The organism is Actinotalea subterranea (assembly GCF_008364845.1).
Classification (GTDB): domain Bacteria; phylum Actinomycetota; class Actinomycetes; order Actinomycetales; family Cellulomonadaceae; genus Actinotalea; species Actinotalea subterranea.
This window is the reverse complement of the sequence record NZ_VTTP01000006.1, coordinates 1-217888: the sequence shown is the minus strand read 5'-3', so window position 1 is coordinate 217888 and position 217888 is coordinate 1. Positions and strand designations below refer to the sequence as shown.

Genomic DNA, 217888 nt, shown 5'->3' with positions numbered 1-217888 from the left:
CCACTACCGTCAAAACCCGACCGTCACGACGGCCGAGACCAGAGAACCGAGCCTCCACTGAAGTCGGGGCGGTTCACGGGAGGCGAACTGGTCCCACGAGGAGTACCTCGCCGCGGTCCTCGAACGCCAGGTCGCCGACCGGGAGTCCGCCGGCACCATGATGCGGATCCGCACCGCGCACTTCCCGGCGATCAAGACCCTGGAGGACTTCAACCTCGAGCACCTGCCGTCCCTGCGCAAGGACGTCCTGGCGCACCTGGCCACCGCGACGTTCGTGCCCAAGTGCGAGAACGTGATCCTGCTCGGACCGCCCGGACTGGGCAAGACGCACCTGGCCATCGGGCTGGGCATCAAGGCCGCCCAGGCCGGCAACTCCGTGCTGTTCGACACCGCGACGAACTGGATCGACCGCCTGGCCCGCGCCCACCACGCCGGCGCCCTGGAAGCCGAGCTGAAGAAGATCCGCCGCTACAAGCTCATCATCATCGACGAGGTCGGCTACATCCCGTTCGACACCGACGCCGCGAACCTGTTCTTCCAGCTCGTCGCCTCCCGCTACGAGACCGGCTCGATCCTGGTCACCTCGAACCTGCCGTTCGGGCGCTGGGGCGAGGTCTTCGGCGACGAAGTCGTCGCCGCGGCGATGATCGACCGCCTCGTCCACCACGCCGAGGTCCTCACCCTGGCCGGAGAGTCATACCGCACCCGAGCCCGCCGCGAGCTCCTCGCCAAGGACCGCGACAAGTAGACCAAGACGAACCCGCCGGGGGGTCAATCCCAATCCGACGACAGGGGGTCAGTTCCAACCCGTCGTTGACAAATTGGGCGGTATCGAGCCTCCGATTCGTCAGGTTGAACCGGTGCCGCGTCGCAGCCGAGATCAGCGCCCCTTCTACAAGGGCGGCCGATTGTGGATCCGGACACCTAAGGACTTCGGGAACCAACGGACCGAACTCCCGGAAGGCGAGGGCGAGGTCTGCGTTCGGGTCGTCGCTGCCGTGGTCCGTGATTCGACCAAGAGCCCCTCGGCCGATGTACCGCACGACGCCGTGAGTGTCACTCCACATGTACACATAGCACTCATCCTGCGGCACGGCGCACCTCGTTCTCTGTCGACCCAGACGGCTCGGCCACCACTGCCGGTTCCACACTGGACAGCCGGAGTGCGCGTAGCCACGCCTCCGATCCGTGACTCTAGTGGCGAGCCACCCAGCCAGGCCGACCTCGCGCACCGATACGCCCCAGCCCTGGGCGCGACGAGTGGCCCTTGCGTCGTGCTCGAGAGTAGAGGAGTGCGCCCCACCCTGCGCGGGTGCCAGCGCACCGAGGTCGTGCTCGCTGTTGCCGGGATAGAACTCACAGCGCCGGGACACCTCCGGGCACGTGCGCGAGTCACGGCGACGCGTCGTCGACCCGCCGAGCATGGCACGGCTCAAGGCGCTCGCGAGGCGCGGGCCGTTGGCGGTCTGACGACGTTGAGAAGCAGAGTCGGCGAGCGGATTCGAGCGACACGCCACGTCGTGGGGTCCGCCTGAAAGGCGCCGGTGCGTCCGACGTCCTGCACCACATCGCCGGTTGCGCCAACGACGAAGGCCCGGACCATCAGGGCCGGGCCTTCGTCATCTTGTAGCGGGGGCAGGATTTGAACCTGCGACCTCTGGGTTATGAGCCCAGCGAGCTACCGAGCTGCTCCACCCCGCGTCGGCTCCGTAACCATACGTGGGCTCCGCCGGTGGGGCAAATCCGTTCCCACCCGGTGCCGCCGCACGCCCCGGCGCCCAGCCTCACCCCGCACCCACGCACCCCCGCACAGCGCGAGGCCCGGCCGGGCACACGCCCGGCCGGGCCTCGATCGCGCCGCTACGAGCTGCGGCCGCTCAGCCCTCGAGCTCGGCCTCCGCGGCGATGGCCCTCTCGAGCGCCTCCTGCAGGCGGTCCTGCGCCTCGCCGTACTTGGCGAAGTCACCGGCCGTCAGCGCCGTCTGGCTGTCCATCATGGCCGTGCGGGCGTCCGCCAGGGCCGTGTCCAGGCGGGCCCGGGCGTCGCCCGCCTCGGGGGCGGTCGTCGGGTCCGTCGTGGGCTCGTCGGTCGGCGCCGTGGTGGGCGACGTCGTCGGCTCCGCGGTGGGTTCCGTGGTGCCGTCACCCTCCTCGCCGTCGACGGGCGCGTCAGGCACCTCCTCGGCGTCGTCACCCGGCTCGGGCGCCTCGACACCTGCGTCACCGCCGAACACCTGGTCGAGCGCGCCCTCGAGGTCCTCGGCGAACCCGATCTCCTCACCGAAGGACACGAGCACGCGCTGCAGCAGCGGGAACTGCGTGCCCTGCGACGACTGCACGTAGACGGGCTGCACGTAGAGCAGGCCACCGCCGACGGGGAGCGTCAGCAGGTTGCCGCTGCGCACCGTCGAGTTGCCCTGCCGCAGCAGGTTGAGGTTCTGGGACACCTCGGGGCTCGCGTCGAAGTTGTTCTGCACCTGGCCTGGGCCGGGCACCGTCGAGTTGCGTGGCAGCTCGAGCAGCCGGAGCTGGCCGTAGCCCTCGCGTCTGACGCCGTCCTCGTTCCCCGGCTCGGCGTCGACCGCCAGGAACCCGGTCAGCACCTCACGGTCGGTGTTGCCACCAGGCACGAAGGTCGACGTGAGCGAGAACGTGGGCTCGTCCTGCGTCGGCATCTTCAGCGTCAGGTAGTACGGCGGCTGGAGCTGGGTGTCCGTGACCGGGTCCTGCGGGTTCCGCCAGAAGTCCTGACCGGAGTAGTACTCGGACGCCGTGCCCACGTGGTACGTCGTGAGCAGCTCGCGCTGGACCTTGAACAGGTCCTCCGGGTACCGCAGGTGGCTCATGAGGTCGCCGTCGATCTCGCTCATCGGCTTGATCGACGTCGGGAAGATCTCGCTCCACGCCTCGAGGATCGGGTCCTCGTCGTCCCACGCGTACAGCGTGACCTCGCCCGTGTAGGCGTCGACCGTGGCCTTGACCGAGTTGCGCAGGTAGTTGACCTGCTGCGGGGCGAGCGCCGCGATGGTGTCCGACGTCGCCGTGAGGGCGTCCGTCGTCGCCTCGTCGAGGGCACGCGACGCCGAGTACGGGTAGCTGTCCGCCGTCGTGTAGCCGTCGACGATCCACACGACCTTCTCGTCGACGACCGCCGGGTACACGCGCGTGTCGAGCGTCAGGTACGGGGCGACCTTGCCGACGCGGTCACGCGGGTCGCGGTCGTAGAGGATCTGCGACTCCTCGGTCACGCGGTCGGAGAAGAGGATCTGCTCGGACCCGAACTTGAGCGAGTACAGGGTCTTGGTCCACAAGTCGCCGATCTTGGGCCCGGCGTCGATCTCGTCCGTCGGGAAGCTCGTGTTGACCTGACCGCCGGCCTCGTCGTCCGGGTAGTCGAGCTCCCACGGCTCGGTCTCCTCGGGGGCCCCCACGATCGAGTACTCGGGGGTGTTCTGGCCGAAGTAGATGCGCGGCTCGTAGTCGCCGAGCGACCCGGTCGACGGGATGCCGCCCTGGTAGAAGGCCGGCCGGCCGTCGGCGCCCGTCGTGTTGCCGTAGGCGGCGACGACGCCGAACCCGTGGGTGTACACGGTGTGCTCGTTGACCCAGGTGCGCTGCTCGCCACCGAGGCCGTCGAGGTTGAGCTCGCGCACCGCGATGACGGTGTCGCGGCTCTCGCCGTCGATCTGGTACCTGTCCACGGAGAGCGTGTCGGGGAAGTCGTAGTACTGCTTGTTCTGCTGGAGCTGGCGGAACGACGGGCTGACGATCGCGGGGTCGAGGAGGCGGATGCTCGCCGCCGTCTCCGCGTCCTCGCGCAGAGCGCCCTCCTCGGCCTCGAGCGCAGCGTCGTACGGCGTGATCTCGACGTCCTCGAGGTCGAAGGCCGCACGCGTCGCGTCGATGTTGCGCTGGATGTACTCGGCCTCGAGCTCCTGCGCGTTCGGCACCACCTGGAACCGCTGCACGATCGCCGGGTAGATGCCGCCGATCGCGATCGCGGAGACGACCATGAGCCCGACGCCGATCGCCGGCAGGCGCCAGTTGCCGCGGAAGGCGGCGATCACGAACAGCACGGCCACGAGGACCGCGACGCCCGTGAGGATCGCCTTGGACGGCAGCACAGCGTTGACGTCCGCGTACAGCGCGCCCTGGATGCCCTCGATGCGCTCGGCCGAGTTCGTCAGCAGCGAGTACCTGTCGAGCCAGTAGTTCGCGCCGATGAGCAGCATGATCACCGCGGCGGTGATGCCGAGCTGGATGCGTGCGGCCGACGTCGTGCGCTCGGCGCCCGGTCCCCCGCCGATGCGGAGCCCGCCGTACAGGTACTGGGTCGCTGCGCCCGCGATGCCCGCGATGACCGCGACAGCCATGAGGAACGAGACGACGAAGCGCAGGGTCGGGAGCGTGAACACGAAGAACGACAGGTCGAGGCCCCACTGCGGGTCGACACGGCCGAAGTCGCCGCCGTTGAGGAACAGCAGCACGTCGTCCCAGCGGGCCGACGCCGCGGCACCCGCGAAGAAGCCGAGCAGCGTGGGCCCGACGATCATCACGATCCGGCGCAGCGGCTCGATCATCTCGCGGTACTGGTCCAGCGACGCCTGCTCGGGCGTCGACGGCGCGTACACGGGTCGGCTGCGGTAAGCGACCGACAGCGCCGCGAACACGGCACCGGCCATGACGAGGAACGCGCCCGCGAAGAGCGCGATGCGCGTGAACCACTCGGTCTTGAGGACCTCGAGGAAGCCCAGCTGGTCGTACCAGAGCACCTCGGTCCACACCTGGGAGGTGATCATCAGCAGGATCCCGGCGGCCACCAGCACGACGATCGTGGGGCCGAGGGCACCACGACGTCGGGGTGCGGAGGCACCGGCGGGGCGGGGCGTGGGGGCGAAGGTCACGTCAGGGCTACCTCAGGTCGTCGGCTCGTCGAGTCACACGCCCGGCCGCCGCCTCGCGGCACAGTCCACGCCGGGTCAGCAGGTGAACGTCCCTGCCGATCCACAGGTTCCCACAGACCTCCCGACGGCGTGGCCGCTCGCCCGGTGCCCGCGAGCGCCCACCGCGACCCCGGCGTCGACCACCTGAGAGCATGGCCCGCATGAGCCTGCACGACGACCACGCCCCCGCCCCCTCGGACGACGTCGCCCACCGCAACGGTGAGGCGACGACGACGGCCCTGGCCCTGCCCGTCGCCGCGCTCGCGGAGGCGGTCCACGAGATCGAGCGGCACGTCGCGAGCGGCGGCTGGGACGGCCCCGTGCGCGTGTTCGCGCTCGTCGGCACCGCCCGCGCTCTCGACGCCGAGCCGACGCTCGAGGCGCAGCTCCCCGCGGAGGTCGTCGCCCGCGCCCGCCGCGACCCGCACCACCTGACCTCCGTCGAGCAGGAGGAGCTGCCCGCGGCCCCGTCCCTCGAGGACCTCCTCGCCGGGCTGTCGTGGCCGCCCGCCGTCGACGGCGCGGCCGTCGTCGTCGAGCGCGTCGTGCTGCCGCCCGCCGCCGAGGAGGGCATGCCGCCGGAGCCCGACGCCGCGCTCGAGTACCTCATGGCCCACCCGGACCGGCAGGACGTGCGGATCGCCGTCGGTGCGCTGCGCTCAGGGGGCTCGTGGTGCGCGGTACGGACCCGCGCGAACGACGCCGACGACCAGGTGGGCGGCGGCCCCGACCTCGTCCCGGGGCTCGTGGAGGCCGTGCGCGCGACGCTCGCCTGACGAGCCGGTCACTCGCAGCGGGGCAGGCCCTCACCCTCGCCGGCGCCGATCGCCTCGACCGCCGCGCGGGCCTCGTCGAGCGTCGCGACCCGGACGACCTCGAGGCCGTCGGGCTCGTACCCCACGACCTCGTCGCAGTTGGACGCCGGGGCCAGGAACCACATGGCGCCGTCCTCGAGAGCGCCGACCATCTTGTGGCGGATGCCGCCGATCGGACCCACCGTGCCCGTGAGGTCCATCGTCCCGGTGCCCGCGATGCTCACGCCGTTCGCCTCGTCCGCCTCGGTGAGCTTGTCGATGATCCCCAGTGCGAACATGGTCCCGGCGCTGGGCCCGCCCACGTTGTCGATCTGGATCTCGACGTCGACCGGGAGGTCGAACTCGGGGTCGATGTACACGCCGAGCTGGGCACTGCCGTCCTCGCCCTCGGTGGTCGTGACGTCAAGGTCGTGGCGCTCGCCGTCGCGCTCGACCCCGAGCACCACGGTCGCGCCGGGGGCCACGGCGTCGAGCGCCGCGCTCAGCGCCGAGAAGCTCGGGACCTCCTCGCCGTCGACGGCGACGATGACGTCGCCGGGCTGGACCACGCCCTCGGCACCCATGCCCTCGACGGTCTCCTCGACCGTGAGGACCGTCGGGACCTCGTAGCCGAGCTCCTCGAGCGCCGCGACGGTCGCGTTCTCCTGCGAGGAGATCATGGCCGCCTGGTTGCGGGCGTCGATGTCGTCACGCGACTCCGAGGGCGCGAACACGAGCTCGACGGGCGACACGGACGAGTCGGCCTCGAACCAGCCCTGCAGCACCTGGGCGATGCCCACCGGGTAGTCCGGCCCGCCCGCGACCTGCACGGTCGTGAGCAGCAGGTGCCCCGTCGACTCGTAGGAGGGCTCACCGGTGACCGTGATCAGCGGCGTGCCGTCCTGCTCGCCGAGCGTGTCCCGGGTGGGCCCCGGCGAGCTCACCGCGTACGGCATCGGCAGCACGGCAGCGACGGCGACGAGGATCGACGTCAGCACCGTGGCCGCGGCCAAGGTGATCGCGCGCGGCGTGAGCGGCTCGGGCTCAGGGTCCGGCCCCGGCAGGGGCGGGGCTCCGGCAAGGACGTCGGGCGCGTCGTTCACCGGGACATCATCCCCTCCCCGGCGCCTCAGCCGTACCGCCTCAGCCGCGCCTGCCGCCAGATCGCCGCGGTCCCGAGCGCCGCCACCGCAGCCCCGGCCGCGCTCCACGCCACGTCCCGCCCGCCGCGGGGCCGGCCGCCGAGCGAGACCCGCCCCCGGACCGTCTCGAGCAGCACGCGCAGGCACGCCTCGCCGTCGTGCGCCGCCGCCCAGCCTGCGGCGCGCAGCCGGGCCGGGTCGACCGTCCACGGGTAGACGACATAGCTGAGCCCGTCCGCCGGGGCGGGCAGCGCCCCGACCCGGTGCAGGCGCTCGGCCGTCGCGAACGCGGTGCTCGCCGGCAGCTCGACGCGCCGCATCCCGGAGATGCGCACGACGTCCGCGGCCCCGAGCACCGGGTCTGCCGCCACCGTCGCCGACCCGGACCAGCCCTCACGCACCGCGACCTCCACGGCCGACGCCACGTCGTCCACGTGCACCAGCTGCCACGTCCGGTCGCCGCCCCGCACGCTCAGGAGCCGGGGCGCCGCGAAGTGCCGGGTCACCAGGGTGTCCACTCCCGGCCCGACGACGGCGGCCGGCCGCAGCACCATGACCGCCGGGCCGGGGCCGGGCGCCGAGGCCGCACGGGCCAGCACCGACTCGACCGCGACGAGGTCCCCGACCTGCCCCTCGCCGGGCACGGTCATCGGCTCCTCGTCGTCGGTGATGACGGGGCGACCCGGCCCGGCACCGTGGACCATCGCCGAGGTGATGGCCACGACCTGGCGCACCCCGGCCAGCCGCGCCCCGGTCAGGACGCGCTGCGCCTGGTGGACCATCGCCGTGCGACGGTCCTGCGCCTCGGCCGCGCTGCCCGCCCCGCCCGCGCCCGGCGTCCCCGGGCCCGCGAGGGACAGGTCGGCGTCGTCGCACACCAGCACCACGACGGCGGCCCCGACGAGCGCCTCCTCGGGGGCCGTGCCCGGGAGGTCCGGGACGGCGCGCACGATCCCGTGGCGGGCACCTCGCCCGGGCCCACCGGCCGCGCCCGGCCGGTCGCCTGCGTCGTCGGGCCCACCGCCGGCGGAGGGCAGGCCGTCCGCGCACGCGCCGGGTGCGGCGAACCGCGTGACGACTGCGGCAGCGAGCGGGCCACGCCCGATCACGACGACGTCGCCCGGACCGTCGGGCGGCACGAGGCCGCACGACGCGTCGCCGGCACGGGCGCTGCGCCCAGAGCGAACCTTGCCCGACATCGCCTCCGCCCCCCTCCTCCGGCCGCCGTTGGTGGTTACCGTGGTCACGTCCCCGGCCCATCGTCCCAGGAGTTCCGATGAGCACACCGCCACCCGACAACGATCCTGGCCGAGGTGTGCCGCCCCAGTGGGAGCAGCTCCTGCGTCAGGTCCTCGGCCCCGACGCGGACGCCGTGCTCGAGGAGCTCGCGGAGCGCGGCGGCCTCGAGGGGCTCGGGCTGACGGGACCCGACGGCGCACCCGTGGACCTCGCCGGGCTCGCCGCCGCAGCCGGCCTGCCCGACGACCCCGCGGCGCTCGGCCAGATCCTCGCCCAGGTCCAGCGGATGCTCGCGTCCTCGGGCGACCAGCCCGTCAACTGGGACCTCGCGCGCGACCTCGCCCGGCAGGCCGCCGTCGCCGAGGGCGACCCGTCCGTGAACGAGGCGCAGCGTCGCGAGGTCACGAGCGCCTTCTCGGTCGCGGAGCTCTGGCTCGACGCCGCGACCGACCTCCCCCCGTCGGGCGGACCCGTGCGCGCATGGAGCCGGTCCGAGTGGGTCGAGCACACCCTCGGCGCGTGGCACGCGCTCGCCGGCCCCGTCGCGACCTCCGTCGCCGACGCCCTGGCAGCCTCGCTGGGCCCGCAGGCCGAGGGCCTCACCGCGATCACCGGGATGCCCGGCACCGAGGGCACCGGGGCAGGTGCCGGCCAGATGATGCGCCAGCTCGGCGGCGCCGTCTTCGGCATGCAGGTGGGCCAGGCCGCCGGAACCCTCAGCCGCGAGGTCTTCGGCAGCACCGACATCGGGATCCCGCTCACCGAGGGCCCGGGCGTCGTGCTCCTGCCCCGCAACGTCGCCCAGTTCGCCGAGGGGCTCGACGCCCCGGCCGACGAGGTCCGCCTGTTCCTCGCGATCCGTGAGGCCGCGCACGCACGGCTCTTCACGCACGTCGGCTGGCTCCGCGGGCACCTCCTCGGCGCCGTCGAGGCCTACGCGCGCGGCATCCGCATCGACATGGAGACGCTCGAGGACGCCGTCCGGTCCATCGACGTCACGGACCCGCACGCGCTGCAGTCGGCGCTCTCCGGCGGCGTCTTCGCCCCCGGCACGACACCCGACCAGGACGCCGCGCTGCTGCGCCTCGAGACCGCGCTCGCGCTCGTCGAGGGCTGGGTCGACGAGGTCACCGCCGCAGCGGCCGCCCCCCACCTGCCCCACACCGCCGCGCTGCGCGAGATGATGCGCCGCCGCCGCGCCGCGGGCGGTCCCGCCGAGGACACGTTCGCGACCCTCGTGGGCCTCGAGCTGCGCCCCCGCCGCTCCCGCGACGCCGCCCGCCTGTGGGCGCAGATCACGAGCGACGGGAGCACGTCCGCGCGCGACGCCGTCTGGGGGCACCCCGACCTGCTGCCCACGGGCGAGGACCTCGACGACCCGAGCGGGTACGCAGCCCGGCGCGCGGAGGCCAGCTCCGACCACGCGGACCTCGACCGCGCGCTCGCGGAGATCTTCGGCTCGGACGACGCCGCAGACGCACCCGACGCGTCGGCCGGGCCAGCGCCGGACCCCGAGGAGCCGGGAACCCCGGACGAGGCTCCCGGGACGCCCGAGGCGCGCAGCTAGGGCGCGTCTCCCGGGGACGACGGCGCGCCCTGACGCGGGCGGGACGTCTCGTCGCTGCGCGGCCGGTGGTCGACGAGGCGGTTGAGCCGCTCGGACATGACCAGGCCCAGCGCGACGAGCGCCGCCAGGAACAGCGGGAGCACCCACATCCCCGTCCAGCTTGCGATCCCGCCGAAGAGCGGCGGCGCGAGCGTCGAGCCGGTGTAGGCGGCGGCCATCTGGACGCCGATGACCGCCTGCGAGCTCCCGCGGCCGAAGTTGACGGGGGTGGAGTGGATGATCGCCGGGTAGACGGGCGCGCACCCCAGACCCGCGACCACGAGCCCGACGAGCGCGAGCGCGTCGGTCGGCACCGGGAGGGCGAGCAGGGCGACGCCCAGGCCGACCGTCACGAAGCCGCCGCGGATCAGCTGCCGGTCGCCGACACGGTCGGCGAAGAAGCCGGCCAGGAAGCGCCCGCAGGTGATGCCCAGGAGGAACAGCGAGGCGAACGCGGCCGCCGTCCCAGGGGTGACCCCGCGGTCGGTGACCAGGAACGTCGACGCCCACAGCATCGTCGTGCTCTCGAGCCCGCAGTACGCGAAGAAGGCGATCAGGATCAGGACGACGCCCGGGATCCGCAGCGCGTGCGCGAGCGGGACGTGGGCACGGCCCCTCCCTGACGGCTCCGTCCCGGCGTCGTGCACCTCGCCGGTCGCTCGTGCGCGCGCGGCCGGGACGACCGGGTTGACCCTCCCCCACAGCGGCACGCTCACGATCAGCACGAACGTGAGCACGACCTGGATGAGGCCGACGACCCGGTAGGCGCTGGACCACCCGGCACCGGAGGTCAGCGCGTGGCTCATGATGAACGGGCTGATCGAGGCGCCCAGGCCCCAGAAGCTGTGCAGCCAGTTCATGTGCCGCGCGGCGTAGTGCAGGGCCACGTAGTTGTTGAGGGCCGCGTCGACCGCGCCGGCGCCCAGCCCGTAGGGGATGGCCCACAGGCACACCAGCCAGAACGAGCCGGAGACGGAGAAGCCCACGAGGGCCGCCGCGGTCAGCCCGACGCTGACGGCCGTGACGGCGCCGGCGCCGAACCGGCGCGTGACGCGCTCCGACGCGAGGCTGGAGAGGATCGTGCCGCCGGCAATGATCATGGTCACCAGGCCCGCGAAGGCCACCGGCACACCGAGGTCCTGGTGCATGACCGGCCAGCCCGAGCCGATGAGGGAGTCCGGGAGCCCGAGGCTGACGAAGGCGATGTAGATGATCGCCAGGAGGAGTGAGTACACGGCTCGGTGGTCTCCCGTTCGCGGGGCACGTGGGACGCGCGACCGTCCCGGCCACGGTGGTACGAGCGTACACACTCTGTGGACGGTCGTACACATCGGCCTGTAGGTTGACGCCCATGCCCACGGACCACTTCGCCGGCGACCCGCGGACCAACCGGGAACGCATGCTCGCCGGGGATCACTACATCGCCGACGATCCTGAGAACGAGCGGCTGCACCGGCGCGGGGTCCGGCTCGCCGACGCGTACCACCGCGCCGAGGTCGTCGAAGATCCCGGAGCCCGAGCGATCCTCCGCGACCTGCTCGGCACCCTCGGCGAGGGCGCCCACGTCAACCCGCCGCTGTTCGTCGACTACGGCGAGAACCTGCACATCGGCGCACGCACCTTCGTCAACTACAACCTCACGGCGCTGGACGTGGCGACCATCACGATCGGCGAGGACTGCCAGATCGGCCCGAACGTCCAGCTCCTGACGCCCACGCACCCGATCGACCCGCAGCCACGCCGGGACAAGCTCGAGGCCGCGCAGCGCATCACGATCGAGGACAACGTGTGGCTGGGCGGCGGGGTCATCGTGTGCCCGGGGGTCACCATCGGCGAGAACTCCGTGATCGGTGCCGGCTCGGTGGTGACCAAGGACGTCCCGCCGAACGTCCTCGCCGTCGGGAACCCCGCGCGCGTCGTCCGGGCCATCGGGTAGCTCGATGGCCGCCCAGGAGCGTCCACCGGGCTCGCGGCTCGGCCGCCGCAACGACCCCGAGCGACGCGACCGGATCATCGACGCGTGCCTCGACCTCGTCTCACGCTCCGGTGTCGCCGGCACGTCCCACCGGAAGGTCGCCGCTGCGGCCGGCGTCCCCCTCGGCGCGATGACGTACTACTTCGACGGCATGGACGACCTCCTCAAGGCCGCCTTCACCCGGTTCGCCACGATGATCAGCGACAGGTTCGAACGCCGGATGGCCGCAGCGACCGACCCCGAGCTCGCCCGGCAGGCCGTCGTCGCGATCATCCTCGAGGACGTCTTCGGCGACGACCGGGAGCTCGTCCTGTCCCACGAGCTCTACACCCTCGCTGCGCGCGAGCCCGCCTTCCGGTCCATCACCACCGCGTGGATGGGACGCAGCCGGGCCGCCCTGGAGCGCCACTTCGACCCGGAGACCGCCCGGATGCTCGACGCCCTCATCGAGGGCCTCACCATCCACCGCGCTCTCGACTCGCAGGCCCGCGACCGCCGCGAGGTCGAGGTCGCCGTCGCGCGCATCACCGCCCGCTAGCACCACGCCGGGCTACGGCGACGTCGCCTCTCCACCGGTCTCGCCGCCGTGCCCCTCGTCCTCGCGAGCCTCGTCGTCGTTCGCGTCGTCCTCGCGAGCCTCGTGGTCGTGGGTCTCGTCCTCGTGCGCGCCGTCCTCGTGCGCGTCGTCGTCGTCCACGGCGTCGGACGCGTAGGCGAAGCCCTCGAGGAACCCCCGGGCGCGCTCCGTGCGCGGGTACGCGTCGAGCAGCGCCCAGAACTCCGGCCCGTGCCCGGCCTGCAGCAGGTGCGCGAGCTCGTGCAGGAGCACGTAGTCGAGGACCCACCGCGGCATGCCGCGCACGCGAGTCGAGATCCGGATGGTGCCCTCGGTCGGGGTGCACGACCCCCACCGGCGGCCCTGGTTGCCCGACCACGTGATGCTCGTGGGGTGCGCCTGGCCACCGAGGTAGCGCTGCGACAGGTCCGCGGCACGCGCGGCGAGCTGCTCGTCGGACGGGCGCCGGCGCTGGTCCTGGGTCGCGAGCTTGGTCACCATGCGGCGCACCCACTCCCGCTCCTGCGTGCGGGTGAACCGCGCGGGGATCGCCACGACCATGTGCCCGCCCTCGCGGAAGGCCGTCACCGTCCGCACACGCCGGCGGCTCCGCCGGACCTCGACGTGCTCCAGGGCAGCCGCGACGGCGGCATCCAGCGGCGCCCCTGCCGCGCGCTTCTCAGCCACGGGGACGACGGTATCCCCCGCGGCGTGCTCACCGGCGCACCCGCGGGTGCAGACCGGCCCGCGCGCCGCACGCGTCCGCGCGGTCGACCCCCACGAGGGCGTCACCGCGGCACGCTCGTGCTCGCCGCGACGCGCCGCGGGGCGTCCCGACCGGACACGCGTGCGTGCGGCCACTACGCTGTCGGTGCACGGTGACGCCCGACCAGACCTGGTCGCGGCTCACGAAGCCGGCCGGGTCGATCACGTCCGGTGCGCAAGCCTTCTGAACGGAGATTCCTCATGGCCGAGACCTACAAGGGTGAGTTCTACTGCGTGAAGTGCAAGGAGAAGCGTGAGGCCGAGGGTGACGTCGTCGTCGCCAACGGTCGCAAGATGGCAAAGGGCATCTGCCCGGTCTGCGGCACCAAGCTGAACCGGATCCTCGGCAAGGCCTGAGAGCCCGACGAAAGGCGGCCCCTGGTGGGCCGCCTTTCGCATGTCCGGGGACGCCTGTGGAGAACCTCCGCAGCGGCGTCCGGCACGCGAGCATGGACCTCTGGACGCACAGGGGGAGGTGGGGCCGTGGACGGGCTCCTGGACGAGGTCGCCACCAGGCGAGCCCGGCGGCACACGGCCATCGGCTCGGTGGATGCCGAGCTCAGGCTGCGGCCCGGGCTGCGGCTGCTGTGGCGCGGTCCCACCGAGGTGCAGGTCGGCACCGACCCCCGGTGGTCCGTGGTGCTCACCGACCTCGACCCGACGGCCGCGCGCGTCCTGACCGATGCACCCCCGGGTGTGACCACGCGCGCGCTGCGTCGCACCCTGACCGCAGCAGGGGTCGGGCGCGAGGGAGTCGACGCGATCCTCGACCACCTCGGCGCGGCGCACCTGCTCACAGCGCTCCCCGGGCCGGACCCGCGCCCCGACGAGGAGACGTGGTCGCTGCTCGACGAGGCTGTCGTCCCGGGCAGCGAGAGGCACCGGTCGGTGCGTCCGCGCGCAAGCACCAGCGTCCGCGTGCGCGGCCTGGGCAGGCTCGGCACAGGGATCGCCGTGACCCTCGCCTCGGCGGGCGTGGGCACCCTGCACCTCGAGGACCCCGGCGCGGTGACCCGGCACGACGTCGGAGCGGGGCTGACCGCACGTGACATCGGACGCTCGCGGGCGGGCGCGGTCGCGCGGGTCGTGCTCGACGCGGCGCCGACGGTGACGATCGCGAACGCCCCTGCGGCTCGCGTCGACCTCGTCGTCCTGGTGGAGCACGACGCAGCCGACCCCGTCGGCTATCGCGCGCTGCTGAGCGACGACGTCCCGCACCTGTCCGTCGTCGTGCGGGAGGCGTCCGTGCTCGTGGGCCCGCTCGTACGTCCCGGCGCGACGGCGTGCCTGCGGTGCGTCGACCTGCACCGGACCGACCGTGACGACCGCTGGCCGGTGCTCGCCGCCCAGCTCGTGGCGCGCCGGGGGCCCCGCCACGAGGAGACCGCCATGGCTTCCGTCGCCGCGGCGATCGCCGCCGCACAGGTGCTCGCGCACCTGGACGGGCGCCCCTGCGCGGTGAGCGACGGGGCGATCGAGCTCCGCCTGCCCGACCTGCTGCCGCACCACATGAGGTGGGCCGCGCACCCTGACTGCGGCTGCGTCGCGGTACCGGCGCCGGCGAGCGCACCGCCCAGGTGGGACGAGCGGGCGCGCCACCCGGCCCCGGAGACGGCTGACCCCGGCGCGGTTCGCGCCGGGGTCAGCTGAGGTCAGGCCGCCGAGGACTCGTCCTTGCGGGGGCGTCCCCGGCCGCGCTTGCGCGCGACGACGACCCCGCCGACGAAGACCTCGCCGCCCCAGACACCCCAGGGCTCCTCGCGTGCGAGAGCACCCGCGAGGCAGCCCTCGCGGATCGGGCACTGCTGGCACAGGGACTTGGCCAGCTCGACGTCAGCCGACCGCTCGGCGAACCACAGCTCAGAGTCGTACTCGCGGCACGGGATGAGTGTGGCGACCAGCTGGTCGAAGGTGTCGTCGTCGCTCGGAGGCGTCGGGGTCGTGGACGGGACGGGCCAAGGGCCCGATCCGCCCTGGTTGAGCGTGTCGAGCAGCGTGGTGAGCCGCACGAGGTCCTCCTAGGTCCGGAGTTGATCAGCTGGTCTTTCGGTGCCGGGAACGGCGGGTGCTTCGCTGACCACCAGACGGTGGAGAAATGCGAAGGCCGCGGGTCCCGAGTGGACTCCGCGGCCTGTGTGGCTCCGGTCGGTCAGACCGGTATGCCCCCCATGACGGAGTCGTGCTCGGCGGTGGTGACGCCACGCTTGAGATCGCGCTGCCGGCCGAAGCCCGCGGGCACACCACTCCCCTGGAACGGGGACTGGATGGGCGCGGCAGGACGCGGCACGTATGCCGCAGCGGTCGATGCGAACGTCACCACTGTCATCGTCTCCATCAGTGCACCCACCCCCTCTCCGACCAGGTCCTGGGCCTCTTCGGCCCGACCTCCAACAAGGACGTGAGAAACCCTAGGCCCGCGCTCCGGGCGGGCACAACCGAATAACCGAGGCAATCTCGTCGAACTTCAGCCAATCCTCACGAGCACCCGTCGGGGCGCCGCACGGCCCGTCGGCGGGCCCGTTCTCAGGTCCCGTTCTCAGCGGTGCGCCGCCACGATCGCGAGCAGCGCGGGGCCGAACCGGTCGATCTTCGCGGGGCCGATGCCCGGGATGCGCGCGAGCTCACGGACCGACGCCGGGCGCAGCTGGGCGATGCCGCTGAGCGTCGCGTCCACGAGCACGGTGTAGGCGGGCTTGTCCGTCTCGAGCGCGACCTGCTGCCGCCACTCGCGCAGCGCCTCGTACAGGACGGGGTCATGGTCCCCGCCGAGCGCGGGCGTCGCGCCGCCACGGCCGGAGGTACCCGTCCGGCGGGAGCCGCCCGAGTCGGGCCACAGGCCGTCGAGGAAGCGCGAACGCTTGCGGCTCGCCCGCCCCCCGGGTGCGCGCGACCGGGCGAAGCTCAGCTCGAGGTGCTCCCGGGCGCGGGTCACCCCGACGTAGAGCAGGCGCCGCTCCTCCGCGACGGCCGCGTCGGTCTCGGCGAGGGAGATCGGCATGAGGCCCTCGCTGAGCCCGACGAGGAACACCGCGTCCCACTCGAGGCCCTTCGCGGCGTGCAGCGACGCGAGCGTCACACCCTCCACCGCGGGCGCGTGCTGGGCCGAGGCGCGCTCGTCGAGCTCCGCGACGAGGTCCACGAGACTCGCGGCGCCCCGCGCCGGTGCCCCGGAGACCGGCTCGTCTCCGGCCGGCGTCGCCGTGGCCGGCTCGCGGGCGGCGAGGTCGTCGGCGAGGGTCACGAGCGCCTGGAGCGAGTCCCAGCGCTCGCGCAGGGCTCCTCGCGCCGCCGGGGCCTCGGGGCTCCAGCCGGCCGACGCGAGGACGTCGCGCACGGCCTGGGGCATCGGCACGTCGGCCATCGACCGGGCGGCGCCACGCAGCAGGACGATCGCGTCGCGCACCTCCTTGCGCGCGAAGAACCGCTCGCCCCCACGGACGAGGTAGCCGATGCCGGCGTCCGCGAGCGCCTGCTCGAAGGCCTCCGACTGCGCGTTCGTCCGGTACAGGACAGCGATCTCCCGCGCCGGGGTGCCCGCGGCCACGAGCCGGCCGATGCGGGCCGCGACCCCGGCGGCCTCCGCATCGTCGTCGTCGTACACCGTGTAGCCCACCGGGGGCCCGGACGGGCGCTGCGCGACGAGCTCGAGGCCCGCCGAGCGACGCCGGCCCGACGCCGCCGCGATCACCCGGTTGGCCAGGTCAACGACCTGCGGTGTCGACCGGTAGTCACGCACGAGGCGCACGACGCGCGCGTCCGGGTGGCGCTCCGCGAACGTCAGCAGGTGGTGCGGCGTCGCACCCGTGAACGAGTAGATCGTCTGGCTCGGGTCGCCGACGACGCACAGCTCGTGGCGGCCCCCGAGCCACTGGTCGAGCAGGTACTGCTGCGCGGGCGACACGTCCTGGTACTCGTCGACCACGAAGTGCCGGTACTGGCCGCGCACCGTCTCGGCGATGTCGCGCCGGCTCTCGATCATGTGACCGAGCATCGTCAGGACGTCCTCGAAGTCGATGACCCCGCGCGCGTCCTTGGCCTCCTCGTACGCCGCGATGAGCCTGGCGACGGTCGCACGGTCGTACCCGGCGGGCGCCGGGCGTCCCGTCGCGGACGCAGCCCGCACGTAGTCGTCGGCCGAGACGAGGCTGACCTTGGACCACTCGATCTCCGAGGACAGGTCCCGCACGCTCAGCCTGTCGACGCCGAGCCCCAGGCCCGTCGCGGCCTGCGCGACCACCGGCGCCTTGTGCTCGAGGATCCGCGGCGGCGCGCCGCCGACCACCTGCGGCCAGAAGAACGAGAGCTGGCGCAGGGCCGCCGCGTGGAACGTGCGCGCCTGGACCCCGCCCACCCCGAGCTCGCGCAGGCGCGTGCGCATCTCACCGGCGGCCCGGGCGGTGAACGTGACCGCGAGGACGCTCGTCGGCGCGTACGTGCCCGTGCGGACGCCGTAGGCGATGCGGTGCGTGATCGCGCGCGTCTTGCCCGTGCCTGCGCCGGCGAGCACGCACACGGGACCGGTCACGGCGGAGGCGACCTCACGCTGGTCGGGGTCGAGGGCTTCGAGGAGCTGGTCGGCGGACATCGGGGCCGAGTCTGGCAGGCTGCGCCGACACTCCTCGCACGCCAGGCGGTCCGCCACGGTCACGGGAAGCGTCGGGAGCCCCGGATGGTTAGGGTCTGCGAGACCCGCACCCGACCCCGAGGACCTCGATGACCAGCTCGCCCACCGCCCCGCCGGCCCCCGGCACGGTCACGATGTTCACAACCACGTGGTGCGGGTACTGCCGACGGCTCAAGTCACAGATGGACGCGGCCGGCGTCGTCTACACCGAGGTCGACATCGAGGAGCAGCCCGGCGCCGCCGGCTTCGTCGAGCAGGTCAACGGCGGCAACCAGACCGTCCCCACGCTGCTGTTCCCCGACGGCACCGCGGCGACCAACCCGTCGCTCGCAGAGGTCACGCGTCGCCTCGCGCAGTAACCCGCGCGCGCGGACGGTCCCGGGTCAGGCGTCGCCCAGCGTGCCGCCGAACCACTCCTCGATGAGCGCCCGCGCGACCGACGTCCGCATGGGGAGCAGCACCTCACCGCTCGCGACCGCCTCGGCGAGCGCGGCGCGCGTGAACCACCGCGCATCCGTCACCTCGACGCCGTCGACCGTGATCTCGGTGCTCAGGGCCTGCGCGACGTACGCGACCATGAGCGACGCCGGGAACGGCCAGGTCTGGCTGCCGCGGTAGGAGACGTCGCCGATGACGACGCCCACCTCCTCGGCCACCTCGCGCCGCACCGCGCTCTCGAGCGACTCCCCCGGCTCCACGTAGCCGGCGAGCGTCGAGAACCGCCGCTCCGGCCAGGCGACCGCGTGCCCGAGCAGCAGCCGCTCGGCGTCGTCCACCACGGCCATGATCACCGCGGGGTCGGTGCGCGGGTAGTGGTCGCTGCCGTCGGCCGTGCACGTGCGGACCCACCCGGCCTGGGCCGGGACCGTCGGCGCGCCGCACCGTGCGCACCGCGGGTGCCGCTCGTGCCAGGCGGTCAGCCCGACGGCGGCGGCGGCCAGGCCCGCGTCGTGGTCGTCGAGCGCGTGCCCGACGTCGCGCAGCACGACCCACCGGGACCCTTCGACCGCGAGGTCCACGGGCCCACCGGCGTCGGGGAACCCCTCGAGGCCGACCGACGCGCCGCGGGCGTCGTCGAACGCGCACGCGAGGTAGGCCTCGCCCTGCGGACCCTCGCCGAGGAACACGACGAGCACGCCCGGCGCGGACGGGAGCGCGTGCCCGAGCACGTCGTGCAGCTGCTCGGGCGAGCGCAGGTCGAGCGCGACGCTCGGGCGCGGGTTGCCCGGCACGTCCTCGCCGCGCGCCAGCAGGCGGCCACCGCTCAGGAGCAGCACGCGCGTCGTCGGCGCGGCCCACGCGCGCGACAGCAGGTCGGGCTCCGTGCGACGGTGCGCGGCACGGTCGACGGTGGCGCGGGCGAGCGGGAGTCGGGACCAGTCCACGCCGGTCACCGTACGGCCACGGGCGGTCCCGGCGCCCCGGCGTCCACCCCCGGCCCGCCCGTGGCGGGCGGTCTGGGCCGGCGGTCGGGGCCGCGGGTCGGAGCCGGCGGTCATGGCAGGCGGTCGGGGCAGGCGGCCGGAGCCGGCGGCCGTGACAGGCGGTCGTCGACCCCGGGCGCGGGGCGCTGCGCTGGGCTGGGGGCCGTGAGAATCCGGACACGCCCGCCGCGCGGCGGGCCCCGCCCCCCGGGGGCGCCTACCGTGGCTCCGTGCCCCGTTCACCCCTCGCCCTCGCCGCCCTCTCGACGGTCGCGATCCCCGGTCTCGACGCGTTCGACGTCCGTCGACCGGCGCACCCGAGCGGTGACGTCGACACCGCCGTCGTCATCGACGCGCAGGGGCGGCGCTGGGTCGTCCGGGCCCCCCAGAACGCCGCGGCCGGTGCCGCGCTCGAGGCCGAGGTCGCGCTGCTCGAGGCGCTCGTCACGCACGCGGACGCGGGCCGCATCCCGTTCGACGTGCCGCGCCCTGCGGGCTTCGCGCCCCTGCCGGAGGGCGGCCGCGCCGTCGTGCACCCGCAGCTGCCCGGGCGCCCCCTGCGGCTCGAGAACCTCGGCCCGGGCCCGGGGCTCGCCGCGGCCGTGGGACGCGCGATCGCCGCGCTCCACGAGCTCCCGCACAGCACCATCGAGGACGCGGGCCTCCCCGTGTACGACGCCGACGCGTACCGACGCCGCCGGCTCGCGGAGGTCGACGAGGCGGCGGGCACCGGGCACGTGCCCGTGACCCTGCTGCGCCGGTGGGAGCGCGCGCTCGAGGACGTCGCGCTGTGGCGCTTCCAGCCGACCGTCGTCCACGGCGACCTGTCCGCTGAGCACGTGCTGTGCTCGGCCGACGCACCCACGGGCATCCTCGGCTGGTCCGAGGCGAAGGTGGCCGACCCGGCGGACGACCTCGCGTGGCTGCTCGTCGCGGCCCCGCAGGAGGCCGTCGACCCGATCCTCGAGGCGTACAGCCTGCGCCGCACCGAGCTCTCGGACCACCACCTCGCGGCGCGCGCGCTGCTCGCCGGCGAGCTGGCCCTCGCGCGGTGGCTGCTCCACGGGGTCCGGACCGGCGACGAGGAGATCGTCCAGGACGCGCGGGCGATGCTCGTCGAGCTCGACGAGCACACCCACGACACCGCGCACGGGCCCGATGGCGCGCCCGGCCCGTCCAGGCAGACCGCGGCCCGCGGCAGCGACGACGACGACGTGCTCGACGACGACGGCGTGCTCGACGACGACGCGCTCGACGACGGGACCGACGATGCCTCGCCCGACGCCTCGTCGCTCGACGACGCGCCCGAGACCGATGCGCCCGGCGCCTCGCCCGAGGGTGACGGTCCCGACGGCGCCGGTGCACCGGGGGACGCGGCTCACGCAGGGAACGCCCCGGCCCCGGACCTGACCGCCTCGGAAGAGGCCGACGCAGGCGCGCCCGACCTCGACGAGGAGAGGCGCAGCAAGGACGACGCCGAGCAGGGCTGACCGACTCGCACGCGGCCGTCAGGGCTGCCCGGCCACCGGTGCCGCGCCGTCAGGGCTGTGCGCCCACCGGTGCCACGCCGTCAGGGCTGCCCGGCCTGCCGGGTGGCGTCCGAGGTGAGGAGGGCCTCGAGCTGATCCTCTCCCACGAGCGTCGTGGGTGTGACGGTGGTCCCGGTCGAGACGTAGAAGAACGCGGCCCGGACCTGGTCCAGGGGCTGCCCCTTCCAGCGCGACCAGGCGAGGCGGTAGACGGCGAGCTGGATCTCGCGGCTGCGGATCGACGCGGGGTCGGTGGGTGGGCGGCCGGTCTTCCAGTCGACGACGACGACTCCCCCGTCCGGCTCGGGGAACACCGCGTCGATGCGTGAGCGCACGACGACGCCCCCGACGGGCGTCTCGATGTCGACCTCGACCGCGAGGGGTGTGCGACCGGCCCACTCGGAGGCCAGGAACCGTTCGCGGAGCTCGGCGAGGTCCTCGCCGTCGTCGGCCGTCGCGTCGTCGGCACCGGGCAGGGCGTCGACGTCGACGAGCGCGGCGGAGCCGAAGTAGCGCTCGACCCAGGCGTGGAAGGCGGTACCGCGGCGTGCGCTGGTGGACGGCGCGAGCGGCACGGGCCGCCGGAGCTGGAGGGCGAACGCGTCGGGGTCCGCCGCGAGCCTGACGAGTGCCGACGCCGACAGGTGCGCGGGCAGCGCGACGCTGGACCGCTCGAGGCTGCCCCGACGCCTCTCCTCGAGCAGGAGCTCGGCGACCTCCGCCAGGTCGCGCGCCGCCCGGCCGCGCGTGGCGGGCGTCTGGACCGGACCGGCGTCCTGACTCGACACGGTGTCCTGACTCGACGCGGTGTCCGGGGACGCGGTGTCAGGGCAAGCGCCGTGCACGAGCCTGCGCGCCGCGTCCCGGACCGCGTCGGCGGCGCGTTCGATCCGCTCGTGACGCTGGGCGGGGTAGGCGTGCTCACCCGGCCAGACGGGTGCGTCGGTGGCCGGTGGTGCCGGGCGCACGGGTGTCCGCAGGGCGCCCGACTCGTCGGGTGCGCTCGGGTCGGGAGCCCACGCCTCGACGTGCGCGACCGGCTCGCCGGCGTCGTCCTCCAGGAGCTCCGTGAGGAACGGTGACGGCGCGGTCGGCCGGGACCCGTCGCGCCACCACGAGCCGGACACGAGAAGGTCCCGACGCGCACGGGTCAGGGCGACGTACGCGAGGCGACGCTCCTCGCCCTGCTGGTGCTCCGCGTGCTCGGCGCGGTACGCCTCGAGCCGGCGTGCGAGCTCCGTGCCGTCCGGCGCCGTGACGACGTCCACGTCCGGGAGGCTGTCCCGGTCCCCGCGCAGGGCCGTCGGCAGGGAACCGTGGTCCTTGATCCAGCCCGACGTGCGGGGCGCCATGGGGAACGTGCGCTCGACGAGCCCGGGCACCGCCACGACGTCCCACTCCAGGCCCTTCGCGGCGTGGACCGTGAGGAGCTGGACGGCGGTGGGGTCCATCTCGGCCACCGGAGCCTCGAGCCCGCGCTCCTCGCGCTGCGCCGCGACGAGCCAGGCGAGGAAGGCGCCGAGCGTGCCGCCGTCGAGGCCGTCGGAAAACGACGCCGCGACCGACCGGAAGGCGTCGAGGTTCGCGCGCGCCGCCGCTGGCCCCACTCCGGGCCGCACGGCGACCTCGATGTCGAGGCCGAGCACGCGCTCCGCCTCCGCGACGAGGTCGACCACGGGGAGGAAGGCGTGGCTGCGCACGGTCCGCAGCACGCCCGCGAGCTCCTCGAGGCGCGCGCGCCCCACCTCGCTGAGCGACCTGCCGCGGCTGCTGACCCAGCCCGGCGGCGGCAGCGCGTCCAGGGCGTCGACGATGCTGTGCTCGTCGACGACGTCGCGGGCGGCGCTCCGGTCACGGCGGGCGGCGTCCGGGCTGCCGAGCTGCGCCGCCCAGTCGCCCAGCGCATGGAGGTCGGCGAGACCGAGGCGTGCCCGGGGCCCGGTGAGCAGCCGCATCAGGGAGTCGCCGCGCGACGGGTCGTGCGCCGCCTCGAGCGTCGCGACGAGGTCGACGACCTCGGGCGTGCTCAGGAGGCCTCCGAGCCCGACGACCTCGACCGGCAGGCCGGCCTCGATCAGCGCCGCCTGGAGCACCGGGAACTGCGACCGCTTGCGGCACAGGACCGCCGCCGTCACCGGCGGACCACCGTCGTCGGTGCGGCGCGCACGGATGAACTCGGCGACGGCCCGCGCCTCGTCCTCGATGGTCTCGAGGTAGGCGGCGGCGACCGAGCCCTGGCCCGCACCCGGCCTCGCTCGCAGCACGGGGAGGTCCACGGGCGAGGCCCCGGCGAGGGCGAGCCGGCGCAGCGGCTCGGCCGCGCGGTTGGCGGCCCGCAGGACCGCCTGGTCGTTGCGCCACGAGGTCGACAGGGCGAGCTGCGCGGCGGGCCGCACGGTCCCCTCCGCGGTGCGGGCGGGGAACTGGGCGGGGAACCGCTCGAGGCCGCCGGCGCTCGCCCCGCGCCAGCCGTAGATCGACTGGTGGGGGTCGCCCACGGCCGTCACGGGGTGCCCGACACCGTCGCCGGACGCCCCGCCGAACAGGTGGCGCAACAGCTCGAGCTGGGCCACCGACGTGTCCTGGTACTCGTCGAGCAGCACGACGCCGAAGCGCGCGCGCTCCGCGGCGCCCACGTCCGGCACCTCGCGGGCGAGCCGTGCGGCGAGGGCGACCTGGTCGGCGAAGTCGATGAGGTCGTCCTGCCGCTTGCGGGCGGTGAACGCCTCGACGAGGTCGACGAGGCGCGCGCGGAGCTGGAGCGACGTCCGCACGTCCCGGACGAGGTCCCGGTCCTTGGCCCGCAGCCGGTCCCCGGGCGGCAGGTCCGTCGTCGCGTCGAGGAGGCGCTCGGCCTCCGCCCGCAGCGCCGCGGGCTCGACGAGGTGCTCGGCGAGTGCCCCGGCGAGGTCGAGCACCGCGGCGGTCACGGTCGACGGCGCCAGGTCGACCCCGAGGTCGTCCGACCAGCGCTCGACGATCTCGTGGGCGAGCTGCCAGCGACCCGCCTCACCGAGCAGCCGCGCGGACGGCTCGAGGCCGAGGCGCAGCGCGTGGTCCCCGACGAGGCCTGCCGCGTAGGAGTTGTACGTCGAGACGGTCGGCACGACGAGGGTGAGGGCCCCGCCGGCGCCGCGCCGTTCCCGCGCCGCGCGCAGGGCCCGCAGGCGTCGGCGCACCCGCTCCGACAGCTCGCCGGCGGCCTTGCGCGTGAACGTGAGCCCGAGGACCCGGTCGGGCTCGACCATGCCGTTCGCGATCAGGTAGACGACCCTCGCGGCCATCGTCTCCGTCTTGCCCGACCCGGCGCCCGCGACGACCAGCAGCGGCTCGAGCGGCGACTCGATGATCGCGACCTGCTCGGGTGTCGGGTCCGGCAGGTCGAGCAGCCGCGCGATGTCGACCGCGCCGAGCACGTCCCGCTCCCCGTCCCGTCCGGCCCGACCGGCGACGGCCGTCGCGACGCTCATGAGCCCACCACGCGCCCCTCGGGCTGGACCGGGCACGAGCGGGTCACCGGGCACGTGCGGCACAGGTCGTTGCTCGTCGCCGCCATCGTGGACGCGCTCACCGTCCGCGCGACGTCCTCGAGCAGCGCGCGCGCCCACCCCGGCTCCGCGTCCTGGTCGAGGGGGACCTGCTCCCGGCCCGTCCAGCTCTTGTTCTTGGTCCCCACGTACACGAGCGCCGCGCCACCGCTCGCGGCAGCGTCGATGGACTCGAACGCGCCGGCGGCGACGGCCTCCTGGTACGCACCGAGCTGGGCGTGCCGGGCCGCGTCGTCCTTCCCCACGGGCGACCTGCCCGTCTTGAGGTCCACGACACGGACCCGGGCGGCACCGTCGGGCCCGTCGTCGACGCGCTCGAGCCGGTCGACCGTGCCCCGCAGCAGCACACGCCCGATCTCGACGCTGAACGGCTCCTCGACGCCGACCGGCTCGCCCGCGGCACGCAGGTACGCGGCGAGGTGGCGCACCATCGACGCCGCCCGGCGTCGCTGGACCTGACCGACCCACCCCTCCGGCAGCCCGAGCTCCCCCCAGCGCTCGTCCAGGAGCGCGGCGAGCTCCTCCTCCGTCCCCCGGGGCAGGGCCGCGGCGACCGCGTGCACGAGCGTGCCGAGCGACTGCTCCCCCGAGTCGGCGGCCGTGCCGCCCGCGGCCTCGAGCGCCCAGCGCAGGGCGCACGTGGAGGCGGACTCGAGCTTGGACGGCGAGAGCGGCACAGGCCCGTCGTCCGGCCACAGCGGCGAGCGCGTCGAGAGCTCGCCCGCGCCGTACCAGTGCTCCGGGCGCGCACCCGGGACGCCCTCCTGGGCGAGGCGGGCGAGCAGGACGGCCGCAGGGTGGTCGCCGGACGCGTCCGGGAGCGCCTCGAGCTCGGCCCGGCACTGCGCGACGACGGCGCGCAGGTCGAGCGCGGGCGGCACGGCCGTGAGCCGGGGGTCGACGGCGGCCTCGCCGGGGCCCGCGTCGACCAGGTCGATGACGGCGGACGACTGGTGGTCCGTGTCCTGGACCGCGGTGACGAGGAGCCGTCGCCGCGCACGCGAGACCGCGACGGCGAAGGCCCGCAGCTCGTCGTCGAGCACCGCGGCCCGCGCCTCGGCGGCCCCGGCTCCGCGGTCGTCGCCCGGCAGCGCGCGCCCGGCCAGGACGTCCACCAGGTGCTGGGAACCCAGCATCGAGTCACGCAGGCGCAAGTCGGGCCAGACGCCCTCCTGGACGCCGGCGACCACGACGACGTCCCACTCGCCCCCGGCGGCCCCCGCTGCCGTCAGCAGCGCGACCGACTCGCCGACGTCGCCGTGCGCCGCGAGGGAGTCCGCCGGCAGGTCCTGGGACTGGAGGTGCTCGAGGAACGCGGCGACGGGCGCCTGGGGAAGCCGGTCGACGAACTGCTCGGCCGACTTGAAGAGCGCGAGCACCGCGTCGAGGTCACGGTCCGCGCGGGCCCCGCCAGGTCCGCCGACGAGCGCCGCCCGACGCCAGGCGTCGGCCTGCCCTGCCGTGGACCACAGGGCCCAGAGCACCTCGAGGACGCTTGGCGACGCGGCGTCGAGCGCACCACGACCGGCCGCGAGGACCTCCGCGAGGCGCCGCACGGGGCGGCGCACCTGGCTCGGCAGGGTCGCGGCCCGGTCGGGGTCGGCGAGGACCTCGACGAGCAGGACGTCGCTGGTGCGCTCCCCGCCCCCGGCGAGCTCCTCCGCGCGCAGGGACCGCCGGAGCCGGCGCAGGGCGACCGCGTCCATGCCGCCCAGGGGTGAGCCGAGGAGCTGCGCCGCGACGTCCGCGGTGAGCGTCGCGGGGTCGAGCAAGCAGCCGAGCGCGAGCAGGAGCGGGCGCACCGCCGGCTCCGCGCGGAGCGGGACGTCGCTGCCGACCACCGCCACGGGCACCTGAGCCGCGAGCAGCGCCCGCCGGAGCTCGGCGACCTGCCCGCCCGAGCGGACCACGACGGCCATCCGGCTCCAGGGGACCCCCTCGTGCAGCCGTGCGGACCGCAGCGTGTAGGCGACGTACGCCGCCTCCTGGGCGGGTGAGCGCAGGAACGCGACCCGCACGTCGTCCGCGACCTCGACGGCGGCAGCCGCCTCGCGGTGCCGGCGGCCCGCACCCCGGATCTCCTCCGTGACGGCGCGCGCCACGGAACGCAGCCGGGGCCCGTGCCGCCACACCCGGCCGAGCACGAACTCGTCGGCGGCGAAGGCGCCGAGCTCGCTGCCCGCCGGCCCGACGGTCGCCCGCTCCACGAGGGCGGGCATCGCGCCGCGGAACGTCTGCACCGCGGCGTCGGGGTCCGCGAGCAGGAGGAGGTCCGCACCGTCGTCACGCAGCGCATGGAGCAGGCGTGCGGTCGCGGCGGTGACCTCCTGGTAGTCGTCCACGACGACGAGCCGCCAGCCCGGCCGCGGCGCGCCGGGCACCTCCGCGTCCCACGCGCGCAGCGCCTCCGCGGCCTCGTCGACCACGACCGCCGCGTCGAACCGGGCACCGGCGTCGGGCGTGCCCGAGCGCAGGCGCGTCACGTCGAGGTACTCCTCGTAGACGGCTGCTGCCGCCGACCACTCCGGGCGCCCGTGCGCGTCACCCAGGCGGGCGAGGTCCACGGGACGCAGACCGCGCTCGGCCGCGCGCATGAGCAGGTCGCGCAGCTCGTCGCGGAACGCCCTGAGCCCCAGCGCGCCCGTGGGGACCCGCGCCGGCCACCGCACGGCGGCCCCCTCGCCCTCGGCGTGACCGGCGAGGAGGTCGGCGAGCACCAGGTCCTGCTCGGGACCGCTGATGAGCGTGGGCGCAGGCTCACCGAGGAGCGCCGCACGTGCGCGCAGCACCGAGAAGGCCGCGGAGGACGGCGTCCGCACCACTGCCTGGCCGGCCGTGCGCCGCACGTGCGCGGACAGCTCGTCCCTCAGCCGGGCCGCGGCACGTCGCGTCGGGGCGAGGAGCAGCACCGACTCGGCCGCGACCTCACCCGTGAGCACGCGCTGCGCGACGGACGCGAGCGCCGTCGTCGTCTTGCCCGAGCCTGCGGCACCCCGGACCAGGAGCGCCGGCCCCCGGTGCTCGAGCACGCGGCGCTGCTCGGCGTCCGGCTCGGGCCACGCGCCGGGCGGCGCCGGCGGGGCAAGGGTCAACGTCACGCGGCCGATCCCATCACGGGCGTCCGACACAGCGGCTGCCACCCCGGCACGGGGCCACCGACCCGGGGCGGCTCACGCAGCGTCGGGGAAGGGCCACCCGTTGGGCTGGCACGGCGCGACCCCGACGGTCTGCTGCTGCATGAGCGGGGCGCGCTCGCCAGGGGCGGGGCACTCGACGTGCCGGTGCCCCAGCAGGTGACCGACCTCGTGGTTGACGAGGTATTGGCGGTACTGGGCCTTGTCGGGGAACTCGGGGTTCGCCTGCACCCAGCGCATGTGGTTGAGGACCGCGTGGCCCTTGGTCCCGCACGAGTACTGGCCGACCGTGTCCAGCGGTGCGCACAGCTCGTCCACCAGGTCGGGCGACGCGAGCACCACCCGCAGGTCGGCGGGGCCGTCCGTCCGGGCGAAGCTCACCGAGCCGTCGGCGCCCCAGCCGCGCGGGTCGTTGAGGGTCGCCATGACCGTCTCCGCGAACAGGGCGCCGTCGACGGGCAGACCGGCCTCGACCTCGACCCTGATCGTGGTCACGGCCCGGTCCGGGAAGGGCGCGGGGGTCGAGCCCGCGACGACGACGAGCTCACCGTCGGCCGCGTCCTGCACCGTCGTGGCGAGCAGGCCGGCCTGGCGGTCCGCGAACGTGAGCCCCGCCGCGTCCACGGCGACTGGGTCGATGCCGACCGGGGCCGCGGGGGTGGCGTCCGGCAGCGGGTCACGCGCGGCGGAGCGGGCGACGGCTCCCTCGCGGTCCTCGCGCACGTCTGCCCCGAGCAGCTCGGACGGGCTCCCGGCCGCGAGCGCCGGGGCCTCGACCTCCGCAGCCTGGACCTGCGCGGCCTCGACCCCGGTGGCGTCGAGCACCACGTCCGCGGGCCCTCGCCCGACGAGCGACCCGGCGCCCGCCCCGGCGGCGAGGGCGAGCGCGACACCCACCGCGAGCGTCGGCGCCCCGAACCTGGGCGTGACGAGCCCCTGCGCCGCGCGACGCCGCGCGTGGCGCCGTGGGGAGGTCCGGACCGCGTGGGATCCGGACGAGTGGGGCTCGGTCACCGGTCCATGGTGACATCCGCGCGGGCCTGCCGTGCACCGGGCGGCCGACGGGCCCGCGGTCCGCCCGTCGATAGCATCGGCGGGTGACCGACGCCGCGCACCGTCCCCGCGCCGCCCGGATGACCCGGGACGCGCGCCGCGCCCAGGTGCTCGCGGTCGCCCAGGACCTCTTCGCCCGCGAGGGCTTCCACCACGTGTCGATGGACGACATCGCGGAGCAGGCTGCGGTGAGCAAGCCCGTCCTCTACCGCCACTTCCCCTCGAAGCTCGACCTCTACCTCGCCGTGGTCGACCACCGCGGCGAGGCGCTCGTCGCGGCCGTCGACGAGGCCCTTGGCGCCGTCGGGCAGGCCGACGCCCCGGCGCACGGCCGGGCCGTGGTCCGCGCCGTCGTCCAGGCGTACGTCGAGTTCGTCGAGCACGCCGGGGAGTCCTCCTCCCTGCTCTTCGAGTCCGACGTGACGCACGACGACGTGGTGCGGGCCCGCGTCGAACGCGCGTCCGCGGACGCCGCCGAGGTCATCGGCCGGGCGCTGCGCGAGCTCGCGGGCCTCTCCCTCGAGCAGGCGGCGCTCCTCGGGAGCGCGCTCGTCGGGATGGTGCGCGTCGCGGCCACGGCGCGCTACCGGTCCGGCCACGTGGGGGTCGAGGAGACGGTCGACCTCGTCACCGAGCTCGCGTGGCGAGGCGTCGCGGGGCTCGTTCGCGAGCGCCCAGGGCCCGCCGATCCGCCCTGAGCGGACAGGGCGGCCAGGAGGTGCGGATCGGCGGCCTGGCCTGCCTAGGATGGCGCGACGAGCCGGATCCGCGGCCGACGAGGTGTGGAGGCGATGAGACGTGGAGATCACGATCGGGGTGCAGCACGTGGCCCGCGAGCTGGTGCTGGAGACCGACCAGACCTCCGAGAAGGTGACGAAGGACGTGCTCAAGGCCCTCGAGGTCGGCGCTCCCCTCGAGTTCACCGACTCGCGCGGCCGGCACGTGGTCGTGCCCGCGGGGGTCGTCGGCTACGTCGAGATCGGCGGCGACGAGACGCGCAAGGTCGGCTTCCACAACATCTGAGGCCCGACGGGGCCGGGCGCCCGGTCAGGGCGTCAGGCCGAGCCGCTCCATCCGGCGCGAGTGCTCCGCGGTGAGCGCGGCGAACAGCTTCTGCTGAGCGTCACCGTTGCCGGGCACGTCCGCCATGGCACGCTCGAGGAGCGCCTCGAGCTCGGTGTGGTCGGCGACGACGTTCTGCACGACGCCGAGCGCCTCGCCGACGAGGCGACGGCCCCAGAGCGCGAGGCGCGACGCGAGCGTCGGGTCGGCGACGCACGCGCGGGCGAGGGCGTCGACCACGAGCTGCGCGTGCCCGTCGTCGGACAGCACGCCCACCACGAGGTCCCGGGTCTGCGGGTCGAGCGCCTGCGCGACCATCCGGCTGAAGTCGTCCGCGACGCCGTAGCCGACGTAGCCCTTGAGCAGCCGCTCCCACCACGTGCTCGGCACCGTCCGGCCGTCGAACTCGACCAGCACGCCGGCGAACGGCCGCATGACGGGCTGGAGGTCGCCCCCGAGCTCACCCACGCGGGCGCGGATCGCGTCGAGGTTCGTCAGCGCGACCCCCGCGAGGCGGCTCAGCTCGAGCCGCTGCCCCAGGTCGGGGGCGAGCGCCGCGTCGGCCGCGAGCCGGGAGAACGCCGCGAGCTCGCTGTACGCGAGCATCCCGAGCACCGCGAGGCACGCGTCCTGGTCCACCGGGACGGGCGACGTCGACGGGGTGGGCGGGCTCTCGGGCGGGACTGTCGTCATCGCGCCAGGCTAGCCCTCGCCCGACGGCGCACTCACCCTCCCGGACGTGCGGCGGGCCGTCCGATAGGGTGGGTCCGTACATCGGTTGACCGGTCGTCCCGACATCCTCGCCCGCGGGGTGCGCGCCACGCGCGTGCATGCCAGCCAGGGCGGCGCCTTCCACGATCGGCTGCCGGCCCCCGCCCACGGCGCGGCCCGCTCCCGGTGCGGCGAGCACACTCGCCGCGCGGAGGCGTGTGGCCCCGTCGGGCCGACACGACGAGGACACCATGAGCACCACCACCGAGCCCGGCGCCGCAGGTGCCGGGGCACCTGACGAGCAGGTCGCGACCGCTCCCCAGGCCACCGCGCAGTCCGTCCAGAGCGACCAGAACCCCTCGTTCGCCGACTTCGGCATCCGCGAGGAGATCGTCCGGGCGCTGTCCGACGGCGGCATCACCCACCCGTTCCCGATCCAGGCGATGACCCTGCCGGTCGCCCTGTCCCGGCACGACATCATCGGCCAGGCGAAGACCGGTACCGGCAAGACCCTCGGGTTCGGCATCCCCCTGCTCGAGCACGTCGTCTCCCCCGGCGAGGACGGCTTCGACGAGCTCCCCGCGCCCGGCAAGGCGCAGGCGCTGGTCATCGTGCCGACCCGCGAGCTCGCCGTGCAGGTCGCTGGCGACCTGACGACGGCGTCCAAGCACCGCTCGGTCCGCATCGTGCTGCTCTACGGCGGCCGCGCGTACGAGCCCCAGGTCGAGGCCCTCGGCCGCGGCGTCGAGGTCGTGGTGGGCACGCCCGGTCGCATGATCGACCTGATGAACCAGGGCATCCTCGACCTGGCCCGCGCACGCACCGTCGTGCTCGACGAGGCCGACGAGATGCTGGACCTGGGCTTCCTGCCCGACGTCGAGAAGCTCCTGGCGAAGACGCCCGCCTCGCGCCACACCATGCTGTTCTCCGCGACCATGCCGGGCGCCGTCGTGGCGATGGCCCGCCGCTACATGACGCAGCCGACCCACATCCGCGCGACCGACCCGGACGACGACGGCGCGACGCTCAAGGCGATCAAGCAGGTCGTCTACCGCGCCCACGCGCTCGACAAGGTCGAGGTCCTCGCACGCCTGCTCCAGGCACGCGGCCGCGGCCTGACGATCGTCTTCGCCCGGACCAAGCGCACCGCCGCGAAGGTCGCCGACGACCTGGCGGAGCGCGGGTTCGCCGCCGGTGCGATCCACGGCGACCTCGGCCAGGGTGCCCGCGAGCAGGCGCTCCGGGCGTTCCGCACGGGCAAGATCGACGTGCTCGTGGCGACCGACGTCGCGGCCCGCGGCATCGACGTCGACGACGTCACGCACGTCGTCAACTACCAGTGCCCCGAAGACGAGAAGACGTACCTGCACCGCACGGGCCGCACCGGCCGCGCGGGCCGGACCGGCACGGCCGTGACGTTCGTCGACTGGGACGACATGCCGCGCTGGGGCCTCATCGACCGGGCGCTCGACCTCGGCTACCCGGAGCCCGTCGAGACGTACTCGAGCTCGCCGCACCTCTACACGGACCTCGACATCCCCGAGGGCACCAAGGGCCGGCTGCCCAAGGCGGCCCAGGTGCGCGCAGGCCTCGACGCCGAGACGCTCGAGGACCTCGGCGAGACCGGCAAGCGGCACGGCAAGAGCGGTCACGCCGACGGCGGCGCACGCTCCGGCCGCTCCGGTGAGCGCGGGCGCGAGGACAAGTCGGAGCGCGGCGGCCGTGGCCGGGGCCGCGGCGAGGGCGCCCGCACGGGTGACGACCGTCCCGAGCGCGGCGAGCGTCGTCGGCGCGGTGCACAGGACGGCGCCTCCGCCGAGGGCACGGGGCAGCCTGAGGGCGCGGGCACCGAGGGTTCCCCCGCGGCCGAGCGCACCGCCGACGGGGCACCCGGTGAGGGCCGCGCCCGCTCGCGCACCCGGAGCCGCCGCCGCACCCGCAGCGGCCGCCCGGCCGGCGAGTCCGACGGCGCACCCGCCGAGGGCGGCGCACCCGCCGAGGGCGGCGCACCCGCCGAGGGCTGAACGCACGTCACGAAGGCCGGCACCCGCCTCGGCGGGGCCGGCCTTCGTCGTTCCCGGGGCTCGCGGGCGGGCCGGGCCGGACGCACGGACCGGTCAGGCGGTCCGGCCCGACCGCGACGCGTGAGCCCGGTCAGCCCGGTCATCCCGGTCAGCCCGGTCAGCCCGGTCAGCCCGCGAGGATGAACGCCCGCACGGCGTCCGCCACGAGCTGGACGGCGATCGCGGCGAGCAGCAGACCGGCGATGCGGGTCACGAGCGTCGTGCCGCTGTCCTTCAGGACCCGGTGGATGAGGTTCGCGAACCTCATCGAGAGCCACAGGCACACGTGCACGGCGACGACGCCCAGCGCGATCGAGACCCAGTGCGCGGGCTCCGACGCGCGCTGGACGAAGACCATCGTCGCGACGATCGCGCCCGGCCCGGCGAGCAGGGGCGTGCCGAGCGGCACGAGCGCCACGTTGACGCCCTTGTTGCCCGACGGCTGCGGCTCCTCCGACTTGCCGGTGAGGAGCTCCATGGCGACGAGCAGCAGCAGGAGGCCGCCCGACGCCTGCAGGGCGGGCAGGGAGATGTGCATGTAGGACAGGAGCTGCTGGCCGAAGAGCGCGAAGGAGACGATCACGCCGAAGGCGACGAGGATCGCCTGACGCGCCGCACGGTTGCGCTGCCGGCCGGTCATGGCGCCCGTGAGCCCGAGGAAGATCGGCACGGTGCCGGGCGGGTCCATGATGACGAACAGGGTGATGAAGACCTCGGCGAAGAACCGCGCGTCGACGATGCTGCTCACGGCCGGACCACCTCGATGCTCCCCTGCTCCTCGATCGCCGCGAGCACCTCGGGCGACGTCATGCCCTCGCCGAGCCGGTTCGGCTTGCCCGTGCCGTGGTAGTCGCTCGACCCGGTGACGAGCAGCCCGTGCGCGGCGGCGAGCGCCGTGAGCCGCGCGCGCTGGCCCGCGTCGTGGTCGCGGTGGTCGACCTCGATCCCGGCGAGGCCCGCGTCGACCATCTGCGCGACGACCCCGTCCGCGACGATGCGGCCCCGCTCGACGGCGCCGGGGTGCGCCAGCACGGGCACGCCCCCGGCCTCGCGTACGAGCGTCACGGCGCGCACGGCGTCGGGCGCGTAGTGCGGCACGTAGTAGGGCGACCCCGCGCCGAGCAGGGTCGCGAAGGCGGCCGACCGGTCGGCCACGTGGCCCCGCGCCACGAGCGCGTCGGCGATGTGGGGCCGACCCACGGTGGTACCGGGAACCGTCTGCGCCACGACGTCCTCCCAGGTCAGGTCCATGTCTGCAGCCACGAGGTCGACGATCGCGCGGGCCCGGTCCAGGCGTGCGCCGCGCGTGCGCTCCGCCTCGGCGAGCAGGCCCGGGTGCTCGGGGTCGTGCAGGTAGCTCAGGAGGTGCACGCTCATGCCGTCGGCCCGGCAGGAGATCTCGGCGCCCCGCACGAGCGCGACGCCGGTCGAGGGCACCGCGGCGGCGGCCTCGGCCCAGCCACCCGTCGTGTCGTGGTCCGTGAGCGCCACGACGTCGAGACCAGCGGCCGACGCCGCTGCCATGAGCTCGGCCGGCGCATCCGTCCCGTCGGAGACGACGGAGTGGGTGTGGAGGTCGATGAGCACCGGTCAAGCGTAGGGGTCGCGTGCGGGTCTCCACGGCACGGGGGTCCCGCACGGGGGCCCGTTCGTCGTGGCCGTCGCTGCGCACCAGGTGGGACGATGGTGCGCATGGCTGACCTGAACCCCGCCGACCAGACCCCGCGTGAGACCACCGAGCAGGCCGCCGCGCCTGCGACGGCCCAGCCGGCCGCCGGGCAGGCGCTCGGCGACCGGGGCTCCAACCGGTCGCAGCGCCCGACGTCGGCCGCGTTCCGCGCCTTCATCGCCGACCGCTGGGCGGACCGTGCCGCGGCGACGCCCGAGGCGGCCGAGGTCGCCGGGTACGCCGCCGCCCGGCGTGCGCGGATCTCCGAGCTCTTCCCGGGTGAGCGACTCGTGCTGCCCGCCGGTCCGCTGGTCACGCGCTCCAACGACACGGACTACCGGTTCCGCCCCCACTCGGCGTTCGCGCACCTCACGGGCCTCGGCACGGACCAGGAGCCCGACGCCGTCCTGGTGCTGCACCCGGTCGACGACGGCCACGAGGCGGTCCTGTACTTCCGCCCCATGTCCGGCCGGGACACGGAGGAGTTCTTCGCGGACGCCCGGTACGGGGAGTTCTGGGTCGGTGCGCGCCCGACGCTCGAGGAGCTCGCCGCCACGACGGGCATCGCGACGGCACACCTCGACGAGCTCGCGGCCGCGCTGGCCAAGGACGTGGGCCCCGACGGCGTGCGCGTCCGGGTGGTGCCCGGCGCCGACACCGGGGTCTCGGAGGCCGTCGAGCAGGCCCGCGCGGACACGGACCTCGACGCCGAGGAGCTCGTGGCGGCCGACGCGGAGCTCGCGGAGGCGCTCAGCGAGCTCCGGCTCGTCAAGGACGAGTACGAGGTCCGGCAGATGCGCGAGGCGGTCGCGGCCACGATCGCGGGCTTCGAGCGGGTCGTGCGTCAGCTCGGCCGCGCGGTGCAGCACCCCCGAGGTGAGCGCGTCATCGAGGCGACCTTCGACGGCCACGCACGCGAGGAGGGCAACGCTGTCGGCTACGAGACGATCGCCGCCTCCGGCGAGCACGCCACCACGCTGCACTGGATCCGCAACGACGGCCGCGTGCGCGAGGGCGACCTCGTGCTCGTCGACGCCGGCGTCGAGGTCGAGTCCCTGTACACCGCGGACATCACCCGGACGCTGCCGGTCGACGGGACGTTCGACGAGGTCCAGCGGCGGGTCTACCAGGCGGTCCTGGACGCGGCCGACGCGGCGTTCGCGGTCGCCCGGCCCGGCTCGCGGTTCCGCGACGTCCACGCCGCGGCGATGGAGGTCATCGCCGCGCGCCTCGCCGAGTGGGGGCTGCTGCCCGGGACGGCCGAGGAGTCGCTCGACCCCGACGGCCAGTTCCACCGCCGGTGGATGGTGCACGGGACGAGCCACCACCTCGGTCTGGACGTGCACGACTGCGCGCAGGCCCGCCGGGAGCTGTACCTCGACGCGGTCCTGGAGCCGGGGATGGTCTTCACGATCGAGCCCGGCCTGTACTTCAAGTCGGACGACCTGGCCGTCCCGGCGGAGCTGCGTGGGATCGGGGTGCGCATCGAGGACGACGTGCTCATCACCGCGGACGGCCACGAGAACCTCTCGGCCGCCCTGCCGCGGCGCCCGGAGGACGTCGAGGCCTGGATGCGCGCGCTGCTCGCCGACTGACGGCGAACCGAGGGGGCCGGCGTCCGGAGGCGGGCCCGTCCGGCACCGGCTCACGCGTTCGGCCGTACGCCCGGTCGCGGGCGGGTCAGCGGTCCGGACGCAGGCGCCCGGCGTCCTCGACCGCCCGGCGGAGCAGCCACTCGACGTGCGCGTTGGTGCTGCGCAGGTCGTCGGCCGCCCACCGGGCGAGCGCCTCGTGGACCGCGGGGTCGAGCCGCAGGAGCATCGACTTGCGCTCCCGCGCCCGGGCGGGACGCGCCTCGGCGGCATCGGCGTCGGGCTCGTCGCCCGGCGCACGCTGCCCACCGGGGGCGTCCCCACCGGGACGGGGGTCCGAGGTCACTGGTAGAGCGTCCCCGTGTTGACGACGGGTGTCGCGCGGGAGTCACCGCACAGCACGACCAGCAGGTTCGAGACCATCGCCGCCTTGCGGTCCTCGTCGAGCTCGACGACGCCCTGGGTCCGGAGCTCGTCGAGCGCCATCTGGACCATGCCGACCGCACCCTCGACGATGCGCGAGCGTGCCGCGACGACAGCGGACGCCTGCTGCCGCTGGAGCATCGCCTGGGCGATCTCGGGGGCGTACGCGAGGTGGCTGATCCGGACCTCGACGATCTCGAGGCCGGCGACGACCACGCGCTCGGCGACCTCGTGCGCGAGCTCGAGCGAGACCTGGTCGGTCGAGCCGCGCAGCGTGGGCGTGTCGTCCGGGCCGTCGTACGCGTAGGTGCCGGCGACGTGGCGCACGGCCGCCTCGGCCTGGACGGCGATGAACTCGTCGTAGGCCTCGACGGCGAAGCTCGCCTTGGCCGTGTCGGCCACCTGCCACACGACGATCGCGGCGATCTCGACCGGGTTGCCCGTCAGGTCGTTGACCTTCATGCGCGCGGTCTCGAAGTTGCGCACGCGCACCGAGAGCGACTTGCGGGTGCTCAGGGGCAGCACGAGGACGAGGCCGGCGCGGCGAACCGTGCCCACGTAGCGGCCGAAGAACTGGACGACGTTGGTGCGGCCCGGCTGGACGATCGTCAGCGAGCCGAGCAGGACGGCGAGGACGAGGTAGGCGACACCGCCGAGGACCGCGGGCAGGACCTCGCCCGACTGCTCGCCGACGATCACGCCCCACGTCCCCGCACCCCCGAGAGCGAGGACCGCGGCGAGGCCGACGAACCCGTCGACCTGCCAGGCGGAGCGTTCCGCGATGTCGACCCTGGCACCTCCCGGGCCCACCGGCTCGGCCGTGAGCACCGGCTGGTCCTCGTGCTGGACTGACGTCATGGTTGCTGCCTCCTCGGGAACCGGCGCGCCACGATGGCCGCCGACATCACAGTGATATCACATTGATGTCGGTGAGTGCGAGCGCCTCCACCCGTTCGGTCGCGGGCAGCGACGTCCGGCAGGGCGCGGCCCGTCAGCGCTCGTCGGTCCCGTCCGGGGGCGGGTTGGGGCCGGGCACCTGCGACACGCCGGGCGCCGTCGTCGGCGGGGCCGCGGCCGTCAGACCGCCCCGCGTGCCGCCGAGCTCGGCGAGCAGGGCCCGCGCCTTGTGCGCGTGCTCGGACGCGCACAGGAGCCCGTACGACGTCGCGACGATCTGGCTCGACGACGTGAAGTCGCGCTTGCCACCCGTGAAGGCGTACGAGATGACCGAGAAGAGGATGCCGAAGGCGGCACCGATCGCGATCGCGGGCAGGATCGGCAGCACGGCGTCGCCTGCGCTCGCGAAGAGCGACAGCAGGAGCCCGACGAACAGGCCGAACCACGCCCCCGACGCGAGGCCCGCGAGCGCGACCCGTGAGTAGGTCAGCCGACCGGTGACCCGCTCGACCATCTGGAGGTCGGTCCCCACGATCGTGACGTGCTGGACGGGGAACTCCTTGTCGGACAGGTGGTCGACGGCCGCCTGGGCCTCGAGGTAGGTCGGGTACGCCGCGATCTGCTCACCCTTCGGCAGCGTCGGCACAGCAGGGGTACGGCCGCTCCGGTTCATCGTCATGCGGCAATTGTCTCCCGAGGCCGCCGGGGGAACCACCGTCGGACGCGGTCCATGCTCCCCGCCGCGGCGCGGCCACCCTCGGCCCGACGCGCGTCGCCTACGCTGACGGCGTGAGCAGCGTCGGAACCCGCGTCTTCGCCGCGCGCCTGGCCGGTACCGCCGTCTTCGACCCCATCGGCGACCAGGTGGGCCGCGTGCGCGACGTCGTCGTGCTGCTGCGGCCGACGGGCGCGCCGCGCGCGGTGGGGCTCGTCGTCGAGGTGCCCGGCAGGCGCCGCGTCTTCCTCCCGCTCACGCGCGTGACGAGCATCGACGCCGGCCAGGTCATCAGCACCGGGCTGGTCAACATGCGCCGCTTCGAGCAGCGGGCGTCCGAGACCCTCGCGATCGGCGAGCTCCTCGACCGGCACGTCGAGCTCAAGGACGGCTCCGGGGCCGCGACGGTCGTCGACCTCGCGCTCGAGCAGCAGCGCAGCCGCGACTGGCTCGTCACCAAGCTCTTCGTGCGGCGCCTCGCGCACGCCAAGGGCGGGCTGGGGCTGCGCCGGCGCGGCGAGACGCTGCTCGTCGACGTCGGCGACGTGATGAGCCTCGCGGGCGGGCCGGACGTCCAGGCCGCCGACCTCCTGCTCGCGTCCTACGAGGACCTCAAGCCCGCCGACCTCGCCGACGTGCTCCACGACATGGGGACGACCCGCCGGCTCGAGGTCGCGAGCGCGCTCAACAACGAGCGCCTCGCGGACGTCCTCGAGGAGCTCCCGGAGGACGACCAGGTCGCGATCCTCTCGGGCCTGACCCGCAACCGCGCCGCCGACGTCCTCGACGTGATGCAGCCCGACGACGCCGCCGACCTGCTCTCGGAGCTGCCCGTCGAGGAGGCGGCCGAGCTGCTCGAGCTCATGGAGCCCGAGGAGGCGCGCGACGTGCGACGCCTGCTCGCGTACGAGGACGACACCGCGGGTGGTCTGATGACGACCGAGCCCGTGATCCTCGGCCCGGAGACGACCATCGCTGCGGCGCTCGCGCACGTCCGGCGTCAGGACCTCACGCCCGCGCTCGCGTCGATGGTCTTCGTGGTCCGCCCGCCGCTCGAGACGCCCACGGGACGCTTCCTCGGCGTCGTGCACATCCAGCGGCTGCTGCGCGAGGCGCCGCACGAGGCGATCGGCGGGCTGCTCGACACGGAGATCGACCGCGTCCTGCCGAGTGCACCTCTCTCCCAGCTCACCCGCCTCCTCGCGACGTACAACCTCCTGGCCCTGCCGGTCGTCGACGACGAGCGGCGCCTCCTCGGCGCGGTCTCGGTCGACGACGTCCTCGACCACCTGCTGCCCGAGGACTGGCGTGAGAACGACGCCGAGGAGACCGACCGCGCCATGACGGCGCTGCGGGAGGTGGAGCGTGGCTGACCGCCTCGACACCCCCAAGGACACCCGCCGGTCGTGGCGGCCCCGCCTCGACCCCGACGTCGTCGGGCGCGGCGCGGAGGCGTTCGCACGGTTCATGGGCACCGGACGCTTCCTGCTGTACATGTCCGGGTTCGTCGTCGTGTGGGTCGCGGTCAACGCCTTCGCGCTCCTCGGGCTCCGCTGGGACCCGTTCCCCTTCATCCTCCTCAACCTGTTCTTCTCGGTGCAGGCGTCGTACGCCGCACCGCTCATCCTCCTGGCGCAGAACCGTCAGGACGACCGCGACCGGGTCGCGCTCGAGCAGGACCGCCAGAGGGCCGAGCGGTCGCTCGCGGACACCGAGTACCTCGCACGGGAGATCGCGTCGCTCCGGATCGGCCTGGGCGAGGTCGCGACGCGCGACTTCGTGCGCTCCGAGCTGCGGAACCTGCTCGAGGAGATGGCCGCCGACCGGCAGGACGACCGCAGCACCGAGGACGCCGACGAGCCGACGCACTGAGGGACGGCGCCCCGACGTCCCTCCGGCCCCGTCGGGGCGCCACCTACGATGGGGCCATGCCCAACCCCACCGTGGAGTCCGTCACCGCCGCCCTCGCCGGGGTGATCGACCCCGAGATCCGTCGACCCATCACCGAGCTCAAGATGGTCCGCTCGGTCGAGGTGACCGACGGGCCTGAGGGGGCCGACGTCGTCGTCGGGGTCGACCTCACGACCGCGGGGTGCCCGCTGCGCGACACGATCGTCACGGACGTCACCACGACCGTGAGCGCGCTCGAGGGCGTCGCCGCGGTGCGCGTCGACCTCGGGGTCATGAGCGACGAGCAGCGCACGGAGCTGCGGTCGATGCTGCGCGGCGGCGCGGCCGAGCCCGTGATCCCCTTCGCCCAGCCCGGGAACCTCACGCGCGTGTACGCGATCGCGTCGGGCAAGGGCGGCGTCGGGAAGTCCTCGGTGACCGCGAACCTCGCGGTCGCGATGGCGGCGGACGGGCTCAAGGTCGGCGTCGTGGACGCGGACGTCTACGGCTTCTCGATCCCCCGCATGCTGGGCGTGGACCGGAGCCCCACCAAGGTCGACGACATGATCCTGCCGCCCATCGCGCACGGCGTGAAGGTCATCTCGATCGGCATGTTCGTGCCCCCGGGTCAGCCCGTCGTGTGGCGCGGGCCGATGCTGCACCGCGCGCTCCAGCAGTTCCTGGCCGACGTCTTCTGGGGCGACCTGGACGTGCTGCTGCTCGACCTGCCGCCCGGGACGGGCGACATCGCGATCTCGGTCGCGCAGATGCTGCCGTCGAGCGAGCTCGTCGTCGTCACGACGCCCCAGGTCGCGGCGGCGGAGGTGGCGGAGCGCGCCGGGTCGGTCGCGCTCCAGACGCGGCAGCACGTCGTCGGCGTCGTGGAGAACATGTCGTGGCTCGAGCAGCCGGACGGCTCACGCATCGAGGTGTTCGGCGCGGGCGGGGGCCAGCGCGTGGCCGAGAACCTGTCCCGCGCGACGGGCACCTCCGTCCCGCTGCTGGGCCAGGTCCCGCTCGACGTGCGGCTGCGCGAGGCGGGCGACGGCGGGACGCCGGTGACGCTCGCCGAGCCCGACGCCCCCGCGGCGCAGGTGCTGCGGGGGATCGCCCAGACCCTCGGGCACCGCTCGCGCGGGCTCGCGGGCCGCTCGCTCGGCCTGTCCCCTGTCGGCCGCTGACAGGGACGCATCGACCGGTGCCCTGCCGGCGCGGGACCTGACGCGGGCTCGCGGCCACCTGTGGGCTGGCGCGTTCGGCCGGACGCCGGTGAACGTGCTCGAGCGCCGAGCGTGTTGCCTTGTGTTCGATTCTGGCGAATACTGTTCAGGTGCTCGCCCAGCAGCGCCAGGACCTGATCCTGGCCCAGGTCCGCTCCCGCGGCGCCGTCCGCGTCACGGACCTCGTCGCCAGCCTCGACGTCTCCGACATGACGGTGCGCCGGGACATCGCGGAGCTCGCACGGCGCGGCCTCGTCCACCGGGTGCACGGCGGCGCCGTCGACGCAGGTCACGCAGCCCACGAGCCCGGCTTCCGCGCCAAGAGCGAGCTCGCGGCAGCCGAGAAGCTCGCGATCGCCCGGGCCGCCCTCGAGCACGTGAGCACGGGCAGCGCCATCGCGCTCTCGGCCGGGACCACGACGCACCTGCTCGCCCAGCTCATCGCCGCCGAGCCCACGCTGCGGCCCCTCACGGTCGTCACGAACTCCCTGCCCGCCGCAGAGGCGCTCCACCTCCCCGACGACCCCGGCCTGACCGTGGTCCTCACGGGCGGAACACGCACCCCCTCGGACGCCCTCGTCGGCCCCGTCGCGACCCGCACGCTCGCCGACCTCCGCGTGGACGTCGCGTTCCTCGGCGTCCACGGCTTCGACGCCGAGGGCGGCCTGACCACGCCCAACCTCCTCGAGGCGGAGACGGACCGCGCGATGGTCGCGTCGGCCGCGCAGACCGTCGTCGTCGCCGACCACACCAAGTGGGGCGCCGTCGGCCTGTGCCGGATCGTCGACCTCGCCGACGTCGCGGTCCTCGTGTGCGACGACGCGCTCCCCGAGGAGGCCGCCGACGCCGTGCGCGACGCCGTCGGCCACCTCGTCCTGGTACCGACCCCGACGACGGACCGCACGCCGGCCGACGTCACCCCCCAAGGAGAACGATGACCGCGCCCGGCACCCCGCACCCGCACGTCCGCCGCACCGCGACGACCATGGCGGACGGGCGTGAGCTCTTGTACTTCGACGACTCCGAGCCGTACGTCTCGGGCGCAGCGACCCGCCGCCTCGACGACCCGCGCCCGCTCGGCCCGCGGTTCGCGCCCGTGGTGGGGCCCGACGGCGTCGAGCACCCGCCCGCCGGGCCGGAGATGCGCCTCGACCCGCTCACGGGCGAGTGGATCCCCATGGCCTCGCACCGGATGAACCGCACCTTCCTGCCCGCCGCGGACGCGTGCCCCCTGTGCCCCGCACGGCCCGCGCGCGCCGGCACCCAGTACTCCGACGGCGAGATCCCGGACACGGACTACGACGTCGCGGTGTTCGAGAACCGGTTCCCCGCCCTGATGCAGCTGCCCGGCGTGACGCTCGACGACGGCTGGGACGTGGACGGCGAGCCGTTGTGGCAGGCCAGGCCGGCGGCCGGTCGGTGCGAGGTCGTCTGCTTCAGCTCGGACCACACGAGCTCGTTCGCCGACCTGACCCCGCACCGGGTGCGGACCATCGTCGAGGCGTGGGCCGACCGCACGCAGACCCTCGGCGCCCTGCCCGGCATCGAGCAGGTCTTCTGCTTCGAGAACCGGGGCCGGGAGATCGGGGTGACCCTGCCCCACCCGCACGGCCAGATCTACGCGTTCCCGTTCGTCGCGCCGCGGACCCAGGCGATGCTGCGGCAGGCCGCCGCGTACCGGGACCGCACGGGCGGCCACCTGCTGCACGACGTCGTCGAGGCCGAGCGCCGGGCGGGCACGCGCGTCGTGCTCGAGTCCGAGCACTGGGTCGCCTACGTGCCGGCCGCCGCACGCTGGCCCGTCGAGGTGCACCTCGCACCCAAGCGGGACGTCCTCGACCTGCCCGGGCTCACCGAGGCCGAGCGCGACGACCTCGCCGTCACGTACCTGCAGCTGCTGCGCCGGCTCGACCGGTTCTTCCTCGACCCCGAGGACGGCAGCCCCATCCCGCTGCCCTACATCGCCGGCTGGCACCAGGCCGTCGTCGGCGAAGGGCGCGAGCTCGGCCGGCTGCACCTGCAGCTCTTCTCGGTGCTGCGCGCCCCGGGAAAGCTCAAGTACCTCGCGGGCGTCGAGTCGGGCGTCGCGGCGTGGATCAGCGACACGACCCCCGAGCGCATCGCCGCCCGCCTGCAGGAGGTGTCGCTGTGAGCGCGAACGGGGCCGCCTCCGCAGCGCCCGTCACCTGGCTCGAGGCCTGGGCGCGGCCCGAGGGCGGCGCGCGCGTGCGTGAGGCCTTCCGGGCGCGGTTCGGCACGGAGCCCGACGGCGTGTGGTCCGCGCCCGGGCGGGTCAACGTGATCGGCGAGCACACGGACTACAACGGCGGCCTGTGCATGCCCATGGCGCTGCCGCACCGCACCTACGTCGCGCTGCGCCGGCGCGAGGACGACACCGTGCGGCTCGCGTCAGCCCAGGAGGCCGCGGGCGGCGTGTGGACCCGCCGCCTGGCGGACGTCGCGCCGGGGACGGTCGAGGGGTGGGCCGGCTACGTCGTCGGCGTGGCCTGGGCGCTCGCGCAGGCGGCGCACCCGGTACCGGGGTTCGACGCCGTGGTCGACTCGTGCGTGCCCTACGGGGCCGGGCTGTCGTCGTCGGCGGCGCTCGAGAGCGCCTTCGCGGTCGCCCTCGACGAGGTCGCGGGCATCGGCCTCGCCGGCGACGACGCCGGGCGCGCGGCCCTCGCGCAGGCGTGCATCCGCGCCGAGAACGAGATCGCCGGGGCGATGACGGGTGGCATGGACCAGACGGCGTCCCTGCGGTGCCGGGCCGGCCACGCGCTCGTCCTCGACACCCGCGACGGCTCGACGCGGCACTTCCCGTTCGACCTCGCCGCCCACGGGCTCGCGCTCCTCGTCATCGACACGCGCGCACCCCACCAGCTCGCCGACGGCCAGTACGCGGCCCGGCGTGCCACGTGCGAGGCCGCCGCGCGCACGCTCGGCGTCGCGACCCTGCGTGACGTGGGCGACCTCGAGGCCGCCCTCGCGCTCCTCGACGACGAGGTCGCCCGTCGGGGCGTGCGGCACGTCGTCACAGAGATCGCACGGGTCGAGCTCGTCGAGCAGCTCCTCGCGGCGGGCGACGTCGACGCCGTGGGCCCCGTCCTCACGGCGGCGCACGCGTCGCTGCGCGACGACTACGAGGTGAGCTGCCCCGAGCTCGACCTCGCCGTCGACACCGCGATCCTTGCCGGTGCGCTCGGCGCGCGCATGGTCGGCGGCGGGTTCGGCGGGTCCGCGGTCGCGCTCGTGCGGACCGACGCCGTCGGTCACGTCGCCGAGGCCGTCTCCGCAGCGTTCGCCGCCGCGGGCCGCACCGCGCCCGCGTTCCTCGTCGCGACCCCCGACGGGCCCGCGGCGCGCGACTGACGCGCGCACGGAGGTCCGGCCGGGCAGGCGGACCTCCTCCCACGGGATGACGCGGCCGACGCCACGCTCCCGGGCCCTCGCGCGCCCGCCCGCGGCCCGCTGGCGCCCCCCGGCGACACGCGGGACGCACGTCCTGGACGGCCGGCCCAACGTTCTGGGACCGTCGAGCGTCAGTGAGTTCGGGGGCACTCCATCGACGTCGTGTGCGCCCTGCGGGGAAGCCGCGACCGGTCTCGTCCGGACGACCTACGTCCGGACCACAAAGGTCATCCCGCAGGACGATCTGCGCGGAACGGTGCCCCGCTACGTTCGCTCCGAGGCCCGTCCTGACCTGATCGAGAGGCACGACCCATGAAGACGTTCCCGTCCCGCGCAGCCGCTGCAGCCACCGGCGCAGCCCTGGTCCTGACGCTCGCCGCATGCTCGGGCGGGGGTGGTGGCGAGGGCGGCTCCAAGGCCGGCGACGACAAGGAGCAGCCCATGGGCCCGCTCGACGAGTTCTTCGAGGAGATGTACGGCGACTACGACGAGGAGACCTCGAACGCGCAGATGCGTGAGGTCGAGGAGATCACCGCCGAGTGCATGAGCGAGCAGGGCTTCGAGTACACGCCCGTCGACTGGTCCTCGCAGATGGAGATGGGGGCCTCCGACGCGCTCGAGTTCGAGTGGGGCACCATCGAGTTCGCCAAGGAGTACGGCTACGGCGTGACGACCAACCCGTGGGGCGAGACCGAGGAGGCACCCGCCGACGGTGAGGCCGAGGAGGAGTTCGTCGACCCCAACCAGGAGCGCGTCGAGGCGATGACCGAGACCGAGCGTGCGGCCTACGAGCTCGCGCTCTACGGCGAGATGACGGAGCCCGTCGAGGGCGAGGAGTACGAGTACGACTGGGAGACCGCCGGCTGCTCGGGCAAGGCCCAGCACGAGGTCTACGAGAACACAGGCATGGACGAGGACAAGTTCACGAGCCTCCAGGACGAGATGAACGCGATGTGGGAGGCGAGCGCCGCCGACCCGCGGCTCACCGAGCTCAACGGTGAGTGGTCCTCGTGCATGGCCGACGCCGGCTACCCGAACCTCGCCGCGATCGGTGACGCCGAGAATGCGTTCTACGACGAGACCAACGCCCTCTGGGAGAACGCCTACCCGACCGAGGGGGCCGAGGAGATGACCGCGGAGGACTACGAGGCCATCGAGGAGAGCATCCAGGGCGAGCTCGCCAAGATCACGCCCCGCGAGATCGAGACGGCCACGGCCGACTTCACCTGCCGCGAGGAGGTCGACTACGACAAGGTGCAGCAGGAGGTCAGCTTCGAGTACCAGCAGGAGTTCGTCGACGCGCACCGCGAGGAGCTCGACGCGTGGCTCGAGGCGTACCAGGCCTCGCAGTCCTGATCCCACCATCCAGGGTGGCCAGGCCGCCGTCGACGTAACCGAAGGGCACGACTGATGAAGGCACCGTCGATGACGGGGTCCACCCGGACCATCTGGATCATGGCGCTCACCGCGGTGATCAGCCTCGGCGCAGGCATCGGCCTGAGCAAGCTGATCATCTCTCCGGCGGACGCGGCCGCGCAGGCCGCTCCGCCGGAGGCGGGGGCGATCACCGTGCCCGTGGAGCAGCGGGCGCTCGCCAACGACGTCGTGCTGCGGGGCGACGCGATCTACGAGGACCCGGCGAGCGTCACGCTCGAGACCGGTGACATCGGCGGCCCCGCCGTCGTCACCGGTCAGGTCCCCGAGGTCGGGGCGACCCTCGACGCCGGGGGCGTCATGCTCGAGGTCGCCGGCCGACCCGTGATCCTGCTCTCGGGCGAGCTGCCCGTGTACCGGACCATGCGTGCCGGCGTCACAGGGCCGGACGTGCTCCAGCTCAAGGCGGCGCTCGGCGCCCTCGGCATCGGCTCGGGCGATCCCGCGTCCCCCGCGTACGACGCGGCGACGGCGGCAGGCGTGCGGGAGCTCTACGCGAAGGTCGGCTACCCGGCGCCCAGCGCCGGCGAGGAGGCGGACATGACCCTCGAGTCCGCGAAGGACGCCGTCACCGCCGCGGAGCAGGGTGTGACGACAGCGCAGAACGCCGTCAACACGGCGGCGACGGGCACCCCGCAGGCCGAGCGGGTCGCCCTGCAGGCCGCCGTCAACACCGCGCAGGTCAGGCTCGACGTCCTGCGGACGCAGTGCGCGGCGGACCTCGGGGCATGCGCGGTCGAGATCACCGAGGCCGAGGGCGAGCTCAACGGCGCCATCGCCGCGCGCGACGCAGCCGACGCCGCCCCGGACACGACCGAGGCGCGCGCCACGCTCGCCGCGGCCCAGCGGACCCTCACCGACGCCCGTGCCGACCTCACGAAGGCCCAGGCAGACACCATCACGCCTCTGCCCGCGAGCGAGGTCGTCTTCCTCAGCTCCACGCCGCGCCGAGTCGACACCGTCGACGTCCGCCGCGGGTCCACGGTCTCGGGCACCGCGGTCATGAAGGTCTCGGGCGCTGCCCTGCAGATCGCCGGGACGGTCCCGGCCGCGGACGCCGAGCTCATCTCGGTCGGTGCCGTCGTCACGATCACGCTGCCCGACGACCAGGAGGTGCCCGGGAAGGTCCAGTCGATCGGCGCGCCCCCGGCGGACGGAGCGACCAACGAGGAGTCCTCGACCCGCAAGCGTGTGGTGGTCGTCCCCGACGCCCTCACCGAGGAGCAGCGGGCCGTGCTCCAGGGCGCCAACGTGCGGATGCGGATCCCGGTCAGCTCGACCGAGGGCGAGGTGCTCGCCGTCCCGACGGCGGCGCTGACCGCCGGTCCCGGTGGAGAGGCCCGCGTCGAGGTCATGGGCGACGGCGAGGACACCACGCTGGTGACCGTCGAGACCGGGCTCGCGGCGGGCGGCTTCGTCGAGGTCACGCCCGTCGACGGGACGCTCAAGGTGGGCGACCGCGTCGTCGTCGGCCAGGACACGTCGGCCGCGGACAAGGAGGGCGGCGACGAGCCGACCGATGAGGAGTCCTCGGACGAGGAGTCGACGGAAGGATGAGCGCGCTGGACGTCTTCGACCAGTCCGCGCCGGGGCCCTCGCCGGCCGCCGGCCCCGTCACCGAGCAGATCCCGGCCGCGTCCGTCCCGGTCATCGAGCTCGCCGAGCTCACCCGCACGTTCCCGGGGACTCCCCCCGTGCACGCCCTCCGCGACGTCGACCTGCGCGTCGAGCGCGGGGAGTACGTCTCGATCGTCGGTCCCTCCGGCTCCGGCAAGTCGACGCTCCTGCACATCCTGGGGCTGCTCGACCGGCCGACCTCGGGCGACTACTACCTGGACGGCGTCGCGACGGGAACGGCACCCGAGCAGGACCGCTCCGCCCTGCGCGGCGGTCGGATCGGCTTCGTGTTCCAGTCCTTCCACCTGCTGCCGCACCGCACGGTCATGGACAACGTGCTGCTCGCGACGCTCTACAGCGGGGTCCCGCGCACGGAGCGCAAGGACCGTGCGCTCGCGGCGCTGAACCGCGTGGGCCTGAGCCACCGGCTCGACTTCATGCCCACGGTCCTGTCGGGCGGCGAGCGCCAGCGCGTCGCCGTCGCGCGGGCCGTGGTCGCCTCACCCCACGTGCTCCTCGCGGACGAGCCGACGGGCAACCTCGACTCGGCGAACTCGGCGGGCGTGCTCGACCTCTTCGACGAGCTGCACGCGGACGGGCTGACCCTCGTGGTCATCACGCACGACGACGCGGTCTCCGCGCGCGCCCAGCGCCGCATCCAGATCTCCGACGGCATCCTGACCGAGGTCGCCTGATGCGCGGGATCCGGCGCTCGCGACCCGAGCCTGCACCCGCACCCGCGCGGGACGACGCCGGCCAGGGCTGGTCCCCCCAGGGCTCCGTCGCCGTCGCGACCGACCCGGAGGCCGAGGCCGTGACCGGCCCGGTCGACGCGGTGCACGACGACGGTCAGGTGCCCGCGGAGGTGGCCTCGGGCCGTCCCCGGCGCGGCCTGCGCCTGCGGCGACCGCGGCTGAGCCTGCGCCGCCGCAAGACGCCGAGCATCGTCCCCCGCGGGTCGGTGCGCGACCGCTTCGGCATCCGCGACCTCGTCGCCGAGGCCGCGCACGGCGTCGGCGCCCGACCGGGCCGACTCGTGCTCACGATCATCGGCACGGTCCTCGGCGTCGGCTCGCTCGTGGTCACGGTGGGTCTCGCCCAGACGGCCGCCGGGCAGATCGCGCGGCAGTTCGACGCGGTCGCGGCGACCCAGGTGGTCGTGGAGCCCGCGACGAGTCGCACCTCGCAGGGGGAGCGCGCGACGGGCCGCATCCCGTGGGACGTCGAGGACCGGCTCAACCGCATCGCCGGTGTCGAGGCCGCGGGCGCGGTCGCACCCGTCAGCATCGGTGAGGCGACGATCACCGCCGTCCCGGTCAACGACCCGTCGGCACCCGACGTCACGCCGCCCAAGGTCCTCGCGACGAGCCCAGGCATGCTCGAGGCCGTCGGCGGACGCGTCGTGACCGGTCGCTACTTCGACTCCGGCCACGACCAGCGCGCCGACCGGATCGTCGTCCTCGGTGCCCGTGCCGCGACGCGCCTGGGCGTGAACCGTGTGGACCGGCAGCCGTCCATCTTCATCGGCGAGCACTCGTACACCGTGATCGGCATCATCGACGACGTGAACCGACGCTCGGACATGCTCGACTCGGTCATCCTGCCGATCGGGACGGCCCGCGCCGACTTCGACCTGTCGTCGATCGAGCAGGCGCACGCGAAGATCGCGGTGGGCGCCGGCCCGGTGCTCGCCGACCAGGCGCCGCTCGCGCTCGAGCCGAACAACCCGGACACGATCGAGGTCCAGGTTCCCCCGGCAGCGTCCGGAGTGCGGCAGAACGTCCAGGCGGACATCAACGCGATCTTCCTGGCCCTCGGTGGCGTGGCGCTGCTCGTGGGCGGGCTGGGGATCGCCAACATCACGCTGCTCTCCGTGCGTGAGCGCGTCGGCGAGATCGGCCTGCGCCGCGCGCTCGGTGCGTCCAAACGCAACATCGGCGCGCAGTTCCTCGTAGAGTCCGTCGTCATCGGGCTGCTCGGCGGGCTCATCGGCTCGGCCCTCGGCGTGTTCGCTGTCGTCGCGGTGTCGCTCGCGAAGGAGTGGACGCCCATCCTCGACACGTGGATCGTCATCGGCGCCGCACTGCTCGGCGGCGTGATCGGCCTCGGCGCAGGCACCTACCCGGCGCTCAAGGCCGCCGGGATCGAGCCGATCACCGCGCTCCGCGGCGGCACATGATCCGCAGGTCCGCCTACTTGGCCTGGTCGTAGCTGTCGACGACGCAGACCTGGAGGGCGAACTCGACGGGGAAGTCCCCGAAGAGGAGGCGACCGGCCTCGTCCGCGGCTTCGCGGACGAGCGCCGCGACGTCGTCGGCCACCTCGGCGGGGGCGTGCACGATGACCTCGTCGTGCAGGAAGAACACGAGGTGCGGCCGGCCCTCGACCCCGCGCAGCCTGCGCCGCAGCGCGGCCATCCAGCACAGCGCCCACTCGGCCGCCGTGCCCTGCACGATGAAGTTGCGCGTGAACCGACCCCAGTCGCGGCGGCGGCGGCGCGCCTCGCGGACGTCCGCGGCGTCGGCCGCCTCGGAGACCGCGGCCTGCACCTGGGCCTGCCAGGCGTCGTCCGGCACGGGCGAGGAGCGGCCGAGCCAGGTCGTGACGGCCTCGCCGCGCTCCCCCGCACGCGCCGCGTCCTCGACGAGGCCCACCGCGCGCGGGAACGCGCGGGTGAGCTGGGGCATGAGCACCGCGCTCGCGCCCGTCGTCGCGCCGTAGATCGCCCCGAGCATCGCGTACTTGGCCTGCTGCCGGGTCTCGACGATCCCGGCGTCGACGACTCCCTGGTAGAGGTCGGCGTGCCTGCCCGCCGCCGCCATCGCGCCGTCGCCCGACATGGCCGCGAGCACGCGCGGCTCGAGCTGGGCGGCGTCCGCGACGACGAGGCGCCAGCCCGGGTCCGCACGCACGGCCCCGCGCAGCGCACCCGGGAGCTGGAGCGCTCCCCCGCCGCTCGTCGCCCAGCGGCCCGTCACGACGCCGGCGGGCACGTAGTCGGGACGGAACCGGCCGTCGTGGACCCACGCCTCCATCCAGGCCCACCCGTTGGAGCTGAGGAGGCGCGCGAGCTTCTTGTAGGCCAGCAGGGGCTCCGTCACCGGGTGCTCCTGGGCGCGGATCTCCGCCGTGCGGGTCGACGTCACGTCGAGCCCCGCGGTCCGCAGCGCACGGAGCAGGTCGACCTGGGAGTCGAGGTTGAGGGACGGCTGGTCCAGTGCCGCCCGCACCTGGGCGGCGAGCTCCTCGATGCGCGCGGGACGCCCACCGCCCACGGGCCGCGTGCCGAGGAGCTCGGTCAGCAGCGCGTCGTGCATCCGGGTGTCCCACGGCAGGCCGTCGTGCGCCATCTCGGCGGCCAGGAGCGCGCCGGTGGACTCGGCGGCCAGGAGCAGGCGGAGCCGGCCGGGGTCACGCGCACCGGCGACGGCCGCGAGCTGCGCCCTGAGCTCGGCGGCAGCGTCGGCCGGCGCACGGGCGTCGTCGACGTCGGCGGGCAGGTCGTCGAACAGGCTCGCCGCCACCGCGTGCGGTTCGCGTTCCCGATCCCGCGGCGCGTCCCAGGAGCCGCGTGGGGCCAGCGCGAGCGCCGACCCTGCGCACAGGGTGCTGCGGCGCAGGATCGCGTGGCACAGCCGCAGGTCGTGGCACCGTTCGACGCGGACGCCCGCCGCGAGCAGGGCCGGGTACCGCCGCGCCGTGTCGTCCCAGACCCAGCGCGGGCGATCGCCCTCCCGCGCACGCACCGCGTCCGCGAGCGAGGCGGCAGCGACCTCGGTCGACCCGAGCCACACGCCTGCGTCGTCGAGCTCCTGGAGGACGACGGTGTCCCGCTGCTCGGGATGGTCGAGCAGCAGCACGAGGGTCACACCCCATTGTCGGCCCACGCCGTCAAGACGGCCCCGACCGGCGCGCGGCGTCCTCGTGGACGGCGACGAACAGGGAGCAGGGCGGACCGGCTACAGGTCGTACGTCACGACGAGTGGCGCGTGGTCGCTGAACCGTTCCGCGTAGGTGGGCGCGCGGTCGACCTCGGCCTTGAGCGCGCGCTCCGCGAGGGACGGGCTCGCGACCTGGTAGTCGATGCGCCAGCCCGAGTCGTTGTCGAACGCCTGGCCGCGCCACGACCACCAGGTGTACGGGCCCGGGCCGTCGCCCCCGAGGCGCCGACCCAGGTCCACCCACCCGGCGTCGAACCAGCGGTCCAGGTACGCGCGCTCCTCGGGCAGGAACCCCGCGGCCTTGAGGTTGCCCTTCCAGTTCTTGATGTCGATGTTCTGGTGGGCGATGTTCACGTCCCCGGCCAGCACGACGTGCCGGCCGGTCGTCCGCAGCTCCGCGAGCCGTGCCGTCACGAGCTCGAGGAACCCGTACTTCTCCTCCATCGACGGCGTCCCGATCGTCCCGGAGTGGATGTACGTGGAGATGACGGTCAGGTCGCCGCCGTCGGGCAGCTCGAGGTCGGCCTCGACCCAGCGGCCGGTGTTGCCCGGCACCCCCTGGTCGAGCCCGATCCGGATGGCGCGCATGGGCAGTCGCGACGCGATCGCGACCCCCGAGCGCCCCTTGACCTCGCACTCGGCGTGCGCGAGGTCCCACTCGTGGGCCGGGAAGAACTCCCCCACGCTCTCGTCGGGCGCCCGGACCTCCTGGAGCAGCAGCACGTCCGGCCGGCGGGCCTCGACCCACGCGGCCATGCCGCGCTTGTAGGCGGCGCGGATCCCATTCACGTTCACGGTGGCGACAGTCAGCACCGGACGATTGAACCCCACGCCACCCACATCGCGGGCCACGGGTGCCGGGCCGGGCGGCCCGGGCGGCCCGCGGGACCCTCAGGTGCCGTCGTAGGCGGCCTGCAGCGCAGCGATGTCGAGCTTCTGCATGCCCAGCATCGCCTGCATCGCACGCGCGACACCGGCCTCGTCAGGACCGCCCATGATCTCGTCGAGCTGCTTCGGCGTGACCTGCCAGGACAGGCCGAACCGGTCCTTGAGCCAGCCGCACTGGCTGTGCTCACCGCCGCCGGCGACGAGCGCCTCCCAGTAGTGGTCGACCTCGGCCTGCCCGTCGCACTCGAGGCACATCGAGAACGCCTCGTCGAGCGTGAAGGTCGGGCCGGCGTTCATCGCCGTCACGGGCATGCCGTCGAGGACGAAGTCCACGAGGAACGCGGAGTCCTCCTCGACGTCGGGCGTCCCCGGCGGCGCGGGCACCACCCGCGTGACCGAGGAGTTCGGGATCACCGAGACGTAGAAGTCGGCGGCCTTCTCGGCGTCCTTGTGGAACCAGAGGTACGGGCGTACGGATCCCATGGCGCTCTCCTTCGCTCGGTGCGTCCTGCTGTCCCCGGTTCAGACCCGCGCCGCACCCCGAACTCATCGGGGTGCGGCGCGCTGGTCCTCCACCGGGCACGGACGACGCCCGCACGACGGGCCGCCGCGCGCCGAGACCTCAGGCGAGGCCGACGGCCCGCTCGGCCGCGTCGACCACGTTGCTGAGCAGCATCGCGCGCGTCATCGGCCCGACACCACCCGGGTTGGGCGACAGCCACCCGGCCACCGCGCGCACCCCCGGGTCGACGTCGCCGACCAGCCGGGTGCGCCCGGTACCCTCGTCGACTGTCCGGGACACGCCGACGTCGAGCACCACGGCACCCGGCTTGACGTCCTGCGCCCGCACGATGCCCGGCACGCCGGCCGCGGCGACGATCACGTCGGCCGTCCGCAGGTGCGCGAGCAGGTCGCGCGTCCCGGTGTGCGTGAGCGTCACCGTCGCGTTGTGCTCGCGGCGGGTCAGGAGCAGGCCGATGGACCGGCCGACTGTCGTGCCGCGCCCCAGGACGACGACGTGGCTGCCGTTGACGCTGATCCCGTACCGACCGAGCAGCTCGAGGATGCCCCGCGGCGTGCACGGGAGCGGCGAGTCGATCGGCTCGTTGACGCGCAGCACGAGGCGCCCGAGGTTGGTCGGGTGCAGGCCGTCGGCGTCCTTGGCGGGGTCGATCCGCTCGAGGACCGCGTTGACGTCGATGCCCTTCGGCAGCGGCAGCTGGACGATGTACCCGGTGCAGGCGGGGTCGGCGTTGAGCCGGTCGACGGCCGCCTCGACGTCCGCCTGGGAGGCGCTCGCCGGGAGGTCCTCGCGGATCGACGCGATGCCCACCTCGGCGCAGTCCCGGTGCTTGCCCGCGACGTACGCCTGCGAGCCCGGGTCCTCGCCCACGAGCACGGTCCCGAGGCCGGGCACGACGCCGCGCTCCCGCAGCCCCGCCACGCGCAGCGTGAGCTCCGCCTTGATCGCGGCCGCCGTCGCCTTGCCGTCGAGGAGGCGCGCCTCGCCCGTCGGGCTCGCCGTCTCGGCCGCGCCGGCCGCACCGTGCGGGAGCGCGTCGTCGACGGGCACCCGGACGGCGCCGTCGGTCATGCCCGCGCCCTCCCCGGCCGCTGCCGTCACTGCTGGAGGCCGGGGTAGAGCGGGAAGGCGTCGGTGAGCCGCGCGACCCTGGCCGCGAGCGCGTCGACGTCGGCGCCCTGGCCACCCACGAGAGCCGTCGCGATGATGTCGGCCACCTCGCGGAACTCCGTCTCGCCGAAGCCGCGGGTCGCGAGCGCCGGCGTGCCGATCCGCAGGCCGGACGTCACGCGCGGCGGGCGCGGGTCGAAGGGGACGGCGTTGCGGTTGACGGTGATCCCGGCGCGGTGCAGCAGGTCCTCGGCCTGCTGCCCGTCGAGGTCGGAGGCCCGCAGGTCGACGAGGACGAGGTGCACGTCGGTCCCGCCGGTCAGCACCGAGACGCCGGCACCGGCGACGTCGGGCGCCGACAGCCGCTCGGCGAGGATGCGCGCGCCGTCGAGGGTCCGCTGCTGGCGGTCGCGGAACCCCTCGGTCGCGGCGATCTTGAACGCGACGGCCTTGGCGGCGACGACGTGCATGAGCGGCCCGCCCTGCTGGCCGGGGAACACCGCGGAGTCGATCTTCTTGCCGAGGTCGCCGCGGCTGAGGATGAAGCCGGACCGGGGGCCACCGATGGTCTTGTGGACCGTCGAGGACACGACGTCGGCGTGCGGCACGGGGCTCGGGTGCAGGCCGGCCGCGACGAGGCCCGCGAAGTGCGCCATGTCGACCCACAGGGCCGCGTCGACCTCCTGGGCGATCGACGCGAACGCCTCGAAGTCGAGCTGACGGGGGTAGGCGGACCAGCCGGCGATGATGACGCGCGGACGGCTCTCGAGGGCGGCGGCGCGCACCACGTCCATGTCGACCCGGTACGTCTGGGGGTCGACGCCGTACGCGGAGACCTCGTAGAGCTTGCCCGAGAAGTTGAGCTTCATGCCATGGGTCAGGTGACCGCCGTGCGCGAGCTCGAGGCCGAGGATGCGGTCGCCGGGCGACGCGAGGGCGTGCAGCACGGCCGCGTTGGCCTGGGCACCGGAGTGCGGCTGGACGTTCGCGTGCTCGGCACCGAAGAGGTCCTTGGCGCGCGCGATCGCGAGGTTCTCCGCGATGTCGACCTGCTCGCAGCCGCCGTAGTAGCGCTTGCCCGGGTAGCCCTCGGCGTACTTGTTGGTGAGGACCGACCCCTGGGCCTGCAGGACGGCGCGGGGCACGAAGTTCTCGCTCGCGATCATCTCGAGCGTCCCGCGCTGGCGTGCCAGCTCGCCGTCGAGGACGGCGGCGATCTCCGGGTCGAGCTCGGACAGGGACTGGTCCATGACGTTCTCGGAGCTCATCGCTCTCCTCGCGCATCAGCAGTGTGGTGGTGGTCCCGGGTCTGTCCGGGCACGCACACGCGGTGTGGTGACCGGGGCCCAGGCGTACGACCCGAAGTCTGCTGCTGTGCCTTTCGGCCGTCGCTCCCCGGTGGTGACCCACCCTTCGCCAGTCGCGACCCGGCCCAGCGTAGCAAGTGCTGGGCGCCCACGAGGCGGCGCGTCCCGGACCCCGGGACTCGACCACGGCACCCCCGGGCCCGCCACGACGACGCTACTTGCAAATGATTCTCATCTGCATCTAGCCTCCACCTCCATGAACCTCCGCACCCGGATCCCGTCACCCCGCCCCCTGCCCGGCCGCGCCGCGGCGCACCCGTCCACCCGCCGCGGCCTCGCCGTCGTCCCCGCGCTCCTCCTGCCCGCACTCGTCCTCGCCGCGTGCGCGCAGACCCCCGTCGAGCCCGACCAGGACACGGCCGAGGCCTCCGTCGCGCAGGAGTCCGAGGAGACCGCGTCGGCGGCCGAGGAGTCCGCGACCGCCCAGCCGCGCGTCGCGCTCACCTACGACGGCGGCCTCCTCGTCCTCGACGCGCTGACCCTCGAGGTCGTCGCGGACCTCGAGCTCGAGGGCTTCAACCGCATCAGCGCCGCCGGCGACGACCGCCACGTGCTCGTCGCGCACACCGCGACCAACGCCGGCTGGCACGTCCTGGACACGGGGGCTTGGAGCGAGGCGCACGGCGACCACGCCCACCACTACGTCGGCGAGCCGCACCTGACCGGCACCGTGATCCCTGCCGAGACGCCCGCCCACGTGGTGCCCCACGGCGACCGCACCGTCCTGTTCGACGACGGGACCGGTGACATCACCGTCATCGACCCGGCCGCGCTCACCGGGCACGCCCACGGCGAGCACGCCGACGAGGGCGAGGACGAGCACGCCGACGAGGCCGCCGACCACGACGAGGCCGGGCACGACGAGGCCGCTCTCGTCGTCGAGGAGCTCACCTCCCTGGACGTGCACCACGGCGTCGCCGTCCTGCTGTCCGACGGCCGCCTCGTGTCCACGCTGGGCACCGAGGAGGCACGCACCGGCGTGCGCCTCCTGGACCGCAACCGCGACGAGGTCGCCCGCAACGAGAGCTGCCCCGGCGTGCACGGCGAGGCGGTCACGTCCGACGAGACGGTCGTCGTCGGCTGCGAGGACGGCGTCCTCCTCGTCCGCGGGACCGAGATCACCAAGGTCGCCGCACCCGCCGCCTTCGGACGCATCGGCAACCAGTACGTGAGCGACGCGTCACCGATCGCCGTCGGCGACTACAAGTCCGACCCCGAGCAGGGCCTCGCCCTCGACCAGCTCTCCCTCATCGACACGGTCGCCGCGACCATGCAGGTCGTGCCCCTGCCCGACGGCGTCAGCTACACCTGGCGCGGCGTCGGGCGCGGACCGTCCGGCGAGGCCCTCGTGCTGGGCACGGACGGGAACCTGTGGGTCATCGACCCCGTCACCGGCACCCCGACGGTCAGCTACCCGGTCATCGACGCCTGGACGGAGCCCGAGGAGTGGCAGCTGCCGCACCCCGCGATGACCGTCCTCGGCGAGACCGCGTACGTCACCGACCCCGCGACCCAGTCGATCCACGCGGTCGACCTCGTCACCGGCGAGGTGTGGGCCAGCGGCTCGCTGCCCGCGACCCCCAACGAGATCGTCGCCGTCAACGGCTGACGACAGCACCCGTCCCACGAGCTCCCGCGCACACCAGCAGCGGGGTCGGCCCGTCGGGCGACGCGCCTCGGCCACGCGTCGCCCGACGGGCCGAGGACGTGCCCGGCAGGACTGGCAGCCGCCGGGACAGGCGTCAGACGGGCGGGGCTGCGGTCAGGAGACGGGCCGCGGTCAGGAGACCGGCGGCGGTCAGGAGACGGGGCGGACGTCCGGCTGGGGCTCCGGGTCGTCCCCGAGGATCTTGCGCAGGTACGCGTACGTCAGGTCGCCCGCGGCCTGGTCGTACTCGTGCTCGTAGCCGTGCTTCGCGTACATCGCCAGGTTCTGCACCGAGTCGCGACCCGTGAAGACCCACACCTCGGCGATGTCCGCCGGCAGACGCTCAGGGACGGCGAGCAGGAGCTGGGTGCCGATCCCCTGCCCCTGGAGGTCGGGGACCACGGCGAGGCGTCCGAGCGTCGCCTTCGCCCCCTCGACGCCCACGCGGATCGAGCCGACGAGGCGGTGCCCGAGCCAGGCGCCGAGCGTGATGACCGCGGGGTCCGCGAGGTCCGCGCGCAGCTCCTCGAGCGTCTGGGTCAGCGGCGGGATGTGCGGGTCGTCGTACAGCTGCGCCTCGCTGACGAACGCGGCCTTGCGGACCGTGAGCAGCTCGCCGGCCACCGTGTCCTCGACGACGTCGATCCTCACCTCGGGCGCGCTCATGGCGCCATCGTCCCATCGCCGCGGGGACCACCGCGACCGACGCTCCGCTGGCGAGACGGCGACGCCTGCCCGGGCGCGACCCGGGCGTGGCCCGGACGCCGGCCACGGCCCGCACGCGCCGCCGGTAGCCTCAGGGCTCGTGAGCGAGACCACGCACTGGGTCCTGAGCCTGTCCTGCCCCGACCGTCCCGGGATCGTGCACGCCGTCGCGGGCCTGCTCGCACGGCACGGCGGCAACATCACCGAGTCCCAGCAGTTCGGCGACCCGCTGAGCGGCCTGTTCTTCATGCGCGTCCAGGTCGAGGCGGCCGCGCCGCGCGAGGTCCTGGCGCAGGCGATCGAGGCGCTCGCCGCCGAGTTCTCGATGACGTGGCAGCTCGACGTCGTCGGCCGGCGCATGCGCACGGTCGTCATGGTCTCCACGGCCGCGCACTGCCTGCACGACCTGCTCTTCCGGCAGCAGTCCGAGGGCCTCCCCGTCGAGATCGTCGCCGTCGTGTCCAACCACACGGCCCTCGCGGGCGTCGCCGAGTTCTACGGCATCCCGTTCCACCACGTCCCCGTCACGCGGGACACCAAGGCGCAGGCGGAGCAGCAGCTCCTCGACCTGGTCTCCGGGCTCGACGCCGAGCTCGTCGTCCTGGCCCGCTACATGCAGATCCTCTCCGACGACCTGTGCCGCACCCTCAGCGGCCGGATCATCAACATCCACCACTCGTTCCTGCCCAGCTTCAAGGGCGCCCGACCCTACGCGCAGGCGCACGACCGCGGCGTCAAGCTCATCGGCGCGACCGCCCACTACGTGACGGGCGACCTCGACGAGGGCCCGATCATCGAGCAGGACGTCGAGCGGGTCGACCACTCCAAGCGGGTCGAGGACCTCGTCGCGCTCGGCCAGGACGTGGAGCGGCGGGCGCTGGCCCGCGCCGTCCGGTGGCACGCCGAGCACCGGGTGCTGCTCGACGGCCACCGCACGATCGTCTTCCGCTGACGCCGGACGGCCGCCCAGACCGCACCGCCCGCCGACGACGCCGGCCACGCCGGCCGGCCCCCGGGCCGCGCCCGTCGCACGGCCCGCGCGACGGTCAGCGCGCGGCCTGCGTGACCGTGCGGCGCCGGCCGAGCGAGTCGATGGTCACCGCGAGCGCGAGCACGACGCCCGTGACGATGTAGCGGATCGAGCTGTCGAGGTTGAGCAGCGTGAGCCCGCTCGAGATCGAGTGGATGACGAACACCCCGAGCACCGCCGACCACGCGTTGCCGCGCCCGCCGAACAGGCTCGTGCCGCCGATGACCGCGGCCGCGATCGCGGTGAGGTTGGTGTCCGAGCCGCCCGTGCCCTGGTTCGCCGCGGCGAGCCGACCCGCGGACAGCACGCCACCGAGCGCGGCGAGGCCCGTGCAGGCCATGAACACCGAGACGTAGACGCGCCGGACGGCGAACCCCGCGCGTCGGGCGGACTCGACGTTGCTCCCGACGGCGCGCACGGAGCGGCCCCAGCGCGTGCGGCGCAGCAGCAGGTCGGTGACCGCGACGAGCAGGACGAAGAGCGCGAACATGGCGCCCACGCCGCGGTTGAGGTTCAGGTACCAGGTGGGCACGCCGAGCACGACGGCCAGGACGAGCGCCCGCAGCCCGACGGCGCCGAGCGACGCGGCGGGCAGCTCAGCCGCCAGGCGCCGGTGCCGCTCGACCAGCCGCGTGCCGAGGTACAGGAGCACGACGCCCGCGACCACGGCGTAGGAGGCCACCGGGGGCAGGAACGTCTGCTGCGCGAACCGCACGAGCCACGACTCGTAGGGCAGGTTGATCGAGCCCGTGGAACCCAGCACGCGGACCTGCAGGCCCACGCTCACGAGCAGGCCCGCGAGCGTGATCACGAACGTGGGCACGCCCAGGCGCGTGTAGAGCCAGCCGTAGCCCGCCCCGAACGCGGCGCCGATCGCGACGGCGACGACGACCGCGAGCACGAGAGGCCAGCCCTCCTGCACGAACCCGACCGCGACGACCGCGGCGGCGAGCCCGCTCACCGCGCCGACGGACAGGTCGATCTGCCCCACGAGCAGCACGAGGACGACGCCGAGCGTGATGACGCCCGTCGTCGCCGACTGGAGCGTGAGGTTCACGAGGTTGTCGGGCGACAGGAAGTTCTGGTTGAAGGCCTGGAACACGAGCGCGAGGACGACGAGCGCGACGAGGACCGGCAGGGAGCCCAGCTCACGGCCCCGCGCGAGCGACCACGGCGACCCGCCCTGGCGCCACGACGCGCCGCCCACGAGCTCGCCGGCGGCGGGCAGGACCGGTGCGGAGGGCCGGCTCATGCGCTCTCCCCCCGCTCACGCCCGCGCGGTCGGACCACGGGGGTCGCGCCCGTCATGGCGGCGATGATGTCCTCGTAGCTCGCGCGCTCCGCGTCGAAGTCGCCGTTGAGGCGCCCCCGCCGCAGGACGACGACGCGGTCGGCGACCGCCTGGACGTCGGTCATGTTGTGGCTCACGAGGACCACGCCGTACCCCCGGTCCCGCACGCGCTCGACGAGGTTGAGGACCTCCGCGGTCTGCGTGACGCCCAGGGCCGCCGTCGGCTCGTCGAGCACGAGGACGCGGGGCTCGCCGAGGAGCGCCCGCGCGATGGCGACCGCCTGCCGCTGGCCGCCCGAGAGGTCCGCGACGGGGACCCGGACGGACGGCACGCGCGCCGCGAGCTGCGCGAGCAGCCGCCACGCCTGCTGCTCCATGGCGACCTCGTCGAGCGCGGCCCCTCGACGCAGCTCCTGGCCCAGGAAGATGTTCTCCACGACGTCGAGGTCCTCGCACAGCGCGAGGTCCTGGAACACGGTCGCGATGCCGAGCTGGCGCGCGACCCCGGGGGACCTGAGCTGGATCTCGCGGCCCTCGACGACGACCTCCCCCGCGTCGGGCACGAGCACGCCGGACATGACGCCGACGAGCGTCGACTTGCCCGCGCCGTTGTCGCCGACCACCGCGACGACCTCGCGCGCGTGCACGTCGAGGTCGACGTCGACGAGCGCGCGCACGGCCCCGAAGCTGTGCGAGACGCCGCGCAGCGCGATGACCGGTGCGGCACGCCCGGCCCGCCCGGCCTGCTCGGGGACGCCGTCGACCGGGTGGCGCACCTGGCGCGCGCCGGTCACGACGACGCCTCGGGGCCGAGCAGGCCGAGGCCCACGCAGGCGGCCCGGTACGGCTCGACGCAGATGTCCTCGGCCCGGTGGACCCCACCTCTGACGATCACGTTCTCCACCTGTTCCTGCGTCACGGACACGGGGGCGAGCAGCACCGCGGGGACGTCCTGCACGCTCGACGTCGCGGCCGGCGTCTGGCCGTGCACCACCTGGACGGCGATCTCCGCGGCGGTGCGGGCCTGCTGGCTGATGGCCTTGTAGACGGTCATGTACTGGTCCCCGGCGACGATCCGCTGGATCGCCGCGAGCTCCGCGTCCTGCCCCGTGACCGGCGGGACGGGGTCGAGGCCCGCGGCGCGCATCGCGGAGATCGCGCCACCCGCGGTCCCGTCGTTGGCCGCGTAGACGCCCACGACCCGGCCGGAGAACTCCGTGAGCTGGCCCTGGACCCACTCCTGCGCCTTGTCGGGGCTCCAGTCGGGCGTGTCGTACTCCGCGAGCACCTCGATGCCCGAGCCCTCGAGGGCCTGCGCGAGGCCGCGCTTGAGGCCGGCGACGTTCGGGTCCGTGGGCGAGCCGTGCACGAGGAGCACGCCGTCGCCCGCCCGGACCTCGCCGCGCGCGACGATCGCCTGCACGAGCGCCTGGCCCTGGAGCAGGCCGACGCGCGCGCTGTCGTAGGCCACGAAGTAGTCGAGCGGGGCGTCGGCGATGAACCGGTCGTAGGCGATGACCGCGACCCCCCGGGCGTCCGCCGCGGTCACGATGCTCTGCGCGGCGGCCGCGTCGACCGCGTCGAGCACCAGGACCTGCGCCCCCTGCGTGAGGGCCGACTCGGCCTGCTGCTGCTGGCGGGCGGCGTCCTGCCCGGCGTTCGCGTAGAGCACGAGGCAGTCGGGGCAGCGCTCCGCGACGACCTGCTCGAACACGGGCCGGTCGATGCCCTCGTAGCGCGACGTCTTCGACTCGGGCAGGAGCAGCGCGATCGTCGGGGCCCCGTCGTCCCCGCCGGCGGCGTCGCCCGGCGCGGACGACGTGCAGCCGACGAGCGCGAGCGCGCCGACGAGGGCCAGGACCCGCAGGCGGGCGCGCCCCGGCCGAGCCGTCCCGCCCCGCACGAGCCGGCCCGTCACGAGCCCGCCCCGAGCAGGCGCGGCGCACCGATGTCGTACGTGTCCAGGGCGAGCACGAGCGCGCCCCGCACCTCCGCCTGGGCCCCGAGCATCGACATCTCGACGGCGACCGGGCCCGCCGTGCTCGGCACGGTCTTCGCGTCCAGCACGTCCCGCAGGGGTTCGAGCAGGATCTCGCCCGCGAGCGCGAGGTCCCCGCCCACCACGACCATCTGCGGGTCCAGGAGGGTGCACACGGTCGCGGCGGCCTCACCGAGCTGGCGGCCCGCGTCGGCGACCACGTCGCGGCACGCCTGGTCGCCCTCCTGCGCGCGCGTCACGACGTCGCGCAGCGTCAGGTGACCGTGGGTGGGGCGCAGCCGGCCCAGCAGCTCGGCGGCCCCGACCGACGTCTCGAGGCACCCCCGGTTGCCGCACCGGCAGGGCGGGCCGTCGGGGTTCACGACGAGGTGGCCGAGCTCGCCCGCGCCGCCGCTGCGCCCGTGGTAGACGCGTCCGTCGAGCACGAGGCCCAGCCCGACGCCGTGCGACACGCGCAGGTACGCGACGTGCGTGAGGCCGCGCGCGACGCCGAGGCGCACCTCCGCGAGCGCACCCAGGTTCGCGTCGTTGTCGACCACGACCCGTACCCCGAGGCGCTGCTCGAGGACGTCGGGCACGACGGTGCCGTCCCAGCCCCGCAGGATGCCCGCGGCCGAGACCTGACCCGTGACCACGTCGACCGGGGCCGGGACGCCGACGCCGAGGGCCAGCACCTCGCTGGGGCCGGTCCCGAGCGACTCGAGCATCTCCTCGACGAGCATCGCGACCTGGTCGAGCCCGGCGTCGGCCCGGTGCTCGGGCGGGAGCGGGAGCCGCTGCTCGGCGACGACGCGCAGGGTCACGTCCGCGAGCGCGACCCGCAGCGACCGCTCGCCGAAGTGCACGCCCGCGACGAGCCCGAGGTTGCGGGCGAGCGTGACCTCCTGCGCGCGCCGGCCGCTGCGCGACGTCGGGGAGGTGTGCAGGACGCCCGCGCCCGTGAGCTCCTTGACGATGTTGGAGATGGTCGCCGCGGACAGACCGGTCGCGCCCGCGAGCTCGACCTGCGTGATGGAGCCGCGCTGCTGCACCGCGCTGACGATCCGAGCCCTGTTGGCCTCCCGCAGCGACGTCTGGGAGCCCGGCGTCGCCCGGTCCTTGGCCACAGCCGGAGGATACCGCTCACCCGTTCGCCGTCGTTCCTTGACACGGCCGAGCACGGCGTCCTTGGATGGCGGCGCCGAGGCGGGGGACGCACCCGCCTGCCCGTGGGATGCTCAGCGACGAGATCCGGGCCGGCGACGAGGGAGGCAGGACGTGCAGACACGGCGCACGACGCCGACCGCGCCGCGTGCACGCCTCGTCGGTCGCGCGGCCCTCGGCCTGACGCTCGCGCTCACCACGGCCGGCGTCGCCGGGTGCACGGCCCAGGAGCCGGTCACCACCCCTGCGAGCGCGGAGCAGGTCGAGGTCTTCACCTGGTGGGCGAGCGGCTCGGAGAAGCTCGCGTTCGACTCCCTCGTCGAGGTCTTCGTCGAGCAGAACCCCGGGACCGTGTTCGTGGACGGCGGCATCGCGGGGGGTGCGGGCTCCACCGCGAAGACGCTGCTCGCCTCACGCCTGGCCGACGGCGACCCGCCCGACACCTTCCAGGTGCACGGCGGCGCGGAGCTGGCCGACTACGTCGCGGACGGCCGGCTGCGGGACCTCGACGACCTCGTCGTCGACCTGGGCCTGGACCGCACGCTGCCGGCGAGCGTGCGGGACATGGTGAGCGTCGACGGCACGGTGTACGCGATCCCCTCGAACGTCCACCGGGCGAACGTGCTGTGGGCGAACCCGGACGTGCTCGCGGCCGCCGGCCTCGAGGCGACCGCGAGCTTCGCGACGCTCGACGACTGGTTCGTGGCGCTCGACGCCGTGCGCGCGACGGGCCGCACCCCGCTCGCGCTGGGCTCGACGTGGACGCAGGTCCACCTCCTCGAGCAGGTGCTCCTCGCGCACCTCGGCCCGCAGGGCTACGCGGGCCTGTGGGACGGGACGACGGACGTCGCGGGCGCGGAGGTCACCGCGGCGCTGGCGGACTTCGAGCGGCTCCTCGGCTACACGAACGCGGACCGGGACAGCATGGACTGGCAGGACGCGACGCAGGACGTCATCGACGGGGACGCCGCGTTCGTCGTCATGGGCGACTGGGCGCTCGAGGCGTTCGAGGAGGCCGGCGACACGGCACCGACCGAGGTGCTGTGGGCGACCGCCCCGGGCACCGACGGCGTGTTCGACGTCGTCGTCGACGCGTTCGCCCTGCCCGCCGGCGCACCGAACCCCGACGCGGCGACCCGGTGGCTGCGCGCCGTCGCGTCCGCCGACGGCCAGACCGCGTTCAGCAACGCCAAGGGCGCGATCCCGGCCCGCTCGGACCTCGGCACGGCCCAGCTCGGCACCTACCAGCGCGCCGCGACGACCGCGTTCCGCGCCGACACGGTCGTGCCGTCGCTCACGCACGGTGCCGCGGTCAGCACCGGGGCGCTCGACGCGGTGACCGCCGCCGTCGGCCGCTTCACCTCGGGCGCGACCACGACGACGACACTCCAGGCCGAGCTCGCCCTCGCGCTGCGCTGACCGCGCCCCGCGCCGGGCGGAGGGCCCGCGGCGGCCCGCCCCATCGGGCACGGGCCGCCGGGCACCTCAGCGGCGCCAGCCGAGCACGTCGAGCCAGCCCCAGCTCCAGCCGCCGCCGGTCCACGGCCACCCGGACCAGGGCCACCAGTGCGGCGGCCACCAGCCGTGGCCCCGCGGCTCGGCGTCGACGAGCGCCGCGACGGTCCGCGCCGGGACGGTGACGGTGCCGGTCGCCTTGTCCCAGGTCGTCTGCTTGACCACCTCGTCGCTGCCGTCCGCGAGCACCGGGGACAGGGTGTAGCGGTCACCGGCGAGGCCCTCGACCGGGATGCTGACGGCCTCGTCGGAGGCGTTGAAGACGACGAGGAGGCCGTCGAGCCGCCGGTCGACGTCGCGCCCCTGCGTGTCGTCGACGTGCATGACGACCACGCCCGGCTCGGCGTCGGGCCCGCTGCCCGGGAAGGTGACCTTGTCCCTGATGAGGTCCGCGTCGCCGAGCCGGAACAGCTCGGTCGAGAACCGCAGGCGCAGGAGGTCCTGCGCGGCCTGCGTCGCGTCGTCGATGTCCTGCGGCGACGGCTTGAGCGCGGGGTCGGCCAGCAGCGGCTGCTGGAAGGGCCACTTCTCCTCGTTGTCCGCGGCCGGCGGCAGCCCCCGGCCGAACCCGTTGTCCTGGCCCGACAGGTCGAGCTCGTTGAACCAGTCCCCCGAGTTGTAGCTGTTGCGGTCGAGGGACTTGCTGCGCAGCAGGTCGGCACCCGCGTGCCAGAAGGAGGGCGTCTGGGACAGCGCCGTCGTCGCGAGCGACACGGTGTTCATCCGCACCCGGTCCGCCATGGGGGTGCTCGGCGGCAGCTTGAGGGTCAGCGCGTCGAACAGCGTCTCGTTGTCGTGCGCGTCGACGTAGGTGACGACCTCCTCCGGGGAGTCCGCGTAGCCGGCCGGCTGGCCGTTGTAGTCGATCTCCGCGCCCGTGCGGACGGTGCCGTCGCTCGTCACGAACGAGTAGTCGCGCAGGTTGCCCGCGAGGCCCAGGCGCACGAGGTCGCTCTGGTGCGCCAGGCGTGCGGCCTGCTCGGCCTCCGTCCCGTTGACGGGCGCACCGTTCGGGTCCGTCGAGGCCCCGGAGCCGAATCCCTGGATGCGCGGGTCCTCGTCGAACGGGCCGCCACCGCGCACGGCGTCGCGCAGCCGGTCGCTGAACGTCCCGATGCCCGTCCCGCCGAGCTGGCCCTGCGTCGCCTGCGTGAAGAGCCGGTTGTCGGCGACCTCGCCGAAGTTCCAGCCCTCGCCGTAGAGGTAGACGTCCGAGCCGTCGACGCCGTCGTGGCGCACGTCGAGCTCGTCCAGCGCGTCCCGGACGGCCTGCATCGTGGCGACGCTGTGGTGGCCCATGAGGTCGAACCGGAACCCGTCGACCTTGTAGTCGCGCGCCCACGTGACGACCGAGTCGACCATGAGCTTCTCGGTCATCGCGTGCTCCGTGGCCAGGTTCTGGCAGCAGGTCGAGGTCTCGACCCCACCGGTCGCGTTGAGGCGGTGGTAGTAGCCGGGCACGACCCGGTCGAGGATCGACCGCGGGTCCTGACCGCTCGCGGCGGTGTGGTTGAACACCTGGTCGAGCACCACCTGGAGGCCGTCGGCGTGCAGCGCGCCGACCATGGACCGGAACTCGGCGACCCGTGCGCCGCCGTCGGCGTCGAGCGCGTAGGAGCCCTCGGGCGTCGAGAAGTGCAGCGGGTCGTAGCCCCAGTTGAACCCGTCGGCGTCGCGCACGCCGTCGATGCACGCCTGCTGCTCGGCCGAGTCGGGCGCGTACGACGCGAGGTCGCACGGCGGCACCGCCTGCGCGGCCCGGTCCTCCTCGATGGTCGCGATGTCGAACGTGGGCAGCAGGTGCACCGTGGTCAGGCCGGCGTCGGCGAGGTCCTGGAGGTGCTCGCGGCCGTCGGTCCCGTCCTGCGCGAAGGCGAGGTAGGTGCCGCGCAGCGCGGCCGGGACGCTCTCGTCGCTGATCGAGAAGTCGCGCACGTGCAGCTCGTAGATCGTCTGGTCCACGGGCTCGACCTCGGGCTGCCGGGCCCGCTGCCACTCACGCGGCTGGTAGGCGCGGTCGTCGAGGTCCACGAGCACCGAGTGCGTCGAGTTGAGCGTGAGGGCGACCGAGTACGGGTCCGTGACCCGGTTGACCTCGACGGCGTCCGTCGTCGGGGCGTACACGGTGACCTCGTACAGGTACGCGGCGCCCTTCCACGCCTTGGCGCCCCGCACGGTCCAGGTGCCGTCCGGCTGACGCGCCATGTCGACGCGCTCGGGCTCGGCGGTGCGGTCCTCGCCGCGCCACAGGAGCAGGTCCACGTCCTGGGCGGTGGGCGCCCACAGGGCGAGCGAGGGCGTCTTGTGCTTCCACGTGACGCCCAGCGCCCGGTCGGCGGCGTCCTCGGCGAAGAGGTCGTCGACGACGCCGGGGACCTGGACGCCGGTGATCGCTGAGGCGGCGTCCTCGGCGTCGTACTGGCCGACCAGGAGCTCGCCGGTCAGCCACGCCTCGACGTCGGCCCTGCCTGCGCCCTCGAGCGTCAGCGCGAGGTACCCCTCGAGGGCCGGGAAGCGCTCGAGCTGCTCGGCGGTCAGGCCGTCGGTCGCGAGGACGAGGTCCACCGCCTCCCCGCCGACCACGGCACCGTCCTCCACCTCGAGGGACGCGTCGGGTGCGTGGTGCAGCCGCCAGGTCAGGTCGGCCGGGTCGGTGCCCTCGGGCACCAGGTCGGCCGGCCACGCGATGGTCGCCGCGTCGATCCAGTGCGCCTGCCACTGGCCCACACCGGCGAGCGGCGGGTCGGTCACCTCGATCGTCAGGAGATGCGTGGCGATGTCGTAGGTGAAGGTGATCGGCTTGCCGCCGGGCGCCGTGAACGGGATGTTCGCCCCGCCCGGTGCGCCGCCGACGCCGTAGTTCTCGTCCCAGCCGAGGCCGTGCGCGACCTTGAGCTCGTAGGAGCCCGCCGGGATCGCGGCTGTCGTGTACGTGTAGGTGCCGTCGCCCTCCTTGTCCTGAAGGGACGTCACGACGCAGTCGGGCTGCCAGTCACCCGGGCAGCCGACCTCGCTCTGGAAGGAGCCCGGCAGGGTGATCAGCGGGCCCTGGGCGCTCGAGGTGAACCACTTGGTGGCGTCGTCGTACACGAACGTCACCGTCTGGGCCTCGGCGAGCGAGAAGAGCACGTCGGCCCCACCGGCCACGCCACCGGCGCCGTAGTTCTCGGTCCAGGATCCGCCGATGGCGATCTTGTAGGCCCAGTCACCGGCCGGCACCGTGAACGTGCCCGAGTAGACCCCGTTGCCGCGGTGGGCGAGCGTGACGGCCTCGCACTCGGGCTGCCAGTCGCCCGGGCAGCCGAGCTCGCTGTCGAGGCTGCCGGGGATGGTCACCATGAGGTCGGTGCGGCCCGTGCCCGGACCGGGCTCCTCGGGGTCGTCCGGCACGCTGCCGTCGACCGTCACGCCGACCGACCCGAACGTGGAGGCGGCGACGGCGGTGCCGGCGGCGTCCACGCTCACGGCGCGGTACTCGACGAGCGTGCCGTCCGCGAGGCCCGTGACGTCGTGGAAGACGCGCGGCGACGTCGTCTCGGCGGTGCCGAGCGGTGTCCAGGTGTCGTCGCCGACCACGCGGTACGCGAAGGAGGTCTCGGCCCAGACGTCGTCCGCGACGTCGGCCCGGACCGGTGCGACGCCGGTGAGCGCGGCGCCGGGCGCGGGCAGGTCGACCTCGAGGTCCGCCGCACCGGGCGCCACGGTCGCGTCCGCCACGAGGGCGACGGCCGAGAACGCCGGGACGGTCAGCTCGACCCGTCCGTCGGCGTCGGCGGTCACCGCGGCGTGGTCGCCGAGGAGCGTGGTGAATCCGGCGCCGGGCGTCAGGGTGTCGACCGTGACCGACGCGGGCGCCCCGGCGTTGTTGACCGCGACCAGGTGCTCGACCTTCTCGTCCCGGTGGACCCGCGAGAACGCGTAGACGGTGTCCTCGCCGTCGCCGGAGACGGGGCGCTCGATCTGCGCGCCGCTCTCCAGGGCGGGCGTCGCGGCACGCAGGTCGGCCAGCGCGGCGATGTGCTCGTACAGCGGGGCGTCGGTGTCGAAGCGGTCGACGGAGCCGACGGCCTCGCCGGTGAGCAGCTGCTGGTCGGTGTACTCGGCCACCTGTGAGGCGAAGAGCGTCTGACGTGCGCTCTTGTCGCCGCCGAGGCCCGCGAAGCCCTGCTCGTCGCCGTAGTAGACGACGGGCTGGCCGCGCGTGAGGTACATGAGGCTGTGCGCGAGCTCGGACCGCTCGAGCCCGTTGCCGTCGCCCTGGACGAAGTAGCCGATGCGACCCATGTCGTGGTTGCCGAGGAAGGTCGGCAGGGCCGAGGCGCTCGTCGTCGGCGTCGTGTACATGTCGTCGCCGGCGAAGAGCTGGGTGAGGGTGTCGGGGCTGAAGCCGCGGGCGAAGGTCGACGCCGCGGACTGGAAGGTGAAGTCCAGCACGGAGCTCATGTCGGTCCGGCGCACGTACGGCGAGAGCTTGGCCGGGTCGGCGTCGTAGACCTCGCCGAACATGAAGAAGTCGTCCTTGCCCAGCCCGTGGGCGTAGTCGAGGACCTCGGTCGTCCACTGCTCCCAGAACTCGAAGTTGACGTGCTTGACGGTGTCGATGCGGAAGCCGTCGATGCCGAGGTCGATCCAGCCCTGGTAGACGTCGACGAAGCCGTCGACGACCCTCGGGTGCTCCGTCATGAGGTCGTCGAGGCCGGAGAAGTCGCCGTACGTCGTCGACTCACCGCTGTAGGTCGAGTCACCACGGTTGTGGTAGAGCGTGGGGTCGTTGAGCCAGGCCGGGACCTTGACGTCCGCGTCGGCCGGGGCGATCACGGGCGTGTAGGGGAACGAGTTCTGCGCGTCGAGGGCCGGGAACGGCTCGGCGCCGCCGGCGTAGTCCGCCGGGTCGAAGGGCGTGACGCCGTCGGCCGTGTAGTACGGCTCCGTCGCCTGGTCGACGTAGGTGTACTGACCCTCGGCGTAGCTGATCACGTCCGCGGTGTGGTTCGTGATGATGTCGAAGTACACCTTGATGCCGCGGGCGTGCGCGTCGGCGATGAGGGCCTCGAGCTCGGCGTTGGTGCCCAGGTGCGGGTCGATCTGCGTGAAGTCGGTGATCCAGTAGCCGTGGTAGCCGGCGGAGGCGTTCTCGCCGGTGCCCTGCACCGGGCGGTTGAGGAACGAGGGCGTCAGCCAGATGGCCGACGTGCCCAGGCCCTCGATGTAGTCGAGCTGGGCCCGCAGGCCGGCCAGGTCGCCGCCGTTGTAGAAGCCCTTGTCGGTGGGGTCGAGGCCCGTGGTGAGGCGGTCGCCGGTGAGACCGCCCTCGTCGTTGCTGGGGTCCGCGTTCTCGAAGCGGTCCGTCATGACGAAGTAGAACTGCTCGGTGGAGCCGGGCTGACGGACGGGCTCCGCGACCAGGGCGTCGTCGGCCGGGCTGTAGTCACCGGTGAGCATGAGCGGCGCCAGGCCGATGCGGTGCGTGGCGTCGTCGAACGTGACGCGCAGGCGCGTCGGACCCGCCACGGTCAACGGCACGTTCTCCGCGCCGCCGTCGCGCCCGTACGCCTCGTCCCACGTGCCGTTCATCGCGACCTTGTACTGCCAGGAGCCCGCCGGGACGTCGAGCTCCGCCGCGTACTGGCCGGGGGTGCCCGTGGGTTCGAGGCGGGTCTCGGCGCAGTCGGGCTGCCAGTCCCCCGCGCACCCGAGCTCGCTCTGGAGGTCCCCGACGAGGGTCGCCGTGCGATCGGCCGCGACCGCGGCCGGGCTCAGCGGGACGGTCACCGCGACGGTCCCCACGAGGGCCAGGGCGAGGCTTGCAAGGACGCTGGTCGCCCTGCGCGGGCGGACGGCACGGGCGGTGGTCATGGGGACTCCCTCGTCACCAGAACTTCACCCGGGTGAGATCCCAGGGCGCTGCGTGACTGTAACGCCTTGCAGCAACGCCTTGCAACGGTCAGTCCGCATCGCCTCTCAGCTCGGCGGCCCGCGCGGCCACGTCGGCGGGCGGCAGATCGACCTCCACGACCTTGTCCCGGCTCGTCGTACCGGTCACGAGCCGCACCCCTCGGCGTCGGACGCCGAACGCCGCCGCCACGGCCGCGAGCGCCGCCTCCGTCGCCGCGCCGTCCACGGCGCGCGCCCCCACCGCGACGACGAGCCGGTCGCCGTAGGCCCCGCCGACGCTCGTCCGGGACGCTCCGGGGCGCACGCGCAGCGCGACGCGGCCCCAGCTCGCGTCCGTGTCCCGTGAAGCTGCCACGGCACCATCCTGCCGCGGACCGGACCCGGCCCGGACCGGTGCGGTCGCCGGCTCAGGCCGTCAGGTCAGGCCCGGTCCGCTCGCCGGCTCAGGCCGTCAGATCAGGCCCAGCTCCCGCACCGCGTCGCGCTCCTCGACCAGCTCGGCGACCGACGCGTCGATGCGACCGCGCGAGAACGCGTCGACCTCGAGCCCCTGGACGATCTCCCAGTCGCCGCCCGACGACGTCACCGGGAACGACGAGATGAGCCCCTCGGGCACGCCGTACGAGCCGTCGGACACGATGCCCGCCGACGTCCACGAGCCCTCGGGCGTGCCGAGCACCCAGGACCGCACGTGGTCGATCGCCGCGTTCGCGGCCGACGCCGCCGACGACGCCCCGCGGGCCTCGATGATCGCCGCGCCGCGCTTCGCGACCGTCGGGATGAACGTGCTCTCGAGCCAGGCCTGGTCGCCGACGACCTCGGCCGCGGGCCGGCCGCCGATCGTCGCGTGGGACACGTCCGGGTACTGCGTCGCCGAGTGGTTGCCCCAGATCGTGACCCGGTCGATCTGCCCGACGCCGACGCCCGTGCGCTCCGCGAGCTGCGAGAGCGCGCGGTTGTGGTCGAGACGCGTCATCGCCGTGAAACGGTTCGCCGGGACGTCGGGCGCGTGCGCCTGCGCGATGAGCGCGTTCGTGTTCGCGGGGTTGCCGACCACGAGCACGCGCACGTCGTCGGCCGCGCCCGCGTTGATCGCCTCGCCCTGCGGCTTGAAGATGCCGCCGTTGGCCTCGAGCAGGTCCCCGCGCTCCATGCCCGGGCCGCGCGGACGCGCACCGACGAGCAGCGCGACGTTCACGCCGTCGAACGCCCGGCGCGCGTCGTCGAAGATCTCGACGGAGTCGAGCAGCGGGAACGCGCAGTCCGCGAGCTCCATCGCGGTGCCCTCGGCGGCCTTGACGGCCTGCGGGATCTCGAGCAGGCGCAGCCGCACCGGCGCCGCGTCCCCGAGCATCGCGCCCGACGCGATCCGGAAGAGCAGCGAGTAGCCGATCTGCCCGGCCGCGCCGGTCACGGTCACGGTGACCGGGGTGGTGCTGGTGGTGTCCGACATCGGGGAGCTCCTTCGGTCCAGGGTGCGGGAACAGCGGCAGTCGGTCAGGCGAGGCGTGCGGCCAGGTTCTCGTCGAGCGCCGCGAGGAAGTCCTCGGTGGTCAGCCACTCCTGGTCGGGCCCGATGAGGAGCGCGAGGTCCTTCGTCATCTTGCCGCTCTCCACAGTCTTGACCACGACGTCCTCGAGCGTCTCGGCGAACTCGGTGACCTGCGGCGTCGCGTCCAGCTTGCCGCGGTGCTTGAGGCCGCCCGTCCACGCGAAGATCGACGCGATCGGGTTGGTCGACGTGGGCTTGCCCTGCTGGTGCTGGCGGTAGTGCCGCGTCACCGTGCCGTGCGCGGCCTCGGCCTCGACGGTCTTGCCGTCGGGCGTCATGAGCACCGACGTCATGAGGCCGAGCGAGCCGAAGCCCTGCGCGACCGTGTCGGACTGGACGTCGCCGTCGTAGTTCTTGCAGGCCCACACGTAGCCGCCCTCCCACTTCATGGCGGCGGCCACCATGTCGTCGATGAGGCGGTGCTCGTAGGTGAGGCCCTTCTCGGCGAACGCCGCGGCGAACTCCTGCTCGAACACCTCGGCGAAGATGTCCTTGAACGCGCCGTCGTACGCCTTGAGGATCGTGTTCTTGGTCGAGAGGTACACCGGGTAGCCGCGCTGGAGGCCGTAGGCGAACGACGCGCGCGCGAAGTCGCGGATAGAGTCGTTGAAGTTGTACATGCCCATGGCGACGCCGCCGCCCTCGGGGTACGTGACGACCTCCTGGCGGATCGGCTCGGAGCCGTCGGCGGGCGTGAACGTCAGCGTCAGCGTCCCGGCCCCGGGCACCTTGAAGTTCGTGGCGCGGTACTGGTCGCCGAACGCGTGACGGCCGATGATGATCGGCTTGTTCCAGCCGGGCACGAGACGCGGGATGTTGCTGATGATGATGGGCTCGCGGAAGACGACCCCGCCGAGGATGTTGCGGATCGTCCCGTTGGGCGAGACCCACATCTTCTTGAGGCCGAACTCCTCGACCCGCGCCTCGTCGGGCGTGATGGTCGCGCACTTGACGCCGACGCCGTGCTCCTTGATCGCGTGGGCGGCGTCGATCGTCACCTGGTCGTCCGTCGCGTCGCGGTTCTCGATCGACAGGTCGTAGTACCGCAGGTCGATGTCCAGGTAGGGGTGGATCAGGCGGTCCTTGATGAACTGCCAGATGATCCGCGTCATCTCGTCGCCGTCCAGCTCGACGACCGGCCCGACGACCTTGATCTTGCCCATGCGGAGCTCCCGTTGCTGTGGTGGTTCGTCCTGCGGCGCGGTCCGGGCGGTCGGCCCGTCGCGCCCGGCGCGGGCGGGTCGACACCGACCCGGGACGCGCCGTCGTGCCCGCCGGACAGATTACTCGACATCGAGAGATCTCACCGCACCGGTCGCTGCCGCACCCGCGGGCCGGTCGCCCCGGCGATCCCGGGCCGCGCACCCAGGGGCCGGTGGCATGATGCCCGACGTCGGCTCGAGCCGACGCACGCCTGCCCTCGAGGAGAGGAACCTCATGCCCACCCCCACGCCCGAAGCGCGCCCCGAGGGAACGCCCGCCGAGCCTTCGACGCCGGACGCACCCGACGCCGGCACCGTGGGTGACGCGACGTCCGCGCCCGTGGGCGACGTCACGGTCGAGGCCGTCTGGGTCGACACCGTCCCGCCCGAGCTCGCCGACGCGGACGACGACCTCGACGACGACGACCTGGACGACGACGACTTCGCGACCGTCCCCGCGACGTCGGGCGCCGGCCTCGCCGCCCGGCTCGGCACGGAGATGCTCGGCACCTTCGCGCTCGTGCTCGTGATCCTCGGCGTCACGGTCTTCGCCCCGATCTCCGGGGTCGGGACCATGGGCACGGCGATCGCCGCCGGCCTGACCCTCGCCGGTCTCGGTGCCGCGTTCGGCCACATCTCCGGCGGGCACTTCAACCCCGCCGTGACCCTCGGCGCGGCGATCGCCGGCCGCGCGCGCTGGCTCGACGTGCCCCTGTACTGGTTCGCCCAGGTGCTCGGCGCCCTCGCAGCCGCCGCGACCGTCTTCATCACGATCCCGACGACGCTGCCCGCGGCGCTCCAGGTCGCGGACGTCCGCACCTTCTTCGCCACGACCGCGAACTCGTGGGGCGAGAGCTCGCAGCTGTGGACGGCGTCGGGCCAGACCACGGCCTTCGACCTGCGCACCGCGTTCGTGCTCGAGCTGCTCGCCGCGGCCCTGCTCACCGCTGTCGTGCTCGGCACGATGCGCCGCCGCACGGTCCGCTCGACCGCGCCCTACGCGATGGGTCTGACCTACGCGGCCGTCCTGCTCCTCACGGCACCCGTCACGGGCGGGTCGGCCAACCCGGCGCGCTCGCTCGCGTCCGCGGTGTTCGCGGGCGGCGACGCGATGGGGCAGGTCTGGGTGTTCGTCGTCGCGCCGATCGTCGGCGCCGCGATCGTGGGCCTCGCCTACTTCGGGTTCGCCCGGCCGCAGGACGCCGAGGACGACCGCGAGGGTCTGCTCGTCATCGAGCGGTACTGACCTCCGAGCGGTACCGACCCGGGCCGGTGAGCCCGGCCACGCAAGGCCCGACGACGCCGGGCGGCCCCTCTCCGGAGGCGGTCCGCCCGGCGTCGTCCGTGCGGGCGTCGGACGTGCGGGCGCCGTCCGTGCGGGCGCCTGACGTGCGGGCGCCGGACGCCTGTCAGACGCCGGGCGTGCGGACCAGCAGGAGGATGCCCAGCGCGAGCACCAGGAGGATGGTCACGTCCACCCAGGTCGAGCGGACCGCGATGCCCTCGGGCCGGCGGCCCCGGCCCACGAGCCGCGCGATCGCGGCACCCACCAGCGTCACGGCGAGCAGGACCACGCCGGTGCGCGCCTCGACGAGGACCGTCACGAGGGTCGCCACCGCGAGGGCCAGGACGACCAGCCAGAGCGCGGGAGCCCGGTGCCGCTCGGGGGCTTCCGGCGGGGCAGACGTCACGCCCGGAGACTACCGTGAGGCCGTGCCGACCGCCGGTGAGCCCCCTGCGACCCCCGTCCCGACCGGTGCGCGTGGGCCGCTCCCACGGGCCGCCGTCCGCTCCGTCGTCGTGGTCGGTGCGGGCCTCGCCGGGGCCCAGGCGGTCACCGCCCTGCGCGCCGAGGGCTTCGACGGCCGGATCACGCTCCTGGGGGCCGAGGGGGTCGAGCCCTACGACCGTCCTCCCCTGTCGAAGGAGCTGCTGACCAGACCGGCACCCGCGTGGCTGCGCGACGAGCTCGGCCTCGACCTCGGGGCCGCGGACGACGTCCGGCTCGGCACGGCCGCGACGGGACTGCGGCTCGACGGGGCCCGGATCACGGTCATGACCTCCGAGGGGCCGGTCGAGGCCGACGCGGCGGTGCTCGCGACGGGTGCTCACGCGGCCCGTCCCCGCGACTGGCCGGGCGTCCTCACGCTCCACACCGCGGCCGACGCCGCCGACCTGCGCGCGCGCCTCACCCCGGGCAGCCGCCTCGTCGTGGTCGGCGCGGGCTGGATCGGCGCCGAGGTCGCCGGCGTCGCCGCGGCGGCCGGGGTCGACGTGACCGTCGTCGAGGCGGCCGCAGCACCGCTCCTCGCCGCGCTGGGCCCCGTCGTCGGCGCGCTCACGGCGCCCTGGTACGCCGACGCTGGGGTGCGGCTGATCACGGGGACCGCTGTCGCAGGCATCGAGCCCGGCGCCGTGCACCTCGCCGACGGCCGTGCACTGGGCGCCGACCACGTCCTCGCCGCCGTCGGCGCCCGCCCGGCGACGGCCTGGCTCGCCGGGGCGCTCACCCTCGAGGCGGACGGGTCCGTGCCCGTCGACGCGGGCTTCCGCGTCGACGGCCCGGCGCGGGTCGTCGCGGTCGGCGACCTCGCGCGTCGGCGGTCCCCGCGCCACGGGTGGGTGCCCGGTGGCCACTGGGACGGCGCGCTGCGCGGCCCGGCGATCGCCGTCCGCTCGCTCCTGGCCGAGGTGTGGCCCGACGGGGGCATGGCCGGCCTGGGCGACCCGGCCGGCCCGGTCGACCCGGCCGGTGCCGTCGCGCCGGTCGCCACGCAGCCTGGGGACGACCCGGCGCCCTACGTGTTCTCCACGCAGCTGGGCCACGAGCTCGGCCTCTACGGCCTGCCGGGCGCCCGGGACGACGTCGTGCTGCGCGGCGACCCGACCGGCCCCGTGACCGCGCTGTACCTCGAGCGGGGCACCGACCGGCTCACCGCGGTCCTCGCGATCGACCGGCCGCGCGACATCGCGGCTGCGCGGCGCCTGTTCGCGGCGGCCGAGCTGCCGCACGTGGACCGGGCGGTCGCGGCCGACGCCGACCGGCCGCTGCGCGACGCCGTCCGCTGACGGCCCGAGCGAGCCGTCAGCGGACGGCCCGGTCAGTGCGCGAAGTGGCGCGTGCCCGTCAGGTACATCGTGACGCCCGCCGCCTGCGCGGCCGCGACGACCTCGGCGTCGCGCACCGAGCCCCCTGGCTGCACGACGGCGCGCACCCCGGCCTCGAGCAGCACCTCGAGACCGTCCGCGAACGGGAAGAAGGCGTCGGAGGCGCCGACCGAGCCGCGCGCACGCTCGGTCCCGCCCGCGTTCGCGCGGTCCACGGCGAGCCGGCAGGAGTCGACCCGGTTGACCTGGCCCATGCCCACGCCGACGGACGCGCCGTCGCGCGCGAGCAGGATCGCGTTGGACCGCACGGCCCGCACCGCGCGCCACGCGAACTCGAGGTCGGCGAGCGTCGCCGCGTCCGCGGGCTCGCCGCTCACGAGCGTCCACCGCGCCGCGTCGTCGCCCCCGCCGTCCACGACGGCGTCGACCATGTCGCGCGCCTGGAGGAGGAGCCCGCCGCTCACCTGTCGCATCTCGACGCCGGCCGCCGGGGCCCCGGCGACGCGCAGCAGCCGCAGGTTCTTCTTCTGCGTCAGGACGGCGATCGCCTCGGGCTCGAAGTCGGGCGCGACGACGACCTCGGTGAACACGGGCGCGATCTGCTCCGCTGCCGCCCGCGTCAGGGTCCGGTTCGCGGCGATGACGCCGCCGTACGCGGAGACCGGGTCGCACGCGTGCGCCTTGGCATGCGCCTCGGCGACGTCCTGGCCGACGGCGATGCCGCAGGGGTTGGCGTGCTTGATGATCGCGACCGCCGGGCCGTCGTGGTCGTGCGCGGCCCGCCACGCGGCGTCGGCGTCGACGTAGTTGTTGTAGCTCATCTCCTTGCCGTGGAGCTGCTCGGCGGTCGCGAGGCCCACGCCCGCGCCGGCCGTGTACAGGGCGGCACGCTGGTGCGGGTTCTCGCCGTACCGCAGCACCGTCGAGCGCTCCCAGGTCGCGGCGGCGAAGGCCGGGAAGCCCGAGTCCGACGCCACGTCGTCGGGCGCGTAGGAGGACGCGAACCACGAGGCCACCGCGACGTCGTAGGCCGCGGTGTGCGCGAACGCGGCAGCCGCCAGCGAGCGGCGCTCGGCGAGCGTGAACCCGCCCCGTCTCACGGCCGCCACCACGTCGTCGTACCGCGCGGGGTCGACGACGACGGCGACGCTCGGGTGGTTCTTCGCGGCGGCACGCACCATGGACGGCCCACCGATGTCGATCTGCTCGACGACGTCGTCGGGCGCCGCACCGGACGCGACGGTCGCGGCGAACGGGTAGAGGTTGACGACCACGAGCTCGAACGGCGCGACGCCGAGGTCGGCGAGCTGGGCGACGTGCTCGGGCCGGCGGGTGTCCGCGAGGATGCCCGCGTGCACGCGGGGGTGCAGCGTCTTGACCCTGCCGTCGAGGCACTCGGGGAAGCCGGTGAGGTCCTCGACGGCCGTGACGGGGACCCCGCCCGCCGCGATCGTGGCGGCCGTGGAGCCCGTGGAGACGATCTCGACGCCCGCGGCGTGCAGGGCTGTCGCCAGGGGCACGAGCCCGGCCTTGTCGTAGACGCTCACGAGCGCGCGGCGCACCGGGCGGCGGGTCTGGGGTGCGGTCGCGTCGGCGACGGCGGGCAGGGGCGTGGTCTCGTGCGGCATGCGGACCTCCGGGTCGGTTCGATCGGCTGAGTGTCAGCAGACGGGACCCAGGCACCCAGGCGAACGGTGCACGGCAGGGAAGATCGGCCGCTCCCCGGTGGTGTGCTCCACCTCGGATACGCCAGTCACGGCCAGGGACGAGTCTAGCCGCGTCCGAGGTCCACGTGGAGGCCGACGCCGCGCGCGGCCGTAGCGATGGTCACGTCGAACAGGGCCGGGTAGTCCTCGCTGATGCCGTGCAGGTGCCCGAACAGCTCTGCGGAGATCGCGCCGAGGAGCGAGGAGAAGAGCGTGATCGTCCGCACCGCGACCTGCGCGAACTCTTCGGACGGCTCGGCGGGGTCTGTGGCCGCCGCCGGCCTCGGGTCGGCCGGGGGGAGCCCCTCCCGCCTCTGCTGCGCGAGGGCGTAGACGCCGGCGGTCACGCGCCCGGCCGGGTCGAAGTCGGGCCCGGCCTCGACGAGGGTGCCGGCGTCGGCGGCAGCGAGCACGAGGTCGACGATGACGCCCCAGATGCGCAGCGCCGGCGCGATCGTGTCCTGGGGGGCGCGGTAGCCGGGAACGGGCGTGCCGTACACGAGCTCGTAGGCGCTGCGGTTGTCCCGGGCCCAGACCCGCACGGCACGGGCGACCTCGAGCCAGGTCTGCGCCGGGTCGGCGCCGTCCGCGCGGGCCCGTGCGGCCGCGACCTCCGCGGCCTGACCCACGGCGTCGTAGGACTCGACGATGAGGGCGGTGAGCAGGGCGTCGCGTGAGGGCACGTAGCGGTAGACGGCGGACGAGGCGACGCCGAGGTCGCGCGCCACGGCCCGCAGCGAGAGCTGGGCCGCGCCGTCGGCGACGAGCCTCGCGCGCGCCGCGGCGAGGAGGTCCGCGGTGAACTCGGCCCGGGCACGTTCGCGGGCCGTGCGCTGTGCAGCCATCCGGTCATCCTCGCCGACAAGAGCGGTGATCGCAAACGAGAGCAGTGCTCTTGACAGCGGGGCGGACGGAGAGCATCGTTCCTCACCGAGAGCACTGCTCTCGCCGTCGCGGCCGGTGCTCCGTACGCCGCAGCGTGATCGTCGGCCGCGTGCCGGCGACCCGCACCGACGCCGTCCACGAACCAGCGCCTCCGGAGGCACCCATGACCCGCTCCGTCGTCCTCGGCAAGGGCCCCATCGGCACGACCCTCGCCCGTCTCCTCGCCGCCCAGGGCCACGACGTCCTGGTCCTCAGCCGCTCCGGCGGGCCGCAGGCCACCGCGCGCACCGGCCGCGTCGGTACGGAGCACCCGCGCGTCACGCACGCCGCGGTCGACGCGACGGACGCCGCAGCCGTCACGTCGGCGGCGCGCGACGCGCAGGCGCTCTACAGCTGCCTCAACCCGGCCTACCACCGCTGGGCCGCCGACTGGCCGCCCGTGACCGACGCCCTCCTGGCGGCGGCGGAGGCGACCGGTGCGGTCCTGGTCCTCGCCGGGAACCTCTACTCCTACGGCGCCGGCACGCGGCTCATGCGCGAGGACTCACCGCTCGCGAGCACCGAGACCAAGGGCCGGGTGCGGGGCGCCATGTGGACGCGCGCGCTCGAGCGCCACCGAGCGGGCCACCTCCGGGTGACCGAGGTCCGCGGCAGCGACTACCTGGGCCCCCTCGCCGAGGCGCACGCGCACGCCGGCCCGCGCATGCTCGACCCGCTCCTCGCGGGGCGCCGGCTGTGGCCCCTCGGATCCGCCGACCAGCCGCACACCTGGACGTACCTGCCCGACTTCGCGCACGCGCTCGCCGCCGCCGCCACGACCCCGGACGCCTGGGGCCGCCCGTGGCACGTCCCCTCCCCCGAGCCGCTCACGTTCCGCGAGCTCGCTGCGCGCTTCGCCGAGGCCGCGGGCGCACCGCGCCCGCGGATCACCGCCGTCCCGATGGGAGTCGTGCGGGCCCTCGGCCTGGGGGCGCCGATGATGCGCGAGCTGCACGCCGTCGGCTACCAGTTCACCGAGCCGTTCGTCATGGACTCCGCGGCCTCCCAGGCGACGCTCGGGACGACGCCGACCCCGTGGCCCACGATCGTCGCGGAGACCCTCGCGGCCCGCTGACCTCGGCCGCCCGCGCGTCACGCGAGGCGCACGTGCCGCCCGTCGAGGGTCAGCCCTCCGCGGGCCGCACGGCCGACCACGTCGACGAGCAGCGCACGCTCCACGGACTTGATCCGCTCGTGCAGTGCCGCCTCGTCGTCGCCGTCGAGCACCTCGACGGCGCGCTGCGCGACGATCGGCCCCGTGTCGACGCCCGCGTCGACGACGTGCACCGTGCAGCCCGTGACCTTGACCCCGTGCGCCAGCGCGTCGCGGACCCCGTGCGCACCGGGGAACGCCGGCAGCAGGGCCGGGTGCGTGTTGAGGACCCGGCCGCCGAACCGGTCGAGGAAGGCCTGCCCGAGGATGCGCATGAACCCCGCGCTCACGACCCAGGCCGGCTCGAACACGCCCACGGCCTGCGCGAGCGCGGCGTCCCACGCCGGGCGGTCGGCGAAGTCCCCGGGCGCGACGACGGCCGTCGCGACACCGGCGTCCCGCGCCACGGCCAGGCCACCGGCGTCCGGCCGGTCGCTGACGACGCCGACGACACGCGCCCCGTAGCCGGGCTCGACGTGCGCAGCCAGGAGCGCCGCGAGGTTGGACCCGCCTCCCGAGACGAGGACCACGACGCGTGAGCGCTCAGGCACGACGCGCCCGTCGGGACGGCCCGGTACCGGGCGCAGGGGTGGGGCAGGCTGCTCGGCGCGCACGGCGCGACCCTAGCCCGTGCCGCCTCCACGGGCGCAGGGCGTCCCGCGGACGATGCGAGACTGGTGCCTCCGGCAGCACGACACCGAGGAGCCCGCGTGGACAACCCGTACGCACCACCCCCGGCTGGGGGACGTGCGGCACGGCCCGCCGGGCCGGGTGACACGCCCGGCGACGGGACGGGCGAGAGCGCCGACGACGCACGCCGGGGCACGCCGGGCGCCGGTCCGCACGGTCCCGCGGGCCCGCAGGGCGGGCCGGGTGGGTCGGGCGGGCAGGGCGGGTCGGGTGGGTCGGGTGGCCCGCACGGTCCCGCGGGCCCGCAGCCTCCCCGGCGCCCCGAGCCGCCGGCCCCGCCGCCCGACCCCGAGGCCGTGCGCCGGGCGAGCCGGCAGGTGATGCACTTCGGGCTCCTCATGCTCGCGACGCTCGTCGCCGCGACGCTGAGCCTGCCCTGGCAGGCGGCCGCCCTCGCCTTCGCGATCGCCGCGATGGTCGCAGGCGTGATCGCGCTGCGCTCCGTGTGGCGGGCCGGCCTGCGCGGTGCGCTCCTGCCGGTGCTCGGCATGGGCCTGGCCTTCGCGGCTCTCATGTCGCTCTCGCTCGTGACGATGCTCGCGCTGTGGCCCGTCCAGATGGAACGTCAGGAGTGCCTGCGTGACGCCCTGACCATCTCGGCGAGCGAGGCCTGCGAGGCGCAGTACCAGGACGCGCTGCAGGAGCGCCTCGACCGCGCGACCGGGAGCCCCACGGACGGGTGACAGGTCCGGCCGAGGCGCCCGCGTGCGCTCAGGCGTCGGCCTGCTCGGCGGGTGCGGGCTGCGCCTGCGGGGTCGGCTCGACGGAGGGCGCACCGCCGCGCCGCAGCCGCTGCGTCACCGCACGCCGCACCACGGGGTCCGTGGGCACGCTGGTCAGGACCGCCCCGGCGAGCGTGCCGAGGAGCACGCTGCCCCCCACGAGGACCGCAGACCCGCCCACGACGGCGAGCCGCCCCGGCCCCACGGAGCCACCGGCAGCCATCGTCCCCACCGCGACGAGCACCCCTGCGGTCACGGCCGCGCACGCCGACGCGGCGAAGGGCTCCCACGCACGGGTCGCCGCCAGGCGCCTGTGCAGCCACCAGCCCGCGAGGCACCCCGCGACGAGCACGACGAGCGGGACCCAGCGCAGCAGCCCGCCCGCATCGGTCGGCAGGGCCCCGAGGAGCGGGAGCGCCGGGAGCGGGCCGCTGACGATCTCGGCGGGCGAGTACAGGGTGCCCTCCCCGATGACGAAGCCGGGCCCGACGAGCCACGCCAGGGCCCACAGGACGAAGTTGGGCGCGACGGCGACCTGCGCCACCGCCAGGAGGGTGCCGCCGAACAGGTCGACGCCGAGGCCCGCGACGACGTCACCCTGCGCGGCGCGGCCGGACACGACCCAGGCGCCGGCGAGCAGGGACGCCGCACCCGCCAGGAGCGCGACGACGAGCACGCCTGCGACCGCCCCGGAGCGCACCAGCGGGGGCACGGGTGACCACCACGGCCGCGTCAGCTCACGCAGGCGGCGGGCGCGCACCATGCCGGTCCCCAGCCCGGTCCCTGCGACGAGCACGGTCCCGAGCGCGAGCCGCAGGAGCGGGCCCGGCCCTGCACCCACGGGCCCGGCGCTGCCGGCGAGGACGACGACGAGAGCCGTCACGGCGGCGTAGGCGAGGATCCCGGCGAGCCAGGAGCCGAGGCCGGGCAGCGCGGAGCGGCGTGCCGACGCGTGCGCGGAGAAGAGCGCGAGCACGGTGATGCCGAGCGGGACCAGGGTGATCGTCGCGCCGCCCGCCGTCAGGGCGCCGCCGTGGGCGAGGGCCCAGATCCCGGCACCGACCGCGACCGCCCGGGGCCACTCGACGCCCGCGTTGGTCGGGTCCGCGGACGTCGCGACGTACGCGGCGAGCGCGGGGACGGCCACGACGACGAGCGAGAGGACGGCCGCCTGGACGCCCGCGAAGACGCCGGAGAACCATCGGGGCGCGCCGCCGTGCCCCGCGACCGAGGCGGTGACGACGTCGCGGACCCGGCCGACGCGGTTCCCGAGGCCGGGCGGTGCGGCCTCGACGTCCGGCTCACGCACGACGTCCGCCGCGCGCGCCGGGACCGGCGTGCGCGGGGCGGGGGGTCGGCTCACCCCTTCATGGTCCATGCCTTCCCGGGGTGACCTCGTCACCCCGGGAGGCCGGGCGTGTCGGTGGGTGGATCAGGCGCTCAGCACCTGGCGCATGAGCTCGGCGGTCTCGCTCGGCGTCTTGCCGACCTTGACCCCGGCTGCCTCGAGCGCCTCCTTCTTCGCCTGCGCGGTGCCCGACGAGCCGGACACGATCGCTCCCGCGTGGCCCATCGTCTTGCCCTCGGGAGCCGTGAAGCCGGCGACGTAGCCGACGACGGGCTTGGTCACGTGCTCGGCGATGAACGCTGCGGCGCGCTCCTCGGCGTCGCCGCCGATCTCGCCGATCATCACGATCGCCGCCGTCTCCGGGTCGGCCTCGAACGCCGCGAGGGCGTCGATGTGCGTGGTCCCGATGATCGGGTCCCCGCCGATGCCGATGGCCGTCGAGAACCCGAAGTCCCGGAGCTCGTACATCATCTGGTACGTCAGCGTGCCGGACTTCGAGACGAGGCCGATGCGCCCGGGGCCCGTGATGTCCGCGGGGATGATGCCGACGTTGGACTTCCCGGGGCTGATGAGGCCCGGGCAGTTGGGGCCGATGAGCCGGACGCCCTTGGCCTGCGCCGCCGCGAAGAACTCGGCGGTGTCGGCCACCGGCACGCCCTCCGTGATGATCACGACGAGCGGGACGCCTGCGTCGACGGCCTCGAGCACGGCCGCCTTGGTGTGGGCGGGCGGCACGAAGATGACCGACACGTCGGCACCGGTGGCGGCGACGGCCTCGGCCACGGTCCCGAACACCGGGACGGCCACGGGGGCGTCCGCGCCGGGCACCGTGAAGTCGACGCTCGTGCCCGCCTTGCGCGGGTTGACGCCGCCGACGACGGTCGTGCCGCCGGCGAGCATGCGCGTCGTGTGCTTCTGGCCCTCGGAGCCCGTCATGCCCTGGACGATGACCTTGGAGGCCTCAGTCAGGAAGATCGCCATCTGTCTGTTCTCTCGTCTCTTCGTCGGTGCGGGCGGTCAGGCGGCGGTCACGGCGGCGTGGGCGAGCTGTGCGGCCTTGTCCGCACCGCCGTCCATCGTCTCGGCGAGCGTGACCAGCGGGTGGGCGGCGTCCGCGAGGATGCGCCGGCCCTCGACCACGTTGTTGCCGTCGAGGCGGACCACGAGCGGCTTGGTCGCGTGGTCGCCGAGGATCTCGAGGGCCGCGACGATGCCGTTCGCGACGGCGTCGCACGCCGTGATGCCACCGAACACGTTGACGAAGACGGACTTGACCTGCGGGTCGGACAGGATGATGTCGAGGCCCGCGGCCATGACCTCGGCGGACGCGCCGCCGCCGATGTCGAGGAAGTTGGCGGGCCGGACCCCGCCGTGGGCCTCACCCGCGTACGCGACGACGTCGAGCGTGCTCATCACCAGGCCCGCACCGTTGCCGATGATGCCGACGGCGCCGTCGAGCTTCACGTAGTTGAGGTCCGCCTCCTTGGCGCGCGCCTCGAGCGGGTCCGTCGCGGCGACGTCCTCGAGCGCGGCGTGCTCGGGGTGCCGGAAGTCCGCGTTGGCGTCGAGCGTGACCTTGCCGTCGAGCGCGACGACGGCGCCGTCCTTGGTCAGGACGAGGGGGTTGACCTCGACGAGCGTCGCGTCCTCCTCGACGTAGACGGTCCAGAGCTTGCGGATCACGTCCGCGACCTGGCCCGCGATCTCGTCGGCGAAGCCCGCGGCCGCGACGATCTCGGCGGCCTTGGCCTCGTCGATGCCGACGAGCGGGTCGACGGCGACCTTGGCGAGGGCCTCGGGACGCTCGACGGCGAGCTGCTCGATCTCCATGCCGCCCTCGACGCTGGCCATCGCGAGGTAGCGGCGCTCGGCGCGGTCGAGCAGGACGGAGAAGTAGAACTCCTCGGCGATCTGGGCGCCCTGGGCCACCATGACGGTGCGCACGACGTGACCCTTGATGTCGAGGCCGAGGATCTCCTCGGCGCGCTGCGCGGCCTCCTCGGGCGAGTGCGCGAGCTTCACGCCGCCGGCCTTGCCACGGCCGCCGGTCTTGACCTGCGCCTTGACGACGACGGTCCCGCCGCCCAGCCGCTGTGCCGCGGACCTGGCCTCCTCGGGCGTGGTGGCGACGACGCCTCCCAGCACCGGCACCCCGTGCTTCTCGAAGACGTCCCGTGCCTGGTACTCGAACAGGTCCACCCCAGCGGTCCCTTCCTCGCCCGGCGGCCACGACTGACCGCCTCGTCACGGCCGATCCTAGCCTCGCGGAGGCCATGTCTCTTCACGTCAAGAGACTTTGGTCGCCCCGCCCCCTGATCCGGCGGGCCAACTCCCCCGCCCCATCCCATGCTCGCCGCACCCTGAGCCCCCACCCACCCCCAGATCCAGCCCCCGCCCCGCAGGCCCGCCCCACAGCCGTGCCCCCCGCCCCGCCCGCCTGCAGCCCAGCCCCGGGGCAGCCGTGCGGGGTGGCGGGGGTCAGAGCTTGGTGACGGGCGAGTAGCGCAGGAGGAGCCGCTTGGTGCCGTCCGCGCCGAAGTCGATCTTCGCGACCGCGTTCGGGCCGGAGCCCTCGACCCCGACGACCGTGCCGACGCCGTACGCGTCGTGCGTGACCTTGTCGCCGATCGCCAGGCTCGGGACGTCGCCCGCCGGGCGGGGTGTGGCCGACCCGAAGCTGGCCGTCGGCTGGCTCGACGACGGTGCCGCACGGCGGGTCGTGACGGGCCCGGAGCGCTCGGCGCCGCGCCGGCCCGGGCCACCGGTGCCCGTCGACGACCCCGCGCGACCACCCCAGGCGGACGCGCCGGAGCCCCAGCCGCTGCCCCCGGCGCGCAGCGTCGCCATGCTCGACTCGCGGCGGCGCCAGTCGACGAGGTCCTCCGGCACGTCGTCGAGGAACCGGCTCGCGGGGAACTCGTTCGGTACGCCCCACGCGGTCCGCACGGCCGCGCGCGAGATGTAGAGCCGCTGGCGCGCCCGGGTCAGGCCCACGTAGGCCAGGCGTCGCTCCTCCGCGAGCTGGTCGGGGTCCGCGAGCGAGCGCATGTGCGGGAAGGTGCCGTCCTCCCAGCCCGTGACGAACACGACGGGGAACTCGAGCCCCTTGGCCGTGTGCAGGGTCATCAGGGTCACGACGCCCTGGTCCGGCTTGGCCTGCGCCCCGGCGCCCTCGGCGTCGTCGCTCGGGATCTGGTCCGAGTCGGCGACGAGCGAGACGCGCTCGAGGAAGTCCGCGAGGTCCCCCTCGGGCTCGGCCTGCTCGAACTCGGTCGCGACCGCGTGCAGCTCGGAGAGGTTCTCGACGCGTGACGCGTCCTGCGGGTCCTCGCTCGCCCGCAGCTCGGTGAGGTAGCCCGTGCGGTCGAGCACCGCGCCGAGGACCTCGGCCGGGCCCGCCCCGGACGACGCGAGGTCGCGCAGCCCGGCCATGAGCTCGTCGAACGCGCGCAGGCCCGTGAGCGCCCGGGTGCCGACGCCCGGGACCTCGTCGACCCGTGCGAGCGCGGCACCGAACGAGATGCGCTCGCGCTCGGCGAACGCCGCGACCATGGCCTCGGAACGGTCGCCGAGGCCGCGCTTGGGCACGTTGAGGATGCGGCGCAGGTTGACGTCGTCGTCGGGGTTGGCGATGGCCCGCAGGTACGCGACCGCGTCCTTGATCTCGCGGCGCTCGTAGAAGCGTGTGCCACCCACGACCTTGTAGGGCAGCCCGACGCGGATGAGCACCTCCTCGAGGGCACGTGACTGCGCGTTGGTCCGGTAGAAGACCGCGACGTCACCCGGGCGCACGCCGTCGGAGTCGCCGAGGCGGTCGATCTCCTCGGCGACGAACCGCGCCTCCTCGTGCTCGTTGTCCGCGACGTAGCCGACGATCTGCGGGCCGGCGCCCGAGTCGGTCCACAGGCGCTTGGGCTTGCGGCCGGGGTTGCGCGAGATGACCGCGTTCGCGGCCGAGAGGATGGTCTGCGTCGAGCGGTAGTTCTGCTCGAGCAGGATGGTCCGCGCGTTCGGGTAGTCCGCCTCGAACTCGAGGATGTTCCGGATGGTCGCGCCGCGGAACGCGTAGATCGACTGGTCCGCGTCGCCGACGACCGTGAGCTCGCCGGGCGCCGTGCCGTCCGCCCCGTCGTCGCCTCCCTGGGCCACCCCGGTTCCGGAGAGCTCGCGCACCAGGACGTACTGCGCGTGGTTGGTGTCCTGGTACTCGTCGACGAGGATCTGGCGGAAGCGGCGCCGGTAGTGCTCGGCGACCGCCGGGAACGCCTGGAGCAGGTTCACCGTCGTCATGATCAGGTCGTCGAAGTCGAGCGCGTGCGCCTGGCGCAGACGCGCCTGGTAGCGCGCGTACACGGCCGCCAGCGCCTCGTCGAACTGGTTGGCGCCGCCGGAGGCCGCCCCCGACGTCCGCGCGTACGTGTCCGGGTCGACGAGCTCGTCCTTGAGGTTCGAGATCTTCGCCGAGAGCGCCTTGGCCGGGTACTTCTTCGGGTCGAGGTCGAGCTCGCGCGCCACGAGCGTGAGCAGCCGCTGGGAGTCGGCCGCGTCGTAGATCGAGAACGTCGACCGCAGCCCCAGCGTCGAGTGCTCACGCCGCAGGATGCGCACGCACGCCGAGTGGAACGTGGACACCCACATCGCCCGGGCGGCCGGGCCGACGAGGTCGGCGACGCGCTCGCGCATCTCGCCGGCGGCCTTGTTGGTGAACGTGATCGCGAGGACCTCCGACGGCCGGACGCGCCGCGTGGCGAGCTGGTGCGCGATCCGGTGCGTGAGCACGCGCGTCTTGCCTGAGCCCGCGCCGGCCACGATGAGGAGCGGCGAGCCGGTGTGCAGCACGGCCTCGCGCTGCTCGGGGTTGAGGCCCACGAGCAGCGAGTCCGCACGCTCCTGCCGCTCGGCCGCGGCGACCGACGGCGACGGGCCGTCGTCGGGCGGGCCCCCTGCCTCGCGGGGCGGGACGACCGCCGGGAGCCGGGTGCCGTCGGCGCGCTGGAGGCCGGGCAGGGGGAGGTCGGAGAAGAGCGTGTTCATGTCGCTCCAAGGGTAGGCGCGCCCTCCGACGTCCGCGGACGCCCGCCGCCCGTCAGCCGATGACGAGCGCGTCCTGGAGGCGGCGCGACGTGAGGGCGAGCTCGTGCGCGGCGGAGCGGATGTGCTCGAGCTCCGCCGTCGTGCGCTGCGACGCCGCGCCCACCCCGTCCAGCGTCGTCGCGATGCTCCGGCCGCCGTCTGCCGCCTGCGCGACGCTCGCCGCCATGGCCGACGTCGTGGCCGTCTGCTCCTCGACCGCCCCCGCGATGGTGGTCTGGTAGTCGTTGATGCGGCCGATGATCTCGCTGATCCGGCCGATCTCGCCGGCGGCCTGGCTGACCGCGGCCTGGATGGACTCGACGCGCGCCGAGATGTCGCCGGTGGCGCGTGCGGTCTCCTGCGCGAGCTCCTTGACCTCGCCCGCGACGACGGCGAAGCCCTTGCCCGCGTCACCCGCCCGGGCCGCCTCGATGGTCGCGTTGAGGGCGAGGAGGTTCGTCTGCTCGGCGATCGCCGTGATGACCTTGACGACGCTGCCGATCTCGGCCGACGACTCGCCCAGCGCCCCGACCGTCCGGTTGGTCGCCTCGGCCGCGTCCACGGCCTCGGCCGCGATCTTCGCGACGGCGTGCGCGTTCTGCGCGATCTCGCCGATCGAGGCGCCCATCTGGTGCGTCCCGGACGCCACGGTCTCGATGCCCGTGCTGACCTCCTGCGCGACGGCCGTGACCGCCGCGGTCTGCCGGGCCGTCTCCTCGGCGCCCGCGGCCATCTGGTCGCTCGTCGTCACGAGGCGTGAGGCCGCCGCGTCGAGCTCGGTGACCGCCGAGGACACGTTGGACGCGACCGTCGCGGAACGCTCGAGCGTGGCGTTGAGCGCGACCGCGAGACGCTCGAGCTCCGTGCGTCCGTCCCCGACCGGGACGCGGGTGCTCACGTCACCGCTGCCCAGCAGGTCCGTGACCCGGCGGATGGGCCCGATGACCCCGCGCCCGACGACGACGCCGATGCCGCCCACGAGCAGCAGCACCGCGAGGCCGCTCGCGGCGAGCTTGGCCGCCTCGGCGAGCGCGACGGAGCGGACGTCGTCGACGTAGACGCCGGAGCCGACGACCCAGCCCCACGGCTCGTACCCGGCGACGTAGGAGACCTTGGGCTGCGGCGCCTCGGCCCCGGGCTTGGGCCACTGGTACTCGACGAACCCGGCTCCCTCCGCCTTGACGACGTCGACGAACTCGACGAACAGGTGCTTGCCGTCCGGGTCCACGTTCTGCGTCAGGTCCGTGCCGTCGAGCTCGGGCTTGACCGGGTGCATGACCATCGTCGGGTTCATGTCGTTGATCCAGAAGTACTCCTCGCCGGAGTACCGGAGCTGGCGGACCGCGGTGATCGCGGCCTCCTGCGCCTCGGCCTCGGTGAGCCGGCCCGCGGCCTGCTCCGCGCCGTAGAACGTCACGACGCCGAGCGCCGTCTCGACGACGGAGCGCGTCGCCGCCTGACGCTCGCTCATGATCCGGCCGTAGACCTGCACCGACGCGAGCGCGACGAGCAGGACGAGGCCGAGCGCGAGCACTGCGCCGAGACCGAGCAGCTTGGTCGCGATCGAGGCCGAGGGACGCTTCATCGTTGACGCTCCGTGGGGGGACGAAGGGACGTGTGCCCCTCCATCGACCCGCCGCACACCCGGATGAGACCTTGGTCCCGGTAGATCCGGCTCGTGCCGGTTCTCCACCCTGGGCGGACGACCCGTCAGAGCAGGCGGCGCGCCGCCGCCCAGCGCGTGAGCTCGTGGCGCGACGACAGCTGGAGCTTGCGCAGCACCGCCGACACGTGGGTCTCGACCGTCTTGATCGAGATGAACAGCTCGGTCGCGACCTCGCGGTAGCTGTACCCGCGTGCGATGAGCCGCATGACCTCACGCTCGCGGGCCGACAGCCGGTCGAGCTCGTCGTCGCCCGTCGCGACGTCGCCCGCGGCCGCGCCGAACGCGTCGAGCACGAATCCCGCGAGCCGCGGCGAGAACACCGCGTCGCCGCCCGCGACGCGCCGCACGGCGTCGGACAGGTCGGGCCCGCTGATCGCCTTCGTCACGTAGCCGCGCGCGCCGGCCCGGATGACCGCCACCACGTCCTCGGCCGCGTCCGACACCGACAGTGCGAGGAACCGCGTGGTCGCCAGGAGGTCCGCGCACGCGGTGATGACCTCCGCGCCACCCCCGCCCATGCCCCCGGGCAGGTGCACGTCGAGCACGACGACGGGCGGCTGGAGCGAGCGGACGAGGGTGATGGCGGTGTCGACGTCGTCCGCCTCCCCCACCACGTTGACCGTGTCGTCGAGCGAGGCGCGCACGCCCGTCCGGAACATCAGGTGGTCGTCGACCAGCACGACGTCCACCGGGGCCTGCGGGCTCATCGCTGCTCTCCCTCGCTCGTCGGAAGGCACAGGTGCACCTCCGTGCCGCGTCCCGGCCGGCTCTGCACCGTGGCCGTGCCGCCACGGCGCCGGATCCGGCCGACGATCGACTCTCGCACGCCGAACCGGTCGGCGGGGACGTCCGCGAGCTCGAAGCCGTCGCCGTGGTCGCGCACGAACACCTCGACCCGGTCGGCACCTGCCTCCAGGTACAGCGACACGGGCGGGCGCCCGTGCACCACGGCGTTGACCAGCGCCTCCCGCGTCGCCTGGAGGAGGGCCTCGGTGCCGGCGTCGGGCACCCGGTCCCCCACCACGACGGTCTCGATGGCGGCGCCACGGTGGTCCTCGACCTCCGCGACGACGCCGCGCAGCTCCGCGGCGAGCGACGTGCCGGGCGTCGTTCGGTCGTCGTAGAGCCACTCGCGCAGCTCACGCTCCTGCGCGCGGGCCAGCCGGGCGACCTGCTCGGGCTCGTCGGACCGCGCGCGGATGAGCGCGAGGGTCTGGAGCACCGAGTCGTGCAGGTGGGCCGCGATGTCGGCGCGCTCGGACTCCCGGGCCCGCGCCGCGCGCTCGTCGCCCAGCTCGCGCACCAGGCGCAGCCACCACGGCGCGAGCACGATCGCGGCACCGACGAGGACGGCGAGGGCCGCGACCGCGGACCGGACGAGCACGTCGAACGGCTCGTCCTGCCCGACGAGCAGGAAGACGCCGAGCCCCGCGAGGACGGTCCCGGCGAGCAGCCGAACGACGCTCACGGGCGTCCGGCCGCCGGCGTGCGCCAGGAAGCGTCCGCGCTGGACCGCGTCGAGCTGGCTCCACGCCAGGGCCGTGCCGCCCAGCAGGATCAGGGTCGGGACGACCCACGAGTACTCGATGCGCACACCCGAGCGGACGGCGACGGCGAGGCCTGCCGCGACGAGCAGGAGCAGGCCGACGCCGATGTCGGTGAGCGGGACGCGCCGGTCCGGGTCGCGCAGACGCGGGGCGAGACGCGACAGCGCGGCGGGCCTCTGCTCGGCCGCGGCCGCCGTCGGGTCGCCCGCGGGCACGGTCACCCAGAGCCAGACGTAGAGGACCGCGCCGAAGCCGCCGAGCAGCACGAGGGCCGCCATGACGAGCCGCACCACGGCGACGGGCAGGCCCAGGTGGGCGGCCAGCCCCGCGCACACGCCACCGATGCCACGCCCCTGCGCGGGACGTCGCAGCGGGAGGCGCTCGGTCATGGTCACGGGAGCATCGTCACACGTCAGCGGGGCGTCCCGGCCGCTTCAGGTCCCGGATCAGGGGTGAGACCGGGGTCCGCTCAGGGGCGTCGGGCGCAAGGTCAGGGTCCGCTCAGGGCTGGCCCCGATACCCGAGGACCACGCGGGCGGGAAGCATGGCTGCCATGAGCGAGAACGCCACCCCCCCGCAGGACCCGGGCATGCCCGGCTCGCCGTCCGGCGCGCCAGGTCCGTCGGCGGGCGGCCCCTACCCGCCGCCCGCTCAGCCCTACCCGCCGGCCGGCCAGTACCCGCCGCCCGGGCAGTACCCGCCGCCTGGCCAGTACCCGCCGCCGGGGCCCTCCGGACCCGCACGATCGGGCGCCGACTCGTTCTTCGACGGCATCCGCCGCAGCGGCCTCGTCCGCTCGGACGAGCGCTGGGTCGGGGGCGTCGCGGGAGGCATCGCGCTGCGCCTCGGCATCGACCCGCTGATCGTGCGCGGCCTGCTCGCCGCGAGCGCCCTGCTCGGCGGCCTCGGGTTCATCGTCTACGGCCTCGGCTGGCTCCTGCTCCCCGAGCAGCGCGACGGGCGCATCCACCTGCAGCAGCTGTTCCGCGGCGACTTCGACGCGGCCGTCCTCGGCGGGTTCGCCGCCCTCGCGGTCGGCCTGTCCTTCCCCGAGACGTGGGGGCCCGGCCTGTGGTGGGGCGGCGACCTCGGCTGGCTCCGGGGCCTGCTGTGGATCGGCGCCGTCGTCGTCGTGATCGTCCTCGTCGTGAAGGCCGCGAGCGGCCGGGGCGACCAGGTGCCACCGCCTACCCCTGGCGGCCCGTTCCCGCCTCCCCCGACCTCGCAGGGCCCGCAGGGCCCCCAGCGACCGTTCGGCACGACCACACCCACCCCCTCGGGCCGGCCCTCCGCGGCCGCACCCCCGCGTCGAGCGGAAGGACCCACGACGACGATGTACCCGACCCAGCCCTCAGCCCACGGCGTCTACCCCGCAGCACCCGCGCCGGGCCAGGGGCAGCCCACGGCGACCTACGCGAGCGGCGCGCCCCAGCCGGCACCCCAGCCCTACGCCGGCAGCTACCCGGCGCCCGGTGGGCCGGCCTACCCGCAGGCCCCGTACGTCGGGCCGATGCGCCCGCAGGCCACGATGCCTCCGCCCGTGACGCTGCCGCGCCCGCCCCGCCGCGGCCCGGGGGCAGGGACCGTCGGCGTCGTCGTCGCCCTGAGCCTCCTGACGCTCGCAGGCCTGCTGTACGCGGAGCGGATCGGCCGCTTCGACGGTCCCGTGCTCCTGACCGCGGGCTCGGTCGCCGTCGTCCTGCTCGGCCTCGCGATCATCGTCGCGGGCCTGCGCGGCCGGACGAGCGGCGGGCTCGGCGCCCTGGCCGTCATCACGACGCTGTGCCTCCTGCCGGTCGCGGGGCTCGAGCGGGCCGACTGGGACCTCACCTGGAACGAGGGCGCCGCGTTCGGCGACCTCAGCTACACGCCGACCGACGTCGCGAGCGCCGAGGACGGCTACTCGCTCGGCGCCGGTGAGGCGCGCATCGACCTGACCGAGCTCCCCTTGGGGTCGGACGTCGTCGAGGTGCCCGTCAACGTCGGCGCGGGCGACCTGACCGTCGTGCTGCCGCAGGACGGCGCCTACCGCGCCGAGATCAGCGTCATGGCGGGCGAGGTCCGGTGGCTCGGCGACACGGTCAGCACCGGAGCACCCGGCACCACGGGCGACGAGGTCTTCGAGTCCGCCTCGGTTGCCGCCGGCGCGGAGCCGCAGATCGAGCTCGACATCACGGTCGGCGCCGGCACGGTCAGCGTCGTGGAGGAGGGGCGATGAGCCCGCACGAGCAGGCCGAGGACCGACCCGAGACGACCAGAGTGGAGGACCCCATGACCACCGACCGCACGGACCCCGCGTCCGACGCCCGGGCCGAGGACGACATCAAGAACCGCATCGGCTCACGCGCGCGGCTCAGCAGGGACGACGAGGAGACCGCGGTGCTCGCGAGCGGGGACGACGACGACACCGTCGTGGTCGCGGCGCCCGACGCCGACGACGCCGACGACGCCGACGACGCCGACGACGCCGAGACGGTCGTACTGCCGGCCGCTGGTGACACGGCGGTCCTCGAGACCCAGGACACCGACGCCGACGACGGCGCGCACGCCACAGCCGTGCTCCCGCTGCCCGACGACGAGGGCACCGCTCGCCCGACGGGCGCCGACGCCACCCCGGGCGTGACCGCCGCGACGTCGGCCGGCATGCCGGCGGCCGACCGCTCGACAGCCGGCAGCCTCGGCGGCACGAGCGGTCCCGGTGGCCCGGCGGCTGCGACGCCGCCCCCGCCCGCCTACGACCGGCCCGCGACCACACCCGTCCCCCCGGCGGCCCAGCCGTTGCCCCCGGAGCGCCAGGGGATCCGGGTCGGCACGGTCGTGTGGGGCCTCGTCGTGGCCGCCGTCGGGCTCGGCCTCGTGGCGTTCGCGAGCGGCGTCGTCTTCGACGTCGAGCTCGCGTTCATCATCCTGGTGGCCGCCGCGGGCGTCGCGCTCCTGGCGGGGACGCTGCTCGGTGCACGACGCCGGGGCCGCTGAGGCACCGGCGGCACCCACGACGTGAACGACGGCCGCACCGGCAGGAGCCCTGCCGGTGCGGCCGTCGTTCGTCCGGGCGCGGCTACGCGGTCGCGCTCGTGACGACGGACCCCGTCGGGACGAGCTTGCGCAGCGCCCAGCCGATGAGGATGAAGAGCAGGCCCATGCCCGCGGCGAAGGCGGCGACGCCGAACGCGATGACCGAGGAGAACAGCGAGGTCCGCAGGAATGAGGCGTTCATGACGGTCGGGCGCAGCGGGTCCTCGCGGTCGAGCTCGGCGTAGGTCTTGCCACCGGACATGTCCAGCGCGTGGTGGTTGATGATGTCCGCCTCGTAGTAGGCGTCCAGGGGGCCGTTGACGACGTTGCCGCCGAAGGCGGCCGCGTCCTCGGCGACGACGATGTTCTCGGCGACGAGCTGCTGGCGGACCATCATCCACGTCGCGGCACCCGCGACGATCATGAGGATGCCGGCGATGATCGCGATCAGCCCGACGATCCGGACGGGCTTGGCGCTCGTGGTGGCGACAGACGTGGACATGTGACGTCCCCTTCCCAGGATGGTGCACAGGGTTCCGGGCCAGGTCGCACCGAGCCCGGGAGCTCACGGACGAGCCCATGAGGACAGGTTGTCAGAACGGCCGCCGGGTGGGCAGGGGGCCGCCCTGCCTCGCGGATGGCCCGCCCGGCCAGGGCTGAGGGTCAGACGCCGGCGCCGCGCAGCGCTCGTGCCCGCGCGTACTCCCCCTGCGCGGCCTCGAGCGCCGTCGCCCAGTCGAAGCGCGGCCGGTGCTCCCGGGCGTGCGCGCCGAGCCGTGCGAGCAGGCCCGGGTCCTGGGCGAGCGTCACGAGCGCGCGGGCCATCGCGGCGTCGTCGTCGACGAGGAGCCCGTCGACGCCGTCGGTCACGAACTCCTCGATGCCCGTTCCCCGCCGCGCGACCACGACGAGCCCCGCCGTCCGCGCCTCGAGCGCGGCGATGCCGAACGCCTCGAGCGCCGCCGGGGCCAGGAAGACGTCCGCGTCGTCGTACGCCGCCCGGACGTCGTCGCGGCTCAGCCGGCCGCGCAGCGTGACCGCGTCGGTCAGCCCGCGCCGCGCGACCGAGCGCTCGATCGCCGCACGCACCGGGCCGTCACCGATGATCTCGAGGGTCAGGGCCCCGGGCTCGAGCTGGGTCAGGGCGTCCTCGACGACGCCGACGAGCGCGGAGCCGCGCTTGCGGGGGGCCAGGCGCATGGTCGCGACGCACCGCACGGGCGTCCCGGCGGTCGCGTGGTGCGCGGGGGCCACCCCGGCGCCGGCCTGCGGCCCCTCGGTCGCGGGCGACGGCACGTGCGCGCGCGCCTCGGAGCGCGTCGGGGCCCAGCGGTCGAGGTCCATGCCGTTGGGGACGACCGACACGGGGGCGTCGAACACGTCGGCGACCCGCTCGGCCGCCGCGCCGCTCACTGCGGAGAGTGCGACGGGCACATCGGCCCACCGGGAGTGCTGGACGGCCGCCCGCAGCGCGGGGACCGCGCCGTCGAGCATGCAGTGCCACGTGATCGCGACGGGCGCGCCCGCGGCCAGGGCGGTGCGGGCTCCGTCGAACGCGAACGGCGACAGGACGCCCGCGTGCACGTGCACGACGTCGGGCGCCAGGTCACGCACCAGGGCGCGGACGCGCGGCACCGCAGAGGGGTTGACCGGCAGGTCGAACGGGATGCGCGCACCGAGCCGGTGCACCTGCACGCCGTCGTCGTCCTCGACGACTCCCCCTCGCTCGCCCGCCCGTCCCGGGGTGGCCGTCAGGACGTGCACCTCGTGACCCGCGGCGCGCTGCGCCCGCGCGAGGTCGCGCACCTGGGACTCGATGCCCCCGGTCCGCGGCGCGTAGCAGTCCGAGACGTGGAAGATGCGCACGACGTCAGGCTAGCCGCCGCGTCCGACCAACCTGGGACGCGTCGAGCATCCAGCCGACTCGGTGGCGGGCGGAGGCCGAGGTGAGCATGCGCGCCTTCGTCCCATCTCGATCGACCGGGCAGCCATCGCGCGACGAGATGCCCCCGGAGGGGCCCGTGGCCCCCCGTAGGGGCCCGTGGGCCTCCCGGAGGGGCCCGTGGGCCCGCATCGGTCAGGAGTCGACGTGGCTCCGGTACGCACGAAGGCCGCCCTCGTTCTGGATGTACAGCGGAGCGGCGTCGAAGAGCGACGGGAGCAGCGACTTCGTCAGGTCGAGGTCGTCGACCTCCTCGAGGGCCTGTCCGGTGCTCACGTCCAGGATGTACGACCGGTTCCCTCCCTCGGCGAGCACCAGGTCGCCGCCCAGGTCGTTGACGATCTCCTCGACGCCCTCGGTCACGTGCGTCACCGTGCCGTCCGCCGAGATGCGGTACAGCTCCGCCTCCCAGGACCCCGGGGGCGCGAGCGTCGCGATGATCTCGCCGTCGCGGCACACGCCCGACGCCGTCGGGTCCATGAAGAGGTCCTCGCTCAGCGGCGTGACCTCGAAGGTCTCGCGGTCCAGGAGGTACGCCTTCCGGTCGTCTCCGGCCGCCACGCCCGCCTGGTCGACGAACGGACAGCCCTCCCCCGGGTCGATGGGGGTGAACGCGCTCTCGTCGCCCTCCACCCGCTCGACCGTGCCGAGCGGCGCGAGGTTCTCGTCGACCAGGACCCAGCCGGGAGCGTCAGCGGGCCGCGCGACGGCGCGGGTCGGCGACAGGAAGGCCTCCGGCAGGGGCGTCGCCGAGGTCTCGGCCACCCCGCCGCCCGCCCGCAGGATCTGGTTGCCGCGGTAGTAGTCGCCGTTCCAGAGGGTCGGGCCGACTGACACGGCGTCCGTCACGCCCGTCCAGGACGCCGACACCTCACCCGTGGCGTCGAGCACCGTGAGCACGTCGCCCGACTTGTACCACCCAGCGACCAGGTGGTCCCGCGTGCTCTCGAGGCTCTTCCCGAGCCCGCCCTCGACGACGACGCCCATCGGTTCGCCGCCGGGCACGGTCGCGATCGTCTCGAGCGTCTCGAGGTCCACCACCACGAAGGAGTCCGTGGCGGTCTGCGTGCACAGCATCGTCGCGTCGCCCGGCGCGCAGTCGTCGGCGAAGGACACGCCCTCGATCGCCTGGCTGTCCAGCTCGGCGCCCGTCTCCGGGTCGAGGACCACGACGGATGCGCCCTCGTCGCCCGCGAACAGCACGGTCCACGCGTCGTCCTCGACCGTGAGGTACTGCCGCAGGTTCTGACCCTCCGGGGCGGCGAGGTCCCACACGTGGGCGAACAGCGCGGCGTCGTCCGTGGGCTCCGCCGACGGTTCGGCCGACCGCGACTCGACCGGGGCCACCGGCTCCTCGTCAGCGCTGCACGCGGCGACGCCGAACGCGAGAACGACCGTGGTGAGAACGGCTGCCGCGCTCCGGGCGCGGGACTGGACTGGCATCGGGCGGTGCCCCCTCCGTAGACGCCGGCAGGGCCCTGCGCGGCGGGCCCGAGTCTACTGAGGTCCGGCGCACCTGAGCCGCGTGAACCCACGGGTCACAGCGCCGTGCCGTGGTACCTCGGACGCGCCGCTCACTCCCACTCGATGGTGCCCGGCGGCTTGCTCGTCACGTCGAGCGTCACGCGGTTGACCTCGGGGACCTCGTTCGTGATGCGCGTCGAGATCGTGGCGAGCACGTCGTACGGGACGCGCGTCCAGTCCGCGGTCATGGCGTCCTCGGAGCTGACGGGCCGCAGCACGACGGGGTGGCCGTACGTGCGCCCGTCGCCCTGGACGCCGACCGAGCGGACGTCGGCGAGGAGCACCACGGGGCACTGCCAGATCTGCCGGTCGAGACCCGCACGGGTGAGCTCCTCGCGCGCGATCGCGTCGGCCGCGCGCAGCACGTCGAGGCGCTCGGCCGTGACCTCGCCGATGATGCGGATGCCCAGGCCGGGGCCCGGGAACGGCTGACGCCAGACGATCGCGTCGGGCAGGCCGAGCTCGAGGCCCACGGCGCGCACCTCGTCCTTGAACAGCGTGCGCAGCGGCTCGACGAGCTCGAACTGGAGGTCGTCCGGCAGGCCGCCCACGTTGTGGTGCGACTTGATGTTCGCGGCGCCCTCGCCGCCGCCCGACTCGACGACGTCGGGGTAGAGCGTGCCCTGCACGAGGAAGCGGACCTCCTCGCCGTGCGCGCCGCTCTCGGCGACGACCTCCCGCGCGGCTGCCTCGAAGACGCGGATGAACTCGCGTCCGATGATCTTGCGCTTGGTCTCGGGGTCCGTGACGCCCGCGAGCGCGTCGAGGAACTGCGCCTTGGCGTCGACGACCTTGAGCTGGACGCCCGTCGCGGCCACGAAGTCCTTCTCGACCTGCTCGGCCTCGCCCTGGCGCAGCAGGCCGTGGTCCACGAAGACGCACGTGAGCTGGCTCCCGACCGCGCGCTGGACGAGGGCCGCGGCGACCGCCGAGTCGACGCCACCGGACAGGCCGCAGATCACCCGCGCGTCACCCACCTGCGCCCGCACGATCTCGACCTGCTCGGCGATCACGTTGCCCGCCGTCCAGGTGGGGCGCAGGCCCGCACCCCGGTAGAGGAAGTTCTCGAGGGCGTGCTGGCCCAGCGGCGAGTGCTTGACCTCCGGGTGCCACTGCATCCCGAAGAGCCGGCGGCCCCGGTCCTCGAACGCCGCCACGGGCGACCCCGTCGACGTCGCGAGCACGGCGAAGCCCTCGGGTGCCGCGTGCACCGCGTCGCCGTGGCTCATCCACACGGACTGCTCCGTGGGCGAGCCCGTGAGCAGCACACCGGCGTCGGGCACCGTCACGTGCGTGCCGCCGTACTCGCGCGAGCCCGTCTGCGCGACCGTGCCGCCGAGGGCCTGCGCCATGGCCTGGAACCCGTAGCAGATGCCGAGCACCGGGACCCCGGCGTCGAACAGGGCGGGGTCCACGGACGGCGCCCCGTCGGCGTACACGCTCGACGGCCCGCCGGACAGGATCACGGCGGACGGCTTCTTGGCGAGGATCTGCTCGACCGACGCCGTGTGCGGCACGATCTCGGAGTACACGTGGGCCTCGCGCACGCGACGCGCGATGAGCTGGGCGTACTGGGCCCCGAAGTCGACGACGAGGACGGGGCCCTCGCCGGTCTCCGGCTGGACGGGCAGCGGGGAGTCGGTCACCTGCGCGAGTGTAGTGACAGCCCGCGGCGACGAGGCTGTGCGCTCAGGGCACGCGGGTGCGCGAGGCACCGCGGGGCGCGGGCCTGCCGACGGCGACCTGTGCGAGGCCGTCACGGTGCACGGTGCGCTCGACGACGAAGGACATCACGGGGACGACGCCGCCCAGGACCATCGCCGCGAGCCGGCCGAAGCCCCACCGCAGGGTCGACCAGACGTCGACGACGGTGACGAGGTAGACGACGTAGATCCACCCGTGCGCGAAGGGCACCCACTCGATCCAGCGCATGAGCTCGGGCCCCGCCTGCACGAGGTACTTGAGCGTCATCTCCGCGACGAGCACGAGGAGCATCACACCCGTCACCCACGCCATCACGCGGTAGCGGCGCAGGGCGCCGTTCGCCTTGGACGTCCAGTCGGTGGCGGCCACGGGCCCTCCTGTCTTCCGCCCCGCGCGGGACCGCTGCGGGACCTGCGGTGTGCACCCATCCTGCCGCACGGGCGGCCGCCGTCTGTGCGCGGACCGGGGCGGGTCCGTGCGCACGGCCCACCCGGCGAAAAGGCGTCGTCGCATGTCACCGGTCGGACCTAGCGTTGACGACCGTGCGCCCCCTCCCCGTCGCCGACCCCGGCACGCCCCCGCTGACCACCGCGCCCGCCTACCTCCTGTGGGTCGCGCGGAAGCAGGGTGCGCTCATGCTCGCCAGCGCGGCCACCGGCGTCGTCGCCTCCGTGAGCCAGGCGGCGCTGCCCTTCCTGCTGGGCCGGGTCGTGGACACGGGCCTGGGCGACGGCCTGTCGCGCGGGCTGCTCGTCGGGTGCCTCCTGCTCCTGGGCGTCGGCGTCGTCCAGGTCGTCGCCAACGTCGTCGGGCACCGACTCGACGTCGAGAGCTGGCTGCGGGCCGCGTTCCGGACCTCGCAGCTCGTCGGGCACCACGTGAGCCGCACCGGGGACGCCGTCACGGCAGAGCTGCCGACGGGTGAGGTCGTCTCGACCGTCGCGTCCGACGCCCTGCGCGTGGGCGAGGTCTTCTTCGTCGCCGCGCGCTTCGTCGGCGGCGTCGTCGCGTACGTCGTCGTCGCGTTCCTGCTGCTCGACACATCGGTCACGCTCGGGGTCGCGGTCCTCGTGGGCCTGCCCGCCGTCGCGGCGGTGCTCGCGCTGCTCGTGCGGCCCCTCCAGCGGCGCCAGGCCGCCCAGCGCGAGGCCGCCGGGCGCCTGACGACGCTCGGGGCGGACACCGTCTCGGGCCTGCGCATCCTGCGCGGGATCGGCGGCGAGGACGTCTTCTCGGCGCGCTACCGCGAGCAGTCGCAGACGGTGCGCCGCGCCGGGGTGCGGGTCGCGCAGACCCAGTCGCTGCTCGACGCGATGCAGACGCTCCTGCCCGGCCTCTTCCTGGCCGCGGTCGTGTGGTTCGGGGCCCGCCTGGCCGTCACGGGCGAGATCACGCCCGGCCAGCTCGTGACGTTCTACGGCTACGCCGCGTTCCTCACCGAGCCGCTCACCGCGGCCACCCAGGCCGTGCAGGTCGTCTCCCGCGCGCTCGTCGGCGTCCGCAAGATCCTGCGGGTGCTCCGCGTCCCCGTGACGGGCGGCGACCCGGAGCTGCTCGGCGTCGCCGCGGCCACCGGTGCCGCGGGCGACGGCTCGGGCGACCTGTCCGACGACGCGACAGGCCTCGTGCTGCGCGGCGCACGCGTGACCGCGCTCGTCAGCGCGGACCCGGACGAGACCGCACGCCTCGCGACCCGGCTGGGCCTCCTCGGACGCGAGCACGTCGACGACGCGGCCCACGTGCGGCTCGGCGGCGTTCCGCTGGCCGAGCTCGGCCTCGCGCAGGTGCGGCGGCGCGTCGTCGTCGCCGAGTCGACGCCCGAGCTGTTCAGCGGCGTGCTGCGGCACGAGCTCGACGTGCGCGACCACGCCCTGACGCAGGTGCTGACGCGCGCGCTCGAGGTCGCCGACGCGGGCGACGTGCTGAGCTCGCTCCCGGGCGGGCTCGACGGCGAGGTCACCGAGAAGGGCCGCGCGTTCTCCGGCGGGCAGCGTCAGCGCGTCGCACTGGCGCGTGCGCTGCTGACCGAGCCCGAGGTGCTCGTGCTCGTCGAGCCGACGAGCGCGGTCGACGCGCACACCGAGGCGCGCATCGCGGTGCGGCTCGCGGAGGCCCGCGCAGGCCGGACGACGGTCGTCGTGACGACGAGCCCGCTCGTGCTCGACCGGGTCGACGAGGTCGTGCTGGTGGCCGACGGGCGCGTGGTCGCGCGCGGGACCCACCGGGAGCTCCTCGCGGCGCCCGACGCGGGCGCCTACCGGGCCGTCGTGAGCCGCGCGTCGGCGAGCACGGACCACGACGCCGGCGACGACGCGGGCGGGGAGACCCGCGCGGACGCCGGTGGGGACACGAGCAAGGACACGAGCCGGACCGCAAGGAAGGAGGACGTCCGTGAAGCTGCCCATCGCTGATCGCGCCACGCTGCGCGACCACACGCGTGAGCTCCTGCGGCGGCACCGCCGCGGGCTCGGCGGCGTCCTCGCGCTGCACACGCTCGCGGCCGCGACGGGGCTCGCCGGGCCGTGGCTCCTCGGCCGCATGGTCGACGCCGTCGCCCACGGGACGACCACGGGGTACATCGACCAGGTCGTCGCGTTCCTGGTCGTCGCCGTGCTCGCGCAGACGGTCCTGATCCGGTATGCGCAGCGCGCCGCGATGATCCTCGGCGAGACCGTGTTCGCGGACCTGCGCGAGCAGTTCATCGGCACCGTGACACGCCTGCCGCTGTCGACCGTCGAGCGCGCCGGGACCGGTGACCTCGTGGGCCGCACGACCAACGACATCGACCGCGTCCAGCACAGCGTGCGCTTCGGCATCCCACGGATCCTCGTGACGACCGCGACCATCACGCTCACGCTCGTCGCGGCGTTCGCCGTCGACGCCGTCGTGGCCCTCGGCCTGCTGGTGGGCCTCCCGCTCCTGCTCGGGACCACGCGCTGGTACCTCAAGCGCGCCGCGGCCGGCTACCTGCGCGAGTCGGCCGCGTACGCGACGCTGAACGGGACCCTCACGGAGTCCGTCGAGGGTGCGCGCACGATCGACGCCCTCGGGCTCGGGCCGCGGCGCCGCGCGCGCATCGACGCCGACCTCCGCGAGGCCTTCGCGGCCGAGACCTACACGCTGCGCCTGCGCACCGTGCTGTTCCCCGGCGTCGACCTGTCGTTCGTCCTGCCGATCATCGCCGTCGTCGCGTGGGGCGCCTACCTCATCTCGACCGGTGCGACGACGGTCGGCGCGGTCACCACGATCGCGCTCTACGCCGTGCAGGTCATGCACCCCATCGGCGAGCTGATCTTCTGGCTCGACGAGATCCAGGTCGGAGCGACGTCCCTCGCGCGCATCATCGGCGTCAACGCCATCGGGCCGGACCGCGTCGCGACGGACGCCGCGCCCGCGGACGAGCGCGTGGTCGCGCGGGACCTGCGCTACGCGTACCGCGAAGGCCAGGACGTGCTGCACGGCATCGGGCTCGACCTCGAGGTCGGCGAGCGGCTCGCCGTCGTCGGGCCGTCGGGCGCCGGGAAGTCGACCCTCGGGCGCATGCTCGCGGGCATCCACCCGCCCACCGGCGGGCAGGTGAGCGTCGGGGGCGTCCCACTGGTCGACCTCCCGCTCGAGGACCTGCGCGGGCACGTCGCGCTCGTCACGCAGGAGCACCACGTGTTCGTCGGGACCGTCGAGCAGAACCTTCGCCTCGCGAAGCCCTCGGCGGACGACGCCGAGCTACGGCGCGCCCTCGAGGCGGTCGACGCCTGGGAGTGGGTCGACGCCCTGCCCGACGGGCTCGCGACGGAGGTCGGCTCCGGCGGGGCGAGCCTGACGCCCGCGCAGGCCCAGCAGGTCGCCCTCGCGCGCCTCGTGCTGCTCGACCCCCACACCCTCGTGCTCGACGAGGCCACCTCGCTGCTCGACCCGCGGGCCGCGCGACACCTCGAGCGCTCGCTCTCGGCCGTCCTGCACGGCCGGACCGTGGTCGCGATCGCCCACCGCCTGCACACCGCGCACGACGCCGACCGCGTCGCCGTGGTCGACGACGGGCGCATCACGGAGATCGGCCGCCACGACGACCTCGTCGCGGCCGGCGGCGAGTACGCGGCGCTCTGGCACTCGTGGCAGCGAGACTGACGTCATGAGCCCTGTCCCCGTGCGCGGCGGCGAGATCGCCGACGACGAGCTGCGGTGGCGCTTCTCCCGCTCCTCCGGCCCCGGCGGGCAGGGGGTCAACACCACGGACTCGCGCGTCGAGCTCTCGTGGGACGTCGCCCGCTCCCCCGCCCTCACGCCGGTGCAGCGCGAACGCGCGCTCGAGCGCCTCGCCGGGCGCCTCGTCGACGGGGTCCTGACCATCGCGGCGTCGGAGCACCGGTCCCAGCTCCGCAACCGCGAGGCGGCACTCGCGAGGCTCACCGCGGTCGTCGACGAGGCGACCCGTCCGCCCGCGCCCCCGCGTCGCCGCACGGCACCGAGCCGGTCGTCACGCGAGCGGCGCGCCGCCGGGGAACGCCGGCGGCGTCAGGTCAAGGAGCTGCGTCAACGGCCGGGGCGCTCCGACCGCTCGTGACACGCGCCGCGTCGACGTCGCCGGCCGTGTCGTCGGCCGTGTCGTCGGCACCGGGCACCGCGGCGACGACGTCGGCGGCGGCCGCGGGGTTGGCGTCGTCGTCGGGCACCGCATGCTCGTCGTCGTCCTCGAGCGCCGCGCGGGCCTCGTCCCGGACGAGCCGGGCCCACAGCAGCACCGCGAAGCCCCCGAAGATCCACCACTGCAAGGCGTAGGCGAGGTTCTGCAGGTTGAGGCCCGCGCCCTGTGCGGTCGGCGGCCCGAGCAGTGCGAGGCCCTCGGCCTGCGCAGGGTCGCTCTCCGCGAGCACCAGGTAGGCCGAGTAGGTGGGCCCGCCCCACCGGTTGACGAGCTCGCCGGGGCTGATCGCCTCCACCTGCCCCGCGGGCAGGTCGCCGGTGCCCCCGGCCTCGCCGCCCTGGAGGTACCCGGTGACCTCGACGACGCCTGCGGGTGCCGGTCCGAGGTCGGCCGCAGCCTCAGGCGTCGGGACCCAGCCGCGGACCACCGCGAGCACAGGTGCGCCGGCAGCGGTCCCGGCCTCGACGCGCAGGGGCGTCAGGACCAGGTACCCCTCGGCGCCGTCGAGCACCCGGCCCGCGACGAGGAGCTCGTCGGGCTCGTACGCGCCCCGGACCAGGACCTTCTCGCCGACCAGGTCCCCCCGGAACGAGCTCTGCGGGGCGAGCACGTCGTCGAGCGGCGTGGGCTCGGCGTCGACCGCCTCCTGCTGCTCGGCGCGCGCCGCCGCGGCCCCCCGGAGCTCCGCCCGGTCGAGCTGCCACACGCCGAGCCGGGCGCACACCGCGGCCGCACCGAGCAGGAGCACGAGGATGACGAGCATCCGCGGCGTCGTCGCGGTCCGCAGGTACGCCGGCCTCGCGGGGGTCCCGGCGTCGGCAGCTGTCATGCTCGCCACGCTACCCGCGCACGGGCCACCGGTCCGCGTCGCAACCCGCGGCGTACCGACACCCGGCGGGTGCTGCGCCGACGCCCCGGATGTGGTGGCATTGCAGTGGTGTGCTCCGTCACACCTGCGCCCCGGTCGTCCGGGTCCAGGTCGCCGACGGGCCAAACGTCCCATGTCTCGGGACGGACGGCGGGCACGCTGAACCTGCCCGGCGGGACTGGCCCCGCCGAGCCCTCGTCTGCACAGGAGGATCGTCCGATGACCTCAGTCCTGGACCACCAGGCCCGCTGGACCGCCCGCGACGTCGCGCCCCTGGACGACCGGACGCTTCGCATCGTCGACGCCTGGTGGCGCGCCGCGAACTACCTCTCGGTCGGCCAGATCTACCTCCTGGACAACCCGCTCATGGCCGAGCCCCTGCACCGCGACCACGTCAAGCCGCGCCTGCTCGGCCACTGGGGCACGACCCCCGGCCTGAACTTCCTGTACGCGCACCTCAACCGCGTCATCCGCGAGCGCAAGCAGTCGACCCTCTACATCACGGGCCCGGGCCACGGCGGTCCGGGCCTCGTCGCGAACGCGTACCTCGACGGCACGTACTCCGAGGTCTACACGGACATCACCGAGGACGCCGAGGGCATGCGCAAGCTGTTCCGGCAGTTCTCCTTCCCGGGCGGCATCCCCAGCCACGTGGCACCCGAGACGCCCGGCTCGATCCACGAGGGCGGCGAGCTCGGCTACGCCCTCTCGCACGCGTACGGCGCGGCGTTCGACAACCCGGACCTGCTGGTCGCGGCCGTGGTCGGCGACGGCGAGGCCGAGACGGGCCCGCTCGCGACGAGCTGGCACTCGAACAAGTTCGTCGACCCCCTGGCCGACGGCGTCGTGCTGCCGATCCTGCACCTCAACGGCTACAAGATCGCCAACCCGACGGTCCTCGCGCGCATCCCCGAGGAGGAGCTCCTCGACCTCATGCGCGGCTACGGCCACACGCCGTACATCGTCTCGGGCGGGTTCGACGGCGACGACGCGACCGACGTGCACCAGCAGATGGCGCGGGTGCTCGACGAGTGCCTCAACCAGATCTCCGAGATCAAGCGGGCGGCGCGCGAGGGCACGCTGACGGAGCGCCCGCGCTGGCCCATGATCATCCTGCGTACGCCCAAGGGCTGGACGTGCCCGCCGGTCATCGACGGCAAGCAGGTCGAGGACTCCTGGCGCTCGCACCAGGTGCCGCTCGCGAGCGCACGCGACACCGAGGAGCACCTGCACGTGCTCGAGGGCTGGCTCCAGTCCTACCGGCCCGAGGAGCTGTTCGACGCGACCGGCCGCATCCAGCCGGAGATCGCCGAGCTGGCACCCGAGGGCCTGCTGCGGATGAGCGCGACGCCGCACGCCAACGGCGGGCTGCTGCTGCGCGACCTGCGCCTTCCGGACTTCCGCGACCTCGCGGTCCCCCGCGGCGACATCGTCGAGGCCACGCGCGTGCTCGGCGACTGGCTCGCCGAGGTCGTCGAGGCGAACCCCGACAACTTCCGCATCGTCGGCCCCGACGAGACGGCCTCCAACCGCCTCCAGTCGGTGTTCAAGGTCACCGACAAGCAGTGGGACGCGCAGATCATCGAGGCGGACGACAACCTCGCCCGTGCGGGCCGGGTCCTCGAGATGCTGTCCGAGCACCAGTGCCAGGGCTGGCTCGAGGGCTACCTGCTGACCGGCCGGCACGGCCTGTTCAGCTGCTACGAGGCCTTCATCCACATCATCGACTCGATGTTCAACCAGCACGCCAAGTGGCTCAAGGTCACCAACGACATCCCGTGGCGTCGGCCGATCGCGTCGCTCAACTACCTGCTCACGAGCCACGTGTGGCGTCAGGACCACAACGGCTTCTCCCACCAGGACCCCGGCTTCATCGACCACGTCGTCAACAAGAAGGCCGAGATCGTCCGCGTCTACCTGCCGCCGGACGCCAACACCCTCCTGGCGACCTACGACCACGTGCTGCGCAGCCGCCAGTACGTCAACGTCGTGGTCGCGGGCAAGCAGCCGGCCCCCACGTTCCTGGACATGGAGCAGGCCATCGCGCACTGCGCGCGCGGCCTGGGCATCTGGGAGTGGGCCGGTACGGAGGAGCGCGGCGAGGACCCGGACGTCGTGCTCGGGTGCGCGGGCGACGTCCCCACGCTCGAGGTGCTCGCGGCGGCCGACCTGCTGCGCAAGCACCTGCCCGAGCTCAAGGTGCGCGTCGTGAACGTCGTCGACCTCATGCGCCTGCAGGACGAGCGCGAGCACCCGCACGGCCTCTCGGACCGCGACTTCGACACGCTGTTCACGGCCGACAAGCCCGTGATCTTCGCGTACCACGGCTACCCGTGGCTCATCCACCGCCTGACGTACCGCCGCAACGGGCACTCCAACATCCACGTGCGCGGGTACAAGGAGGAGGGCACCACGACGACGCCGTTCGACATGGTCATGCTCAACGACCTGGACCGGTTCCACCTGGTCATCGACGTCATCGACCGGGTGCCCGGGCTCGGCTCGCGCGCCGCGGCGCTGCGCCAGGAGATGGTCGACGCGCGCCTGCACGCACGGCAGTACACGCGCCAGCACGGCGAGGACCTGCCCGAGGTGCGTGACTGGGTGTGGTCCGACGCGGGAGACACTGGTACCGCCGCGAGCGGCCCCCAGGCGGACCGGATCTCGGCGGCCGCCGCGACCGGCGGCGACAACGAGTAGGCGCTCACCAGCGCAGGAGGCGACACCGACGTGGCACGCAGCATCTACATCACCTCGGCCGAGGGCGACACCGGCAAGTCCACGGTCGCGCTCGGTGTCGTCGACCTCCTGACGAGGAGCGGGCAACGGGTCGGGATCTTCCGTCCCGTCGCCCGCTCCACGGCGCAGCGCGACTACGTCGTGGACCTGCTGCTCGCCCACGACGGGGTCGACCTGACGTACGAGCAGTGCGTCGGGGTCTCGTACGAGGCGGTGCACGCCGACCCTGACGCGGCCCTGTCCCGCATCGTCAGCCGGTACCACGAGGTCGAGCGGCAGTCAGACGTCGTCGTCATCGTCGGCACCGACTACACGGACGTCGCCGGCCCGACCGAGCTCGCGTACAACGCGCGCATCGCCGTCAACCTGGGCGCCCCCGTCCTGCTCGTGGTGCGCGGCTCCGACCGGCGCCCCGAGGAGATCCGCGGGATGGTCGACGTGTGCCTCGCGGAGCTGCGCACGCAGCACGCCGAGGTCATCGCCGTCGTCGCGAACCGCTGCGCCCCCGAGGAGCTCGTCACCGTGCGGGCCGCGATGGGCACCGAGCTCCCGGCCTGGGCCCTGCCCGAGGACCAGCTGCTCAACGCGCCGACGGTGCGCGCGCTCATGGAGGCCGTCGGCGGCCGGCTCGCCGCGGGCGACGAGGACCTGCTGTCCCGCGAGGCGCTCGACCTCCTGGTCGGGGCAATGTCGATCGAGCACCTGCTCGACAAGCTGACCGACGGCGCCGTCGTCATCACGCCCGGCGACCGCGCGGACATCCTGCTCGGCCTGCTCATGGCCAACGCGGCCGACGGCTTCCCGTCGCTCGCGGGCATCATCCTCAACGGCGGCTTCTACCCGCCGTCCCCGGTGGCCCGGCTCGTCAACGGCCTCGGCCAGCGGCTGCCGATCATCCGCACCGACATGGGGACCTTCCGCACGGCGAGCGCCGCGGCGGCGACGCGCGGGCGCCTCTCCGCGGACTCCCAGCGCAAGGTCGACACGGCCCTCGCGCTGTTCGAGCGGCACGTCGACACCCAGACGCTCCTCGAGCGCCTCGACGTCTCGCGCCCCTCCGTCGTCACCCCGCTCATGTTCGAGTACGAGCTGCTCGACAGGGCCCGCAACGACCGCAAGCACATCGTGCTCCCCGAGGGCACCGACGACCGGATCCTGCGCGCCGCGAGCACGCTCCTGCAGCGCGAGGTCGCCCAGCTGACGATCCTCGGCACCGAGGCGTCCATCCGGGCCCGCGCGACCGAGCTCGGGCTCGACATCAGCGCGGCCGCCGTCGTCGACCCCAAGGACGGCGAGCTGCACGACAGGTTCGCCCAGCACTACGCCGAGCTGCGCAAGCACAAGGGCATGACCGTCGACCGCGCCCGCGAGATCGTCGGGTCGGTCTCCTACTTCGGCACGATGATGGTCCAGCTCGGCCTCGCCGACGGCATGGTCTCCGGCGCGATCCACACGACGGCGCACACCATCAAGCCCGCGTTCGAGATCATCAAGACGACCCCCGGGGTGTCGATCGTCTCGAGCGTCTTCCTCATGTGCCTCGAGGACCGCGTGCTCGTCTACGGCGACTGCGCAGTCAACCCGGACCCGACGGCGGAGCAGCTCGCGGACATCGCGATCTCCTCGGCCGAGACAGCCGTGCAGTTCGGCATCGAGCCGCGCATCGCGATGCTCTCCTACTCGACAGGCGAGTCGGGCACGGGCGCGGACGTCGACAAGGTCCGGGCCGCGACGGCCCTGGTCCGCGAGCGCCGCCCCGACCTCTCGGTGGAGGGCCCCATCCAGTACGACGCCGCGGTCGACGCGTCCGTCGCACGCACCAAGATGCCCGACTCCTCGGTCGCCGGCCGCGCGACGGTGTTCATCTTCCCGGACCTCAACACGGGCAACAACACCTACAAGGCCGTCCAGCGCTCCGCGGGCGCCGTGGCCATCGGCCCGGTGCTCCAGGGCCTGCGCAAGCCCGTCAACGACCTGTCCCGCGGCGCCCTCGTCCAGGACATCGTCAACACCGTCGCCATCACGGCGATCCAGGCCCAGGCCCAGGCCGCGGCCGCCGCACAGGCAGCCGCGGACGACGCGCGGGCCGCCGCCGAGACCGACACCGCCACCACCCTCGCCACCCCGACCGCGGCCGCGGCGACGGCCCCTCAAGGAGCAGCCCAGTGAGTCCCAAGGTCCTCGTCATCAACTCGGGGTCGTCCTCGATCAAGTACCAGCTCGTCGAGGTCGACTCCGGCGAGGCCCTGGCGACCGGGCTCGTCGAGCGCATCGGCCAGCCCGTCGGCGCCGTGCGGCACGACGGCCCGGACGGCCGCACGTCGCTCGAGCAGCCGGTCCCGGACCACGAGGCGGGGATCGCGACGATCCTCGAGCTGTTCGCGACGCACGGGCCCAAGCTCGACGCGAGCGAGCTCACCGCCGTCGGGCACCGCGTGGTCCAGGGTGGCGACCGGTTCGCGGGGCCCGCCCTCGTGGACGACGCCGTCGAGGCCGCCATCGACGACCTGTCGACGCTCGCGCCGCTGCACAACCCGCCGAACCTCGCGGGCATCCGCGCCGCGCGCCGCGCCTTCCCGACCCTGCCGCACGTCGTCGTCTTCGACACGTCGTTCCACTCGACGCTCCCGCCGGCCGCGTACACGTACGCGATCGACCAGGAGGTCGCGTCGCTCTACTCGATCCGCCGCTACGGCGCGCACGGCACGTCGCACCGCTACGTGTCCCACCGCGCGGCCGAGCTGCTCGGCAAGGACCCCGCGGACGTCAACGTCATCGTGCTCCACCTCGGCAACGGCGCCTCCGCGACCGCGGTCCGCGGCGGCGTGTCGGTCGAGACGTCGATGGGCCTCACGCCGCTCGAGGGCCTCGTCATGGGCACGCGCTCGGGCGACATCGACCCCGCGGTCGTGTTCCACCTGCAGCGGGTCGCGGGCATGAGCACGGACGAGCTCGACGACCTGCTCAACCGCCGGTCCGGGATGCTCGGCCTCTCGGGCTCCTCCGACATGCGTGACGTGCACGACGCCGTCGAGGCGGGCGACGAGCGCGCCCGCACGGCCCTGCAGGTCTACTACCACCGGATCCGCGCCTACGTGGGCGCGTACTACGCACAGCTCGGCCGCGTCGACGCGATCGCGTTCACGGCGGGCATCGGCGAGAACGACGACATCGTCCGCATCAACTCCCTCGCGGGCCTCGAGCGTCTCGGCATCGCCGTGGACGCCGAGCGCAACGAGGGCCGCAAGAAGGACGAGTGCGTGATCTCCCCCGACGGCTCGGAGGTCACGGTCTTCGTGATCCCGACGAACGAGGAGCTCGAGATCGCCCGCCAGGCCGTGGAGCTCGTGGCGCAGCAGGGCTGAGCCGGGACCAACCTGCGAAGGGCGGGCCACCTCACGGGTGGCCCGCCCTTCGCGCGTCCGGGGAGGACCTGCCGGCCTCAGGGCAGGTGCAGTCGCTTCATGAGGCGCAGGGCGCGCGTGAACAGGGCCGTCCACTGCTCGTCCGGCAGCGCGTAGAGGCGGCCGAGCCCGAGGCCCCGGTGCGCCCCGCGGTGATAGGCGACGGTCTGGGTCCACGTGGTCGCCCAGATGCCCTCGGCCCCGTGACGTCGGCCCAGGCCCGAGTCCTTGACCCCGCCCGTGGGCGCGGCGGTCGTGCCCCAGCTCAGCGCGTAGCCCTCGTTGACGTTGACGCTGCCGGCGTCGATGCGTGCCGCGAGCGCACGGCCGCGCGCCACGTCACGCGTCCACACGCTCGCGTTGAGCCCGAACTCGCTGTCGTTCATCATCGCGACGGCGGCGTCGTCGTCGGCGACGCGGTACACGGCGACCACGGGGCCGAACGTCTCCTCCGCGAACACGGGCGCGTCCGGCGGTACGCCGTCGAGCACCGTCGGCTCGTAGAACAGGGGGCCGACGTCCGTGCGGTGCACCCCGCCGACGAGCACCCGCGCACCGTGCCGCAGGGCGCCGTCGACGTGCTCCTGGACCCGGGCGAGCTGCGCCTGCGAGGTGAGCGAGCCGACGTCGGACCCGTAGTCCAGGCCTGCCCCGAGCCGGAGGGCACGCACCCGCGGGAGGAGCTCGGCGAGGAACGCGTCCGCGACCGCCTCGTGCAGGATGATCCGTTCCATCGACATGCAGAGCTGGCCCGTGTTGGCGAACGACGCGCGGACCGCGGTCTCGGCCGCCAGGGCGGGGTCGGCGTCGGCGGCCACGTACATCGCGTTCTTGCCGCCGAGCTCCAGGGTCACGCCGACGAGGCGGCGCGCGGCCTGCTGCGCGACGACGCGACCCGTGCGCGTGGACCCCGTGAACACCACGTGGTCGACGGCGTCGACGAGCGCCCCGCCCACCTGCGCGCCGTCGCCCGTGACGACGAGCAGCACGTCGCGCGGCAGCCCTGCCTCGGCGAGCAGCTCCGCGGCCCACAGGATGCTCAGGGGCGTCTGCTCGTCGGGCTTGACGACCACGGCGTTGCCCGCGACCAGCGCCGGCAGGGCGTCGCACACGGACAGGACCAGGGGGTAGTTGAACGGCGCGACGATCCCGACGACGCCCACGGGGCGACGCAGCACGGTCGCGCCCGTGAGGCCGGGGACGAGCCCGGGCACCCGCTGCGGAGCGAGGTAGTGGGCGGCGCGCCGCCCGTAGTGCCGGGAGACGAGCGCGACGTCCGCGACCTCCTCGTACGCGCTCGCGCGGGCCTTGCCGTTCTCGAGCTGGATGAGGTCGAGGACCTCGGACTGCCGGTCGAGCACGAGGTCGTGGAACCGCAGCACGGTCGCGGCGCGCTCGGCGAGGGGCCGGGCCGCCCACGCACGCTGCGCGGCCCGGGCGCGGCCGACAGCCGCGGCGACGTCGTCGGGCGTGGACCGCGGCACGGCCGCGAGCGGTGCGCCGGTGAACGGGACCCGGGGCACGTGGGTGCCGTTCGCCGGCGAGGCGACGACGTGCCGCAGGAGCGGTGCGACCTCGTCGGGCTCGAGCGCCCAGGTCGCCTTCGGGTCGGTCTCGGGGTCGATGACCTCTGCGTCGCGGGACATGGTCGCCACAGTACGTCCCGGCGCCGACGGCCCCAAGAGGTCCACGGACCCGAGGTCCGCAGGCCCCATCGGGCCGGCCGGCGCCGGCCGCCTGCACCGGTCGCGGGCGGTCAGCCGAGCGCGAGCACCTCGCGGACCTCGGGGTCCACGAGCGCGAGCGCGGCCGCCCGGGCCTCGGGCGCGGTGCGTGCGGCACGCGCCGCGACCCCGATCCGCCGGCACACCTCGAGGTCGTGGCGCGCGAGGGCGAAGCGCACGGCGGGGACCGCGGCGGGCGACATCGACAGGCTCGTCACGCCGAGCCCGGCGAGGAGCAGCGCCATGACCGGGTCTGCCGCGGACTCGCCGCACACGCCCACCGGCTTGCCGACGGCCGAACCCGCCTCGGCAGCCGCGGCGACCAGGTCCAGCACGGCCGGCTGCCAGGGGCTCAGCAGGTCGACGAGCTCGCCGAGCAACCGGTCCGTGGCCATCGTGTACTGGGCGAGGTCGTTGGTGCCGATCGAGATGAAGTCGACCTCCTGGAGCACGTCCCGGGCCCGGAGCGCGGCCGAGGGCACCTCGACCATGACCCCGACCTTCTCGACGCCGACCTCGCGTGCGAGCGCAGCGAACTGCGCGGCCTCCTCGACGGTCGCGACCATGGGCGCCATGACCCACGGCTGCCCACCCGTCTCCTTGGCGGCGCGCGCGATCGCCGCGAGCTGGGTCCGCATGAGATCCTCGGCGTTGCGCACGAGGCGGTAGCCCCGCACGCCGAGGGCCGGGTTCTCCTCCCCCGAGCGCGTGACGAACGCGAGCGGCTTGTCCGCACCCGCGTCGAGCGTGCGGATGACGACCTTGCGGCCTTCGAGGGCCGCCAGGGCGCGCGCGTACACGGCGGCCTGCTCGTCCTGCGTGGGCGCCGTCGTGCGGCCGAGGAAGAGCACCTCGGTGCGGAAGAGGCCCACGCCCTCCACGGCCGCCCCGGTCAGCCTGGCCGCGTCCTCCGCGGTGCCGATGTTGGCGAGCAGCGCGACGGCGTGGCCGTCGGCGGTGGCGCCCGGCCCGGTCTGGGTCGCGAGCGCCGCGAGCGCCGTGCGGCGCACCTCGACGCGGGCTCGTGTCGCGTCGTCGGGCCCGACGACGACCGTCCCGGTGGCCGCGTCGACCGCGACCTCCGTGCCGTCGACGAGCGCGGACGCGCCCAGGACGCGCACGACGCACGGGATGCCGAGCTGGCCGGCGATGATCGCTGTGTGGCCCGTGGGGCCGCCCTGCTCGATGACGATGCCGAGCACCTTGTCGAGCTCGAGTGCCGCGGTGTCCGCCGGGGACAGGTCCTCGGCCACCACGACGGAGGGCCGCGCGAGGGCGGGGACGCCCGGCTCGGGAAGGTCACGCAGGCGAGCGATGACGCGGTCCCGCACGCTGCGCAGGTCGGTCACGCGCTCGGCGAGGTAGCCGCCGGCCGCGGTGAACAGGTCGGCGAACTCGGCCACGGCGCGGTCGACCGCGAGGTCCGCGGCCTGCCCGCCCTCGATGCGCCCGACGACCTGCGAGACGAGCTCCGGGTCCTGGGCCATGAGCGCCGTCGCGCCGAGGACCTCGGCGATCGTGCCCCCCGCCTGCTCGGCGCGGCGCTCGAGCGCCTCGCCGACGGCCGCGAAGGCCTCGCGCACGGCCTGCACCGCGGCGGCGCGGCCCTCCGCGTCCGCCGGCCCGGCGGCGTCCTGCACCACGCGCGGGGCAGGGTGGGCCCGGGCGACCGGCCCGACGACCGCGCCACGCCCGACCCCGGAGCCGTGCAGCACGTCCGAGCCGCTCACGCGGGGCCCGCCGTGTCCGTGCCGGGCGCGTCGAGGTCCGTCGCGAGGAGCGCGACGAGCCCGTCGAGCACCTCGTCGGCGCCGTCGCCCTCGGCGGTCAGCGTGACCTCCTCGCCGTGCTTCACGCCGAGGGCCATGACGCGCAGGATGCTCGCCGCGTCGACCGGGGCGCCGTCGCCCTTGGCGATCCGGACGCCGACGCCGGAGGCGGAGGCAGCCTGCGAGAAGAGCTTCGCCGGGCGGGCGTGGAGGCCTACCTGCGAGGCGATCACCACCGTGCGCTGAGCCATGGGTTCGTTCCTTCCGTGAGCTGGGACGCCGTCGTCGGCGTCCGCGGGCGGTCCTGCTGGTCGGGCTGTCACAGCTCCTTGAGGAGGAGGTCCAGCGAGGGCTGCTCGACGACGCGCACCTCGTCGAGGTGGACGTCCGCGGGTCGCGGCACGGCGGTGCCGGGCAGCAGGACGGCGGCCCTGCCCCAGCCCACGGCGGTCGCAAGGCGGACGGCCGACGGCTCCCCGAGCGCCGCGAGGAACCCGGCGAGAGTCGTGTCCCCCGCACCCACCGTCGACGCCGGGACCAGGGGCGGGCCGCCGGCCCACCACACGCCCGACGGGTCGACGAGCACGGCCCCGTGGGCCCCGAGGCTCACGAGGACCTGCCGCGTGCCGCGTGCGAGCAGCGTGCCGGCGGCGTCGACGACGTCGCCCACCGTGACGAGCTCGTGGCCGACGAGCTCACCGAGCTCCTCGTCGTTGGGCTTGACGACGTCGAGCGCACCCGCGGCGACGGCGCAGGCCAGTGGCGCCCCGGACGTGTCCAGCGCGCACGGCACCCCGTGCCGGGCGGCGAGCTGCGCGAGCCGGACGAAGAAGTCGTCGCCCGCGCCGACCGGGAGGCTCCCCGCGCCGACGACCATGCGTGCGCCGCCGGCGATCTCCTGCTCGACGGCGTCGAGGAGGGCCGTCACGTCGTCGGCGTCGAGCGTCGGCCCCGGTGCGTTCACCTTGGTGGTCGCACCGGTGCTCTCCACGAGGGTGATGTTCGAGCGGGTCTCCCCGCGCACGGGCACGGCACGCGCGGGCACACCCTGCTCGGCCAGGAGCCGCACGAGCAGCTCCCCGTCCGGGCCGCCCGCGGGCAGGACCGCGCGGGTCGTGCGCCCGTGGACGACGAGGGCCCGCGAGACGTTGATGCCCTTGCCGCCGGCGTGGACGTGGGTCGCGTGCGCGCGGTTCACCTCGCCGACGGCCAGGTGGTCCAGGTCGAGCGCACGGTCGACGCTCGGGTTCGGGGTGACCGTGACGATCATGGCGTCCTCCTGCGGGTCCGACCACCCTGGGGGGCGGCGGGACGCACGGGCCATGCTTCGGGTTTCACGGGTCCTCCTGGACGACGGTCGGGCGGGTGGGGCTGGTGCGCGGGCGGGTGGTGGTCCTCGGCGACGCCCGGCCACCGAGGACCACCCCGCTCATGCCTCGTTCACCTGCTGCAGGATGGCGTACACCTGCGCGGGGGTCGTCGCGTCCAGCACCTGCTGGACCTGGTCCATGTCCGCGAAGACCAGGGCGATGCGCGACAGGATCTCCAGGTGCTCGTCACCCACCCCGGCGATGCCGACGACCACGCGGACGGGGTTGCCGTCCCAGTCGACGGGCTCGTCGTAGCGCACGAGGCACAGGGCGGAGCGCACGATGGTGCCCTTCGCCTCGTTGGTCCCGTGCGGGATGGCGAGGTAGTTCCCCATGTACGTCGAGATCGACCGCTCGCGCTCGAGCATCGCGTCGACGTACTCCGGGGTCACCGCGCCGGCCCGGACGAGGACGGCGCCCGCCTCCCGGATCGCCTCCTCCTTCGAGGCTGCCGTCGCGCCGAGGAGCACGTCTCCCGGTGCCAGGACCTCGCTCATGCCTCCGCCTTCTGGGCGTCGGCCTCCACGACCTCGCGCACGACGTCGTCGTACACCGGGCTCGACAGGAAGTTCTCCACCGAGACGTGGCGCGCGCTCGGGGCGTGCCGTCGGGCGCGGTCGGTGAGCTCGCTGTGCGTGATCACCAGGTCCGCCGAGTCGTCGAGGTTCGCGACGGCCTTGTTCACGACCGTCACGTCGGCCCGTCCGGCCTTCTTGAGCTTGTCCCGCAGGATGCTCGCGCCCATGGCGGACGAGCCCATCCCGGCGTCGCACGCGAAGACGATCGCGTGGATGGGCCGGGCCGTGGCCGCACCGTCCGCGGAGGCCGAGGCACCCGCGAGCGCACCGAGCGCGGAGCTCGACTTGCCCTTGTTGGCCTCGGTCTGCGCGATGGCGGCCTGCAGGTCGCCGCCACCCTTCGCGAGGTCACGCTTGCGCGTCGCTCGCAGGATGACCGCCGAGATGAGGAACGTCACCGCGAACGACAGGAGGACCGAGAGGATCACGCCGACGTACGAGTCGCGCGCCGTCGTCGCGAATACCGCGAAGATCGACCCGGGGGCCGCAGGTCCGGTCAGTCCGCTGCCGAACGCCGCGTTGGTCGCGACGCCGGTCGCGCCGCCCGCGATCGCCGCGAGGATGAGCGTCGGCTTCATGAGGACGAACGGGAAGTAGACCTCGTGGATGCCGCCGAGGAACTGGATGATCGCGGCACCGGGCGCGCTGCTCTTGGCCATGCCCACCCCGAAGAACGTGTAGGCCAGGAGGATGCCCAGGCCGGGGCCGGGGTTCGCCTCGACCAGGAACAGGAGCGACTTGCCGTTCTCCGCGACCTGCTGCGCGCCGAGCGGCACGAGGGCGCCGTTGCCGATGGCGTTGTTGAGGAACAGGACCTTGGCCGGCTCGACGATGATGCTCATGATCGGCAGCAGACCGGCGTCAGCGAGCGAGTTGACGAGCTCACCGAGCCAGTTCGAGACCGCGGTGATGATCGGCGCGAAGCCGAAGAAGGCACCGACGGCCATGGCGGCGGACGCGATGCCCGCCGAGAACATGTCGACGAGCATCTCGAACCCGGCCTTGATCTTGCCGGCCCAGATCGAGTCGATCTTCTTCATGATCCACGCGGCGAGCGGGCCGATGATCATGGCGCCGAGGAACATCGGCACGGTGCTGCCCACAATCATGCCGACCGCGACGACGGACGCCACGACGGCGCCGCGCGCACCGTAGACCACACGGCCACCGGTGTTCGCGATCAGCAGCGGCAGGAGGTAGGTGATCATCGGGCCGACGAGCCCGAGGTACTGGTTGAACGTCGTGCCGTCCTCGGCGAGGACGAGCTTCGTCGCCGCGCCCTGCCAGCTCCCGGTGTCGGCGTTGCCGTAGCCGCCGAGGATCTCGTTGGGCATCCAGCCCACGGCGATGAACAGGGTGGTGATGATGCCCCAGGCCAGGAAGGCCGGGAGGTTGGGCATGATCAGGCTGCTTGCGAAGGCGCCGAACCGCTGGAGCCTGACCTGAACGGCCTTGCCCCGGGTGGCGGTGCCTGGCGCCGGTGCCGTCGTTGCGGACACGGGCTCACACTCCCATCGTGGTGGTGCGCGTCCGGGCGTCGGTGCCCGGGGCGGCATGGATCGTCGTTGACCTGCTGCTTCGCTACCGGCCCAGGGGGCGGACCGGGTCGACCTGCCGCCGGCCGCAGGGCGGCCGGCGGCGACGGGTCACGGCTCGACCGTGACCTTGATCCCCGTGCCCGACCGCACGACCTCGATGCCCTCGGCGACGCGGTCCAGCGGGAGACGGTGGGTGATGAGATCGGCGACGGGCACGCTGCCGTCGGCGATGTGCGCGAGCGCCTGCCGGTTGTGCTCGGGGCTCGAGCCGTTGGCGCCCACGATCGTCAGCTCGCGGTAGTGCACGAGGTTCGAGTCGAGGGTGATGGTCGGCTTGTCCTTGGGCAGACCACCGAAGAAGCTCACGCGCCCCTGCGGTGCAAGCATCTGGAGCGCCTGCTCCTGCGCCGCACCCGAGGCCGCGGCCGTGATGACGACCGTCGCGCCTACGCCGTCGGTGAGCGCACGCACGGCCTCGACGGGGTCGGTGTCGGACGCGCAGATGGCGGCGTCCGGGTTGACGACGGACGCGGCGAGGTCGAGGCGGGACCGGCTCAGCTCGACGAGCAGCACACGCGCCGCGCCGCGGGCCCGGGCGAGCCGCACGTGCAGGCACCCGATCGGGCCCGAGCCCACGACGACGACGACGTCGCCCTCGTGGACGTTGACGATCTCCTGGGCGTTGATCGCGCACGCGAACGGCTCCGCGACGCTCGCCTCGGCGTACGAGACGTTCTCCGGGATGCGGTTGAGGCCGTCGACGGCGAGCACCTCGCGCGGGACGATCATGTACGGCGCGAACCCGCCGTCGAAGTCGTAGCCCATGGACACCTGGTTCGGGCAGATCGTCATGGCGCCCGCGCGGCAGTACTCGCACCGGCCGCACGGGATGGCGGCGATGACCTGGACGCGGTCGCCCGGGCCCCAGCCCTCGACGCCCTCGCCGACCTCGACGACCTCGCCGGCGATCTCGTGGCCCATGACGCGCGGGGGGACGATCCGCTGGTGGCCCGCGGCAGCGATCTTCACGTCCGTCCCGCACATCGAGCAGGCACGGACGCGGATCTTGACCTCGCCGGGCCCCGGGGTGGGCTCGGGGGCGTCCTCGAGGCGCGTGTCGCCGGGGGCGTAGAAGCGGAAGACGTTCATCTCTCTCCTTCGTCGGACGTCGTCGGACGTCGTGGTGGTGCCGGGCAGCGGCGCGCTCACGCGCGCACCACTCGGGGTCCGGCGGCCTCGATCTCGTCGGCGAGGTCGGGCTCGAGCTCGATGTCGGTGATCACCGTGTCGATCTCGGACAGGGGTGCGACCTGGGCGAAGTCGGCGCGGCCGAACTTCGTGTGGTCGGCGAGGACCACGGTGCGCCGGGCCGAGGCGACGAGGGCGCGCTTGACGCCCGCCTCCGCGAGGTCCGGCGTGGTGAGCCCGCGCTCGACGGTGATGCCGTTGGTGCCGAGGAACGCGACGTCGGCGTACACGTCGGCCATGGCGCGCTCGGCCCAGGTGCCGACGGCCGCGAGCGTGCGGCCGCGGACGGTGCCGCCGAGCAGGTGGAGGGTGATGTTGGCGCGCGTCGCCAGAAGCATCGCGATGGGCAGGCCGTGCGTGACGACCGTGAGCTCGCGGTCGGTGGGCAGCAGCTCGGCGAGGCGGATCGTCGTGGTGCCCGCGTCGAGGATGATCGCGCCGCCGTCGGGCAGCTCGTCGAGCGCGGCCTTCGCGATGCGCTCCTTCTGCCCGGCCATGCGTCCCTCGCGGTCGGCGACCGCGGGCTCGATGCCGAGGCGCTCGACAGGGATCGCACCGCCGTGGACCCGGCGCAGGAGGCCGCGGCGCTCGAGAGCGGTGAGGTCCCGCCGGACCGTCTCGGGCGTGACGTCGAGGGAGTCCGCGAGCTCCTTGACCTCGACGCGGCCGTCGAGGCGCGCGCGGGTCAGGATCTCCTGCTGTCGCTCCGTCGCGTACACGAGGCTCCTTCGCCTGTCCGTTCGGATGTTGTATTGGCTTTGTCTAGTTCCGTTTGTGTCCGGTGTCAAGGATGCCCGGGCATCCAGCCACAGATCCGGACCAACGTCCCGAACCGCGGGACGGCGGCGGCTCCCGGCCGCTCAGGTCGACACGTCCCGTCGAGGTAGACACGCTGGACTGTCGACCTCAGCACCAGATGTCGACCTCGGCGCGTGGCCGGCGCGTTCGGGGGCCGACACACGGCCCGCGCGGGCAGCTCCGTGGCGCACGCGCCTCGCGCGCTGCTCGCGGGCTGCCCGGAGCCACCCGGACGTCGCCAGCGCACCGGCCCCGGACGCACGAGGACCCCGCGAGCCGACGGGCTCACGGGGTCCTGAGAAGGGCGGGGCGCGGTAGGGACGCCGACCTCAGTGCGGCTGATACGGCGAGACGACGACCTCGACCCGCTGGAACTCCTTGAGGTCGGAGTAGCCCGTGGTCGCGAGCGCCCGGCGCAGGGCGCCGACGAGGTTGAGCGTCCCGTCCGCCTGACGACCGGGGCCGAACAGGATCTCCTCGAGCGTGCCCGCCGTGCCGACCTGGACGCGCTCGCCACGCGGCAGCTCACGGTGGTGCGCCTCGGGGCCCCAGTGCCAGCCGGCCCCGGGTGCCTCCTCGGCGCGCGCCAGGGCCGCACCGAGCATGACCGCGTCGCACCCGCACGCGACCGCCTTGACCAGGTCGCCCGAGCGGCCGACGCCGCCGTCGGCGATGACGTGCACGTACCGGCCCCCGGACTCGTCGAGGTAGTCACGACGGGCCGCGGCGACATCCGCCACGGCGCTCGCCATGGGCGCGTGGATGCCCAGCGACAGGCGCGTGGTGTGCGCGGCGCCGCCGCCGAAGCCGACCAGCACACCGGCGGCGCCCGTGCGCATGAGGTGCAGCGCAGCCGTGTACGTCGACGCGCCGCCGACGATCACGGGCACGTCGAGCTCGTAGATGAAGCGCTTGAGGTTCAGCGGCTCGGCGCGCCCGGAGACGTGCTCGGCCGAGACCGTCGTGCCGCGGATGACGAACAGGTCGACGCCCGCGTCGACGACGTGCTTCCAGTACTGCTGGGTGCGCTGCGGCGACAGCGCGCCGGCGACCGTGACGCCGCTGGCCCGGACCTCCTGGAGCCGCTGCGTGATGAGCTCGGGGATGATCGGGGCCGCGTAGATCTCCTGCATGCGCGACGTCGCACGCGCCGGGTCCAGCTCGGCGATCTCCGCGAGCAGCGCCGTCGGGTCCTCGTACCGGGTCCACAGGCCCTCGAGGTCCAGGACGCCGAGGCCACCGTGCCGCCCGATGGCCACGGCCGTGGCCGGGCTCATCACGGAGTCCATCGGGGCCGCGACGATGGGGATGTCGAAGTGGTAGGCGTCGATCTGCCAGCCGACCGACACCTCCTCCGGGTCCCGCGTCCGGCGCGACGGGACGACGGCGACGTCGTCGAAGGAGTAGGCGCGGCGCCCGCGCTTGCCGCGGCCGATCTCGATCTCGTTGCTCACGGAGGCCAGGCTACCGGCGCCACCCGGCCCCCCGCCGACCGGTCCAGCCGTCGTCGGCGGGGCGGCGGGCACCAGGCCCGTCCCGCACGGCGCGCCGCGGGAGGGCTGTCGGTGCCTGCTGGCAGTGTGCTGACCGGAGGCGCGGCCTGCACCGCGACCTCGGAGGAGGCGACAAATGAGCTGGACCGACGGACCCGTGGTCGGGTTCGACACCGAGACCACGGGCGTCGACGTGGGCGTCGACCGGATCGTCACAGCCGCGCTCGTGCGGCGCGAGGGGACCGCGACGTCCGTCACGACCTGGCTGATCGACCCGGGCGTCCCCATCCCCGAGGGTGCCGCGCAGATCCACGGCATCACCACGGAGCACGCGCGCTCCCACGGCCGACCGCCCGAGGCCGCGCTCGACGAGATCGCGTCCCAGCTCGCCGACGCGCTGCGTCACGACGAGCCCGTCGTCGCCTACAACGCGTGCTACGACCTCTCCCTGCTCGACGCGGAGCTCACGCGCCACGGCCTGCCGACGCTGCCCGAGCGGATCGGCAGGGAGGTGCGCGTCGTCCTCGACCCGCTCGTCCTCGACCGGCACCTCGACCGCTACCGCCGGGGCAAGCGCAAGCTCGTCGACCTGTGCGGGCACTACGCCGTGACGTCGCAGGCCGCGCTGCACTCGGCCGACGTCGACGTGCTCGCGACGCTCGACGTGCTCGCGGCGATCACGCGTGCTTTCCCGCGCGTCGGCACCATGGCGCTCGACGAGCTCCACGACCTCCAGGTCGCCGCCCACCGCGCGTGGGCGCAGGGCTTCAACGCGTGGCGCGTCGAGCAGGGCCTCGAGGGGCCCGGCGCGGACCTCCTGTGGCCCGTCCGCCTCCCCGAGCCGACGTTCGCCTGACCGGCGGACGCGCGCTGGCCGGCGAGCCCGACGATCGCGACCTGCGCCGGGCGGGTCCGACGAGCCCGACGAGCGCCGGGTAGGTCCGGCGAGCGCGCCGGACGACCGCCGACCGCTCAGGTGAGCCCGAGCAGGTCGCGCACCAGCACCTCGGTGCCGTGGTCGGCCGCGAGGAGCAGGCCCTCCCCCGCCCGGCCCGGACGGTAGTCGGAGCCGTCGAGGCGGCGCGAGGACCCGCCGAGCTCGCGCAGCAGGACGGCGCCGGGCGCGTGGTCCCACGGCCACGTGCGCCAGTACAGGGCCACGTCGTGAACCCCGGAGGCCAGTCGCGCGTACTCGAAGCCGGACCACAGCCGGTCCTCGACGGTGAGACCCGGCAGCCGATCCGCCGCCGCGCGCACCAGCCGGTCCCGGAGCGCGACGGGCAGGTAGCGGACCGCGAGCCCCCCGCGCAGCGACGCCGGGTCGGCGGGCGCGGCCGCACGCGTGAGGCGTTCGCCGTTGCGGAACGCACCCGAGCCACGCTCGGCCACGTACGTCTCGCCGTGCTCGGGCAGGCAGATCCACCCCGCGACGCACTCCCCGTGCTCGACGAGCGCGACCATGACGGCGTGGTCGGGCGAACCGTCGACGAAGGCCTGCGTCCCGTCGAGCGGGTCCACGACCCACGCCCGCGGTGCGTCCGCGAGGAGGTCGAGGAGCTCGGGCCGCTCGGCCGTCGCCTCCTCACCGACCACGGGCACGCCCGGCGCGATCGCCTGGAGCCCTGCGGTCAGCGCGGCCTCCGCCTCGGTGTCGACGACCGTCACGAGGTCGCCGGGCGACTTCTCCCGGACCTCGCCCGCGACGAGGTCACGGAAGCGCGGCGCGACGACCGTGCGCGCGACGTGCTCGACGAGCCCGGTGACCGCCGCGACGTCCACGCCGTGCCGGCCTCCGCGCGCGGTCACCGGCTCGTGTAGTTCGGCGCCTCGACGGTCATCGTGATGTCGTGCGGGTGGGACTCCTTGAGCCCCGCGGGGGTGATCCGGATGAACCGGCCACGGTCCTGGAGCTCGGGGATCGTGCGCGCACCGACGTAGAACATCGACTGGTGCAGGCCACCCACGAGCTGGTGCGCCACCGCACGCAGCGGGCCGCGGTACGGGACCTGCCCCTCGATGCCCTCGGGGACGATCTTCTCGTCGCTGGCCACGTCGGCCTGGAAGTACCGGTCCTTGGAGTAGGAGACGCGGCCGCGCGAGGCCATCGCGCCGAGCGACCCCATGCCGCGGTAGTGCTTGTACTGCTTGCCGTTGACGAACACGAGGTCGCCCGGGCTCTCCTCGCACCCGGCCAGCAGCGAGCCGAGCATCACGGTGTCCGCACCGGCGACGAGCGCCTTGGCGATGTCCCCGGAGTACTGCAGGCCGCCGTCACCGATGACGGGCACGCCGGCGGGCTTGCACGCCTTCGCCGCCTCGTGGATCGCGGTCACCTGGGGCACCCCGACGCCGGCGACCACGCGCGTCGTGCAGATCGAGCCCGGGCCGACACCCACCTTGACGGCGTCGGCACCCGCGTCGACGAGGGCCTGCGCACCGGCGCGCGTCGCGATGTTGCCGCCGATCACCTGCACGCCTCGTGCGGCCGGGTCGGTCTTGAGGCGCCGGATCATCGCGAGCATCGCCTGCGCGTGCCCGTGCGCGGTGTCCACGACGAGGATGTCCACCCCCGCGTCGACGAGGGCCATGGCCCGCTCCCAGGCGTCGCCGTAGAAGCCGACGCCGGCCGCGACGCGCAGGCGGCCCTCCTCGTCCTTCGTGGCGTTCGGGTACTTCTCCGACTTCACGAAGTCCTTGACGGTGATGAGGCCGGCGAGGCGCCCCTCGTCGTCGACCAGCGGGAGCTTCTCGACCTTGTGCTTGGCGAGCAGCGCCGCGGCGTCGGCGTTCGCGATCCCGACGGGCGCCGTGACCAGCGGCATCCGCGTCATGACCTCGTGGACGCGCAGCCGCGTGAAGTCCTCCGCGGGCACGAACCGGAGGTCACGGTTGGTGATGATTCCGAGCAGCCGGCGCGCGTCGTCGACGACGGGCAGCCCCGAGACGCGGTAGGTGCCGCACAGCTCGTCGAGCTCCGCGAGCGTCGCGTCCGGGCTGATCGTCACGGGGTCCGAGACCATGCCGGACTCGGAGCGCTTGACCAGGGTCACCTGCTGGGCCTGGTCCTCGATCGACAGGTTCCGGTGCAGCACGCCGACACCGCCCTGACGGGCCATGGCGATCGCCATGCGCGCCTCGGTCACGGTGTCCATCGCGGCCGACAGGAGCGGCACCGCGACCGTCAGGTCCCGGGTCAGGCGCGCCGTCGTGTCGACCTCGGACGGGATGACGTCGCTCTCGCCGGGGAGCAGCAGCACGTCGTCGTACGTCAGCCCGACGAGGGCGAACGGGTTGTGCTCGGGCTCGTCGGCGACGGGGTCGGAGGAGGAGGGGGTGCCGGGCGGGAAGGCGGTCACCCGCCGATAGTACGCAACGAGGACGGGCCGGGCCGACGCCGTCCACGCCGCCCGACCGGGGCCGGCGCCGCGGCGCGCGTCAGCGGATGAGGCCCTGCCGCAGACCGATCGCGACGGCCTGGGCGCGGTCGGCAGCCCCCAGCTTGCGGAAGAGCCGGCGGGCGTGGGTCTTGACCGTGTCCTCGGACAGGAAGAGGTCCGCGCCGATCTGGGCGTTGGAACGGCCGTGGCTCATCCCGGACAGCACCTCCAGCTCGCGTCGCGTGAGCTCGGTGGCCACCGCCCCGTTGCGTCGAGCGGGCTGCGGGACCGCGGACACGGGGCCGGCGTCCGTGCGGGACGGCGGGCCGGCCTGGTGCGGGACGGCGCTCGCCGCGAGGCTGTGCGCCGCGACGGCGACGAGCTCGCTGCGGTCGACGTCCGGGGCGAGGTAGCCGCGCGCGCCGAGGGCGATCGCGCGGTCGAGCGTGATCTCGTCGCCCGGAACCGCGAGCATGATCAGGACGGGCTGGACACCGATCATGCGCAGGCGTCGGATCGCCTCGATCGGGCCGACCCCCGGCAGGTGCGCGTCGAGGAGCACGAGCGCGGGCGCGGCACGGCGGGCCAGGGCGACGAGCTCCTCGGCGGTCGCGGCACCCCGTGCGGGCACGAGGGCGGGCACGCTGTGGGCGGCCGCGACGATCCGGTCGCGCACGGCCGGGGAGCCGTGGCACACGACCATGCCTGCCATGAGGCCCCCGCTCCCTGTCCGGTGCCGGCGTGCCGGCGGGCGGCTGGCTGCCGCACCGTTGTCCTCATCGGCCGACGGGGTGGCGAACCTTAGCGCCGACGGCGGGTGAACACCGCAGGTGAGCACCGGGGCGGGCGCTGCGGCGACCACCGGGCAAGGCACCGCGGCGTTCGCCTGTCAGGCGACGACCGCGAGGATCTCGTGCAGCGCGCCCGTGAGCGTCCGTACCCGGTGGACGGTCGCCGTCCCCGCCGTCTCGAAGGGTGCGGCGCCCTCGCGGTGCACGAACACTGGGAGCTCGGGCACGGTCGTCGCGACCGCGGCGACGACCTCCTCGGCCCGCCGGAGCTCGTCGCGGCCCGCGCCCACGTGCAGGATGAAGGCCGCCGGGGCGAGCCGCTCGATCGCGGCCGGCACGGACGACGGCGTCGCCGTGGACAGGACGCGCGCTGCGACGCCGCTTCCCTGGAGCGCCGTCGCGAGCACGTGCACCACCAGGTCGGCGTCGTGCGCCGACGAGGCGGCGAGCACGGTGACCCCCGGGCCGCTCGGGCCGGCCGAGGAGCCTGAGGTGGTCGCGTCCGGGTTCTGCGCGCGGGCCACCGCGGCCCGGCTGCGCAGCTCGGCGAACGCGGCCGACTCGAGGGCCGGGCCCGCGGACTCCCCCGGGCGCTCGAGCACGGCCCGCTCGGCGAGGGCGCGCAGGGCGGGTGAGACGAGCGTCGCCCACCACGCGATCACGTCGCGGGTGTGGACACGGGCGAGCATCCAGCGCACGGCGGCGTTGTCGAAGTGCGCTGCGGCCGAGACGAGCGCGGCCGGGTCGGGCGCCATGGGGACGGCGTCGGAGTAGGCGTCGAGGACCTCGGCGGTCGTCGGGCCCGGCATCGTCGTCTGCGCGGGCTCGGTCGCGTTCAGCGCGGTGCGCGCGGCCTCGGACGGCGCGACGCCCTCGAGGGTCAGGCGCCGCATGACCATGAGCCGCGAGACGTCGACGCTCGAGTACCGGCGGTGGGCGCCCGCCATGTGCTCGGAGGGGCCGAGCCCGTACCGACGGTCCCAGGTCCGCAGCGTCGCGGGGGCGACCCCGAGCCGTCGGGCGACGGCCGCGACGGTCAGGGAGGGCCCTGCGGAGGCGGCCTGAGCGCTCACCCGCGCGCCTCGTCCGTACGACGCGCGGCGCCGTAGCCCTCGCCGACCAGGGCGGAGGCCGAGGATCGCGTCAGGAGCATGAAGCGATTGTGCCCCGTCGTTGGCGCGGTTGACCAGTCAGACACCCGGGCGGGTGAAGATCTGCGCTCCCGCACGCCGCTCGCTGCACGGGAACCGAATCACTCTGACCAAGGGGCTTGACCAACTTCTGGCGCGGTTCTAGGTTGGGCACCAGTCGCCGACGCACCACGGACCGGCGAGCTCGACAGACGACTGCCGCACAAGCCCGACCCTGGAGGAACCCATGACGGAGATCTCGCGACTGCCCGGCCCCGTGATGGACCTGTGGGAGTGGCAGTACGAGGGCAAGTGCCGCGAGGCCGACCCGACGCTGTTCTTCCACCCGGAGGGCGAGCGCGGCTCCGCGCGCCGTCGCCGCGCCGAGGCAGCCAAGGCGATCTGCGCGACCTGCCCCGTGCTCGAGATGTGCCGGGAGCACTCGCTCACCGTCCGCGAGCCCTACGGGGTGTGGGGCGGTCTCTCCGAGGAGGAGCGCACCGCGATGCTCGCCGCACGCCTGCGCAAGGCTGGCTGACCTCCCGCGATCGGCGTCCCGCACGCCGCTCCTGCAGCGGCGCCGCGGCTCCGCAGGACGTCGCGAACCCTCGTCCCGCACATGACGAAGCCCCGCACCGGAGACCGGTGCGGGGCTTCGTCGTGCTGGTGGCGGACGAACCGCCGGGGCCGTGGCCCGATCAGCGGGTCGAGCTCACTTCACGACGACGGCGAGGATGTCGCGCGCGGAGAGGATGAGGTACTCCTCGCCCGCGTACTTGACCTCGGTGCCGCCGTACTTGCTGTAGATGACCTTGTCGCCGACCGCGACATCGAGCGGCACGCGCTGGCCGTTGTCGTCGACACGGCCGGGACCGACCGCGAGGACCTCGCCCTCCTGGGGCTTCTCCTTCGCGGTGTCCGGGATGACCAGACCGGAGGCCGTCGTCTGCTCTGCCTCGAGCGTGCGGACGACGACGCGGTCCTCGAGCGGCTTGATGGAGACCGACACAGCGGACCTCCCCTTCGCATTCGTGGGAAACGGATGGTGTTCAAGGCCGCGGAACCATGGGCTGCCCGTCGTCGCGGGTGCCGGTCAGCCCACTCGATGGTCCGTATGCGGCTGGCACCCTCTTGCGAGGAGTGCCAGGAACGAATCTAGGCGTCGGTTAGCACTCGGTCAACACGAGTGCCAACGTGTCGTCCCCGGTCCCGGTCGGCGCCGCCCGGGTGGGCGGGCCGTGCGAGGATCGGCGTCGTGGATCCCGAGAGCCTGTCGCAGCTGCTGAGCCCGGACGGCTGGGCCCTGCTCGGCGCCCTGCCGCCGTACGACGAGCGGCTCGCGATGGTCCTCTCCGAGCGCCTCCAGCGCGAGGGGATCGCGCCGGGCCTCGTCGCCGCGGCGCTGACCCAGTCCCGCCTGCGGGCCAAGGCCCGGGCCAAGTTCGACGACTTCGCGGACGGCATGCTGTTCACGCCCGCGGGCCTCGAGCAGGCGACCCGCCTCACCGTCGGCGCCCGGCACGCGCAGCGCTACACCGACGCCGGCTGCAGGCGCGTCGCGGACCTCACGTGCGGCATCGGCGGCGACGCGATGGCGTTTGCCGCCCTCGGTCTCCCGGTGCTCGCGACCGACCTGGACGAGCTCACCGCCGCCGTCGCGACGGTGAACCTGCGGCACTTCCCGGACGCCGAGGTACGGCACGGCGACGGCCTCGCCCTCGACCTCGCCGCGGAGGGCGTCGACGGGCTCTTCGCCGACCCGGCACGACGCACCGCCTCGGGCCGCCGTCGGCACGACCCGGCCGCCTACGACCCGCCGCTCGACCGGGTCCTGGCGCTGCGCGAGGCCGTGCCCGCGCTCGGCGTCAAGGTCGGCCCCGGCATCGCGCACACCGACCTCCCCGCCGAGGCCGAGGCGCAGTGGGTGAGCGTCGACGGCGACGTCGTCGAGGCCGGCCTGTGGTTCGGCCCGCTGGCCCCCCGAGGGCCCGGGCCGGTCGGCGCTCGTCCTGCGCGGCGGCAGGGCGACGACGCTCCGCGCACCGGCTACGGAGCTCGCTGCGCCCGACGTCGGCGCGCCCGGCGCCTACCTGTACGAGCCCGACGGCGCCGTGATCCGCGCGGGACTCGTCGCGCTCGTGGCCGACGAGGTGCACGGGCGCCTCCTGGACCCCACGATTGCCTACGTGACGTCCGACCACCTGACCAGCACACCCACCGCCCAGGCGTACCGGGTGCTCGACGTCATGCCGTTCGGCCTCAAGCGCCTGCGGACCGCGCTGCGCGAGCGCTCCGTCGGCCGGCTGACGATCAAGAAGCGGGGCACCGCCGTCGTGCCCGAGCAGCTGCGCAAGCAGCTCGACCTGCGGGGCGACGAGGAGGCCACGGTGGTCCTGACCCGCATCGCAGGGTCCCAGCAGGTGCTCCTCGTCGAGCCCGTCGAGCAGGCGTGATGCACATCCCGTTCGCCGCGTCGCCGCGGTCGTCCATCGGTGTCGAGTGGGAGCTCGCGCTCGTCGACGCGGACAGCGGGGACCTGCGCCAGGTCGCCGCGACGGTCCTCGAGGCCGTCGCCCCGCCCGGCGGCGGCGAGCACCCGACGATCAAGCAGGAGCTCCTGCTCAACACCGTGGAGATCATCACGGGCGTGTGCCGCACGGTGCCCGAGGCCGGCGCGGACCTCCAGCGCAGCATCGACACGATCCGCGAGGTGACCGACCCGCTCCGCGTCGAGCTCATGTGCGCGGGCACCCACCCGTTCGCCCGGTGGAGCAACCAGAAGGTCACGGACAAGCAGCGCTACGCGACGCTCATCGACCGCACGCAGTGGTGGGGCCGGCAGATGCTGATCTACGGCGTGCACGTCCACGTCGGGATCGAGGACCGTCGCAAGGTCCTGCCGATCCTGCGCGCGGTCCTCACCTACTTCCCGCACCTGCAGTCGCTCTCGGCGTCGTCCCCCTTCTGGGGTGGCAAGGACACGGGGTACGCGTCGAACCGCGCGCTCATGTTCCAGCAGCTGCCGACGGCGGGCCTGCCGTTCCAGTTCGACGAGTGGGAGCAGCTCGAGGCCTACACGGCCGACATGATGCACACGGGCGTGATCGACCAGTTCGACGAGATCCGCTGGGACCTGCGCCCGTCGCCCCGCCTCGGCACCCTGGAGATGCGCATCTGCGACGGCGCGTCCAACCTCACCGAGGTCATGGCCTTCGCGGCACTCATCCACTGCCTCGTGGAGCACTTCTCGACGATGCTCGACGAGGGCAAACAGCTGCCCAAGCTCCAGCCGTGGTTCGCGCAGGAGAACAAGTGGCGCTCCGCGCGCTACGGCATGGACGCGATCATCATCCTCGACGCCCAGGGCAACGAGGAGCTCGTGACCGAGGCGGTCCCGCGGCTCCTGGCCGAGCTCGAGCCCGTGGCGGATCGCCTGGGCTGCGCGGCCGAGCTCGACGGCGTGCGCACCATCCTGCGCAAGGGTGCGTCGTACCAGCGTCAGCGGGCGGTCGCCCGGCGCAACGGGGGCGAGCTGGACTCCGTCGTCGCGGCCCTGGTCGCGGAGATGCGGGCCGGCAAGCCGCTGTGACCGGCCCCTCCCTGGGGTAGTTGGCATTACCGAGTAGTGGGTATAGCCTTCTGGCATGGACGAGCGAGCGCGTGACCCGCAGCTCCTCAAGGGCGTGCTCCCGCTCCTCGTCCTGGCCCTGCTGAGCAGGCAGGAGTCCTACGGCTACGAGCTCGTGACCCGGCTCCAGGAGGCCGGTCTGGCCGATATCGCGACCGGCACGGTCTACCCCGTGCTGACGCGGCTCGAGCGTGAGGGCCAGATCTCCTCCCGCCTCGTCGCGTCGTCGTCCGGCCCCGCACGCAAGTACTACCGCCCCACCCCGGCAGGTGCCGAGGCCCTCACCGCGGGAACCCGCGCGTGGGCCGACCTCGGACGCACCGTCGACACCGTCCTTCGCCACACCCCACACCCGCAGGAGGGACCATGACCACCCCCGAGACCGACCAGGCACAGGGACCGGCGCGCGAGACCCCGGCGGCACCGCCCCGCACGGGCGTGCGCGACCGGCTCGCCCTGACGGCGTACCTGTGGCGGTTCGGCTGGGCGATGCAGGACTACCCCCGGCGCGAGTACCGCCAGGTCCGGACCGCTCTGCGGGCCGAGATCCGGGCGGCCGCCGCCGAGGTCGGCATGCGCCAGGCGCTCGCCGACCTGGGCCACCCGGTCGTCCTCGCGCAGGGCTACGTCGCCGAGCTCGGCCGGCGTCTGCCCCGGTGGAACACCGGCGCCGTCGCGGCCACGCTCGCCGTCGGCGCCCTCGCGTACATGGTCCTCGCGTACGCGGCCGGGACCCTCGACACGCTCGACGCGCTCGGCGGGGGATCGCTCACGCGCTACCCGTTCGGGAGCGAGACGGTCTTCACGGCGACCGCAGAGGAGATCTCGGTCGAGTCGGGCGTCACGTGGCCCTGGGCCACGCTGTACCTGGGCGTCGCGACGACCGCGTTCGTGCTCGGCTCACGCCTCTGGCGCATCTTCGGCTGAGCCCCCACCGGGCGCCCACGCGAGCACCGCGTCGCGCAGGTCCTCCCGCGGGGCCGAGCTGTCGAGCCGCAGGACCGGGCAGGGAACCGTTCTGAGCCACTCCTCGTGCGTCCTGCGGCTACGCCCGTCGAAGGACGGGTCGTCGTACGCGCGCGCCCAGGCGAGGAACACCTCGAGCGCGTGCTCGTCGACCGATCCCTGGGCGCTGCGCACCCGTTCCCTCGCCTCGAGCCTCCGCAGCCGCTCACCCGGCTCGAGCGTGAGGAGAACGATGGCGTCGCACCGTCGGACGACCGCGTCACCCCACCCGACCATCGACCCGGACAGGACCCACGCGTCGCGCGGGGCGAACACCTCCTCCATCAGCGCGACCCGGTCGGCTGCGGGACGCTGCGCCACGTACGGCGGGGTCGTGGGCAGCCAGAAGTAGTCGTCCGCATCGGCGTGGGGCACGGACCAGGCGTCCGCCACGGCACGCGCGAGGGTCGTCGTGCCCGATCCGCTCGCGCCCATCACGTGCAGCCGGCATCGTCGCATCCGCGTGATGCTGCCAGGCCGGCGTCAGACCGTGACGTGGGTCAGGGGCATCGAGGAGTCGACCGGCAGGTCGAGGGACGACGGCGCGACGCCCGCCCGCACCACGGCAGCGCCGAGCGCGCCGATCATCGCCCCGTTGTCCGTGCAGTAGCGGATCGGCGGGATGCGCAGGGTGATCCCCGCCTCCGCGCAGCGCTCGGCGGCCAGCTCGCGGAGCTGGGAGTTCGCGGAGAAGCCCCCGCCGACCACGAGCGTCGTGACGTCGTGGCTCCGGCACGCGGCGATCGTCTTGGCGGTCAGGACGTCCGCGACCGACGCCGCGAAGGACGCGGCGACGTCGGGCAGGGAGAACTCCTCGCCCGCGTCCTGCTTCGCCTCGACCCAGCGCGCCACGGCCGTCTTGAGGCCCGAGAAGGAGAAGTCGTACGCGTGCCGTGCCTGGTCCTTGGCCGCTGTGAGACCGCGCGGGAAGCGCACGGCCGTCGGGTCGCCCTCGCGCGCGAGCCGGTCGATGTGCGGGCCGCCGGGGTACGGCAGGCCGAGGAGCCGTCCCACCTTGTCGAACGCCTCCCCCGCGGCGTCGTCCAGGGTGTGGCCCAGCTCGGTCACGTCGGTCGCGATGTCGTCGACCAGGAGCAGGGACGAGTGCCCGCCCGAGACGACGAGCGCCATGACCCGCTCGGGGAACCGGCCGTGGACCAGCTCGTCGACGGCCGCGTGCCCGATGACGTGGTTCACGCCGTACAGGGGCACGTCGAGCCCGACGGCGAGCGCCTTCGCGGCGGCCGCGCCGACCGTGAGGGGGCCGACGAGCCCCGGCCCCGCGGTGACCGCCACCGCCCCGACCTCGCCGAGGTCGACGTCGGCCCGCTCGAGCGCGCGCGTCAGCGTCGGGATCATCGCCTCGAGGTGGGCGCGCGACGCGATCTCCGGGATGATCCCGCCGAACCGCGCGTGCTCGTCCATCGAGCTCGCGACCACGTCCGTCAGCAGCTCGTTGCCGTCGTCGTGGACGCGCACGAGCGCCACGCCCGTCTCGTCGCACGAGGTCTCGATCCCCAGGACCAGCGAGGCGTCAGGCATGCGACCAGGGTAGGGCGCGCCCAGCGGTGGTCCCGCACCGGGCCGGCCCTCGGAGGACGCCCCGCCCTCGGAGGACGCCCCGCCCTCAGAGCAGGCGGCGCATCGTGAAGGCGTCGACGTCCTCCGGCTGGTAGTACCGCCGCCGGCGGCCGAGCACGGTGAACCCGAACCGCTCGTACAGCGCGAGCGCGGGCGCGTTGTCGACGCGCACCTCGAGGAGCACGGCGCTCGCCCGCAGGCGACGCGCCTCGTCCACCAGGGCCTGGAGCAGACGGGCCCCGAGGCCGCACCGCTGGGCGTGCGGGGCGACCCCGATCGTCATGACCTGGGCCACGTCCCCGTCGAACCACAGCCCCGCGTACCCGGCGAGGCCGCCCGCGGCAGCACCGTCGTCGTCGAGCCCGACGTACCACCGCCCGGGCCCGGCGAGCTCCTCGCGCACCATCGCCTCGCTCCAGGCGGACACGCCGAACAGCGCGCGCTCGAGCCGGACGACCTCGGCGACGTCGGCGTCCGTGAGGGACCGCACCTCCGCGGGCGCCTCAGCGGTCATCCGGTGGCCCGCTTACGAGCCGCGGACGGGACGACGTCGGGGCGGCGCAGGTACAGCGGCTCCGTCGGCAGCGCGTCGCCGCGGGCGGCCCGGGCCAGGGCGAGCGCGGCGAGCACGGCCGGTTCCACGAGAAGCGGCGCGCCGGGGGTCAGCGGCAGGTGCTCGGGGTAGATCAGGCCGCCGGGCCCGACGATGACGGTGCCGGGTCGCGCGGCCTCGGCGGCGAGCGCCTCTGCGTGGTCGACCAGCGGGCCCGCGAGGAGCTCGACGTCGGGCAGCCACCCCGCACCGGGGGCGACGTCGGGCGCCGTGGCGTCCGCGGCCGCGCCAGCCGTCCCACCGGACGCGATGACGGGACCGTCGGGACCCGCGGGTCCGCGGCGCCGGTACCGCGCGGCGTACACCTCGCGCCGCCGGGCGTCGGTCACCACCAGCACCTCCTCGCCGGCGAGCCCGGCGGCGAACGCCTGGGCCGCGAGCGCGTCGAGGCTGCTCACGCCGTGCACCGGGACCCCGAGCGCGAACGCCAGGGTGCGCGCGGTGACGAGGCCGGCCCGCAGGCCCGTGAACGGTGCGGGGCCGGTACCCACGACGACGGCGGTGACCTCGCGTCGGTCCGTCCCCGCCTCGGCGAGCACCTCGGCGACGAGCGGTGCGAGCAGCTCGGCGTGCCTGCGCTGCTCGGTCACGCGACGCTCGGCGAGCACGACGGGCATCCGCCACGAGGCCGGTGCCCCCGCCGGGCCGGACGAGGACCCGGGCCCCGGGCCCGGTGACGGCTGGATCAGGCAGACACCGATGTCGGCGGACGTGTCGAGCGCGAGGACGGGCACGGGCTCATCCTCCCAAACCGGCGGGCAGCACGACGCCGCGCCACCGCGGCCCCAGCGCGCGCACCGTCACGACGCGGGCTCCCGCCTCGGCGTCGAGCAGGTCCTCCTCGTCGACGACGGCGTCCCCCGCTGGCTGCGCGTGCGCACCGCGCGGGCGGTCGACGACGACCTCCAGGCGGTCCTCGGACAGGACCTCGGCCAGGCCCTCGCCCCACTCGACGACGGTCACGGACTCGTCGAGGGTCGCGTCCAGGTCGAGCGCGTCCAGCTCGTCGAGCGAGCCGAGCCGGTACGCGTCGACGTGCACGAGCGCCGGTCCCGCGCCCAGGGGCGGGTGCACGCGCGCGATGATGAACGTGGGCGATGCGACCTGGCCCCGCACGTCGAGCCCCGCGCCGATGCCCTGCGTCAGGGTCGTCTTGCCCGCGCCCAGCGGACCCGTGAGCACCACGAGGTCCCTTGCCCGCAGGAGCCCCGCGAGCGCCCGGCCGTACGCGCGGGTGGCCTCCGCGTCGGGGAGCGTGACGGCCACGGACTGCTCGACCGGTCCCCCGGCGTCAGGGCCGTCCACGCCCGCGCCACGGCCCACGTCCGGGTTCACGCGGCACCCCCGCGCGCCGCCGCGGGCCCGCCGTCACCGACCGGGCCTCCGACGTGGACCCGCGGCACGCGGGCACCGAGCCGCGCGACGATCTCGTAGGAGATGGTCCCGGCGGCCTCGGCCCAGTCCTCGGCCGTCGGCTCGCCGTCGGCGCCCGAGCCGAAGAGCACGACGCGGTCGCCGGCGACGTCATCGGCGTCGGGGCCGAGGTCGACCACGAGCTGGTCCATGCACACGCGCCCCGCGATCCCGACGCGGCGGCCACCCACCTGCATCGGTGCCCCCGCGCGCTCGGGCGTGCCTGAGGCGTGGCGCGGGATGCCGTCGGCGTACCCGAGCCCGACGACGCCCAGCACGGTCTGGGTGGGCGTCGTGTAGACGTGCCCGTAGGAGACGCCGTGCCCCGCGGGGACGAGCTTGGCGAGCACGAGCTCTGCCTCGAGGCGCATCGCGGGGACGAGGCCGTAGCGGTCGGGGCCGCCGAGCTGCGGCACCGGTGTCAGGCCGTACACGGCGAGCCCCGGCCGCACGAGGTCGTAGTGCATGGCGGGGTTGGTCAGGGTCGCGGCGGAGTTGGCGAGGTGGCGGACCTCGAGCCGCGCGCCCTTGCGCTCGGCGAGCCGCACCGCGTCGTCGAACACCTGCGCCTGCGCGAGCACCGTGGGGTGGTCCGGGGCGTCGGCCCACGCCAGGTGGGACCAGACGCCGACGACCGACACGGCACCCTCGGCCTGCGCGGCGAGGGCCGCGTCCAGCAGCGTGTCGAGGTCGCGGGGCAGGGCGCCGCCACGCCCCAGGCCGGTGTCGACCTTGACGTGGATGCGCGCGGTGCGTCCCGTGGCGCGGGCGGCCTCGACGACCTCGAGGAGGGCCCAGCCTGCAGGCACGGACACGTCGACGTCGGCCGCGACCAGCCGGTCGAGCGGTGCACCGGGCGCGTACAGCCAGGTGAGGATGCGCGACTGCACGCCCGCCGCGCGCAGCTCGAGCGCCTCGGTCGCCTGGGCCACTCCGAGCCACGTGGCGCCACCCGCGAGGGCCGCGCGCGCGCTGGGGACGAGCCCGTGGCCGTACGCGTCGGCCTTCACGACGGCCATCACGGCGGCGGGGCTGGCCAGGTCACGCAGGGTGCGGACGTTCGCGCTGATCGCGTCCAGGTCGACGACGGCTCGGGCTGGGTAGTCGCTCACGCGGGCCAGTCTCCCACCGCCGGTCGGCGGGAGGTCAGCGCAGCGCGACGACGCGCGTCGCCCGGGCGCGCGTGCCGCGGATCAGCCCGGCGTTGCGCTCGTCGGGCCCGAGCGCCCAGGCGCGCGCCGCGGCTGCGTCCTTGCCGAACGCGACGTGCCGGGCGACGAGGCGTTCCAGGCGCACCTCGCGGGCGACCTCGACGTACCAGCACTCGTCGAGGAGCCGCGCGACCTGCGCCCACGGCCCGTCGTCGAGCAGCAGGTAGTTGCCCTCGACCACGACGAGCGGCACGGCCGCGTCGACAGGGACGGCACCGGCGACGGGCTCCTCGAGCGCGCGGTCGAACGTCGGCGCGTACACCACGGGGTCACCGGGTCGCTGCTCACGCAGGCGGCGCAGGAGCGCGACGAACCCGGCGGCGTCGAACGTGTCGGGGGCGCCCTTGCGGTCGGCCCGCCCGAGCCGCACGAGCTCCGCCTGGGCGAGGTGGAAGCCGTCCATCGGGACGAGCACGGCGCGCGGGGCGAGCGCCGTGACGAGCTGCGCCGCGACCGTGGACTTGCCGGCGCCCGGCTCACCCGCGACGCCGAGGACCCGCCGCGGCCCGCTCGCGAGCGCCCCCGCGAGGCTCGTCAGTGCGTCCGGGAGGGTCGTCTGCATCTCCGGGAGGGGCGTCTGCATCTCCGGGAGGGGCGTCTGCATCTCCGGGAGGGGCGTCTGCATCTCCGGGAGGGTCGTCTGCGCCCCCGCCGGGTCCCCCGCCCGGGTCGCCGCGAGCGCGTCGACGGGGTCCGGCGGGCTCAGCTCCACGGCGACTCGGACCTCGCGGGCCCGAGGAGCTCGGCGACGACGCCCGGCACGGCGGCCGCCACGGCCGACGCCGAGACGGGGCCGCCCGGGTTGGCCCGGTGCGCGGCGCGGCCGTGCACGTACGCGGCCGCGGCGGCGAGGGCGACGACGCGTGAGGGGTCGGCGGCCAGCGCGTCGGCGTGCCCTGCCAGGAGCGCTCCGAGCACCCCCGCCAGCACGTCGCCGGCGCCGGCCGTCGCGAGCCACGCGGGGGCGTCGGCCTGGGACATGACGACCGGCGCGACGTCCTCGCGCCGTCCGTCAGCACGTGCGGCGCCCGGACCGGCCACGACCGTCACGGCCCCCTTGAGCAGGACCGTCGCTCCCGTGCGTCGCTGCGCCTCGAGCGCCCAGCGCAGGGGCTCGCGCTCGACGTCGTCCCGCTCGACGCGGGCCCCGCGCGCGGTCAGGAGGCGCGCGAGCTCGCCGGCGTGCGGCGTGAGCACGACGAGCGGGCCGACGTGCTCGGGCAGGAGCCCGAGCGCACCCGCGTCGGCGACCACGGGGACCCGGGCCTCGGTCGCGTGAGCGAGCGCGGCGCGCACGTGGGCGCCCTGCTCGTCGTCCTCGCCGACGCCGGGCCCGAGCACCCACGCCTGGACCCGACCCGACCCGACCACGACCTCCGGGTGGGCGGCGAGCACGGCCGCGGCCACCTCGGGCGGTCCCTGGTACCGCACCATGCCGCAGCCGGCTCCGAGCGCACCCGCGACGCCGAGGACGGCCGCCCCCGGGTAGGCCCGCGAGCCGGCGACGACGCCGACGACGCCCCGCGTGTACTTGTGGGCCCGCGCACCCGGCACCGGCCAGAGCGCGGCGACGTCGGGCGCCTCGAGGCGACGGGCCGCCGGCCGCGCGCGCTGCTGGGCCAGGACCGGGCGCAGGCCCAGGTCGACGACCTCGACCGCGCCCGCGTACGCCGCCGCCGGTGGCAGCACGAGCCCGGGCTTCGCGCAGCCGAACGTCACGGTGCGGTGCGCGGGCAGCACGGGCCCGGCAACCGTCCCGTCGTCGACGCCGATGCCGCTGGGCACGTCGACGGCGAGGACGCGCGGGCTGTCACCGGGGTCGCCGAGGTCGGTGAGCAGCCCCGCGAGGAGCCCGACGAGCTCCGCGGCGGTCCCGCGCAGGCCACCGCGCCCGCCGATGCCGAGGACCGCGTCGAGCACGACGTCGGCGGTGAACGCCTCCGCGAGCGCCTCACCGAGCCACACCTGCCGGCCGGGCGCGTCGGGGACGACCGCGAGGACGCGCCCACCGGCGGCACGGAGCGCGGCGAGGCCGTCGTCGTGCACCGCGGCCGACGTGAGCACGGCGACGGCGCGGACGCCCCGGCGCGCGAGGATCGCGAGCGCGTGCAGGGCGTCGCCGCCGTTGTTCCCGGGCCCGACGAGGGCCACGACGGTCGAGCCCTGGACGCGCACCGCCCGCGCCCGCTGCTCGCGCACCACGGCGAGCGCCAGGGCCGTCGCGGCCCGGTGCATGAGGCCGCCCGTGAAGCCGCGCTCGCACGCGAGGAGCGGCTCCTCGGCGGCGCGCACCTCTGCGGCGGCGAAGGCCTCGATCACCCACCCATCCTGCACCGTGCCGCCGTGCCCAGCACCTGCCCAGCACCTACCCAGCACCCGCCCATCGCCGGCCCCGCACCTGCCCTGCACCGCCGGCGACCTGCCCAGCGCGCGCGCCGCGCCGACGGCCCGGTCTACCGTGTGCACCATGCGCTTCGGACTCTTCATCCCCCAGGGCTGGCGGCTCGACCTCACCGACATCCCGCCGGCCGAGCAGTGGACGACCATGAACGACCTGGTGCAGCACGCCGACACGGGCGACGCCTGGGAGTCGGTGTGGGTCTACGACCACTTCCACACGGTGCCCGAGCCGACGACCGAGGCCACGCACGAGGCCTGGACCCTCATGGCGGCGTTCGCGGCGACCACGTCACGCGTGCGGCTCGGCCAGATGTGCACCTGCATGGCCTACCGCAACCCCGCCTACCTCGCGAAGGTCGCGGCCACCGTCGACGTGATCAGCGGGGGACGCGTCGAGATGGGCATCGGCGCGGGCTGGTACGAGCACGAGTGGCGCGCGTACGGCTACGGCTTCCCGAGCGCGGGTGAGCGCATCGGTGCCCTCGACGAGGGCGTGCAGATCATGACGCAGGCGTGGGAGACGGGTGAGGCGACGCTCGACGGCCGGTTCTTCCAGGTCTCCGGCGCACGCGTGCACCCGCGCCCGCTCCAGGAGCCCCGCATCCCGCTGTGGATCGCGGGCGGCGGCGAGAAGAAGACCCTGCGCATCGTCGCCCGGATGGGTGACTACGCGAACCTCAGCGGTGACCCCGAGACGTTCGCGCACAAGTCGTCCGTGCTCGAGGGGCACTGCCGCGACGTGGGCCGCGACTTCGCGGAGATCACGCGCTCCGCGAACTACAACGTCGTGATCGGCGAGACGGAGGCGGACGTCGAGGACCGCCTCGCGTGGATCGAGGACCACCTGCGCCCCCACGTCCCGCACCGCGTCGCCGAGGAGCGCGAGATGTTCCGCAAGGGCCCGCTCGTGGGCACGCCCGAGCAGGTCGTCGACAAGCTCCGCGAGCTCCAGGGCCTCGGGATGACCTACGCGATCACCTACTTCGCGGAGGCGGCGTACGACAGGTCGGGCATCGAGCTCTTCGAGCGCGAGGTCGTGCCCGCGCTGCGCTGAGCGCCACGGCCCGGGGAATGGACCGGGCCACGGCGACCGCGGCCGCTGCGTACCCTTCCGGTGTCAGGACGGATCGCCAGGCACGGACGGGGGTGGACGGCATCTCCGACATCGCTGACTGTGCGCGCGAGCGGATCCTCGTGCTGGACGGCGCCTGGGGCACGATGCTCCAGGGCCTGGACCTCACCGAGGACGACTTCCACGCCGAGGGGACCGAGCCCGGCCGCAGCTACCAGGGCAACTTCGACCTCCTTCAGCTCAGCAGGCCCGACGTCGTCGCCGACCTGCACCGCGCGTACGCCGACGCGGGCGCTGACATCGCGACGACCAACACGTTCAACAGCAACGCGATCTCGCAGGCCGACTACGGCACCGAGCACCTCGTCGCCGCGATGAACGAGGCCGGTGCGCGGATCGCGCGCGCCGTCGCCGACGAGGCCGAGGCGCGCGACGGTCGCCGGCGGTGGGTCGCGGGCGCTGTCGGCCCGACCAACCGCACGGCGTCGCTCTCGCCCGACGTCGAACGGCCGGGCTTCCGCAACATCACGTTCGACGAGCTCGCCGAGGCGTACACCGAGCAGGTGGTCGCACTGGTGCGGGGCGGCGTCGACCTGGTGCTCGTCGAGACGGTGTTCGACACGCTCAACGCGAAGGCGGCGCTGTTCGCGTGCGAGGAGGCGTTCGCGGCCACCGGGCGCCGCCTGCCGATCATGCTGTCGGGGACGATCACGGACGCGAGCGGCCGGACCCTGTCCGGTCAGACGCCCGAGGCGTTCGCGATCAGCACCGAGCACGCGGACCTGCTGTCGGTCGGCCTGAACTGCGCGCTCGGCCCGGAGCAGCTCCGCCCGCACCTGCGCGAGCTCGGCGAGGCCACGGACGTGCTCGTCTCCACGCACCCGAACGCCGGTCTGCCGAACGCGTTCGGCGGCTACGACGAGACGCCCGAGCAGGTCGCCGGCGTCCTCGGGGACTTCGCACGGCAGGGTCTCGTCAACATCGTGGGCGGCTGCTGCGGGACGACGCCCGACCACGTGCGTGCGATCGTGGCGGCCGTCGACGGCGTGGCCCCGCGGCGCCCGTCGCCGCCCCCCGAGCACCTGCGCCTGTCGGGGCTCGAGCCGTTCGTGCTCACGCCCGAGACCAACTTCGTCAACGTCGGCGAGCGCACCAACATCACCGGCAGCCCGCGCTTCAGCCGCGCGATCCTCGCCGGCGACGACGACGCGGCCGTCGCGATCGCGGCGCAGCAGGTCGCGGGCGGGGCGCAGGTCGTCGACGTCAACGTGGACGAGGGCATGCTCGACGTGCCCGAGGTGATGGCGCGCTTCCTCAACCTGCTGGCCGTCGAGCCGGACATCGCGCGCGTCCCGGTGATGATCGACTCCTCGGACTGGACGGTCCTCGAGGCGGGCCTCAAGCGGGTCCAGGGCAAGGCCGTCGTGAACTCGATCTCCCTCAAGGACGGCGAGGAGGCCTTCCTGACCCGGGCGCGCCGGGTGCGGCGCTACGGGGCGGCCGTCGTGGTCATGGCGTTCGACGAGGACGGCCAGGCCGACACGCTCGAGCGGCGCACGCAGGTGTGCGAGCGCGCGTACCGGCTGCTCACCCAGCAGGCCGGGTTCCCGCCGCACGACATCATCTTCGACCCGAACGTGCTCACGGTCGCGACGGGCATGAGCGAGCACGACAGGTACGCGCTCGACTTCATCGACGCGGTGAGGTGGATCAAGCAGAACCTGCCCGGGGCGCTGACCAGCGGGGGGATCAGCAACGTCTCCTTCTCCTTCCGCGGCAACAACCACGTGCGCGAGGCCATGCACGCGGTGTTCCTCACGCACGCGATCGAGGCGGGCCTCGACATGGGCATCGTCAACGCGGGGATGCTGACGGTCACGGAGACTCTCGAGCCCGAGCTGCGCGAGGCCGTCGAGGACGTGATCCTCGCGCGCAGGCCCGACGCCACCGAGCGCCTCATCGCGCTCGCCGAGACGTACAAGGACGTCGCGAAGACGGAGCAGGCGCAGCACGCGTGGCGTGACCTGCCCGTCGGCGAGCGCCTGACGCACGCGCTCGTGCAGGGCATCGTCGAGCACATCGTCGCGGACGCCGAGGAGGCGTTCCACGAGCTCGGGTCGCCGCTGGCGGTCATCGAGGGCCCGCTCATGGACGGCATGGACGTCGTCGGCGACCTGTTCGGCGCGGGCAAGATGTTCCTGCCGCAGGTGGTCAAGTCGGCGCGCGTCATGAAGGCGGCGGTCGCCCACCTCACGCCGTACCTCGAGGCGGAGAAGGCCGCGCTCGTGGCGGCCGGCGGCGAGCAGGGCCGCGGCAAGGGCACGGTGGTCATGGCGACCGTCAAGGGCGACGTCCACGACATCGGCAAGAACATCGTCGGCGTCGTCCTCGCGTGCAACGGCTACGCCGTCCACGACCTCGGCGTCATGGTCCCGGCGGAGCGCATCCTGGCGGCCGCGGCGGAGCTCGACGCGGACGTCATCGGCGTGTCAGGCCTGATCACGCCGAGCCTGCACGAGATGGTCGCGCTCGCCGCCGAGATGGACCGCCGCGACCTGACCCTGCCGCTCATGATCGGCGGCGCGACGACGAGCCGCGCGCACACGGCCGTCAAGATCGACCCCGCCTACCGCAGGACCGTCGTGCACGTCGCTGACGCGAGCCGCGCCGTCGGGGTCGTCGCGGACCTGCTCGCACGCCCCGAGGACCTCGCGCGGCGGACGACCGCGGAGTACGACACGCTGCGCGAGCGGCACCGGGAGAAGGACCACCGCCTCGTGCCCCTGCGCGAGGCCCGTGAACGCGCGGTGCGCCTCGAGCCGCCGACGCCGCCCGCCCCCCGCTCACCGGGGCGGCACGTGGTCGAGCCCCCGATCGCCGAGGTCGTCGAGCTCATCGACTGGACCCCGTTCTTCTCGGCCTGGGAGCTGCGCGGGACGTACCCGCGGATCCTCGAGGACCCGCGCCAGGGCGAGCACGCCCGCTCGCTGCACGACGACGCCCTGGCGCTCCTCGCCCGGGTCGTCGACGAGGGCCTGCTCACCCCCCGGGCGGTGTGCGGTCTCTGGCCGGCACGCCGCGTCGGGGACGACGTCGAGGTCTACGACGCGGCGACCAGGCCGCCTGGCCCCGGGGAGCCGGGGACGCCCCTCGCGGTCCTCCACACCCTGCGCCAGCAGCGCGAGCGCGCCGGTGCCCACGCAGCCCTCGCCGACTTCGTGGCGCTCGCCGGTGACCACGTGGGTGCCTTCGCGGTCGCCGTGCACGGTGCCGAGGAGCTCGCCTCGGCGCACGAGGACGCGGGCGATGACTACGCCGCGATCATGGTCAAGGCGGTCGCGGACCGGCTCGCCGAGGCCAGCGCCGAGTGGCTCCACCGGTACGTGCGCACCGACCTGTGGGGCTACGCGCCCGACGAGGACCTGCCGAACGCGGAGCTGATCCGGGAGCGCTACGTGGGCATCCGCCCCGCCCCCGGGTACCCGGCCCAGCCGGACCACACCGAGAAGGGCACGATCTTCGCCCTCCTCGGCGCCGGCGAGATCGGGCTCGAGCTGACGTCGTCGTACGCGATGACCCCGACGTCGGCCGTCTCCGGCCTGTACTTCGCGCACCCGGGCGCGCAGTACTTCGCGCTCGGGCGCATCGACCGCGACCAGGTCGCCGACTACGCGGCGCGCAAGGGCTGGTCGCTGGCCGACGCGGAGCGCTGGCTCGCACCGAACCTCGGCTACGACCCGGCCTGACCTGCGGGCGCCGACGCGGCCGTTCAGTCCCGCTCGGCGATCGCGACGGCCGACGCGATCCCGGCGTCGTGCGACAGCGACAGGTGGAACCGGTCGACGCCGAGCTCCGCGGCCCGCGCCGCGACCGTGCCCGTGATGTCGACCTGGGGCGCCCCGCCGACCACACGGTGCACGGTCGCGTCCTGCCAGCGCATGGTCCCCGGCGCACCGAGGGCCTTCGCGATCGCCTCCTTGGCCGCGAACCGTGCGGCGAGCGAGGCGGGCGGCAGGGTGCGCTCCTCGGCGGTGAAGAGCCGGTCGCGCAGGCCCGGGGCCCGGTCGAGCGTCGCCAGGAAGCGCGCGACGTCGACCACGTCGATGCCGACCCCGACGATCACGCCGCCGACCTCGGTCGCCGCCCGCGCGACCTCACTCGACCGTGACCGACTTCGCGAGGTTGCGCGGCTGGTCGACGTCGAGGCCCTTCGCGGTCGCGAGCTCGCACGCGAAGATCTGGAGCGGCACGACGGAGACGAGCGGCGCGAGGAGCACCGGCGTCTGCGGCACGAAGAAGACCTCGTCCGCGAACGGCAGCACGTCCGTGTCGCCCTCCTCCGCGATCACCAGCGTGCGTGCACCGCGTGCCCGGATCTCCTGGATGTTCGAGATCACCTTGCTGTGCAGCGAGTCCCGGCCGCGGGGCGACGGCACGATGATGAAGACCGGCTGGCCCTCCTCGATCAGGGCGATGGGGCCGTGCTTGAGCTCGCCCGCCGCGAAGCCCTCGGCGTGGATGTACGCGAGCTCCTTGAGCTTGAGCGCACCCTCCATGGCGACGGGGAAGCCGACGTGGCGGCCCAGGAACAGGACCGAGGAGACGTCGGCCATGGCCCGGGCGGTCTCCCGCACGCGGCCGGCGCCGTCGATGACCTGCTGGACCTTCTCCGGGACGGCCCGCAGGTCGTCGAGGATCTCGGCGATCTCGTCCGGGAACTTCGTCCCGCGCAGCTGCGCGAGGTACAGGCCGAGGAGGTACGCCGCGGTGATCTGCGCGAGGAACGCCTTGGTCGAAGCGACCGCGACCTCGGGTCCCGCGTGCGTGTAGAGGACGGCGTCCGACTCGCGCGGGATCGTCGACCCGTGCGTGTTCACGATGGCGAGGACGGTGGCGCCCTGCTCGCGTGCGTGCCGCACCGCCATGAGCGTGTCCATGGTCTCGCCGGACTGCGAGACGGCGACCACCAGGGTCTTGGAGTTGACGACGGGGTCGCGGTAGCGGAACTCGTGCGCGAGCTCGACCTCGACGGGGATGCGGCACCAGTGCTCGATCGCGTACTTCGCGACCTGGCCGGCGTAGGCGGCGGTCCCGCAGGCGATCACGATGATCTTGTCGATCTGGCGCAGCACCGCCTCGTCGACCCGGACCTCGTCGAGCACGAGGCGACCGCCCGTGTCCGTGCGACCCAGGAGGGTGTCGGCGATCGCGTGCGGCTGGTCGTGGATCTCCTTGTCCATGAAGGACGCGAAGCCACCCTTCTCCGCCGCGGCCGCGTCCCAGTCGACCGTGAAGCGCCGGGGCTCGACGGGCACGCCGTCGAAGTCCACGACGCTGACCGAGCCGGGCCGGATCGTGACGACCTGGTCCTGGCCCAGCTCCATCGCCTCGTGCGTGTGCGCGATGAACGCCGCGACGTCCGAGCCCAGGAAGTTCTCGCCGTCGCCGAGGCCGACGACCAGCGGCGAGTCGTGCCGGGTGCCGACCACCATGTCCGGCGCGTCGGCGTGCACCGCGAGGAGCGTGAAGGTGCCCTTCAGGCGCCGGGCGACGGTCCTCATCGCCTCGGTCAGGTCTCCGTCGGCCGCGACGTATGCGGCGCCCAGCAGGTGCGCGACGACCTCGGTGTCGGTCTCGCTGCGCATCGTGACGCCCGCGGCCTCGAGCTCGGCGCGCAGCACCGCGAAGTTCTCGACGATCCCGTTGTGGATCACGGCGAGCCGGCCGTCCGCCGAGACGTGGGGGTGCGCGTTGACGTCGTTGGGCGCCCCGTGCGTCGCCCAGCGTGTGTGGCCGATCGCGGCCGTCGCCGGCGGCAGGGGCTGCTCCTCGATCAGGTTCGCGAGGTTGACGAGCTTGCCCGCCTTCTTGGCCGTCGCGAGGCCGTGCCCGTTCTCGGCCGTGACCAGTGCGACGCCCGCGGAGTCGTACCCGCGGTACTCGAGCCGGGCGAGCCCGCCCATGACGACGTCCAGCGGACGGGCGCTGGCTTCCTGGGCACCGACGTACCCGACGATTCCACACATGCGGGCGAGTCTAGTTGGCGCGGGCCCGGTGCCCGGCCGGTCCTCCGTCCGGCATCCGGGGCCGCCGCGATCCGGCAGACTGGACGCCGTGACCGTCGGTGAGCTGGCCCCGTCGACGCCGTACGTCGACCTCGACCGCGCGGCGTGGAGCCGCCTGTCCGCCTCGACGCCCCTGCCCCTGACGGACGGGGACGTGTCGCGTCTGCGCGGCCTCGGCGACCCGATCGACCTCGCGGAGGTCGACGCGGTGTACCGGCCGCTGTCGCGGCTCCTCAACCTCTACGTGAACGCGACGGGCGGCCTGCACTCCGCGTCGTCGACGTTCCTCGGCGAGGCGGCGGCGCGCACCCCGTACGTGATCGGCATCGCCGGGTCGGTCGCCGTCGGCAAGTCGACGACCGCGCGCGTCCTGCGCGAGCTGCTCGCCCGGTGGCCCGAGACGCCGCACGTCGAGCTCATCACGACCGACGGCTTCCTGTACCCGAACCGCGAGCTCGAGCGCCGCGGGCTCATGGACCGCAAGGGCTTCCCCGAGTCGTACGACAGGCGCGCGCTGCTGCGCTTCCTCTCCGCGATCAAGGCGGGGCGGCCAGAGGTGCGCGCCCCCGTGTACTCCCACCTGAGCTACGACATCGTGCCCGACGAGCGCGTGGTCGTCCGGCGGCCCGACGTCCTCATCGTCGAGGGCCTCAACGTGCTCCAGCCAGCCCGGGCCACGGCCGTCGGCGAGTCGAGCCTCGCGGTGAGCGACTTCTTCGACTTCTCCATCTACGTCGACGCGCGCACCCGCGACGTCCGCCAGTGGTACGTCGACAGGTTCCTGTCGCTGCGCCGGACGGCGTTCGCCCAGCCCACGTCCTACTTCCGCCGGTACGCGGACCTCGACGACCATGCGGCGATCGACCGTGCGGAGCAGATCTGGGACTCGATCAATGCCCCCAACCTCGAGCAGAACATCCTCCCGACGCGCGGACGCGCGACCCTCGTGCTGCGCAAGGGTGGGGACCACTCGGTGCAGCGGGTCCGGCTGCGCAAGCTCTAGCGTCGCGCCGTCGCGCCCTGGGCGTCCTCGAGCGGGGCGTCGGACGCGGCGTCGCCGGGCTCGGCGGCGCTGACGGCGTCGGCGGTGCCCGTCACGCGGGTTCGCCCCCCGCGGCGCCGGGCGAACCAGGAGATGACCGGGTCGAGCAGGAGGCCGAGCAGCACACCCCCGGCGACGCCCACCGCGACGGCGAGCATCGGGTTCTCGCCGAGCCACACGCCGGCCCCGATGCCGAGCATCACGGAGTAGATGGACCAGGTCACGGCCGCGATCGCCGCCAGGGCTGAGAAGCGGGGTCGCGAGAAGCCGACGGTGCCGGCGGTCATGTTCACGGCGACCCGGCCGACGGGGACGTAGCGGGCCGCGATGATGAAGGACGCGCCGCGGTCCTCGAGCGCCCGCTCGGCCCACGCGAGCGCTCGCTGCTGCCGTGGCCCTCGCATCATGCGCATGCGTCTGACGGAGAGCCGTTGGCCGATCGAGTACGCGGTCTGGTCGCCGGTGAAGGCGCCCGCCGCGGCGACGGCTCCGAGGATCCAGAAGTTCGGCTCGCCGGTCGCGGCCGAGAGGGCCGCGAGCGCGATGACGACGGACTCGCTCGGGATGGGCGGGAAGAACCCGTCGATCGCGGCGAAGGCGTACAGCGCCAGGAACACCCACGGCGAGCCGGCCAGGGCGATGACCCAGTCCTCCAGCACGGGTCATCAGCTCCTTGGTCGGGGCGGCGTCGGGATGGCGTCGGGGACGCACGAGGTCTGACGAGGGGCGGGTGCCCCTCTGCGTCAACGGTAGGACGCGGGACCGCCCGGCGGAATGGGGGACAACCCCCAAGGAACCCCGAGCGGACCCTGGTTCGCTGATGCGCCACGATCCTCGCGCAGCGCGCGGGCTGTGCGCGTCCACCGAAGGGATGAGCCGGGGTCCCCCACGAGGCCGAGACGCGCCCCGGCCCCTCTCCCGCGACCGGCGCGAGGCGTCGATGACGACGGCGGCGACGCCGACGACGACGTCAGGGCAGCGTGAAGCCGAGCTCCTGGGCCGCCCGCTCGGGCGTGAGGTCCCCGGACCACCGCAGCGCCTCCGCCGGTGCGACGAGGGACCGCATCTCGGCGACGTCGAGGTACAGCCGACCCGCGAGGTGGTCCGTCTCGTGCTGGACGATGCGCGCGGGCCAGCCGTGCAGCACCTCGTCGACCGCGGCGCCCGTCTCGTCGGTCCCCGTCAGCCGCACCGAGCGCCACCGGGGAGTCACCGCCTGGTAGCCGTGCACGCTGAGGCAGCCCTCGTAGAACGCGACGCGCGTGTCGCTGACCGGCACGTACCGGGGGTTGACCAGGACCCGGAACGGGACCTCGGTGCGCTCACGCGCCTGCGCGACCGCGCCCGGGACCGGCCAGGCGTCCTCGACGACGGCGATCGCGAGGCTGAGGCCGACCTGCGGTGCGGCGAGGCCGACGCCGGGGGCCGCGTACATCGCCTCACGCATCGCGGCGACGAGCGCGACGAGGAGCTCCCCGTCGAGCTCTCCGCGGTACGGCCGTGCATGCGCGCGCAGCGCGGGGTGGCCGGCCTGGACGATCGGCAGGGGACGCTGCCCGCTCAGGAGCCGTTCGACCTCGAGGCGCAGCGCGGCCGCGTCGTCGGGCCACGTCACCGTCACAGCGCGAGCCGCTCCCGGACGACGTCGGCCAGGCGGTGGGCGACCTGGTCGGCGAGGTCCTGGTGACCGGCCTCCACCATGACACGCACGACCGGCTCGGTCCCGGAGGGCCGCAGGAGCACCCGGCCGGACCGTCCGAGCTCGGCCTCCGCGGCCGAGACCGCCTCGAGGAGCCCGTCGTCCGTGCCCGCGCGGGTCCGGTCGACGCCGGAGACGTTGACGAGGACCTGCGGGAGGCGGGCGACCGACGCCGCGAGCTCGGCGAGGGGGCGCCCCGTCGTCGCGACGCGCGCGGCGAGCTGGAGCGCGGTGAGGGTGCCGTCGCCCGTCGTCGCGTGCCGCGCGAGGATCAGGTGCCCGGACTGCTCGCCGCCGAGGCTGAACCCGCCCGCGCGCATCTCCTCGAGCACGTAGCGGTCGCCCACGCCCGTCTGCACGGTGCGGATCCCGGCCTCGGTCATCGCGAGCTGGAGGCCCAGGTTGCTCATGACCGTGATGACGAGGGTGTCCTCGACGAGCTCGCCGCGCTCCTTGAGGGCCACGGCGAGGATCCCCATGATCTGGTCGCCGTCGACCAGCGCACCGGTGTGGTCCACCGCGAGGCAGCGGTCCGCGTCGCCGTCGAACGCGACTCCGAGGTCCGCGCCAGCCGCCACGACGGCGGCCTGCAGCTGCTCCGGGTGGGTCGAGCCGCACTTCTCGTTGATGTTGCGACCGTCGGGCGACGCGTTGATCACGACGACGTCAGCACCGGCGGCGCGCAGCGCGGCAGGACCGACCTCGCTCGCCGCGCCGTTGGCGCAGTCGACGGCGATCCGCAGGCCTGCCAGCGGGCTGCCCCCGTCGGCGCCGGCGGGGAGCGTGGAGACCAGGTGGTCGACGTACCGCGCGCCCGAGGAGCCGATGTCGAGCCTGATCCGGCCGACGTCCACCCCGGTGGGGCGGTCCCAGGGCTCGCGCATCCGCTGCTCGATGGCGTCCTCGACGTCGTCGGGCAGCTTGTGCCCGCCACGCGTGAAGAACTTGATGCCGTTGTCCGGCATGGGGTTGTGCGACGCCGAGAGCATGACGCCGAGGTCCACGTCGAGCACGCCCGTGAGGTGCGCGACGCCGGGGGTCGGCAGCACGCCGAGGTCGACGACGTCGACGCCCGCGCTCGCGAGGCCCGCGGCGACGGCGGCCGAGAGGAACTCCCCGGACGCGCGGGGGTCACGCCCGATCACGGCCCGGGGCCGGTGGCCCTCGAAGGCACCCGTCGAGCCCAGCACGTGCGCCGCCGCGACGGAGACGTCGAGCGCGAGCTCTGCCGTGACGTCGCGGTTGGCCATGCCCCGTACACCGTCGGTTCCGAACAGCCGACCCATCAGACCTCCTCGTCCGGCCCGACTGTCCCACACGGGACCACGGGCCGTAGGAACAACCCCGTCACGACCGACGGCCCCGATGGTGACCATCGGGGCCGTCGGTGGGGACGGATGTCAGCGCTTGGAGTACTGCGGCGCCTTGCGGGCCTTCTTGAGCCCGGCCTTCTTGCGCTCGACGACGCGGGCGTCACGCGTGAGGAAGCCGGCCTTCTTGAGGGAGGGCCGGTTGTGCTCGGCGTCGATCTCGTTGAGCGCCCGGGCGATGCCGAGGCGCAGTGCGCCGGCCTGGCCGCTCACGCCGCCGCCGTGGATGCGCGCGATGACGTCGAAGCGCCCCTCGACGTCCACGAGCTTCAGCGGGCTGTTGACGAGCTGCTGGTGGACCTTGTTCGGGAAGTAGTCCTCGAGCGTGCGCCCGTTGATCTTCCACTGACCCGTGCCGGGCACCAGGCGGACCCGGGCGACGGCTTCCTTGCGGCGGCCGAGGGCCTGGCCGGGGGCCGTGAGGCTCTGGCCGCGACCGGTGGGTGCCGTGGTCTCGGAGGTGTAGCTGGTGGGCGTGTCATCGCCCACGGCGTCGATGTCGACGGTGGTCTCGGCCACTGGTGGTGTCCTCGCGTCCTGTGTGGTGTCTGCCAGCGGGCCAGGGCCTACTGGGCGACCTGGGTGATCTCGAAGGGCTTCGGCTGCTGCGCCGCGTGCGGGTGCTCCGGCCCGGCGTAGACCTTGAGCTTCGTCAGCTGGGCGCGCGAGAGCGACGTCTTGGGGAGCATGCCGCGCACGGCCTTCTCCACGGCGCGCTCGGGCTTCTTGGCGAGCAGCTCGGAGTACGGGACGGCGCGGAGGCCGCCCGGGTAGCCCGAGTGGCGGTACGCGAGCTTCTGCTCCCGCTTGTTCCCCGTCAGCGCGATCTTGTCCGCGTTGATCACGATGACGAAGTCACCGCCGTCGACGTGCGGGGCGAAGGTCGCCTTGTGCTTGCCACGCAGCAGCGTCGCGACCTGGGTGGCGAGCCGGCCCAGCACGACGTCGGTCGCGTCGATGACGTGCCAGGTCCGCTCGACGTCGCCGGGCTTCGGGGTGTACGTGCGCACGGTCGTAGCCTTCGTTTCGTGTAGCTGAATGAGGTGCATCGTGCTCAGCGAGCCGCGATGAGGTCGGGCATCGTGCTCTCCTCGGCACCCGCGGAGAGTGGGAGCTCCGCGTGGGTGAGCCACTGGGGGCGCACAACGACGTCCCAGAGTACCTTCCGCGTGCCGAGGGGGTCAAAACAGGGGGTGCAGGTCCTTCCCGGCGACCTCCAGGACCCGCCGCGTGAGGTCCGCGAGGAGCGGCGTCTCGAGCCGCCAGTGCTGCCAGTGCAGGGGCACGTCGAGGTGACCGCCCGGCACCACCTCGACGAGTGCGCCCGATGCGAGGTCCTCGCGTGCGGCGACCTCGGGCACCATCCCCCAGCCCAGCCCCTGCCGGACGAGCTCGACGTACGCCCACGAGGAGGGGACGTGGTGCACCGGCGCCTCGAGCGCGCCGCCGCCCAGCTGCTGGACGAACCTGTCCTGCAGCGCGTCCTTGTCGTTGAACGCGATCGCCGGCGCACGGCCCACGCGGCGCGCGGCATCGGCACGCCCGACCCGGCCCTGCGCGGGCGCCCCGGGCCCGTCGCCGGCGTCGGCGTCGGCGATCCAGCGCCGGTGGAAGGCCGGGGCGGCGAGCGCGAGGTAGCGCATCGCGCCCAGCGCGTGGACGCGGCACCCCTGCACAGCCCGCCCGTCGGCCGTCACGGCCGCCATGACGGTGCCCGCGCGCAGCAGCTCGTCCGAGTGGTCCTGGTCCTCGCGCCGCAGGTCCACCACGACGTCGTCGGGCAGCTCGCGCAGGACGCGCGGGAACCACGTGGACAGGGAGTCGGCGTTCACGGCGACGGCGAGCCGGACGACGCCGCGGGCGTCCGGGGTCAGGGCGCGCCCGGCCTCCGCCTCCAGGAGCGCGAGCTGGCCGGCGAGCCGCACGAGGACCTCGCCCGGGGCCGTGGGCAGGCAGGGGCGCACGCGGCGGACGAGCACCTGGCCCGCGCGCTGCTCGAGCGCCTTGACCCGCTGGCTGACCGCGGACGGCGTCACGTGGAGCACGCGCGCGGCCGCGTCGAAGCTCCCGTGCTCGACCACCGCGGCGAGCGTGGCGAGCTGCTGCCGGTCCAGTTCCATGTGAGCCATGCTAATGATGCTGAAGAAAGATGAACTGGTCTTCACCTGCGGACCGACCTAGCGTGTCGGCGTGACCACCGCCGCCCTCTCGGGCCTCCTCACGGGCCTGTCCCTGATCGTCGCGATCGGGGCGCAGAACGCGTTCGTGCTCCGCCAGGGCATCCGGCGCGAGCACGTGCTGACGGTCGTCCTCGTGTGCGCCCTGGCCGACGCCGCACTCATCGTCGGCGGGGTCGCCGGCCTGGGGACCCTGGTGACCGCGCACCCCGTCGTGCTGACGGTCACGCGCTACGCGGGCGCGGCCTTCCTCCTCCTCGTCGGGGCCCAGGCCGCCGCGCGTGCGCGTCGGCCGGCGCACCTGGACCCCGCGACGGCGGCCCCGGCCGGCCACCGCGGGGTCCTCGCGACCGCCCTCGCCCTGACCTTCCTCAACCCGCACGTCTACCTGGACACGGTCGTGCTGCTGGGCTCGGTCGCGAACCAGCACGGACCCGCGGGGCGCTGGGCGTTCGCCGCCGGGGCCGTCTCCGCGAGCGCGCTGTGGTTCACGGGGCTCGGGTTCGGCGCGCACCGCCTGCGGCCCGTGTTCGCGCGCCCGAGCGCCTGGCGCGTCCTCGACGCCGCGATCGCCGTCGTCATGGTCACGCTCGCCGTCTCGCTCCTCCTCGCCTGAGGCCGCCGGCCTGCGCCGAGCACGCCGGCGACGTCACCGGCGGCGCTGCACGCGACCCGCGTCCCACACGGCCTCGGGCGTCTCCACGACCTCGCCGTCCGCTCCGAACACCAGGAACCTGTCGAACCCGCGCGCGAACCAGCGGTCGTGCGTCACCGCGACGACGGTCCCCTCGAACGCGGCGAGCCCTCGCTCGAGCGCCTCCGCCGAGTGCAGGTCGAGGTTGTCCGTCGGCTCGTCGAGCAGCAGCAGGGTCGCCCCGCCGAGCTCGAGCAGCAGGATCTGGAAGCGCGCCTGCTGGCCACCCGAGAGCGTCCCGTACCGCTGCTCCGCAGCAGCGACGAGCTCGTAGCGGTCGAGCGCCTTGCTCGCCTGCTCACGCCCCATGCCCGCCCGGGAGCCGTGCCCGCGGTGCAGGATCTCCAGGAGGGTGCGCCCCGCGAGCTCGGGGTGCGTGTCGTTCTGCGCGAACCAGCCGGGCCGTACCCGCGAGCCGAGCACCACCCGGCCGGTGTGGGCCACCGGGGCCGGCGCGACGGCCGCCCCCTCCCCCGTGCCCGCGTCGTCCACCGGGGCGTGCTCCCGGTCGGGGTCGGTCCCGCCCGCAGCGAGGAGGCGCAGGAAGTGCGACTTGCCCGACCCGTTGGACCCCAGCACCGCGACGCGTTCCCCGAACCACACCTCGAGGTCGAACGGACGCATGAGGCCCGTCAGCTCGAGCCGCTCAGCGACCACGGCGCGCTTGGCCGTGCGGCCGCCCACGAGGCGCACCCGGACGTCCTGCTCACGGGCCATGACCTGCGGCGGGCCGACCTCCTCGAACTTGCGCAACCGGGTCTGCGCGGCCTGGTAGCGCGAGGCGAGGCCGTCGTTGAAGGCCGCCTTGTTCTTCAGGGTGTTCACGAGGTCACGAAGCTTGGTGCGCTCCTCCTCCCACCGTCGGGTCAGCTCCTCGAGCCGCGCGACGCGCGCCGCACGCGCGGCGCCGAAGTCGCCGAACCCTCCCCCGTGCACCCACAGGGTCGAGCCCGCCTCGGTCGGCTCGAGGCTGGCGACGTGCGTGGCCGTCCGCGCGAGCAGCTCGCGGTCGTGGCTCACGAAGAGCACCGTCTTGCCCGACGACGCGAGCCGCTCCTCGAGCCACCGCTTGGTCGGCACGTCGAGGTAGTTGTCGGGCTCGTCGAGCAGCAGCACCTCGTCCGGCCCGCGCAGCAGGGCCTCGAGCACGAGCCTCTTCTGCTCGCCGCCCGAGAGCGTGCGCACCTCACGGTGCTGGGCCCGGTCGAACGGGAGCGAGAGCACCGCGTCGGTGACCCGGTCCCAGCCGACCTCGGCCTCGTAGCCGCCCACGTCGGCCCAGTCCGCGAGCGCCTGCGCGTAGCGCATCTGGGAGGGCGTGTCGTCGACCTCCATCATGGCGAGCTCGGCGGCCGTCAGCTCGGTGGCCGCCGCGCTGACCGCCGCGGGCGCGAGCGACGCGAGCAGGTCCCGGACCGACCGGTCGTCGGCGATGCGCCCGACGAACTGCCGCATGACCCCCAGGCCGCCCGACCGTGCGACCGTGCCCGCATGCGGCTGCTCGTCGCCCGCCACGATCCGCAGCAGCGTCGTCTTGCCCGCCCCGTTGGGTCCGACGAGCGCGGTCTTGGCGCCGTCCGCGACCCGCAGGTCGATGCCGGCCAGCAGGGGGCGGCCGTCGGGCAGCACGTAGCCGATGCCGTTGATGTCCAGGTGTCCCACCGCACGAGTGTCCCGTGCCACCGGGCGCCGCCGCGACGGCATTGCGCGCGCCCCGGGGACGGGCGCCCCTCGCGCGGCCCGCCGTGGGCCGGCCCCGTCGCGGCGACCGCACAGGTCCCGGATGCGTGCGCCACGGCCCGGTGCCACGGTAGGGGCATGACCAGCGACACGGGCGGCTACGGCGACACCACCGGCACGTCCCCGGACCCGGAGTCCGGGGCCGAGGGCGACAGCAACCAGCTCGAGCAGGACGACACGCTCCTCGACAGGGGCGTCGAGAACGTGCTCGACGAGGGCTACTCCCCGCCCGACCACCCGAGCGGCCACCGCCTCGAGACCGAGCTCGAGCAGTACGAGGGCGAGTCCCTCGACGAGCGGCTCGCCCAGGAGCAGCCGGAGGTCTGGGACACCGCCGACGGGCCCGACGCCGGGGCGAGCGACCCGGACCGCGCCGGACGGCTCGCGCCCGCGGTCGCGGAGTCCGGCGGCCTGTCCGCCACGAGCCTCATGGCCCAGGACGTCGGCATCGCCGGCAGCGGCGCGAGCGCCGAGGAGGCCGCCGTGCACCTCGTGCCCGACGAGGACGAGCTCGACGACGACGGGTTCGACCAGGGGTTCGACGCCGACCTGACCGCACCCGACGAGGTCCCCCGCCCGCAGCGGTGACCCGTCACGGTCGCCGCCCCGTCAGGCCCCGTCCGCGCCCGCGGATGTCGAGGGCGCCGCGGCCCCTGCGACGACGTCGTGCGCCACCGCGCTGATCGGCCTCGAGCCCGCCCGAGCCTGTGCGCGCAGCCGCGCGAAGGCGTCACCCACGGACACGCCCTCCCGCTCGGCGAGCACGCCCTTGGCCTGCTCGATCACGACCCTGCTGTCGAGCGCGCGCTGGAGCTGCACCGCCACCGTCGTCGCCTCGTCCATCGCACGGTGCTGGAGGATCGCGAGCGTGGCCATGTCCGCGAGCGAGCGAGCGACGGCGAGGCCGCCCGCGCCGAGCGGTCCGGCGTCACGCCGGAAGAGGTTGAGCGCACCGATCGTCTCGCCCTCGTGGTGCAGCGGGATGCCGTAGGCCCGGTCGATGCCGAGCGCCTGCGCCCCCGCGACCCAGTCGGGCCAGTCCTCCTGGCGCGCCGGGACGTCGTCGACCACGACGAGCTCGTCGCGGCGCATCGCCTCGAGGCACGGGCCCTGGCCCGAGCGCACCTGCACGAGCTCGAGGAGCTCGGCCTGGTGGGTGCTCGCCGCGAGCACCTTGGGGGTCGACCCCGGGTCCGCCAGGAGCAGGCCCGCCGCCCAGACGTCGAGGACCTCGACGCACCCGTCGACGAGCCGCTGCGCGAGGTCCGGGACCGCGTAGGGCCCGACGAGCGTCGCGGCCAGGTCCACGAAGACCTGCGCGACCGCGACGGGGTCGGCGCCGTGCTGCTCGTCGGTCATCCGTCCTCCTCTTCCCGGTGCGCGTGCGCGTCGTCGACGTCCGCGGGGTCGCGGCGCGCGCGCGTCTGCCGGGCCCGCTCGGCGAGGTCGGCCGCACGAGGGTAGACGACCTCCTCGAGCACGAGCCCGTGCGCGGGCGCGACGGCGCTCCCGGGGTCCCGGGCGCGGCCTGCGAGGAGCTCCGCGGGCCACCCGGCAGACCGGCGGCCCTCGCCGACGGCCACGAGCGCACCGACGAGGGCGCGGACCATGCTGTGGCAGAACGCGTCGGCCTGCACGACGACGACGACGAGACCGGCGTCCTGGCCCGTCGAGGGCCGCACGACGTCGAGGACCTGCAACGTGCGGATCGTCGTGGCCCCCGGTCGCGGGCGGCAGAACGCGGCGAAGTCGTGCCGCCCGACGAGGTCCGCGGCGGCCTCGCTCATCGGCCCCACGTCGAGCGGCAGGCGGTTGCGCACGACGTGGCTGCGGCGCAGCGGGTCGACCCGGACCGCGTCGTCGGCCAACCGGTAGGTGTACCGGCGGTGCAACGCGGAGAAGCGCGCGTCGAAGCCCTCAGGGGCGGGCTGTGCCCTGTGCACCACGACGTCGGGCGGCAGGACGCCGGCGAGCCTGCGGACGAGCGCGACGCCGGGCTCCCCGGTCATCCGACCGCGGACGGCCGCCCACACGTCCGGGTCGAGGTCGACGTGCGCGACCTGACCGCGCGCGTGCACGCCGGCGTCCGTGCGGCCGGCGACGGTCAGGCGCGGCTCGGCGCAGCGCAGGACCGTCCCGAGCGCCGCCTCGAGCGTGCCCTGCACCGTGCGCAGACCGGGCTGCGTCGCCCAGCCGGCGAACGCGGTCCCGTCGTAGGACAGGTCCAGCCGGACGCGCAGACCAGCGGACCCCTCGGACCGGGAGGACCGCCCCTCCTCGGGCTCGGCGCTGACCTGCTGCTCGGCACTCACGTGCACACGGTACTGAGCCCTGCGCGTCCCGGCCGCACGTCGACGGGCCGGCGGGGCCTCGGCCGCGTGGCGGGCGCGGGCCGCACGGGCCTCGCCGTGTGGCGAGCGCGGGCCGCACGGGCCTAGGGTCGCCGCGTGAGCACCAGCACGGACGCACCGGGGGCGGGACGCACGCTCGCGGTCGACTGCGGCGGCGGCGGCATCAAGGCCTCCGTGCTGGACGCCGCGGGCACGCTCCACGTGCCCCCGGTCCGGGTGCCGACGCCCTACCCCCTGCCGCCCGAGCGGCTCGTGGCGACCATCGTCGAGATCGCCCGGGGCCTCCCGCCCGCGGAGCGCGCGACCGTGGGCATGCCGGGCATGATCCGCCACGGCGTCGTCATCGCGACGCCGCACTACGTGACCCGCTCGGGGCCGCGGAGCCGGGTCGACCCGGAGCTCGTCGCCGCATGGGCCGGCAAGGACATGGCGGCGGCCCTCGGCACGGCGCTCGGCTGCCCGACCCTGGTGCTCAACGACGCGGAGGTCCACGGCGCGGGCGTCGTCTCGGGCAGCGGTCTCGAGCTCGTGCTCACCCTCGGGACCGGCCTCGGTTCCGCGCTCTTCGACGGCGGCGTCCTGTCCCCGCACCTCGAGCTGTCGCACGCGCCCGTCCGGTGGGGCGTGACGTACGACGCCTACCTGGGCGAGCACGAGCGACGGCGGCTCGGCGACGCCGCCTGGTCACGCCGCGTGCGTCGCGCCGTCGACGGCCTGCGGCCGGTGTTCCACTGGGACCGCCTCTACCTGGGCGGGGGCAACTCTCGCCGCATCCGGCCGGTCACGCTCGACGCGCTGGGCGACGACGTCGTCGTGGTGCCGAACTCCGCGGGCATCGTCGGCGGCGTGCGGGCCTGGGCGCTACGGGCGGGCTCGGCGCATCACCCGGGCGCGGGCTGAGCCGCCCGGTCCGCACGCTCGAGCCGGTCGAGCTCGTCGAGCGCCCCGAGCATCACCCGGTTGAAGGCGACCGGGCGCACGACGCTGACGAGGTGCGTCGCACCCGGCACGACGACGAGCCGGGCCGACGGGCAGGCGCGCAGGAAGCGCCTCTCCTGCGTGCGGAAGTGGTCCCACCGGCCGTTGACGAGCCACACCGGGCAGTGGATGCGCCGGAGGTCGTCGAGCGTCCGGACGGTGCGCATCTGCGTGAGGAGGTCGACCATGACGTCGAGGGCGAAGCCACCCTCGGCGAGCATCTTCGCCCCTTCGGTCGGCAGCGCACGGTCCACGAGGGCCTGGTTGAGCCACTCCCCCCGGTCCGGCAGCCTCCCGATCATGCCCGCGGCGAGCCGCCACGCGTCCGTGAGCGGGTTGCCCGGGTCGGTGCTGCACCCGGCGGCGACGAGGCCGACGACGCGCTCGGGCCTGCGGGCCGTGTAGGTGATCCCGAGGAAGCCGCCGAGCGACAGACCGACCAGGCAGGCGCGTCCACCGACGGCGTCGACCGCGTCGTCGATCGCCTCGAGGCTGCCCTCGACGGTGAACGTCTCCCCCGCACGTCGCCCGTGCCCGGGCAGGTCGATCGCGAGCGCCTCGCGGCCGGTCCGCCGCAGGGCCTCGAGCTGCGTCCCCCACATCGTGCGTGAGACACGTGCGCCGTGCAGCAGGACGACGGGGACGGCGCCCGCACCGTGCGTGTCACGCGAGGTCATCCGTCCAGCCTACGGCGCAGGGCCCGGACCGTGATCGGTCCGGGCCCTGCGTGGTCGTCCGTGGTGCGTGGTGCGTCAGGCCTTCTCGGAGCCCTCGGTGGTCTCCTCGGCCGGGGTCGCGTCCACGGTCTCCTCGGCGGGGGTCTCGACGGCCTCGGTCTCCTCGACCGGCGCCTCCTCGACCGGAGCTGCGGCCTTCTCGGCCTTCTTCGGTGCGGCGGCCTTCTTCGTGGCCTTCTCGGCCTCGCGGACGGTCGCCTGCTTCGGGCTGACGGGCTCGAGCACGAGCTCGATCACGGCCATGGGTGCGTTGTCACCCTTGCGCGGGCCGATCTTGGTGATGCGCGTGTAGCCACCGTGGCGCTCGGCCATGGCCGGCGCGATCTCCGTGAAGAGCACGTGCACGACGCTCTTGTCGCGGACGGTCGTCAGCACACGGCGACGCGCGTGCAGGTCGCCGCGCTTGGCGAAGGTGATCAGGCGCTCGGCGAGCGGGCGGAGCCGCTTCGCCTTGGCCTCGGTCGTGGTGATCCGACGGTGCTCGAACAGGCTCGTCGCCAGGTTGGCGAGGATGAGCCGCTCGTGCGCCGGACCGCCGCCGAGCCGCGGACCCTTGGTGGGCGTAGGCATGGTCTGTACTCCTCAGTTCTCGAAGATCGCGGGACCGGTCGGGTTCACCGTCCGGTCCGCCACGGCGTCAGGACAGCTCGTCCTCGGGGAAGTCGGCGTCGTCGTAGTAGGCGGCCGCGGTGGGGTCGAAGTCGATCGGGCTGTCCTTGAGCGACAGGCCGAGCCCGGCGAGCTTCTCCTTGACCTCGGTGATGGACTTCGCACCGAAGTTGCGGATGTCCAGGAGGTCGGCCTCGCTGCGTGCCACGAGCTCGCCCACCGAGTGGATGCCCTCGCGCTTGAGGCAGTTGTAGGAGCGGATCGTGAGCTGGAGCTCCTCGATCGGCAGGGCCAGGTCGGCGGCGAGAGCGGCGTCCGTCGGCGACGGCCCGATCTCGATGCCCTCGGCCTCGACGTTGAGCTCACGGGCGAGGCCGAAGAGCTCGACGAGCGTCTTGCCCGCGGAGGCGAGCGCGTCGCGCGGCGTGATGGCCCGCTTGGTCTCGACGTCGACGATGAGCTTGTCGAAGTCGGTGCGCTGCTCGACACGCGTGGCCTCGACCTTGTAGGTCACCTTGAGGACCGGCGAGTAGATCGAGTCGACCGGCACGCGGCCGATCTCGGCGTCGTAGGCCTTGTTCTGCTGCGCGGAGACGTAGCCGCGGCCGCGCTCGACCGTGAGCTCGACCTCGAGCTTGCCCTTGCCGTTGAGCGTGGCGATGTGCAGGTCGGGGTTGTGGACCTCGACGCCGGCCGGCGGCGTGATGTCAGCGGCCGTGACCGTGCCGGGGCCCTGCTTGCGCAGGTACATCACGACGGGCTCGTCGTTCTCCGAGGAGACGACGAGCTCCTTGATGTTCAGGATGATCTCGGTGACGTCCTCCTTGGCGCCGGTGACGGTGCTGAACTCGTGCAGCACGCCGTCGATCCGGATCGACGTCACGGCCGCGCCCGGGATGGACGAGAGCAGCGTGCGACGCAGGGAGTTGCCGAGCGTGTAGCCGAAGCCCGGCTCGAGCGGCTCGATGACGAACCGCGAGCGGTACTCGGAGATGACCTCTTCGGTCAGGGTGGGGCGCTGTGCGATGAGCACGGTGGGTGTCCTCTCAGTGTGCGTCCGCCATATGACGCATCACGCGGGCCTGCGCGGTCTCGGTCCACCGGGCAGGGTCCTTCTGGTCCGCGCGGCCCGCAGGGCGGGTCACGCGGGACGTGCGGCCGGGGCGGGCGGGAGACCCGCCCGCCCCGGCGACGAGATCAGACGCGGCGGCGCTTCGGCGGACGGCAGCCGTTGTGCGCCTGGGGCGTCACGTCCTGGATCGAGCCGACCTCGAGGCCCGTGGCCTGGAGCGAGCGGATCGCGGTCTCACGGCCCGAGCCGGGGCCCTTGACCAGGACGTCGACCTTCTTCATGCCGTGCTCCTGGGCACGACGCGCGGCGGCCTCGGCGGCGAGCTGCGCCGCGAAGGGCGTCGACTTGCGCGAGCCCTTGAAGCCGACCTGGCCGGACGAGGCCCACGCGACGACCGCGCCGGACGGGTCCGTGATCGAGACGATCGTGTTGTTGAACGTGCTCTTGATGTGGGCGACGCCCACAGCGATGTTCTTCTTCTCCTTGCGCCGCGGCTTGCGCGCAGCGCCGGCAGTACGGGTCTTGGGAGGCATTGCGTTCCTTGTCTAGGTCTGAGGTCGTCGGCCGCGGACGCCGCCGCACGGTGCGTACCGTGCGGGCGTCCGCGAGGGTGGCTACTTGCGCCCGGCCTTCTTCTTGCCGGCCACGGTGCGCTTCGGGCCCTTGCGGGTGCGGGCGTTGGTCTTGGTCCGCTGACCGCGCACGGGCAGGCCGCGACGGTGCCGGATGCCCTCGTAGCTGCCGATCTCGACCTTGCGGCGGATGTCCGCAGCGACCTCGCGGCGCAGGTCACCCTCGAGCTTGTAGCTGTTCTCGAGGTGGTCGCGCAGGGCGACGAGCTCAGCGTCGCCGAGGTCCTTGACGCGCAGGTCCGGGCTGATGCCGGTGGCCGCGAGCGTCTGCTGGGCGCGGGTGCGACCGACGCCGTAGATGTAGGTGAGCGCAACCTCGAGCCGCTTGTCACGGGGGAGGTCGACGCCGACGAGACGTGCCATTCACTGCTCCTGTACTGCCTCGGAGGTCCTCCGCACGGTCCTCCCGCTGCTGCGGGCCCCGGCCTCCGACCGGGGGTTGCGTCCCGACCCTGGGGTCGGAAGGCGCTGACCGTACGCTGGTCCGGCGCTCGCGCGTGCGAGGCCGGGGGTCGACCGCGTCGACCTGGTGCACCCCGGCCCGAGGGCCGGGACGCCGGGGCTCAGCCCTGGCGCTGCTTGTGCCGCAGGTTGTCGCAGATGACCATCACACGACCGTGCCGGCGGATCACCTTGCACTTGTCGCAGATCTTCTTGACGCTGGGCTTGACCTTCATTGCTCGTTCCTCCGCCGCCGCACGCGCGCACGAGCGTGCGACGGGCGGCAGTGTCGATCGGGGGTGATCCGGACGATCACCGGCGGGCTACTTGTAGCGGTACACGATCCGGCCGCGGGACAGGTCGTACGGGCTCAGCTCCACCACGACCCGGTCCTCGGGGAGGATCCGGATGTAGTGCTGACGCATCTTGCCCGAGATGTGAGCGAGAACCTTGTGGCCGTTCGCCAGCTCCACGCGGAACATCGCGTTCGGCAGGGCCTCGACCACGCTGCCCTCGATCTCGATGACACCGTCCTTCTTTGCCATTTCCTCCGCTAACTGTGTGGTGACAGGACGTCCGTGCCCGGGCGACCGTCGGCGCGGGCCTACGGGCGTCCGAACAGGGATCGGATGCCGAGTCCCGCCGGCGACGCGCGGACCTGAGTCCGGGCGAGGTCGACGAGGGCACACGCACCCAACGGGCCATCCTACGGCATGGACGACGCGGGCGAAAACCGGCGTCGTCGGCCCCGTGCTGTGCTCAGACCGGCCCGGTCGTCGAGTTCCAGGGCGCGACGGTGACGCCGAGCTCGGCGAGCCGCGCGGCACCGCCGTCCGGCGCCGTCAGGACCCAGATGCCGTCCGGCCCGATGGCGACGGTGTGCTCCCAGTGCGCCGCCCGGGACCCGTCCTCGGTCACGACCGTCCAGTCGTCCTCGAGGACCTGGGTCGCGCGCGACCCGCGCGTGAGCATCGGCTCGACGGCGACGCACAGACCCGCGCGCAGACGCGGCCCGCGCTCGCGCGTGCGGTAGTTGAGGACCTCGGGCGGCTGGTGCATCGCGCTCCCGATGCCGTGCCCGACGTACTCCTGCACGATGCCGTAGGGCGTCCCCGACGCGGCGACGACGTCCTCGACGGCGTCCCCGACCTCTCCGACGCGCTCCCCCTTGGCGAGCGCCGCGATGCCTGCCCACATCGCCTGCTCCGTCGCGTCGCTGAGGGCGACGTCGGCCGGGTCGGCCTCGGGGAGCACGACGGTGAACGCCGCGTCGCCGTGCCACCCGTCGACGATGGCGCCGCAGTCCACCGACACGACGTCGCCGGGCTCGAGGACCCGCGGTCCTGGGATCCCGTGGACGATCTCGTCGTTGACCGAGACGCAGAGCGTCGCGGGGTAGCCGTGGTAGCCCAGGAACGACGGCGTCGCGCCGGCCTCGCGGATGACCTCGGCAGCGACGGCGTCGAGGTCGGCGGTCGTCACGCCGGCCCGCACCGCGTCACGCACGGCGGCGTGCGCTGCGGCGACGACGAGTCCTGCGCGCCGCATCACCTGGACCTGCTCGGCCGTCTTGTACTCGATCTTCTCGCGCCCGAACACCTGCGGCCTCTCAGACCGCGCGGTGGGCGAGGGCGTCGTCGAGCGCGACCGCGATGCGGTCCGCGACCTCGTCGATCTCGCCGATGCCGTCGATGCGCACGAGGAGGCCACGCTCGGCGTAGGCGGCCGTCAGCGGCGCCGTCTGCTCGTCGTAGATGTCCAGGCGGCGAGCGATCGACTCCTCGGTGTCGTCCTCACGGCCCTCGACCTGCGCCCGCAGCCGGAGCCGCTCGAGCAGTTCGGCACGGTCCGCCGTGAGCTCGACGACCGCGTCCAGCGCCACCTCGTGGCCAGCCAGGATCGCGTCCAGCTCGGCGACCTGCGCGGCGTTGCGGGGATACCCGTCGAGGATGAACCCCTCGGCAGCATCCGCCTGCGCGAGCCGGTCACGGACCATGTCGTTGGTCACGGAGTCGGGCACGAGCTCGCCGCGGGCCGTGTAGCTCTGCGCGAGCTCGCCGAGCGGCGTGCCGCCCTTGATGTTGGCCCGGAAGATGTCGCCCGTGGAGATCGCCGGTACCGCGAGGTGCTCCGCGAGACGGGCGGCCTGGGTGCCCTTGCCGGCTCCCTGCGGACCCATGATCACCAGACGTGCTGTCACCGCAGGAACCCTTCGTAGTGCCGCTGCTGGAGCTGGGACTCGATCTGCTTGACGGTCTCCATGCCGACGCCGACGACGATGAGGATGGACGCACCGCCGAACGGGATGTTGGTGCCGACGCCCAGGAGGATGAACGCGATCAGCGGGATCATCGCGACGAACGCCAGGTACACCGAGCCGGGCGCCGTGATGCGCGAGATGACGTAGTCGAGGTACTCCGCTGTCGGGCGGCCCGCACGGATGCCGGGGATGAAGCCGCCGTACTTCTTCATGTTGTCCGCGACCTCGTCCGGGTTGAACGTGATCGCCGTGTAGAAGTAGGCGAAGAAGATGATGAGCAGGACGTAGAGCCCGATGTTGAGGGGGCTCGCCGGGTCGGCCACGTTGTTGACCATCCAGATGACCCAGCCGGCCGTCTGGTCGGCGAACTGGGCGATGAGGCCCGGGATCGCGAGGAGCGACGACGCGAAGATCACCGGGATCACGCCGGCCATGTTGATCTTGATGGGGATGTAGGTGCTCGAGCCCCCGTACATCTTGCGTCCGACCATGCGCTTCGCGTACTGCACCGGGATCCGCCGCTGGGACTGCTCGACGAACACCACGAGCCCGATGACGAGCACGATGATGCCCAGCACGATGATGAACTTGGTCACGCCGTTGTCGCCGCCCGCGATGGACCACATGGCCGTCGGGAACGTCGCGGCGATCTGCGTGAAGATCAGGAGCGACATGCCGTTGCCGATCCCGCGCTCGCTGATGAGCTCGCCGAGCCACATGATCAGCGCTGTGCCCGCGGTCATGGTGACGACCATGATGAGGATCGTGGTCACGCCGTCGTTGGGGATCACGTCCACCGAGCAGCCCTGGAAGAGCAGTCCGTTGCGCGCCACCGTGATGATGGTCGTGGACTGCAGGATCGCGAGGCCGATGGTCAGGTACCGGGTGTACTGCGTCAGGCGCGCGGTCCCGGACTGGCCCTCCTGGTGCAGGGCCTCGAAGTGCGGGATGACGACGCGGAGCAGCTGCACGATGATGCTCGCCGTGATGTACGGCATGATGCCGAGCGCGAAGACGGCGAGCTGGAGCAGCGCGCCACCGCTGAAGAGGTTCACGAGCCCGAGGAGGTCGTTCGCACCCTGGGTCTCGGCCACGCACTGCTGGACGTTCCCGTAGTCGACGCCGGGCGTCGGGAGGAACGAGCCGACGCGGAAGACCGTCATGATCGCGATCGTGAACAGCAGCTTGCGCCGCAGATCTGGGGTCCGGAACGCCCGAACGAATGCGCTGAGCACCTGTCCTCCTGCTCCGCCGACGGCGGTTGTGTCGTCGCGTCGGTGACCCGACGTGCGGGCCCATGCCCGCGGGCCCCTGCGAACCCTAACCGAGACCGGCCACCGGGCGGCACAAGGGCCGGGTCGCGATGCGGCCCGGCCCTTGGTCCAGCGTCAGTCCTGGCTGATGGAGCCACCGGCAGCGAGGATCTTCTCCTGCGCCGATGCCGAGACCTTCTGCACGGAGACCGTGAGCTTGACGCTCACGTCACCGTTGCCGAGCACCTTGACCGGTGCGCCCTTGCGGACCGCACCCTTGGCCACGAGGTCCTCGACCGTGACGTCGCCGCCCTTGGGGTAGAGCACCGCGAGGGTGTCCAGGTTCACGACCTGGTACTCCGTGCGGAACGGGTTCTTGAACCCGCGCAGCTTCGGCAGACGCATGTGCATCGGCATCTGACCACCCTCGAACCGCTCGGGCACCTGGTAGCGGGCCTTGGTGCCCTTGGTGCCACGACCGGCCGTCTTGCCCTTGGACGCCTCACCACGGCCGACTCGCGTCTTGGCGGTGTGCGCGCCGGGAGCCGGACGCAGGTGGTGCAGCTTGAGCGTGCCACCGGCACCCTCGGCGGGAGCCTTGGCCTTCGCCCTGGTGGACGACGCGGCGGGCTTGTCCGCCGCGGCGGACGCCTTGGCGCTCGCCTTGGCCGGGGCCTTGGCGGCCGGCTTCTCGGCCTTCGCGGGCTTGTCGGCCTTGGCGGCAGCCTTGGCCGGAGCCTTCTCGGCAGCAGCCTTGGTCGACGCCTTCTTGGGGGCGGGCGCGGACTCCGCGGCAGCCGCGGCGTCCTTGTCCTTCTTGGTCTCTGCCATGGTCACTCGACCTCCTCGACGGCGACGAGATGCGTCACCGTAGCGACCATGCCGCGGATCTCCGGACGGTCCTCCTTGACGACGACGTCGCCGATGCGCTTGAGGCCGAGGGTCCGCAGCGTGTCGCGCTGGTTCTGCTTGCCGCCGATGGCGGACTTGGTCTGGGTCACCTTGAGCCGGGCCATCAGGCACCTGCCTTCGCGGCGATGCCCGCGGCACGCGCCCGGAGCATCGAGGCGGGGGCGACGTGCTCGAGGCTCAGGCCGCGACGTGCAGCCACCGCCTCGGGCTCCTCGAGGTTGCGCAGGGCCTCGACGGTCGCGTGGACGATGTTGATCGCGTTGCTCGACCCCATCGACTTCGACAGCACGTCGTGGATCCCGGCGCACTCCAGGACCGCGCGGACCGGACCACCGGCGATGACACCGGTACCGGGGGACGCGGGGCGCAGGAAGACGACTCCGGCCGCGGCCTCACCCGTGATGGGGTGAGGGATCGTGCCCTGGATGCGGGGGACGCGGAAGAAGCTCTTCTTCGCCTCCTCGACACCCTTCGCGATCGCGGCGGGCACCTCCTTGGCCTTGCCGTAGCCGACGCCGACGGTGCCGTCGCCGTCGCCCACCACGACCAGCGCGGTGAAGCTGAAGCGCCGACCGCCCTTGACGACCTTCGACACGCGGTTGATGGTCACAACCCGCTCGAGGAAGGCGCTCTTGTCGGCGTCGCCACGGCCTCCGCCACGACGCTCGCCGCGCTCACGCCGGTCGCCGCCGCCGGCGGGGGGGCCGCCAGCCTGGGCGCCGGTGTTGCTGCGCTGCGGTGCAGCCATCAGATAATCCTCTGCTTCCGTACGGACAGGACTCGGTGAGCGGTCACAGGACCAGCCCGCCCTCGCGGGCACCGTCGGCAACCGCCGCGACCCGACCGTGGTACTTGTTGCCGCCGCGGTCGAACACGACGGCCTCGATGCCAGCGGCCTTGGCGCGCTCGGCGATGAGCTCGCCGACGCGCTTGGCCTTGGCGGTCTTGTCACCGTCGAACGACCGGAGGTCCGCCTCGAGGGTGGACGCGGACGCCAGGGTGCGACCGACGGAGTCGTCGACGACCTGGGCGACCATGTGTCGGGTCGACCGGGTGACGACCAGGCGCGGGCGCACAGCCGTGCCGGCGACCTTCTTGCGAAGACGCAGGTGGCGGCGAGCCCGGGCGACTGCCTTGCCCTTGCCACGGATCGTGAGTGCCACGTTACTTACCAGCCTTTCCGGCCTTGCGGCGGACTACCTCGCCGGCGTAGCGCACACCCTTGCCCTTGTAGGGCTCGGGCTTGCGGATCTTGCGGATGTTCGCGGCGACCTCGCCGACCTGCTGCTTGTCGATGCCGCTGACCGAGAACCGCGTGGGCGCCTCGACCGTGAAGGTGATGCCGTCCGGGGCGGAGACCACCACGGGGTGGCTGAAGCCGAGGGCGAACTCGAGGTCCGAGCCCTTCGCGGTAACGCGGTAACCGGTACCGACGATCTCGAGCTTCTTCGTGTAGCCCTCGGTGACACCGGTGACCAGGTTGGACAGCAGCGTGCGGGTCAGGCCGTGGAGCGAACGCGACGCGCGCTCGTCGTCGGGCCGGGCCACGACGAGCGAGCCGTCGTCGGCGCGCGTGACCTGGATGGGGCTGGGGATGGTGTGCGTCATGGTGCCCTTGGGGCCCTTGACGGTCACCAGGGACGCATCGATCGTGACGTCCACGCCGGCCGGGACCGGGACGGGGACCTTGCCGATTCGAGACATGGCTCTCTCCTCTCGGTTCTCGGGTTACCAGACGTAGGCGAGGACTTCCCCACCCACGCCCTTCTTGGCGGCCTGCTTGTCGGTGAGCAGCCCGGAGGACGTGGACAGGATCGCCACGCCGAGGCCGCCCAGCACGCGGGGCAGGTTGGTGGACTTGGCGTACACGCGCAGACCAGGCTTGGACACGCGGCGGACGCCGGCGAGCGAACGCTCGCGGTTGGGGCCGAACTTGAGCTGGATCGTGAGGCTCTTGCCCACCGGGGCGTCCTCGACGGACCAGCCGGCGATGTAGCCCTCGGCCTGCAGGATGTCCGCGATGTTGCCCTTGAGCTTGGAGAACGGCATCGTCACGGAGTCGTGGTACGCGGAGTTCGCGTTCCGCAGACGGGTCAGCATGTCTGCGATCGGGTCGGTCATCGTCATCGGGCTTGTGCCCTTCCTCGACGCGGTATCCCCACGCTGAGCGCGTGCGGGACCTGCGACGTAGTTGTTACCAGCTGCTCTTGGTCACGCCGGGAAGCTCGCCACGGTGCGCCATCTGGCGCACGCAGATGCGGCACAGCCCGAACTTGCGGTACACGGAGTGCGGGCGACCGCACTTCTGGCACCGGGTGTAGGCACGCACGCCGAACTTCGGCTTCCGCGCCGCCTTCTGGATCAGGGCAGTCTTCGCCATGTCAGTTCTCCTTGAAGGGGAAGCCCAGACGGCGGAGCAGCGAGCGGCCCTCGTCGTCGGTGGTCGCGGTCGTCACGACGGTGATGTCCATGCCACGAACCCGGTCCGTACGGTCCTGGTCGATCTCGTGGAACATCACCTGCTCGGTCAGGCCGAAGGTGTAGTTGCCGTGACCGTCGAACTGCTTGGGCGAGAGCCCACGGAAGTCACGGATGCGCGGGAGCGCGAGCGAGACCAGGCGGTCCGCGAACTCCCACATCCGGTCGCCGCGCAGCGTCACGTGGGCGCCGATCGGCATGCCCTCGCGCAGCTTGAACTGGGCGATCGACTTGCGGGCCTTCGTGACCTGCGGCTTCTGCCCGGTGATCGCGGTGAGGTCCTTGATGGCCCCGTCGATCAGCTTCGAGTCGCGCGCGGCCTCGCCGACGCCCATGTTGACCACGATCTTCACGAGGCGTGCGACCTCGTTGACGTTGCTGTGGCCGAACTCCTCGCGCAGCGCCGACTGGATCTCCTCGGCGTAGCGCGTCTTGAGGCGCGGGGCGACCGACGGCTCGGTGGTCGCGTCAGTGGTCTGGGTGCTCATCAGATGTCCTTACCGGAGCGCTTGGCCACCCGGACACGGACCGTGCGGGTCCGGCCGTCGCGCTCGATCTCCTCGGTGCGGTACCCGACCCGGGTGCCCTGCTTGGTCTCCGGGTCCACGAGCATCACGTTGCTGACGTGGATCGGGGCCTCGACGGTCTCGATGCCACCGGTGCGCGTCCCGCGGTTCGTCTGACCCGCCTTGACGTGCTTCGTGACGCGCTGGACACCCTCGACGACGATGCGGTCGGAGTCCTTGACGACCTCGAGCACACGACCCTGCTTGCCACGGTCACGTCCCGAGATGACGACGACGAGGTCGCCCTTCTTGATCTTGGCCATGGTCAGAGCACCTCCGGAGCCAACGAGATGATCTTCATGAACTTCTTGTCGCGCAGCTCGCGGCCCACCGGGCCGAAGATGCGCGTCCCACGAGGCTCGCCGTCACCCTTGAGGATCACGGCCGCGTTCTCGTCGAACTTGATGTACGAACCGTCCGGACGGCGGCGCTCCTTGGTGGTGCGCACGACCACGGCCTTGACGACGTCGCCCTTCTTGACGTTGCCGCCGGGGATGGCGTCCTTGACGGTCGCGACGATGACGTCGCCGATACCGGCGTAGCGACGGCCAGAGCCACCGAGAACACGGATGCAGAGGATCTGCTTCGCTCCCGTGTTGTCGGCGACCTTGAGTCGCGACTCCTGCTGGATCATCTACCTACTCCTGTCGTCTGCTGGTTCTCGCTGCGCTTGTCGCCTGCGAGCCTGGCCGAACGGATGTGTGTGGTCGGGCTGCGGACCGGACCCGGTGCCGAGGCCCCGGGACTGAGGTCGGACTACTTCGCCTTCTCCAGGATCTCCACCACACGCCAGCGCTTGGTCGCCGACAGCGGACGGGTCTCCATGATGAGGACAAGGTCGCCCGCGCCGGCCGCGTTGGCCTCGTCGTGCGCCTTGACCTTGCTCGTGCGTCGCAGGACCTTGCCGTAGAGCGGGTGCTTGACCCGGTCCTCGACCTCGACCACGACGGTCTTGTCCATCTTGTCGCTCACCACGTAGCCGCGCCGCGTCTTGCGGTACGGCCGGTGGTCGGCCGCCGCGGCGGCCTCGACCTTGTTCGTCTCGGTGCTCATGTGTGACCTCTCGCTCACTCAGCGCTGGAGCTGGGTGCGGTACGGATGCCGAGCTCGCGCTCGCGCAGGATCGTGTAGATCCGCGCGATGTCGCGGCGAACGGCCTTGAGACGCCCGTGGCTCTCGAGCTGACCGGTGGCGGACTGGAAGCGGAGGTTGAACAGCTCCTCCTTGGCCTTCTTCAGCTCGGCGACGAGCGTGTCGTCGTCCATGCCGTCCAGCTCGACCGGAGCGAGCTCCTTCGACCCGATAGCCATCAGTTGCCACCACCCTCGCGTACCACGAAACGGCACTTCATCGGGAGCTTGTGCATCGCGCGCCGCATCGCCTCACGGGCGAGGGGCTCCGGGACGCCGGCGAGCTCGAAGAGCACGCGGCCCGGCTTGACGTTCGCGATCCACCACTCGGGGGAACCCTTACCAGAACCCATGCGGGTCTCCGCCGGCTTCTTGGTCAGCGGACGGTCGGGGTAGATGTTGATCCAGACCTTGCCGCCACGCTTGATGTGGCGGGTCATGGCGATACGAGCAGCCTCGATCTGCCGGTTCGTGACGTAGGCGGGCTCGAGAGCCTGGATGCCGTACTCACCGAACGAGATCGCGGTGCCACCGGTCGCCGCGCCGGAGCGCGAGGGGTGGTGCTGCTTGCGGTGCTTGAGCCTGCGCGGGATCAGCATGCTCAGGCCTCCGTTCCGGACTCGGGCGCACCTGCGGTCGCCGCCTCGGCAGCCGGCTGGGCCGGCGCGTCGGTGGTGGCCTCGGCACGGTCGCGACGAGCGCCGCCGCGGGCCGGGCGGTCGCCACGGTCGCTGCGCGGACCGCGAGGAGCACGCGGGCCGGCCGTGGCCTGCTCGCGAGCGAACTCCTTCTCGGTCATGTCGCCCTTGTAGATCCAGACCTTCACGCCGATCTGGCCGAAGGTCGTCTTGGCCTCGAAGAGGCCGAAGTCGATGTTCGCGCGCAGGGTGTGCAGCGGCACGCGCCCCTCGCGGTAGAACTCCGACCGGCTCATCTCCGCGCCGCCGAGGCGACCCGAGCACTGGACCCGGATGCCCTTGGCGCCGGCACGCTGGGCGGACTGCATGCCCTTGCGCATCGCACGACGGAACGACACACGGCTCGCGAGCTGCTCGGCGATGCCCTGGGCGACCAGCTGGGCCTCGATCTCGGCGTTCTTGACCTCGAGGATGTTCAGCTGGACCTGCTTGCCCGTGAGCTTCTCGAGCTCGCCGCGGATCCGGTCGGCCTCGGCGCCGCGGCGACCGATGACGATGCCGGGACGCGCGGTGTGGATGTCGACACGGACGCGGTCACGCGTGCGCTCGATCTCGACCTTGGCGATGCCTGCGCGCTCCAGGCCCGTGGACATGAGCTTGCGGATCTGGACGTCCTCGCGGACGTAGTCGCGGTAGCGCTGCCCGGGCTTGGTGCTGTCGGCGAACCAACGCGACCGGTGGTCGGTGGTGATGCCGAGGCGGTACCCGTGCGGGTTGACCTTCTGGCCCACTATCGGGTCCTCTCCTTCTTCTCGACCGGCGCGACGACCACGGTGATGTGGCTCGTGCGCTTGAGGATCTGGCTCGCGCGGCCCTGTGCACGGGGGCGGAACCGCTTGAGGGTGGGGCCCTCGTCGACGTACGCCGCGGAGACCACGAGCGTCGAGACGTCGAAAGCCTCGTTCGCGCGGTCCGCCTTGACGCGGGCGTTCGCGATCGCGCTCTCGACGACCTTGCGGACGGTCTCGCCCGCGGCCTGCGGCGCGAACTTCAGCGTCGCCACGGCCTCCTCGGCCTGCTTGCCACGGATGAGGTCCACGACGCGCCGGGCCTTCTGGGGCGTGACACGGACGAACCGCGCCTGCGCCTTGGCTTCCATTGCTGTCCTGCCTTCTTGTGTCGTCATGGGAAGACTTCCTGCGAGTTCCGTCGTCACCGACCCGAGGTCAGCGACGACGTCCCTTGCGGTCGTCCTTCTCGTGGCCGCGGAACGTCCGCGTCGGGGCGAACTCGCCGAGCTTGTGGCCGACCATCGACTCGGTCACGAAGACCGGGACGTGCTTGCGGCCGTCGTGCACGGCGAACGTGTGTCCGAGGAAGTCGGGGGTGATCATCGACCGACGGGACCAGGTCTTGATGACCGTCTTGGTCCCCTTCTCGTTCTGGACATCCACCTTCTTCTGAAGGTGGTCGTCCACGAAGGGGCCCTTCTTCAGGCTGCGTGGCATCTGTCAGGCTCCTTCTCAGCGCTTCTTGTTCTTGCCGGAACGGCGGCGACGGACGATGAGCTTGTCGCTCGGCTTGTTCGGACGGCGCGTGCGGCCCTCCGGCTGGCCCCAGGGGCTCACCGGGTGACGACCACCGGACGTCTTGCCCTCGCCACCACCGTGCGGGTGGTCGATCGGGTTCATGGCGACACCGCGGACGGTCGGGCGCTTGCCCTTCCAGCGCATGCGGCCGGCCTTGCCCCAGTTGATGTTCGACTGCTCGGCGTTGCCGACCTCGCCGACCGTGGCGCGGCAGCGCAGGTCGACGTTGCGGATCTCGCCGGACGGCAGACGGAGCTGCGCGTACGGCCCGTCCTTCGCGACGAGCTGCACCGAGGCACCCGCCGAGCGCGCCATCTTCGCGCCGCCACCGGGCTTGAGCTCGATGGCGTGGATGACGGTACCGGTCGGGATGTTGCGCAGCGGCAGGTTGTTGCCCGGCTTGATGTCCGCGCCCGGCCCGTTCTCGACCATGTCGCCCTGCGACAGCTTGTTCGGCGCGATGATGTAGCGCTTCTCGCCGTCCGCGTAGTGCAGCAGCGCGATGCGCGCCGTGCGGTTCGGGTCGTACTCGATGTGCGCGACCTTGGCCGGCACGCCGTCCTTGTCGTGGCGACGGAAGTCGATGACACGGTAGGCGCGCTTGTGGCCACCGCCCTGGTGGCGCGTCGTCACGCGACCGGTGCTGTTGCGGCCACCGGTCTTGTGCAGCGGCCGGACCAGCGACTTCTCGGGCTCGGAGCGCGTGATCTCGACGAAGTCGGCGACGCTCGAGCCACGACGGCCGGGCGTCGTCGGCTTGTACTTACGGATTCCCATGGAGGTCAGTCCTTGATCTGTCTCGTCGGTCCGGCGGTCAGCCGACCGGCCCGCCGAAGATGTCGATGGTGCCCTCGCGCAGCGTCACGATCGCGCGCTTGGTGTCCTTGCGCTTGCCGAGCCCGAACCGGGTCCGACGAACCTTGCCCTTGCGGTTGACCGTGTTGACGCTCGCGACCTTGACGCCGAAGACCTGCTCGACGGCGATCTTGATCTCGGTCTTGTTCGACCGCGGGTCGACGACGAAGGTGTACTTGCCCTCGTCGAGGAGGCCGTAGCTCTTCTCGGAGACGACCGGCGCGATCAGGATGTCGCGCGGGTTCTTGTCAACAGTGCTCACTTGGTCTCCTCCGCATCGAGCGCGGACGCCTCGGTCGAGGTCGCGACGGCCTTGACCGTGCGGCCCGCGGGACGCGCCAGGAACTCCTCGAGGGCGCCGCGCGTGAACACGACGTCGTCCGAGATCAGCACGTCATAGGTGTTGAGCTGGTCGGCCAGCAGGAGGTGGACCTGCTCGGCGTTGCGCAGCGACTTCCACGTGAGCTCGTCGCCCCGCTCGAGCACCACGAGCACGTGGCGACGAGGGGAGATCGCGGCGAGCGTCGCGATGGCGTTCTTGGTCGACGGCGCACCATCGACAGCGAAGCCGTCGACGACGTGCACGCGGCCGGCACGGGCCCGGTCGGACAGGGCACCGCGCAGGGCGGCGGCCTTCATCTTCTTGGGCGTGCGCTGGCTGTAGTCACGCGGCGTCGGGCCGTGCACCACGCCACCACCGGCGAACTGGGGCGCGCGGGTCGAGCCCTGACGGGCACGGCCGGTGCCCTTCTGCTTGTAGGGCTTCTTGCCGCCACCGCGGACCTCGCCACGCGTCTTGGTGGAGTGGGTCCCCTGCCGGGCCGCCGCGAGCTGCGCGACGACGACCTGGTGGATCAGCGGAACGTTCGTCTGGACGTCGAACACCTCGGCGGGAAGGTCGGCGGTGCCGGCCTTCTTGCCCTTGGCGTCGATCACGTCAACGGTCAGCGTCGTCATGAGACTCACGCCCCCTTCGCGGCGGTACGCACGAGGACGACGCCGTTCTTGGGGCCGGGGACGGCACCCTTGACGAGCAGCAGACCGCGCTCGGCGTCGACCGCGTGAACGGTCAGGTTCTGGGTGGTCTGACGGACGTGACCCATCCGGCCGGCCATCCGCACACCCTTGAAGACACGCGACGGCGTCGATGCGCCACCGATCGAGCCGGGCTTGCGGTGGTTGCGGTGGGCACCGTGGGAGGCGCCGACACCGTGGAAGCCGTGACGCTTCATGACGCCCGCGGTGCCCTTGCCCTTGGTCGTGCCGACGACGTCGACCACCTGGCCGGCGGCGAACGCCTCGGCGGTGATCTCCTGGCCGAGCGTGAACTCGGCGGCGTCGGACGTCCGGATCTCGGCCACGTGACGGCGCGGCGTGACGCCGGCCTTCTCGAAGTGGCCCTTGAGGGGCTGCGTCACCTTGCGGGGGTCGATCGGGCCGTAGGCCAGCTGGACCGCGGCGTAGCCGTCGGTCTCCGTGCTGCGGACCTGCGTGACGACGTTGGTGCCGACCTGCACGACCGTGACGGGCACGAGGCGTCCGGCCTCGTCCCACACCTGGGTCATGCCGAGCTTGGTGCCCAGCACCGCCGTGATCGGCTTCGCGTTCTGGGGAAGGGTGGTCATCGTGATCTCCTGAGCCTCAGAGCTTGATCTCGATGTTCACGTCCGCGGGCAGGTCGAGACGCATGAGCGAGTCGACCGCCTTCGGCGTGGGATCGATGATGTCGATGAGGCGCTTGTGCGTGCGCATCTCGAAGTGCTCGCGGCTGTCCTTGTACTTGTGAGGCGACCGGATGACGCAGAACACGTTCTTCTCCGTCGGCAGCGGCACCGGACCCACGACCGTTGCACCAGCGCGCGTCACCGTGTCGACGATCTTGCGCGCCGAGCTGTCGATGACCTCGTGGTCGTAGGACTTGAGCCGGATGCGGATCTTCTGTCCCGCCATGGCGTCGTCTGACTCTCTCTCTCGAACCGCTAGCTGTCCGACCCCCGCACTCGGGCGTGTCGCTCTGTGCGGCACACCTTCGCGCTGCGCACCGTGAGGCACGAGGTCGTTGGATGCTGTGTGGACCCCGTGCTCGGCACCCGCTCGGGGTGAGGCACATGGCCCTCAACGTCTGTCGTACGTGGCTGCCGATCTCACACCGTGTCCGAGCAGCCGACCCGGGGACGAGCCCCAGCGCTGCATGGCGCACGGCGGCGCAGGCAACCTGAACAGTGTGCCAGACACGGCGCCCGAATTCCAATCGGGGGCCGAGCGGGCTGATCCGGCGGGCCGTTCGGCGGCGCTGGAGCGCCGGCCGGCGGACCACGCCGGACATGGCGAGGGCCCGGGCATCACGCCCGGGCCCTCGCACAGGTCACTTCAGGATCTTCGTCACCTTGCCGGAGCCGACGGTCCGACCACCCTCACGGATGGCGAAGCCGAGGCCCTCCTCCATGGCGATCGGCTGGATCAGCTCGACCGACATCTCGGTGTTGTCGCCGGGCATGACCATCTCGGTGCCCTCGGGCAGCGTGATGACGCCGGTGACGTCGGTGGTGCGGAAGTAGAACTGCGGGCGGTAGTTCGAGTAGAACGGGTTGTGACGCCCGCCCTCGTCCTTGGCCAGGATGTAGACCTGCGCCTCGAAGTTCGTGTGGGGCGTGATCGAGCCCGGCTTCACGACGACCTGGCCGCGCTCGACGTCCTCACGCTTGATGCCGCGGAGCAGGAGGCCACAGTTCTCGCCGGCCCACGCCTCGTCCATCTGCTTGTGGAACATCTCGATGCCCGTGACCGTGGTCTTCTGCGCCGGACGGATGCCGACGATCTCGACCTCGGAGTTGATCGCGAGCTTGCCGCGGTCGACCTTGCCGGTCACGACGGTGCCACGGCCCGTGATGGTGAAGACGTCCTCGATGGGCATGAGGAACGGCTTGTCCATGTCGCGGACCGGCTCCGGGACGGACTCGTCCACGGCGTCGAGCAGCTCCTGGACCGACTCGGTCCACTTCGGGTCGCCCTCGAGCGCCTTGAGGCCCGAGACGCGCACGACGGGGGCGTTGTCCCCGTCGAAGCCCTGGGCGGAGAGGAGCTCACGGACCTCCATCTCGACGAGCTCGAGGATCTCCTCGTCGTCGACCATGTCGGACTTGTTGAGCGCGACGAGCAGGTACGGCACGCCGACCTGACGGGCGAGCAGGACGTGCTCACGCGTCTGGGCCATCGGGCCGTCCGTCGCGGCGACCACGAGGATCGCGCCGTCCATCTGCGCGGCACCCGTGATCATGTTCTTGATGTAGTCAGCGTGACCCGGCGCGTCGACGTGCGCGTAGTGGCGCTTCTCCGTCTGGTACTCGACGTGCGCGATGTTGATCGTGATACCGCGCTGCTTCTCCTCGGGCGCCTTGTCGATCTCGTCGAACGGCGTGAAGGGGTTCAGGTCGGGGTACTTGTCGTGCAGCACCTTCGAGATGGCAGCGGTCAGCGTCGTCTTGCCGTGGTCGACGTGACCGATGGTCCCGATGTTGACGTGCGGCTTGGTCCGCTCGAACTTGGCCTTCGCCACTGGGGTCCTCCTCGGACTTGGGTAGTTCCGAACGATGCAGGTGCCGGGTGACTCCTGCGGGGCGTGCGGGTCGCTACAGGTTGTGTGTGAACTTACTGGTGACCGACCTGTGGGACTACTCGCCCCGGGTCTTCTTGATGATCTCCTCGGCAACGTTACGAGGAACCTCGGCATAGCTGTCGAACTGCATCGAGTAGACCGCGCGGCCCTGGGTCTTGGACCGCAGGTCGCCGACGTACCCGAACATCTCGGAGAGGGGCACCTGGGCACGGATGACCTTGACGCCCGTGGCGTCCTCCATCGACTGGATCATCCCGCGACGCGAGTTGATGTCGCCGATGACGTCACCCATGTAGTCCTCAGGGGTCCGGACCTCGACGGCCATGACCGGCTCGAGGAGCACGGGGTCGGCCTTGCGGACGGCCTCCTTGAGGATCATCGAACCGGCGATCTTGAACGCCATCTCCGAGGAGTCGACGTCGTGAGCCGCACCGTCGAGCAGGATCGCCTTGACGCCCACGAGGGGGTAGCCGGCGAGGACGCCGAGCTCCATCGCGGACTGGACGCCCGCATCGACGCTCGGGATGTACTCGCGCGGCACGCGGCCGCCGGTCACCTTGTTCTCGAACTGGTACAGCTCGCCCTCGGACGAGTCCAGCGGCTCAAAGGTCATCTGCACCTTGGCGTACTGGCCCGACCCACCGGTCTGCTTCTTGTGGACGTAGTCGATCTTCTCGACCGCCCGGCGGATCGTCTCGCGGTAGGCCACCTGTGGCTTGCCGACGTTCGCCTCGACCTTGAACTCGCGCCGCATGCGGTCGACGAGGATGTCGAGGTGCAGCTCGCCCATGCCGCCGATGACGGTCTGGCCGGTGTCCTCGTCGTGCTTGACCCGGAACGTCGGGTCCTCCTCGGCGAGCTTCTGGATGGCCACGGAGAGCTTCTCCTGGTCACCCTTGGTCTTCGGCTCGATCGCGACGTCGATGACCGGCTCGGGGAACGTCATGGACTCGAGCACCACCTGGTGCCCCGGGTCGCACAGCGTGTCGCCCGTCGTGACGTCCTTCAGGCCGATGAAGGCGTAGATGTGGCCGGCCGTGGCCTCCTCGACGGGGTTCTCCTTGTTGGAGTGCATCTGGAAGAGCTTCCCGATGCGCTCCTTCTTGCCCTTGGTCGAGTTGATGACCTGGGCACCCGTGGGGACCTTGCCCGAGTACACGCGGACGTAGGTGAGCTTCCCGAAGAACGGGTGCGTCGCGACCTTGAACGCGAGAGCCGAGAACGGCTCGGTCGCGTCCGGGTGGCGCTGCACGACGACCTCGGGGTCCTTCGCGTCGTGACCCTCGATGGCGGGCACGTCGAGCGGGGACGGCAGGTAGTCGATCACGGCGTCGAGCATGGGCTGCACGCCCTTGTTCTTGAACGCCGAGCCGCACATCACCGGGTAGGCCTCGGAGGTGATCGTCAGCTGGCGGATGCCGGCCTTGATCTCCGCGACCGTGATCTCCTCGCCGCCGAGGTACTTCTCGAGAAGCTCCTCGCTCGTCTCGGCGACGGCCTCGATGAGCTGGGCGCGGTACTCCGCGGCCTTCTCCACGAGGTCGTCCGGGATCTCCTCGGTCGAGTACTCCTCGCCGAGCGCGGTCTCGCCGCGCCACACGAGCGCCTTCTGCTCGATCAGGTCGACGACCCCGATGAACGAGCTCTCCGAGCCGATCGGCAGCTGGATGACCAGCGGCTTGGCCTTGAGCCGGTTGATGATCGTGTCGACGGTGAAGTAGAAGTCCGCGCCGAGCTTGTCCATCTTGTTGACGAAGCAGATGCGGGGGACGTTGTACTTGTCCGCCTGCCGCCACACCGTCTCGGACTGGGGCTCGACGCCCTCCTTGCCGTCGAACACGGCAACCGCACCGTCGAGCACGCGGAGCGAGCGCTCCACCTCGACCGTGAAGTCGACGTGCCCGGGCGTGTCGATGATGTTGATCTGGTTGTTCTTCCAGTAGCAGGTCGTCGCGGCAGACGTGATCGTGATGCCGCGCTCCTGCTCCTGCTCCATCCAGTCCATCGTCGAGGCACCGTCGTGCGTCTCACCGATCTTGTAGTTGACCCCGGTGTAGAACAGGATCCGCTCGGTGGTCGTCGTCTTGCCGGCGTCGATGTGCGCCATGATGCCGATGTTGCGGACCTTGTTCAGGTCGGTCAGCACGTCAAGTGCCACGGTGTGAAGCCCTTCTTGGAGCAGTCGGTTGTGGCCGCGGGTCGCCCCGCGGGCGCCGGCCGGGACTACCAGCGGTAGTGCGCGAACGCCTTGTTCGACTCGGCCATCTTGTGCATGTCCTCGCGACGCTTGACCGCGGCACCGAGGCCGTTGCTCGCGTCCAGGATCTCGTTCATGAGCCGCTCGGTCATGGTCTTCTCACGACGCGCGCGGGAGTAGTCGACGAGCCAGCGGAGCGCGAGGGTGGTCGCCCGGACCGGGCGGACCTCGACGGGCACCTGGTACGTCGCGCCACCGACGCGGCGGGACTTGACCTCGAGCGCGGGGCGCACGTTGTCGAGCGCGCGCTTGAGCACGACGACGGGGTCGCCACCGGTCTTCTCACGGGCACCCTCGAGGGCGCCGTAGACGATCGCCTCGGCGACCGACTTCTTGCCGTCGAGAAGGACCTTGTTCACGAGCTGCGTGACGACAGGCGACCCGTAGACGGGGTCGACGATGAGCGGCCGCTTCGGGGCCGGACCCTTGCGAGGCATCTCAGTTACCCTTCTTCGCGCCGTAACGGCTGCGCGCCTGCTTGCGGTTCTTCACGCCCTGCGTGTCGAGCGCACCGCGGACGATCTTGTAGCGGACACCGGGCAGGTCCTTCACACGACCGCCGCGGACGAGCACGATCGAGTGCTCCTGCAGGTTGTGGCCGACGCCGGGGATGTAGGCCGTGACCTCCACCTGGCTGGAGAGCTTGACGCGCGCGACCTTGCGGAGCGCGGAGTTCGGCTTCTTGGGCGTGGTGGTGTAGACGCGGGTGCACACACCGCGCCGCTGCGGGCTCCCCTTGAGGGCCGGCGTCTTGGAGGACGTCGTCTTGGACGTCCGTCCCTTGCGCACGAGCTGCTGGATCGTGGGCACTACATCTCCGTCTTCGTCGGGTCTGTCTCTGGTCGACCGGCGGTTGACCGGTCATGAGGTCCGGCTGCTGCCGGACCTGGGATCTTTCGTCCTGCGCCGTCGACACCGACCCCCGCACCCGGGCGTGTCGACCCACCTGAGCGCGGCACCCACCGCCAGAGCTCTGGTCGGTGGGACAGCGCGGCGATGAATCCACCACCCGGCATCACCGCGACGCGGTCCCTCACTGGGAGGCGGCGCCGCATGCGAAGCACGCGCGAGGGCCCGACGGCGCGGGCACAGGGATTTACGTTACCTGCTGCTCCCGCGGGCCGTCAAAGCGAGGCCCGGTGGCCACGAGGGGGCCCACCGGTGCGGTGGGCCCCCTCGTCAGCCTGTGAGGACTCGATCAGCGAAGGTCGCCGAAGTCGATGTCCTCGAGCGGGATCGCCTCGCCCGAGCCCATGCCGAGCGGCGGGAAGTCGATCTCGTCGTAGCCGAAGCTCGGGTACAGCTCGGCCTTCGCCTCCTCGGTCGGCTCGACCGCGACGTTCCGGTACCGGGGAAGACCGGTACCCGCCGGGATGAGCTTTCCGATGATGACGTTCTCCTTGAGGCCGAGGAGCGGGTCGGAACGACCGCTCATCGACGCCTCGGTCAGCACCCGGGTCGTCTCCTGGAAGGAGGCCGCCGAGAGCCACGAGTCCGTCGCCAGCGAGGCCTTGGTGATGCCCATGAGCTCCGGGCGACCCGAGGCCGGCTGCCCGCCCTCGGCGATCGCCCGACGGTTCGCGTCCTCGAACCGGCCGCGCTCGGCGAGCTCGCCCGGGAGCAGGTCCGTGTCACCCGAGTCGAGCACGGTCACGCGACGCAGCATCTGCCGCACGATGACCTCGATGTGCTTGTCGTGGATGTCCACGCCCTGCGACCGGTACGTCTCCTGGACCTCGTCCACGAGGTGCTTCTGCGTCGCACGCGGGCCGAGGATGCGCAGGACCTTCTTCGGGTCGATGGCGCCCTGGACCAGCTGGGTGCCGACGTCGACGTGGTCGCCGTCGTTGATCAGCAGGCGCGACCGCTTGGTGAGCGGGTACGCGATCTCCTCGGAGCCGTCGTCGGGCGTGAGCACGATGCGGCGGACACGGTCGGACTCGTCGATCGTCACGCGGCCCGAGAACTCCGCGATCGTGCCCTCACCCTTGGGGGTGCGGGCCTCGAAGAGCTCCTGGACGCGGGGCAGACCCTGCGTGATGTCGTCGGCCGACGCCACACCACCGGTGTGGAACGTACGCATGGTCAGCTGCGTACCGGGCTCACCGATCGACTGCGCCGAGATGATGCCGACGGCCTCGCCGATGTCGACGAGCTTGCCCGTCGCGAGCGAGCGCCCGTAGCACTTGGCGCACGTGCCGACGCGCGACTCGCACGTCAGGACGGAGCGAACCTTCATCTCCGTGACACCGGCCGCGAGGAGCGTGTCGATGAGCACGTCACCCGCGTCGTCACCGGCGTGCGCGACGACGGTGCCGTCGGCACCCGTCACGTCCGCGGCGATCGTCCGCGCGTAGATGCTCGTCTCGACCTTCTCGTGACGACGCAGCGTGCCGTCGGCGGCCACCTCGGCCACCGGCAGGGTCAGGCCGCGCTCGGTCCCGCAGTCCTCCTCGCGGACGATGACGTCCTGCGAGACGTCCACCAGACGACGCGTGAGGTAGCCCGAGTCGGCGGTCCGCAGAGCGGTGTCCGCCAGACCCTTGCGGGCACCGTGCGTCGCGATGAAGTACTCCAGGACCGACAGGCCCTCGCGGTAGTTGGACTTGATCGGACGAGGGATGATCTCGCCCTTCGGGTTCGCCACGAGACCGCGCATACCGGCGATCTGACGGACCTGCATCCAGTTGCCTCGAGCACCCGATCCGACCATGCGGTTCAGCGTGTTGTGCGCCGGGAAGTTCTTCTGCATGGCCTTCGCGACCTCGTCGGTCGCCTGGGTCCAGATCTCGATGAGCTCCTGACGGCGCTCGTCGTCCGTGATCAGGCCCTTGTCGTACTGGCCCTGGATCTTCGCCGCACGGCCCTCGTACTCACCGAGGATCTGCGCCTTGGACGACGGCGTCGCGACGTCGCCGATCGCGATCGTGACGCCCGAGCGGGTGGCCCAGTAGAAGCCGGCCTCCTTGAGCGCGTCCAGGCTGGCCGCGACCTCGACCTTGGGGTACCGCTCCGCGAGGTCGTTGACGATCGAGGAGAGGCGCTTCTTGTCGACGACCCCGTTGACGTACGGGTAGTCGACGGGGAGCAGCTCGTTGAACAGCGCGCGGCCCAGCGTCGTCTTGATCATCGCCGAGTCGCCCTGCTGCCACCCCTCGGGGAGACCGAAGTCGCCGTCACCGGGGACCAGGTCGTGCGTGCGCAGCGTGACGACCGCGTTGAGGTCGAGCGAGTGCTGGTCGAACGCCATCATCGCCTCGGACACCGAGCCGAACGCGCGGCCCTCACCCGTCGCGTCGTCCTTGTCCGCCGTGAGGTGGAACAGGCCGATGATCATGTCCTGGGAGGGCATGGTCACGGGGCGGCCGTCGGACGGCTTGAGGATGTTGTTGCTCGAGAGCATGAGGATGCGGGCCTCGGCCTGCGCCTCGGTCGACAGCGGCAGGTGCACGGCCATCTGGTCGCCGTCGAAGTCGGCGTTGAACGCGCCGCAGACGAGCGGGTGCAGGTGGATCGCCTTGCCCTCGACGAGCTTGGGCTCGAACGCCTGGATGCCGAGACGGTGCAGCGTGGGTGCGCGGTTCAGCAGCACCGGGTGCTCCGTGATGACCTCCTCGAGCACGTCCCACACCTGGGGGCGGGCACGCTCGACCATGCGCTTCGCGGACTTGATGTTCTGCGCGTGGTTGAGGTCGACGAGCCGCTTCATGACGAACGGCTTGAAGAGCTCGAGCGCCATCTGCTTGGGCAGGCCGCACTGGTGCAGCTTGAGCTCCGGGCCGACGACGATGACCGAACGGCCCGAGTAGTCGACGCGCTTGCCGAGCAGGTTCTGACGGAACCGGCCCTGCTTGCCCTTGAGCATGTCCGAGATGGACTTGAGCGGCCGGTTGCCCGGGCCCGTCACGGGGCGCCCGCGGCGGCCGTTGTCGAACAGCGCGTCGACGGCCTCCTGGAGCATGCGCTTCTCGTTGTTCACGATGATCTCGGGAGCACCGAGGTCGAGCAGCCGCTTGAGGCGGTTGTTGCGGTTGATCACGCGGCGGTACAGGTCGTTCAGGTCCGACGTCGCGAACCGGCCACCGTCGAGCTGCACCATCGGGCGCAGGTCCGGGGGGATGACCGGGACGGCGTCGAGCACCATGCCCTGGGGCGTGTTGCTCGTCGTGAGGAACGCGTTGACGACCTTGAGGCGCTTGAGCGCACGCGTCTTGCGCTGGCCCTTGCCGTTCTTGATCGTGTCGCGCAGCGACTCGGCCTCGGCCTCGAGGTCGAAGTCCTGGAGGCGCTTCTGGATCGCCGCGGCGCCCATCGCGCCCTTGAAGTAGTTGCCGTACCGGTCCATGAGCTGGCGGTAGAGCATCTCGTCGCCCTCGAGGTCCGCGACCTTGAGGTTCTTGAAGCGGTCCCACACGGCGTCGAGGCGCTCGAGCTCGGCGTCCGCGCGCTTGCGGATCTGAGCCATCTCACGCTCGGCGGAGTCGCGGACCTTGCGGCGCGCGTCGGAGCGCGCACCCTCGGCCTCGAGCTCGGCGAGGTCCGTCTCGAGCTTGCGCGCGCGCTTGTCGATGTCGACGTCGCGACGGCTCGTGATCTCCTTCTTCTCCAGGTCGATCTCGTTCTGGAGGTTGGGGAGGTCCTCCTGCCGGCCCTGGTCGTCGACCTCGGTGATCATGTACGCCGCGAAGTAGATGACCTTCTCGAGGTCCTTCGGGGCGAGGTCCAGCAGGTAGCCGAGGCGCGACGGCACACCCTTGAAGAACCAGATGTGCGTGACGGGCGCGGCGAGCTCGATGTGGCCCATGCGCTCACGGCGGACCTTCGAGCGCGTGACCTCGACGCCGCAGCGCTCGCAGATGATGCCCTTGAAGCGCACGCGCTTGTACTTGCCGCAGTAGCACTCCCAGTCCCGCGTGGGACCGAAGATCTTCTCGCAGAAGAGACCGTCCTTCTCAGGCTTGAGAGTCCGGTAGTTGATGGTCTCGGGCTTCTTGACCTCGCCGTGCGACCACGTGCGGATGTCCTCCGCGGTGGCCAGGCCGATGCGCAGCTCGTCGAAGACGTTGACGTCGAGCAAGGTGTCCTACTTCCTTCGTCTGTCCATGTTCACCGTGACTGGCCGGTGAGAGCCGTGGGCCGGGCCCGGCGGGGTCGTCGACACGACTCCCCCGCCGGACCGGCGAGATCAGATCTCTTCGATGCTCGAGGCGTTCGGGCGGCGGGACAGGTCGATGCCCAGCTCCTCCGCGGCCCGGTAGACCTCGTCGTCGTTCTCCTTCATGTCGATGGAGACGCCGTCCGAGGACAGCACCTCGACGTTCAGGCAGAGCGACTGCATCTCCTTGAGGAGCACCTTGAAGGACTCGGGGATGCCGGAGTCCGGGATGTTCTCGCCCTTGACGATGGCCTCGTACACCTTGACGCGTCCGGGGACGTCGTCGGACTTGATGGTGAGGAGCTCCTGGAGCGTGTAGGCAGCGCCGTACGCCTCGAGGGCCCACACCTCCATCTCACCGAACCGCTGACCGCCGAACTGCGCCTTACCACCCAGCGGCTGCTGCGTGATCATCGAGTACGGGCCGGTCGAGCGCGCGTGGATCTTGTCGTCGACCAGGTGGTGCAGCTTGAGGATGTACATGTAGCCGACCGCGATCGGGTCGGGGAACGGCTCGCCGGAGCGGCCGTCGAACAGACGCGCCTTGCCGCCCGAGCCGACCATGCGGTCGCCGTCGCGGTTGGGGTGCGTCGCGTCGAGGAGACCCGTCAGCACGTTCTCGGGGACGCCGTCGAACACCGGCGTCGCCACGGGCGTACCGGGCGCGCTGCGCTCGGCCGCGGACGGGACGTCCTTGATCCAGCTCGCCGACTGGTCCGCGAGCTTGATGTCCCAGCCCTGCTTGGCGACCCACCCGAGGTGGGTCTCGAGCACCTGGCCGACGTTCATGCGGCCGGGCACGCCGAGCGGGTTGAGCACCACGTCGACGGGCGTGCCGTCCTCGAGGAACGGCATGTCCTCGACGGGCAGGATCTTCGAGATGACGCCCTTGTTGCCGTGACGCCCGGCGAGCTTGTCGCCGTCGGTGATCTTGCGTCGGGCGGCGATGTAGACGCGGACCAGCTCGTTGACGCCGGCGGGCAGCTCGTCGCCGTCCTCACGGTTGAACGTGCGGACCTCGATGACCGTGCCGGACTCGCCGTGGGGCACCTTGAGCGACGTGTCGCGGACCTCGCGCGCCTTCTCGCCGAAGATCGCACGGAGCAGGCGCTCCTCCGGGGTCAGCTCGGTCTCGCCCTTGGGCGTGACCTTGCCGACCAGGATGTCGCCCGCGGAGACCTCGGCGCCGATGCGGATGATGCCGCGCTCGTCGAGGTCGGCGAGGACCTCCTCGGAGACGTTCGGGATGTCCCGCGTGATCTCCTCGGGCCCGAGCTTGGTGTCGCGCGCGTCGACCTCGTGCTCCTCGATGTGGATCGAGGACAGCACGTCGTCCTGCACGAGGCGCTGCGACAGGATGATCGCGTCCTCGTAGTTGTGGCCCTCCCACGACATGAACGCGACGAGGAGGTTGCGGCCCAGGGCCAGCTCGCCCTCGTCCGTCGCCGGGCCGTCGGCCAGCACGGAGCCGACCTCGACACGGTCGCCCTCGTCGGCCAGGACGCGCTGGTTGTACGACGTGCCCTGGTTGGAACGACGGAACTTCGCGACCCGGTAGGTCGACGTCGTCGCGTCGTCGTTGCTCACCGTGATGAGGTCGGCGGAGACCTCGGTCACGACACCAGGCTTCGTGGCGACGATGACGTCACCCGCGTCGACGGCGGCACGACGCTCCATGCCGGTGCCGACGAGCGGCGCCTCGGAGCGGACCAGCGGGACCGCCTGGCGCTGCATGTTCGCGCCCATGAGGGCACGGTTGGCGTCGTCGTGCTCGAGGAACGGGATCATCGCGGTCGCGACCGAGACCATCTGGCGCGGCGAGACGTCCATGTAGTCCACGGCGTCGCCCGCGACGTCGATGGCCTCGCCACCCTTGGTGCGGACGAGCACGCGCTCCTCGGCGAACTGGCCGTTCTCCTTGAGGGGCGCGTTCGCCTGGGCGATGACGTAGCGGTCCTCGTCGTCGGCCGTGAGGTAGTGCACCTCGTCGGTGACTCGACCCTTGGTGACCTTGCGGTACGGGGTCTCCACGAAGCCGAACGGGTTGATGCGCCCGTACGTGGCGAGCGAGCCGATGAGGCCGATGTTCGGGCCCTCAGGGGTCTCGATCGGGCACATGCGGCCGTAGTGCGACGGGTGGACGTCACGGACCTCCATGCCGGCGCGGTCACGGGACAGACCGCCCGGGCCGAGCGCGGACAGGCGACGCTTGTGCGTCAGGCCCGCCAGCGGGTTGTTCTGGTCCATGAACTGCGAGAGCTGCGAGGTGCCGAAGAACTCCTTGATCGACGCCACCACGGGGCGGATGTTGATCAGGGTCTGCGGCGTGATCGCCTCGACGTCCTGCGTCGTCATGCGCTCACGGACGACGCGCTCCATGCGCGACAGGCCGGTGCGCACCTGGTTCTGGATGAGCTCGCCGACCGCGCGGATGCGGCGGTTGCCGAAGTGGTCGATGTCGTCGACCTCGACGCGGACGTCGACGGCCTCGCCGGCGCGGGTGCCCGGGATGTTCGCGACCTCGGCGTGCAGGGCAGCCATGTACTTGATCGTCGCCACGATGTCCGAGACCGACAGCACCGAGTCGGACAGGGGCGCGTCGATGCCGAGCTTCTTGTTCACCTTGTAGCGGCCGACCTTCGCGAGGTCGTAGCGCTTGGGGTTGAAGTAGAAGTTGTCGAGCAGCGCGCGGCCGGCCTCGACCGTGGGCGGCTCGCCCGGGCGGATCTTGCGGTAGATGTCGAGCAGCGCCTCGTCCTCGGTCTGGACGTGGTCCTTCTCGAGGGTCTCGAGCACGGCGGGGAAGAGCGCGAACTCCTCGCGGATCTGCGCGTCGCTCAGGCCGAGGGCCTTGAGCAGCACCGTGACGGACTGCTTGCGCTTGCGGTCGACGCGGACGCCGACGGCGTCGCGCTTGTCGATCTCGAACTCGAGCCAGGCGCCTCGCGAGGGGATGATCTTGGCCGTGAAGATGTCCTTGTCGGACGTCTTGTCGGCGGTGCGCTCGAAGTACACGCCCGGCGAGCGGACGAGCTGGGAGACGACGACGCGCTCGGTGCCGTTGATGATGAAGGTGCCGCGCTCGGTCATGAGCGGGAACTCGCCCATGAAGACCGTCTGGCTCTTGATCTCACCGGTCGTGTAGTTCACGAACTCCGCCGTCACGAAGAGCGGCGCGGCGTACGTGAAGTCCTTCTCCTTGCACTCCTCCGCCGTGTACTTCGGCGGCTCGAAGCGGTGGTCCCGGAACGAGAGGGACATGCTCCCGCCGAAGTCCTCGATCGGCGAGATCTCCTCGAAGATCTCCTCCAGACCGGAGGTCTCCGGGACGTCCTGCCGGCCCGCCTCGACGGCGGCGGCGACGCGCTCCTGCCACGCGGCGTTGCCGAGCAGCCAGTCGAAGTTCTCCGTCTGCAGACCCAGAAGGTCAGGGACCTCGAGAGGCTCGTGGATCTTGGCGAAAGAGACGCGGCGAGACGCGGTGCGGTTCGCGATAGCGTCGGCATGAGGAGCAGAAGGGGTGCGCGAGGCAGCCAAGAGGGGTCCTTCCCTGCGGATCGAGTGCACGCGCGCCGGTCTTTGGCCTACCCTGCTCTACCAGCCCATGGCGATCGGTTCGGGACCGGGCAGAGCTCGGGACCGAGGGCGGGTTGAGGGGTGGGCAGGCACAAGCCAGCGCAAAGCGCTAGCGTACCCGGTCTGTCTCCGACTGTCCAGCAGGGTCATCCGACGACTTGACGGGCACCCCGGCGACCGCCCCGCTCGACGCGTCGAGGCCCGCACCCCGATGGGGCACGGGCCTCGACGGCACTCATGTCACTGCGTGGCGCGCGGACGCGCCGGATGCCTCAGAGGCAGCGAGTCACTTGACGGTGACGGTCGCGCCGGCACCCTCGAGAGCGGCCTTCGCCTTCTCGGCGGCCTCCTTGTTGACGCCCTCCAGGACGGCCTTGGGGGCCTCGTCGACGAGGTCCTTGGCCTCCTTGAGGCCGAGGCTCGTCAGCGCGCGCACCTCCTTGATGACCTGGATCTTCTTGTCGCCGGCGGCCTCGAGGACGACGTCGAACTCCGTCTTCTCCTCGACCTCCTCGGCGGCAGCGGCACCGGCGACGGCGGGGCCGGCGACAGCGACGGGGGCGGCGGCGGTGACCTCGAAGGTCTCCTCGAAGGCCTTCACGAACTCGGAGAGCTCGATGAGCGTGAGCTCCTTGAACGCGTCGAGCAGCTGCTCGGTGGTGAGCTTCGCCATGGTGGCGTGTCCTTCCTAGTTGCCCTGCGCCGACGACGGGTCGGCGAGCAGGTGGGGTGGTGTGTCGAGGGGCGGGTGCCTGACCGAGGTCAGGCGGCCTGCTCCTCGGTCGCCCGCTTCTCGCGCAGGGCATCGATGGTGCGCACGGCCTTGGCCGCAGGCGCGGTGAACAGGTAAGCCGCCCCGAAGAGCGACGCCTTCATTGCGCCGGCCAGCTTGGCCAGCAGGACCTCGCGGGACTCGAGGTCCGCGAGCTTGGTGATGTCCGCGGCCGTCAGGGGGCGCCCGTCGAGGACACCGCCCTTGATGACGAGCTGCGGGTTGGCCTTGGCGAAGTCACGCAGGCCCTTGGCCGCCTCGACCGGGTCACCGGTCACGAAGGCGACGGCCGAGGGGCCCGCGAGCTGGTCGTCCGAGATCTCGACGCCAGCCTGCTTGGCCGCGATGGCGGACAGCGTGTTCTTCACCACGGCGTAGGTTGCGTTGCCGCTGAGCGCGCGACGCAGCTGCTTGAGCTGCGCGACGGTGAGCCCGCGGTACTCGGTCAGCACGACAGCGTTCGAGTCACGGAACTGGTCCGTGAGCTCGGAGACTGCGGCTGCCTTGTCCGGCCTCGCCATGGCAATCCTTCCGGTGGTCGTACCGCCGTCGTCGAGGCACCGGGTCCGGACAAAGAGAAGAGCCCCGCGCAGGCGCGGGGCTCGCAGCGGCGCACCTGCCCCGCAGGGCACAGCACACCATCGATGAGTCTCGCCTGCGCCGGCCTCCGCTCGAGAGCGGGACTTCGGTCCACCACCCCGCGAGCGGGGCAGCCGACAACCTGCGGTCTTGGGCCCTGACAGCGTACGCGAGGTGGTCAGGGGAACCAAATCACGACCCCGCCGTCACACGGCGCGCACCGCTCGCTCCTGAGGGACGAGGGCGCACCCCGTGCCCGGACGAGGAGGCGTGATGTCCGACCCCGTGGGCGTGGCAGTGGTGGACCTCTCCCGCTGGCTGGCCGTGCGCTGGCTCGCGGACCGTCGTCGGCCGCCGGGCCCGGTCCCCCTGCTCGAGTACTCCGTCCTCGGCCGTGACCGCTCGGGGGCCGGCACCCGCATCGCCCTGCTCGCCGGGTATCCCGACCTGCGCCACCCCGACCTGCGCGGCGCCCGGGTGACGACCCGCCCCGCGGGTCGCGGGCGCGCCTCGCACGAGCACACGGCCGGCGGAACCGCGCTCGCGTCGCTCCTCGTCGGTCAGGGCGCCGCGCACGTGCGCGGCCTGGTCCCCGAGGCGCAGCTCCTCGTCGCACCGGTGCACGACGTCGACGGCGCGTGCGCGGACCAGCGCATCGTGAGCGCGGTCCGGTGGTCGCTCGACGCGGGCGCCCAGGTCCTCGTGCTCCCGTTCGTCCGGGTCCGGCCGGCCCGCCGCGTCGCCGTGACCGTGCGCGCCGCCGCCGAGGGCGGGACGCGCGTGTTCGTCGCCGCCGAGACCGCCGGGAGCCACACGCTGACGTTCCCCGCCTCGGTGAGCGGCGTCGCTGCTGTGACGGGGCACGACCGCGCCGCGATGCTGCCGAGCAGCAGCCACCTCGCGCACCTGGCCGCACCGGGCCGCGACGTGCCGGCCGCGGGCCCCGACGGCCCCGTACGCCTCACGGGCTCCGCACCCGCCGCGGTGCTCGCCGCCGGCGCCTGGGCGGGCCTCCTCGGCCGCCCGGACGCCCTGCCCGACGCGTCAGCCGCCTGGGCGGGCGAGCCCGGTGTCCCCGAGGTGCCCTACGTGCCCGACCGCGCCCAGGGGCGCCCACGGCGCGAAGCACGCGACCGGGACCACCTCGTCGACGCCTGAGGCCGCGGCCGCGAGCGCTGCGGCAGGCCCCGCACCTGCCGCGAGCCGCTCGTGCAGCGCCGGCATGACGCGGGCCGCCAGGTCGTCCCGCAGCGGGGCCAGGGCCGCGACGACGCACGACGCACCGAGTCGCAGCAGGACGCTCGCGAGGCCCAGCACCTGCTCCCCCGGCCGGGCCGACGCACGCCCCACCTCGCACGCGGACAGCACGACGGCGGTCGCGGGCAGCGGCCGCCCGTCGAGCTCGTGCGCGAACAGAGGGCCGTCCGCCAGACGCACCCACGAGAACAGCGGGTTGTCCGTCTCGTGCCGACCGTGCGCCGCGAGGTGCACGACGCGCGCGGTGCGCAGCGCGGTCGCGGCAGCCGAGCACCGGGCGTCCTCACCGGAGAGGAGCGTGCCGCCGGACCACGCCTCGACGACGGCCCGGGCCTCGGCCTCGGCGTGCGGGAGGTCGGGGCCGGCGAACGCGACGACGTCGCGGGCCGCCATGGGCGGACCGGCCGACAGCTCGAGCCGTTCGCCGACACTCGTCGGGCGACCGACCCGGGACGGCACGAGACCCCACGGCAGGGTCACCATCCACCCTCCCGCCACGACGTGCAGGGGTCCCGTGCACCCCACGGGCCGCACGAGGAGGGCGTCGAGCCGCTCGAGCCCGCGGGCCAACGAACGCTCGGCGACCTCACGCAGCGGGGCGGGCAGGAGCGGGTTCGCCAGGACCCGCAGGTCCGCGGCCAGCCGCCGCGCCACCTCGTCGGTCTCGGTCACGTCCGCGAGGTGCAGGAGGCGCGCACCGGCCGGGTCGACCACCACCGCGTGCACGACGCCCCGGTCGACGAGGTAGTCCACCACTGTCGGGCCCGCGGAGCGTCCGGCCCGCTCGAACGCTCCGCGGAGGTCGCGGGCGCGCACGGCCGTCGGCGCCGTCGTCCCCTCGCCGAGGCGCCAGGCCTGCTCGCGGGCGAGCGTCCGCAGGCGGTCCGCCTCCCGTCGCGACGCCTCACGCTCCGCACGCACCGCCGGCCCGCCGTCCAGCGGGAGCGCGCGCTCACGCTCGAGGCAGCGGCGAAGGTCCGCGAGGAGCTCGGCGAGCACCGGGTCCCCGGGCGGCCGCACGCGCGCGGGCCCGGCGAAGGTCGCACGACCACGCTCGACCGCGTCGAGCACTGCCGCGGCGTCCCCGCGACGCAGGGCGGCGCCCACGTCGACCTCCGTGAGGCGGTCGCCGTGCACGGCAGCCGCCACGACGGCCTCGACGGACCCGAGCTGACGACGGTGCAGGGCGAGCGCCGCCTGCCCCGCGCGCACATGCCGGCGGGCGAGCGCGTCCTGCCCCGCGGCGAACGCCAGCTGGGCGCGGACGACCCGGGCCTGGACCGTCAGCGAGAGCGGGTCGTGGCGGCCCAGCCGACCGGCGGCGTCGAGCGCGGCACGTGCGCGGTCGACGCGCCCCGCCGCGACGAAGGCCTCGGCCGCCGTGACCGAGGCTGCGCGGGCGACCCCGCCGGGCGGCGCTCCCCCGCCGGCGCGCGCACCGAGGGCAGCCGCGCGCTCGCCGACCCGGACGAGCGACGCGACGGGCCGCGGCTCGGTCATGAGCAGGACGGCGACACGGGCCCGGCACACCGCGAGCTCCGCGCGGGCCGACCAGGGCTTGTTGCCGCGCCGGACGAACCGCCGCCGGGCGGAGCGCGCCCAGCGCAGCGCAGCCTCGGGTCGACGGGCGAGGAGCGCGCAGTGCGCGCGGGCCAGCTCGACCTCCGCCAGGTCGTGGGACAGCCCCTGGCCGGCGAACAGCTCCGCCGCCCGCCCCAGGCTCCGGTCGGCGTCCGTGGTGAGCCCCGCCTCGAGCAGCACCTGGGCACGGTCGAGGAGCGCGACGGCCGGCGACCCGCCGTGCTCGATCTGCGCCGCCTCCGCCATCGCGGCCAGCGCGGCCGGCAGGTCGCCCTCGAGGAACGCGAGGTAGCCGAGGTTGTGACGGGCCTTGAAGAGCAGCATCACGTCCCCCGCTGCGCCGGCGCGGGCAGCGCACTCCTCGAGATCTGCACGGGCCTGGGCGAGGCGGCCCGCGTCGAGGTGCAGGGAGCCCCGGTTGAGCAGGAGCACGCACGCGTCGACAGGCTCGGCCCGACCGATCCGCGCGACCGCACGGTCGAGCGCCCGCAGAGCCGCCGCCGGGTTCCCGGCGCGCATCGCCAGGAGCCCCCGCTGGCCCAGGACGGCGACCTCGACGGCGCTCGCCCCGGCCACCCGGGCCCAGCGCTCCGCCTCGTCGAGCGCGGTCGCGCTCGCGGCCACGTCGGCCCGCAGCTCGAAGTCGCTCATCACCAGACCGAGCAGGGCCCGCGCCCGCACGTACGCCGTGTCCGGGTCAGCGCCCGGCACCCCGCGAGCCCCACCGGGCGTCGGCCCGTCACCTGCCCGGCCCGGCCCGTCGTCCGCCACCTGACCGAGGAGGCGCAGCGCCGACCGGAAGCGCTGCGACGCGCGCACCGGGTGCCCGGCCGCGTTCTGCAGGAGCCCGGCCTCGAGCGCGCCGCGTGCCCTGCGCAGGTCACGCGCGGGCACGCCGGCCGGGACGCGCGCCGGCCGCACGGGGCGTCCGGACCGCCCGGTGCGCCCCGTGGTCACCTCGGCCACGCCGACGGCCGGGGCGCCACGGACCCGACGCCCGTCGTCACGGGTGCGGCGCGAGCCCCGTCGTCGCGGTGATCGCCTCCCAGGTGTGCACGCACCGCGCGGCGAGGGCGTCGTCCCAGGTCGTGCCAGCCGCCACGGTGCTCCCCGCCTCCCGGGCCGCCAGGACCGCGGCGGCCAAATCACCCGCGAGCACGGGGGACGCGAACGACGTCCCGCTCCACACCCCGAAGCCGCCCGCGAACCCGTCCGGGTCGATGGTGGCCCGGCGCTCGTCCGGCACCCGGCCCCGCAGCCTGCGTGACGCCGTGAGCGACCCGGCGAGCGTCACGGGCAGCGTGCTCACCACGGCCGCGCCCGGCCGTCGGCACGTGACCCACGCGCCGTCGTTGCTGAACAGCGCCGTCGTGCCGTCCGGGTTGAGGGCGCCCACGCTCACGACGCAGGGCTCGGCCCACGTCAGGGACGCGGGGTCGAGCGGGGTCGGCGGGGCCGTCGCGGGGTCCAGCCGCGGGGCGAACGCAGCCGGGTACGACGGGCGCGGGTCGGCGTCGTTCCCCGCGGAGACGACGACCGCCACCCCGTGCCGACGCAGCGCCGCGAGGCATGCGCCGAAGGGGCCGTCGAACACCGCGTCGCCGGGACGCTCGTGGTAGTAGCCGAGGGACAGGTTGACCACGTCGACGGGGTGGTGGCCGGCGCGTCCGTGCAGGCCCAGGACGTGGAAGAGGAGGAGGCGTCGGAGCGCACGCAGCAGGTCCCACTCGGAGACGATGCCCTCGCCCCCGTAGAGCCGGCACGAGAGGACGACGGCGTCCGGGCAGCGCTGGTGGACCAGGCCCGCGATGAACGTGCCGTGCCCGGCGGCCGGGTCGAGGCCCCCGGTCAGCGGGTCGACGGCCATGCCGCCGACCTCGGGGTCGTGCAGCGCGACGGCGGGCCGCGGGTAGGGGCCGACGGGGACGCCGAGGACCTCCGGGTCACGCACGACGACGTCCCCGTCGAACCACGGGTGCTCGCCGGTGCCGGTGTCCAGGACGGCCACGACCGGCCGGGCCATGCCGTCGGCCGTGACGAAGGCGCTCTTGCCCGACGCGTGGCGTCGGGCCGGCCGCGGGCCCACCCAGGTCACGGGGCTGCGGCCGCCGCGGCCCGCGGAGCCGTACTCGGCGAGCGCGGCCGAGGGGTGCGGTTGCGTGTACGGGTGCGGCTGGGTGTACGGGTGGGGCTGGGTGTACGGGTGGGGCTGCGTGTAGGGGTGCGGCTGCGTGTACGGCGACCCACCGATCGACGGCCCGATCGACGCGACCAGCACGTGGTCGAGCGCGACGGTCGCACCCGTCGCCGCGGCACGCCCGCCGACGGCCTCGACGAGCTCCCAGGCGTCGGGCGGAGGACCCGCGGCGTCCGCGGGCGCCAGGCGCACTGCCGAGAACGCCGGCACCACGCCGGCGAGCAGCTCCGGACGGAGGTCGGCGCGGCGCAGCAGCGCCGCATCCTGGTCCACGCCCGGCTCGACGGTCACCATCCACCCGCGCTCCGCAGCGGCACGCCCGAGCTCGGCAGCGAGCTCCGCCTTGGCACCCTCCCCGCCCGCGAGGAGGACGCGGTCGGCGACGTACGTGGTCGGGGCCGGCGGCGGCGCGTCCCCGCGTCGCACCGCGGTCCGCGGGTCCAGGACCCGGATGCGCCACGTCAGGTCGGTCCCGCCGTCCGGCGGGCCCTGCGCCCCGTCGCCCGGGTCCTTCCCCCGCCCGTCGCCCGGCCGGCCGTACGTACCCTCGGTCATCTCGTCCCCTCGCCTCGAGGCGTGCGCGACGACGGCCCGGCGGACCGGCTCGCCCCCGGACGCGTCACTGTCTGCTCACAGCTCGATGACCGGCGTGCTCACGGCCGGGCCGGCGCCGTCCGCGCGCCGCAGCACGAGGCTCGCCAGCCCCGGCGGGACGTCCGGGATGACGAATGCGCCGTCGTCGTCGGACTCCGTCTGCAGGTGGTCGTCGGGCCGGTACAGGTCGACGACGAACCGGGTGGCCGGGGCGCTCCAGCCGTCGATCCGGACCCCGCCGTGCGGCCCCTCGGACAGGGTGATCATCACGGTCACGGCGTCCGCGGTGAAGGTGATCGTGCGGGCCTCGACCGACTCCCGACCGGGCGCGCCACCGTCCCCGCGCACGCTGAGCGCAGGCTGCTCGAGGTGCTGGAGCTCCATGACCTGCGTCTGCAGCGCCTCGAGCGTGAGCGCGAACAGCGTCCGGTCCACGAGGCCCCGCGGGGGTGGGTCCACCCGCTCGAACAGCCGGGCCAGCTCGGCCAGGACGGCCAGGTCGTCCGCGTCCATCGGCACGTCGGCCGACAGCCCCTCGTCGCTCATGTGCTCACCCACCCCTCGTCGCGGTCCAGCAGCGTCCGCAGCTTCGCCAGGCACCGGCCGCGCGTCACGCCGACCGCGGTGACCTGCAGCCCGGTGACGGTCGCGATGGCCCGGTAGTCCGGCCGGTCCGCCATCGCGACGAACCGCAGGATCTGCTGGCAGCGCTCCGGGAGGGCGCTGAAGCTGCGCCACAGCGCCGTGTCGCGCTCGGCGACGAGCACCGGGGCCTCCACCGGCGGGTCCGTGGACGCCAGGTCGCCGCCCCGTGGTCCTTCCGGCTCCGGGAGGGCGGCTGTGCGGCGCTGGGCGTCACGGCGGCGCCTGACCACCTGCCACGCGGCTCGGCGTGCGCTGACGAGGAGCCAGGCGAGCACGGCGTCGGGCTCCCGGATCGTCGCCGCGTTGCGCACGAGCGCGAGCCAGACGCCCTGCACCACGTCCTCGGCCTCGTCGCGCTCGACGCCCTGCGCACGCACGACGTGCCAGAGGAGCGGGGTGGCCTCGCGGACGAGCCCGGCCAGCGGCTGCGGGTCCCCGGCGCGGTACGCAGCGAGGGCCGCGCCCGCGCGTCGGCCCAGCGTCGAGGCCGTCGCGCCGACGTCGTCGGTCGCGCTGTCCGTCGTCCGGTTCATCGACCTGAGCCCTCTCGGGTCCGTCGGGGGCCCCAACGTAGTGCGCCACGTCACGGTCCGACAAGGATCGCCCCTGCCGACATCTCAGGAGCACGCCACGTCGCGTCTGTGACGGCCCGACGACGAGAACCTTCCTGCGGCGGCCGCCGGGGACGCAGAAGAGCCCGGCAGCCGAAGCTGCCGGGCCCTCCTGGACGACGCGGGCGCGCGTGGCGCCGCTGTGCGGGCTCAGCCCTCGTCGGTCTCCTCGACCGTGAGGTTGCGCGTCTTGTTCTGGTCGAGCGGGATGCTCGGGCCCATCGTGGTGGAGACGAACGCCTTCGCGATGTAGCGGCCCTTCGAGGACGCCGGCTTCAGACGCAGGATCTCGTCCAGCGCCGCCGCGTAGTTCTCGGTGAGCGCGATGTCGGAGAACGACGTCTTGCCGATGATGAAGTGGAGGTTCGCGTGCTTGTCGACGCGGAACTCGATCTTCCCGCCCTTGATCTCGGAGACGGCCTTGGCCACGTCCATCGTCACGGTGCCCGTCTTCGGGTTCGGCATCAGGCCACGCGGGCCCAGCACCTTGCCCAGACGACCGACCTTGCCCATGAGGTCGGGCGTCGCGACGGCGGAGTCGAAGTCCGTGTAGCCGGCGGCGACCTTCTCGATGAGCTCGTCGCCACCGACCTCGTCGGCGCCGGCCGCGCGGGCCTGCTCGGCACGCTCACCCGTCGCGAAGACGAGGACGCGCGCGGTCTTGCCCGTGCCGTGCGGCAGGTTGACCGTGCCACGGACCATCTGGTCCGCCTTGCGCGGGTCGACGCCGAGGCGGAAGGCCACCTCGACCGTGGCGTCGTACTTCGTGGACGACGTCTTCTGCGCGAGCCGGATCGCCTCGAGGGGCGCGTACACGCGCTCCTTGTCGATGGTCGCGGCCGCGTTGCGGTACGCCTTGCTGTGCTTGGCCATGCTCTGCTCCTTCGGCAGTCGTGGTCGACGGGCCGCCAAGGGCCCTGCCACTGGGTGCCCCGCGGCCGTCCGGCCGCGGGGTCGTGCTGGTGGTACCGGTGAGGTCAGCCCTCGACCTTGATGCCCATCGAGCGGGCGGTGCCGGCGACGATCTTCGCGGCGGCCTCGAGGTCGTTGGCGTTGAGGTCCTCGAGCTTCGTCTGCGCGATCTCGCGGACCTGGGCCTGCGTGAGCGTCGCGACCTTGACGGTGTGCGGCGTCGGCGAGCCCTTGGCGACGCCGGCGGCCTTCTTGATCAGCTCGGCGGCCGGCGGGGTCTTGGTGATGAAGGTGAACGAGCGGTCCTCGTAGACCGTGATCTCGACCGGGATGACGTTGCCGCGCTGCGACTCGGTCGCCGCGTTGTACGCCTTGCAGAACTCCATGATGTTGACGCCGTGCTGGCCCAGCGCGGGACCGATGGGCGGCGCCGGCGTGGCAGCCCCAGCGTTGATCTGGAGCTTGATCAGGCCGGAGACCTTCTTCTTGGGGGGCATGATGCCTTCCGTTGTTCGTGGGCCGACGCCGTGGGCGATGACCCGGTTGCAGTGCTGCCGCTGGCCCGTGGGCCTGGCTCAGCTCAGATCTTGGCGACCTGGTTGAACGACAGCTCGACCGGGGTCTCCCGGCCGAAGATGGAGACGAGGACCTTGAGCTTCTGACCCTCGGCGTTGATCTCGGAGATCGTCGCGGGCAGCGTGTCGAAGGGTCCGTCGGTGACGGTGACCGACTCGCCGACCGTGAAGTCGACGGCGATCTGCGGGGCGGCCGCCTGGCCCTTGGCCTTCTCCGTGGCCGGCGCCAGGGACGGCGCGAGCATCGAGAAGACCTCGTCGAGCGTGAGCGGGACGGGCTGGTGCGTGTGCCCCACGAAGCCCGTGACGCCCGGCGTGTGCCGGACCGCGCCCCACGACTCGTCGGTCAGGTCCATGCGGACGAGGACGTAACCCGGGATCCGGACGCGGCGCACGACCTTGCGCTGCGCGTTCTTGATCTCCGTGACCTCCTCCATGGGGACCTCCACCTGGTGGATGTAGTCCTCCATGTTCAGGCTCTGGGTGCGGTTCTCCAGGTTCGCCTTCACGCGGTTCTCGTAGCCCGCGTAGGAGTGGATCACGTACCAGTCGCCCGGCTGACGCCGCAGCTCGGCCTTGAACGCGGCCACCGGGTCGGCGTCCTCGTCGTCGTCGGACGCATCGAGGTCGGCGTCGGCGTCGGCGATCGGCTCGTCGGCCGCCTCGTCCTCGGCCGCCTCGTCCTCGGCCGCCTCGTCCGTGGCCTCGTCACCGTCGGCCGGCTCGAGCTCGGGCGCGGCGTCGGTGTCGACCTGCGCGAACGCACCGTCCTCGACGGCGGCGTCGGCGACCTGCGTCTCGTCCTGCTCGGTCGGCTCCAGCGACTCGTGCGACACGGGGAGAACCTGCTTTCTGACGACTGTGATGTCTTGCTCGGGACGTGCGGGGCGGTCCGGCCGGTCGGCTAACCGCCGAAGACCCAGCCGACCAGGGAACCCACGCCCAGGTCGACGAGGGTGACGAACGCCATCACGACCGCCACGAAGACGAGGACGACGGCGGTGTAGCGCAGCAGTTCCGCGCGCGTCGGCCGCACGACCTTCTTGAGCTCGGCGACGACCTGGCGGAAGAACAGGGCGATACGCGCGAACAACCCGCGACGCTCCTCCTGCTTGCCACCGCGAGCAGGGCGCGAGCCCTCGCGACCCGTGCCCTCGGCACCGGCGGCCGCAGCTCGTGCGGAATCGCTCACAGTTCGTCCCTACGTCTCGTCCGTGCCGCCGAGAGACCCGGCTCGGCTCGGTTGCCTGGCGTACTCGTTCGCCCGTGCCGCCGCGCCCACCGGGCTCGGCCGTTCACGCAGGGCAGGCGGGACTCGAACCCACAACCGCCGGTTTTGGAGACCGGTGCGCTACCAATTGCGCCACTGCCCTTCAGGTCGCCGCCACCCACCCCGACGCGCCGGCCCGTCGAGCACGTCGGCTCGTGCGGGCATGGCACATCATGGCGGGCGTCAACCACCAGCGGTCGAGTGTACGTGGTCCGCGGCGCCGGGTCGAACGGGACCCCCGGACGGCCCCCGGACGGCCCCCGGACGGCGCCTCGTGGACATGCCGGCGCGCCCGTGAGCACCGGGTGCCAGTATGGGCGGGTGAGCCAGACTCCCGCCGCCCCGCACCCGTCCCAGCCCGCGCGTCGCGTCTCGCGCCGCATCGGCGCGATCGCCGAGTCCGCGACCCTCGCCGTCGACGCGAAGGCCAAGGCCCTCAAGGCCGCCGGCCGTCCCGTCATCGGATTCGGAGCCGGCGAGCCCGACTTCCCGACGCCGCAGTACATCGTCGACGCCGCCGTCGCCGCGTGCTCGGTCCCCGCGAACCACCGCTACACGCCCGCCGCGGGCCTGCCGGACCTGCGCGAGGCGATCGCCGCCAAGACGCTGCGCGACTCCGGGTACGAGGTCCAGCCGAGCCAGGTGCTCGTGACGAACGGGGGCAAGCAGGCCGTCTACCAGGCGTTCGCGACGATCGTGGACCCGGGCGACGAGGTCCTGCTGCCCGCGCCGTACTGGACCACCTACCCGGAGGCCATCCGCCTGGCCGGCGGGGTTCCCGTCGAGGTCTTCGCGGACGACGCGCAGGGCTACCTCGTCACGGTCGAGCAGCTCGAGGCCGCGCGCACCGAGCGCACCAAGGCACTGCTCTTCTGCTCGCCGTCGAACCCCACGGGCGCGGTGTACTCCCCCGAGCAGACGGCGGAGATCGGCCGCTGGGCGCTCGAGCACGGGATCTGGGTCGTCACCGACGAGATCTACGAGCACCTCGTCTACGACGACGCCGTGTCCACGCCGATCGTGCGGGCAGTCCCTGAGCTCGCGGACACCACGATCGTGCTCAACGGCGTCGCGAAGACCTACGCGATGACGGGCTGGCGCGTGGGCTGGATGATCTCCCCCGCCGACGTGACGAAGGCCGCGACCAACCTGCAGTCCCACCTGACGTCCAACGTCGCGAACGTGTCCCAGCGGGCGGCCGTCGCGGCGCTCACGGGCGACCTGTCGGCCGTGGACGAGATGCGCACCGCCTTCGACCGTCGTCGTCGGACGATGGTCGAGATGCTGTCCGCGATCGACGGCGTCGTGTGCCCCACGCCCCGGGGCGCGTTCTACGCCTACCCGAGCGTGCGCGGGGTGCTCGGCCGGACCATCCGCGGCACCACCCCGACGACGTCGGCCGAGCTCGCGTCGCTCATCCTCGACGAGGTCGAGGTCGCGGTCGTCCCCGGTGAGGCGTTCGGCCCCAGCGGCTACCTGCGCCTGTCCTACGCCCTGGGTGACGCCGACCTGGCCGAGGGCGTGGGCCGCATCCAGTCGCTGCTGGCCGAGGCGCGCTGACGCCGACGACGCGGGCACCCGACCTGGTGTCCACCGATCGGTGGACACCAGGTCCCACCACCCGGGCCTGCCGGGCCGGCGGCCGCTGCGCCAGGCTGGAGCCATGACACCTGACGTGGCGGTCCATGTACGGGACCTGCACAAGCACTACGGCGCCAAGCGCGCCGTCGACGGCCTGGACCTGACCGTCGAGCGCGGCGAGATCTTCGCGGTGCTCGGCCCGAACGGCGCCGGCAAGACGACCACGATCGAGATCCTCGAGGGCTACCGCCACCGCGACCGCGGCGAGGTCCGCGTCCTGGGGGTCGACCCCTGGGGCGGCGACCGCACCTGGCGCAGCCGCATCGGCGTCGTGCTCCAGACGGCGAACGACCAGGCCGAGCTCACGGTGGCCGAGCTCGTGCACCACTTCTCCCGGTACTACCCGAGCTCGCGCGACCCCGAGCAGCTCATCGCGGCCGTGGGGCTGACCGAGAAGGCCCGCACGCGGGTGCGGCAGCTCTCCGGCGGGCAGCGCCGTCGTCTCGACGTGGCCCTCGGCATCGTCGGGCGGCCGGAGCTCCTGTTCCTCGACGAGCCCACGACCGGCTTCGACCCCGAGGCGCGCCGCGACTTCTGGGACCTCGTGGCGGGCCTGCGCGACGAGGGCACGACGATCCTGCTGACCACGCACTACCTGGACGAGGCGGAGCACCTGGCCGACCGGTGCGCCGTGGTGCGCGACGGCCGGGTCGTCGCTCTCGACACGCCCTCCGCGCTCGGCGGCCGGCGCGCGCACGACGCCGTCGTGCACTGGACCGAGGACGGGGTCCCCCGGAGCCGGCCGACCGACAGCCCGACCGCCGTCGTCGCCCAGCTCGCCGCGCGCTTCGCCCCCGGTGAGGTCCCCGGCCTCGAGGTGCGACGCCCCACGCTCGAGGACGTGTACCTCAGCCTCATCGGCGAGGGCCGGACCACGCTCACCGACGCGACCACGTCACCCGACCTGCCCGACCAGGACGCCCAGGACGCCCGGACGGCCGAGACCACCGAGGAGGCCGTGCGATGAGCGCCGCCGCACCCACGCACGCCGGACCCACGCACACCGGGCCCGTCGGTGGCTCGCCCACGGCGCGCGGACGCTCCGGGACCGGGGCGTTGCCCTCGGTCCTCGCCCTCGGCCTCGCGCGCACCGGCATCGAGCTCAAGCAGTTCTTCCGCGAGCGCGACGCCGTCGTGTTCATCTTCGCCTACCCGGTGATCATGCTCGCGATCTTCGCCACGGTGTTCGGCCAGGACGGCGCGACCGTCGGGCCCGAGCCCGGCATCCCCTTCGCGCAGTACTTCCTGCCCGGGATGATCGCGACCGGCGTGATGCTCTCGAGCTTCCAGAACCTCGCGATCTCGATCGCCGTCGAGCGCGACGAGGGCGGGCTCAAGCGCCTGCGCGGCACGCCGATGCCCGCGGTCTCCTACTTCATCGGGAAGATCGCGTCGGTGCTGATCTCGAGCCTCGTCCAGATGGCGCTGCTGCTCGGGGCCGGCGCGGTGCTCTTCGACATCGACCTGCCGACGACGGCCGGCCCGTGGCTCACCTTCGCCTGGGTGTTCGGTCTCGGCACGGCCACCGGCGCCATGTGCGGCATCGCGTTCTCGTCGGTGCCCCGCAGCGGCAAGAGCGTCTCCGCCGTGGTCATCCCGATCGTGCTCGTGCTGCAGTTCATCTCCGGCGTCTTCTTCGTCTACAGCGACCTGCCCACGTGGATGCAGCGCGTCGCCGAGGTGTTCCCGCTCAAGTGGATGGCGCAGGGCATGCGCTCGGTGTTCCTGCCCGAGCAGGCCGAGTCGTTCGAGGTGTCCGGCTCGTGGCAGCACCCGATGACGGCCGCCGTGCTGGCCGCCTGGCTCCTCGCGAGCGTCGTCGTCGGCGCCAAGACGTTCCGGTGGAAGCGCCGCGATGACGGCTGAGCCCGAGCCGCGGGCGGGGCTCAGCGCCCCGCCCGCAGAGCTCAGCGCCTCGCCCGCGTGGCTCGCCTCGCAGCGCAGGCAGTTCTGGCTGCGGGCGCTGCGCGGCTGGGACGTCGCGTTCTACCTGATGGTGGTCATCGCGGCCGTCGCGCTGGTCCTCGACACCCGGGGCCCGGCGCTGGCCGCGGTGCTCGCGCTCCTCGCGGCGCTCACGGCCGCGTACGCCGCCGTCGGTCACCGTGCCGCACGCACGGGTGACCGGCGTCTCGCGCTCGTGTACGTGGTGCTGCTGGTCGTGGTGACGGTGGTGATCGTGCGGATCAGCCCGATCGGCTCGATCCTGCTGTTCGTCGCGTACAGCCAGATCTGGTTCTTCTCCGAGAGCCGACGCGCGGGCGTGGTCGCCTCGGTGCTCCTCACCGTCGGCATCACCGTCGCGACCGTCGCGCACGAGGGGCCCGACTCGGCGAACCTCCCCGAGGCCCTGGCCCAGGGCGCCCTGGCCCTGGCGTTCGCGGTCCTCCTCGGGCTGTGGATCACGGAGGTCGCGGAGCAGAGCGAGGAGCGTGCCGAGCTGCTCGCGCGCCTCGGCGACGCACAGGCCGAGCTGGGCCGCACGCACCACGCCGCGGGCGTCGCCGCCGAGCGCGAGCGCATGGCCCGCGAGATCCACGACACCCTCGCGCAGGGCTTCACGAGCATCGTGATGCTCGCCCAGACCGCTGCGTCGGACGTGCGCCGGGGCGAGCCCGAGCGGGCCGCGGAGCGCATGGCCCTCGTCGAGCAGACGGCACGCGACAACCTCGCCGAGGCGCGGGCGCTCGTCGCTGCGTTCGCTCCGGTGGGGCTCGACGGCGCGACGCTCGGCCAGGCGCTGGGACGGCTCGCGGCGCGCTTCGAGCAGGAGACGGGCGTCCAGGTCGAGGTCGTCCTGCCCGACGACGCGACGGAGCAGGCGATCGGCCGCGACCGCGAGGTCATCCTCCTGCGCGCGGCCCAGGAGGCGCTCGCGAACGTCAGGCGGCACGCGGACGCGCGGCACGTCCAGCTCGTGCTCGTCGGCGACCCCGACGGGACGCGCCACGGGAGCATCGCGCTCGAGGTCGTCGACGACGGACGCGGCATCGACCCGGCCGCGGCCGAGGGCTTCGGCCTGCGGGGCATGCGCGAGCGCGTCACCTCGGGCGGCGGCGAGCTCGCCGTGAGCGGCGGCGCGGCGGGCGGCACCCGCGTCCGGGTGTCCCTGCCCGCGGAGGCACGGCAGCCTGAGCACCGGAACCCCGAGCCCCGGGAGGGCACGTCATGACCGTCCGCCTCGTCGTCGTCGACGACCACCCCGTGGTCCGCGCAGGCATCGTCGGCCTGCTCGCGGGCGAGCCGGACCTCGAGATCGTCGGCGAGGCCGCCGACGGCGCGCAGGCCGTCGAGCTGGTGGCACGCGTGGTCCCCGACGTCGTGCTCATGGACCTGCGGATGCCCGTGATGGACGGCGCGACCGCGACGGGCCAGATCCTCGCGACCACGCCGGGCGTGCGCGTCGTGGTGCTGACGACGTACGAGTCGGACGCGGACATCCTGCGCGCCGTCGAGGCCGGGGCCACGGGTTACCTGCTCAAGGACGCACCCCAGCAGGACCTCGTCGAGGCCGTCCGGGCGGCCGCGCGCGGGGAGACCGTGCTCGCGCCGTCGGTCGCCCGGCGCCTCGTCTCGCAGCTGCGCGACGGTGGCGGCGAGCGCCTCACGGCCCGTGAGCTCGAGGTCCTCGCGGCCGTCGCGCGCGGTTCGAGCAACGCGCAGGTCGGCGCGGAGCTGTTCATCGCCGAGGCGACCGTCAAGACGCACCTGCTGCGCATCTTCGCGAAGCTCGGGGTCGACGACCGCACACGCGCCGTGACGCTCGCCTACGAGCGCGGCATCCTGCGATCACCGTGAGTGGACCGCGTCCGGCCCGGCACGGCCTGGCACACTGACCCGATGCGCGACCTGGTGGGACTGCCCAAGGCCCACCTCCACCTTCACTTCACCGGGTCGATGCGCGTGACGACGCTCGCCGACATGGCTGCCGCGCGCGGCGTGCGGCTCCCCCAGGCTCTCCTCGACGAGCAGCCCGTGCGGCCGCCCGCGGACGAGCGGGGCTGGTTCCGGTTCCAGCGGCTGTACGACGCCGCGCGCGCCTGCGTGCGGACCGAGGCGGACATGCGCCGCATCGTCGCCGAGGCGGCCGCGGACGACGCGGCCGAGGGCTCCCGGCGGCTCGAGATCCAGGTGGACCCGACCTCCTACGCCCCGTTCGTCGGCGGGATCACGCCGGCCCTCGAGATCGTGCTCGACGAGGCCACGGCGGCGAGCGCACGCACGGGCGTCGAGGTCGGCGTCGTCGTCGCGTCCTCGCGCACCCGGCACCCGCTCGACGCACGGACGCTCGCGCGCCTCGCCGCGCGCTACGCGGGCGACGGGCCGGGTCAGGTCGTCGGGTTCGGCCTGAGCAACGACGAGCGCCGCGGAGACACCGTCGACTGGGCCCCGGCGTTCGACATCGCACGACGCGCGGGCCTCGCGTCGGTCCCGCACGGTGGGGAGCTGCTGGGCCCGGGCCACGTCGCGGAGGTCCTCGAGCACCTGCGCCCGGACCGCCTCGGCCACGGGGTGCGCTCCGCGGAGGACCCGCGCGTGCTCGACGACGTGGTGAGCCGGGGCGTCGCGCTCGAGCTGTGCCCGGCGTCGAACGTGTCGCTCGGCGTGTACGCGGAGGACCACCACGTCCCGCTGCGCACCCTCGCGGTCGCCGGCGCTACCGTCGCGCTCGGCGCGGACGACCCCCTGCTGTTCGGCTCGCGCCTGGTCGCCCAGTACGAGGCGGCGCGGCACGTCCACGGGTTCAGCGACGCGGAGCTCGCCGAGCTGGCCCGCGGGTCGATCAGGGCGTCGCGCGCCGGCGGGTCGACGAAGGCGCGGCTCCTACGGGACGTCGACGCGTGGCTCGCGGCGCCGGACGGGCCGGCGCCCTCGGACGCCTGAGGCCGACCCGGCCGCGCTGACCTCAGAGCGCGCAGCCCACGAGGACGGGCTCGGCCTCGAGCACGATGCCGAACGTGTCGCGCACGCCGTCGCGCACCGTGCGCGCGAGAGCCAGGAGCTCCGCCGTCGTGCCCTCGCCCCGGTTGGTCAGCGCGAGGGCGTGCTTGGTCGACAGCCCGACCGGTCCGGGCAGGCCGTACCCCTTGCCGAACCCGGCGTGCTCGATGAGCCAGGCCGCGCTCGTCTTGACGAGCGTCTCGTCGACCGCGCCGAGGCTCGGGCCCGTGGTCCGCTCCGGGCGGGCGGAGCGGACGGCGAAGCGCGGCGCGCCCTCGGGGAGCCGGTCGGCGACGTCGGCGGCCACCACCGGGTTCGTGAAGAACGAGCCGGCGCTCCACGTGTCCGGGTCGGCCGCGTCGAGCACCATGCCCTTGCCTGCGCGGAGCTCGAGCACGGCCTGGCGCACCTCGGTCAGGGGTGCGCGCGCGCCGACGGCCACGTCGAGGCGCCGGGCGAGCTCCGTGTACGCGACGGGCGCCGACAGGGTGCCGAGGCGCAGCTGGAAGCCGACGTCCAGGACCACGTACCGCGGGGTCGGCGCGAACGGCGACGGTGCGCCGTCGGGTCCCCGCAGGGACCGCTTGAGGAGCGACGTCCGGTAGCCGAGCTCGAGGTCGACCAGCGCGAGGGTCCGCACGCGCGACTCGGCGCGGTCCCACACCCGGACGGTCGAGAGCACGCCCGCGACGTCCTGGCCGTAGGCGCCGACGTTCTGGACCGGTGTCGCGCCCGCGGATCCCGGGATGCCGGCGAGCGCCTCCACGCCGACCCAGCCCTCGGCGACGGCCCTGTCGACCAGGTCCACCCAGGGCGTGCCCGCCGGCACCCGGATGCTCGCCCCGGCGCACGTCCCCGCGTCCTCGACGGTGAGCCCGGACCGGCCGTCGCGGACGACGAGCCCCTCGAACCCGGCGTCGGGCACCACGACGTTCGACCCGCCGCCCAGGACGAGGAGCGGCTCCCCCGCGTCGTCGGCCGAGCGGACCGCCTCGACGAGCTCGGCCTCCGAGGCCGCCTCCACGTAGCGACCCGCGGGCCCGCCCAGGCGCAGCGTCGTGAGACCGGACAGCAGCGGACCGGGCGCGCGCAGGGCTCCGGCGTTCACGGGTGCAGGTGAGGTCACGGCTCCAGGCTAGGCCCGCTCCCCCGGCCCGCGCGCAGGGGTGCCGCGGCACCGGCGACCGCGAGGCTCAGCACCGCGGGCACCGCGATCGCGAGCATCGCGTGGCGGTAGCCCACCTGCTCGGCGAGCATGCCCAGCAGCGGGGGCCCGACGAAGAAGGCGCTGTAACCGATGGTGGAGACGACGGCGACGCGGGCCGGTGCGCGCACCGCGTCGTCCGACGCCGCGCTCATCCCGACCGGGAAGCCGAGCGCCGCACCGGCGCCCCACGCCACGACCCCCAGGAGCGCGACCGCGAGCGTCGGGCCCAGGGCGAACAGGACGAGCCCGACCAGCGCGAGGCTCGCCGCGAGACGCAGCACGACGACGCGCCCCCACCGGTCGAGCAGACGCGTGCCGAGCAGGCGCATGCCGGTCATGGCCGTGACGAAGACCGCCAGGGCTGCCGCGCCCGTGGCGTCGGAGGTCGCGAAGCCGTCGACCACCGACAGGCCCACCCAGTCGTTCGCGGCGCCCTCCGTGAGCGCCGCCCCCAGGACGACGAGCCCGAGGAGCAGGGTCCGCGGCTCGCCCCACGCGCGCAGGGCGCCGCCCTGCCGACCACCGTCGCTCGGCCGTGGCGCGTCGTGCACGCCCTCGGGCAGGAACGCGCGCGTGGCGAGGAGGACGATGGCCAGCGAGACCGCGAGCAGGGCCCCGAGGTGCGCGCCCACGGGGATGCCCAGCCACGCGGCGAGCGCGCCCAGCCCCGCGCCCGCCATGGTGCCGATCGAGAAGCCCGCGTGCAGGCGGGGCATGAGGGACCGTCCCAGGCGCTGCTCGACGGCCGCGCCCTCGAGGTTCATCGCCGCGTCCCACACGCCCGTGCCCACCCCGTAGACGAGCATCCCCGCCGCCGTCAGCCACACGGAGCCCGCGCTCGCGCCGACCGCGGCGAGCGCGAGCCCGCCCGAGTTGAGGGACGCCGAGACGCGCACCGTCCGGCGCGCTCCCCACCGCTGCACGACGACGCCCGACAGGGGCAGCGCCACGACCGACCCGACGGCGCCGACCAGGAGCAGGAGGCCGACCTCGTCGGGCGCGAGCGACAGGCGGTCACGCACGGCCGGCAGGCGTGCGGCCCAGCTCGCGAAGTTGAGGCCGCTCAGCAGGAAGGTCGCGAACACGGCGACCGACGCGAGGCGGATCGACGGCTCGACGGACCCGTCGCGTGCGTCCACGTCAGCCGGCCCGGCGTCGTCGGCGGGAGCGGGAGCCATGGGCCGTCAGCGCTCCTCGGCGTCCGCGGCACCCAGGGCGGTGGGCAGCGGCCGCGCGGCCGGGATCACGAAGAGGCCGATGACGACCGGCACCGCGATGGCCAGCAGGGCGTGCCGGTAGCCCACGTGCTCCGCGAGGAGACCGAGGAGCGGCGGTCCGGCGAGGAAGGCGCTGTAGCCGATGGTCGCGACGACGGCGAGGCGCGGCGCGGCGCGGCGCGGGTCGTCCGACGCGGCGCTCATCCCGACCGGGAAGCCGAGGGCGGCGCCCATGCCCCACAGGACCGCGCCCGCGAGCGCGAGGCCGAGCGACGGGACGAGCCCGAAGACCACCAGGCCGGCGAGCGACAGCGCGGCGGAGAGCCGCAGGACGACGACGCGGCCCCACCGGTCGAGGAGCATCGTGCCCAGCAGACGCATGCCCGTCATGGCCGTGACGAAGACGCCGAACGCGAGCGCGCCCGTCTCGTCGGGCGCGTCGAACCCGTCGACTACGGCGAGCGCGACCCAGTCGTTCGCGGCACCCTCGGTGAGCGCGGCCGCGAGCACCACGAGCCCGACCATGAGGGTGCGCGGCTCGAGCCACGCGTTGAACGTGCGGCCCGCGCCCTCGCGGGTGCCGTCGGCCGCCGTGCTGCCGGCGTCATCGGCGCCGTCGGGCCGGTGGGTGCCCTCGGGCAGGAACCACCGGGAGCAGACGACGACGCCCACCATGCTCAGCGTGAGGGCGACGGCGAGGTGTGCGAGGACCGGCGCGCCCATCCGGGCCGCGACCGCGCCCAGGGCGGCTCCCGCCATCGTCCCGAAGGAGAATCCCGCGTGGAACCACGGCATGATCGCGCGCCCCAGGCGCTGCTCGACGGCCGCACCCTCGAGGTTCATCGCGGCGTCCCACACGCCCGTCCCGATGCCGAACAGCACGAGGGCAGGCACGACGAACCAGACCTGGCCCATCGAGACGCCGACGGCGGCCAGGAGGAGGCCTGCGACGTTGGCGGTCGCGAACGTGAGGATGGTGCGGCGGGCCCCGAGCCTGACGACGACGAGCCCCGAGAGCGGGAGCGCGGCGAGCGACCCGATCGAGCCGATGAGGAGCAGGAGCCCGATCTGCTCGGGCCGCATGCCGAGGCCGTCCCGGACGGCGGGCAGCCGCGCGGCCCAGCTCGCGAAGTTGAACCCGTTGAGGAAGAAGGTCACGAACACGGCGGTGGCGGCCACCTGTGCCGTGCGCGAGCGGACCACGGTCGGGGTTGCGGGGGACGTGCTCACCGGTGTGCCTCGCTGAGGAGCGTGGACGGGGCTACCCGTCCGGGTGGACCTGCGAGGCCGACGGCCTCGACGAGGATGGTCTCGGGGGGCGTGGTGCCGTCGTCGTCACCCGTCCCCCGGAGGGTCTCGGCGGGCCCGGTGCGGACAGCGGGCTCGCCCGCATCCTCGCGGGCCGTGGGCGCCGGCGCCACCTCGTCGACCCGACGGGACAGCAGTGTGCCCGCGAGCAGGACGACGGCGATGAGGAGGAGCGCGTGCCGTGCCCCCATCCGCTCGGCCGCGAGCCCGATGAGCGGTGGCGCGGTGATCGAGGCGACCGACGCGAACGCGGACACGACCGCGACGCGCCCCGCCGCGCGCAACCGGTCGGCGGAGACGGCCGCCATGCCGATCGGCACGACGAGGCCGGCGCCCAGGCCCCAGGCCACGACGCCGACGACCGAGAGCGGGAGGCTCGACGCGAGGCCGAACGCGGCGAGGCCGACGAGGGACGAGACGCCCGAGGCCGTGAGCACCGCGACGCGACCGAACCGGTCGATGAGGAACGTGCCGAGCAGTCGCGCCACGGTCATCGCGGCGACGAAGGTGCCGAAGACGAGGGCCGCGACGGCTTCGGTCTGCCCGAACCCGTCGACGACGGAGATCGCCAGCCAGTTGTTCGCGGAGCCCTCGGAGAGCGCGGCCGCCATGACGACCACGCCGACGACGAGCGTCCTCGGCTCGCGCCAGGCCGCGAGCGCGGTGCGCATGCCGGCACCCCGACGCGCGGGCGTCGGCCGGTCGTCGGGGTCCTCGCCCGGCTGCCCGGGCCCGGGGGCTGCGGGGGGTGCGGGCAGCACGGCGCCCGGGACGGCCACGGCGCGCCACACGAGGGTCACGAGGCTCACGGCGCCGAACTGGGCGAGCAGCGGGACGCCGCCCCAGGAGGCGAGGGCCCCGAGCCCTGATCCGAGCACGCTGCCGACGGAGAACGCGGCATGGAACTGGGGCACGACGGTGCGCCCCATCGCGCGCTCGATCACGACGGTCTCGACGTTCATCGGGACGTTGCCGAGCGCGAACGAGGCGCTCAGGAGGACCACACCGGCCACGAGGACGGGCCGGCTGCCGATCGTGGGCGCGAGCCCCAGCAGGACGTTCGCGACGGAGAACACGACGGCGGCGGTCATGAGCGTGGCGCGGCTGCCCCAGCGCGTGACGACGCCGCCGGCGACGAGCACCGTCGCGAGCGAGCCGAGGGCGCCGACGAGGAGGACCGTGCCGAGGTCCCCGGTCGAGAGGTCGAGCGACGTGCGCACGGTGGGCAGGCGCGCGAGCCAGCTCGAGACGGTGACACCCAGCAGGAGGTAGAGGCCGAGGAGGTTGAGGCGCGCGCGGCGCACCTCGGGGGCGGGGCTCACCACGTCGGGGCGCGCGACGGCGGCCCGGGTGGGGCGGGGCAGAGACATGGCACTCGATCCGGGACGGTTCTGGCTGCGGTGCGGCACGACGCGGGGCTCGCGACCTCGTCGTGCCGGGAGGACGGCGGGCCGTCGGGCTTCTCGAAACGATTCGAGGTTCGACCCACAAGTGTGCCGATAGGCTGACGACCCGTCAACCGAGTTCCCTTCCCGAGCAGGTGAGATGGCACACAGCAGGCCGACGTTGGCCGACGTCGCGGGCGCCGCAGGCGTCTCCGTCTCGACCGCATCCCTCGCGTTCTCGGGCGCCGGGCCCATCGCGGCCGAGACGCGCGAGCGCGTGCTGGCGGCTGCGGCGTCGCTCGGCTACGCGGGGCCCAACCCGCTCGGCCGCTCGCTGCGCAGCGGTCGCTCCGGGATCGTCGCCGTCGTGATCGGCGACCAGCTGCGCCGCAGCTTCCGGGACCCGGTCTCCGTCCAGGTGCTCGACGGGCTCGTCGGCACGCTCGGCACGATGGGCCTCGGGGTCCTGCTCATCCCCGGGATGCCGGCCGCCGACGGCGGCATCGAGCTCGACCCGCTGCTCGCGAGCGCACCCATGGACGTCGCCGTCCTCATCTGGGGCGCGCGCAGCGGCGACCCGGTCCTCGCGGCCCTCCAGCAGCGCGGCGTCCCGGTGGTCATCGGCGAGGGCCCCGAGATCGAGGGCGTGCCCGTCGTCGGCATCCGGGACAGGCAGGGCACCGCCGAGCTCGTCCGCCACCTCCTCGACCTGGGCCACGAGCGCATCGGCTCGGTCACCCTCCCGTTCGGCGGGCCGCGCCGCTGCGGGCCGGTCGACGACGAGCGCATGAGCCAGCTCGACTGGCCGCCCACGCGGCACCGCCTCGCCGGGTTCACCGACGCGGGGGTCACGCCCGTGCGCATCATCGAGACCAACGCGTCGCTCGTCGAGGAGGGTCACGAGGCCGGCCGCCAGCTCCTTACGGGCCCCGACCGGCCGACGGCCGTCGTCGCGCAGTCCGACCTGCTCGCCGCCGGCGTGCTCCTCGCGGCACGCGACCTGGGCCTGCGGGTGCCGCAGGACGTCTCCGTCGCGGGCTTCGACGGCCTCGACCTGCCGTGGCTCGCGCCCGACGTGCTGACCACGGTGAGCCAGCCGCTCGCCGCGAAGGGCGAGGCCCTCGGGCACGCCGTCGCGGGGCTGCTCGCGGGTCAGGTGCCTGAGCCCGTCCAGCTCGACGTCGAGCTGCGCGTGGGGACGACGACCGGCCCCCCGCCGGCCTGACCTGACGGCTCAGGCCAGGCTGCTCAGGCCAGGCGGACGAGCACCTGCGCCTTGCCCAGGACCCGGGCACCGTCGGCCGTCACGGTCAGGTCGATGCGTGCGGTCCCCGCCTCGACGTCGACGGCGCCGACGGCGGCGCTCACGTCCACGGTCGCGGCGCCGGGGTCCGGCACGGGGACGGGGCGCGTGAACCGGACGCCGTAGTCGAGGACGGCACCGGGGTCGCCCGCCCAGTCGACGACGACGTCCACCGCGGCGCCCATCGTGAGCATGCCGTGCGCGATGACGCCTGGGAGCCCCACCTCGCCGGCGAACCGGTCGTTCCAGTGGATCGGGTTGAGGTCGCCGCTCGCGCCGGCGTACCGGACCAGGTCGGCACGCGCGAACGTCAGGGTCCGGGTGGCGACGACCTGACCGACCTCGAGGTCGGCGAGCAGGGGGCGCGTCATGCCGGCGCCCCGGTCGGCTGCTCCGGCCCACGGACGGGCTGCTCCGGCCCACGGACGGCGAGCGTGGAGACGACCGTCGCCACGGGCTCCCCGTCCGCCGCCGCGATCTCGCAGCGCGTGGTGACCATGGACAGGCCGGCCCGCTCGACGATGCCGTCGACGTGGAGCACGGTCACGAGCTCGTCGCCGGCGTGGATGGGCCGGTGGTGCGTGAAGCGCTCCTCGGCGTGGACCACGCGGGAGAAGTCGATGCCCGCGTCCGGGTCCTCGATCAGCTGGGCCTCGGCCCGCTGCGCCACGACCACGGCGAAGGTGGGGGACGCGATCACGTCGGGGTGACCGAGTGCGCGCGCCGCCGCGACGTCGTGGTGCGCCGGGTGCGTCGCACCCACGGCCCGGGCGAAGTCGCGCACGTGCTCACGGCCGACCGCGTAGGGCGCGGTCGGCGGGTACGTGCGGCCGGCGTAGGCGAGGTTGACCATGAGCTCGTCAGCGTCCACCCGTGGCCGCGTGCGACCCGCGGGAGGACCTGTGCGACAGCTGGGTCAGCGGGTCTCGCGGTGGACCGTGTGACGGCCGTCGCGCGGGCAGAACTTCTTCATCTCCAGGCGGTCGGGGTCGTTCCGACGGTTCTTCTTGGTGATGTAGTTCCGCTCCTTGCACTCGACGCATGCGAGCGTGATCTTGGGGCGAACATCCTGAGACTTGCTGGCCACGGTCTTGCCACCTCTCGCGCCGCTCGTGCAGCGCCCTGGTCCGTCATGAGCGAGTACCGCCGGCCGGTACTCCCTGTGTCCACATCTGGTAGCGGGAGCGGGGCTCGAACCCGCGACCTCACGATTATGAGTCGTGCGCTCTGACCAGCTGAGCTACCCCGCCGCATCGGCGCCGTGGTGGTCACGGGACGGACGAACCGTCGTCATGACCACCAGGCACCAACAGAGCCCCGAAAGGGAATCGAACCCTTGACCTTCTCCTTACCATGGAGACGCTCTGCCGACTGAGCTATCGGGGCAGCGCGTGCCAGGGTACACGGGCCGCGGGGCCCTCGCGAAATCGAGGCGCCACCCCGCCGTCGGCTGCGCCACCCCGGCCGTCGGCCGCGCCTGCGGCCCGCCAGGCCGGCCCGCGCTCGCCCGTGCGGCGCCGCTCACGACGAAGGCGCCCCGCCCCGGCCCGTGGGCCGGAGGCGAGGCGCCTCGGTGGTGGCAGGTGAGGGATTCGAACCCCCGTAGCATGACGCGGCTGATTTACAGTCAGCTCCCTTTGGCCGCTCGGGCAACCTGCCAGGTGCTGCGCCCGCCCCGCGACGACTGCTCGTGCGGTTCAGGTGCGGATGGAAGGATAGCAACTCTGCAGGGCCCATCCGCACACGGACGGCCCGCCCACCGCGCGAGCCCCTCGCCCGCGCCACGGACCCAGGAGGAGACGCATGGCATCCGAGTCCTCGTTCGACGTCGTCAGCAAGGTCGACCGGCAGGAGGTCGACAACGCCCTCAACCAGGCCGCGAAGGAGATCTCGCAGCGGTACGACTTCAAGAACGTCGGGGCGTCCATCGCCTGGAGCGGCGAGTCGATCGTCATGACGGCCAACTCCGAGGAGCGGGTCAAGGCGGTCCTCGACGTGTTCGAGACGAAGCTCATCCGACGCGGCATCTCGCTCAAGTCTCTCGACACGGGCGAGCCCAAGGCCTCCGGCAAGGAGTTCCGTCTCGAGGCCGCCGTGAAGGAGGGGCTCAGCAGCGAGAACGCGAAGAAGATCTCGAAGGTCATCCGCGACGAGGGCCCCAAGGGCGTCAAGACGCAGATCACCGGCGACGAGCTCCGCGTCTCCGCGAAGAGCCGGGACGACCTCCAGGCCGTGATCGCACTCCTCAAGGACGCCGACCTCGACGTCGCGCTGCAGTTCGTCAACTACCGCTGAGGCAGGGCGCCGGGCAGCCGGCGCTCAGTAGCGGGTGACGCCGCCCTCGCCGGCCATGTGCTGGAGGCGCTTGATGCGCTCGGCCATGGGCGGGTGCGTCGCGAACAGCTTGGCCATGCCGCCGCCCCGGAACGGGTTCGCGATCATCAGGTGCGAGACGTCGACCAGGTCCCGGTTGGCCGGCAGGGGCGCGCGCTGCGTGCCCCGCTCGAGCTTCGCGAGCGCCGACGCCAGGGCCATCGGGTCGCCCGTGAGCCTGGCGCCGTCCTCGTCGGCGTCATACTCCCGGGTGCGGCTGATCGCGAGCTGGATCACCATCGCTGCGACCGGCGCGAGGAACGCCATGGCGAGCATCGCGATCGGGTTCCCGCCGCGCTCGCGGTCGCCGCCGCCGAAGAACATGAGGAACTGCGCGACGGACGTGATCATGCCCGCGAACGCGGCCGCGACCGAGGACGTGAGGATGTCCCGGTTGTACACGTGCATGAGCTCGTGGCCGAGGACCCCGCGCAGCTCACGCTCGTCGAGCAGGCGCAGGATCCCCTCGGTGCAGCACACGGCCGCGTTGCGTGGGTTGCGGCCGGTCGCGAAGGCGTTGGGCGCCGCCGTGGGCGACACGTACAGCGCGGGCATGGGCTGGCGCGCGGCAGTCGAGAGCTCGCGGACGATCCGGTACATCTCCGGGGCGTCGAGCTCGCTGACCGGGTAGGCGTGCATCGACCGGATCGCGATCGCCGCCGAGTTCCAGTAGCTGAACGCGGTCATGAGGAGCCCGGCGGCGGCGAACAGGAAGATGTACCGCCCGCCGTCGACGACCGCCCCGATCGCCAGGACCAGCGCCCACATGAGACCGAACAGCCCGGCGGTCTTCAGGCCGTTGTAGTGCCGACGTCCCACCCTCGTCCTCGCGCTCCTTCGACGGTCCCCGGCGGCGGCGCCGACCGGCCTGCACGGGCCTGCACACGCACTGCCGACGCCTGGTCGCGCCTGCTGCCCTGCCTGGGACAACGCTCCTGCCAGCCGCTGCGTTCCCGGCGCTCCGGCCGCAGCGGCCTGCGTGGGCCTGCTCGGTCAGCGCTCGCCGCGGATGACGGAGAGCATGTCCTCGCGCGGCACGACCTTGATGCGCTCACGGCCGTGCGGGGTGCCGAGCGACTGCTCGTACGCGTCCAGGAGCATCCAGCCGGCCCACTCGACGTGACCGACACCGCGCTCCGCCAGGAAGGCGGTCACCGCCGACGGGTCGGGCTCGGTCGCACGCTCCAGGCCCGCGACGTCGGAGACGAGGTGCTTGATGGTCTCCGTCGCGTCCGACTTGGTGTGGCCGATGAGGCCGACGGGACCCCGCTTGATCCAGCCCGTCGTGTACACGCCGGGGAGGTGCTCGCCGTCGGGCTGGACGACGCGGCCCTCGCGGTTGGGCACGACGCCCGCGACGTCGTCGAACGGGAGGTCCGCGAGCGGCGAGCCGAAGTAGCCGACGGCCCGGTAGACGGCCTCGACGGGCCAGTCGTGCAGCTGGCCGGTGCCGGCGACGGACCCGTCGCCCGTGAGCACCGTGCGCTCCGTGCGCAGGCCCGTGACCCGGTCCTCGCCCAGCACCTCGACGGGCCGGTGCAGGAAGTGCAGGTGGATGCGGCGGCTCGCCGTGAGGTCCTCGGGCTCCTTGAGCGTCCAGTCCGTCAGGGTCTTGACGACCTGCTTGGTCTGGTTCGACGAGTGGATCGCGGCCATCGAGCCCTCGTCGAAGTCGAAGTCCTCGGGGTAGACGATCACGTCGACGTCGGGGACGTGGCCCAGCTCGCGCAGCTCGAGCGGGCTGAACTTGACCTGCGCGGGCCCCCGGCGGGCGAAGACGTGGACGTCGGTCACCGGGTTCGCGAGCAGGCCCTGGTGCACGTTGTCCGGGATCTCGGTGGGCAGCAGATCCTGGGGGTGCTTGGACAGGATCCGCGCGACGTCGAGCGCGACGTTGCCCGCACCGATGACCGCGACGTGCTGGGCCTCGAGCGGCCAGGTGCGCGGCACGTCCGGGTGCCCGTCGTACCAGGAGACGAAGTCGGCGGCGCCGTACGACCCGGGCAGGTCGATCCCCGGGATCGGGAGCTCGGCGTCCCGGATCGCTCCGGTCGAGAAGATCACGGCGTCGTAGAAGCGCCGCAGGTCGGCGAGACCGATGTCCGTCCCGTAGTCCACGTTGCTCAGCAGCCGGATGTCACCGCGGTCGAGGATCTTGTGCAGCGCGACGATGATCTGCTTGATCCGCGGGTGGTCGGGCGCGACGCCGTAGCGCACCAGCCCGAACGGCGCGGGGAGCCGCTCGAAGAGGTCGATCGAGACCTCGAGGCCGGACTTGGACAGGATGTCGGCGGCGTAGATGCCGGCCGGGCCTGCGCCGACGATCGCGACGCGGAGCGGGCGGGTGGTGCTCACGGAGAGAAGACGCCTTCCGGAAGGGGGCGGTGGGTCCCTGCCTGCCGTGCGCCCGACGAAGACCGGCACGACGACGGCGCGCCCCACCAGGACGCTGCCGCCAGTGTAGGCGGGGGCGTAGGTTCGCGGGGTGCCGCACCCAGGACGTGAACCCGTGGCCGCCGGGCCCACCACGCCCGCCGGGCCCACCCGCCCGGCCGGGCTCGACACGCGTGGTGTGGCTCTCGGCCTGGGTGCTTACCTGCTCTGGGGCTTCCTGCCGCTGTACTTCCCGCTCCTCGCACCGGCCGGCCCGGTCGAGATCATCGCCCACCGCGTCGTGTGGTCGCTCCTCTTCTGCCTCCTGCTGCTGCGGGTCACGGGGACGTGGAGCGCCTTCCGTGCCGCCGTCGCCGACCGCCGCACGCTGCGGACCCTCGCGCTCGCCGGCGTCCTCGTCGCGACGAACTGGCTCGTGTTCGTGTTCGGGGTGCTCACGGGGCACACGGTCGACACGGCGCTGGGCTACTACATCAACCCGCTGCTGACCGTCGGGCTCGCCGTGGTCGCGCTCGGTGAGCGGCTGCGCGCGGCGCAGTGGGTGGCCCTCGGGATCGGCGCGGGTGCCGTCGTCGTGATCACCGCGGGAGTCGGGCGCCTGCCGTGGATCGCCCTGACCCTCGCGGCCACGTTCGGCGTGTACGGGCTCATCAAGAACCGCGTGGGCCGCACCGTGCCCGCCGTCGCGAGCCTCGCGGTCGAGACGGCCGTCCTGACGCCCCTCGCGGTCGCCTACCTGGTGTGGCTCACGGCGACCGGCGTGGCCGCGTTCGGCGCCGAGGGGCCCGGGCACGTCGCCGCGACGGTCGGCGTCGGCGTCATCACGGCCGTGCCCCTGCTGCTCTTCGGGGCCGCGGCCCGGCGCCTGCCGCTCAGCGTCGTCGGGCTGCTGCAGTACGTGGCACCCACCATCCAGTTCCTCGTGGGCGTGCTGTGGTTCGGCGAGGAGATGCCGCCCGCGCGGTGGCTGGGCTTCGGGCTCGTCTGGCTCGCGCTCGTGGTGCTCACCGCGGACGGCCTGCGCGCGGGGCGGCCCGTCAGTCGACGACGGTGAGCCAGAAGTCCCCGAACGCGACCGACGCCTGGGCCGGCACGCGAACCTTCTGCTCGGGTGCGCACAGGATCTGCTGACCGTCGCCCAGCGTCACGACCGTGCCGTTCGTCGAGTTGCGGTCCTGGAGCCACACGCCGTTCGCGTCGACGCCGAGCACGAGGTGGGTCTTGGAGACCGACCGGCCCGGGTCCGGCACCGCGAGGAGGTGGTCGGGCGTCGACTCGTTCTCGCGCGGGGCCGGGTTGCGGCCGATGAGCGCCACGCCCTCGAGCGTGAGCCGGCGGTCGTCCCACAGCTGGAGCGTCGCACGGGGCCCGCTCCCCCGGCCGCCGTGCTGGACCTCAGGGACCGAGCGGCGGCTCGCCGAGGACAGGCGGGTGTGCTCGACGTCGTCCTCGAGCTCCGCGGCTGCGGGCGGTGCGATGACCGGCTGCGGGCGCGTGGCCGGATGGCCGTCGCTGTCGGGTGCGGGCGTCGGTCGGTTCAGGTCCGCGGCCGCCACGGGCGCGGGGGCCGCGGCAGGAGCGGGTGTGGGCGCCGGAGCAGGCGCGGGGGCAGGTGCGGGCGCCGGTAGCGGCGCCGGGGCGTCGTCCGCGGAGGCGCTCCGGACACCGGGTACCGACGAGATGATCCCGGGGACCGGTGGTGCGCTGGGGGGAGCGGTCGGGCCGGGAGCGGGCACCGGCGGCGCGGGGGCCGGTGCGGGCGCCGGAGCCGGAGCCGGAGCGGGTGCCGGAGCGGGTGCGGGAGCCGGAGCGGGTGCGGGAGCCGGAGCGGGCGCGGGCGCCGGAGCGGGCGCGGCTGCGGGAGCCGGAGCGGGC

The 217888-nt window shown here is 73.7% G+C and carries 197 protein-coding genes, 5 tRNA genes, 2 pseudogenes and 2 riboswitches; of the genes and pseudogenes, 60 read left to right on the top strand and 144 right to left on the bottom strand.

Going from position 1 to position 217888, the window contains the following annotated elements:
- Nucleotides 1–73 precede the first annotated feature (73 nt).
- Nucleotides 74–748 (top strand): annotated as a pseudogene (gene istB, locus FZ988_RS12460) (IS21-like element helper ATPase IstB); the annotation flags it as partial.
- Between the two features lie 879 nt (nt 749–1627).
- Here istB and FZ988_RS12455 read toward each other — a convergent pair.
- Nucleotides 1628–1701: transfer RNA gene (locus FZ988_RS12455), tRNA-Met, on the bottom strand.
- 176 nt (nt 1702–1877) lie between these two features.
- On the bottom strand, nt 1878–4904 hold the full coding sequence (locus FZ988_RS12450) for a UPF0182 family membrane protein (protein WP_149204338.1): 3027 nt from the start codon (nt 4902–4904) through the stop codon (nt 1878–1880).
- A gap of 200 nt (nt 4905–5104) precedes the next feature.
- Here FZ988_RS12450 and FZ988_RS12445 point away from each other — a divergent pair, with 200 nt between their 5' ends.
- Entirely contained in the window at nt 5105–5719 is a 615-nt protein-coding gene (locus FZ988_RS12445) for a PPA1309 family protein (RefSeq protein ID WP_246169469.1), read from the top strand.
- A gap of 8 nt (nt 5720–5727) precedes the next feature.
- Here FZ988_RS12445 and FZ988_RS12440 read toward each other — a convergent pair whose 3' ends face one another.
- Nucleotides 5728–6840, bottom strand: coding sequence for a YlbL family protein (locus tag FZ988_RS12440; protein ID WP_246169468.1), 1113 nt, complete (start codon nt 6838–6840; stop codon nt 5728–5730).
- 26 nt (nt 6841–6866) lie between these two features.
- Nucleotides 6867–8078 carry an NAD-dependent epimerase/dehydratase family protein gene (locus FZ988_RS12435; protein ID WP_246169467.1) on the bottom strand — a complete coding sequence of 404 codons (1212 nt, stop codon included), beginning with the start codon at nt 8076–8078 and terminating at the stop codon, nt 6867–6869.
- A 77-nt stretch (nt 8079–8155) separates the two neighbouring features.
- On the opposite strand from FZ988_RS12435, the gene FZ988_RS12430 reads away from it, so the two are divergent.
- The gene (locus FZ988_RS12430) at nt 8156–9685 is read left to right on the top strand and encodes a zinc-dependent metalloprotease (RefSeq protein WP_149204337.1); all 1530 of its coding nucleotides are present in this window, start codon (nt 8156–8158) and stop codon (nt 9683–9685) included.
- Here FZ988_RS12430 and FZ988_RS12425 read toward each other — a convergent pair.
- Nucleotides 9682–10959, bottom strand: coding sequence for an MFS transporter (locus tag FZ988_RS12425; protein ID WP_223145123.1), 1278 nt, complete (start codon nt 10957–10959; stop codon nt 9682–9684). The genes FZ988_RS12430 and FZ988_RS12425 overlap by 4 nt on opposite strands.
- A 116-nt stretch (nt 10960–11075) precedes the next feature.
- On the opposite strand from FZ988_RS12425, the gene FZ988_RS12420 reads away from it, so the two are divergent.
- Nucleotides 11076–11660: a sugar O-acetyltransferase gene (locus tag FZ988_RS12420; protein ID WP_149204335.1), complete on the top strand. Its 585-nt coding sequence runs from the start codon at nt 11076–11078 to the stop codon at nt 11658–11660.
- Between the two features lie 4 nt (nt 11661–11664).
- Entirely contained in the window at nt 11665–12237 is a 573-nt protein-coding gene (locus FZ988_RS12415; RefSeq protein ID WP_149204334.1) for a TetR/AcrR family transcriptional regulator, read from the top strand.
- A 12-nt stretch (nt 12238–12249) separates the two neighbouring features.
- Here the strand turns inward: FZ988_RS12415 and FZ988_RS12410 are convergent, their stop codons facing one another.
- Nucleotides 12250–12912, bottom strand: coding sequence for a M48 metallopeptidase family protein (locus FZ988_RS12410; RefSeq protein WP_188079090.1), 663 nt, complete (start codon nt 12910–12912; stop codon nt 12250–12252).
- A 309-nt stretch (nt 12913–13221) separates the two neighbouring features.
- Here FZ988_RS12410 and FZ988_RS12405 point away from each other — a divergent pair, with 309 nt between their 5' ends.
- The gene (locus FZ988_RS12405; protein WP_149204333.1) at nt 13222–13377 is read left to right on the top strand and encodes a DUF5679 domain-containing protein; all 156 of its coding nucleotides are present in this window, start codon (nt 13222–13224) and stop codon (nt 13375–13377) included.
- 126 nt (nt 13378–13503) lie between these two features.
- Complete coding sequence (locus FZ988_RS12400; RefSeq protein ID WP_188079085.1) at nt 13504–14670, top strand: ThiF family adenylyltransferase; 1167 nt, start codon at nt 13504–13506, stop codon at nt 14668–14670.
- Between the two features lie 2 nt (nt 14671–14672).
- Here FZ988_RS12400 and FZ988_RS12395 read toward each other — a convergent pair whose 3' ends face one another.
- The 3 genes from FZ988_RS12395 to FZ988_RS12385 all read right to left on the bottom strand — a co-directional run bounded on the left by FZ988_RS12395 (nt 14673) and on the right by FZ988_RS12385 (nt 17605).
- Nucleotides 14673–15029, bottom strand: coding sequence for a WhiB family transcriptional regulator (locus FZ988_RS12395; RefSeq protein ID WP_149204331.1), 357 nt, complete (start codon nt 15027–15029; stop codon nt 14673–14675).
- 140 nt (nt 15030–15169) lie between these two features.
- A complete protein-coding gene (locus FZ988_RS12390) occupies nt 15170–15355 on the bottom strand; it encodes a hypothetical protein (protein WP_149204330.1) in 186 nt (61 codons plus the stop codon).
- Nucleotides 15356–15556: 201 nt separating this feature from the next.
- Nucleotides 15557–17605: an ATP-dependent helicase gene (locus FZ988_RS12385; protein ID WP_149204329.1), complete on the bottom strand. Its 2049-nt coding sequence runs from the start codon at nt 17603–17605 to the stop codon at nt 15557–15559.
- Between the two features lie 128 nt (nt 17606–17733).
- Between FZ988_RS12385 and FZ988_RS12380 the strand changes: the two genes are divergently transcribed.
- Entirely contained in the window at nt 17734–18003 is a 270-nt protein-coding gene (locus FZ988_RS12380) for a mycoredoxin (RefSeq protein ID WP_149204328.1), read from the top strand.
- A gap of 24 nt (nt 18004–18027) precedes the next feature.
- On the opposite strand, the gene nudC is transcribed toward FZ988_RS12380, so the two are convergent.
- Entirely contained in the window at nt 18028–19029 is a 1002-nt protein-coding gene (nudC, locus tag FZ988_RS12375; protein WP_246169466.1) for an NAD(+) diphosphatase, read from the bottom strand.
- A gap of 269 nt (nt 19030–19298) precedes the next feature.
- Here nudC and FZ988_RS12370 point away from each other — a divergent pair, with 269 nt between their 5' ends.
- Nucleotides 19299–20558 carry a phosphotransferase gene (locus tag FZ988_RS12370; protein ID WP_223145122.1) on the top strand — a complete coding sequence of 420 codons (1260 nt, stop codon included), beginning with the start codon at nt 19299–19301 and terminating at the stop codon, nt 20556–20558.
- Between the two features lie 80 nt (nt 20559–20638).
- Here FZ988_RS12370 and FZ988_RS12365 read toward each other — a convergent pair whose 3' ends face one another.
- From FZ988_RS12365 to FZ988_RS12355, 3 genes are all read right to left on the bottom strand, one after another.
- Nucleotides 20639–24067: an ATP-dependent helicase gene (locus tag FZ988_RS12365; RefSeq protein ID WP_149204326.1), complete on the bottom strand. Its 3429-nt coding sequence runs from the start codon at nt 24065–24067 to the stop codon at nt 20639–20641.
- On the bottom strand, nt 24064–27243 hold the full coding sequence (locus FZ988_RS12360) for an ATP-dependent helicase (RefSeq protein WP_246169465.1): 3180 nt from the start codon (nt 27241–27243) through the stop codon (nt 24064–24066). The genes FZ988_RS12365 and FZ988_RS12360 overlap by 4 nt, the downstream gene beginning before the upstream one ends.
- Nucleotides 27244–27315: 72 nt before the next feature.
- Nucleotides 27316–28293, bottom strand: coding sequence for a DUF3152 domain-containing protein (locus tag FZ988_RS12355; RefSeq protein WP_246169464.1), 978 nt, complete (start codon nt 28291–28293; stop codon nt 27316–27318).
- 83 nt (nt 28294–28376) lie between these two features.
- On the opposite strand from FZ988_RS12355, the gene FZ988_RS12350 reads away from it, so the two are divergent.
- A complete protein-coding gene (locus tag FZ988_RS12350; protein WP_246169463.1) occupies nt 28377–29030 on the top strand; it encodes a TetR/AcrR family transcriptional regulator in 654 nt (217 codons plus the stop codon).
- 100 nt (nt 29031–29130) lie between these two features.
- Nucleotides 29131–29355: a DUF3107 domain-containing protein gene (locus FZ988_RS12345; RefSeq protein ID WP_149204324.1), complete on the top strand. Its 225-nt coding sequence runs from the start codon at nt 29131–29133 to the stop codon at nt 29353–29355.
- Between the two features lie 24 nt (nt 29356–29379).
- Here FZ988_RS12345 and FZ988_RS12340 read toward each other — a convergent pair whose 3' ends face one another.
- Nucleotides 29380–30087 (bottom strand): ferritin-like fold-containing protein, encoded by a 708-nt coding sequence (locus FZ988_RS12340; RefSeq protein WP_149204323.1) that lies wholly within the window; start codon nt 30085–30087, stop codon nt 29380–29382.
- Nucleotides 30088–30356: 269 nt separating this feature from the next.
- Here FZ988_RS12340 and FZ988_RS12335 point away from each other — a divergent pair, with 269 nt between their 5' ends.
- Nucleotides 30357–32129, top strand: a complete 1773-nt coding sequence (locus FZ988_RS12335; protein ID WP_149204322.1) for a DEAD/DEAH box helicase — start codon at nt 30357–30359, stop codon at nt 32127–32129.
- Nucleotides 32130–32295: 166 nt separating this feature from the next.
- On the opposite strand, the gene FZ988_RS12330 is transcribed toward FZ988_RS12335, so the two are convergent.
- Complete coding sequence (locus FZ988_RS12330) at nt 32296–32916, bottom strand: MarC family protein (RefSeq protein WP_149204321.1); 621 nt, start codon at nt 32914–32916, stop codon at nt 32296–32298.
- Complete coding sequence (locus tag FZ988_RS12325) at nt 32913–33755, bottom strand: PHP domain-containing protein (RefSeq protein ID WP_149204320.1); 843 nt, start codon at nt 33753–33755, stop codon at nt 32913–32915. Before FZ988_RS12325 ends, FZ988_RS12330 begins: the two co-directional genes overlap by 4 nt.
- Before the next feature lie 105 nt (nt 33756–33860).
- On the opposite strand from FZ988_RS12325, the gene FZ988_RS12320 reads away from it, so the two are divergent.
- Nucleotides 33861–35432, top strand: a complete 1572-nt coding sequence (locus FZ988_RS12320; protein WP_149204319.1) for an aminopeptidase P family protein — start codon at nt 33861–33863, stop codon at nt 35430–35432.
- 85 nt (nt 35433–35517) lie between these two features.
- On the opposite strand, the gene FZ988_RS19005 is transcribed toward FZ988_RS12320, so the two are convergent.
- The 3 genes from FZ988_RS19005 to FZ988_RS12305 all read right to left on the bottom strand — a co-directional run bounded on the left by FZ988_RS19005 (nt 35518) and on the right by FZ988_RS12305 (nt 37428).
- Complete coding sequence (locus tag FZ988_RS19005) at nt 35518–35775, bottom strand: type II toxin-antitoxin system antitoxin (RefSeq protein WP_149204318.1); 258 nt, start codon at nt 35773–35775, stop codon at nt 35518–35520.
- A complete protein-coding gene (locus FZ988_RS12310; protein WP_149204317.1) occupies nt 35772–36710 on the bottom strand; it encodes an SPFH domain-containing protein in 939 nt (312 codons plus the stop codon). Before FZ988_RS12310 ends, FZ988_RS19005 begins: the two co-directional genes overlap by 4 nt.
- Before the next feature lie 133 nt (nt 36711–36843).
- Entirely contained in the window at nt 36844–37428 is a 585-nt protein-coding gene (locus FZ988_RS12305) for a YflT domain-containing protein (protein ID WP_188079084.1), read from the bottom strand.
- Nucleotides 37429–37538: 110 nt separating this feature from the next.
- Here FZ988_RS12305 and FZ988_RS12300 point away from each other — a divergent pair, with 110 nt between their 5' ends.
- The 10 genes from FZ988_RS12300 (at nt 37539) to FZ988_RS12255 (ending at nt 49215) form a co-directional block, all read left to right on the top strand.
- Nucleotides 37539–38837, top strand: coding sequence for a magnesium transporter MgtE N-terminal domain-containing protein (locus FZ988_RS12300; RefSeq protein WP_149204316.1), 1299 nt, complete (start codon nt 37539–37541; stop codon nt 38835–38837).
- Nucleotides 38830–39336 carry a DUF1003 domain-containing protein gene (locus FZ988_RS12295; RefSeq protein WP_149204315.1) on the top strand — a complete coding sequence of 169 codons (507 nt, stop codon included), beginning with the start codon at nt 38830–38832 and terminating at the stop codon, nt 39334–39336. The genes FZ988_RS12300 and FZ988_RS12295 overlap by 8 nt, the downstream gene beginning before the upstream one ends.
- Nucleotides 39337–39392: 56 nt before the next feature.
- Complete coding sequence (locus FZ988_RS12290; RefSeq protein WP_149204314.1) at nt 39393–40535, top strand: Mrp/NBP35 family ATP-binding protein; 1143 nt, start codon at nt 39393–39395, stop codon at nt 40533–40535.
- Nucleotides 40536–40684: 149 nt separating this feature from the next.
- Complete coding sequence (locus tag FZ988_RS12285) at nt 40685–41512, top strand: DeoR/GlpR family DNA-binding transcription regulator (protein WP_149204313.1); 828 nt, start codon at nt 40685–40687, stop codon at nt 41510–41512.
- Nucleotides 41509–42726 carry a galactose-1-phosphate uridylyltransferase gene (galT, locus tag FZ988_RS12280; RefSeq protein WP_149204312.1) on the top strand — a complete coding sequence of 406 codons (1218 nt, stop codon included), beginning with the start codon at nt 41509–41511 and terminating at the stop codon, nt 42724–42726. Before FZ988_RS12285 ends, galT begins: the two co-directional genes overlap by 4 nt.
- The gene (gene galK / locus FZ988_RS12275; protein WP_149204311.1) at nt 42723–43946 is read left to right on the top strand and encodes a galactokinase; all 1224 of its coding nucleotides are present in this window, start codon (nt 42723–42725) and stop codon (nt 43944–43946) included. The genes galT and galK overlap by 4 nt, the downstream gene beginning before the upstream one ends.
- A 351-nt stretch (nt 43947–44297) precedes the next feature.
- A complete protein-coding gene (locus FZ988_RS12270; protein ID WP_149204310.1) occupies nt 44298–45341 on the top strand; it encodes a hypothetical protein in 1044 nt (347 codons plus the stop codon).
- A gap of 69 nt (nt 45342–45410) precedes the next feature.
- Nucleotides 45411–46976 (top strand): efflux RND transporter periplasmic adaptor subunit, encoded by a 1566-nt coding sequence (locus tag FZ988_RS12265; protein WP_246169462.1) that lies wholly within the window; start codon nt 45411–45413, stop codon nt 46974–46976.
- Nucleotides 46973–47731 carry an ABC transporter ATP-binding protein gene (locus FZ988_RS12260; protein ID WP_149204308.1) on the top strand — a complete coding sequence of 253 codons (759 nt, stop codon included), beginning with the start codon at nt 46973–46975 and terminating at the stop codon, nt 47729–47731. The genes FZ988_RS12265 and FZ988_RS12260 overlap by 4 nt, the downstream gene beginning before the upstream one ends.
- Nucleotides 47731–49215 (top strand): ABC transporter permease, encoded by a 1485-nt coding sequence (locus FZ988_RS12255; RefSeq protein ID WP_223145121.1) that lies wholly within the window; start codon nt 47731–47733, stop codon nt 49213–49215. The genes FZ988_RS12260 and FZ988_RS12255 overlap by 1 nt, the downstream gene beginning before the upstream one ends.
- Before the next feature lie 13 nt (nt 49216–49228).
- Here FZ988_RS12255 and FZ988_RS12250 read toward each other — a convergent pair whose 3' ends face one another.
- The 5 genes from FZ988_RS12250 to glyA form a co-directional block, all read right to left on the bottom strand.
- Nucleotides 49229–50905, bottom strand: coding sequence for a bifunctional 3'-5' exonuclease/DNA polymerase (locus FZ988_RS12250; protein ID WP_149204307.1), 1677 nt, complete (start codon nt 50903–50905; stop codon nt 49229–49231).
- Nucleotides 50906–50995: 90 nt separating this feature from the next.
- Nucleotides 50996–51790, bottom strand: a complete 795-nt coding sequence (locus FZ988_RS12245) for an exodeoxyribonuclease III (protein ID WP_149204306.1) — start codon at nt 51788–51790, stop codon at nt 50996–50998.
- Nucleotides 51791–51868: 78 nt separating this feature from the next.
- The gene (locus tag FZ988_RS12240; RefSeq protein WP_149204305.1) at nt 51869–52348 is read right to left on the bottom strand and encodes a VOC family protein; all 480 of its coding nucleotides are present in this window, start codon (nt 52346–52348) and stop codon (nt 51869–51871) included.
- Between the two features lie 139 nt (nt 52349–52487).
- Nucleotides 52488–53459, bottom strand: a complete 972-nt coding sequence (locus FZ988_RS12235; protein WP_149204304.1) for a bifunctional methylenetetrahydrofolate dehydrogenase/methenyltetrahydrofolate cyclohydrolase — start codon at nt 53457–53459, stop codon at nt 52488–52490.
- A 26-nt stretch (nt 53460–53485) separates the two neighbouring features.
- Entirely contained in the window at nt 53486–54766 is a 1281-nt protein-coding gene (glyA, locus tag FZ988_RS12230) for a serine hydroxymethyltransferase (protein WP_149204303.1), read from the bottom strand.
- A gap of 69 nt (nt 54767–54835) precedes the next feature.
- A riboswitch (ZMP/ZTP riboswitch) is annotated at nt 54836–54932 on the bottom strand.
- A gap of 129 nt (nt 54933–55061) precedes the next feature.
- Here glyA and FZ988_RS12225 point away from each other — a divergent pair.
- A complete protein-coding gene (locus FZ988_RS12225) occupies nt 55062–56474 on the top strand; it encodes a hypothetical protein (protein WP_223145120.1) in 1413 nt (470 codons plus the stop codon).
- Between the two features lie 189 nt (nt 56475–56663).
- On the opposite strand, the gene FZ988_RS12220 is transcribed toward FZ988_RS12225, so the two are convergent.
- Nucleotides 56664–57179 (bottom strand): GNAT family N-acetyltransferase, encoded by a 516-nt coding sequence (locus FZ988_RS12220; protein ID WP_149204302.1) that lies wholly within the window; start codon nt 57177–57179, stop codon nt 56664–56666.
- A gap of 139 nt (nt 57180–57318) precedes the next feature.
- Between FZ988_RS12220 and purU the strand changes: the two genes are divergently transcribed.
- On the top strand, nt 57319–58170 hold the full coding sequence (gene purU, locus FZ988_RS12215) for a formyltetrahydrofolate deformylase (RefSeq protein ID WP_246169461.1): 852 nt from the start codon (nt 57319–57321) through the stop codon (nt 58168–58170).
- A 94-nt stretch (nt 58171–58264) separates the two neighbouring features.
- Here purU and FZ988_RS12210 read toward each other — a convergent pair whose 3' ends face one another.
- The 4 genes from FZ988_RS12210 to FZ988_RS12195 form a co-directional block, all read right to left on the bottom strand.
- Complete coding sequence (locus FZ988_RS12210) at nt 58265–59500, bottom strand: sugar ABC transporter permease (RefSeq protein WP_149204301.1); 1236 nt, start codon at nt 59498–59500, stop codon at nt 58265–58267.
- Nucleotides 59497–60252: an ATP-binding cassette domain-containing protein gene (locus tag FZ988_RS12205; RefSeq protein WP_425457978.1), complete on the bottom strand. Its 756-nt coding sequence runs from the start codon at nt 60250–60252 to the stop codon at nt 59497–59499. Before FZ988_RS12205 ends, FZ988_RS12210 begins: the two co-directional genes overlap by 4 nt.
- 77 nt (nt 60253–60329) lie before the next feature.
- The gene (locus FZ988_RS12200) at nt 60330–61457 is read right to left on the bottom strand and encodes a substrate-binding domain-containing protein (protein ID WP_223145119.1); all 1128 of its coding nucleotides are present in this window, start codon (nt 61455–61457) and stop codon (nt 60330–60332) included.
- On the bottom strand, nt 61454–62644 hold the full coding sequence (locus FZ988_RS12195) for an ROK family transcriptional regulator (RefSeq protein WP_149204300.1): 1191 nt from the start codon (nt 62642–62644) through the stop codon (nt 61454–61456). Before FZ988_RS12195 ends, FZ988_RS12200 begins: the two co-directional genes overlap by 4 nt.
- 151 nt (nt 62645–62795) lie before the next feature.
- Between FZ988_RS12195 and FZ988_RS12190 the strand changes: the two genes are divergently transcribed.
- On the top strand, nt 62796–64100 hold the full coding sequence (locus FZ988_RS12190; protein WP_246169460.1) for an ABC transporter substrate-binding protein: 1305 nt from the start codon (nt 62796–62798) through the stop codon (nt 64098–64100).
- 66 nt (nt 64101–64166) lie between these two features.
- Here FZ988_RS12190 and pulA read toward each other — a convergent pair whose 3' ends face one another.
- The 4 genes from pulA to FZ988_RS12170 form a co-directional block, all read right to left on the bottom strand.
- Entirely contained in the window at nt 64167–70052 is a 5886-nt protein-coding gene (gene pulA, locus FZ988_RS12185; protein ID WP_149204299.1) for a pullulanase-type alpha-1,6-glucosidase, read from the bottom strand.
- A gap of 88 nt (nt 70053–70140) precedes the next feature.
- Complete coding sequence (locus FZ988_RS12180; protein ID WP_149204298.1) at nt 70141–70446, bottom strand: DUF167 domain-containing protein; 306 nt, start codon at nt 70444–70446, stop codon at nt 70141–70143.
- A 96-nt stretch (nt 70447–70542) separates the two neighbouring features.
- On the bottom strand, nt 70543–71544 hold the full coding sequence (locus tag FZ988_RS12175) for a malate dehydrogenase (protein WP_149204297.1): 1002 nt from the start codon (nt 71542–71544) through the stop codon (nt 70543–70545).
- A gap of 44 nt (nt 71545–71588) precedes the next feature.
- Nucleotides 71589–72806: an NADP-dependent isocitrate dehydrogenase gene (locus tag FZ988_RS12170; protein WP_149204296.1), complete on the bottom strand. Its 1218-nt coding sequence runs from the start codon at nt 72804–72806 to the stop codon at nt 71589–71591.
- Between the two features lie 274 nt (nt 72807–73080).
- Here FZ988_RS12170 and FZ988_RS12165 point away from each other — a divergent pair, with 274 nt between their 5' ends.
- Nucleotides 73081–74091, top strand: a complete 1011-nt coding sequence (locus tag FZ988_RS12165) for an MIP/aquaporin family protein (RefSeq protein ID WP_188079083.1) — start codon at nt 73081–73083, stop codon at nt 74089–74091.
- 163 nt (nt 74092–74254) lie between these two features.
- Here FZ988_RS12165 and FZ988_RS12160 read toward each other — a convergent pair whose 3' ends face one another.
- A complete protein-coding gene (locus FZ988_RS12160; protein ID WP_149204294.1) occupies nt 74255–74536 on the bottom strand; it encodes a DUF3017 domain-containing protein in 282 nt (93 codons plus the stop codon).
- 22 nt (nt 74537–74558) lie between these two features.
- Here FZ988_RS12160 and FZ988_RS12155 point away from each other — a divergent pair, with 22 nt between their 5' ends.
- A complete protein-coding gene (locus tag FZ988_RS12155) occupies nt 74559–75914 on the top strand; it encodes an FAD-dependent oxidoreductase (RefSeq protein ID WP_149204293.1) in 1356 nt (451 codons plus the stop codon).
- 32 nt (nt 75915–75946) lie between these two features.
- Here the strand turns inward: FZ988_RS12155 and purH are convergent, their stop codons facing one another.
- Nucleotides 75947–77581 carry a bifunctional phosphoribosylaminoimidazolecarboxamide formyltransferase/IMP cyclohydrolase gene (gene purH / locus FZ988_RS12150; protein ID WP_149204292.1) on the bottom strand — a complete coding sequence of 545 codons (1635 nt, stop codon included), beginning with the start codon at nt 77579–77581 and terminating at the stop codon, nt 75947–75949.
- A gap of 46 nt (nt 77582–77627) precedes the next feature.
- Nucleotides 77628–77720, bottom strand: a riboswitch (ZMP/ZTP riboswitch).
- A gap of 4 nt (nt 77721–77724) precedes the next feature.
- Entirely contained in the window at nt 77725–78504 is a 780-nt protein-coding gene (locus tag FZ988_RS12145; protein WP_149204291.1) for a TetR/AcrR family transcriptional regulator, read from the bottom strand.
- A 203-nt stretch (nt 78505–78707) separates the two neighbouring features.
- Between FZ988_RS12145 and FZ988_RS12140 the strand changes: the two genes are divergently transcribed.
- Entirely contained in the window at nt 78708–79658 is a 951-nt protein-coding gene (locus FZ988_RS12140) for an NAD-dependent epimerase/dehydratase family protein (protein ID WP_149204290.1), read from the top strand.
- A 17-nt stretch (nt 79659–79675) separates the two neighbouring features.
- On the opposite strand, the gene purN is transcribed toward FZ988_RS12140, so the two are convergent.
- Nucleotides 79676–80323: a phosphoribosylglycinamide formyltransferase gene (gene purN, locus FZ988_RS12135; protein ID WP_149204350.1), complete on the bottom strand. Its 648-nt coding sequence runs from the start codon at nt 80321–80323 to the stop codon at nt 79676–79678.
- A gap of 123 nt (nt 80324–80446) precedes the next feature.
- On the opposite strand from purN, the gene FZ988_RS12130 reads away from it, so the two are divergent.
- Nucleotides 80447–81109 (top strand): hypothetical protein, encoded by a 663-nt coding sequence (locus FZ988_RS12130; protein WP_149204289.1) that lies wholly within the window; start codon nt 80447–80449, stop codon nt 81107–81109.
- Nucleotides 81110–81137: 28 nt separating this feature from the next.
- Here the strand turns inward: FZ988_RS12130 and FZ988_RS12125 are convergent, their stop codons facing one another.
- From FZ988_RS12125 to FZ988_RS12095, 7 genes are all read right to left on the bottom strand, one after another.
- On the bottom strand, nt 81138–82511 hold the full coding sequence (locus FZ988_RS12125) for a cell division protein PerM (protein ID WP_149204288.1): 1374 nt from the start codon (nt 82509–82511) through the stop codon (nt 81138–81140).
- Between the two features lie 69 nt (nt 82512–82580).
- Nucleotides 82581–83477 carry a succinate--CoA ligase subunit alpha gene (gene sucD, locus FZ988_RS12120; RefSeq protein ID WP_149204287.1) on the bottom strand — a complete coding sequence of 299 codons (897 nt, stop codon included), beginning with the start codon at nt 83475–83477 and terminating at the stop codon, nt 82581–82583.
- Nucleotides 83478–83513: 36 nt separating this feature from the next.
- Nucleotides 83514–84695 carry an ADP-forming succinate--CoA ligase subunit beta gene (gene sucC, locus FZ988_RS12115; RefSeq protein ID WP_149204286.1) on the bottom strand — a complete coding sequence of 394 codons (1182 nt, stop codon included), beginning with the start codon at nt 84693–84695 and terminating at the stop codon, nt 83514–83516.
- Between the two features lie 279 nt (nt 84696–84974).
- Nucleotides 84975–87530 carry a DNA helicase PcrA gene (gene pcrA, locus FZ988_RS12110; protein WP_149204285.1) on the bottom strand — a complete coding sequence of 852 codons (2556 nt, stop codon included), beginning with the start codon at nt 87528–87530 and terminating at the stop codon, nt 84975–84977.
- Nucleotides 87531–87582: 52 nt separating this feature from the next.
- Nucleotides 87583–89154, bottom strand: coding sequence for a methyl-accepting chemotaxis protein (locus FZ988_RS19165; protein WP_149204284.1), 1572 nt, complete (start codon nt 89152–89154; stop codon nt 87583–87585).
- Between the two features lie 125 nt (nt 89155–89279).
- Complete coding sequence (locus FZ988_RS12100) at nt 89280–89942, bottom strand: LuxR C-terminal-related transcriptional regulator (protein ID WP_149204283.1); 663 nt, start codon at nt 89940–89942, stop codon at nt 89280–89282.
- Entirely contained in the window at nt 89939–91171 is a 1233-nt protein-coding gene (locus FZ988_RS12095) for an ATP-binding protein (RefSeq protein WP_149204349.1), read from the bottom strand. The genes FZ988_RS12100 and FZ988_RS12095 overlap by 4 nt, the downstream gene beginning before the upstream one ends.
- A gap of 164 nt (nt 91172–91335) precedes the next feature.
- Here FZ988_RS12095 and FZ988_RS12090 point away from each other — a divergent pair, with 164 nt between their 5' ends.
- Both FZ988_RS12090 and FZ988_RS12085 read left to right on the top strand, forming a co-directional pair.
- On the top strand, nt 91336–93000 hold the full coding sequence (locus FZ988_RS12090) for a PspC domain-containing protein (RefSeq protein ID WP_149204282.1): 1665 nt from the start codon (nt 91336–91338) through the stop codon (nt 92998–93000).
- A complete protein-coding gene (locus FZ988_RS12085; protein WP_149204281.1) occupies nt 92997–93758 on the top strand; it encodes a hypothetical protein in 762 nt (253 codons plus the stop codon). Before FZ988_RS12090 ends, FZ988_RS12085 begins: the two co-directional genes overlap by 4 nt.
- 82 nt (nt 93759–93840) lie before the next feature.
- Here FZ988_RS12085 and FZ988_RS12080 read toward each other — a convergent pair whose 3' ends face one another.
- The 5 genes from FZ988_RS12080 to FZ988_RS18990 all read right to left on the bottom strand — a co-directional run bounded on the left by FZ988_RS12080 (nt 93841) and on the right by FZ988_RS18990 (nt 99336).
- Nucleotides 93841–94299, bottom strand: coding sequence for an aromatic ring-opening dioxygenase LigA (locus tag FZ988_RS12080; protein ID WP_149204280.1), 459 nt, complete (start codon nt 94297–94299; stop codon nt 93841–93843).
- Nucleotides 94300–94460: 161 nt separating this feature from the next.
- Nucleotides 94461–95663 carry a glycosyltransferase family 4 protein gene (locus FZ988_RS12075; protein ID WP_149204279.1) on the bottom strand — a complete coding sequence of 401 codons (1203 nt, stop codon included), beginning with the start codon at nt 95661–95663 and terminating at the stop codon, nt 94461–94463.
- A gap of 211 nt (nt 95664–95874) precedes the next feature.
- On the bottom strand, nt 95875–97182 hold the full coding sequence (locus FZ988_RS12070; protein ID WP_149204278.1) for a YncE family protein: 1308 nt from the start codon (nt 97180–97182) through the stop codon (nt 95875–95877).
- 131 nt (nt 97183–97313) lie between these two features.
- The gene (gene guaA, locus FZ988_RS12065) at nt 97314–98909 is read right to left on the bottom strand and encodes a glutamine-hydrolyzing GMP synthase (RefSeq protein WP_149204277.1); all 1596 of its coding nucleotides are present in this window, start codon (nt 98907–98909) and stop codon (nt 97314–97316) included.
- Between the two features lie 43 nt (nt 98910–98952).
- On the bottom strand, nt 98953–99336 hold the full coding sequence (locus tag FZ988_RS18990) for a DUF3817 domain-containing protein (RefSeq protein WP_281287181.1): 384 nt from the start codon (nt 99334–99336) through the stop codon (nt 98953–98955).
- 173 nt (nt 99337–99509) lie between these two features.
- Here FZ988_RS18990 and FZ988_RS12055 point away from each other — a divergent pair, with 173 nt between their 5' ends.
- The 3 genes from FZ988_RS12055 to arfB are packed head-to-tail and all read left to right on the top strand — an operon-like array spanning nt 99510 to nt 103528.
- Entirely contained in the window at nt 99510–101378 is a 1869-nt protein-coding gene (locus tag FZ988_RS12055; protein WP_149204275.1) for an ABC transporter transmembrane domain-containing protein, read from the top strand.
- Nucleotides 101359–103092: an ABC transporter ATP-binding protein gene (locus FZ988_RS12050; protein WP_149204274.1), complete on the top strand. Its 1734-nt coding sequence runs from the start codon at nt 101359–101361 to the stop codon at nt 103090–103092. The genes FZ988_RS12055 and FZ988_RS12050 overlap by 20 nt, the downstream gene beginning before the upstream one ends.
- Nucleotides 103093–103096: 4 nt before the next feature.
- Nucleotides 103097–103528 carry an alternative ribosome rescue aminoacyl-tRNA hydrolase ArfB gene (gene arfB / locus FZ988_RS12045; RefSeq protein ID WP_149204273.1) on the top strand — a complete coding sequence of 144 codons (432 nt, stop codon included), beginning with the start codon at nt 103097–103099 and terminating at the stop codon, nt 103526–103528.
- Here arfB and FZ988_RS12040 read toward each other — a convergent pair.
- Nucleotides 103485–104438, bottom strand: a complete 954-nt coding sequence (locus tag FZ988_RS12040) for an SURF1 family protein (RefSeq protein WP_149204272.1) — start codon at nt 104436–104438, stop codon at nt 103485–103487. The genes arfB and FZ988_RS12040 overlap by 44 nt on opposite strands.
- A 258-nt stretch (nt 104439–104696) precedes the next feature.
- Between FZ988_RS12040 and FZ988_RS12035 the strand changes: the two genes are divergently transcribed.
- The 3 genes from FZ988_RS12035 to FZ988_RS12025 are packed head-to-tail and all read left to right on the top strand — an operon-like array spanning nt 104697 to nt 110581.
- On the top strand, nt 104697–107177 hold the full coding sequence (locus FZ988_RS12035) for a phosphoketolase family protein (RefSeq protein WP_149204271.1): 2481 nt from the start codon (nt 104697–104699) through the stop codon (nt 107175–107177).
- A gap of 30 nt (nt 107178–107207) precedes the next feature.
- Entirely contained in the window at nt 107208–109385 is a 2178-nt protein-coding gene (pta, locus tag FZ988_RS12030; RefSeq protein WP_149204270.1) for a phosphate acetyltransferase, read from the top strand.
- Nucleotides 109382–110581, top strand: coding sequence for an acetate/propionate family kinase (locus FZ988_RS12025; RefSeq protein ID WP_149204269.1), 1200 nt, complete (start codon nt 109382–109384; stop codon nt 110579–110581). Before pta ends, FZ988_RS12025 begins: the two co-directional genes overlap by 4 nt.
- A 77-nt stretch (nt 110582–110658) precedes the next feature.
- Here the strand turns inward: FZ988_RS12025 and FZ988_RS12020 are convergent, their stop codons facing one another.
- The 9 genes from FZ988_RS12020 to FZ988_RS11980 form a co-directional block, all read right to left on the bottom strand.
- Complete coding sequence (locus FZ988_RS12020) at nt 110659–112266, bottom strand: succinic semialdehyde dehydrogenase (protein WP_149204268.1); 1608 nt, start codon at nt 112264–112266, stop codon at nt 110659–110661.
- 110 nt (nt 112267–112376) lie between these two features.
- The gene (ptsP, locus tag FZ988_RS12015) at nt 112377–114074 is read right to left on the bottom strand and encodes a phosphoenolpyruvate--protein phosphotransferase (RefSeq protein WP_149204267.1); all 1698 of its coding nucleotides are present in this window, start codon (nt 114072–114074) and stop codon (nt 112377–112379) included.
- Nucleotides 114071–114364: an HPr family phosphocarrier protein gene (locus FZ988_RS12010; protein ID WP_149204266.1), complete on the bottom strand. Its 294-nt coding sequence runs from the start codon at nt 114362–114364 to the stop codon at nt 114071–114073. The genes ptsP and FZ988_RS12010 overlap by 4 nt, the downstream gene beginning before the upstream one ends.
- A gap of 68 nt (nt 114365–114432) precedes the next feature.
- Entirely contained in the window at nt 114433–115383 is a 951-nt protein-coding gene (gene pfkB, locus FZ988_RS12005; RefSeq protein WP_149204265.1) for a 1-phosphofructokinase, read from the bottom strand.
- Between the two features lie 159 nt (nt 115384–115542).
- On the bottom strand, nt 115543–115980 hold the full coding sequence (locus FZ988_RS12000) for a PTS mannitol transporter subunit IIA (RefSeq protein ID WP_149204264.1): 438 nt from the start codon (nt 115978–115980) through the stop codon (nt 115543–115545).
- Nucleotides 115977–117461: a PTS mannitol transporter subunit IIBC gene (locus FZ988_RS11995; protein ID WP_246169472.1), complete on the bottom strand. Its 1485-nt coding sequence runs from the start codon at nt 117459–117461 to the stop codon at nt 115977–115979. Before FZ988_RS11995 ends, FZ988_RS12000 begins: the two co-directional genes overlap by 4 nt.
- Nucleotides 117462–117707: 246 nt before the next feature.
- Complete coding sequence (locus FZ988_RS11990; protein WP_149204262.1) at nt 117708–118748, bottom strand: alcohol dehydrogenase catalytic domain-containing protein; 1041 nt, start codon at nt 118746–118748, stop codon at nt 117708–117710.
- Between the two features lie 56 nt (nt 118749–118804).
- A complete protein-coding gene (locus FZ988_RS11985) occupies nt 118805–119566 on the bottom strand; it encodes a DeoR/GlpR family DNA-binding transcription regulator (protein ID WP_149204261.1) in 762 nt (253 codons plus the stop codon).
- A gap of 408 nt (nt 119567–119974) precedes the next feature.
- Complete coding sequence (locus FZ988_RS11980) at nt 119975–121099, bottom strand: GuaB3 family IMP dehydrogenase-related protein (protein ID WP_149204260.1); 1125 nt, start codon at nt 121097–121099, stop codon at nt 119975–119977.
- Nucleotides 121100–121274: 175 nt separating this feature from the next.
- Between FZ988_RS11980 and FZ988_RS11975 the strand changes: the two genes are divergently transcribed.
- Complete coding sequence (locus tag FZ988_RS11975; RefSeq protein WP_149204259.1) at nt 121275–121994, top strand: exonuclease domain-containing protein; 720 nt, start codon at nt 121275–121277, stop codon at nt 121992–121994.
- 116 nt (nt 121995–122110) lie between these two features.
- Here FZ988_RS11975 and FZ988_RS11970 read toward each other — a convergent pair whose 3' ends face one another.
- From FZ988_RS11970 to FZ988_RS11955, 4 genes are all read right to left on the bottom strand, one after another.
- Nucleotides 122111–122944: an inositol monophosphatase family protein gene (locus FZ988_RS11970; RefSeq protein ID WP_246169459.1), complete on the bottom strand. Its 834-nt coding sequence runs from the start codon at nt 122942–122944 to the stop codon at nt 122111–122113.
- Nucleotides 122941–124494 carry an IMP dehydrogenase gene (gene guaB / locus FZ988_RS11965; RefSeq protein WP_149204258.1) on the bottom strand — a complete coding sequence of 518 codons (1554 nt, stop codon included), beginning with the start codon at nt 124492–124494 and terminating at the stop codon, nt 122941–122943. The genes FZ988_RS11970 and guaB overlap by 4 nt, the downstream gene beginning before the upstream one ends.
- Nucleotides 124495–124573: 79 nt before the next feature.
- Nucleotides 124574–125227 (bottom strand): response regulator transcription factor, encoded by a 654-nt coding sequence (locus tag FZ988_RS11960; RefSeq protein ID WP_149204257.1) that lies wholly within the window; start codon nt 125225–125227, stop codon nt 124574–124576.
- 177 nt (nt 125228–125404) lie between these two features.
- The gene (locus tag FZ988_RS11955) at nt 125405–126445 is read right to left on the bottom strand and encodes a MerR family transcriptional regulator (protein ID WP_281287182.1); all 1041 of its coding nucleotides are present in this window, start codon (nt 126443–126445) and stop codon (nt 125405–125407) included.
- Between the two features lie 238 nt (nt 126446–126683).
- On the opposite strand from FZ988_RS11955, the gene FZ988_RS11950 reads away from it, so the two are divergent.
- Entirely contained in the window at nt 126684–126974 is a 291-nt protein-coding gene (locus FZ988_RS11950; protein WP_149204255.1) for a WhiB family transcriptional regulator, read from the top strand.
- A 174-nt stretch (nt 126975–127148) separates the two neighbouring features.
- Here the strand turns inward: FZ988_RS11950 and groES are convergent, their stop codons facing one another.
- A complete protein-coding gene (gene groES, locus FZ988_RS11945; RefSeq protein WP_149204254.1) occupies nt 127149–127445 on the bottom strand; it encodes a co-chaperone GroES in 297 nt (98 codons plus the stop codon).
- 246 nt (nt 127446–127691) lie between these two features.
- Here groES and FZ988_RS11940 point away from each other — a divergent pair.
- From FZ988_RS11940 to FZ988_RS11925, 4 genes and pseudogenes are all read left to right on the top strand, one after another.
- A pseudogene (locus FZ988_RS11940) lies at nt 127692–128889 on the top strand (class I SAM-dependent methyltransferase).
- On the top strand, nt 128889–130025 hold the full coding sequence (locus FZ988_RS11935; protein WP_149204253.1) for a glutamate--cysteine ligase: 1137 nt from the start codon (nt 128889–128891) through the stop codon (nt 130023–130025). Before FZ988_RS11940 ends, FZ988_RS11935 begins: the two are co-directional and overlap by 1 nt.
- Nucleotides 130026–130080: 55 nt before the next feature.
- Complete coding sequence (locus tag FZ988_RS11930) at nt 130081–130434, top strand: PadR family transcriptional regulator (RefSeq protein ID WP_149204252.1); 354 nt, start codon at nt 130081–130083, stop codon at nt 130432–130434.
- On the top strand, nt 130431–130991 hold the full coding sequence (locus tag FZ988_RS11925) for a hypothetical protein (protein WP_149204251.1): 561 nt from the start codon (nt 130431–130433) through the stop codon (nt 130989–130991). Before FZ988_RS11930 ends, FZ988_RS11925 begins: the two co-directional genes overlap by 4 nt.
- Here the strand turns inward: FZ988_RS11925 and FZ988_RS11920 are convergent.
- The 8 genes from FZ988_RS11920 to FZ988_RS11880 form a co-directional block, all read right to left on the bottom strand.
- On the bottom strand, nt 130965–131528 hold the full coding sequence (locus FZ988_RS11920; RefSeq protein WP_149204250.1) for a P-loop NTPase family protein: 564 nt from the start codon (nt 131526–131528) through the stop codon (nt 130965–130967). The two genes, FZ988_RS11925 and FZ988_RS11920, sit on opposite strands and share 27 nt — an antisense overlap.
- A gap of 24 nt (nt 131529–131552) precedes the next feature.
- Entirely contained in the window at nt 131553–132611 is a 1059-nt protein-coding gene (gene tsaD / locus FZ988_RS11915; RefSeq protein ID WP_149204249.1) for a tRNA (adenosine(37)-N6)-threonylcarbamoyltransferase complex transferase subunit TsaD, read from the bottom strand.
- 85 nt (nt 132612–132696) lie between these two features.
- Nucleotides 132697–133164, bottom strand: coding sequence for a ribosomal protein S18-alanine N-acetyltransferase (rimI, locus tag FZ988_RS11905; RefSeq protein WP_149204248.1), 468 nt, complete (start codon nt 133162–133164; stop codon nt 132697–132699).
- Nucleotides 133161–133997, bottom strand: coding sequence for a tRNA (adenosine(37)-N6)-threonylcarbamoyltransferase complex dimerization subunit type 1 TsaB (gene tsaB, locus FZ988_RS11900; protein WP_149204247.1), 837 nt, complete (start codon nt 133995–133997; stop codon nt 133161–133163). The genes rimI and tsaB overlap by 4 nt, the downstream gene beginning before the upstream one ends.
- Before the next feature lie 4 nt (nt 133998–134001).
- A complete protein-coding gene (gene tsaE, locus FZ988_RS11895; RefSeq protein WP_149204347.1) occupies nt 134002–134568 on the bottom strand; it encodes a tRNA (adenosine(37)-N6)-threonylcarbamoyltransferase complex ATPase subunit type 1 TsaE in 567 nt (188 codons plus the stop codon).
- 26 nt (nt 134569–134594) lie between these two features.
- Entirely contained in the window at nt 134595–135788 is a 1194-nt protein-coding gene (gene alr / locus FZ988_RS11890) for an alanine racemase (protein ID WP_149204246.1), read from the bottom strand.
- 34 nt (nt 135789–135822) lie between these two features.
- Nucleotides 135823–136449, bottom strand: coding sequence for a nucleoside/nucleotide kinase family protein (locus FZ988_RS11885; RefSeq protein ID WP_188079087.1), 627 nt, complete (start codon nt 136447–136449; stop codon nt 135823–135825).
- A 140-nt stretch (nt 136450–136589) separates the two neighbouring features.
- Nucleotides 136590–138206 carry a bifunctional ADP-dependent NAD(P)H-hydrate dehydratase/NAD(P)H-hydrate epimerase gene (locus FZ988_RS11880; RefSeq protein WP_149204245.1) on the bottom strand — a complete coding sequence of 539 codons (1617 nt, stop codon included), beginning with the start codon at nt 138204–138206 and terminating at the stop codon, nt 136590–136592.
- A gap of 148 nt (nt 138207–138354) precedes the next feature.
- On the opposite strand from FZ988_RS11880, the gene FZ988_RS11875 reads away from it, so the two are divergent.
- Nucleotides 138355–139341: an LLM class F420-dependent oxidoreductase gene (locus FZ988_RS11875; protein ID WP_149204244.1), complete on the top strand. Its 987-nt coding sequence runs from the start codon at nt 138355–138357 to the stop codon at nt 139339–139341.
- Nucleotides 139342–139433: 92 nt separating this feature from the next.
- Nucleotides 139434–143105: a methionine synthase gene (gene metH, locus FZ988_RS11870; protein WP_246169458.1), complete on the top strand. Its 3672-nt coding sequence runs from the start codon at nt 139434–139436 to the stop codon at nt 143103–143105.
- 23 nt (nt 143106–143128) lie between these two features.
- On the opposite strand, the gene FZ988_RS11865 is transcribed toward metH, so the two are convergent.
- Complete coding sequence (locus tag FZ988_RS11865) at nt 143129–143482, bottom strand: holo-ACP synthase (protein ID WP_149204242.1); 354 nt, start codon at nt 143480–143482, stop codon at nt 143129–143131.
- Nucleotides 143483–143513: 31 nt separating this feature from the next.
- Nucleotides 143514–145385 carry a glutamine--fructose-6-phosphate transaminase (isomerizing) gene (glmS, locus tag FZ988_RS11860; RefSeq protein ID WP_149204241.1) on the bottom strand — a complete coding sequence of 624 codons (1872 nt, stop codon included), beginning with the start codon at nt 145383–145385 and terminating at the stop codon, nt 143514–143516.
- Nucleotides 145386–145473: 88 nt separating this feature from the next.
- Between glmS and coaA the strand changes: the two genes are divergently transcribed.
- Entirely contained in the window at nt 145474–146427 is a 954-nt protein-coding gene (gene coaA, locus FZ988_RS11855) for a type I pantothenate kinase (protein ID WP_246169457.1), read from the top strand.
- Here the strand turns inward: coaA and FZ988_RS11850 are convergent.
- From FZ988_RS11850 to FZ988_RS11825, 6 genes are all read right to left on the bottom strand, one after another.
- Nucleotides 146424–147125: a DedA family protein gene (locus tag FZ988_RS11850; protein WP_246169456.1), complete on the bottom strand. Its 702-nt coding sequence runs from the start codon at nt 147123–147125 to the stop codon at nt 146424–146426. The genes coaA and FZ988_RS11850 overlap by 4 nt on opposite strands.
- Before the next feature lie 311 nt (nt 147126–147436).
- Entirely contained in the window at nt 147437–148087 is a 651-nt protein-coding gene (locus FZ988_RS11845) for a peptide deformylase (protein WP_342781226.1), read from the bottom strand.
- Nucleotides 148084–149451, bottom strand: coding sequence for a phosphoglucosamine mutase (gene glmM / locus FZ988_RS11840; protein WP_149204238.1), 1368 nt, complete (start codon nt 149449–149451; stop codon nt 148084–148086). The genes FZ988_RS11845 and glmM overlap by 4 nt, the downstream gene beginning before the upstream one ends.
- Before the next feature lie 114 nt (nt 149452–149565).
- Entirely contained in the window at nt 149566–150054 is a 489-nt protein-coding gene (gene rpsI / locus FZ988_RS11835) for a 30S ribosomal protein S9 (RefSeq protein ID WP_149204237.1), read from the bottom strand.
- 47 nt (nt 150055–150101) lie between these two features.
- Nucleotides 150102–150545 carry a 50S ribosomal protein L13 gene (rplM, locus tag FZ988_RS11830; RefSeq protein WP_149204236.1) on the bottom strand — a complete coding sequence of 148 codons (444 nt, stop codon included), beginning with the start codon at nt 150543–150545 and terminating at the stop codon, nt 150102–150104.
- A gap of 171 nt (nt 150546–150716) precedes the next feature.
- The gene (locus FZ988_RS11825; protein WP_149204235.1) at nt 150717–151655 is read right to left on the bottom strand and encodes a LysR family transcriptional regulator ArgP; all 939 of its coding nucleotides are present in this window, start codon (nt 151653–151655) and stop codon (nt 150717–150719) included.
- A 70-nt stretch (nt 151656–151725) separates the two neighbouring features.
- Between FZ988_RS11825 and FZ988_RS11820 the strand changes: the two genes are divergently transcribed.
- Nucleotides 151726–152328: a LysE/ArgO family amino acid transporter gene (locus tag FZ988_RS11820; protein WP_149204234.1), complete on the top strand. Its 603-nt coding sequence runs from the start codon at nt 151726–151728 to the stop codon at nt 152326–152328.
- 33 nt (nt 152329–152361) lie between these two features.
- Here FZ988_RS11820 and FZ988_RS11815 read toward each other — a convergent pair whose 3' ends face one another.
- Nucleotides 152362–154068, bottom strand: coding sequence for an ATP-binding cassette domain-containing protein (locus tag FZ988_RS11815; RefSeq protein ID WP_149204233.1), 1707 nt, complete (start codon nt 154066–154068; stop codon nt 152362–152364).
- A gap of 156 nt (nt 154069–154224) precedes the next feature.
- Here FZ988_RS11815 and FZ988_RS11810 point away from each other — a divergent pair, with 156 nt between their 5' ends.
- A complete protein-coding gene (locus tag FZ988_RS11810) occupies nt 154225–154734 on the top strand; it encodes a DUF5709 domain-containing protein (RefSeq protein ID WP_223145118.1) in 510 nt (169 codons plus the stop codon).
- Between the two features lie 21 nt (nt 154735–154755).
- On the opposite strand, the gene FZ988_RS11805 is transcribed toward FZ988_RS11810, so the two are convergent.
- Nucleotides 154756–155505, bottom strand: coding sequence for a GAF and ANTAR domain-containing protein (locus tag FZ988_RS11805; protein WP_149204232.1), 750 nt, complete (start codon nt 155503–155505; stop codon nt 154756–154758).
- Entirely contained in the window at nt 155502–156386 is an 885-nt protein-coding gene (gene truA, locus FZ988_RS11800; RefSeq protein WP_149204344.1) for a tRNA pseudouridine(38-40) synthase TruA, read from the bottom strand. The genes FZ988_RS11805 and truA overlap by 4 nt, the downstream gene beginning before the upstream one ends.
- A 207-nt stretch (nt 156387–156593) precedes the next feature.
- On the opposite strand from truA, the gene FZ988_RS11795 reads away from it, so the two are divergent.
- Nucleotides 156594–157397 (top strand): ROK family protein, encoded by an 804-nt coding sequence (locus FZ988_RS11795; RefSeq protein ID WP_149204231.1) that lies wholly within the window; start codon nt 156594–156596, stop codon nt 157395–157397.
- Here the strand turns inward: FZ988_RS11795 and FZ988_RS11790 are convergent.
- The 39 genes from FZ988_RS11790 to rplJ form a co-directional block, all read right to left on the bottom strand.
- A complete protein-coding gene (locus FZ988_RS11790) occupies nt 157379–158152 on the bottom strand; it encodes an alpha/beta fold hydrolase (protein WP_149204230.1) in 774 nt (257 codons plus the stop codon). The genes FZ988_RS11795 and FZ988_RS11790 overlap by 19 nt on opposite strands.
- 75 nt (nt 158153–158227) lie before the next feature.
- Nucleotides 158228–158782, bottom strand: a complete 555-nt coding sequence (gene rplQ / locus FZ988_RS11785) for a 50S ribosomal protein L17 (RefSeq protein ID WP_149204229.1) — start codon at nt 158780–158782, stop codon at nt 158228–158230.
- Nucleotides 158783–158849: 67 nt separating this feature from the next.
- The gene (locus FZ988_RS11780) at nt 158850–159854 is read right to left on the bottom strand and encodes a DNA-directed RNA polymerase subunit alpha (RefSeq protein WP_149204228.1); all 1005 of its coding nucleotides are present in this window, start codon (nt 159852–159854) and stop codon (nt 158850–158852) included.
- A 164-nt stretch (nt 159855–160018) separates the two neighbouring features.
- Complete coding sequence (gene rpsK / locus FZ988_RS11775) at nt 160019–160426, bottom strand: 30S ribosomal protein S11 (protein WP_149204227.1); 408 nt, start codon at nt 160424–160426, stop codon at nt 160019–160021.
- An 81-nt stretch (nt 160427–160507) separates the two neighbouring features.
- Nucleotides 160508–160888: a 30S ribosomal protein S13 gene (gene rpsM / locus FZ988_RS11770; protein ID WP_149204226.1), complete on the bottom strand. Its 381-nt coding sequence runs from the start codon at nt 160886–160888 to the stop codon at nt 160508–160510.
- Between the two features lie 200 nt (nt 160889–161088).
- Complete coding sequence (gene rpmJ, locus FZ988_RS11765) at nt 161089–161202, bottom strand: 50S ribosomal protein L36 (protein ID WP_003956441.1); 114 nt, start codon at nt 161200–161202, stop codon at nt 161089–161091.
- An 87-nt stretch (nt 161203–161289) separates the two neighbouring features.
- Nucleotides 161290–161511, bottom strand: a complete 222-nt coding sequence (gene infA, locus FZ988_RS11760) for a translation initiation factor IF-1 (protein ID WP_012867920.1) — start codon at nt 161509–161511, stop codon at nt 161290–161292.
- Nucleotides 161512–161725: 214 nt separating this feature from the next.
- Entirely contained in the window at nt 161726–162565 is an 840-nt protein-coding gene (gene map, locus FZ988_RS11755; RefSeq protein ID WP_149204225.1) for a type I methionyl aminopeptidase, read from the bottom strand.
- 10 nt (nt 162566–162575) lie between these two features.
- Entirely contained in the window at nt 162576–163166 is a 591-nt protein-coding gene (locus FZ988_RS11750) for an adenylate kinase (RefSeq protein ID WP_246169455.1), read from the bottom strand.
- Nucleotides 163163–164461 carry a preprotein translocase subunit SecY gene (gene secY / locus FZ988_RS11745; RefSeq protein ID WP_149204224.1) on the bottom strand — a complete coding sequence of 433 codons (1299 nt, stop codon included), beginning with the start codon at nt 164459–164461 and terminating at the stop codon, nt 163163–163165. The genes FZ988_RS11750 and secY overlap by 4 nt, the downstream gene beginning before the upstream one ends.
- Nucleotides 164462–164614: 153 nt before the next feature.
- Entirely contained in the window at nt 164615–165310 is a 696-nt protein-coding gene (gene rplO / locus FZ988_RS18755; RefSeq protein ID WP_149204223.1) for a 50S ribosomal protein L15, read from the bottom strand.
- Between the two features lie 2 nt (nt 165311–165312).
- Entirely contained in the window at nt 165313–165495 is a 183-nt protein-coding gene (gene rpmD / locus FZ988_RS11735) for a 50S ribosomal protein L30 (protein WP_149204222.1), read from the bottom strand.
- On the bottom strand, nt 165495–166139 hold the full coding sequence (gene rpsE, locus FZ988_RS11730) for a 30S ribosomal protein S5 (protein ID WP_149204221.1): 645 nt from the start codon (nt 166137–166139) through the stop codon (nt 165495–165497). The genes rpmD and rpsE overlap by 1 nt, the downstream gene beginning before the upstream one ends.
- Nucleotides 166140–166182: 43 nt before the next feature.
- The gene (gene rplR, locus FZ988_RS11725; RefSeq protein ID WP_149204220.1) at nt 166183–166554 is read right to left on the bottom strand and encodes a 50S ribosomal protein L18; all 372 of its coding nucleotides are present in this window, start codon (nt 166552–166554) and stop codon (nt 166183–166185) included.
- 1 nt (nt 166555) lies between these two features.
- Entirely contained in the window at nt 166556–167095 is a 540-nt protein-coding gene (gene rplF / locus FZ988_RS11720; protein WP_149204219.1) for a 50S ribosomal protein L6, read from the bottom strand.
- A 24-nt stretch (nt 167096–167119) separates the two neighbouring features.
- Entirely contained in the window at nt 167120–167518 is a 399-nt protein-coding gene (gene rpsH, locus FZ988_RS11715; RefSeq protein ID WP_149204218.1) for a 30S ribosomal protein S8, read from the bottom strand.
- Between the two features lie 67 nt (nt 167519–167585).
- Nucleotides 167586–167771, bottom strand: a complete 186-nt coding sequence (locus FZ988_RS11710) for a type Z 30S ribosomal protein S14 (RefSeq protein WP_149204217.1) — start codon at nt 167769–167771, stop codon at nt 167586–167588.
- A gap of 1 nt (nt 167772) precedes the next feature.
- Entirely contained in the window at nt 167773–168357 is a 585-nt protein-coding gene (gene rplE / locus FZ988_RS11705) for a 50S ribosomal protein L5 (RefSeq protein WP_149204216.1), read from the bottom strand.
- A complete protein-coding gene (gene rplX, locus FZ988_RS11700) occupies nt 168357–168698 on the bottom strand; it encodes a 50S ribosomal protein L24 (RefSeq protein WP_149204215.1) in 342 nt (113 codons plus the stop codon). The genes rplE and rplX overlap by 1 nt, the downstream gene beginning before the upstream one ends.
- Before the next feature lie 2 nt (nt 168699–168700).
- Nucleotides 168701–169069, bottom strand: a complete 369-nt coding sequence (rplN, locus tag FZ988_RS11695) for a 50S ribosomal protein L14 (protein WP_149204214.1) — start codon at nt 169067–169069, stop codon at nt 168701–168703.
- A 122-nt stretch (nt 169070–169191) separates the two neighbouring features.
- Complete coding sequence (gene rpsQ / locus FZ988_RS11690) at nt 169192–169488, bottom strand: 30S ribosomal protein S17 (RefSeq protein WP_149204213.1); 297 nt, start codon at nt 169486–169488, stop codon at nt 169192–169194.
- A gap of 14 nt (nt 169489–169502) precedes the next feature.
- Entirely contained in the window at nt 169503–169745 is a 243-nt protein-coding gene (gene rpmC, locus FZ988_RS11685) for a 50S ribosomal protein L29 (RefSeq protein WP_149204212.1), read from the bottom strand.
- Entirely contained in the window at nt 169745–170164 is a 420-nt protein-coding gene (rplP, locus tag FZ988_RS11680; RefSeq protein ID WP_149204211.1) for a 50S ribosomal protein L16, read from the bottom strand. Before rplP ends, rpmC begins: the two co-directional genes overlap by 1 nt.
- A gap of 2 nt (nt 170165–170166) precedes the next feature.
- The gene (gene rpsC, locus FZ988_RS11675) at nt 170167–170994 is read right to left on the bottom strand and encodes a 30S ribosomal protein S3 (protein ID WP_149204210.1); all 828 of its coding nucleotides are present in this window, start codon (nt 170992–170994) and stop codon (nt 170167–170169) included.
- Complete coding sequence (gene rplV / locus FZ988_RS11670) at nt 170994–171362, bottom strand: 50S ribosomal protein L22 (protein ID WP_149204209.1); 369 nt, start codon at nt 171360–171362, stop codon at nt 170994–170996. Before rplV ends, rpsC begins: the two co-directional genes overlap by 1 nt.
- A 67-nt stretch (nt 171363–171429) precedes the next feature.
- Nucleotides 171430–171711, bottom strand: coding sequence for a 30S ribosomal protein S19 (rpsS, locus tag FZ988_RS11665; protein WP_034223448.1), 282 nt, complete (start codon nt 171709–171711; stop codon nt 171430–171432).
- Between the two features lie 15 nt (nt 171712–171726).
- A complete protein-coding gene (gene rplB / locus FZ988_RS11660) occupies nt 171727–172569 on the bottom strand; it encodes a 50S ribosomal protein L2 (protein ID WP_149204208.1) in 843 nt (280 codons plus the stop codon).
- Between the two features lie 37 nt (nt 172570–172606).
- Nucleotides 172607–172909, bottom strand: a complete 303-nt coding sequence (rplW, locus tag FZ988_RS11655; protein ID WP_149204207.1) for a 50S ribosomal protein L23 — start codon at nt 172907–172909, stop codon at nt 172607–172609.
- Entirely contained in the window at nt 172906–173604 is a 699-nt protein-coding gene (gene rplD / locus FZ988_RS11650) for a 50S ribosomal protein L4 (protein ID WP_149204342.1), read from the bottom strand. The genes rplW and rplD overlap by 4 nt, the downstream gene beginning before the upstream one ends.
- Nucleotides 173605–173609: 5 nt before the next feature.
- Entirely contained in the window at nt 173610–174272 is a 663-nt protein-coding gene (rplC, locus tag FZ988_RS11645) for a 50S ribosomal protein L3 (protein ID WP_149204206.1), read from the bottom strand.
- Between the two features lie 16 nt (nt 174273–174288).
- The gene (rpsJ, locus tag FZ988_RS11640) at nt 174289–174597 is read right to left on the bottom strand and encodes a 30S ribosomal protein S10 (RefSeq protein WP_012867945.1); all 309 of its coding nucleotides are present in this window, start codon (nt 174595–174597) and stop codon (nt 174289–174291) included.
- 415 nt (nt 174598–175012) lie between these two features.
- On the bottom strand, nt 175013–176203 hold the full coding sequence (gene tuf, locus FZ988_RS11635) for an elongation factor Tu (protein WP_149204205.1): 1191 nt from the start codon (nt 176201–176203) through the stop codon (nt 175013–175015).
- 115 nt (nt 176204–176318) lie between these two features.
- A complete protein-coding gene (gene fusA, locus FZ988_RS11630; RefSeq protein ID WP_149204204.1) occupies nt 176319–178421 on the bottom strand; it encodes an elongation factor G in 2103 nt (700 codons plus the stop codon).
- A gap of 65 nt (nt 178422–178486) precedes the next feature.
- Nucleotides 178487–178957, bottom strand: a complete 471-nt coding sequence (rpsG, locus tag FZ988_RS11625; RefSeq protein WP_149204203.1) for a 30S ribosomal protein S7 — start codon at nt 178955–178957, stop codon at nt 178487–178489.
- 1 nt (nt 178958) lies between these two features.
- Nucleotides 178959–179330 carry a 30S ribosomal protein S12 gene (rpsL, locus tag FZ988_RS11620; protein ID WP_149204202.1) on the bottom strand — a complete coding sequence of 124 codons (372 nt, stop codon included), beginning with the start codon at nt 179328–179330 and terminating at the stop codon, nt 178959–178961.
- A gap of 388 nt (nt 179331–179718) precedes the next feature.
- Nucleotides 179719–183597 carry a DNA-directed RNA polymerase subunit beta' gene (locus FZ988_RS11615; protein WP_149204201.1) on the bottom strand — a complete coding sequence of 1293 codons (3879 nt, stop codon included), beginning with the start codon at nt 183595–183597 and terminating at the stop codon, nt 179719–179721.
- A 108-nt stretch (nt 183598–183705) separates the two neighbouring features.
- On the bottom strand, nt 183706–187212 hold the full coding sequence (gene rpoB, locus FZ988_RS11610) for a DNA-directed RNA polymerase subunit beta (RefSeq protein ID WP_149204200.1): 3507 nt from the start codon (nt 187210–187212) through the stop codon (nt 183706–183708).
- A gap of 325 nt (nt 187213–187537) precedes the next feature.
- Nucleotides 187538–187924 (bottom strand): 50S ribosomal protein L7/L12, encoded by a 387-nt coding sequence (gene rplL / locus FZ988_RS11605; RefSeq protein ID WP_149204199.1) that lies wholly within the window; start codon nt 187922–187924, stop codon nt 187538–187540.
- A gap of 89 nt (nt 187925–188013) precedes the next feature.
- The gene (gene rplJ, locus FZ988_RS11600; protein WP_149204198.1) at nt 188014–188544 is read right to left on the bottom strand and encodes a 50S ribosomal protein L10; all 531 of its coding nucleotides are present in this window, start codon (nt 188542–188544) and stop codon (nt 188014–188016) included.
- Nucleotides 188545–188875: 331 nt separating this feature from the next.
- Here rplJ and FZ988_RS11595 point away from each other — a divergent pair, with 331 nt between their 5' ends.
- Nucleotides 188876–189760: a S8/S53 family peptidase gene (locus tag FZ988_RS11595; protein ID WP_149204197.1), complete on the top strand. Its 885-nt coding sequence runs from the start codon at nt 188876–188878 to the stop codon at nt 189758–189760.
- On the opposite strand, the gene FZ988_RS11590 is transcribed toward FZ988_RS11595, so the two are convergent.
- The 9 genes from FZ988_RS11590 to FZ988_RS11550 form a co-directional block, all read right to left on the bottom strand.
- Nucleotides 189647–192397: a CHAT domain-containing protein gene (locus FZ988_RS11590; protein WP_149204196.1), complete on the bottom strand. Its 2751-nt coding sequence runs from the start codon at nt 192395–192397 to the stop codon at nt 189647–189649. The genes FZ988_RS11595 and FZ988_RS11590 overlap by 114 nt on opposite strands.
- 46 nt (nt 192398–192443) lie before the next feature.
- A complete protein-coding gene (locus tag FZ988_RS11585) occupies nt 192444–194192 on the bottom strand; it encodes a S8/S53 family peptidase (protein WP_149204195.1) in 1749 nt (582 codons plus the stop codon).
- Nucleotides 194193–194267: 75 nt separating this feature from the next.
- Complete coding sequence (locus tag FZ988_RS11580) at nt 194268–194777, bottom strand: hypothetical protein (protein WP_149204194.1); 510 nt, start codon at nt 194775–194777, stop codon at nt 194268–194270.
- The gene (locus FZ988_RS11575) at nt 194774–195409 is read right to left on the bottom strand and encodes an RNA polymerase sigma factor (RefSeq protein WP_149204193.1); all 636 of its coding nucleotides are present in this window, start codon (nt 195407–195409) and stop codon (nt 194774–194776) included. Before FZ988_RS11575 ends, FZ988_RS11580 begins: the two co-directional genes overlap by 4 nt.
- A gap of 228 nt (nt 195410–195637) precedes the next feature.
- Entirely contained in the window at nt 195638–196360 is a 723-nt protein-coding gene (gene rplA, locus FZ988_RS11570; protein WP_149204192.1) for a 50S ribosomal protein L1, read from the bottom strand.
- 104 nt (nt 196361–196464) lie between these two features.
- Nucleotides 196465–196896, bottom strand: coding sequence for a 50S ribosomal protein L11 (rplK, locus tag FZ988_RS11565; protein ID WP_149204191.1), 432 nt, complete (start codon nt 196894–196896; stop codon nt 196465–196467).
- An 83-nt stretch (nt 196897–196979) separates the two neighbouring features.
- Complete coding sequence (nusG, locus tag FZ988_RS11560) at nt 196980–197810, bottom strand: transcription termination/antitermination protein NusG (RefSeq protein ID WP_149204190.1); 831 nt, start codon at nt 197808–197810, stop codon at nt 196980–196982.
- A gap of 68 nt (nt 197811–197878) precedes the next feature.
- On the bottom strand, nt 197879–198166 hold the full coding sequence (secE, locus tag FZ988_RS11555) for a preprotein translocase subunit SecE (RefSeq protein WP_149204189.1): 288 nt from the start codon (nt 198164–198166) through the stop codon (nt 197879–197881).
- Between the two features lie 108 nt (nt 198167–198274).
- Nucleotides 198275–198347: transfer RNA gene (locus FZ988_RS11550), tRNA-Trp, on the bottom strand.
- A 218-nt stretch (nt 198348–198565) separates the two neighbouring features.
- Here FZ988_RS11550 and FZ988_RS11545 point away from each other — a divergent pair.
- From FZ988_RS11545 to FZ988_RS11520, 6 genes are all read left to right on the top strand, one after another.
- Nucleotides 198566–199804, top strand: coding sequence for a pyridoxal phosphate-dependent aminotransferase (locus FZ988_RS11545; RefSeq protein ID WP_188079081.1), 1239 nt, complete (start codon nt 198566–198568; stop codon nt 199802–199804).
- Nucleotides 199805–199907: 103 nt separating this feature from the next.
- Complete coding sequence (locus FZ988_RS11540; protein ID WP_149204188.1) at nt 199908–200852, top strand: ABC transporter ATP-binding protein; 945 nt, start codon at nt 199908–199910, stop codon at nt 200850–200852.
- Complete coding sequence (locus FZ988_RS11535; RefSeq protein ID WP_149204187.1) at nt 200849–201751, top strand: ABC transporter permease; 903 nt, start codon at nt 200849–200851, stop codon at nt 201749–201751. Before FZ988_RS11540 ends, FZ988_RS11535 begins: the two co-directional genes overlap by 4 nt.
- Entirely contained in the window at nt 201741–203057 is a 1317-nt protein-coding gene (locus FZ988_RS11530; RefSeq protein WP_149204186.1) for a sensor histidine kinase, read from the top strand. Before FZ988_RS11535 ends, FZ988_RS11530 begins: the two co-directional genes overlap by 11 nt.
- Complete coding sequence (locus tag FZ988_RS11525) at nt 203054–203683, top strand: response regulator (protein ID WP_149204185.1); 630 nt, start codon at nt 203054–203056, stop codon at nt 203681–203683. Before FZ988_RS11530 ends, FZ988_RS11525 begins: the two co-directional genes overlap by 4 nt.
- Nucleotides 203684–203725: 42 nt before the next feature.
- Nucleotides 203726–204769, top strand: coding sequence for an adenosine deaminase (locus tag FZ988_RS11520; protein ID WP_149204184.1), 1044 nt, complete (start codon nt 203726–203728; stop codon nt 204767–204769).
- A 22-nt stretch (nt 204770–204791) separates the two neighbouring features.
- On the opposite strand, the gene FZ988_RS11515 is transcribed toward FZ988_RS11520, so the two are convergent.
- The 4 genes from FZ988_RS11515 to FZ988_RS11500 are packed head-to-tail and all read right to left on the bottom strand — an operon-like array spanning nt 204792 to nt 209928.
- Nucleotides 204792–205952: a UDP-N-acetylmuramate dehydrogenase gene (locus FZ988_RS11515; protein WP_246169454.1), complete on the bottom strand. Its 1161-nt coding sequence runs from the start codon at nt 205950–205952 to the stop codon at nt 204792–204794.
- Nucleotides 205949–207211 (bottom strand): MFS transporter, encoded by a 1263-nt coding sequence (locus tag FZ988_RS11510; protein WP_149204183.1) that lies wholly within the window; start codon nt 207209–207211, stop codon nt 205949–205951. The genes FZ988_RS11515 and FZ988_RS11510 overlap by 4 nt, the downstream gene beginning before the upstream one ends.
- 6 nt (nt 207212–207217) lie before the next feature.
- Nucleotides 207218–208480: an MFS transporter gene (locus tag FZ988_RS11505; RefSeq protein ID WP_149204182.1), complete on the bottom strand. Its 1263-nt coding sequence runs from the start codon at nt 208478–208480 to the stop codon at nt 207218–207220.
- The gene (locus tag FZ988_RS11500) at nt 208477–209928 is read right to left on the bottom strand and encodes an MFS transporter (protein ID WP_149204181.1); all 1452 of its coding nucleotides are present in this window, start codon (nt 209926–209928) and stop codon (nt 208477–208479) included. Before FZ988_RS11500 ends, FZ988_RS11505 begins: the two co-directional genes overlap by 4 nt.
- Before the next feature lie 175 nt (nt 209929–210103).
- On the opposite strand from FZ988_RS11500, the gene FZ988_RS11495 reads away from it, so the two are divergent.
- Complete coding sequence (locus FZ988_RS11495) at nt 210104–211168, top strand: LacI family DNA-binding transcriptional regulator (protein WP_149204180.1); 1065 nt, start codon at nt 210104–210106, stop codon at nt 211166–211168.
- A 23-nt stretch (nt 211169–211191) separates the two neighbouring features.
- Here FZ988_RS11495 and FZ988_RS11490 read toward each other — a convergent pair whose 3' ends face one another.
- The 6 genes from FZ988_RS11490 to FZ988_RS11465 all read right to left on the bottom strand — a co-directional run bounded on the left by FZ988_RS11490 (nt 211192) and on the right by FZ988_RS11465 (nt 212905).
- Complete coding sequence (locus tag FZ988_RS11490) at nt 211192–211617, bottom strand: MaoC family dehydratase (RefSeq protein WP_149204179.1); 426 nt, start codon at nt 211615–211617, stop codon at nt 211192–211194.
- The gene (locus FZ988_RS11485; protein WP_149204339.1) at nt 211614–212099 is read right to left on the bottom strand and encodes an FAS1-like dehydratase domain-containing protein; all 486 of its coding nucleotides are present in this window, start codon (nt 212097–212099) and stop codon (nt 211614–211616) included. The genes FZ988_RS11490 and FZ988_RS11485 overlap by 4 nt, the downstream gene beginning before the upstream one ends.
- A 63-nt stretch (nt 212100–212162) precedes the next feature.
- Nucleotides 212163–212333 (bottom strand): 50S ribosomal protein L33, encoded by a 171-nt coding sequence (gene rpmG, locus FZ988_RS11480; protein ID WP_149204178.1) that lies wholly within the window; start codon nt 212331–212333, stop codon nt 212163–212165.
- Between the two features lie 86 nt (nt 212334–212419).
- Nucleotides 212420–212496: transfer RNA gene (locus FZ988_RS11475), tRNA-Met, on the bottom strand.
- A gap of 63 nt (nt 212497–212559) precedes the next feature.
- Nucleotides 212560–212632, bottom strand: a tRNA-Thr gene (locus FZ988_RS11470).
- A 188-nt stretch (nt 212633–212820) separates the two neighbouring features.
- Nucleotides 212821–212905, bottom strand: a tRNA-Tyr gene (locus FZ988_RS11465).
- A 144-nt stretch (nt 212906–213049) separates the two neighbouring features.
- Here FZ988_RS11465 and FZ988_RS11460 point away from each other — a divergent pair.
- Entirely contained in the window at nt 213050–213541 is a 492-nt protein-coding gene (locus FZ988_RS11460) for a YajQ family cyclic di-GMP-binding protein (protein ID WP_149204177.1), read from the top strand.
- A 24-nt stretch (nt 213542–213565) separates the two neighbouring features.
- Here FZ988_RS11460 and htpX read toward each other — a convergent pair whose 3' ends face one another.
- Together htpX and FZ988_RS11450 are read right to left on the bottom strand one after the other, a co-directional pair.
- The gene (gene htpX, locus FZ988_RS11455) at nt 213566–214438 is read right to left on the bottom strand and encodes a zinc metalloprotease HtpX (protein WP_149204176.1); all 873 of its coding nucleotides are present in this window, start codon (nt 214436–214438) and stop codon (nt 213566–213568) included.
- Between the two features lie 174 nt (nt 214439–214612).
- Nucleotides 214613–215974, bottom strand: coding sequence for an FAD-dependent oxidoreductase (locus FZ988_RS11450; protein WP_149204175.1), 1362 nt, complete (start codon nt 215972–215974; stop codon nt 214613–214615).
- Between the two features lie 154 nt (nt 215975–216128).
- Here FZ988_RS11450 and rarD point away from each other — a divergent pair, with 154 nt between their 5' ends.
- Nucleotides 216129–217067 (top strand): EamA family transporter RarD, encoded by a 939-nt coding sequence (gene rarD / locus FZ988_RS11445; RefSeq protein WP_149204174.1) that lies wholly within the window; start codon nt 216129–216131, stop codon nt 217065–217067.
- Here the strand turns inward: rarD and FZ988_RS18555 are convergent.
- A complete protein-coding gene (locus FZ988_RS18555; RefSeq protein ID WP_188079080.1) occupies nt 217051–217569 on the bottom strand; it encodes an FHA domain-containing protein in 519 nt (172 codons plus the stop codon). The two genes, rarD and FZ988_RS18555, sit on opposite strands and share 17 nt — an antisense overlap.
- Between the last annotated feature and the right edge of the window lie 319 nt (nt 217570–217888).

Coding starts and splice junctions, on each gene's coding strand:
- FZ988_RS12445 (WP_246169469.1), top strand. CDS start 5,105: ATGAGCCTGCACGACGACCACGCCCCCGCCCCCTCGGACGACGTCGCC.
- FZ988_RS12435 (WP_246169467.1), bottom strand. CDS start 8,078: ATGTCGGGCAAGGTTCGCTCTGGGCGCAGCGCCCGTGCCGGCGACGCG.
- FZ988_RS12430 (WP_149204337.1), top strand. CDS start 8,156: ATGAGCACACCGCCACCCGACAACGATCCTGGCCGAGGTGTGCCGCCC.
- FZ988_RS12420 (WP_149204335.1), top strand. CDS start 11,076: ATGCCCACGGACCACTTCGCCGGCGACCCGCGGACCAACCGGGAACGC.
- FZ988_RS12415 (WP_149204334.1), top strand. CDS start 11,665: ATGGCCGCCCAGGAGCGTCCACCGGGCTCGCGGCTCGGCCGCCGCAAC.
- FZ988_RS12405 (WP_149204333.1), top strand. CDS start 13,222: ATGGCCGAGACCTACAAGGGTGAGTTCTACTGCGTGAAGTGCAAGGAG.
- FZ988_RS12390 (WP_149204330.1), bottom strand. CDS start 15,355: ATGGAGACGATGACAGTGGTGACGTTCGCATCGACCGCTGCGGCATAC.
- FZ988_RS12385 (WP_149204329.1), bottom strand. CDS start 17,605: ATGTCCGCCGACCAGCTCCTCGAAGCCCTCGACCCCGACCAGCGTGAG.
- FZ988_RS12380 (WP_149204328.1), top strand. CDS start 17,734: ATGACCAGCTCGCCCACCGCCCCGCCGGCCCCCGGCACGGTCACGATG.
- FZ988_RS12365 (WP_149204326.1), bottom strand. CDS start 24,067: ATGAGCGTCGCGACGGCCGTCGCCGGTCGGGCCGGACGGGACGGGGAG.
- FZ988_RS12340 (WP_149204323.1), bottom strand. CDS start 30,087: ATGACGACAGTCCCGCCCGAGAGCCCGCCCACCCCGTCGACGTCGCCC.
- FZ988_RS12335 (WP_149204322.1), top strand. CDS start 30,357: ATGAGCACCACCACCGAGCCCGGCGCCGCAGGTGCCGGGGCACCTGAC.
- FZ988_RS12320 (WP_149204319.1), top strand. CDS start 33,861: ATGGCTGACCTGAACCCCGCCGACCAGACCCCGCGTGAGACCACCGAG.
- FZ988_RS12310 (WP_149204317.1), bottom strand. CDS start 36,710: ATGACGTCAGTCCAGCACGAGGACCAGCCGGTGCTCACGGCCGAGCCG.
- FZ988_RS12305 (WP_188079084.1), bottom strand. CDS start 37,428: ATGACGATGAACCGGAGCGGCCGTACCCCTGCTGTGCCGACGCTGCCG.
- FZ988_RS12290 (WP_149204314.1), top strand. CDS start 39,393: ATGCCCAACCCCACCGTGGAGTCCGTCACCGCCGCCCTCGCCGGGGTG.
- galT (WP_149204312.1), top strand. CDS start 41,509: ATGACCGCGCCCGGCACCCCGCACCCGCACGTCCGCCGCACCGCGACG.
- FZ988_RS12270 (WP_149204310.1), top strand. CDS start 44,298: ATGAAGACGTTCCCGTCCCGCGCAGCCGCTGCAGCCACCGGCGCAGCC.
- FZ988_RS12265 (WP_246169462.1), top strand. CDS start 45,411: ATGACGGGGTCCACCCGGACCATCTGGATCATGGCGCTCACCGCGGTG.
- FZ988_RS12260 (WP_149204308.1), top strand. CDS start 46,973: ATGAGCGCGCTGGACGTCTTCGACCAGTCCGCGCCGGGGCCCTCGCCG.
- FZ988_RS12255 (WP_223145121.1), top strand. CDS start 47,731: ATGCGCGGGATCCGGCGCTCGCGACCCGAGCCTGCACCCGCACCCGCG.
- FZ988_RS12240 (WP_149204305.1), bottom strand. CDS start 52,348: ATGGGATCCGTACGCCCGTACCTCTGGTTCCACAAGGACGCCGAGAAG.
- FZ988_RS12235 (WP_149204304.1), bottom strand. CDS start 53,459: ATGACCGACGGCGCCGTCCGGGTGCCCGTCGACGACGCGCTCCCGCAC.
- glyA (WP_149204303.1), bottom strand. CDS start 54,766: ATGAGCTCCGAGAACGTCATGGACCAGTCCCTGTCCGAGCTCGACCCG.
- FZ988_RS12225 (WP_223145120.1), top strand. CDS start 55,062: ATGAACCTCCGCACCCGGATCCCGTCACCCCGCCCCCTGCCCGGCCGC.
- FZ988_RS12220 (WP_149204302.1), bottom strand. CDS start 57,179: ATGAGCGCGCCCGAGGTGAGGATCGACGTCGTCGAGGACACGGTGGCC.
- FZ988_RS12210 (WP_149204301.1), bottom strand. CDS start 59,500: ATGAGCCGGCCCTCCGCACCGGTCCTGCCCGCCGCCGGCGAGCTCGTG.
- pulA (WP_149204299.1), bottom strand. CDS start 70,052: ATGACCACCGCCCGTGCCGTCCGCCCGCGCAGGGCGACCAGCGTCCTT.
- FZ988_RS12175 (WP_149204297.1), bottom strand. CDS start 71,544: ATGTCGGACACCACCAGCACCACCCCGGTCACCGTGACCGTGACCGGC.
- FZ988_RS12170 (WP_149204296.1), bottom strand. CDS start 72,806: ATGGGCAAGATCAAGGTCGTCGGGCCGGTCGTCGAGCTGGACGGCGAC.
- FZ988_RS12165 (WP_188079083.1), top strand. CDS start 73,081: ATGCCCACCCCCACGCCCGAAGCGCGCCCCGAGGGAACGCCCGCCGAG.
- purH (WP_149204292.1), bottom strand. CDS start 77,581: ATGCCGCACGAGACCACGCCCCTGCCCGCCGTCGCCGACGCGACCGCA.
- FZ988_RS12145 (WP_149204291.1), bottom strand. CDS start 78,504: ATGGCTGCACAGCGCACGGCCCGCGAACGTGCCCGGGCCGAGTTCACC.
- FZ988_RS12140 (WP_149204290.1), top strand. CDS start 78,708: ATGACCCGCTCCGTCGTCCTCGGCAAGGGCCCCATCGGCACGACCCTC.
- sucD (WP_149204287.1), bottom strand. CDS start 83,477: ATGGCGATCTTCCTGACTGAGGCCTCCAAGGTCATCGTCCAGGGCATG.
- pcrA (WP_149204285.1), bottom strand. CDS start 87,530: ATGAACACGCTCTTCTCCGACCTCCCCCTGCCCGGCCTCCAGCGCGCC.
- FZ988_RS19165 (WP_149204284.1), bottom strand. CDS start 89,154: ATGAAGCGTCCCTCGGCCTCGATCGCGACCAAGCTGCTCGGTCTCGGC.
- FZ988_RS12100 (WP_149204283.1), bottom strand. CDS start 89,942: ATGAGCCCGCAGGCCCCGGTGGACGTCGTGCTGGTCGACGACCACCTG.
- FZ988_RS12095 (WP_149204349.1), bottom strand. CDS start 91,171: ATGACCGAGCGCCTCCCGCTGCGACGTCCCGCGCAGGGGCGTGGCATC.
- FZ988_RS12090 (WP_149204282.1), top strand. CDS start 91,336: ATGAGCGAGAACGCCACCCCCCCGCAGGACCCGGGCATGCCCGGCTCG.
- FZ988_RS12085 (WP_149204281.1), top strand. CDS start 92,997: ATGAGCCCGCACGAGCAGGCCGAGGACCGACCCGAGACGACCAGAGTG.
- FZ988_RS12080 (WP_149204280.1), bottom strand. CDS start 94,299: ATGTCCACGTCTGTCGCCACCACGAGCGCCAAGCCCGTCCGGATCGTC.
- FZ988_RS12070 (WP_149204278.1), bottom strand. CDS start 97,182: ATGCCAGTCCAGTCCCGCGCCCGGAGCGCGGCAGCCGTTCTCACCACG.
- arfB (WP_149204273.1), top strand. CDS start 103,097: ATGAGCCCTGTCCCCGTGCGCGGCGGCGAGATCGCCGACGACGAGCTG.
- FZ988_RS12040 (WP_149204272.1), bottom strand. CDS start 104,438: ATGACAGCTGCCGACGCCGGGACCCCCGCGAGGCCGGCGTACCTGCGG.
- FZ988_RS12035 (WP_149204271.1), top strand. CDS start 104,697: ATGACCTCAGTCCTGGACCACCAGGCCCGCTGGACCGCCCGCGACGTC.
- FZ988_RS12020 (WP_149204268.1), bottom strand. CDS start 112,266: ATGTCCCGCGACGCAGAGGTCATCGACCCCGAGACCGACCCGAAGGCG.
- FZ988_RS12010 (WP_149204266.1), bottom strand. CDS start 114,364: ATGGCTCAGCGCACGGTGGTGATCGCCTCGCAGGTAGGCCTCCACGCC.
- pfkB (WP_149204265.1), bottom strand. CDS start 115,383: ATGATCGTCACGGTCACCCCGAACCCGAGCGTCGACCGTGCGCTCGAC.
- FZ988_RS12000 (WP_149204264.1), bottom strand. CDS start 115,980: ATGAGCGAGGTCCTGGCACCGGGAGACGTGCTCCTCGGCGCGACGGCA.
- FZ988_RS11995 (WP_246169472.1), bottom strand. CDS start 117,461: ATGCCCAACCTCCCGGCCTTCCTGGCCTGGGGCATCATCACCACCCTG.
- FZ988_RS11990 (WP_149204262.1), bottom strand. CDS start 118,748: ATGAACGTCTTCCGCTTCTACGCCCCCGGCGACACGCGCCTCGAGGAC.
- FZ988_RS11975 (WP_149204259.1), top strand. CDS start 121,275: ATGAGCTGGACCGACGGACCCGTGGTCGGGTTCGACACCGAGACCACG.
- FZ988_RS11960 (WP_149204257.1), bottom strand. CDS start 125,227: ATGGCAGGCATGGTCGTGTGCCACGGCTCCCCGGCCGTGCGCGACCGG.
- FZ988_RS11950 (WP_149204255.1), top strand. CDS start 126,684: ATGACGGAGATCTCGCGACTGCCCGGCCCCGTGATGGACCTGTGGGAG.
- FZ988_RS11935 (WP_149204253.1), top strand. CDS start 128,889: ATGCACATCCCGTTCGCCGCGTCGCCGCGGTCGTCCATCGGTGTCGAG.
- FZ988_RS11930 (WP_149204252.1), top strand. CDS start 130,081: ATGGACGAGCGAGCGCGTGACCCGCAGCTCCTCAAGGGCGTGCTCCCG.
- FZ988_RS11925 (WP_149204251.1), top strand. CDS start 130,431: ATGACCACCCCCGAGACCGACCAGGCACAGGGACCGGCGCGCGAGACC.
- FZ988_RS11920 (WP_149204250.1), bottom strand. CDS start 131,528: ATGCGACGATGCCGGCTGCACGTGATGGGCGCGAGCGGATCGGGCACG.
- tsaD (WP_149204249.1), bottom strand. CDS start 132,611: ATGCCTGACGCCTCGCTGGTCCTGGGGATCGAGACCTCGTGCGACGAG.
- rimI (WP_149204248.1), bottom strand. CDS start 133,164: ATGACCGCTGAGGCGCCCGCGGAGGTGCGGTCCCTCACGGACGCCGAC.
- FZ988_RS11885 (WP_188079087.1), bottom strand. CDS start 136,449: ATGCAGACGACCCTCCCGGACGCACTGACGAGCCTCGCGGGGGCGCTC.
- FZ988_RS11875 (WP_149204244.1), top strand. CDS start 138,355: ATGCGCTTCGGACTCTTCATCCCCCAGGGCTGGCGGCTCGACCTCACC.
- glmS (WP_149204241.1), bottom strand. CDS start 145,385: ATGTGTGGAATCGTCGGGTACGTCGGTGCCCAGGAAGCCAGCGCCCGT.
- glmM (WP_149204238.1), bottom strand. CDS start 149,451: ATGGGTCGGCTGTTCGGAACCGACGGTGTACGGGGCATGGCCAACCGC.
- FZ988_RS11825 (WP_149204235.1), bottom strand. CDS start 151,655: ATGGAACTGGACCGGCAGCAGCTCGCCACGCTCGCCGCGGTGGTCGAG.
- FZ988_RS11810 (WP_223145118.1), top strand. CDS start 154,225: ATGACCAGCGACACGGGCGGCTACGGCGACACCACCGGCACGTCCCCG.
- FZ988_RS11805 (WP_149204232.1), bottom strand. CDS start 155,505: ATGACCGACGAGCAGCACGGCGCCGACCCCGTCGCGGTCGCGCAGGTC.
- FZ988_RS11790 (WP_149204230.1), bottom strand. CDS start 158,152: ATGACCTCGCGTGACACGCACGGTGCGGGCGCCGTCCCCGTCGTCCTG.
- rplQ (WP_149204229.1), bottom strand. CDS start 158,782: ATGCCTACGCCCACCAAGGGTCCGCGGCTCGGCGGCGGTCCGGCGCAC.
- rpsK (WP_149204227.1), bottom strand. CDS start 160,426: ATGCCTCCCAAGACCCGTACTGCCGGCGCTGCGCGCAAGCCGCGGCGC.
- rpsM (WP_149204226.1), bottom strand. CDS start 160,888: ATGGCACGTCTCGTCGGCGTCGACCTCCCCCGTGACAAGCGGCTCGAG.
- rpmJ (WP_003956441.1), bottom strand. CDS start 161,202: ATGAAGGTCAAGCCCAGCGTCAAGAAGATCTGCGACAAGTGCAAGGTG.
- infA (WP_012867920.1), bottom strand. CDS start 161,511: ATGGCAAAGAAGGACGGTGTCATCGAGATCGAGGGCAGCGTGGTCGAG.
- rplO (WP_149204223.1), bottom strand. CDS start 165,310: ATGGCAGAGACCAAGAAGGACAAGGACGCCGCGGCTGCCGCGGAGTCC.
- rpmD (WP_149204222.1), bottom strand. CDS start 165,495: ATGGCCCGGCTCAAGGTGACCCAGACCAAGTCCGCCATCGGCGGCAAG.
- rpsE (WP_149204221.1), bottom strand. CDS start 166,139: ATGGCTGCACCGCAGCGCAGCAACACCGGCGCCCAGGCTGGCGGCCCC.
- rplF (WP_149204219.1), bottom strand. CDS start 167,095: ATGTCTCGAATCGGCAAGGTCCCCGTCCCGGTCCCGGCCGGCGTGGAC.
- rpsH (WP_149204218.1), bottom strand. CDS start 167,518: ATGACGATGACCGACCCGATCGCAGACATGCTGACCCGTCTGCGGAAC.
- FZ988_RS11710 (WP_149204217.1), bottom strand. CDS start 167,771: ATGGCGAAGACTGCCCTGATCCAGAAGGCGGCGCGGAAGCCGAAGTTC.
- rplE (WP_149204216.1), bottom strand. CDS start 168,357: ATGAGCACCCAGACCACTGACGCGACCACCGAGCCGTCGGTCGCCCCG.
- rplX (WP_149204215.1), bottom strand. CDS start 168,698: ATGGCCAAGATCAAGAAGGGCGACCTCGTCGTCGTCATCTCGGGACGT.
- rplN (WP_149204214.1), bottom strand. CDS start 169,069: ATGATCCAGCAGGAGTCGCGACTCAAGGTCGCCGACAACACGGGAGCG.
- rpsQ (WP_149204213.1), bottom strand. CDS start 169,488: ATGAGCACCGAGACGAACAAGGTCGAGGCCGCCGCGGCGGCCGACCAC.
- rpmC (WP_149204212.1), bottom strand. CDS start 169,745: ATGGCTATCGGGTCGAAGGAGCTCGCTCCGGTCGAGCTGGACGGCATG.
- rplP (WP_149204211.1), bottom strand. CDS start 170,164: ATGCTGATCCCGCGCAGGCTCAAGCACCGCAAGCAGCACCACCCCTCG.
- rplV (WP_149204209.1), bottom strand. CDS start 171,362: ATGGAAGCCAAGGCGCAGGCGCGGTTCGTCCGTGTCACGCCCCAGAAG.
- rpsS (WP_034223448.1), bottom strand. CDS start 171,711: ATGCCACGCAGCCTGAAGAAGGGCCCCTTCGTGGACGACCACCTTCAG.
- rplB (WP_149204208.1), bottom strand. CDS start 172,569: ATGGGAATCCGTAAGTACAAGCCGACGACGCCCGGCCGTCGTGGCTCG.
- rplD (WP_149204342.1), bottom strand. CDS start 173,604: ATGACGACGCTGACCGTTGACGTGATCGACGCCAAGGGCAAGAAGGCC.
- rplC (WP_149204206.1), bottom strand. CDS start 174,272: ATGACCACCCTTCCCCAGAACGCGAAGCCGATCACGGCGGTGCTGGGC.
- rpsJ (WP_012867945.1), bottom strand. CDS start 174,597: ATGGCGGGACAGAAGATCCGCATCCGGCTCAAGTCCTACGACCACGAG.
- rpsG (WP_149204203.1), bottom strand. CDS start 178,957: ATGCCTCGCAAGGGTCCGGCCCCGAAGCGGCCGCTCATCGTCGACCCC.
- rplL (WP_149204199.1), bottom strand. CDS start 187,924: ATGGCGAAGCTCACCACCGAGCAGCTGCTCGACGCGTTCAAGGAGCTC.
- rplJ (WP_149204198.1), bottom strand. CDS start 188,544: ATGGCGAGGCCGGACAAGGCAGCCGCAGTCTCCGAGCTCACGGACCAG.
- FZ988_RS11595 (WP_149204197.1), top strand. CDS start 188,876: ATGTCCGACCCCGTGGGCGTGGCAGTGGTGGACCTCTCCCGCTGGCTG.
- FZ988_RS11585 (WP_149204195.1), bottom strand. CDS start 194,192: ATGACCGAGGGTACGTACGGCCGGCCGGGCGACGGGCGGGGGAAGGAC.
- FZ988_RS11580 (WP_149204194.1), bottom strand. CDS start 194,777: ATGAGCGACGAGGGGCTGTCGGCCGACGTGCCGATGGACGCGGACGAC.
- FZ988_RS11575 (WP_149204193.1), bottom strand. CDS start 195,409: ATGAACCGGACGACGGACAGCGCGACCGACGACGTCGGCGCGACGGCC.
- rplA (WP_149204192.1), bottom strand. CDS start 196,360: ATGGCCAAGCACAGCAAGGCGTACCGCAACGCGGCCGCGACCATCGAC.
- rplK (WP_149204191.1), bottom strand. CDS start 196,896: ATGCCCCCCAAGAAGAAGGTCTCCGGCCTGATCAAGCTCCAGATCAAC.
- FZ988_RS11540 (WP_149204188.1), top strand. CDS start 199,908: ATGACACCTGACGTGGCGGTCCATGTACGGGACCTGCACAAGCACTAC.
- FZ988_RS11535 (WP_149204187.1), top strand. CDS start 200,849: ATGAGCGCCGCCGCACCCACGCACGCCGGACCCACGCACACCGGGCCC.
- FZ988_RS11530 (WP_149204186.1), top strand. CDS start 201,741: ATGACGGCTGAGCCCGAGCCGCGGGCGGGGCTCAGCGCCCCGCCCGCA.
- FZ988_RS11525 (WP_149204185.1), top strand. CDS start 203,054: ATGACCGTCCGCCTCGTCGTCGTCGACGACCACCCCGTGGTCCGCGCA.
- FZ988_RS11520 (WP_149204184.1), top strand. CDS start 203,726: ATGCGCGACCTGGTGGGACTGCCCAAGGCCCACCTCCACCTTCACTTC.
- FZ988_RS11510 (WP_149204183.1), bottom strand. CDS start 207,211: ATGGCTCCCGCTCCCGCCGACGACGCCGGGCCGGCTGACGTGGACGCA.
- FZ988_RS11500 (WP_149204181.1), bottom strand. CDS start 209,928: ATGTCTCTGCCCCGCCCCACCCGGGCCGCCGTCGCGCGCCCCGACGTG.
- FZ988_RS11495 (WP_149204180.1), top strand. CDS start 210,104: ATGGCACACAGCAGGCCGACGTTGGCCGACGTCGCGGGCGCCGCAGGC.
- FZ988_RS11490 (WP_149204179.1), bottom strand. CDS start 211,617: ATGACGCGCCCCCTGCTCGCCGACCTCGAGGTCGGTCAGGTCGTCGCC.
- FZ988_RS11485 (WP_149204339.1), bottom strand. CDS start 212,099: ATGGTCAACCTCGCCTACGCCGGCCGCACGTACCCGCCGACCGCGCCC.
- FZ988_RS11460 (WP_149204177.1), top strand. CDS start 213,050: ATGGCATCCGAGTCCTCGTTCGACGTCGTCAGCAAGGTCGACCGGCAG.